Origin of the sequence: Massilia sp. CT11-137 (assembly GCF_047302885.1) — a bacterium.
Lineage (GTDB): Bacteria > Pseudomonadota > Gammaproteobacteria > Burkholderiales > Burkholderiaceae_D > Telluria > Telluria orientalis.
Genome location: NZ_JBKYMP010000002.1, coordinates 3,422,709 through 3,651,754 on the forward strand (window position 1 = coordinate 3,422,709; position 229,046 = coordinate 3,651,754).

Annotated in this window: 188 protein-coding genes and 4 pseudogenes (2 of these 192 cut by a window edge); 91 read left to right on the plus strand and 101 right to left on the minus strand. The window is 67.3% G+C overall.

What is annotated here, in order from left to right:
- Positions 1–183: the start of an alpha/beta fold hydrolase gene (locus ACEN98_RS32070; RefSeq protein WP_413388873.1), read on the minus strand. 816 nt of this gene lie to the left of the window's left edge; 183 of the gene's 999 nt are visible here — the first part of the coding sequence; its start codon is at positions 181–183; the stop codon falls past the left edge of the window.
- A gap of 143 nt (positions 184–326) precedes the next feature.
- Between ACEN98_RS32070 and ACEN98_RS32075 the strand changes: the two genes are divergently transcribed.
- Complete coding sequence (locus ACEN98_RS32075; RefSeq protein ID WP_413388874.1) at positions 327–2,057, plus strand: MFS transporter; 1,731 nt, start codon at positions 327–329, stop codon at positions 2,055–2,057.
- Positions 2,058–2,157: 100 nt separating this feature from the next.
- On the opposite strand, the gene ACEN98_RS32080 is transcribed toward ACEN98_RS32075, so the two are convergent.
- The 4 genes from ACEN98_RS32080 to paoA are packed head-to-tail and all read right to left on the minus strand — an operon-like array spanning position 2,158 to position 6,320.
- Entirely contained in the window at positions 2,158–2,499 is a 342-nt protein-coding gene (locus ACEN98_RS32080) for a response regulator (RefSeq protein WP_413388875.1), read from the minus strand.
- Positions 2,496–4,700 (minus strand): aldehyde oxidoreductase molybdenum-binding subunit PaoC, encoded by a 2,205-nt coding sequence (paoC, locus tag ACEN98_RS32085; RefSeq protein WP_413388876.1) that lies wholly within the window; start codon positions 4,698–4,700, stop codon positions 2,496–2,498. Before paoC ends, ACEN98_RS32080 begins: the two co-directional genes overlap by 4 nt.
- A gap of 10 nt (positions 4,701–4,710) precedes the next feature.
- The gene (locus ACEN98_RS32090; RefSeq protein ID WP_413388877.1) at positions 4,711–5,664 is read right to left on the minus strand and encodes an FAD binding domain-containing protein; all 954 of its coding nucleotides are present in this window, start codon (positions 5,662–5,664) and stop codon (positions 4,711–4,713) included.
- Positions 5,661–6,320: an aldehyde dehydrogenase iron-sulfur subunit PaoA gene (gene paoA, locus ACEN98_RS32095; RefSeq protein WP_413388878.1), complete on the minus strand. Its 660-nt coding sequence runs from the start codon at positions 6,318–6,320 to the stop codon at positions 5,661–5,663. Before paoA ends, ACEN98_RS32090 begins: the two co-directional genes overlap by 4 nt.
- A 242-nt stretch (positions 6,321–6,562) precedes the next feature.
- Between paoA and ACEN98_RS32100 the strand changes: the two genes are divergently transcribed.
- From ACEN98_RS32100 to ACEN98_RS32140, 9 genes are all read left to right on the plus strand, one after another.
- Entirely contained in the window at positions 6,563–6,958 is a 396-nt protein-coding gene (locus ACEN98_RS32100) for a hypothetical protein (protein ID WP_413388879.1), read from the plus strand.
- Positions 6,942–7,739, plus strand: coding sequence for a DUF2145 domain-containing protein (locus tag ACEN98_RS32105; protein ID WP_413388880.1), 798 nt, complete (start codon positions 6,942–6,944; stop codon positions 7,737–7,739). The genes ACEN98_RS32100 and ACEN98_RS32105 overlap by 17 nt, the downstream gene beginning before the upstream one ends.
- A 99-nt stretch (positions 7,740–7,838) precedes the next feature.
- A complete protein-coding gene (locus ACEN98_RS32110) occupies positions 7,839–8,099 on the plus strand; it encodes a hypothetical protein (RefSeq protein ID WP_413388881.1) in 261 nt (86 codons plus the stop codon).
- Positions 8,096–9,133, plus strand: coding sequence for a HupE/UreJ family protein (locus tag ACEN98_RS32115; RefSeq protein WP_413388882.1), 1,038 nt, complete (start codon positions 8,096–8,098; stop codon positions 9,131–9,133). Before ACEN98_RS32110 ends, ACEN98_RS32115 begins: the two co-directional genes overlap by 4 nt.
- A 76-nt stretch (positions 9,134–9,209) precedes the next feature.
- Entirely contained in the window at positions 9,210–9,620 is a 411-nt protein-coding gene (locus ACEN98_RS32120; RefSeq protein ID WP_413388883.1) for a GntR family transcriptional regulator, read from the plus strand.
- A complete protein-coding gene (locus tag ACEN98_RS32125; protein ID WP_413388884.1) occupies positions 9,617–10,537 on the plus strand; it encodes an ABC transporter ATP-binding protein in 921 nt (306 codons plus the stop codon). Before ACEN98_RS32120 ends, ACEN98_RS32125 begins: the two co-directional genes overlap by 4 nt.
- 9 nt (positions 10,538–10,546) lie before the next feature.
- Positions 10,547–12,403, plus strand: coding sequence for a hypothetical protein (locus tag ACEN98_RS32130; protein WP_413388885.1), 1,857 nt, complete (start codon positions 10,547–10,549; stop codon positions 12,401–12,403).
- Positions 12,400–14,364 (plus strand): CocE/NonD family hydrolase, encoded by a 1,965-nt coding sequence (locus tag ACEN98_RS32135; RefSeq protein WP_413388886.1) that lies wholly within the window; start codon positions 12,400–12,402, stop codon positions 14,362–14,364. The genes ACEN98_RS32130 and ACEN98_RS32135 overlap by 4 nt, the downstream gene beginning before the upstream one ends.
- A 216-nt stretch (positions 14,365–14,580) precedes the next feature.
- The gene (locus ACEN98_RS32140; protein ID WP_413388887.1) at positions 14,581–16,290 is read left to right on the plus strand and encodes a diguanylate cyclase; all 1,710 of its coding nucleotides are present in this window, start codon (positions 14,581–14,583) and stop codon (positions 16,288–16,290) included.
- Positions 16,291–16,365: 75 nt separating this feature from the next.
- Here ACEN98_RS32140 and ACEN98_RS32145 read toward each other — a convergent pair whose 3' ends face one another.
- Positions 16,366–16,668, minus strand: a complete 303-nt coding sequence (locus tag ACEN98_RS32145; protein WP_413388888.1) for a DUF5710 domain-containing protein — start codon at positions 16,666–16,668, stop codon at positions 16,366–16,368.
- Between the two features lie 123 nt (positions 16,669–16,791).
- On the opposite strand from ACEN98_RS32145, the gene ACEN98_RS32150 reads away from it, so the two are divergent.
- Complete coding sequence (locus ACEN98_RS32150) at positions 16,792–17,289, plus strand: GNAT family N-acetyltransferase (protein ID WP_413388889.1); 498 nt, start codon at positions 16,792–16,794, stop codon at positions 17,287–17,289.
- Positions 17,290–17,292: 3 nt separating this feature from the next.
- On the opposite strand, the gene ACEN98_RS32155 is transcribed toward ACEN98_RS32150, so the two are convergent.
- The 8 genes from ACEN98_RS32155 to ACEN98_RS32190 all read right to left on the minus strand — a co-directional run bounded on the left by ACEN98_RS32155 (position 17,293) and on the right by ACEN98_RS32190 (position 23,813).
- Positions 17,293–17,649 (minus strand): DUF1622 domain-containing protein, encoded by a 357-nt coding sequence (locus tag ACEN98_RS32155; protein ID WP_413388890.1) that lies wholly within the window; start codon positions 17,647–17,649, stop codon positions 17,293–17,295.
- A gap of 7 nt (positions 17,650–17,656) precedes the next feature.
- On the minus strand, positions 17,657–18,022 hold the full coding sequence (locus ACEN98_RS32160; RefSeq protein ID WP_413388891.1) for a c-type cytochrome: 366 nt from the start codon (positions 18,020–18,022) through the stop codon (positions 17,657–17,659).
- Positions 18,019–18,909, minus strand: a complete 891-nt coding sequence (locus ACEN98_RS32165; RefSeq protein ID WP_413388892.1) for a cytochrome c oxidase assembly protein — start codon at positions 18,907–18,909, stop codon at positions 18,019–18,021. The genes ACEN98_RS32160 and ACEN98_RS32165 overlap by 4 nt, the downstream gene beginning before the upstream one ends.
- Positions 18,897–19,232: a hypothetical protein gene (locus tag ACEN98_RS32170; RefSeq protein ID WP_413388893.1), complete on the minus strand. Its 336-nt coding sequence runs from the start codon at positions 19,230–19,232 to the stop codon at positions 18,897–18,899. The genes ACEN98_RS32165 and ACEN98_RS32170 overlap by 13 nt, the downstream gene beginning before the upstream one ends.
- Positions 19,233–19,241: 9 nt before the next feature.
- Complete coding sequence (locus ACEN98_RS32175) at positions 19,242–19,883, minus strand: cytochrome c oxidase subunit 3 (RefSeq protein WP_413388894.1); 642 nt, start codon at positions 19,881–19,883, stop codon at positions 19,242–19,244.
- Positions 19,880–21,802, minus strand: a complete 1,923-nt coding sequence (gene ctaD, locus ACEN98_RS32180; protein WP_413388895.1) for a cytochrome c oxidase subunit I — start codon at positions 21,800–21,802, stop codon at positions 19,880–19,882. The genes ACEN98_RS32175 and ctaD overlap by 4 nt, the downstream gene beginning before the upstream one ends.
- A complete protein-coding gene (gene coxB / locus ACEN98_RS32185; RefSeq protein WP_413388896.1) occupies positions 21,799–22,788 on the minus strand; it encodes a cytochrome c oxidase subunit II in 990 nt (329 codons plus the stop codon). Before coxB ends, ctaD begins: the two co-directional genes overlap by 4 nt.
- Positions 22,789–22,895: 107 nt before the next feature.
- Positions 22,896–23,813: a polysaccharide deacetylase family protein gene (locus tag ACEN98_RS32190; protein ID WP_413388897.1), complete on the minus strand. Its 918-nt coding sequence runs from the start codon at positions 23,811–23,813 to the stop codon at positions 22,896–22,898.
- Between the two features lie 121 nt (positions 23,814–23,934).
- Between ACEN98_RS32190 and ACEN98_RS32195 the strand changes: the two genes are divergently transcribed.
- Both ACEN98_RS32195 and ACEN98_RS32200 read left to right on the plus strand, forming a co-directional pair.
- A complete protein-coding gene (locus tag ACEN98_RS32195) occupies positions 23,935–24,069 on the plus strand; it encodes a hypothetical protein (protein WP_413388898.1) in 135 nt (44 codons plus the stop codon).
- Between the two features lie 92 nt (positions 24,070–24,161).
- Positions 24,162–25,889 carry a glycoside hydrolase family 9 protein gene (locus tag ACEN98_RS32200; protein WP_413388899.1) on the plus strand — a complete coding sequence of 576 codons (1,728 nt, stop codon included), beginning with the start codon at positions 24,162–24,164 and terminating at the stop codon, positions 25,887–25,889.
- Positions 25,890–26,133: 244 nt separating this feature from the next.
- Here the strand turns inward: ACEN98_RS32200 and ACEN98_RS32205 are convergent, their stop codons facing one another.
- The 8 genes from ACEN98_RS32205 to ACEN98_RS32240 all read right to left on the minus strand — a co-directional run bounded on the left by ACEN98_RS32205 (position 26,134) and on the right by ACEN98_RS32240 (position 42,598).
- Positions 26,134–27,213: an SGNH/GDSL hydrolase family protein gene (locus tag ACEN98_RS32205; protein ID WP_413388901.1), complete on the minus strand. Its 1,080-nt coding sequence runs from the start codon at positions 27,211–27,213 to the stop codon at positions 26,134–26,136.
- On the minus strand, positions 27,210–28,310 hold the full coding sequence (locus ACEN98_RS32210) for a glycosyl hydrolase (RefSeq protein ID WP_413388902.1): 1,101 nt from the start codon (positions 28,308–28,310) through the stop codon (positions 27,210–27,212). The genes ACEN98_RS32205 and ACEN98_RS32210 overlap by 4 nt, the downstream gene beginning before the upstream one ends.
- A complete protein-coding gene (locus ACEN98_RS32215) occupies positions 28,307–31,183 on the minus strand; it encodes a TIM-barrel domain-containing protein (protein ID WP_413388903.1) in 2,877 nt (958 codons plus the stop codon). Before ACEN98_RS32215 ends, ACEN98_RS32210 begins: the two co-directional genes overlap by 4 nt.
- A gap of 149 nt (positions 31,184–31,332) precedes the next feature.
- The gene (locus tag ACEN98_RS32220) at positions 31,333–32,994 is read right to left on the minus strand and encodes a DUF5597 domain-containing protein (protein ID WP_413388905.1); all 1,662 of its coding nucleotides are present in this window, start codon (positions 32,992–32,994) and stop codon (positions 31,333–31,335) included.
- Positions 32,995–33,079: 85 nt separating this feature from the next.
- Positions 33,080–36,085, minus strand: coding sequence for a TonB-dependent receptor (locus tag ACEN98_RS32225; RefSeq protein ID WP_413388906.1), 3,006 nt, complete (start codon positions 36,083–36,085; stop codon positions 33,080–33,082).
- A gap of 92 nt (positions 36,086–36,177) precedes the next feature.
- The gene (locus ACEN98_RS32230; protein ID WP_413388907.1) at positions 36,178–38,442 is read right to left on the minus strand and encodes a glycosyl hydrolase family 95 catalytic domain-containing protein; all 2,265 of its coding nucleotides are present in this window, start codon (positions 38,440–38,442) and stop codon (positions 36,178–36,180) included.
- Positions 38,443–38,497: 55 nt separating this feature from the next.
- A complete protein-coding gene (locus ACEN98_RS32235; RefSeq protein WP_413388908.1) occupies positions 38,498–40,648 on the minus strand; it encodes an exo-alpha-sialidase in 2,151 nt (716 codons plus the stop codon).
- Positions 40,649–40,681: 33 nt separating this feature from the next.
- Positions 40,682–42,598 carry a hypothetical protein gene (locus ACEN98_RS32240; protein ID WP_413388909.1) on the minus strand — a complete coding sequence of 639 codons (1,917 nt, stop codon included), beginning with the start codon at positions 42,596–42,598 and terminating at the stop codon, positions 40,682–40,684.
- A 700-nt stretch (positions 42,599–43,298) separates the two neighbouring features.
- Here ACEN98_RS32240 and ACEN98_RS32245 point away from each other — a divergent pair.
- Both ACEN98_RS32245 and ACEN98_RS32250 read left to right on the plus strand, forming a co-directional pair.
- Positions 43,299–46,235, plus strand: a complete 2,937-nt coding sequence (locus ACEN98_RS32245) for a TonB-dependent receptor (protein WP_413388910.1) — start codon at positions 43,299–43,301, stop codon at positions 46,233–46,235.
- Between the two features lie 108 nt (positions 46,236–46,343).
- A complete protein-coding gene (locus ACEN98_RS32250) occupies positions 46,344–47,924 on the plus strand; it encodes an aldehyde dehydrogenase (NADP(+)) (RefSeq protein ID WP_413388911.1) in 1,581 nt (526 codons plus the stop codon).
- A gap of 61 nt (positions 47,925–47,985) precedes the next feature.
- Here the strand turns inward: ACEN98_RS32250 and ACEN98_RS32255 are convergent, their stop codons facing one another.
- The 7 genes from ACEN98_RS32255 to ACEN98_RS32285 form a co-directional block, all read right to left on the minus strand.
- Positions 47,986–49,986, minus strand: a complete 2,001-nt coding sequence (locus ACEN98_RS32255) for a glycoside hydrolase family 2 TIM barrel-domain containing protein (protein WP_413388912.1) — start codon at positions 49,984–49,986, stop codon at positions 47,986–47,988.
- A 58-nt stretch (positions 49,987–50,044) separates the two neighbouring features.
- Positions 50,045–51,829, minus strand: coding sequence for an IlvD/Edd family dehydratase (locus ACEN98_RS32260; RefSeq protein WP_413388913.1), 1,785 nt, complete (start codon positions 51,827–51,829; stop codon positions 50,045–50,047).
- Between the two features lie 6 nt (positions 51,830–51,835).
- The gene (locus ACEN98_RS32265) at positions 51,836–52,726 is read right to left on the minus strand and encodes an SMP-30/gluconolactonase/LRE family protein (protein ID WP_413388914.1); all 891 of its coding nucleotides are present in this window, start codon (positions 52,724–52,726) and stop codon (positions 51,836–51,838) included.
- 1 nt (position 52,727) lies between these two features.
- Positions 52,728–53,516: an SDR family NAD(P)-dependent oxidoreductase gene (locus ACEN98_RS32270; RefSeq protein ID WP_413341718.1), complete on the minus strand. Its 789-nt coding sequence runs from the start codon at positions 53,514–53,516 to the stop codon at positions 52,728–52,730.
- A gap of 31 nt (positions 53,517–53,547) precedes the next feature.
- Positions 53,548–54,735 (minus strand): fumarylacetoacetate hydrolase family protein, encoded by a 1,188-nt coding sequence (locus tag ACEN98_RS32275; RefSeq protein ID WP_413388915.1) that lies wholly within the window; start codon positions 54,733–54,735, stop codon positions 53,548–53,550.
- Between the two features lie 16 nt (positions 54,736–54,751).
- The gene (locus ACEN98_RS32280; RefSeq protein ID WP_413388916.1) at positions 54,752–57,142 is read right to left on the minus strand and encodes a glycoside hydrolase family 3 N-terminal domain-containing protein; all 2,391 of its coding nucleotides are present in this window, start codon (positions 57,140–57,142) and stop codon (positions 54,752–54,754) included.
- A gap of 301 nt (positions 57,143–57,443) precedes the next feature.
- Complete coding sequence (locus tag ACEN98_RS32285) at positions 57,444–58,556, minus strand: LacI family DNA-binding transcriptional regulator (RefSeq protein WP_413388917.1); 1,113 nt, start codon at positions 58,554–58,556, stop codon at positions 57,444–57,446.
- A gap of 219 nt (positions 58,557–58,775) precedes the next feature.
- Between ACEN98_RS32285 and ACEN98_RS32290 the strand changes: the two genes are divergently transcribed.
- From ACEN98_RS32290 to ACEN98_RS32305, 4 genes are all read left to right on the plus strand, one after another.
- The gene (locus ACEN98_RS32290) at positions 58,776–60,953 is read left to right on the plus strand and encodes an alpha-glucuronidase family glycosyl hydrolase (RefSeq protein ID WP_413388918.1); all 2,178 of its coding nucleotides are present in this window, start codon (positions 58,776–58,778) and stop codon (positions 60,951–60,953) included.
- A 43-nt stretch (positions 60,954–60,996) separates the two neighbouring features.
- Complete coding sequence (locus ACEN98_RS32295) at positions 60,997–62,130, plus strand: endo-1,4-beta-xylanase (protein ID WP_413388919.1); 1,134 nt, start codon at positions 60,997–60,999, stop codon at positions 62,128–62,130.
- Positions 62,131–62,233: 103 nt separating this feature from the next.
- A complete protein-coding gene (locus ACEN98_RS32300) occupies positions 62,234–63,598 on the plus strand; it encodes a glycoside hydrolase family 27 protein (RefSeq protein WP_413388920.1) in 1,365 nt (454 codons plus the stop codon).
- Between the two features lie 116 nt (positions 63,599–63,714).
- Complete coding sequence (locus ACEN98_RS32305; protein WP_413388921.1) at positions 63,715–64,899, plus strand: GGDEF domain-containing protein; 1,185 nt, start codon at positions 63,715–63,717, stop codon at positions 64,897–64,899.
- On the opposite strand, the gene ACEN98_RS32310 is transcribed toward ACEN98_RS32305, so the two are convergent.
- From ACEN98_RS32310 to ACEN98_RS32320, 3 genes are all read right to left on the minus strand, one after another.
- The gene (locus ACEN98_RS32310; RefSeq protein WP_413343825.1) at positions 64,886–65,611 is read right to left on the minus strand and encodes a GH12 family glycosyl hydrolase domain-containing protein; all 726 of its coding nucleotides are present in this window, start codon (positions 65,609–65,611) and stop codon (positions 64,886–64,888) included. The two genes, ACEN98_RS32305 and ACEN98_RS32310, sit on opposite strands and share 14 nt — an antisense overlap.
- A 217-nt stretch (positions 65,612–65,828) precedes the next feature.
- Complete coding sequence (gene arfB, locus ACEN98_RS32315) at positions 65,829–66,239, minus strand: alternative ribosome rescue aminoacyl-tRNA hydrolase ArfB (RefSeq protein ID WP_413388922.1); 411 nt, start codon at positions 66,237–66,239, stop codon at positions 65,829–65,831.
- Positions 66,239–67,531 (minus strand): cyanophycinase, encoded by a 1,293-nt coding sequence (locus tag ACEN98_RS32320; RefSeq protein WP_413388923.1) that lies wholly within the window; start codon positions 67,529–67,531, stop codon positions 66,239–66,241. Before ACEN98_RS32320 ends, arfB begins: the two co-directional genes overlap by 1 nt.
- Before the next feature lie 180 nt (positions 67,532–67,711).
- On the opposite strand from ACEN98_RS32320, the gene ACEN98_RS32325 reads away from it, so the two are divergent.
- Positions 67,712–68,113, plus strand: coding sequence for a hypothetical protein (locus tag ACEN98_RS32325; protein WP_413388924.1), 402 nt, complete (start codon positions 67,712–67,714; stop codon positions 68,111–68,113).
- Between the two features lie 216 nt (positions 68,114–68,329).
- Here ACEN98_RS32325 and ACEN98_RS32330 read toward each other — a convergent pair whose 3' ends face one another.
- Together ACEN98_RS32330 and ACEN98_RS32335 are read right to left on the minus strand one after the other, a co-directional pair.
- A complete protein-coding gene (locus ACEN98_RS32330) occupies positions 68,330–71,212 on the minus strand; it encodes a glycosyl hydrolase 115 family protein (RefSeq protein ID WP_413388925.1) in 2,883 nt (960 codons plus the stop codon).
- A gap of 28 nt (positions 71,213–71,240) precedes the next feature.
- Positions 71,241–72,497, minus strand: coding sequence for an SGNH/GDSL hydrolase family protein (locus ACEN98_RS32335; protein ID WP_413388926.1), 1,257 nt, complete (start codon positions 72,495–72,497; stop codon positions 71,241–71,243).
- A gap of 114 nt (positions 72,498–72,611) precedes the next feature.
- On the opposite strand from ACEN98_RS32335, the gene ACEN98_RS32340 reads away from it, so the two are divergent.
- Positions 72,612–73,979 carry an enolase C-terminal domain-like protein gene (locus ACEN98_RS32340; protein WP_413388927.1) on the plus strand — a complete coding sequence of 456 codons (1,368 nt, stop codon included), beginning with the start codon at positions 72,612–72,614 and terminating at the stop codon, positions 73,977–73,979.
- Positions 73,980–73,994: 15 nt separating this feature from the next.
- Here the strand turns inward: ACEN98_RS32340 and ACEN98_RS32345 are convergent, their stop codons facing one another.
- The 3 genes from ACEN98_RS32345 to ACEN98_RS32355 form a co-directional block, all read right to left on the minus strand.
- Positions 73,995–76,379: a putative bifunctional diguanylate cyclase/phosphodiesterase gene (locus ACEN98_RS32345; RefSeq protein WP_413388928.1), complete on the minus strand. Its 2,385-nt coding sequence runs from the start codon at positions 76,377–76,379 to the stop codon at positions 73,995–73,997.
- Positions 76,380–76,547: 168 nt separating this feature from the next.
- Positions 76,548–77,507: a chemotaxis protein gene (locus ACEN98_RS32350; RefSeq protein ID WP_413388929.1), complete on the minus strand. Its 960-nt coding sequence runs from the start codon at positions 77,505–77,507 to the stop codon at positions 76,548–76,550.
- A 143-nt stretch (positions 77,508–77,650) separates the two neighbouring features.
- Complete coding sequence (locus ACEN98_RS32355) at positions 77,651–78,610, minus strand: MYG1 family protein (protein WP_413388930.1); 960 nt, start codon at positions 78,608–78,610, stop codon at positions 77,651–77,653.
- A 67-nt stretch (positions 78,611–78,677) separates the two neighbouring features.
- Here ACEN98_RS32355 and ACEN98_RS32360 point away from each other — a divergent pair, with 67 nt between their 5' ends.
- Positions 78,678–79,946 carry a cyanophycinase gene (locus ACEN98_RS32360; protein ID WP_413388931.1) on the plus strand — a complete coding sequence of 423 codons (1,269 nt, stop codon included), beginning with the start codon at positions 78,678–78,680 and terminating at the stop codon, positions 79,944–79,946.
- A gap of 233 nt (positions 79,947–80,179) precedes the next feature.
- Here ACEN98_RS32360 and ACEN98_RS32365 read toward each other — a convergent pair whose 3' ends face one another.
- Positions 80,180–80,749: a DUF6036 family nucleotidyltransferase gene (locus ACEN98_RS32365; protein ID WP_413388932.1), complete on the minus strand. Its 570-nt coding sequence runs from the start codon at positions 80,747–80,749 to the stop codon at positions 80,180–80,182.
- 389 nt (positions 80,750–81,138) lie between these two features.
- Positions 81,139–81,624: a winged helix-turn-helix transcriptional regulator gene (locus ACEN98_RS32370; RefSeq protein WP_160410490.1), complete on the minus strand. Its 486-nt coding sequence runs from the start codon at positions 81,622–81,624 to the stop codon at positions 81,139–81,141.
- Between the two features lie 106 nt (positions 81,625–81,730).
- Between ACEN98_RS32370 and ACEN98_RS32375 the strand changes: the two genes are divergently transcribed.
- Positions 81,731–83,035, plus strand: a complete 1,305-nt coding sequence (locus tag ACEN98_RS32375) for a D-amino acid dehydrogenase (RefSeq protein WP_413388933.1) — start codon at positions 81,731–81,733, stop codon at positions 83,033–83,035.
- Positions 83,032–84,171 carry an alanine racemase gene (alr, locus tag ACEN98_RS32380; protein WP_413388934.1) on the plus strand — a complete coding sequence of 380 codons (1,140 nt, stop codon included), beginning with the start codon at positions 83,032–83,034 and terminating at the stop codon, positions 84,169–84,171. The genes ACEN98_RS32375 and alr overlap by 4 nt, the downstream gene beginning before the upstream one ends.
- A gap of 8 nt (positions 84,172–84,179) precedes the next feature.
- On the opposite strand, the gene ACEN98_RS32385 is transcribed toward alr, so the two are convergent.
- The 3 genes from ACEN98_RS32385 to ACEN98_RS32395 all read right to left on the minus strand — a co-directional run bounded on the left by ACEN98_RS32385 (position 84,180) and on the right by ACEN98_RS32395 (position 86,996).
- Entirely contained in the window at positions 84,180–85,313 is a 1,134-nt protein-coding gene (locus ACEN98_RS32385; RefSeq protein WP_413388935.1) for a non-reducing end alpha-L-arabinofuranosidase family hydrolase, read from the minus strand.
- A gap of 168 nt (positions 85,314–85,481) precedes the next feature.
- Positions 85,482–86,162: a 2-hydroxychromene-2-carboxylate isomerase gene (locus ACEN98_RS32390; protein WP_413388936.1), complete on the minus strand. Its 681-nt coding sequence runs from the start codon at positions 86,160–86,162 to the stop codon at positions 85,482–85,484.
- 12 nt (positions 86,163–86,174) lie between these two features.
- Positions 86,175–86,996, minus strand: coding sequence for a CmcJ/NvfI family oxidoreductase (locus ACEN98_RS32395; protein WP_413388937.1), 822 nt, complete (start codon positions 86,994–86,996; stop codon positions 86,175–86,177).
- Between the two features lie 115 nt (positions 86,997–87,111).
- On the opposite strand from ACEN98_RS32395, the gene ACEN98_RS32400 reads away from it, so the two are divergent.
- Together ACEN98_RS32400 and ACEN98_RS32405 are read left to right on the plus strand one after the other, a co-directional pair.
- Positions 87,112–88,023 (plus strand): LysR substrate-binding domain-containing protein, encoded by a 912-nt coding sequence (locus tag ACEN98_RS32400; protein WP_413388938.1) that lies wholly within the window; start codon positions 87,112–87,114, stop codon positions 88,021–88,023.
- Positions 88,024–88,089: 66 nt separating this feature from the next.
- A complete protein-coding gene (locus tag ACEN98_RS32405) occupies positions 88,090–88,320 on the plus strand; it encodes a hypothetical protein (RefSeq protein ID WP_413388939.1) in 231 nt (76 codons plus the stop codon).
- On the opposite strand, the gene nhaR is transcribed toward ACEN98_RS32405, so the two are convergent.
- Positions 88,310–89,212 (minus strand): transcriptional activator NhaR, encoded by a 903-nt coding sequence (nhaR, locus tag ACEN98_RS32410; RefSeq protein WP_413343525.1) that lies wholly within the window; start codon positions 89,210–89,212, stop codon positions 88,310–88,312. The two genes, ACEN98_RS32405 and nhaR, sit on opposite strands and share 11 nt — an antisense overlap.
- Positions 89,213–89,331: 119 nt before the next feature.
- Here nhaR and ACEN98_RS32415 point away from each other — a divergent pair, with 119 nt between their 5' ends.
- The 4 genes from ACEN98_RS32415 (at position 89,332) to ACEN98_RS32430 (ending at position 91,929) form a co-directional block, all read left to right on the plus strand.
- The gene (locus ACEN98_RS32415) at positions 89,332–90,297 is read left to right on the plus strand and encodes a TerC family protein (RefSeq protein WP_413389123.1); all 966 of its coding nucleotides are present in this window, start codon (positions 89,332–89,334) and stop codon (positions 90,295–90,297) included.
- 23 nt (positions 90,298–90,320) lie between these two features.
- A complete protein-coding gene (locus ACEN98_RS32420) occupies positions 90,321–90,719 on the plus strand; it encodes a TerB family tellurite resistance protein (RefSeq protein ID WP_413388940.1) in 399 nt (132 codons plus the stop codon).
- Between the two features lie 75 nt (positions 90,720–90,794).
- Complete coding sequence (locus ACEN98_RS32425; RefSeq protein ID WP_413388941.1) at positions 90,795–91,376, plus strand: DUF6058 family natural product biosynthesis protein; 582 nt, start codon at positions 90,795–90,797, stop codon at positions 91,374–91,376.
- 88 nt (positions 91,377–91,464) lie between these two features.
- The gene (locus ACEN98_RS32430) at positions 91,465–91,929 is read left to right on the plus strand and encodes a carboxymuconolactone decarboxylase family protein (RefSeq protein WP_413388942.1); all 465 of its coding nucleotides are present in this window, start codon (positions 91,465–91,467) and stop codon (positions 91,927–91,929) included.
- Here the strand turns inward: ACEN98_RS32430 and ACEN98_RS32435 are convergent, their stop codons facing one another.
- On the minus strand, positions 91,930–92,295 hold the full coding sequence (locus ACEN98_RS32435; protein ID WP_413388943.1) for a VOC family protein: 366 nt from the start codon (positions 92,293–92,295) through the stop codon (positions 91,930–91,932). It lies immediately after the preceding gene.
- 71 nt (positions 92,296–92,366) lie between these two features.
- The gene (locus tag ACEN98_RS32440) at positions 92,367–93,224 is read right to left on the minus strand and encodes a hypothetical protein (protein ID WP_413388944.1); all 858 of its coding nucleotides are present in this window, start codon (positions 93,222–93,224) and stop codon (positions 92,367–92,369) included.
- 100 nt (positions 93,225–93,324) lie between these two features.
- Between ACEN98_RS32440 and ACEN98_RS32445 the strand changes: the two genes are divergently transcribed.
- The 3 genes from ACEN98_RS32445 to ACEN98_RS32455 all read left to right on the plus strand — a co-directional run bounded on the left by ACEN98_RS32445 (position 93,325) and on the right by ACEN98_RS32455 (position 94,545).
- Positions 93,325–93,534: a hypothetical protein gene (locus ACEN98_RS32445; RefSeq protein ID WP_413388945.1), complete on the plus strand. Its 210-nt coding sequence runs from the start codon at positions 93,325–93,327 to the stop codon at positions 93,532–93,534.
- A 200-nt stretch (positions 93,535–93,734) separates the two neighbouring features.
- The gene (locus ACEN98_RS32450) at positions 93,735–94,202 is read left to right on the plus strand and encodes an SRPBCC family protein (RefSeq protein ID WP_413388946.1); all 468 of its coding nucleotides are present in this window, start codon (positions 93,735–93,737) and stop codon (positions 94,200–94,202) included.
- Positions 94,189–94,545 (plus strand): ArsR/SmtB family transcription factor, encoded by a 357-nt coding sequence (locus ACEN98_RS32455; RefSeq protein ID WP_413388947.1) that lies wholly within the window; start codon positions 94,189–94,191, stop codon positions 94,543–94,545. The genes ACEN98_RS32450 and ACEN98_RS32455 overlap by 14 nt, the downstream gene beginning before the upstream one ends.
- A 12-nt stretch (positions 94,546–94,557) precedes the next feature.
- Here the strand turns inward: ACEN98_RS32455 and ACEN98_RS32460 are convergent.
- The 5 genes and pseudogenes from ACEN98_RS32460 to ACEN98_RS32480 all read right to left on the minus strand — a co-directional run.
- Positions 94,558–94,797: pseudogene (locus ACEN98_RS32460) on the minus strand (4-oxalocrotonate tautomerase); the annotation flags it as partial.
- A 347-nt stretch (positions 94,798–95,144) separates the two neighbouring features.
- On the minus strand, positions 95,145–95,399 hold the full coding sequence (locus ACEN98_RS32465) for a hypothetical protein (RefSeq protein ID WP_413388948.1): 255 nt from the start codon (positions 95,397–95,399) through the stop codon (positions 95,145–95,147).
- Between the two features lie 114 nt (positions 95,400–95,513).
- Entirely contained in the window at positions 95,514–95,822 is a 309-nt protein-coding gene (locus ACEN98_RS32470) for a hypothetical protein (protein ID WP_413388949.1), read from the minus strand.
- 124 nt (positions 95,823–95,946) lie between these two features.
- Positions 95,947–96,840, minus strand: coding sequence for an arginase family protein (locus ACEN98_RS32475; protein ID WP_413388950.1), 894 nt, complete (start codon positions 96,838–96,840; stop codon positions 95,947–95,949).
- Positions 96,837–97,598, minus strand: coding sequence for a DUF6597 domain-containing transcriptional factor (locus ACEN98_RS32480; protein ID WP_413388951.1), 762 nt, complete (start codon positions 97,596–97,598; stop codon positions 96,837–96,839). Before ACEN98_RS32480 ends, ACEN98_RS32475 begins: the two co-directional genes overlap by 4 nt.
- Positions 97,599–97,861: 263 nt before the next feature.
- Between ACEN98_RS32480 and ACEN98_RS32485 the strand changes: the two genes are divergently transcribed.
- Entirely contained in the window at positions 97,862–98,449 is a 588-nt protein-coding gene (locus ACEN98_RS32485) for a hypothetical protein (protein WP_413388952.1), read from the plus strand.
- A gap of 2 nt (positions 98,450–98,451) precedes the next feature.
- Here ACEN98_RS32485 and ACEN98_RS32490 read toward each other — a convergent pair whose 3' ends face one another.
- Complete coding sequence (locus ACEN98_RS32490; RefSeq protein WP_413388953.1) at positions 98,452–99,042, minus strand: protein-S-isoprenylcysteine O-methyltransferase; 591 nt, start codon at positions 99,040–99,042, stop codon at positions 98,452–98,454.
- Positions 99,043–99,179: 137 nt separating this feature from the next.
- On the opposite strand from ACEN98_RS32490, the gene ACEN98_RS32495 reads away from it, so the two are divergent.
- Positions 99,180–99,533 carry a translation initiation factor Sui1 gene (locus ACEN98_RS32495; protein WP_413388954.1) on the plus strand — a complete coding sequence of 118 codons (354 nt, stop codon included), beginning with the start codon at positions 99,180–99,182 and terminating at the stop codon, positions 99,531–99,533.
- On the opposite strand, the gene ACEN98_RS32500 is transcribed toward ACEN98_RS32495, so the two are convergent.
- The 3 genes from ACEN98_RS32500 to ACEN98_RS32510 form a co-directional block, all read right to left on the minus strand.
- Positions 99,534–101,918 carry a DNA polymerase II gene (locus ACEN98_RS32500; protein ID WP_413388955.1) on the minus strand — a complete coding sequence of 795 codons (2,385 nt, stop codon included), beginning with the start codon at positions 101,916–101,918 and terminating at the stop codon, positions 99,534–99,536.
- A complete protein-coding gene (locus ACEN98_RS32505) occupies positions 101,911–102,708 on the minus strand; it encodes a ferritin-like domain-containing protein (protein WP_413388956.1) in 798 nt (265 codons plus the stop codon). Before ACEN98_RS32505 ends, ACEN98_RS32500 begins: the two co-directional genes overlap by 8 nt.
- 63 nt (positions 102,709–102,771) lie before the next feature.
- Positions 102,772–103,326 (minus strand): hypothetical protein, encoded by a 555-nt coding sequence (locus tag ACEN98_RS32510; protein WP_413388957.1) that lies wholly within the window; start codon positions 103,324–103,326, stop codon positions 102,772–102,774.
- Between the two features lie 274 nt (positions 103,327–103,600).
- Here ACEN98_RS32510 and ACEN98_RS32515 point away from each other — a divergent pair, with 274 nt between their 5' ends.
- The 5 genes from ACEN98_RS32515 (at position 103,601) to ACEN98_RS32535 (ending at position 112,479) form a co-directional block, all read left to right on the plus strand.
- Positions 103,601–104,617 (plus strand): arabinogalactan endo-beta-1,4-galactanase, encoded by a 1,017-nt coding sequence (locus ACEN98_RS32515; protein WP_413388958.1) that lies wholly within the window; start codon positions 103,601–103,603, stop codon positions 104,615–104,617.
- A 29-nt stretch (positions 104,618–104,646) separates the two neighbouring features.
- The gene (locus ACEN98_RS32520; protein ID WP_413388959.1) at positions 104,647–106,314 is read left to right on the plus strand and encodes a sodium:solute symporter family transporter; all 1,668 of its coding nucleotides are present in this window, start codon (positions 104,647–104,649) and stop codon (positions 106,312–106,314) included.
- 340 nt (positions 106,315–106,654) lie between these two features.
- Positions 106,655–109,282, plus strand: coding sequence for a TonB-dependent receptor (locus ACEN98_RS32525; protein ID WP_413388960.1), 2,628 nt, complete (start codon positions 106,655–106,657; stop codon positions 109,280–109,282).
- A gap of 8 nt (positions 109,283–109,290) precedes the next feature.
- Positions 109,291–111,726, plus strand: a complete 2,436-nt coding sequence (locus ACEN98_RS32530) for a beta-galactosidase (RefSeq protein WP_413388961.1) — start codon at positions 109,291–109,293, stop codon at positions 111,724–111,726.
- A gap of 276 nt (positions 111,727–112,002) precedes the next feature.
- Positions 112,003–112,479: a hypothetical protein gene (locus tag ACEN98_RS32535; protein ID WP_413388962.1), complete on the plus strand. Its 477-nt coding sequence runs from the start codon at positions 112,003–112,005 to the stop codon at positions 112,477–112,479.
- On the opposite strand, the gene ACEN98_RS32540 is transcribed toward ACEN98_RS32535, so the two are convergent.
- Positions 112,448–114,040 carry a glycoside hydrolase family 28 protein gene (locus ACEN98_RS32540; protein ID WP_413388963.1) on the minus strand — a complete coding sequence of 531 codons (1,593 nt, stop codon included), beginning with the start codon at positions 114,038–114,040 and terminating at the stop codon, positions 112,448–112,450. The two genes, ACEN98_RS32535 and ACEN98_RS32540, sit on opposite strands and share 32 nt — an antisense overlap.
- Before the next feature lie 134 nt (positions 114,041–114,174).
- Here ACEN98_RS32540 and ACEN98_RS32545 point away from each other — a divergent pair, with 134 nt between their 5' ends.
- Entirely contained in the window at positions 114,175–114,762 is a 588-nt protein-coding gene (locus tag ACEN98_RS32545) for a LysE family translocator (RefSeq protein ID WP_413388964.1), read from the plus strand.
- Positions 114,763–114,765: 3 nt separating this feature from the next.
- Here the strand turns inward: ACEN98_RS32545 and ACEN98_RS32550 are convergent, their stop codons facing one another.
- Positions 114,766–115,590 (minus strand): AraC family transcriptional regulator, encoded by an 825-nt coding sequence (locus ACEN98_RS32550; RefSeq protein WP_413388965.1) that lies wholly within the window; start codon positions 115,588–115,590, stop codon positions 114,766–114,768.
- 112 nt (positions 115,591–115,702) lie between these two features.
- On the opposite strand from ACEN98_RS32550, the gene ACEN98_RS32555 reads away from it, so the two are divergent.
- Genes ACEN98_RS32555 through ACEN98_RS32565 form a run of 3 tightly spaced genes read left to right on the plus strand, consistent with a single transcriptional unit; the run spans position 115,703 to position 118,199 of the window.
- Positions 115,703–116,506, plus strand: coding sequence for a hypothetical protein (locus tag ACEN98_RS32555; protein WP_413388966.1), 804 nt, complete (start codon positions 115,703–115,705; stop codon positions 116,504–116,506).
- On the plus strand, positions 116,503–116,856 hold the full coding sequence (locus ACEN98_RS32560) for a hypothetical protein (RefSeq protein ID WP_413388967.1): 354 nt from the start codon (positions 116,503–116,505) through the stop codon (positions 116,854–116,856). The genes ACEN98_RS32555 and ACEN98_RS32560 overlap by 4 nt, the downstream gene beginning before the upstream one ends.
- A gap of 44 nt (positions 116,857–116,900) precedes the next feature.
- The gene (locus tag ACEN98_RS32565; RefSeq protein WP_413388968.1) at positions 116,901–118,199 is read left to right on the plus strand and encodes a hypothetical protein; all 1,299 of its coding nucleotides are present in this window, start codon (positions 116,901–116,903) and stop codon (positions 118,197–118,199) included.
- A gap of 47 nt (positions 118,200–118,246) precedes the next feature.
- On the opposite strand, the gene ACEN98_RS32570 is transcribed toward ACEN98_RS32565, so the two are convergent.
- From ACEN98_RS32570 to ACEN98_RS32585, 4 genes and pseudogenes are all read right to left on the minus strand, one after another.
- Entirely contained in the window at positions 118,247–118,849 is a 603-nt protein-coding gene (locus tag ACEN98_RS32570) for a 2-dehydro-3-deoxy-6-phosphogalactonate aldolase (RefSeq protein WP_413388969.1), read from the minus strand.
- Complete coding sequence (locus tag ACEN98_RS32575; RefSeq protein ID WP_413388970.1) at positions 118,846–119,754, minus strand: 2-dehydro-3-deoxygalactonokinase; 909 nt, start codon at positions 119,752–119,754, stop codon at positions 118,846–118,848. The genes ACEN98_RS32570 and ACEN98_RS32575 overlap by 4 nt, the downstream gene beginning before the upstream one ends.
- 9 nt (positions 119,755–119,763) lie before the next feature.
- Positions 119,764–120,738, minus strand: coding sequence for a LysR substrate-binding domain-containing protein (locus tag ACEN98_RS32580; protein WP_413341668.1), 975 nt, complete (start codon positions 120,736–120,738; stop codon positions 119,764–119,766).
- Positions 120,739–120,978: 240 nt separating this feature from the next.
- Positions 120,979–121,140, minus strand: a pseudogene (locus ACEN98_RS32585) (NADP oxidoreductase coenzyme); the annotation flags it as partial.
- Between the two features lie 11 nt (positions 121,141–121,151).
- On the opposite strand from ACEN98_RS32585, the gene ACEN98_RS32590 reads away from it, so the two are divergent.
- The 6 genes from ACEN98_RS32590 to ACEN98_RS32615 all read left to right on the plus strand — a co-directional run bounded on the left by ACEN98_RS32590 (position 121,152) and on the right by ACEN98_RS32615 (position 124,983).
- Entirely contained in the window at positions 121,152–121,739 is a 588-nt protein-coding gene (locus tag ACEN98_RS32590) for an alpha/beta hydrolase (RefSeq protein WP_413388971.1), read from the plus strand.
- Positions 121,740–122,345: 606 nt separating this feature from the next.
- Positions 122,346–122,594 (plus strand): hypothetical protein, encoded by a 249-nt coding sequence (locus tag ACEN98_RS32595; protein ID WP_413388972.1) that lies wholly within the window; start codon positions 122,346–122,348, stop codon positions 122,592–122,594.
- Positions 122,595–122,704: 110 nt separating this feature from the next.
- Complete coding sequence (locus ACEN98_RS32600; protein WP_413388973.1) at positions 122,705–123,028, plus strand: hypothetical protein; 324 nt, start codon at positions 122,705–122,707, stop codon at positions 123,026–123,028.
- A 579-nt stretch (positions 123,029–123,607) separates the two neighbouring features.
- Positions 123,608–123,958, plus strand: coding sequence for a transposase (locus ACEN98_RS32605; protein WP_413389124.1), 351 nt, complete (start codon positions 123,608–123,610; stop codon positions 123,956–123,958).
- A 210-nt stretch (positions 123,959–124,168) separates the two neighbouring features.
- The gene (locus ACEN98_RS32610) at positions 124,169–124,546 is read left to right on the plus strand and encodes a VOC family protein (protein ID WP_413388974.1); all 378 of its coding nucleotides are present in this window, start codon (positions 124,169–124,171) and stop codon (positions 124,544–124,546) included.
- 101 nt (positions 124,547–124,647) lie between these two features.
- Positions 124,648–124,983 carry a hypothetical protein gene (locus tag ACEN98_RS32615; protein WP_413388975.1) on the plus strand — a complete coding sequence of 112 codons (336 nt, stop codon included), beginning with the start codon at positions 124,648–124,650 and terminating at the stop codon, positions 124,981–124,983.
- 74 nt (positions 124,984–125,057) lie between these two features.
- On the opposite strand, the gene ACEN98_RS32620 is transcribed toward ACEN98_RS32615, so the two are convergent.
- Together ACEN98_RS32620 and dgoD are read right to left on the minus strand one after the other, a co-directional pair.
- Positions 125,058–125,831, minus strand: a complete 774-nt coding sequence (locus ACEN98_RS32620; protein WP_413388976.1) for an SDR family oxidoreductase — start codon at positions 125,829–125,831, stop codon at positions 125,058–125,060.
- A gap of 70 nt (positions 125,832–125,901) precedes the next feature.
- Complete coding sequence (dgoD, locus tag ACEN98_RS32625; protein WP_413388977.1) at positions 125,902–127,050, minus strand: galactonate dehydratase; 1,149 nt, start codon at positions 127,048–127,050, stop codon at positions 125,902–125,904.
- A gap of 154 nt (positions 127,051–127,204) precedes the next feature.
- Between dgoD and ACEN98_RS32630 the strand changes: the two genes are divergently transcribed.
- Together ACEN98_RS32630 and ACEN98_RS32635 are read left to right on the plus strand one after the other, a co-directional pair.
- Positions 127,205–127,417 carry a hypothetical protein gene (locus tag ACEN98_RS32630; RefSeq protein ID WP_056125605.1) on the plus strand — a complete coding sequence of 71 codons (213 nt, stop codon included), beginning with the start codon at positions 127,205–127,207 and terminating at the stop codon, positions 127,415–127,417.
- An 84-nt stretch (positions 127,418–127,501) separates the two neighbouring features.
- On the plus strand, positions 127,502–128,683 hold the full coding sequence (locus ACEN98_RS32635) for a sterol desaturase family protein (RefSeq protein WP_413388978.1): 1,182 nt from the start codon (positions 127,502–127,504) through the stop codon (positions 128,681–128,683).
- Between the two features lie 4 nt (positions 128,684–128,687).
- Here the strand turns inward: ACEN98_RS32635 and ACEN98_RS32640 are convergent, their stop codons facing one another.
- Positions 128,688–129,809 carry a PepSY-associated TM helix domain-containing protein gene (locus ACEN98_RS32640; protein WP_413388979.1) on the minus strand — a complete coding sequence of 374 codons (1,122 nt, stop codon included), beginning with the start codon at positions 129,807–129,809 and terminating at the stop codon, positions 128,688–128,690.
- Between the two features lie 94 nt (positions 129,810–129,903).
- On the opposite strand from ACEN98_RS32640, the gene ACEN98_RS32645 reads away from it, so the two are divergent.
- The 4 genes from ACEN98_RS32645 (at position 129,904) to ACEN98_RS32660 (ending at position 135,702) form a co-directional block, all read left to right on the plus strand.
- Complete coding sequence (locus ACEN98_RS32645) at positions 129,904–131,922, plus strand: TonB-dependent receptor (protein WP_413388980.1); 2,019 nt, start codon at positions 129,904–129,906, stop codon at positions 131,920–131,922.
- A 40-nt stretch (positions 131,923–131,962) separates the two neighbouring features.
- Complete coding sequence (locus tag ACEN98_RS32650; RefSeq protein WP_413388981.1) at positions 131,963–133,255, plus strand: hypothetical protein; 1,293 nt, start codon at positions 131,963–131,965, stop codon at positions 133,253–133,255.
- Positions 133,256–133,279: 24 nt separating this feature from the next.
- Entirely contained in the window at positions 133,280–134,374 is a 1,095-nt protein-coding gene (locus tag ACEN98_RS32655; RefSeq protein ID WP_413388982.1) for an acyltransferase family protein, read from the plus strand.
- A gap of 110 nt (positions 134,375–134,484) precedes the next feature.
- Positions 134,485–135,702, plus strand: coding sequence for a hypothetical protein (locus ACEN98_RS32660; RefSeq protein WP_413388983.1), 1,218 nt, complete (start codon positions 134,485–134,487; stop codon positions 135,700–135,702).
- Between the two features lie 4 nt (positions 135,703–135,706).
- Here the strand turns inward: ACEN98_RS32660 and ACEN98_RS32665 are convergent, their stop codons facing one another.
- Entirely contained in the window at positions 135,707–136,105 is a 399-nt protein-coding gene (locus ACEN98_RS32665) for a VOC family protein (protein ID WP_413388984.1), read from the minus strand.
- Positions 136,106–136,200: 95 nt separating this feature from the next.
- On the opposite strand from ACEN98_RS32665, the gene ACEN98_RS32670 reads away from it, so the two are divergent.
- On the plus strand, positions 136,201–137,142 hold the full coding sequence (locus tag ACEN98_RS32670; protein ID WP_413388985.1) for an NAD-dependent epimerase/dehydratase family protein: 942 nt from the start codon (positions 136,201–136,203) through the stop codon (positions 137,140–137,142).
- On the opposite strand, the gene ACEN98_RS32675 is transcribed toward ACEN98_RS32670, so the two are convergent.
- Positions 137,132–137,425: an H-NS family nucleoid-associated regulatory protein gene (locus ACEN98_RS32675; protein ID WP_371764667.1), complete on the minus strand. Its 294-nt coding sequence runs from the start codon at positions 137,423–137,425 to the stop codon at positions 137,132–137,134. The genes ACEN98_RS32670 and ACEN98_RS32675 overlap by 11 nt on opposite strands.
- 226 nt (positions 137,426–137,651) lie before the next feature.
- On the opposite strand from ACEN98_RS32675, the gene ACEN98_RS32680 reads away from it, so the two are divergent.
- Complete coding sequence (locus tag ACEN98_RS32680) at positions 137,652–140,324, plus strand: PAS domain S-box protein (protein WP_413388986.1); 2,673 nt, start codon at positions 137,652–137,654, stop codon at positions 140,322–140,324.
- Between the two features lie 42 nt (positions 140,325–140,366).
- On the opposite strand, the gene ACEN98_RS32685 is transcribed toward ACEN98_RS32680, so the two are convergent.
- From ACEN98_RS32685 to ACEN98_RS32705, 5 genes are all read right to left on the minus strand, one after another.
- The gene (locus tag ACEN98_RS32685; protein ID WP_413388987.1) at positions 140,367–140,657 is read right to left on the minus strand and encodes a DUF504 domain-containing protein; all 291 of its coding nucleotides are present in this window, start codon (positions 140,655–140,657) and stop codon (positions 140,367–140,369) included.
- A gap of 6 nt (positions 140,658–140,663) precedes the next feature.
- The gene (locus ACEN98_RS32690) at positions 140,664–143,054 is read right to left on the minus strand and encodes an EAL domain-containing protein (RefSeq protein ID WP_413388988.1); all 2,391 of its coding nucleotides are present in this window, start codon (positions 143,052–143,054) and stop codon (positions 140,664–140,666) included.
- A gap of 212 nt (positions 143,055–143,266) precedes the next feature.
- Positions 143,267–144,850, minus strand: a complete 1,584-nt coding sequence (locus ACEN98_RS32695) for an SDR family oxidoreductase (RefSeq protein ID WP_413388989.1) — start codon at positions 144,848–144,850, stop codon at positions 143,267–143,269.
- Between the two features lie 15 nt (positions 144,851–144,865).
- Entirely contained in the window at positions 144,866–145,873 is a 1,008-nt protein-coding gene (locus ACEN98_RS32700; protein ID WP_413388990.1) for a DUF2156 domain-containing protein, read from the minus strand.
- A 117-nt stretch (positions 145,874–145,990) separates the two neighbouring features.
- Positions 145,991–146,641: a class I SAM-dependent methyltransferase gene (locus ACEN98_RS32705; RefSeq protein WP_413388991.1), complete on the minus strand. Its 651-nt coding sequence runs from the start codon at positions 146,639–146,641 to the stop codon at positions 145,991–145,993.
- Between the two features lie 284 nt (positions 146,642–146,925).
- On the opposite strand from ACEN98_RS32705, the gene ACEN98_RS32710 reads away from it, so the two are divergent.
- The 7 genes from ACEN98_RS32710 (at position 146,926) to ACEN98_RS32740 (ending at position 156,131) form a co-directional block, all read left to right on the plus strand.
- Positions 146,926–148,152: a DUF4861 family protein gene (locus tag ACEN98_RS32710; protein WP_413388992.1), complete on the plus strand. Its 1,227-nt coding sequence runs from the start codon at positions 146,926–146,928 to the stop codon at positions 148,150–148,152.
- A complete protein-coding gene (locus ACEN98_RS32715) occupies positions 148,152–150,839 on the plus strand; it encodes a Tat pathway signal sequence domain protein (RefSeq protein ID WP_413388993.1) in 2,688 nt (895 codons plus the stop codon). Before ACEN98_RS32710 ends, ACEN98_RS32715 begins: the two co-directional genes overlap by 1 nt.
- Position 150,840: 1 nt before the next feature.
- Positions 150,841–152,136 (plus strand): right-handed parallel beta-helix repeat-containing protein, encoded by a 1,296-nt coding sequence (locus tag ACEN98_RS32720; protein WP_413388994.1) that lies wholly within the window; start codon positions 150,841–150,843, stop codon positions 152,134–152,136.
- A 19-nt stretch (positions 152,137–152,155) separates the two neighbouring features.
- The gene (locus tag ACEN98_RS32725; RefSeq protein WP_413388995.1) at positions 152,156–153,424 is read left to right on the plus strand and encodes a rhamnogalacturonan acetylesterase; all 1,269 of its coding nucleotides are present in this window, start codon (positions 152,156–152,158) and stop codon (positions 153,422–153,424) included.
- On the plus strand, positions 153,421–154,395 hold the full coding sequence (locus ACEN98_RS32730) for a glycoside hydrolase family 43 protein (protein ID WP_413388996.1): 975 nt from the start codon (positions 153,421–153,423) through the stop codon (positions 154,393–154,395). Before ACEN98_RS32725 ends, ACEN98_RS32730 begins: the two co-directional genes overlap by 4 nt.
- 159 nt (positions 154,396–154,554) lie before the next feature.
- Positions 154,555–154,941: a DUF2382 domain-containing protein gene (locus ACEN98_RS32735; RefSeq protein WP_413343579.1), complete on the plus strand. Its 387-nt coding sequence runs from the start codon at positions 154,555–154,557 to the stop codon at positions 154,939–154,941.
- A gap of 20 nt (positions 154,942–154,961) precedes the next feature.
- Positions 154,962–156,131 carry a DUF2382 domain-containing protein gene (locus ACEN98_RS32740; RefSeq protein ID WP_413388997.1) on the plus strand — a complete coding sequence of 390 codons (1,170 nt, stop codon included), beginning with the start codon at positions 154,962–154,964 and terminating at the stop codon, positions 156,129–156,131.
- A gap of 32 nt (positions 156,132–156,163) precedes the next feature.
- Here ACEN98_RS32740 and ACEN98_RS32745 read toward each other — a convergent pair whose 3' ends face one another.
- Together ACEN98_RS32745 and ACEN98_RS32750 are read right to left on the minus strand one after the other, a co-directional pair.
- A complete protein-coding gene (locus tag ACEN98_RS32745) occupies positions 156,164–157,084 on the minus strand; it encodes an NAD(P)/FAD-dependent oxidoreductase (RefSeq protein ID WP_413388998.1) in 921 nt (306 codons plus the stop codon).
- Complete coding sequence (locus tag ACEN98_RS32750; RefSeq protein ID WP_413388999.1) at positions 157,065–157,520, minus strand: Rrf2 family transcriptional regulator; 456 nt, start codon at positions 157,518–157,520, stop codon at positions 157,065–157,067. Before ACEN98_RS32750 ends, ACEN98_RS32745 begins: the two co-directional genes overlap by 20 nt.
- Positions 157,521–157,581: 61 nt before the next feature.
- On the opposite strand from ACEN98_RS32750, the gene ACEN98_RS32755 reads away from it, so the two are divergent.
- A complete protein-coding gene (locus ACEN98_RS32755) occupies positions 157,582–158,901 on the plus strand; it encodes a GMC family oxidoreductase N-terminal domain-containing protein (RefSeq protein ID WP_413389000.1) in 1,320 nt (439 codons plus the stop codon).
- On the opposite strand, the gene ACEN98_RS32760 is transcribed toward ACEN98_RS32755, so the two are convergent.
- A complete protein-coding gene (locus ACEN98_RS32760; protein ID WP_413389001.1) occupies positions 158,867–161,041 on the minus strand; it encodes a glycoside hydrolase family 3 C-terminal domain-containing protein in 2,175 nt (724 codons plus the stop codon). The genes ACEN98_RS32755 and ACEN98_RS32760 overlap by 35 nt on opposite strands.
- 167 nt (positions 161,042–161,208) lie before the next feature.
- Here ACEN98_RS32760 and ACEN98_RS32765 point away from each other — a divergent pair, with 167 nt between their 5' ends.
- Positions 161,209–162,684: a tryptophan halogenase family protein gene (locus ACEN98_RS32765; RefSeq protein ID WP_413389002.1), complete on the plus strand. Its 1,476-nt coding sequence runs from the start codon at positions 161,209–161,211 to the stop codon at positions 162,682–162,684.
- Between the two features lie 109 nt (positions 162,685–162,793).
- On the opposite strand, the gene ACEN98_RS32770 is transcribed toward ACEN98_RS32765, so the two are convergent.
- A complete protein-coding gene (locus ACEN98_RS32770; protein ID WP_413389125.1) occupies positions 162,794–163,429 on the minus strand; it encodes a TetR family transcriptional regulator in 636 nt (211 codons plus the stop codon).
- A gap of 83 nt (positions 163,430–163,512) precedes the next feature.
- Between ACEN98_RS32770 and ACEN98_RS32775 the strand changes: the two are divergent.
- From ACEN98_RS32775 to ACEN98_RS32790, 4 genes and pseudogenes are all read left to right on the plus strand, one after another.
- A pseudogene (locus tag ACEN98_RS32775) lies at positions 163,513–164,174 on the plus strand (O-methyltransferase).
- Positions 164,175–164,408: 234 nt separating this feature from the next.
- Positions 164,409–165,731, plus strand: a pseudogene (locus ACEN98_RS32780) (NCS2 family permease); the annotation flags it as partial.
- A 191-nt stretch (positions 165,732–165,922) separates the two neighbouring features.
- Complete coding sequence (locus tag ACEN98_RS32785; protein ID WP_413389004.1) at positions 165,923–166,330, plus strand: hypothetical protein; 408 nt, start codon at positions 165,923–165,925, stop codon at positions 166,328–166,330.
- Between the two features lie 45 nt (positions 166,331–166,375).
- Positions 166,376–167,194 (plus strand): metallophosphoesterase, encoded by an 819-nt coding sequence (locus ACEN98_RS32790; RefSeq protein WP_413389005.1) that lies wholly within the window; start codon positions 166,376–166,378, stop codon positions 167,192–167,194.
- A 151-nt stretch (positions 167,195–167,345) separates the two neighbouring features.
- Here the strand turns inward: ACEN98_RS32790 and ACEN98_RS32795 are convergent, their stop codons facing one another.
- Genes ACEN98_RS32795 through ACEN98_RS32805 form a run of 3 tightly spaced genes read right to left on the minus strand, consistent with a single transcriptional unit; the run spans position 167,346 to position 171,166 of the window.
- Positions 167,346–168,752 carry a glycoside hydrolase family 88/105 protein gene (locus tag ACEN98_RS32795; RefSeq protein ID WP_413389006.1) on the minus strand — a complete coding sequence of 469 codons (1,407 nt, stop codon included), beginning with the start codon at positions 168,750–168,752 and terminating at the stop codon, positions 167,346–167,348.
- Between the two features lie 12 nt (positions 168,753–168,764).
- A complete protein-coding gene (locus ACEN98_RS32800) occupies positions 168,765–169,448 on the minus strand; it encodes a DUF6250 domain-containing protein (RefSeq protein WP_413389007.1) in 684 nt (227 codons plus the stop codon).
- A complete protein-coding gene (locus ACEN98_RS32805) occupies positions 169,445–171,166 on the minus strand; it encodes a rhamnogalacturonan acetylesterase (protein WP_413389008.1) in 1,722 nt (573 codons plus the stop codon). Before ACEN98_RS32805 ends, ACEN98_RS32800 begins: the two co-directional genes overlap by 4 nt.
- Positions 171,167–171,283: 117 nt before the next feature.
- Here ACEN98_RS32805 and ACEN98_RS32810 point away from each other — a divergent pair, with 117 nt between their 5' ends.
- The gene (locus ACEN98_RS32810) at positions 171,284–172,612 is read left to right on the plus strand and encodes a hypothetical protein (RefSeq protein WP_413389009.1); all 1,329 of its coding nucleotides are present in this window, start codon (positions 171,284–171,286) and stop codon (positions 172,610–172,612) included.
- On the opposite strand, the gene ACEN98_RS32815 is transcribed toward ACEN98_RS32810, so the two are convergent.
- Positions 172,609–173,241 carry a DUF1080 domain-containing protein gene (locus tag ACEN98_RS32815; RefSeq protein WP_413389010.1) on the minus strand — a complete coding sequence of 211 codons (633 nt, stop codon included), beginning with the start codon at positions 173,239–173,241 and terminating at the stop codon, positions 172,609–172,611. The two genes, ACEN98_RS32810 and ACEN98_RS32815, sit on opposite strands and share 4 nt — an antisense overlap.
- Before the next feature lie 46 nt (positions 173,242–173,287).
- On the opposite strand from ACEN98_RS32815, the gene ACEN98_RS32820 reads away from it, so the two are divergent.
- Positions 173,288–174,208: an alpha/beta hydrolase gene (locus ACEN98_RS32820; protein ID WP_413389011.1), complete on the plus strand. Its 921-nt coding sequence runs from the start codon at positions 173,288–173,290 to the stop codon at positions 174,206–174,208.
- Between the two features lie 8 nt (positions 174,209–174,216).
- Here ACEN98_RS32820 and rhaM read toward each other — a convergent pair whose 3' ends face one another.
- From rhaM to ACEN98_RS32845, 5 genes are all read right to left on the minus strand, one after another.
- The gene (rhaM, locus tag ACEN98_RS32825; RefSeq protein WP_413389012.1) at positions 174,217–174,534 is read right to left on the minus strand and encodes an L-rhamnose mutarotase; all 318 of its coding nucleotides are present in this window, start codon (positions 174,532–174,534) and stop codon (positions 174,217–174,219) included.
- Positions 174,531–175,733: a glycoside hydrolase family 88/105 protein gene (locus ACEN98_RS32830; RefSeq protein WP_413389013.1), complete on the minus strand. Its 1,203-nt coding sequence runs from the start codon at positions 175,731–175,733 to the stop codon at positions 174,531–174,533. The genes rhaM and ACEN98_RS32830 overlap by 4 nt, the downstream gene beginning before the upstream one ends.
- Positions 175,734–175,751: 18 nt before the next feature.
- Positions 175,752–178,433, minus strand: a complete 2,682-nt coding sequence (locus tag ACEN98_RS32835) for a glycosyl hydrolase (RefSeq protein WP_413389014.1) — start codon at positions 178,431–178,433, stop codon at positions 175,752–175,754.
- A 118-nt stretch (positions 178,434–178,551) separates the two neighbouring features.
- Positions 178,552–179,847 carry an L-rhamnose catabolism isomerase gene (gene rhaI, locus ACEN98_RS32840; protein ID WP_413389015.1) on the minus strand — a complete coding sequence of 432 codons (1,296 nt, stop codon included), beginning with the start codon at positions 179,845–179,847 and terminating at the stop codon, positions 178,552–178,554.
- Positions 179,848–179,906: 59 nt separating this feature from the next.
- Positions 179,907–182,015: a bifunctional rhamnulose-1-phosphate aldolase/short-chain dehydrogenase gene (locus ACEN98_RS32845; RefSeq protein ID WP_413389016.1), complete on the minus strand. Its 2,109-nt coding sequence runs from the start codon at positions 182,013–182,015 to the stop codon at positions 179,907–179,909.
- Positions 182,016–182,335: 320 nt separating this feature from the next.
- On the opposite strand from ACEN98_RS32845, the gene ACEN98_RS32850 reads away from it, so the two are divergent.
- From ACEN98_RS32850 to ACEN98_RS32875, 6 genes are all read left to right on the plus strand, one after another.
- Positions 182,336–183,238: a DeoR/GlpR family DNA-binding transcription regulator gene (locus ACEN98_RS32850; protein WP_056329878.1), complete on the plus strand. Its 903-nt coding sequence runs from the start codon at positions 182,336–182,338 to the stop codon at positions 183,236–183,238.
- On the plus strand, positions 183,235–184,242 hold the full coding sequence (rhaS, locus tag ACEN98_RS32855; RefSeq protein WP_413341276.1) for a rhamnose ABC transporter substrate-binding protein: 1,008 nt from the start codon (positions 183,235–183,237) through the stop codon (positions 184,240–184,242). Before ACEN98_RS32850 ends, rhaS begins: the two co-directional genes overlap by 4 nt.
- Positions 184,243–184,371: 129 nt before the next feature.
- On the plus strand, positions 184,372–185,883 hold the full coding sequence (locus ACEN98_RS32860; RefSeq protein ID WP_413389017.1) for a sugar ABC transporter ATP-binding protein: 1,512 nt from the start codon (positions 184,372–184,374) through the stop codon (positions 185,881–185,883).
- Positions 185,880–186,878, plus strand: coding sequence for an ABC transporter permease (locus ACEN98_RS32865; protein ID WP_413389018.1), 999 nt, complete (start codon positions 185,880–185,882; stop codon positions 186,876–186,878). The genes ACEN98_RS32860 and ACEN98_RS32865 overlap by 4 nt, the downstream gene beginning before the upstream one ends.
- Positions 186,875–187,894: an ABC transporter permease gene (locus ACEN98_RS32870; protein ID WP_413341270.1), complete on the plus strand. Its 1,020-nt coding sequence runs from the start codon at positions 186,875–186,877 to the stop codon at positions 187,892–187,894. Before ACEN98_RS32865 ends, ACEN98_RS32870 begins: the two co-directional genes overlap by 4 nt.
- Positions 187,891–189,231, plus strand: coding sequence for an FGGY-family carbohydrate kinase (locus ACEN98_RS32875; protein ID WP_413389019.1), 1,341 nt, complete (start codon positions 187,891–187,893; stop codon positions 189,229–189,231). The genes ACEN98_RS32870 and ACEN98_RS32875 overlap by 4 nt, the downstream gene beginning before the upstream one ends.
- Positions 189,232–189,262: 31 nt before the next feature.
- Here the strand turns inward: ACEN98_RS32875 and ACEN98_RS32880 are convergent, their stop codons facing one another.
- From ACEN98_RS32880 to ACEN98_RS32905, 6 genes are all read right to left on the minus strand, one after another.
- Positions 189,263–190,549, minus strand: coding sequence for a YihY/virulence factor BrkB family protein (locus ACEN98_RS32880; RefSeq protein ID WP_413389020.1), 1,287 nt, complete (start codon positions 190,547–190,549; stop codon positions 189,263–189,265).
- Positions 190,550–190,984: 435 nt separating this feature from the next.
- A complete protein-coding gene (locus ACEN98_RS32885; RefSeq protein ID WP_413389021.1) occupies positions 190,985–191,812 on the minus strand; it encodes a PhzF family phenazine biosynthesis protein in 828 nt (275 codons plus the stop codon).
- Positions 191,813–191,835: 23 nt separating this feature from the next.
- Positions 191,836–192,387: a hypothetical protein gene (locus tag ACEN98_RS32890; RefSeq protein WP_413389022.1), complete on the minus strand. Its 552-nt coding sequence runs from the start codon at positions 192,385–192,387 to the stop codon at positions 191,836–191,838.
- Positions 192,388–192,548: 161 nt separating this feature from the next.
- The gene (locus tag ACEN98_RS32895) at positions 192,549–194,831 is read right to left on the minus strand and encodes a putative bifunctional diguanylate cyclase/phosphodiesterase (protein WP_413389023.1); all 2,283 of its coding nucleotides are present in this window, start codon (positions 194,829–194,831) and stop codon (positions 192,549–192,551) included.
- A gap of 134 nt (positions 194,832–194,965) precedes the next feature.
- A complete protein-coding gene (locus tag ACEN98_RS32900; protein WP_413389024.1) occupies positions 194,966–198,751 on the minus strand; it encodes a beta-galactosidase in 3,786 nt (1,261 codons plus the stop codon).
- Positions 198,748–200,172, minus strand: a complete 1,425-nt coding sequence (locus ACEN98_RS32905) for a glycoside hydrolase family 28 protein (protein ID WP_413389025.1) — start codon at positions 200,170–200,172, stop codon at positions 198,748–198,750. The genes ACEN98_RS32900 and ACEN98_RS32905 overlap by 4 nt, the downstream gene beginning before the upstream one ends.
- Before the next feature lie 289 nt (positions 200,173–200,461).
- On the opposite strand from ACEN98_RS32905, the gene ACEN98_RS32910 reads away from it, so the two are divergent.
- The 3 genes from ACEN98_RS32910 to ACEN98_RS32920 all read left to right on the plus strand — a co-directional run bounded on the left by ACEN98_RS32910 (position 200,462) and on the right by ACEN98_RS32920 (position 204,101).
- A complete protein-coding gene (locus tag ACEN98_RS32910; RefSeq protein ID WP_413389026.1) occupies positions 200,462–203,404 on the plus strand; it encodes a TonB-dependent receptor in 2,943 nt (980 codons plus the stop codon).
- Between the two features lie 80 nt (positions 203,405–203,484).
- Positions 203,485–203,697 carry a hypothetical protein gene (locus ACEN98_RS32915; protein ID WP_413389027.1) on the plus strand — a complete coding sequence of 71 codons (213 nt, stop codon included), beginning with the start codon at positions 203,485–203,487 and terminating at the stop codon, positions 203,695–203,697.
- 17 nt (positions 203,698–203,714) lie between these two features.
- Positions 203,715–204,101, plus strand: a complete 387-nt coding sequence (locus ACEN98_RS32920; RefSeq protein WP_413389028.1) for a glyoxalase superfamily protein — start codon at positions 203,715–203,717, stop codon at positions 204,099–204,101.
- Positions 204,102–204,110: 9 nt separating this feature from the next.
- Here ACEN98_RS32920 and ACEN98_RS32925 read toward each other — a convergent pair whose 3' ends face one another.
- The gene (locus ACEN98_RS32925; RefSeq protein WP_413389029.1) at positions 204,111–205,310 is read right to left on the minus strand and encodes a glycosyltransferase family 9 protein; all 1,200 of its coding nucleotides are present in this window, start codon (positions 205,308–205,310) and stop codon (positions 204,111–204,113) included.
- 414 nt (positions 205,311–205,724) lie between these two features.
- Between ACEN98_RS32925 and ACEN98_RS32930 the strand changes: the two genes are divergently transcribed.
- The 3 genes from ACEN98_RS32930 (at position 205,725) to ACEN98_RS32940 (ending at position 207,695) form a co-directional block, all read left to right on the plus strand.
- Positions 205,725–206,603 (plus strand): PhzF family phenazine biosynthesis protein, encoded by an 879-nt coding sequence (locus tag ACEN98_RS32930; protein ID WP_413389030.1) that lies wholly within the window; start codon positions 205,725–205,727, stop codon positions 206,601–206,603.
- 64 nt (positions 206,604–206,667) lie between these two features.
- Positions 206,668–207,018, plus strand: coding sequence for a TfoX/Sxy family protein (locus ACEN98_RS32935; RefSeq protein WP_413389031.1), 351 nt, complete (start codon positions 206,668–206,670; stop codon positions 207,016–207,018).
- A gap of 116 nt (positions 207,019–207,134) precedes the next feature.
- Positions 207,135–207,695, plus strand: a complete 561-nt coding sequence (locus ACEN98_RS32940) for a hypothetical protein (RefSeq protein WP_413389032.1) — start codon at positions 207,135–207,137, stop codon at positions 207,693–207,695.
- Here ACEN98_RS32940 and ACEN98_RS32945 read toward each other — a convergent pair.
- Together ACEN98_RS32945 and ACEN98_RS32950 are read right to left on the minus strand one after the other, a co-directional pair.
- Positions 207,692–207,976 carry a hypothetical protein gene (locus ACEN98_RS32945; protein WP_413389033.1) on the minus strand — a complete coding sequence of 95 codons (285 nt, stop codon included), beginning with the start codon at positions 207,974–207,976 and terminating at the stop codon, positions 207,692–207,694. The genes ACEN98_RS32940 and ACEN98_RS32945 overlap by 4 nt on opposite strands.
- A 102-nt stretch (positions 207,977–208,078) precedes the next feature.
- Positions 208,079–208,273, minus strand: a complete 195-nt coding sequence (locus ACEN98_RS32950) for a DUF3079 domain-containing protein (RefSeq protein WP_413389034.1) — start codon at positions 208,271–208,273, stop codon at positions 208,079–208,081.
- A 178-nt stretch (positions 208,274–208,451) separates the two neighbouring features.
- Here ACEN98_RS32950 and ACEN98_RS32955 point away from each other — a divergent pair, with 178 nt between their 5' ends.
- Positions 208,452–209,222 carry a hypothetical protein gene (locus ACEN98_RS32955; protein WP_413389035.1) on the plus strand — a complete coding sequence of 257 codons (771 nt, stop codon included), beginning with the start codon at positions 208,452–208,454 and terminating at the stop codon, positions 209,220–209,222.
- A gap of 21 nt (positions 209,223–209,243) precedes the next feature.
- Here the strand turns inward: ACEN98_RS32955 and ACEN98_RS32960 are convergent, their stop codons facing one another.
- Positions 209,244–210,854 (minus strand): hypothetical protein, encoded by a 1,611-nt coding sequence (locus ACEN98_RS32960; RefSeq protein WP_413389036.1) that lies wholly within the window; start codon positions 210,852–210,854, stop codon positions 209,244–209,246.
- Positions 210,855–210,965: 111 nt separating this feature from the next.
- Here ACEN98_RS32960 and ACEN98_RS32965 point away from each other — a divergent pair, with 111 nt between their 5' ends.
- The 3 genes from ACEN98_RS32965 (at position 210,966) to ACEN98_RS32975 (ending at position 213,692) form a co-directional block, all read left to right on the plus strand.
- On the plus strand, positions 210,966–211,973 hold the full coding sequence (locus ACEN98_RS32965; RefSeq protein ID WP_413389037.1) for a S41 family peptidase: 1,008 nt from the start codon (positions 210,966–210,968) through the stop codon (positions 211,971–211,973).
- 191 nt (positions 211,974–212,164) lie between these two features.
- Positions 212,165–212,650: a signal peptidase II gene (gene lspA, locus ACEN98_RS32970; RefSeq protein ID WP_413389038.1), complete on the plus strand. Its 486-nt coding sequence runs from the start codon at positions 212,165–212,167 to the stop codon at positions 212,648–212,650.
- 70 nt (positions 212,651–212,720) lie between these two features.
- A complete protein-coding gene (locus tag ACEN98_RS32975; protein WP_413389039.1) occupies positions 212,721–213,692 on the plus strand; it encodes a family 43 glycosylhydrolase in 972 nt (323 codons plus the stop codon).
- 15 nt (positions 213,693–213,707) lie between these two features.
- Here ACEN98_RS32975 and ACEN98_RS32980 read toward each other — a convergent pair whose 3' ends face one another.
- The 3 genes from ACEN98_RS32980 to ACEN98_RS32990 are packed head-to-tail and all read right to left on the minus strand — an operon-like array spanning position 213,708 to position 216,043.
- The gene (locus ACEN98_RS32980; protein WP_413389040.1) at positions 213,708–214,472 is read right to left on the minus strand and encodes a hypothetical protein; all 765 of its coding nucleotides are present in this window, start codon (positions 214,470–214,472) and stop codon (positions 213,708–213,710) included.
- Between the two features lie 39 nt (positions 214,473–214,511).
- A complete protein-coding gene (locus ACEN98_RS32985) occupies positions 214,512–215,297 on the minus strand; it encodes a DUF2491 family protein (protein ID WP_413389041.1) in 786 nt (261 codons plus the stop codon).
- Between the two features lie 5 nt (positions 215,298–215,302).
- Entirely contained in the window at positions 215,303–216,043 is a 741-nt protein-coding gene (locus ACEN98_RS32990; RefSeq protein ID WP_413389042.1) for a hypothetical protein, read from the minus strand.
- 76 nt (positions 216,044–216,119) lie between these two features.
- On the opposite strand from ACEN98_RS32990, the gene ACEN98_RS32995 reads away from it, so the two are divergent.
- Positions 216,120–216,611: a phage regulatory CII family protein gene (locus ACEN98_RS32995; protein WP_413338951.1), complete on the plus strand. Its 492-nt coding sequence runs from the start codon at positions 216,120–216,122 to the stop codon at positions 216,609–216,611.
- Here the strand turns inward: ACEN98_RS32995 and ACEN98_RS33000 are convergent, their stop codons facing one another.
- The 4 genes from ACEN98_RS33000 to ACEN98_RS33015 all read right to left on the minus strand — a co-directional run bounded on the left by ACEN98_RS33000 (position 216,612) and on the right by ACEN98_RS33015 (position 225,320).
- On the minus strand, positions 216,612–217,046 hold the full coding sequence (locus ACEN98_RS33000; protein WP_413389043.1) for a hypothetical protein: 435 nt from the start codon (positions 217,044–217,046) through the stop codon (positions 216,612–216,614). It lies immediately after the preceding gene.
- Positions 217,047–217,141: 95 nt separating this feature from the next.
- Positions 217,142–218,164: a family 43 glycosylhydrolase gene (locus ACEN98_RS33005; RefSeq protein WP_413389044.1), complete on the minus strand. Its 1,023-nt coding sequence runs from the start codon at positions 218,162–218,164 to the stop codon at positions 217,142–217,144.
- Between the two features lie 160 nt (positions 218,165–218,324).
- Positions 218,325–221,606, minus strand: a complete 3,282-nt coding sequence (locus ACEN98_RS33010; protein WP_413389045.1) for a discoidin domain-containing protein — start codon at positions 221,604–221,606, stop codon at positions 218,325–218,327.
- A gap of 3 nt (positions 221,607–221,609) precedes the next feature.
- Positions 221,610–225,320 (minus strand): TonB-dependent receptor plug domain-containing protein, encoded by a 3,711-nt coding sequence (locus ACEN98_RS33015; protein WP_413389046.1) that lies wholly within the window; start codon positions 225,318–225,320, stop codon positions 221,610–221,612.
- Positions 225,321–225,637: 317 nt separating this feature from the next.
- Here ACEN98_RS33015 and ACEN98_RS33020 point away from each other — a divergent pair, with 317 nt between their 5' ends.
- Entirely contained in the window at positions 225,638–226,909 is a 1,272-nt protein-coding gene (locus ACEN98_RS33020) for a tetratricopeptide repeat protein (protein WP_413389047.1), read from the plus strand.
- A gap of 82 nt (positions 226,910–226,991) precedes the next feature.
- Here ACEN98_RS33020 and ACEN98_RS33025 read toward each other — a convergent pair whose 3' ends face one another.
- On the minus strand, positions 226,992–229,046 hold the 3' portion of the coding sequence (locus tag ACEN98_RS33025) for a glycoside hydrolase family 2 protein (RefSeq protein WP_413389048.1). It continues 870 nt past the right edge of the window; 2,055 of the gene's 2,925 nt are visible here — the last part of the coding sequence; its start codon lies off the right edge, out of view — the gene reads right to left on this strand; its stop codon occupies positions 226,992–226,994.

The window sequence follows — 229,046 nt, forward strand, 5'->3', positions numbered from 1 at the left end:
CGGCGCGTCGAACACCACGGTCACCGGCCCGCTGCCCGCGCAGTACAGGTTCAGGCGGCGGCCGCCGATGTCGACCATCTGATGCGGACGGGCGAACTCGCGATCCGCGTCATTGATCGCCGCGGCAGCGGCGCCGGCGGACACGCTGGCCAACACGAGGCATAACAGGACGGAACGCGTCATGATATCTCCGGAAAAATGGGAAACCGCCATCCTAGCGTGCGGCGCCGGCGCGAAAACTCACCAATCTCCACACCGCAAGATTTGACACATCCGGGCGGCGCGCGGAGGTTACACTGACCCCGAAAGAACCGACTGGAGACGACATGACGGCAGCCCTCCCGAGATCCCCCGCCTGGTCCGCCCGCTACCTGCTGTTCATCGCCGGCATGGGCGGCCTGTTGTACGGCATCGACGTCGGCATCATCGCGGGCGCACTGCCTTACCTGGAATCGACGGCCGCGCTGGCGTGGAAGCTCAATGCCCAGCAACTCTCCTTCGTCGTGGCGGCCGTGCTGCTCGGGTCCGTGCTGTCGTCGCTGTTCGCCGGCCTGCTCGCCGACGTCATCGGGCGCCGCCCCGCGATGGTCGTCTCGGGCGCGCTGTTCGTCGCCAGCATCCCGCTGATCGCGCTCGCGGACGGCTATGCCGCGCTGTTGTGCGGCCGCCTGCTGCAGGGCGTGAGCGGGGGCCTCGTCGGCGTGATCGTGCCGCTGTATCTCGCCGAATGCCTGCCGGCGGACCGGCGCGGCCGCGGCGCCGCGCTGTTCCAGCTGCTGCTCACGGTGGGCCTCGTGGCTGCCGCCGTGATCGGGCTCGTGCAGGCGCACAGCGTGCAGGTCGCGACGGAAGCCGCGGTGGCGCTCCCGGAATCGGCCCGCGCCGCCGCCGTGCTGGCGGCCAAGGACCACGCGTGGCGCGGCATCTTCTGGATGTGCCTCACGCCCGGCATCGTATTCACCCTGGGCTGCCTGCTGCTGGCGGAGTCGCCGCGCTGGCTCGCGCAGCGCGGCGCGCGCGCAGCCGCGCCCACGCGCAGGCACACGAATGCAACCGGTGTGACGGACCCGCTGCTGTCGCGCCGCTACGTGCTGCCGTTCCTGCTGGCCTGCCTGATCCTCGCCTGCAACCAGGCGACCGGCATCAATTCGGTGCTGGCATACGTCGTCAACATCCTCAACCGCGCGGGCCTGTCCGGCTCCAGCGCCAACCTCGCGGACGTGCTGCTGAAAGTGCTGAACGCGCTGATGACCATCGTCGCGGTGCTGCTCGTGGACCGCAAGGGCCGCCGCTTCCTGCTGATGGTGGGCACGGCCGGCATCGTCGTCGCGCTGCTGGCCGTCGGCCTGCTGTTCCGCGCCAACGAGTCGCAGCAGCGCGACGTGCTCGCGCAGGTAACAACGCAGGTGCGCGACGACGGCCTGGCGCTGCGCCTCGACGCCCCGACCCTGCGCGCGCTGGGCGCCGATTCGGCCGGCCCGCCGCAGGTACTGACGGTCGCCTATGCCTACGGCCCGTTCACGAACGTGGCCAGCATCCGCAGCGACGATCCGGCGCTCCCGCGCCTGGACGCGCGCCGCGCCGACACCGTGCAGCCGGACAGCGTGATCGGCGCCGCATTCCGCCGCCTGCACCTGAACCCATTTCCCGACCCGGCCGCGGCGGCCACCGCGCCGCTCGCCATCGAGACGGCGCGCCTCGGTCCGCTGCCCACGACGGGCCACGGGTGGTTCGTCGCGGCGGCGATCTGCCTGTTCGTCGCCAGCTTCGCCATCGGGCCGGGCGTGTGCGTGTGGCTCGCGCTGTCCGAGCTGATGCCGACGCGGATCCGCTCGAACGGCATGAGCATCGCGCTCTTGATCAACCAGTTCGTGTCGACGTCGATCGCGGCCGTGTTCCTGCCGACCGTCGGCCGCCACGGCTATTCCACGATCTTCTTCTTCGGCGCCGCGTGCACGGTCGTGTACTTCCTCGCGTCCGCGTTCCTGCTGCCCGAGACGCGCGGCAAGACGCTGGAGGAGATCGACGCCTTTTTCGCGCGACCGGCCGCCAAGTAGAGGAAACTCGTCATTCCCGCGAAAGCGGGAATCCATACTGACTTACCGAATTCCGCACATCGAAAAATCAGTGGCCATTCAACGGAGCGGCTTCGGCACTTCAGCATGGGTTCCCGCCTGCGCGGGAACGACGTCGCGTAGCTGCTCGCGCCAGGCCGTAGCCGCTGACGGCGACCAGCGGCATGTCCGCCATGCCGGGCAGCGCGCGCAGGCGGCGTGCCAGCTCGTGGCCGTCGAATTCGGGCAGGCCGATGTCGAGCACGCACACGTCCGGGTGCCGCTCGGCCGCGTACGCGAGCGCCTCGGCCGGGGCGGCGGCGCCCCCAGGGGAGATGCCGTCCAGTCCCGCGCGCGCAGGATGCGCCCGCCGCCCGATGCGGACAGGCCGCCGGCGGAATCGTTCATGGTGGCGTGGCCAAAGGTTCCATCCTGCCGGGGTCACGGATATCGGGGCATCCCGGGCAGCAGCTTGTCGAGCGTGACCGGATAGTCGCGCACCCGCACGCCGGTCGCGTTGTAGATGGCGTTCGCCACCGCCGCCGCCACGCCGCAGATCCCCAGCTCGCCCACGCCCTTCGCCTTCATCGGCGACGAGAGCGGGTCCGTCTCGTCGAGGAAGACGACCTCCTGGTGCGGGATGTCGGCGTGCACCGGCACTTCGTAGCCTGCCAGGTCGTGGTTGACGAAGAAGCCGACGCGCTTGTCGACGACGAGATCTTCCATCAGCGCGGCACCGACGCCCATCGTCATCGCGCCGATCACCTGGCTGCGCGCGGACTTCGGATTCAGGATGCGCCCGGCCGCACACACGGCCAGCATGCGCCGCACGCGCACTTCCGCCGTCGCCGCATCGACGGCCACTTCGACGAAGTGGGCGCCGAACGTCGACTGCTGGTACTTCTTGTCGAGGTCACCGTATTCCATCGTATCTTCGCCGATCACGTCGGCGTCGCGCGCCGCATGCTCCAGCGGCAGCGCCTTGCCGCCGGCGCGCACCATGCCGCCGCTGAAATCGGCCTGTGCCGGGTCGAGGCCCAGCTTCTTCGCCACGTTCTCGCGCAGCTTCACGCACGCGGCGTACACGCCGGCCGTCGAACTGTTGCCGCCCCACTGGCCGCCGGAGCCGGCCGACACGGGATATGCGGAATCTCCCAGCCGCACCGTCACGCGCGCCAGCGGTACGCCCAGCATCTCGGCCGCCGTCTGGCCGATGATGGTATAGGTGCCGGTGCCGATGTCCGTCATGTCCGTTTCGACGGTGACGGTGCCGTCGCGCTCCAGGCGCACGCGCGCCGCCGACTTCATCACGAGGTTGTTGCGGAACGCGGAGGCCATGCCGTAGCCCACGAGCCAGCGGCCGTCGCGCACCTGGCCCGGCTTGGCATTGCGCCTGTTCCAGCCGAAGCGCTCCGCGCCGATGCGCAGCGTGTCGACGAAACGCCGCTGCGAGAACTTGCGGCCCGGCTGTTCCGGATCGACGGTCGTGTCGTTCACGATGCGCAGCGTGACGGGATCCATCTGCAGTTTTTCCGCCAGCTCGTCCATCGCGATCTCCAGCGCCATCATGCCCGGCGCCTCGCCCGGCGCGCGCATCGCATTGCCTTCCGCGAGGTCGAGCACGGCGAGCCGCATCTGCGTGAAGCGGTTCGGACCCGCGTACAGCAAGCGGGTCTGGTTCACCGCGGTCTCCGGCCCGCCGTCCGGCAGGTCGCCCGACCAGCTCTCGTGCGCGATCGCCGTGATGCGGCCTTCGCGCGTGGCGCCGATGCGGATGTGCTGGATCGTCGCCGGCCGGTGCGTCGTGTTGTTCATCATGAGCGCGCGCTGCAACGCGACCTTCACGGGCCGGCCGGCGGCCCTGGCGCCGAGCGCGGCCAGCAGCGCTTCCGACCGGAGGAACAGCTTGCCGCCGAAGCCCCCGCCGATGTAGGGCGACACGAGGCGCACGTTTTCCGCGGGGATGCCGAGCGTCCGCGCCATGTCCTTCTTGCCCCAGTTGATCATCTGGTTGGCGGTGTACAGGGTCAGCGTGTCGCCCTGCCACACGGCCGTCGACGCGTGCGGTTCCATCATCGCGTGCGTCTGGTCCGGCGTTGTATAGGTCGCGTCCAGTTTCACCGGCGCGGACGCGAAGGCGGCCTCGAAGTTGCCGACCTTCGTCGTCGATTTCGCCTTGTCCTTGCTGGCCGGGCCGGCCGCGTTCATCGCCGCTTCGAGGTCGTAGACGCCGGTGACCGGCGCATACTCCACGTGCAGCAGCGCCGCGGCGGCGCGCGCCTGTTCGAACGTCTCCGCGACGATCAGCGCCACGGCCTGGTGGTAGTGCTGGATCTCCGGCCCGCCCAGCAGGTGCGCCGTGTTGTACTTGCCCTTGGCGAGCTTGCCCGCGTTTTCGTGCGTGACCACCGCGAGCACGCCGGGCGCGGCCCGCGCGGCACGCGTGTCGATGCGCCTGATGGTGCCCTTGGCGATGGCCGCGCCGACGACCCAGCCGTACGCGGCATTCGGCGCCACCTTGTGCTGTTCGTACGCGTACGGCGCCGTGCCCGTCGTCTTGAACGGGCCGTCGATGCGGTCGGTCGGCTTGCCGACGACCTGCAGGCGGTCGATGGGATTCGTGGTGGCGGGAGTCGTGAATTTCATGGCTGCCTCCTCATGCCTTGCGTGCATCCGCCAGCACGGACGCCAGCGTGCGCTGGACCAGCGGGACCTTGAACGCGTTGTCGTTCGTGACGCGCACACCGGCCAGCAACTGGTCGGTCACGGCCTGCGCGCCGCGCGGCATGGCGGATTCCGCTGCCGGCACGCGCCACGGCCGGTGCGCGACGCCGCCCAGCGCCACGCGCCCGCTGCCATCCGGCTGCACGACCGCGGCGACGGCGACGAGCGCGAACGCATACGACGAGCGGTCGCGCACCTTGTGGTAGTAGTGTTTGCCGCCCAGCGGCTTCGGCAAGGTCACCGCCGTGATCAACTCGCCCGGCGCGAGCGTGTTCTCGATGTGCGGCGTGCCGCCCGGCAGGCGATAAAAGTCGGCGATGGGGATCGTGCGCGCCGAGCCATCCGGACGCACCGTTTCCACGCCCACGTCCAGCAGCTGCATCGCAACGGCCATGTCGCTCGGGTGCGTGGCGATGCACGCCTCGCTGTGCCCGACGATCGCGAGCTGGCGCGTAAAGCCGCCGATGGCGGAGCAGCCGCTGCCCGGCCTGCGCTTGTTGCACGCCATGTTCGTGTCGTAGAAGTACGGGCAGCGGGTGCGCTGCAGCAGGTTGCCCGCCGTCGTCGCCTTGTTGCGCAGCTGCGCCGACGCGCCCGCGAGCAGCGCGCGCGACAGCACGGCATAATCGCGTCGCACGCGTGCATCGGCCGCGAGGTCCGTGTTGCGCACGAGCGCACCCACGCGCAGGCCGCCGTCCGGCGTCGGCGCTATCCTGTCGAGGCCCAGGCCGTTGACGTCGACGAGGTGCGGCGGCGTTTCGATCTCCAGTTTCATCAGGTCCAGCAAATTGGTCCCGCCCGCGATGAAGCGCGCGCCGGGATGCTGCGCGGCGGCGGCCGCCGCTTCGGCCGGGGTGCGGGCGCGCTGGTACGTGAACGCCTTCATGCCGGCCTCCCCGCATACTCCGAGATCGCATCGATGATGTTCGAGTACGCGCCGCAGCGGCAGATATTGCCGCTCATGCGCTCGCGCAGCTCGGCCGCCGACAGCAGCGGCTGCGCGTCCAGGTCCGCGCTGACGTGGCTCGGGATGCCGCGCCGGAGCTCGTCCAGCGCCGCGACCGCCGAGCAGATCTGGCCCGGCGTGCAGTAGCCGCACTGGTAGCCGTCGTGCTTCACGAACGCGGCCTGCAGCGGATGCAGCTTGTCCGGCGTGCCGAGGCCTTCGATGGTCGTGACGTCCGCGCCTTCGTGCATCACGGCGAGGCTGAGGCAGGAATTGATGCGGCGGCCGTCCACGATGACCGTGCAGGCGCCGCACTGGCCCTGGTCGCAGCCCTTCTTGGTGCCCGTCAGGCGCAGGTGCTCGCGCAACATGTCGAGCAAGGTGGTGCGCGTGTCGAGGTCCAGCTCGTAGCGCTGGCCGTTCACGCGCAGCGCCACCCTGGCCGTGACCGGCGCCGGCGTGGCGGCGGCGGGCGCCTGTCCCGTTTCCGGTCCCTGGGCGGACGCCATGGGCGGCAATGCCGCGGCCGTGGCGGACAGCGCGCCACCGATCAGCAGGTCGCGCCTCGTCTGGTTGATGTCGCTCGAGTCGATCATGGGTACGCTCCCTCCTGTGTACGGCATCGTCGTCAGATTGCGCATATTAAATCCGATCGGCCGAGTACCCGTGCACGATACGCGCGTCCATGCGTAAATTCGGCATTTCCAACCAGGTCGCCGCCGGCCGGTAGCACATTCCGATACCGCCAGGCGCACACCGCGCGCCTGGCGCGGCGCGGCCTTGGCCCGGACCGTTGCGACGTGCAAGATGGCGCCACGTTCAAAAACAAGGAGGAACCATGAAGCGCGTGTTGCTTGCAACCCTGTTTGGCCTGGCCTGTGCGAGTGCCCATGCGGCCGAGGCGTCGGCCCCGTCGCGTGCCGCCAGCGAGCTCGTTGGCAGCGTCGCACTCGGCTCGATCGCCGTCGTGGGCGTCACCGGCAGCGCCGTCGTGGCGAGCGTCGAAACGGTGGGCGACGGCATCGAGGTCGTGCTGGAGGGCGCGGGCCAGGCCAGCCGCGCCACCGTCCGGCTGTCCGGCGCGGCGGCGCGCGGCCTGTCGATCGGCGCCGGGACCGTGCTCCAGGTGGTTGCCATGTCGGCCGGCCATGCGCTGGCCCTGTCGGGAAAGGTGATCGCGTTCATCCCGAACGAAGTCGGCCAGGCGTTGCTGCACCATGCGCGCGCTTCGTGACCGCCTCGCGCGGCTGGCCTGCGCCCTGGTCCTTGCGGCAGCGCTGCCCGCGCATGCAGGCCAGGCCTGCCGCGACGAGCCCTTGAGCGTGGACGAAGTGCGCCGCTCGCTGGACCTCGCTCAACGTACGTTCGCCGCCCTCGACGCGAGCGGCGCCAGCGTCGCGATCATCGCCCGCGCGGGCCAGGATCTGAGTCAATACGGGCTGGAATACTCGCACATGGGCATCGTCGTGCGCGACCATGCGGCGGGCCGCTGGACCGTCGTGCACGAACTGAATGCGTGCGGGACGGCGGACTCGGACCTGTTCGTGGAAGGCGTCGGCAACTTCTTCCTGACGGACCTGTACCGCTACCGGGCCCAGGTCGTGATTCCCGGTCCGGACCTGCAGGCGCGCGTGGCGGCCCTCGCCGCCGGGCGCACGGCCCGGCGCCTGCACGAACCGCACTACAACATGCTGTCCTACGTGTACTCGACCCGCTACCAGAATTCGAACCAGTGGGTCCTGGAGACGCTGGCCGCCGCCAGCGCGCCGGCGGGCGCCGTCGAGACGCGTGCCGAGGCGCAAGCATGGCTGAAGGCCCAGGGCTACCGCGTGCCGACGGTCGACATCCCGGCCGTGACGCGCCTGGGCGCCCGCATGTTCCGCGCCAACGTGACGTTCGATGACCATCCGTTCGACCGGCGCATGGCCGGGCAAATCGACACCGTGACGACGAACGCCGTCGTGAATTTCGTGCGGGGACGCGATCCGCAAGCACGCGTGCTCGTCGTCGAATAAATACGCCGATGTGACAATCCTTGAATTTTGCGACACATTCCGGCTGCTATCCTTGCCTCGTTCGACCCAGGAGCGGGGATGGCGCGGACCGGCGCATCTTTGCAAGGATTTACACAAACCGTCAGCATCTTGACGGCCCGCGCGGCCATACTCCGGCGCAGGAAACGACACGAGACCATGCACCTGCCCGCCCTGCCCTACAAACAGCTCGCCGCCAGCCTCGCGCTGGCGGTCCCCATGCTGCTCGCCGCACGCGCCGGCGGCGACGTCGTCCCGGTGCGGGCGCCGCTCGTGCGCGTCGCCGCCGCGCCCGCGCCCGCGCTCCACCCGCCGGCGCCCAGCGCCGCGCATGCGCGATGAGCCTCCTCCTTCGCCTCGTCCTCGCCTGGCTCGCGCTGGCCTGGTCCGGCAGCGCCGCGGCATCCGGCTCGGAAGTGCTGCTCGAATTCCGCGACGACGCCGTACTGGCCGAACTGCGCCTGCCGCTGCGCGACCTCGCGCTGGCGCTGGGACGGCCGCTGCCGGCCTCGCCGCTGCCGGTGCGGGGCCGCCTGCATGCGGAACTCGCGCGCTACCTCGGCGCGCACATCGACCCCGTCACCGCCGACGGCCGCCACTGGTGGGTGGAATTCGCGGACATGCGCGTTGCCGTCGATGCGGATCCGCGGGTCCTCGTCGCCCACGCGGTCCTCGTGCCGCCCGCCGGCGCCAGCCCGCGCAGCTTCGTGCTCGGCTACGACGCCATCGCGCGCGAGCTGCCCGGCCACCCGACCCGCCTGGCCATCCGCAACGACTGGCACGGCGGCGTGCTCGCCAGCCACCCGGCCACGATCGCGCTGCTGGATGCGCCGCGCGGCCGGGTCGCCGTCGACCGGGGCCCCGACGACGCCTGGCGCGGCTGGCTGGCCGCCTGCAGGCTGGGCGTGCGTCACGCGGCGGACGGCGGACGCTACCTGCTGCTCCTGCTCGTGCTGGCCGCGCCCGCGGCCGTGCGCTCGCCGGCCCTGCTGGCGCGCATCGGCGCCGCGTTCGCACTGGGACAGACGCTCGCGCTGCTGGCGGGCGCGCCCGGCTGGTTCCGGGTGCCCGCCGACATCCTCGACACGCTGGCCGCGGGGGCCCTCGTCTTGGCGGCCGTGCACGCCGTGCGTCCCCTGTTCGCGGGCGGCGAGACATGGTACGCCACCGGCTGCGGCCTGCTGTACGGCCTGGCCGCCGCCGGCACCGTCGGCACGCTGAACCTCGATGGCTGGCAGCTGGCAGCCGCCATCCCCGCGTTCGCCGCCGGGTGCGCGCTCGCGCAGGCGGCACTGCTGGCCGCCACGCTGTCCGTGGCGGTGGCCGCGGGCCCGCTGGTGCGGCGCCGCGCGGCGTGGCTGCCCGCCAGGCGCTGACGCCCCGTCGACAACGCTTGACGACGGCGCAACACCGATGCTACTGTACTATCCGTACTAGTACAGTGAATTCACCATGACCCGACGTGCCCTTTTGATGCTGCAGATCGTGACCGGCGATCCGCGCCCCATCACCCGCCAGATCACCGACGGTATCAAGCGCCAGATCGCAGGCGGCGACCTGATACCGGGCGACGCGCTGCCCAGCGTGCGCGGCCTGGCGCAGCAGCTGTCGATCAATCCGAACACGGTGGCCAAGGCCTATGCCGAACTGACGGCGGAAGGCTGGCTGTTGTCCCGCACCGGGCTCGGATTGTTCGTGGCCGAGCAGCGCCAGCGCCTGTCGGACGAGGAACGCGAACGCCGCCTGGCCGAGGCGGTCGGCCGCTTCGTCAGCGACGTGATCGGCCTCGATTATCCGCAGCAGACCATCCTCGACCGCGTGGCGGCCGACCTTTCCAACTACGAGACGAAAAAAACCGCATGAGCGATTACGCCATCGATACCGAGGACCTGTGCCTCGTCTACAAGCGCAAGCCCGCCCTCGACCACCTGACCTTGCGCCTGCCGCGCGGCGGCATCCACGCCTTCGTGGGCGCCAACGGCGCCGGCAAATCGTCGCTGTTCCGCGTGCTGCTCGGCTTCGAGCCCGCCGCCAGCGGCAGCGCGCGCATCCTCGGCCACGACTGCCGCCGCCTGACACCCGCGCTGCGCGAACGCATCGGCTTCGTCAACGAAGAGCACACGCTGCCGGCGTGGATGCGCGTGCGCGACCTGACGCACATGCAGCGCCGCCAGTACCCGCGCTGGAACGACGCGCGCCACGACGACGTGCTGGGCCATTTCAACGTCGAACCCGGCCAGCGCATCGGCGAGCTGTCGCGCGGCGAACGCGCGGGGCTGAACCTGGCCATGGCGCTGGCGCAGGGCCCCGAGCTGCTGATCCTCGACGAGCCCACGCTGGGCCTCGACGTAGTCGCCAAGCGCGCGTTCCTCGACGCCATGCTGCAGGGTACCCTGGACGACGCCGGCGCGACCGTCGTCTACTGCTCGCACCAGATGGACGAGATCGAGCGCGTCGCCGACAACCTCGTGATCCTCGAGCGCGGGCGCATGCGCTACATGAGCGGCCCGGACGACTTCTGCGACCGCATCCGCCTGTGGGTCGCGGCGTTTCCCGCAAAGGTATCCGAAGTCCGCGAATTGCCCGGCGTGCTGCAGGTGCAGGTCATCGACGACCTGACCCACGTCGTCGTGTTCGACCAGGACGACAGCTTCGGCGCACGCCTCAAGCTGCTGGGCGCGCACTCGGTCCAGGCGATGCCGCTGGGCCTGGACCGCGCCGTGAACGCTTTCCTCGCCCACGGTCACGCCCGGCCCGTGGCCAACCTGCTTGCCGCGTAAGGAGATCCCATGCTCGAATTCTTCCTCGCCGAACTGCGCCGTTTCCGGAACGGGGCCGCGGCCTACGCGCTCGCGAATGTCGTCGTCCTGTCCGTATTGCAGCAGATGCTGGACGTCCCCAACGGGCCGGTCGGGCTGCACATCATCATGCTGGGCTTCTACGTGCTGTCCGGCCTCGCCCTCGCGGTCTACCAGTTCGGCAGCTATCGCCAGCCGAGCCGCTGGATCTGGCTGCAGCACAGGCCCGTCCACCGCGCCCGCATCCTCGCGGCCCTCGTGCTGGCCGCGGCCGTGCTGGGCGCCGTGGCCGTGGCGCTGCCCCTGTGCGCGGCGCTGCGCATCCAGGCGCATTACACCCGCAGCGTCGTCGACGCGCGCCACTACGCGGGCGCGGCATACCTCGCGCTGTCCGCATTAACCGCGTGGCTGGCCGGCGGCTACATCACGCTGCACCGCAGCCGCTGGGCATTCGTGGTCTTCGTGCTGCCCGCCGTGCTGACGGTCCGCCTGGCCACCGCCTCGACGGTGCTGGGGCTGACGGCGGCCAGCGCCGTCGTCCTGCTCGGACTCCTCTACACGGTCTTCCGCCCGGGCCGCAGCGCGGCGGACGACACCGTCGCCACCGCCGCCTCCGCCCTGCCGCTGCAGGCGTGTCTGTACGTCGCCCTGTTGTGGGCGGGATCGATGCTGTACCAGGCGGGCCTGGTGGCCACCGGCACGCATCCGCAGGTCATGACGCCGACGCCCGCCGGCGGCCCGACGGCTGCGTACCGCTCGGACCCGGTGCTGCGGATGAGGGCCGCGCTGGCGGGCAGCGCGGATCCGCGCGCCGCCGGGTGGCGGGCCGCGCTGGACGCGGGCACGATGGTGCGCGTCCCGAACGCCATCCACCAGTACGGCGTGCGCGGCATCCTGACGACACAGGGCCAGGTACGGTTCGTCAAGGGCGAAACCCTGTGGACGTTCAGCCACGACCGCATGCAGTACCGCGGCGTCGATCCCCGCGACCGCACGGACCAGGGCACCTTTGGCGCGGGCGGCCCGGGCACGCCCGAACGCTTCGACACGGTGCCGGACGCCCTCGGCGACCGGCAGGGTCTCCTGTGGATGTACGACGCCCACAACCTGTACCGGGTCGAGCAACCGGGCATGCGCCTGCGCCACGTCCTGCGCGTGGATGGTCAGGAACAGGTGGGCGGCGTCGCCGTGCTCGGGCAGCGCATGCTCGTCCTCACCAACCGCCGCGTCGCGATCCTCGCCCCGGCGACCGCGGCCCCCGTCTCCGCGACCGACGTGCGCCTGCCGCTCCCGTATGGCGACCTCGCGCTCGCGGAAGCCGCGCAGGTCCCCGACGGCATGCTCGTGAGCTTCGTGTACGGCCGGCGCCAGTTCGACGGTTCGCCCGCGTCGGACCAGGTGACCTACCTCGTCGACAATACGGGCCGCGTGCTGGAAGTGAGCCGGCGCACGCTGGCGCACGACCTCCCGCCGCTGTTCGAGCACCGCGCGTGGTGGGTGTCGCCCGCGCTGCACGCGCTCGTGACGCTGCCCGACCTGCTGATCGACAACGGCACCGTCCCGGACTACGGCGTGGGCCGGTTCGCGCCCCTGCTGCAGCCGCGTCCGGCCATCGTGTGGGCCGCCGCGCTCGTCGCCGCGCTCCTCGCCGGCGCGGGTGCGGCGTGGTGGACCCGGCGCGCGGGCCTCGGCCGCGCGGCCCGCATCGCGTGGTGCGTGGCGTGCCTGCTGCTCGGCGTGCCGGCGCTGCTGTCGCTGATGCTCCTGCAGCCGCGGCGCCAGGCAGTGACGGCCGGCCGGGGCGCAATCTATACTGGCGGTTTTATCGACCTGCCAAGGAAGTCATGACCCGTCGCTCCCTGCCCGCACGCCTGCCCCTGCTTACCCTGCTGGTGGCCCTCGCGTGTTCCGCCCTGCCCCCGGCCGCCGTCCATGCGGCCGACGACGCGAAGCCCGCCCCGCGCGACCTGCGCGAGACGTACACGAAGTACGAATACCGCATCCCGATGCGGGATGGGACCAAGCTGTTCACCGTGGTCTACGTGCCGAAGGATGCGTCAAAGACATACCCGTTCCTCGTCAACCGCACGCCGTACGGCGCGGGCGTGCAGGCCGAGGGCGAGCTGCACTACGGCGAGGACTGGTTCCCGAAGCAGATCGGACCGTCGAAGGAATTCGAGGACGCGGGCTACATCTTCGTGAAGCAGGACGTGCGGGGCCGCTACATGTCCGAGGGCAGATGGCAGGAGATGACGCCGCACGTGAACCCGCGGCGGGCCGCCGGCGAAGGCCAGGAAAGCCAGGACATGTACGACACGATGGAATGGCTGCTGAAGCACGTCCCGAACAACAACGGCAAGGCCGGCATCTACGGCATCAGCTATCCGGGCTTCTACACGTCCGCGAGCATCATCGATTCGCACCCCGCGATCAAGGCCGCGTCCCCGCAGGCGCCCGTGACGGACCTGTACATGGGCGACGACTCCTACCACGGCGGCGCCTTCATGCTGGCCGCGAACTTCGGCTTCTACGCGTCGTTCACCGAGCAGCAGAACCCGACGCCCCTGCCGAAGACGTGGGCCGACTTCGACTACGGCGCGGCCGACTCGTACGACTTCTTCCTCAAGCACCGCACCTTGACGAACATCCTCGGCACGCTGACGGACAAGCAGCGCGCACTGCTCGCGCCGACGATCGAGCACGACACCTACGACAGCTTCTGGCAGACGCGCGCCATCGCCCCGCATCTGAAAAACGTGAAGGCGGCCGTGCTGACGGTGGGCGGCTGGTTCGACGCCGAGGATCCGCAAGGCCCGTTCACGACCTACCACGCCATCAGGAACAACAACCCGGCCATCTTCAACGGCCTCGTGATGGGCCCGTGGGTGCACGGCGGGTGGGCGCGCTACGACGGCAAGCAGCTGGGCCGCGTGTCGTTCGACAGCAAGACGGGCGAATACTTCCGCCAGCACATCCAGTTCCCGTTCTTCGAACAGCAGCTCAAGGGCGTCAAGCCGGCGCAGCCCATCGCCGAAGTGACCGCGTTCGAGACCGGCTCCAACGTGTGGCGCCGCTACACCGCCTGGCCGCCCGTGCAGGCGAAGGCGCGCACCCTGTACCTCGGTCCGAACGGCACGCTGACGTGGCAGCAGCCCGCCACCGGCGCCGGCTTCGACGAATACGTGTCCGACCCGAACAAGCCCGTGCCGTACATCGGCTACCCGGCCACGTCGGTGCCGCAGGAATACATGGTGTCGGACCAGCGCTTCGCCGCCACGCGCCCGGACGTCCTCGTGTACCAGAGCGAGGTGCTCGACGAGGACGTCACGGTCGCGGGACCCGTCACACCGAAGCTGTTCGTGTCGACCACCGGCACGGACTCGGACTGGGTCGTGAAGCTCATCGACGTGTACCCGGCCGAGTATCCGGCTGGCGAGCAGCCGCCTCGTGGGAACGACAACGACGTGGCGCCGCCGCGCGGCACGCTGGCGGGTTACCAGCAGCTCGTGCGCGCGAATCCGCTGCGCGGCAAGTTCCGCAACGGCTTCGAGCACCCGGAACCCTTCGTGCCCGGCAAGGTCGAGGCGATCAGCTACCACCTGGGCGACGTCAACCACACCTTCCGCCGCGGCCACCGGATCATGGTGCAGGTGCAGAGTTCCTGGTTCCCGCTCGTCGACCTGAACCCGCAGACGTTCGTCACGATCCCGAAGGCGAAGCCGGAAGACTTCAAGGCGGCGACGCAGCGCGTCTACCACGCGGCGCAGACGCCGTCGGGCCTGCAGCTGCTCGTCCTGCCGGCGCACTGAGTCCAGCGGGGTGCAGGGCGGCGGAGTTTGGACAGGCAGGTTTTTTCGTCGGCAAATCCAACACTTTAGTTCCCGCCTTGCGCGTTTTTGAGCAGCATGTCGTATCAATACCGTCATTTCCATCGGTTAAAACTTGAACAAGTTCTAGAAATTGATGCAAAATGACGGCGATGTGCGGCCTCGACGATGCCACCGCACGCCAACCGAGGAGCGGCCGTGCTGGTTACCGACACCCTTCCATCCAAGCGCCCCGGCACATCGTCGGGTAACGGGCTGCGCTGGCTGGCCGCCGTCATCGTCGCGATCCTCATTGGCCTGGCCACGCTGCCGTTCCTCGCCAGCCGCGCGGCCGACACCACGATGGACGCGCTGCAAACCGCCGCGGACAAGCAGCGCGTCTACGACCGCCTGCTGGACCTGCTGACCGACGCCGAGACGGGCCAGCGCGGCTACGTCATCACCGGCGATGCCGGCTTCCTCGATCCGTACAACGCCAGCGCCGCCGCGATCCCTGCCGCCGTGCGCGACCTGAAGCCGCTGGCGGACGGCCGCGGCGAGCAGGCGACGCTGGACGAGATCGAACGGCTGGCGCAGCGCAAGCTGGACGAGCTGGCCGCGACGATTCGCCTGCGCCGCGACGGCGGGTTCGCCGAGGCCGCGGCCATCGTCGGCAACCGCTCCGGCAAGGCGCACATGGACAGGCTGCGGCTGCTGATCGGCGAGCGGTCCGCCGCGCTCGAACGCGAGCGCCTGGCGCTGCGCGACCGGCTGGACACGGCGCTCGGTTACAACACGGTGATCGGCATCTGCGCGGGCGTCGCCAGCATGCTCATCCTCGGCAGCGGCCTGTTCGTCGTCACGCGCAGCCTGCATGCCGGCTCCGAAGCGGCCGACCACGCGCGCCGCCTCGCCGACGCGCAGGCCGACCAGGCGCGCCAGAGCCAGGCCCGCAGCGAACGCCTCACCGTCACCGCCCGGATGCTGCAGGCGATGGACAGCCTGACGCGTACGGACGAATTGCACAATGTGTTGCCGGCCTTCCTGCCCAAGGTGCTGCCCGGCAGCAGCGGCACCGTCTACCTGTACCGCAATTCGCGCGACTACCTGCAGCGCGCCGCGGCGTGGGGCGGCGACCACCATCCCGAGCTCGTCAGCCCGGACCAGTGCTGGGGCCTGCGCTTCGGCCACGCCCATGCGGCCCAGACGGGCGACGACATGCACTGTCCCCATTTGGGCGACGTCCCGCCCGCGCCCGGCCGCACGGACCTGTGCGTGCCGATGATTTCGCAGGGGGAGGTCCTCGGCCTGCTCTCGGTGAGCGTGCCGCAGGGCCCGGACACCGCGGTGGAGCTCGCGGCCGCCACGACCATCAGCGAGCAGCTTGCGATCGGCATCAGCAACATCAACCTGCGCGAGGTCTTGCGGCGCCAGTCCACCGTGGACGAACTGACGGGCCTGTACAACCGCCGCTATTTCGACGAGGCGCTGCGGCGCGAACTGTTCCGCGCCGAGCGCATGCGTGCTTCGCTGGCCGTCGTGATGATCGACCTGGACCACTTCAAGCACATGAACGACACGTACGGCCACGAAGCGGGCGACCTGGTCCTGCGCACCGTCGGGCGCTGCCTGCGCGAAGGCGTGCGCCGCAGCGACATCGCGTGCCGCTACGGCGGCGAGGAACTGGTGCTCGTGCTGCCCGAATGCGACGCGGCGGCCGCGCACACGTGCGCCGAAACGCTGCGCAAGACCATCTCCGCGCTGGACCTGCATCACGGCGAGGTCGCGCTGCCGCAGGTGACCGCGTCGTTCGGCATCGCACTGTGGCCGGCCCACGGCGAGGACGCGCACACGCTCGTGCAATCGGCGGACCGCGCGCTGTACGCCGCCAAGCACGGCGGGCGCAACCGGGTTTGCATCGCGTCGTGAGCCCGTGCCGGAGCCGTCGATCAAGACGGCTGCCCAGGCCATGAGCCTCGCGGTACTGGGCGTGCTGGCGCAGCCTTAACGCTTGAGGAGGGCCGCGCGCGCCTGCTCCCAGGGCGTGCCCGCGAGCGCCTTCGCGCACTCCGCGCAGGGCTCGAACGGATTGCAGGCGTGGTCCAGTTCGATGTAGTTGGCGCCGACCATGCGCTTGGCCGCGGCCGAGTCGGCGCGGCCAGTGGGCGCGCCCTCCTTCAGCCATTTCTGGAAGGGTTCGAGGGCGACGCCCGTGGGCACATACCAGCGCTTGCGGCCGGGATTCCAGCGTGCGCCGAGGGCACGGGCCTCGTCTTTTTCTGCGTAGGGAACGTTCAGGAAAGTCATCCCGCGGATGCTAACCGATCCCGCGCCTGCGCGCAAACACCGACTGTGACAACGAGGCTTTTCGCACTTGCCCATGCGATTTTCCATTATGATCGTCTTCCCCTTTTCTTTCCGGACCCCGACATGCCCGCCATCCGCACCCTGCACCCCGACGACTGGCCCATCTACCGCGACCTGCGCCTGCGCGCGCTGGCCGACTCGCCCCAGGCATTCGGCAGCACCTTTGCCGAGGAATCGCAACGCACGGACGACATCTGGGCCGCACGCCTGGCCGCCCCCGCGCTCGGGTCGCACCTGCAGGGCTGGCCGTTCGCGGTGGAAGTCGACGGGACGCCCGTCGGCCTCGCATGGGTCAAGATGGAAGGCGCGCACGCCAGCATCTACCAGGTGTGGGTGGCGCCCGAGGCGCGCGGACGCGGCGTGGGTGCCGCGCTGCTGGACGCCGCCATCACGTGGGCCCGCGCACGCAAGGCGGCGGAAGTCCGGCTCGACGTGACGGCCGGCGACGGCGCGGCCGCGCGGCTCTATCGCCGCATGGGTTTCGTCGACGTGGGCGCGCCCGTGCCGATGCCCGGCAGGACGACGTTCGAACAGGCGATGGTGCTCACGCTGGGCGCGTAAGCGTCAGGCCGGCGGCTGCTCCGCGCTGGCCGCTTCCTCCTTCATCTCGCGATTGAGGAAGTAGTTCAGCGCCGTCCGGATCACGGCGATGGCGGCAAGCTTGCCGATGCGGTCCCACGTCGGCGCGACGGACGTCGACAGGACGTCGGCCGCCAGCTGCAGTTCCAGCGCCAGCGTGAGGTAGCGCGCGAACGCCAGCCGGATCGGAATGAAGCTGCCGCCCCGGGCCAACGCGTAGCGCACGAGCCCCACGACGACGATCACGACACCGGCCGCGATCACGCACGCACCCAGCGCTTCCACCAGCAGGCGCAGCCACTCCACCCAGGCGCGCACCTGTTGTTCCGTCTGTTCGAACATTCGACTCCTATTGGCTGTACAGATAAGCGGCCATGTCGCGCGCCTCGGCACCTGTGACGCCCAGCTCCGGCATCGCGGTATTCGGGACCACCTGGCGCGGATGCTGGATCCACTTCATCAGGTTGTCCGCGTTGTGCGGCATGACGCCCGCAATATAACCGCGCGCACGGATCTCGTCGAGGGGCGGGCCGACCTGGCTGTCCGCGTGGGCGATCCCCTTGATCTTGTGGCAGCTCGCGCAGCCGTACCGTGCCAGCAGTTCGCGGCCGTGGCGCGGATCGCCGCCCGTGACCGGCTCCGTCTTCGGTGGCGTCTTCGAGCAGCCGGCCAGCACGGCCGCGCACATCAGGACGGCGAGTGTGCGCCCCGTCATGGCCGCACCTCCGCAGGACCCGTGCGCAGCCAGCGGGCGCACAGCACGAGGCCCGCGACCAGGTAGGCCAGGCCGCCCGGGATCCACATGATGAGGCCACCCAGCTGCTGGTCTTCGAGCGGAGTCAAACCGAACAGCTGCGCGCGGTTGCCGTACAGCGGATACCAGATCGTCTCCGACATGGTGAACAAGGCGCCGAGAGCGCCCGTGTGCATCATCGTCGTGAACAGGTAAAAGATGGCGCCCCCGCGGCCGTGATGCCCACCCTCGCGCCCCAGCACGGCCCACCAGAACAGCAGCGCCGTGGCGAGGAAGCTCGTGTGCTGCAGCGCGTGCATGCCGTTGTCGGCCAGCGCCAGCTGGAAGCACGCCGGCACGTGCCACATCCACAGCGCGGCGAAGTGCAGCAGCCATGCATTCACGGGCGCCGTCAGCGCACCCCACGCGGCGCGCACGGCGGGCCCGCGCGTCGCGGCCGCGATGCGCAACCGTCCCCCGGGCCCGAACGCCCACAGCCACAGCGCGAGCGGGCGGCCCAGCACGAGCAGCGGCCCCGCCACGATCATCAGGATCTCGTGCTGCACCATGTGCGCGGAAAACGCATGGCTGCCGGCGCCGTCCAGCGGCGACGCGAGCGCCAGCACGAGCATGATCCAGCCCGCGCCGAACCACGCGGCCTGGCGTGCCAGCTGGCGGCGTGCCCCCTGCGCGCGGGGCCATAGACGTCTCAGGCCCGCCGCGTACAGCAGCAGCGACAGCGCCAGCAAGCTCACGACCCACCATTCCGCACCCCAGTCGAGCGCCGGGCCGGCCGCCAGCTCGGCCTGGACGTCGTGGGCGCGTGCCGCGAGCGGTGCGAAAGTCAGTAAGGCGATCAGGCGGCGCATGGCGACAGCACCCACTGCGGAAACCATTGCGCCAGCACGGCGAGGCAGGACAGCGCGCCGACCAGCGCGGCCACGAGCGCGACGAACGGCGGCCGGTCCGGCACGCGGTCGCGCGCGGCTTCGCGTCCCAGGCTGCGCCCTTCTCTCCAGTTGCGCCACGCGGCCCAGCTCATCCACACGCACACGGCCAGCACGACGGCCGTGACGGCGTTCGGCGCCACCATCGACTGGCGCGTGCACGCGGGCGTCACGAGCGCATACGTGATGGACAGGTTCGTGAGCGCCAGCGTGGGCGCGAGCAGCAGTGCCGGCCAGTTTCCCATCGTCCCTCCCTAAAAACGTGCGCCCCAGTAGATGACCGCGTAGATCGGCAGCCAGCTGAGGACGACGAAATACCAGTAGCCCGCGTTTTCGCTGACGTCCACGAAGCGCTTGCCTTCGTGCGGCCCGGTGAACATCAGCACCGTCAGCACGAGCGAATCGTAGGCGTCGGTGATGAGGTGCGTCGTGTGCAGGCCGAGCAGCATCCACACGACGGAGCCGTAGGCATCGGTGTCCCAGCGCGTGTTCAGCGCGCCGAACTCGAACACGCGCACGGTGAGGAAGCCGACCGACACCAGCATGCACACGGTCAGCCACAGCCGCACGCCCGCGAGGTCGAGTCGCTCGGCCGCCTGTTTCGCCTTCTGGTTCGGCCACAGGCTCGCCAGCATGATCGCCGTGTTGACGGTCCCCCAGAGCAGGTCGGGCGGGAAGCGGCTCATCGGCCACACGGTGGCGTGGCTGCGCAGGTAGAAGTAGGCCATGATCGTCAGCGCGAACACGGTGCTCTCGACGGCGACGAGGCCCATCGTGCCCCACCACATCGGGCTGCGCGTGCCGAACGCGAACGTCGGGAAGTTGGACACGTCGAGTGCCGCGCCGCGCTGTACCGCCTCCTTGCCCGACTTGCGGTTTTCGCTGGACGCGCTCATGGTGCGGACTCCGAATGCACGCGCTGCTCGACCACGGCGCGCCTGGGCCAGAACCACAGGGTCGCGCCGATCGCCACCGGCGCGGCGGCCCAGACGACGGCCCATGGCGTATAGATGGAGCCGACGAACAGGATCGTCGTCGCCACCGCCGACAGGAACGGCCAGATCGACGACGACGGCATCCACAGGCGGTGGTCCGGCTCGGCGTCGGTCACGGTCGTGACGAGGACTTCGCGCCAGTCGTTCGACATGCCGCTGACGTGCGTCGGTTCGACCTGCGGCTGCCACAGCGGATAGCGTCCGTGCACCACGGGGATGACGTCGAAATTCCCCATCGGCGGCGGCGAGGGGACGCTCCATTCGAGCGTGCCGGCCCCCCAGGGATCCGGGCCGGCCATCGGGCCTTTGCGCAGGCTGTGCGCGACGTTCACGAGGAACAGCAGCATGCTGATGCCGATCGTCGCGGCGCCGATGCTGGACAGGAGGTTCAGGTCGCCCCACCCCATCTCGGCCGGATACGTGTACACGCGACGCGGCATGCCCCACAGGCCGAGCAGGTGCATCGGGAAGAAGGACACGTTGAAGCCGATGAAGAACAGCCAGAAATTCCAGCGGCCCAGGCGTTCGACCAGCATGCGTCCCGTGAACTTGGGGAACCAGAAATAGAACGCGCCGAACAGCGGGAAGACGGCGCCGCCCAGCAGCACGTAGTGCAGGTGCGCGACGACGAAGAAGCTGTCGTGCAGTTGCGTATCGAGCGGCACGGATGCCAGCATCAGTCCGGTCAGCCCGCCCATGACGAGGATGAAGAAGAACGCCAGCACGAACAGCAGCGGCGTCCTGACGTAAACCCGGCCGCTGCCCAGCGTGGCGATCCAGCAGAAGATCTGCACCGCGGTCGGCACGGCGATGACGAGGCTCGCCGCCGTGAAAAACGTCTTGCCCAGCTCCGGCAGGTTGGTCGCGAACATGTGGTGCACCCACAGGCCGAACGCGAGGAACGCGGTCGTCACGAGCGCCAGCACCATCGCCGGGTAGCCGACGACGGGCCGGCGCGAGAAGGTCGCGACGATCGCGGAGATGAAGCCCAGCGGCGGAATGAAGATCAGGTAGACCTCGGGATGGCCGAAGAACCAGAACAGGTGCTGCCACAGCAGCGCATCGCCGCCCTTTTCGGGATTGTAGAACTGCGTGTCGACGAGGCGGTCGGTGATCAGCGCGGTACTGGCCAGCATGACGGCCGGCAGCGCGAACAGCACCATGAACGACGTCACGAGCATGGCCCACACGTACAGCGGCATGCGGTTCAGGCTCATGCCGGGGGCGCGCAGCTTGAGGATGGTCGCGATGATGACGATCGCCTCCATCAGGCCGGAAAGTTCCGTGAACGTGATCATCTGGGCCCAGAAGTCCACGCCCTTGCCGGGCGAATAGCGCAGGCTGGACAGCGGCACGTACGCGAACCAGCCGGCGTCCGGCCCGGCCCCCGCGAAGAAGGCGGCGTACAGCATGATGCCGCCCATGGTGAAGATCCAGTACGCGTAGGCGTTCAGGCGCGGGAACGCGAGGCTGCGCGCGCCGATCATCAGCGGCACGAGGTAAGTGGCGACGGCCTGCATGACGGGGACGGCGAACAGGAACATCATCGTCGACCCGTGCATCGTGAAGAACTGGTTGTACATCTCCGGTGTGACGATGCCGGCGTTCGGCTGCGCCAGCTGCAGGCGGATCAGCAGCGCGAGCACGCCACCCAGCAGGAAGAAGATCATGGTCGTGACCATGAAACGCTTGCTGATCGTCTTGTGGTTGATCGCGGCGAACCAGCCGTACAGTCCGGGCGGGTCGCGCCAGGTGCGTTCCAGCGCCGTGGCGGCGGCCGGGTCGGCCGGCGGAACGAAGCGTGGATCGGATACTTTCATCGGAGGGTCTCCAGGTAAGCCAGCAGGGCTTGCAGGTCGTCGGGGGGCAAGATGTTGGCCGGCATGTTCACGCCCGGCTTGAGCGCCTGCGGATCGCTGATCCAGCCTGCGAGGTGGCCGCGGTTGTTGGGGAACATGCCGGCGCCGATGGTCCGGCGCGACGCGAGGTGCGTGAGGTCCGGCGCGATGCTTCCCTGCGCCCGCGTGCCCGCGATCGCGTGGCAGCGCGCGCAATTCGCGTTCAGGAACACGTCGCGGCCGCGGCGCGCGGCGGCATCCGCCGGGTCGGACGCCGGCCGGCGCTGGTGCGCGGCCCAGGTCTCGTACTGGTCGGACGGCACCGCGTGCACGAGCAGCGCCATCAGCGCATGTTCGAGACCGCAGAATTCGGCGCACTGCCCGCGGTAGGTGCCGGCGCGGTCGGCACGCAGCCGCAGGGTGGCCGTGCGGCCCGGGATCATGTCCTTCTTGCCCGCCAGGTTCGGGATCCACAGCGAATGGATCACGTCATCGGCGCGCAGCGTGACGATGACGGGCCGGCCGACGGGAATCGTCAGCTCGTTCGCCGTCGTGAATTCACGGGCCCCGTCCGCATCGCGGTAGCGCGCTTCCCACCACCACTGGTGGCCGACCAGTTCGATGTCGACGGCATCGCGCAGGGGCAGCCGCGCCAGCGCGCGGCTCGTGAACGCATCGGCCGCCAGCAGCGCGAGCAGGCCCACGATGCACGCGGCGGTGGCCCAGCCGATGCGGTGCCAGATGCGCCGCTCGGGACCTTCCAGGGACGACGTGTCGGGCCGGGTGGCGGCGTCCGCGTCGGGCGCGCACCAGACGGCGATGATCGTCGCGACGACGATGGCCACGAACACGAAGGTGCAGAGCGCCAGCGTACCGTCCCACAGGTCGCCGATGTGGGCCGCCTGGGCGCCGGCGGCGCGCAGCGCATCCTGCATGGCGCTTGCTGGCGCAGCGCGCTGGAATTCCATGTGCCTCCCCGAAACTAAGGTCGAATCTGAATGCCAAAATGTCTACATTGCAGATATACCTTTTTTTCGGCCGTTCCCGCGCACGAATCAACGTGCCGGCGGTCGGATCAGCGGCACAGGGCGTCGAGATTGCCGACCGGTTCGACGGCCGGCAGCCCTGCCAGGTCGATGCCCGCATCCTGCGCGCGCCGCTCGATCATCGCGCCGTTGCCGGCACCCGGACTCGGGGTGCGGTAGGCCGCGTCGGACTGCACCTGGTCCAGCGTCACGTAATGCGCGCCGGCCGCGTCCAGGCGCTTCATCACTTCCGGCAGGGTGGCCGCGCTCCAGGCGCCCATGTGCGTCAGCAGCACCTGCGGGATCATGCGGCCGTACACGCGCTGCGACATCGCCTTCGTGCGCGCCAGTTGCTGGTCGATGCGGCGGTAGTAGCTCGCCTTCATGCCCTCGATCGCGGCCTGGTCGCCCTTCGCCACGCAGCGCGCGTACGTCTCCGTGTACGCCCAGTCGTCGAAGCCGAGGGTCACGTCCGCGACGCGGTAGCCGCGCGCCTTCAGCCACGCCAGCGCATCGTCGTGGCGCGCGCCCTTGCCGCCCGCGTCGAGGAACGGGTAGCGCAACACGTGCCAGTCCTTGCCGGCCATGTATTTTTGCAGCACGGGTTCGTTCTTGCGCACGTCTTCTTCCCAGGCGTCCAGCGACGCCGCCTGCGACAGGCCCATGTGGGTGTAGCCGTGGTTGCCGAGCGGGTAGCCGGCCTTGCGCCACACGTCCAGCGCGGCGGCGCTGTCCGCCTCCCTGCCAAGGGCCACGGCATTGACGAAGCCCCACGCCTCGGGCACGCCGTGCGCCCTGAACGTCGCGATGTGCGAGCGCGCGATGTCGGCGCGGCTGATGTCGGCCGGTTTGGAACCGTGCGAAGGCAGGTCGTCGACGGTGACGGCGACGTCGAAGCGGTCGGCCGGCGCGGCGCCGGCGCTGCCGAAGGCGAGTGCCAGTGCGCACAGGAGGATGGATGGTTTCAAGGCTGTCTCCGTAATTAGTTCGATGAATGCATTATCGACCGGATGGGCGGAAGCAGGCAACGGGCCCGGGAACGATTTAATATCGCATGGATCGACATCCGCTCGACGAAAGGAAATCCGCATGCGGAAACGCCTCGCCGTTGCCCTCCTTGCCGCCGTGATGACCGCGCCCGTCCTCGCCGTGCCGCGCGCCGTCGTCGCCGACCCGCCGCGCGACGGTCGCGCACCGTGCCGAAATGAACGGCGCCCGTATTGACGGGCGTTCCGCGCGATTGGATGATTGACTTTACTTTCGCGGGCGGGGTAGGATGAAATCGATTTCAATTCCATAAGATCCAAGGAGACAGCATGTATTCGTCGCGCCCGCGCCTTCCCACCGCCCTCGCCGTTGCCGCCCTGCTCGCAACGGGCACCGCACACGCAGCGGCCGGCATCGAAGTGAACCAGCTCGGCTTCCTGCCGGCCGCACAGAAGCTGGCCGTCGTGCCGGCCGGCGCGAACGAGCGCTTCAAGGTCGTCGACGCCAGCAGCGGCAAGGCCGTGTTCGAAGGGACGCTGGGCCCGGCCGCGACGTGGGACGCATCGGGCGAGCGCGTGCGCATCGCCGACTTTTCCGGCCTGCGCACGGCCGGCAGCTACCGCGTGACGGTGGCGGGCCAGCCGGATTCGCCCGTCTTCGCGATCGGCGCCGAACCGTATCGCGCGCTGGACGCCGGCGCCATCCGGGCCTACACGCTGAACCGCGCGAGCATCGCGCTGGACGCGCGCGTCGCGGGGCCGTACGCGCGACCGCTGGGCCATCCGGACGACAAGGTGCTCGTGCACGAATCGGCCGCCTCGCCCAGGCGCCCGGCGGGCACCGTGATCTCGAGCCCGAAAGGCTGGTACGACGCGGGCGACTATAACAAATACATCGTCAACTCCGGCATCAGCACGTACACGCTGCTGGCGGCGTACGAACACTTCCCGGCCTGGTTCGACAAGCTCGCCGTCAACTTGCCGGAGTCCGGCAACGGCGTGCCCGACCTGTTGAACGAGGTGCAGTGGAACCTCGACTGGATGATCACGATGCAGGACCCGGACGACGGCGGCGTCTATCACAAGCTGACGAACAAGAGCTTCGACGGCATGGTGATGCCGCACCGCGCGACGGCGCCGCGCTACGTCGTGCAAAAGACGACGGCCGCGGCCCTCGACTTCGCGGCCGTGATGGCGAAGGCAAGCCGCGTGCTGGCGCCGTTCGACGCCAAGGCGCCGGGCCGGTCGCAGCGCTACCTGGCCGCGGCGGAGCGCGCGTGGCGCTGGGCGATCGACCATCCGGCCGTGCTGTATCGCCAGCCGGCCGACATCCAGACGGGCACCTACGGCGACGAGAAGGTCGACGACGAATTCTCGTGGGCCGCGGCCGAGCTGTACATCGCGACCGGCAAGGACGAGTACCGCGCACGCGCCCTTGCGCCGGCGGCGGGCGTGCAGACGGAACCCGGCTGGTCGGACGTGCGCCCGCTCGGCTGGATCTCGCTCGCGCAGCAGGGCGCGCGCCTGAAGAATCCGCGGGACGGGGACGCCGCCCGCAAGCAGATCCTCGCGGCGGCCGACACCTTGCTGGCACGCTGGCAGGCGTCGCCGGCGCGGCTGTCGCTGGCGAAGTCCGACTTTGTCTGGGGCAGCAATGCCGTGCTGCTGAACCAGGCCATGATGCTCGTGCAGGCCTACCGCCTCACGAACAAGGCCGACTACCTGAACGCGGCGCAGTCGGCGCTCGACTACACGCTGGGCCGCAATCCGCTCGGCATCAGCTATGTGACGGGCTTCGGCTCCCGCTCGACCATGCATCCGCACCACCGCCCGTCGGAAGCGGACGGCATCGCGGCGCCGGTCCCGGGCTGGCTCGCGGGCGGTCCGAACCCGGGCCAGCAGGACGCCAAGGATTGCAAGGGCGTGTCGTACGCATCGAAGCAGCCGGCCCTGTCGTACCTGGACCATGGCTGCAGCTACGCCAGCAACGAGATCGCGATCAACTGGAACGCGCCGCTGGTGTACGTGGCGGCCGCGCTGCAAGCGCTCCAGCGCTGACGTGGGACATCCGCGGCTCCACTAACGTCGCCCCCGGGCAAGTGGGGGCCCAAGTTTTCTTGTGCCGACGTGACGCAAGCAGAACCTGGGTTCCCGCCTTCGCGCACAATAGCATCGTCATTCCCGCGCAAGCGGGAATCCATACTGAGTATGCTAACTACGTTATTCATTTCGACCTCGTTGGCTACACAGAGTCGACTTCGCGCAGTCAGCATGGGTTCCCGCTTTCGCGGGAACGACCGTTTCACCAGTTCATCTTCTTCTTGATGAACGCCGTCAGGATCCCCGCATTGTCACGCTGGTGCTTCAGGCGCGGATGCTGCCCGTAGCCGGTGAACGGAAAGAACACGGTATCGATGCGCTGGTCGCCGCCCTTGCGCATGTCTTCCACCGCCGACTTGATATAGCCCGGCCACTGCGATCCCGGCTTCGTCGCGTCCATGCTGCCCAGCGCGCACACGATGTAGGCCTTCGGGTACAGCTGGCGGATGCGCTTGACGAACGTCTCGTACGCGGCGATGCGGCCCGCGTCGTCCGGTTCCGGCTGCAGCTGGTGCCGGTCGCCGATCAGCCAGCGGTCGTTCTGCAGCAGGTTGATGACGACGACGTCCGGCGTCCAGCGCGCGAAATCCCAGCGCGTGTCGTTGTTGCCGACGGCGCTCAGCTGGTCGTAGAAGTCCGGCATCGTGAACGGGAACCAGCTGATCATCACGCCGATGCCGCTCTGCGACGTCTGGTGCAGTTCCGCGTTCAGGGCGCGCGCCGTGATGCCCGCGTACGACAGGTAGCTGTTCTTGTCGCGGCCCACGTCGTCGCGGCCGTTCAGCGGGGCTTCGTCGCCCATGCCGCTCGTGATGGAATCGCCGAAGAATTCGATGCGGCGCTTGGGACGGGCGGGCGGCGCCAGCATCTGGCCGCCGTCCGCCAGTTCGAGACCGCGGAACACGGTCGCGCCCTCCTCGCCTTCCGTGCGCTTGGTGATCAGGAAGCTGTGCTTGCCCGGAGCGAGTCCCGCGATCACGTCGTACTTCTTCGAACCCTGGCCCGCCTCGATGATCAGCGGGCTGGCCGTGTCGCCGTCGATGAAGACGTTGAAGTAGTTCTTGCCCTTCTCGTCGTCCAGCGTGACGGACAGCGAGGTGCCCGTGAAGTTGCCGGCGATGGCCGTGTTCGGCCACGTGATGACGGGCGCGTCCGGCTGGGCGAAGTCGATGCGGCCCGTGTACAGCAGGTGCTTGTCGCTGGGCGCCACGGCCACGGCCGCGCACGCGAGGCCGGCATGCAGCAGCGCGGCGAGCACGAAAGTCTTGGTCAGTCGTTTCATTGGGGAGCTTTCAGAAATGCGGGCAGCTCGTCGAGGGTGATCACGTCGGGGTGGCGATACACCTTCGTCTTGTGCGCCGCGTTGTTGTAATAATCGCCGGTCCAGAAATTGTCCTTGTCGGACGTGCCGGCGGGCGCGCGGCCGTCGTTCCACGTCAGGAACCACAGCCAGCGCGCGCCGTCGCGCCGCATGTTGTCGGGATCCGGAATGTAGCTGTTCTCGGTCATGGCCACGGGTTTCGTCGCGGGGCCGATGGCGGCCATGCGGCGGTAGGTGTCGATCTGCGACCGGTACGTCTTGCGGTCGCGCTCATCGTACACGTCGTAACCGGCGATGTCGACGACGTCGTCGCCCGGATACCAGCCCGCGTCCTGGCCATTCCACACCCAGATCAGGTTGTGCAGGCCATGCTCGCGCACGAGCCGGTCGAACATGTGCCGGTACAGCAGTTTGTAGGCCTCGGCATTCGACACGCCGTCTGCGCGCCTGCGGCCCCACCAGAACCAGCCGTCGCCGTTGCTGCCCGACGCTTCGTGCAACGGCCGCCACAGCACCGTCACGCCGGCCGCCTGCAGCTTGCCGAGTTCCACGGCCACGCGGTCGATGTCGGCGTCGATCTGCCGGCCCGCGGGGCTGGACGTATCGAGCCGGCCATCGCGCACGGGGATCGTGAACGCCGTGTTCTTGCGCGCATCCGGCTCGCGCGCATAGAAGTTGCCCTGCGTGCCCGCGCGCGCCGACGGGTCGCGCCAGTGCCAGCAGAACGTCACGAGGCCGCCGCGGCGCGCCCAGGCGATGGCTTCATCGACCTGGTGCGAACCATCGCCCTCCTGCCACGTGTTCATGAAGTCGAAGCCCATCAGCGCCGGATACCTGCCGGTGTCGTCGAACACGCGGCGCGCCATGTCGACGCCGTCGTTCCACGTCAGGTCCTGCTGGCCGGCGATGGTCTGCCGGCCCCAGGTCTGCACGAGCCACGTGTATTCCGCACGCGTGCGGGCGTCCGCCTGCGCGTCCACCGGCGTCGCGCGCGGCGATGCCGCACTGGCCGAGCCGGCCAGCGCGAGCATCAGCGCAAACGGGAGTCCCCGTGTCACAGCTTCACGGTGACGGGCTTGCCGTCATAGGTCACGGCCTTGTCGGCCGCATCCATGTCCGCGCTCGTCGCCACGCCGGCACGCAGCACGCGCACCTTGATCTGGCGCGTCTGCGGCATGCCCTTGTACTGGCCGCTGCGGGCACCGATCGTGACGGTGCCCGTCTTGTCGTCGTAGCTGAACGGGATGCGGCTGAACTCACCGCGCTCGTACGCATTGGTCACGCCGTCGTCCTCGTACAGGCTCGCCTGGCCGTTGGCACCGGCATAGACCTGCAGCACGATCGGTGCGTCCGGCTTCTCGTCGACATACTGCGTGACCGGACCGGTCGGGATCACGGCGCCCGCGCGCACGAACACGGGGATGCGGTTCAGCGGAGCATCCACCTTCGCGCTGGTGCCGCCCGCGTAGCGCTTGCCGGTGTCGAAGTCATACCAGTCCGCGCCCGCCGGGAAGTAGACGGTGCGCTCGCGCGCGCCGTACGACGTCACCGGCGCCACCATCAGCGCGTGGCCGAACAGGTACTGGTCCTTGATATCCTTGACCTTGTCGTCCTTCGGGAAGTCCATCACGAGGCCGCGCATCATGGTGCCGTTGGCGTAGTGCGTGTCGGCCGCCATCGAATAAATGTACGGCATCAGGCGGTAGCGCAGCTTCAGGTAGCCCACCATCGAATCGCGCATCGCGTCGTCGCCGGCCGCGATGTTGTAGATCTCGCGTTTCACGACTTCGCCGTGCGAGCGGAACAGCGGCGAGAACGCGCCGAACTGGAACCAGCGCAGGTTCAGCTCGCGCCATTCCTTCATGTCTTCCGGCTTGGCCTGGCCGCCCGTCGTGGCGCGGTTTTCCTGCGCGGAGCCCACGTCGCCGTACTGGAAGCGGTTCTCCTGCGCATAGCCGCCGATGTCGTGCGTCCAGTTCGGGATGCCGGACATCGAGAAGTTCACGCCCGATGCGATCTGGTCGTACAGGTTGTTCCAGCGGCCGGCCGTGTCGCCGCTCCACACGGCGACCGAGTTGCGCTGGATGCCGGCGAAGCCCGAACGCGACAGGATGAACTGGCGCTTGTCCGGCTGGTCGCGGCGCAGGCCTTCGATCATGCCGCCCGAGTGCACGAGGCTGTACGGGTTGAACGTGATCTCGCCCGGACCGTAGACGGTCGGCCCGATCAGCTTCTTGAAGTCTTCCAGGCGCGAATTCGACAGCACGTCAGGCTCGGTGTTGTCCATCCACCAGGCGTCGAAGCCCTTGGCCACCAGCTTGTCCTTCATCTGGCGATAGTAGATGTCGCGCGCTTCCTGGGTGTACGGATCGTAGTGGCTGTTCTTGTAGCCCTTGCCGACCCAGTCCAGCGCGCCGTCCTCGACGTTCTTCGTCCACATGTGGCCCTTCGCCGCCAGTTCCTTGTAGTTGTCGGTATTGGCGTAGAACTTGCCCCAGATGGAGATCATGATATGCGCGTGCTGCTTGTGCACTTCGTCGACCATGCCCTTCGGATCCGGGAAGCGGACCTTGTCGAAGTCGTGCGAACCCCAGCCGTCTTCCGGCCAGTAGAACCAGTCCTGCACGATGTTATCCAGCGGCCAGCCGCGCTTGCGGTACTCGGACACCGTGTCCAGCAGCTGCTGCTGCGTCTCGTAGCGTTGGCGCGACTGCCAGAAGCCGTACACCCACTTCGGCATCATCGGCTGCTGGCCCGTCAGCGTGCGGTAGCCGCCGATGACGTTGTCCATGCTGTCGCCGCTGATCACATAGTAGTTGACGGCTTCGGCGATCTCCGACGACATCGTCAGCGAATGCCGCTCCGGTGCCGGCAGCGGATCGTTGTGCGTCATCGCGATCATGCCGCCCGATGGCTTCCATTCCAGGTGCAGCTTGACGGGTTTGTTCGGCGCGAACTTCACCTCGAAGTTGTGGTACCACGGGTTCCAGCCCTGGCGCCACACGTCCATGACCTGCTTGCCGTCGACGGTGAGCGTCGCGTAGTCCGACGCGTACAGCTGCATCTTGTGCACGCCCGCTTTCGGGCTCGCCATCGCGCCGTCCCACACGACTTTCACGTCCTTGCCGGCCAGCGCCTTCATCGACGGGAGCTCCTTCGGCCAGAACTCCTCGACGTCCTTCAGGAACTGGTAGGCGATATCCTTCTCTTGCCGGGTCAGCGCGAGCTTGCCGTCGATGTAGTAGCGCGCCGTCAGGCCGCCCGGCTTGCCCTGCTCGTCCGTCAGCTTCAGGTCGCGCGACAGCCACGCGTACGGCTTCGAATCGCCGAAGCGCGTGATCGAGTTCTGGTCCCACAGCAGGCCGTAGTTCTTGTCCGAGACGACGAACGGCACCGACGCGATCATGTTGTGCTGCTGCAGCAGGACGTCTTCGCCGTTGTAGTTCATCTGCGCGTTCTGGTGCTGGCCCAGGCCGTAGAACGCATCCATCGTGCCGTAGTTGAAGCCTTCCTTGATCGCGAGGTAGGGCTTGCCGCCCACCTGGATCGGCGTGATGGTTTCCGCCGCCTGCGTCAGGAATGCCTTGCCGGCCGCGTCGAAGAAACGGACCTGGCCATCCTTCAGCGACACCTGCGCCGAGATCTTTTGTGCCTTCAGCGTCACGGCATCCTTGCCGTCGGCGACGGTGAACGCGCAGCTGTTGCACGGTTTGGCGACCGTCATCAGCGACGGTGTCAGTTGCTTGCCTTCCTGGTCCAGCTTGACGACGTGGACGATGTTATCGGCCATCACCTCGAGGCGCACGAGCTTCGCCGGACCGGCGTCCGGACGCACGTCGATGCCGGTGGCGGTCTTCTGGACGGTGCCCGCGAGGGCGTGGCCGCCTGCGGCCAGCAGCAGCGCGGCGGCTGCGATTCGCGTTAATTGCATGATTGTCTCCTAGAGTAAAGCGACGCCGCTAACGCCGTCATTCCCGCGCACGCGGGAATCCATACTGAATCGGCTCAAGACGCGCAGCATGGGTTCCCGCTTTCGCGGGAACGACGACGATTTTGCACCGCCGCGAGGTATTGTTTGTTTTAGTACGACCCCATCTTCACCTTCAACACCGTCGGCACGGCGGGCAGGTTCAAACCATAGTCGGTCTGGTCCCCATTCCAGTTCCGTTCCATGACCCACTTGCCGTCGGCGTCGAAGCGACCTTCTTCCACCCGCGCATAACCCGTCGGCTTGCCGGCATTCGGACCGGTGCCGGACAACTTCACGCGGATCTGCTGGCCCACGATCACGAATTCGTCCGGGCCGATCTGCGCGATCGCGGCGCCGCCGGACGGCTGGTCCGTGCCTTCCGCGTATTCGTTCTTGTCCTTCAGGTATTCGCGCTCGCCGAACTGGAATTCGCGGAACGACAGGTGCGCGTTCCAGCCGTTCATGGTCACGGTCTGCGGCTTGCGGTCGTCGCCTTCCGCAACGCCGTACGTGCGGCCTTCGTACGCCCACTTCGCCCACACGCGCTGCATCGGCGCGAACACGTCGTAGACTTTCGCGAACGGCTCGATCATGCGCTTGTCCGTGTACTTCGAACCCAGCGGATAGTTGCTGTACATGGCGTAGTCGAAGCCGAACGGCGCGATGCCCAATGCGCCCTTGCCGATGATCTGGTAGACGTAGCGTGCATAGCCCGCCGCATTGCCCATCTCCGGCACCATCAGCGGATTATCCGGGCGCTGGAACAGTTGCAGCGTGGCGCTCACGTTGCTGGACTCCGGCATGTAGATGTCCGGGCCGGCGAAATCGATGTGCGGCGCGGCCGCCTTATAGATGCCGAGGACGTCGTACGTCGGGCCGCCGGAGGCGAAGTCCGCCTTCCACGGCGGCGCGGGCTTGTCCAGCACCGGCGCGCGCAGCGCATTGTTCACGTACATCGGCAGGTCGTACACGGCGCGGCCGGCCTTGGCGATGTCTTCGATGTAGCTGGCGATGGCCCACGTGTGGAAATACTGGTCGGCGTAGTCGCCGTAAACTTCGCTCCACGAACCCTGCTTCGCCCGGCCCGCGGGCGGCGGCTGGTGCGCGAGGACGGCGGCCGGCACCGGCTGCTGGAACGCGGCCTGGGCGCGCGCCGCGTAGTCGCGCGCGACGCCATAGGTGCCCACTTCGTTCTCGACCTGCACCATGATCACGGTGCGCTTGTCCGAGTCGATCTTTTTAATATGCTCCATCAGCGCGACGAAGGCTTTCTTGTCGGCGGCCAGCGTGGCTTCGCCGAACGGCGACAGGCAGTAGCTCGTCTTGCCGTCCTTGTCGATCATGCGCGGGAAGCGCTTGTTGTCGAACTTGACCCATTCCGGCGCGTATGCCGGGCCGGTATTCTTCCAGGTGCCGAACCACAGCAGCACGAGGCGCGTCTTGTGCTCGCGTGCCTGCTGCACGAGCTTGTCGACGTAGCTGAAGTCGAAGGTCCCTTCCTTCGGCTCGATCTGTTCCCACGCGACGGGAATCTCCAGCGTGTTCGCATGCACGTCCTTCATGGCGGCCCAGACCTTCGGCAGCGCGGCCGGGTAGTTGCTGGAATTGTGGGCCTGGCCACCCAGGATCAGGAACGGGGCGCCGTCGACCATCAGCGCGTAGCGGCCGTCCTTGCCCACGATGCGGGGCAGTTCGGGCGCGGCGTACGCGGCGTGGCAGGTGGTGGCGGCGAGCAGGCCGGCGGCCAGCAGGCGGAAGGACATGGATTTCATATGCGAACGGGTCTCCTTCGGTCGCGGTGGTTGTAAAAACGGGCGGCCAGTGTCGAAAATGCGCGGCCGCCCGTCCGTGATGCGCTTAGAACGAATAGCGCAGCGACGCCGTGTAGCGGCGGCCGGACACGAAGACCGCGCGGGTCATCATGCCGATCGACTGCTGCATCAGCTGTCGGTACTTCGAGTTGGTCAGGTTCTGCGCTTCCACGCCGAGCGACAGCTGCTCGTTGATATTGTAGAAGAACGAACCATCCAGTTGGCCATAACTGTCCGACCACGTCGGCAACGCCCACGCGACCGTCTGCGTCGTGCCCGTGGCCGGGTCGACGCGGCGGCCGTCCGTGCCGTTCGTGCCGTTGACGTTCACGTTCTGCAGTGCCTTCGAACGCCATGCCCACGCGAGGCGCGCCGAGACCTTGCCCTTGTCGTACAACAGGGCCAGGTTGTAGGCGTTCTTCGACAGGTTCTGCAGCGGCAGGTTGCCGAAGGTCGCGCCGTTGGTGTCGCAGCCGTTCTGGTTCAGGTTCAGGTTATCCGCGCCGTTCGAGCTGCCCGTGCAGAACGCCGAGTTGACCGGATGGTACAGGTCTTCCTTGCTGTCCACGTAGGTGTAGTTCGCCTGGACGCCGAAGCCCGACATCCAGCCCGGCAGCTTGTCGAAATACTGCTGGTACGCGATCTCCATGCCGCGCGCATGGCCGCGCGCGCCGTTGACCGGGCCCGTGACCGTGAACGTGTACGGCGTGCCCGTCACGCCCGCGACGTTGTAGCCGTAGGACTGGTTGATGATGATGTCCTTCAACTGCTTGTTGAAGACGGCCATCGTCAGCGAACCGGCCGGCGCGAAATACCACTCCGCCGACAGGTCGACCTGGCGCGACTGCACCGGACGCAGCTTCGGATTGCCGGTGCCCGTGCCCGTCAGGCCGACGTTGTTCACGGTGACGACGTTGCCGGTCGTGGTCTGGTCGACGTTTTCCGACAGGGTCGTGTAGCTCTGCAGCTGCGAATAGTCCGGCTTCGAGATGCCCATCGCGGCGGCGAAGCGGAACTGCAGCTTGTCGGTCGCCTTCATGCGCAGGTTCAGGCTCGGCAGCACATTGTGGTAGTGGTTGTCGAAGTCCTGGCGCGTCGAGAATGCCGCGATGTTCGGGATTTCCGGACCGACGACCGTCGTGCCCTCGGCCGGCTGCGTGATGTTCGGATTGAACACCGTGTAGCCGTGCGCCTTCAGCAGCGTCTGCACATAGCGCACGCCGATGTTGCCGTCGATCGGGTACTTCAGGTCGTCGAAGCCGAAGCGCAGCTGCGTGTAGAACGCGCCGGTACGCTCGGACAGGTCGTTGGTGCCGGCCGGGTCGGTGCCGAACGTCGCGGGCGACCACGGCGTGCACGGGTTGGTCGTGCCGTTCGCCTGGTTCGCCTGCTGGCACAGGATGTCGTGGTAGCTGTGCAGCGTGGCATAGCTGCCCGGGTAGCCCGTGGCCAGCGCCACGTTCGGGAACACGAGGGACGGGACCGGGGTGTTATTGTTGAAGAAGTTCGTGAACTGGTGGACCTGCGTCTGGTTCGAGAAGCGCGGATCGCTCAGGTACGCGAGCTGGCCGCCCGTGTCCGACTGCCACGGCTGCGTGATCGCCGCCCAGTTGAAGCTCGGGTTCGAGTTCGTCGTCGTCGAATCGGCCTTCGTCAGGCGCACGCCAAAGCGCACGTCGCGCAGGACCGGATGGTCGAACGTGTACTTCGCATCGGTCTTCCACGCCCATTCGCCGGCATGGCTGTCGTCGAAGTGTTCCTGCGTGAACGCCCAGTAGTAATTGGCCGGATTGGCCAGGTAGGCGGTCTGGACGTCGTCGAACGTCAGCTTCGGCACGGAGCCGGACAGGTCCACGTTCTCGTACGGCATCTTGACGGCCGTGGCGACGGTCGAGTCGAAGCTGTTGCTCGTCGCGCGCACGCGCTGCACGTCGGTGTCGAACTGCCAGTCGCTGTTCGGACGCCACATCAGGTGCCACGAGATGTCGGTCGTCTGCGACTTGCGGTTGGCGGCGCGGGTGTCGGCGCCGAAATCGATGCCCTTGTCGGTGGCGTCGGTCAAGGTGCCGGTCAGCAGCTGGCCGTTGGTGCCGTAGGTGCCGTTCGTGACGCCGATGTTGTACGGGCTGGCGGACGAGAAGATCGCCTGCTCGTCCCACTGCATGCGGTACTTCGACTTGAAGTACGTGAGCGACGACTGCAGGTTCGCGTCCCGCTTCCATTGCAGCGCACCGTAGAGGCCCTGGCGCTTGCGGTCGAAGTTCAGCGTGCGGTACTGCGAGCCTTTCGGCACCCACACGTTCTGGCCGGCGACCACGTCGCTGCGCTGGTAATACGGTTCGACCTGGAACGCGTCGGTACGGGTGCCGCTCTCCGAATACGCGTAGTCGACCAGGGCGCCGATCTCGCCGAAGCCGGTCTTCCAGCGGTCGGAGAACATGAAGGAGCCGGACGGCTGGCGCTTGCCCTTCTTCAGTTCCGAATACGTGTCCTGCAGCGACGCGGCCATCTTGCGGCCCTTGAAGTCGAACGGCATCGCCGTGCGCAGGTTCACGAGGCCGCCGATGGCGCCTTCGATCTGTTCCGCCGACGGGTTCTTGTAGATGTCGATGCCGGCCATCAGCTCCGGCGGGACGTCCTCGAAGTTGAGCGAGCGGCCGCCGTTGGCCGAGAACGAATCGCGGCCGTTCAGCTCCGAACGGGTGTACGACAGGCCGCGGATCGTGACGCCCGAGCCTTCCACCGAGTAGTGCTCCGGGTCGCCCTTCGACATCGTGCGGTCGATGGTGACGCCGACCACGCGCTGCAGCACTTCCGTGATCGAACGGTCCGGCAGCTTGCCGATGTCGTCCGCGACGATCGAATCGACCATCTCGTCGGCATCGCGCTTGAGCGCCTGCGCCGAATCGAGCGCGGCGCGCTGGCCCGTCACGACGACGACATTGCTTGCCGTCGGCGCCCCGGGCCCGGTCTGCGCGGCCGCCATCCCGCCGGCCAGCAACGCGACATGCGTTACGGCCACGGCGATGGCTGTTTTCTTGAACTGATACATTTACATCTCCTCTTGGCTGACAACAGGGCCCATCGAATGACGGTGCCCTTCACTGCAAAGAGACGACCTCTCGGGGTCTGCCTCTGAACTCCTCAAAACCGTGCCGCGTCCAGCCGCACGCTGTCGCCCGGACGCAGTTTCACCGCGACGGTGCGCGCGCCATAGCGCACGGTCGCGGCACCGCTGCCTGCTACCCGGCGCACGACGGCATCGACGAGACGGCCGCGCGTCCAGCGCATGTCGACCTCGAATCCGCCGCGCGCGCGCAGGCCTTTCACTTCACCATCCGGCCACGCCGACGGCAGCGCCGGCAGCAGCTCGATCGCGCCGGCCTGCGACTGCAGCAGCATCTCCGCGATGCCGGCGGTCGCGCCGAAATTGCCGTCGATCTGGAACGGCGGATGCGCATCCAGCAGGTTCGGATACGTGCCGCCGGCATTCAGTTGCTCCGAGCCGGCGCTGGCCTGCTGGGCCGCGCGCGCGCCGGGGCTGGCCAGCACACCGCGCAGCATCCTGTAGGCGTGGTCGCCGTCGTACAGGCGCGCCCAGAACGCCATCTTCCACGCCATCGACCAGCCGGTGCCCGCATCGCCGCGCGCTTCCAGCGTGCGCTTCGCGGCGGCGGAAAGCAGAGGCGTGCGCGCGGGGCTGATCTGGCGGCCCGGGAACAGCGCGAACAAATGCGATACGTGGCGGTGCGTGTCGCCCGGCGTGTCCAGCACCGGATCCTTTTTCTCGTCGAGCCACTCGAGCAGCTGGCCCCAGCTGCCGACCTTCGGCGCCGCGAGCCGGTCGCGCATGCGGGCGAGCTTGTCGCGCAGCGGCTTGTCGACGCCGAGCACGTCCGCCGCTTCCACCGTGTTGTTGAACAGGTCCCAGACGATCTCCTGGTCGTACGTGACGCCGTCCTCGATGGGGCCGTGCTCGGGCGACCAGCCCTGCGGCGCGACGAGGCGGCCGTCCGGCAGTTCCTTCAGGTAGTCCTGCCAGAACGCGCTCGCTTCCTTCATCATCGGGTACGCGACGTTTGCCAGGAACGCTTTGTCCTGCGTGAACGCGTAGTGTTCCCAGAAGTGCTGGGCGTACCACGCGTTGCCCGTCTTGTTCCAGGTATAGCTCATGCCGCCTAACGGGTTCGATTCCGTGCGCAGGGTCCAGCCGCGCACCGGCTTCCCATCTCTAGCCTTGAATTCCGCCGCCGTCGCCTGGCGCCACACGGGCGCCACGCTCGTCACGAAGCCGAAGAACGGCTTGGCCATCTCGGACAGATTCGTCACTTCGGCCGGCCAATAATTCATCTGGACGTTGATGTTCGTGTGGTAGTCCGAGCGCCACGGCGGCGTGAGGCTGTTGTTCCACAGGCCCTGCAGGTTCGCGGGCAGCGAACCGCGCGAGCTGGACGCCAGCAGGTAGCGGCCGTACTGGAAGTACTGCGCTTCCAGCTCCGGGTCGTTGCCGTCCTTCGTGTACGCCAGCACGCGCGCGTCCGTCGGCAGTGCCTTGCGCTCCGCCGCCGTCGCGCCCAGGTCCAGCTGCACGCGGCCCAGCAGGCTGGCCACGTCGCGTTCGTGCTCGGTGCGCAGCTGGTCGGCGGGACGCGCGGCCGCGGCCGCAACCTGCGCCGTGACGCGCGCCAGCGGATGCTCGCCGCGGAAGTGCTGCGCCGCGTCGGCGACATAACTGGTGCCGGCGCCCACGATGACGGTCAGCGCGTCGCACCCCGTGAACACGATGCGGCCGTTCTCGACGGCCGCCTTGCCGCCCTCGTTCACGACGCGCACCTGGCTCGCGTAGTCCAGCGTGTTCGTCGTCGGCGCCTCGTTCGGCAGCGTCCAGCCGGCCAGCGTGCCCGTCGCATACAGCGTGTCCTTGCTGGACGCGAGATGCGCGCCGTGGCGGTCCGACAGCGCGATCGATCCCGTGTACTGGCCCGGCTTGTCCGCCGTCAGGCGCAGAACCATCACCTGCGCCGGGTAGCTCGCCCACGCCTCGCGGCGGAACTGCGCGCCACCGTGCGTGTACGTGACGGTGTGGACGGCGCGCGCGATGTCGAGCGTGCGCCGATAGTCTTGCGCGTCCCTGTCGTGCCCGGGCAGGTCCACGACGACGTCGCCGAACGGCTGATACGTCCCCGTCTCCTTCGCGTCGCCCGACCACAGGGTGATGTCGTTGAACTGCAGGTGCTCGCGCGCGAGCCCGCCGAACACCATCGCGCCGATGCGGCCGTTGCCGATCGGGAGCGCTTCCTTTTCCCAGCCCTGGTCGTTGTCCTGGGCCGGGCGGTCGTAGCGCAGCACCAGGTCGGGTGCGGCCAGCGCAGTGGAGACGACGCCGGCCAGCGCCAGTGCGATCATCATCCGATGAAATCGATTACAGATAGAGGTCATAAAAATCGCTGTCGAAAAGCGTTGTTCAGTTGGCGGCGGGTTTGCCGTAGACGATGCCGCGGCCGGCCGTGCTCATGTAGACGACGCCGTAGCGGTTCATGTCGCCCACGATGAACTGGCCGTCGCCCGGTCCGCCGTACTGGTGGGCATCGTCGTTGATGCGGGTCCAGGTGGCGCCGCCGTCGATGGAACGGTGGATGCCGCGCATGCCCTTCACGTCGCCCCAGATGTAGACCGCGGGGTAGTCGTGCCCCGGCGCCGCCTTGCCGAAACCGACCGCGCCGCAATAGCGCACGGCCGCCAGCGGCGCGAAGTGGGCGCCGCCGTCCACGGAGCGTACGAGACCGCCGTTCTTCAGCGCGACCCACACGTCCCCGCCCCGGCCCGGCGCCACGCGCACGAGACGCGACCCGCCCGCGGGCAGGCTCGCGCGCGGGGCGAACGAGGCGCCGCCGTCGGTGCTGGCGAGGAGCGCGGTGTCGTCGTACGCGTAGAACACCTTCGCGTCGAGCGGATCGCCCACCGGCCGCAGGTTGGCCTTCGCGAGGCCCGCGACGGCAGTCCACGTCGCGCCGCCATCGCCCGAGCGCCAGACCTCCTTCGCCTTTTCGGGCGCATGCAGGATCACGGCGCCGTCGGCCGAGATGGCGACCTGTCCGCGCCTGCCCTTGATGGCCGCGGTCTTCGTCCACGTGGCGCCGCCGTCGTGCGTGACGAGCATGCTGTCGCCCACGCGCACCATCGTCCTCGGATCCTTGGGAGCGTAGGCCAGGCCCGTCGTCGTGCCGATCTGCGGATCGTGGATGCGGCCGTGGCGGGACGGATCGTCGTGGAGGTAGCCGTCGATGTCGCCGATCGCGGAAACGAGCGGGCCGCCGGGAATGCTGACGAAGCCCAGCGGGACCGTCTCTTCCAGGCCGTCGACCGTGAACGTCCACGTGGTGGGCGACGCATCGATGTTCGCGGTGCGGAACACGCCGTTGCCGGACGTGACCCAGACGGCGTGCGTGTCGGCCGGGTCGAACTCGACGGAGCCGGCCCAGTGGATGGAGTGGCCTTTCAGCCAGGGTACGCCGGCCGCGTCGCGCACGAAACCGCGGCCGATCACGTCGGTCCACGAGGCGCCGCCGTCGTTCGACAGGAAGATGCGGTCGCCCTTCGCGTCGCCCTGCGGCAGGAACGTGTTGATGGTCGACGCGACGAGGCGCTGCGGATTCTTCGGATCGACGCTGATGCCGGCGAACGGCCGCGTCCAGCCGGCGGGCGTGATGTTCGTCCAGGCGCCGCTCGCGATCGCGTACTTCCACACCTGCCCGCGGTCCATCGGCTCGCGCCCGCTGCGGTCCGGGTGCGGGCCGGCGCCGTTCGCGAACGTGACGATGAGGTTCCCTGCCCCGTCGAGGATCGCACGCTGGGGCATCAGGTCCACCGGCGCGCCGGCCACGGGTTCGAACGTCGTGCCGGCGTCGTCGCTGCGGTACAGGTTCGGGCCGACGGCGCCGAAGCGCGACACGCCGACGAACACGCGGCGCGCCTGGCCCTCCTTCACGCTGGCGGGGTCCGGCACGACGACGGTCAGGCCCACGTCGTTCGGCGTGGACGTCACCGGCAGCGCCGTCACGCGCGCCCACGTGCGGCCCGCGTCGACACTCTTGAACAGGCCGTCGCGGCGCGTGCCGACGTAGAGCAATTTGCTGTTGCCCGGATCGACGGCGAGGCGCTCACCATCCTGGCGGCCCATGCCGTTCCCGTGCGTCTTGAACTGGCTGGAGACGTCGACGATGGAAAAGGTCTTGCCCGCATCCGTCGAATGCAGGATCGCCGTGCGGCCGCCGTTCAGGTAGGCGATGCCGGCGAGGAGCCAGATGTTGTCGGCGTCGCGCGGGTCGATGGCCAACGCGTCGATGCCGAGGTACCCGGTCTGGTCTTCCGCCACCCAGTCGAGCAGCGCCGTCCAGCGGCGTTCGCGCGGATCCCAGCGGTAGGCGCCGCCCACGTCGGTACGCGCGTATGCAACACCCGGTGCGGCGCGGCTGGGCACCACGGCCGTGACGAAGCCGCCGCCGCCGATCGCCACGCTGTCCCACACGTACGGCTCCTGCTGTTGTGCCGTCACGCGGCCCGCCAGCAACGCCAGAGCAAGGGCCACCGCCGGGGCCAGCTTCATCGACTTCATTACAGCGTCTCCATCATGCGTACATACACCTGTTTAGCCCTTGTAGACCCGGAAGCTATGGGGCGGAATCACCACCTCGTTCACCGTGTCGCGGCTCGCGCCCGGCACCGTCTCGGCCGCCGGACGCGCCTTGCCGTCCACCGCGTGCTTCACGACCTTCACCGTCGTCGGCGTATCGCGGAACGACTGGATGACGTACGCGCCGTTATCGTAAGTGAACAGGCTCACGCCGGCCGGCGCCTCGATGCGGACGGGCGCGTCGGCCATCAGGTAGGTCTTCACGCTGTTCATCACGCCTGGCGGCATACTATACAGGTCGCCGATATTGCTGGGAATGGACAGGATGTAGAGAACGCCCTTCGAATACCGGTTCATCAGCAGCACGGGGAAGCCGCGCGCGCCCGCGACGCCGCGGATGATCGGCCACGCGTCGTTCGTGAAGTAGTGCAGCTCGGGGAACAACACGTCGCGCGGCGCCACCTTCGGATCGTCGCGCAGCGATTCGCCGTTGCCCGCGCCATAACCGTTGTAATAGTCGTTCAGCAGCACCTGGTTCCCCGTCGCGTAGACTTCGACGATGTCCTGGAAGCCGCGGTCCTTGCGCTTCGGATCCTGCGTCGCCTTGACGAAGCCGGACGTCACGAATACCGCCTTTCCCGCTTCCAGTTGGCGTTTCACTTTGTCGAGGATGTCCGGATCGGCCGCCGATGCCTGCGTGAGCAGGATCGTCTGCGCATCCTGCGGGAAGCGCGCGGTCAGGGCGATCGGGATGCCGACATTGCCCAGGTAGTTGGGCAGGAAGTCTTCCGCCGACGACGAGTTGGCCGGGCGATAGGTCGGGATGCCGGTGGGCTTGCCCAGCTGGTCCAGCACCGCGTCGATCTGTTTCAGCGCGGCGCCGGCGGCAAGACCCCAGCCCGGCGGCGCTTTCGCATCCGGGTTCGCGGCCTTCCAGTCGGCCACGATGCGGTCCCAATTGAACGAGGTATCCTGCCCGGCCCACGGACGCTCGCCCGCTTCGGCCGGCGTGTCCTGCGCGGCCGGGTGCCAGTTGAACAGCGTGATCTCGGGCGCCTTCGCGAGCATCGTGTCCCATAGCTGTTCCGCATAGCGGTCGACGTAGCGGATCGAATACGTGTCGACCCAGCCGCCGCCATTCTTGCCGTCCTTACGGAGGGTCTCGTAGTAGCGGATGATGTTGTACGACTCGTATTGCTGCAGCAGCTGGTCGGTGATGACCGGGTCGCGCGTCTCGGTGCCCGCGTAGATCCCGTCGAACATCTCGGGCTGCTGCGCGAGGTCGAAGCCGAGGCCCTCGAAATGCTCGTACCAGTTCGGGTACTTGATGACGATCTTGACGTTCCTGTTGACTGCCCGCGCCGGGTCGATGATCAGGTCCTGCGATACCTTGCGCATGGTGGCGAGGCGATAGTCCGTCCATGTGCGCTTGCCCTTCGCCCTGATGTCGGCGTCCGACTTCGACGTGTAGAACGTGAAGTCGTCGAGGATCACGTGGTCGAAATGGCGCGCCATCAGTGCCATCGCGCGCTTGCACGTGTCGCGGTCCTTGGGCGACTCGTAATCGAAGGTCATGAACTGGCCGTTGAATCCGCCCGCGGCCAGCGTGACGCCGCCCGCCACCTCGATGCCCTTCGCCTGGAACTGGCGCTTCACGGCCTCGATCTCGGCGTCGCTGGCGAAGTGGTTGTCGCGGTAGCCCTCGATGTAAACCTTGTCGAACGGGACCTGGCTCATGGCACGCGCGAACTGGTGCTCGAAGACCTGCGGGTCGACGAGGCTTTGCGTGACGTTCACCGGGATGTAGATCGCCGTCTTGAAATGCTTGTAGTGGCCCGCGGCCTGCGCGGGGATGGGCGCCAGCATGGCATTGCCGGCGACAGCAAGGAAGGCCAGCGCGGCGGCGGTCTGGCGGGCGAGTGATTTACGCATGTGTCTCCGGAATTGTTTTTATGGCGCTAATGACCGGTATCCTAAGCCAAGGGATGTTGGATGCGCAAGGCAAAAATGTTCGCGCTAACACGTCAATATACCGTTACGTGGCTTGTTTAGCATGTTTAGCTGCTAACCCCCGCAACACTACGAGACGGTGTGAAAAGGTAGCGCTGCCAATACACAGATGTTGTATTTCTCACACGCACGAAAAGATTTTTTTGGCAGTTATGAAATCGATTGCGTATAACATCGATGTTGTGACCTTACTGCCGGGGTCAGGCGTGACACGTTCGCACGTGAACGTCCTGTCCAAGGCGGTTTTCACTCTGTACACAGGACCGTGTTCGCTAGCGGCCAAGCGCTCTCCCGGCTTGCCTGTGCACGGCGGCGCGGTCCTGGCAACGTTTTGTTTGCTCGAGCTGTCGGCAACAAGACACGTTGCGTTGTCACAAAACTGGCAACTGAGTCGTAAACAATAAAAATTTTATGGTAGCGTATAACAACCAGTGTTAAGCATCACATCCGCACTGGCTTTGCTAGAGCTTTCCATAACAACACAACCTGATCATCGGGGGAGACAATGAGGAATTTCCAGAAGACCGCGATTGCGGCAGCGGTTGCGCACGTAGCCGTTCTTTCCAGCGCCGCAGCATGGGCACAGACCAGCGCCGACACCACGGCCAACCCAGCCCCTACCGTGGTCCACATCAGCGGCCAGCGCGCGGCACTGCAGTCGGCGCAACAACTCAAGAAGAATGCGGACGAAGTCGTCGATTCGATCGTCGCCGAAGACATCGGCAAGCTGCCGGACCGTTCGGTCACCGAGGTGCTGCAGCGTATCGCCGGCGTCACCATCGACCGCAACATGGCCGGCGACCCGAACCGCCAGTCCGTCGAAGGCTCGGGCGTCTCCGTCCGCGGCCTGACGTACGTGCGTTCGGAAGTCAACGGCCGCGACGCGTTCTCGGCCGGCGGCGGCCGCTCGCTCGGCTTCGCCGACGTGGCACCGGAGCTGATGGCCGGCGTCGACGTCTACAAGAACCCGTCCGCGGAACAGATCGAAGGCGCCGTCGCGGGCCTCGTGAACCTGCGCACGGCCATGCCGTTCGACTACAAGGGCTTCAAGGGCACCGTGGGCGTGTCGGAATCGTATTCGACGCTGCGCAAGGGCGCGCCGTCCCCGACCGGCACCATCCTACTGTCGAACCGCTGGAAGTCGGACACGTTCGGCGAATTCGGCGCCCTGGTCGACTTCGCGCACGCGAAGAGCCCGACCCGCTCCGACGGCGTCGGCGTCGACCCGTATTTCCCGCACGTGAACTCGACCGACCCGGCCAAGTACGACCGTTCCAAGACCCAGTGGATCCCGCTGGGCGTCGGTTACCGCTCGCAGGACTTCGAGCGTACCCGCCGCGGCGACTACGCCGCCTTCCAATGGCGTCCGAACCGCGACTTCACGGCCGCCCTCACCTACTTCAAGACGAAGTACAAGGAAGACCTGGACGAGCACGTCGTCACGTCGTCCGAGGACAAGTGGTACCAGCAGGTCGCGAGCCAGGATGCCGTCTTCAACAGCAACGGCGTGTTCCAGAGCGGTACGATCTCGAACCCGACCTATGGCGGCTCTCCGTTCAACAGCTCGCAGCGCATCAACACGCGTGAATCGAGCACCCGCGACACGTCGCTGAACCTGCAATGGCGCGTGACGCCGGACCTGACCTGGACCAACGACTTCCAGCACGTCCATTCGACGACCGAAGGCTTCGACGCCGACGTGTCGACCGGCTTCATCATGCCGAACCAGAAGATGGACATGCGCGGCAACGTCCCGCAGATCACGCTGGGCTCGCCGGCCTACATGGCCGATCCGAACAACTACTACTGGGCCTACACCCAGGAAGCGCTGGATCACGCCACGGCCACCCAGAAGGCGTGGAAGACCGACTTCAAGTATGCGTTCGACCACCCGGTGCTGCGCGACGTCCGCTTCGGCTTCCGCATGGCCAACCGCGACGGCGAGAACCACAAGGCCCAGAAGTTCTACAACTGGCAGGCCATCACGTTCCCGTGGATGGAGGGCTGGCAGATCCCGCACGTCGCCCGCCTGGGTGATCCGCGCTTCGCCGGCGGCTCGTCGCTGCAGAAGATCGACAACTTCTTCGACGGCAAGTACAACATTCCGGCGATGCTGTTCGCCAACGAGTCGGTGGTGCGCGGCTTCCCGGACGAATGGTCCAAGATCCACGCCTACCACGACGTGCTGTGCAAGGAACAGGGCTCGACCTGCGATCCGTGGAAGGCTGCGACCTTCAACGATCCGGCCGCGACCAACACGCAGAGCGAGAAGACCCGCGCCGCCTACACGCAGCTGCGCTTCGGCTTCGACGACCTGAAGTATCCGATCGACGGTAACATCGGCATCCGCTACGTGAAGACGACCGGCGCCGGCAGCGGCTACGTCGCCTACAGCCCGGCCGGCGTCACCATCCCGACCGACGCTCCCGTCACCGGCGTGGACACGCTCATCTACATCAAGCCGTTCGCGGAAGCCCAGTCGTACAACAACTCGTACCACAACTGGCTGCCGAGCCTGAACCTGCGCCTGAAGTATAGCGACGAGCTGCAGTTCCGCTTCGCCGTGGCCAAGGCGATGGCGCGTCCGGACTTCAACCAGCTGCAGGTGCAGACCACGCTGAACTCGGCGCCGAACCAGACGACGATCCGCGATGCATCCGGCAATACGACGAATGTCATCTTCAACGGCACGACGCTGACCGGTACCAGCGACGGCAACGCGATGCTGAAGCCGACCACGTCGACCAACGTCGACCTGACCGCGGAATGGTACTTCGCGAAAGCCGGTTCGCTGACCTTCTCGGCCTTCAACAAGGACCTGAAGGACATCATCATCACCCAGGACTACGCGTACAAGGCGACCGACGTCAACGGCAAGCCGCAAACGTTCGTGGTCACGGGTCCCGTCAACGGCGCCAAGGGCTACGCCCGCGGCTTCGAGATCGCGCACCAGCAGTACTACGACTTCGTGCCCGACTGGCTGAAGGGCATCGGTACGCAGGCCAGCTGGACCTACGTGTCGAGCGAGCGCACCCTGAACAAGCCGGTGTTCAACGCCTGGTGCTCGGGTAACGACGCGTCGTCGAACTACAACCTGTCGATCAACGGTTGCGATACCGACGGCCGTGCGTTCGGCAAGACCCCGCTGCAGGGCCTGTCGCGTCACACGATCAACTTCGCGGTCATGTACGAGCAGCACGGCCTGTCGATGCGCCTCGCCTACAACTGGCGTTCGCGTTACCTGCTGGGCGTGAACCAGTGGGGCAGCCGCGGCAACAACGGCCTGAACACGAACCCGGCGGCGGATCCGGCGAAGTACCTGATCCCGACGACGAACAACGACCAGGCGTTCGGCCTGCCGCTGTACCAGGCACCGTACGGCCAGCTGGACGGTTCGATCTTCTACGACTTCACGGACAAGTTCCGCGTCGGCCTGGAAGCCACGAACCTGACCAACTCGTACACGCGCCAGATCATGGAGCAGCACGCGGGCAACTTCACGCGCCAGGTCTTCATGAGCGGTCCGCGCTACACGCTGCTGGCCCAGTACTCGTTCTGATCCAACGGGAATCCGCATGATTCGATACAATCGCTGATCGATTCCTGCACACCGCCGCCGCGGCCTTCACGGGTCGCGGCGGCGCTTTTTTTTTAACAAGGAGCCCTCATGAACATCCAAGGCGAAATGATCATCGGCCGCCAGGCCGTGCGCGGCAGCGCCGGCACGCTGCGCGCCTACAACCCGTCCACGCGCGCCGAAATGGAACCGGAATTCGGCGCGGCCAGCATGGACGACCTGGCCGCCGCCTGCCTGCTCGCGGAGCAGGCGTTCGACGCCTACCGCAGCCAGCCGCTCGAGCAGCGCGCCCGCTTCCTGGAGACCATCGCCGACCGCATCATGGACCTCGGCCCGGCCCTGATCGAGCGCGCCTCCGCCGAATCTGGCCTGCCGACGGCGCGCCTGGAGGGCGAGCGCGCGCGCACCTGCAACCAGTTGCGCCTGTTCGCCAAGGTCGTCCGCGACGGCCACTTCCTCGAAGCGACACTGGACTCCGCCCTGCCCCAGCGCACGCCGCCGCGTCCCGACCTGCGCATGCGCAAGATCGGCCTCGGCCCCGTTGGCGTCTTCGGCGCGTCGAACTTCCCGCTCGCGTTCTCCGTCGCCGGCGGCGACACCGCGTCCGCGCTGGCGGCCGGCTGCCCCGTCGTCGTGAAGGCGCATAACGCGCACCTGGGTACGTCGGAACTCGTCGGCAAGGCGATCCGCCAGGCCGTCGAAGATTGCGGCATGCCGGAAGGGACGTTCTCCATGCTGATCGGTACGGGCTTCGAGATCGGCCTCGCGCTGGTCCAGCACCCCGTGATCAAGGCCGTCGGCTTCACCGGCTCGCGCAATGGCGGCCTGGCGCTCGTCAATGCGGCGCAGGCCCGCAAGGAACCGATCCCGGTCTACGCCGAAATGAGCAGCATCAATCCGTTCTACCTGCTGCCGGGCGCACTGGCCGCGGGCGGCGCCAGGCTGGCGCAAGGCTTCGTCGATTCGCTCACGATGGGCACCGGCCAGTTCTGCACGAACCCGGGCCTCGTGATCGCCCTCGCCGGCCCGGACCTGGACGTGTTCCGCACGGCCGTCACCGAAGCGCTGGCGGCCAAGGGCGCCGGCACGATGCTCACCGCGGGCATCCACCAGGCGTACGTCGACGCGATCGCGCGCCGCTCCGGTCTCGCCGGCGTGGAACTCATCGCCCAGGGCAGCCCGGACGGCTGCGGCTGCGCCGCGCAGGCCGCGCTGTACCAGACGGACGCCGCGACGTTCCTGTCGAACAGCGCGCTGGAAGAAGAGATCTTCGGACCGAGCTCGCTGATCGTCGTGTGCAAGGACGACGCCGAGCTGCTGGAAGTGACGCGCCACGTGGAAGGCCAGCTGACGGCCACGATCCACGCGACGGCCGCGGACCGCGACCTGGCCGCGAAGCTGATGCCGACGCTGGAGCGCAAGGCCGGCCGCATCCTGTTCAACGGCTTCCCGACCGGCGTCGAAGTGAGCCACTCGATGGTGCACGGCGGCCCGTTCCCGGCCACGTCGGACAGCCGCACCACGTCCGTGGGCGCGACGGCCATCGAACGTTTCCTGCGTCCGGTGTGCTACCAGGACGTGCCGGCGGAACTGCTGCCGGAAGCGCTGCGCGACGAGAACCCGCTGGGCCTCGCGCGCATGGTGGACGGTACGCTGCAGGTCGCGAAGTAATCCGCCGTCACCGTAGGGTGGGCACCACGTGCCCACGCGGAACCATGCATAGCAACGGCCGTCAGCGCGTTTCCGGCGCCAACGTCCACGCCACGCTGTCCACGACGCCGCCCGCCTCCACCTCGATGCGATTGGCGCCCGGCGCCAACCGCACCGGCCAGCGGGCGATACGGCCCTCCACGGCCCGCTCGCCCAGGTCGACGCCATTCACCCGCAGCCGCGCCGCCGGCTGGTTGCTGTACACCTTGACCTCCACGTCCGCCGCGGTCCGCGTCACGGCGCGCCGCGACGTGATGTACACCATCGGCTTCTTCGACCAGTTGGCCTGGTACCAGTAATACGCATCCTTGCGCACCTTGCGGTCCATGCTGACGAGGCCCTTGTCGTTGACGCCCCGCGCGTCGCCCTCGTTGCGCCCGGCCGACGCGAAATCGAAGCCCGTCCACACATAGCTCGCCCACAGCCACGGCGCCGCCTCGATCTGGCGCCAGGCCGCCTCGTGGTACAGCGCCTGGTACTGCTCCGGGTGCCAGCGGCTGGGCGCCACGGGGCGCCGCACCGGGTCTTCCTGGTGCAGCGCGCTGCCGCCGGCGCCGTATTCGCTCAGCGACTGCGGCGTGCGCGGACGCTTCGCATGGTTGGCCGCCAGGAACGGCGCGAGGTCCGAGAACTCCTTGTCGTACCAGCCGAAATACACGTTGGACCCGACGGCGTCCGTGTGCAGCGCCTGCGGCCCGTCGATGGGCGCGCAGCAGTTCGCGTACGCGGTCGGCCGGCTCGCGTCCTCCGCATGCACGAGCTTCTGCATCGCGTCGAGCACGCGGCCGCTGACCTCGTCGACCTTGTAGATCTCGTTCCCGAGTCCCCACACGAACACGGACGGGTGATTGAAATTCTGGCGCACGAGCTCGCGCGCCTGCTGCGCCGCATTGGCCGCGAACGCATCGCTCGCGCCCACTTCCGACGTCAGCGGCAGTTCGGTCCACACGAGGAACCCCTTGCGGTCCGAGAGCGCGTAACTGTGTTCGTTGTGCTGGTAGTGGGCAAAGCGCAGGCCCGTGACACCGAGTTCTTCCAGGATGCGGTAGTCGGCATCGATGTCCGCATCGTCGACCGCCGTCCCCTTGCCCGGCACATATGTCAGGTGCACGTTCACGCCGTGCACGCGGTACGGCTTCCCGTTCAGCAGCAGGCCGCGGTCCGGATCCAGCTGCAAGGTCCGGATGCCGACCTCGTTGTCCACACGGTCGAGCACCGCGTCCGCACGGGCCACCGTCACTTCGCTCGTGTACAGGTACGGATCCTCGACGCCCTGCCACAGGTGCGGGCTGGCCAGCGCAGCATCCAGCTCGACCGGCACGACGGCGCGCGCGGGCAGCGCGGCGGACCGCTGCGCCGTCGCCACGACCTTGCCGGCGGCATCGCGCAGACGGGCCGTGACCACGACGTTCTCCGCGCGCGGGCGGTCGTTTGCGACGCGCACGCGCCAGTGCGGACGCGTCGCCTCGGGTGTGTCGAAATACACGCCCGGCCCGCCCGCATCGAGCATGTCGACGTGCACGTCGGCCGTCGTCACGAGCCGCACGCGCCGGTACAGGCCGCCGTACAGCGTGTAGTCGCCACCGAGCGGCGCGACGTCCGGCTGGCGCGTGTTGTCGACGCGGACCAGCAGCACGTTGGCGCCCGCCCGCAGCTGGTCCGTGACGTCGAAGCGGAAGCGCGCGAAGCCGCCTTCGTGGCGGCCGATGCGCGTGCCGTTCAGCCAGACGTCGGTCGACAGTGCGGCGCCGTCGAATTCGAGATACGTGCGCCCTCCTTTGACGGCAGGCGCCGTGAGCGTGCGCCGGTACCAGCCCGCGCCGCGATAGGGATTGGGCGACGTGCCGTCGTCCGCGTTGAACGTGTGGGGCAGCGCGACGGCGGTCCAGCCAACCGGCGCGCCCTTGGCGAATTCCCAGCCGTCGTCCAGCGCGGTGACGGTGCGGGGTGCCGCCTGGACGGAGGCGGCACAGGAAAGGGCCAGGACGAGTACCCGGCAGATACGGATCATGGTAGCGTGCATCTAGGGCTCCAGAATGAAAAAAGGGCCCGCGAACGGGCCCTTGCAGGGATGGTGACGATCAGTGGTTATGGCGCGGCATGTCGTGGCCGACGTCGCGGTACTGCAGGGCCATCTCCATTACGGCGCCCGTGTGCAGCTGGCCGACGGTCGCACGGTAGATCTGCTGCCACGGCGTCTGGTTGCCCGGAATCGGCGGCGGCGCGTCCTTGCGGCGCGCTTCCAGTTCCTCGTCGGAGATCAGCACGTTGCAGCTGCCCGTGTTCAGGTCCACGCGCACGCGGTCGCCCGTGCGCAGCAGCGCCAGGTTGCCGCCCGCCGCGCTTTCCGGCGACGCGTTCAGGATCGACGGGCTGTCCGACGTGCCGGACTGGCGGCCGTCGCCCAGCGTCGGCAACGCGTTGATACCCTTCTTGATCAGTGCATCGGGCGGTTGCATGTTGACGACTTCCGCCGAACCGGGCCAGCCCACCGGACCCGAACCGCGGATCACCAGCATCGTGTTTTCGTCGATGCCGAGCGCCGGATCGTTGATGCGGTGGTGGTAATCGTCCGAACCGTCGAACACGACGACCTTGCACTCGAACGCGTTTTCCGAGCCCGGCGCCGACAGGTAGCGCTGGCGGAAGGCGTCCGAGATCACGCTCGTCTTCATGATCGCGAAGTCGAACAGGTTGCCCTTCAGGACCATGAAGCCGGCCTTCTGCTTCAGCGGCTGGTCGAACGGGGTGATCATCTCGCGGTCGTGGCTTTCGCGGCCGACGAGGTTCTCGGCCATCGTCTTGCCGGTCACGGTCAGGCGCTTCGAGCGCAGCAGGCCTTTCTGCTCCAGCTCCCACATGATGGCGGGCGTGCCGCCGGCGCGGTGGTAACGCTCGCCGAGGTATTTGCCGGCCGGCTGCATGTTCAGCAGCAGCGGCACGTCGTAGCCGTATTCCATCCAGTCTTCCGGCGTGATGTCGACGCCGGCGTGACGGGCCATCGCGACGATGTGCGGCTGGGCGTTGCTCGAACCGCCGATCGCGGCGTTGACGACGATCGCGTCGATGAACGCGTCGCGCGACAGGATCTGCGACGGACGCAGGTCTTCGAACGCCATGCCGACGATGCGCTTGCCGGTTTCATACGCCATCTGGCCGCGCTCGCGGTACGGCGCCGGAATGGCCGAGCAGCCCGTCAGCGACATGCCCAGCGCTTCGGCGATGGCGTTCATCGTCGAGGCGGTGCCCATCGTGTTGCAGTGGCCGGCCGACGGTGCCGATGCGGTCGCGATGTCGATGAATTTCTTCTCGTCGATCTCGCCCGCGGCGAGGCGGCGGCGGCCCTTCCAGATCGCGGCGCCGGAACCGACCAGTTCACCTTCGAACCAGCCGTCCAGCATCGGACCGCCGGACAGCACGATCGCGGGGATGTCGACGGTGGCGGCGGCCATCAGCTGGGCCGGCGTCGTCTTGTCGCAGCCCGTCGTCAGCACGACGGCGTCGATCGGGTAGCCGTGCAGGATCTCGACGAGGCCCAGATAGGCCAGGTTGCGGTCCAGCGCCGCGGTCGGGCGGCGGCAGTTCTCGAAGATCGGATGCAGCGGGAATTCCATCGGGATGCCGCCGGCGTCGCGGATGCCGTCGCGCACGCGCTTGGCCAGGTCCAGGTGGATGCGGTTGCACGGCGAGATGTCGCTGCCGCTCTGGGCGATGCCGATGATCGGCTTGCCCGAGCGGAGTTCCTCGGGGGTGATGCCGTAGTTCATGAAGCGCTCGAGGTAGAGCGCGGTCATGTCGATGCGCTCTTCGTTATCGAACCAGTCCTGCGACCGGAAGCGCTTCGGTTTGCTGTTCTGTTGTGTCATTCCGTATTACTCCTGCAGCCGCAGCACGTGGTGCGGCAATCCGGCCGTCTCGGCGCGGAAGGTGAACAGCGCGCCCGCGAGCGGCTGCTGGGCCAGTTCCTCGGCCGTCAGGCCCTTGCGCGCCGACGTCGCGTACACGGTGCGCAGGTCGTCGCCGGCAAAGGCCAGTTTGGTGATGTTCGAGCAGGGGAAGCGCACTTCGCCCACCTTTTCGCCTTGCGGATTGCGGCGTTCGATGCGCCAGCCGCGGAACACCGCGATCCACACGTAACCCTCGGCGTCGACCACCATCCCGTCCGGCCAGCCGCCGTCGGTGATCTCTGCGAACAGGCGCTTGTTCGCCAGGCTGCCGTCTTCCGCCAGGTCGAAAGCATACACCCGTTTCTCGAGCGTGTCGGTGTGATACAGCGTACGTCCGTCCGGGCTCACGGCCGGGCCGTTCGTGATGATGTAGCCGTCGTCCATGCGTACGACGCGAGTGCCGTCGAAACGGTACAGGACACCCGACGGCGCTTCTTCCGCATCGTCCATCGAACCGAACCACAAACGGCCCTGCGCGTCGACGTGGCCGTCGTTGAAGCGGTTGCCCGTCACGTCCGCCTCGACCTTCGCGAACGGGACGAACTCGCCGGTCGCTTCCACGAAGCGGTACAGGCCATCCTCGAGCGACACGACGAGGCCGCCGTCCGACGCCCGCACGACGAAGCTCACCTGGCCCGGCGCGTCCCAGCTCTGCCGGTTGCTGCCGTCGGCGTCGCAACGGTGCAGGCGCTTGCCCTTGATGTCGACGAACCACACCTGCCTGGCCGGGGCATCCCACAGGACGCCCTCGCCCAGCGTCGCGCCGACTTCCCACAATGGGGTGGGTTGCGTGGCGATCGTGAGGTTATTTTCCATCTTATGCGCCATACCAGCCCGCGTCGACGAAGTATTCACGGCCGGAGATGTGGCGTGCATTGTTCGACGCCAGGAACAGCGCCAGCGCGGCCACGTCTTCCATCTCGACGCGCTCGGGGATGCACTGGCCGGCCAGGATGCGCGCTTCCTCGTCCGGGTTGTGCCACAGCGCCTTCTGGCGCGGCGTGACGACGGCGCCGGGGACGACCGTGACGGCACGGATGCCGTGCGGGCCGAATTCGCGCGCCATGTTGCGGGTCATGCCTTCGATGGCGGCCTTCGCCATCATGTACAGGCCCAGTTGCGTGTGCGGCAGGTGCCACGAGATCGAACCGAAGTTCAGCAGCACGCCGTACTTGCGCGCCTTCATGCCCGGGATGACGGCCTGCGCGCAGAAATACTGGTGGCGCAGGTTCACGTTCATGCGGCTTTCCCAGTACGCCGGCGTCACGTTCTCGATGTCGTGGCGGTCGTCGTTGGCCGCGTTGTTCAGCAGGATGTCGACGCCGCCCGCTTCCTCGTCGATGCGCGCGAAGGTCGCCTTCAGCTCGTCGAGGTTGGTCAGGTCGCACTTGATGAACTTCGGCGCGATGCGCGAGTTCGCCAGCGACGCTTCCAGGGAACGCGACGCTTCCTCGGCGATGTCGAGGAAGTAGACACGGGCGCCCTGGCCGGCGAAGGCCGTGGTCAGCTCGGCGCCGATGCCGCTGCCGCCGCCGGTGATGACGACGCGCTTGCCGGCGAGGTCGGGAAAGGTCGCGTAGACGAATGCTTGGTTTTGTTCAGACATGTAATTCTCGTTGTAATCAAGGAGGCGCGGCTCAGGCCGCGCCAGAGGACAGCAGGCCGCGTTGGGCCAGGTTGGCGTACAAAGCACGCACACCGAAGGTCCACGGTGCGATCTGGTCGCTGCGCTGGACGGTATTGACCAGCGTGCCCAGCGACGGCGTGGAGATGCTCACGCGGTCTCCCGCGTGGTGGGTAAAGCCGCCGCCTTGCGCGTCGCGGTCCTTGATCGGCGAGAACATCGTACCGAGGAACAGCATGAAGCCGTCCGGGTACTGGTGGTGCTTGCCGCAAGTCTGGCGCACGAGGTCCAGCGGGTCGCGGCTGATCTCGCGCATGAAGCTGGCGCCGGCCAGTTCGAAGTTGTCGTCGACGCCTTCGATCCGCATGCGCACTTCCGCGTTGCGCAGCGTGTCGATGTCGAAATCGCCGTCGAACAGGCGGATGAACGGGCCGATGGCGCACGAGCCGTTGTTGTCCTTCGCCTTACCGAGCAGCAGCGCGCTGCGGCCTTCGATGTCGCGCAGGTTGACGTCGTTGCCCAGCGTGGCGCCGACCACTTGCGCGCGGCTGTTCACCGCGAGGACGATTTCCGGTTCCGGGTTGTTCCAGTGCGACGACGGGTGCAGGCCGACGGCCGCGCCGTGGCCGACCGCCGACATCGGCTGCGACTTCGTGAACACTTCCGCGTCCGGGCCGATGCCCACTTCCATGTACTGCGACCACATGCCGCGTGCCGAGAGGTCGGCCTTCAGGCGCATGGCAGCTTCGCCGCCCGGTTCCAGTTCCGACAGGTTCGTGCCGATGGTTTCCTGCAGCTGCTGGCGCAGCGCCGCCGCGCGGGCCGGGTCACCCTTGGCCTGTTCCTCGATCACGCGCTCCAGCAGGCTGACGGCGAACGTGACGCCGCATGCCTTGATCGCCTGCAGGTCGCACGGGGCCAGCAGGCGCACCGCGTTGCCTTCGTCACCGGCCAGCGCGGCGGCGACCAGCGCGTTGACGTCGCCCAGGTCCTCGCCTTCCGCGTCGCGCACGATGGCGACCAGGTCGTCGCGCTCGAGCAGTTCGGACACGGTCGGGGCGTGGCGGGTGATATCGATTACGCGACCGTTACGGACGGCCACTACGGCCGGGCCATTGGTCGGAGCTGAACGCCAGACGCGGCCGACCATCAAGGCCTGGTCGAGGTCCTGGGGCAGCGGGTTGGCTTGGGTAGCTGTCATGTCTTGTCTCTCTTGGTTATGCCACCGTCAGGGTCGCCTTCTTCAGGTCGACGCTGTTCGGTCCTGCGAAAATGGTGAACGTCCCCGGCTCCACGACGCGTTTCATGTCGGCGTTGTAGAACCACAGGTCGGTCGGTTTGATGTCGAAGGTGACCGTGCGCTGTTCGCCCGGCTCCAGCGTCACGCGCTGGAAGCCCTTCAGTTCGAGCAGTGGGCGGGTGACGGAGCTGACGTCGTCGCGGATGTACATCTGCACGACTTCGTCGCCGCGCACGGCGCCCGTGTTCCGCACGTCCACTTGTACCTGGGTCGTGCCATTCGTCGCGATCCGGTCCTTCGTGAGGCGCGGTGCGGAGATGTCGAAGCGGGTGTACGACAGGCCGTAGCCGAACGGGTACAGCGGCGTGGTCACGTCGTCGATGTAGCCGCGGCGGCTGCTCGGCTTGCGGTTGTAGAACATCGGCAGCTGGCCGACGTTGCGCGCGATGGTGACGGGCAGCTTGCCGCCCGGGTTCGCGCGGCCGAAGATCAGGTCGGCGACGGCATGGCCCGTTTCCTGCCCCATGTACCAGCATTCCATCAGCGCATCCGCGCGTTCGGCCAGGTAGTTCACGGACAGCGGGCGGCCGTTCAGCAGCAGCACGACGGTCGGCTTGTTCAGCGCGAAGATGGCGCGGGCCAGGTCGTTCTGCTGGCCGATCAGGTCGAGCGAGGTGCGGTCGCCCAGGTGGTTGTCGGCCCACGCTTCACGCGCGGTCTGCTCGTTGTCGCCCAGGACCATGACGATGGTGTCGGCCTTCTTCGCCGCTTCCACCGCCTCCGCGATCAGGCGCGCATTGACTTCCGGCTTGGTCCAGACGATTTCGTCCTGGCCCCACACGTGGCCTTCCGTCAGGCGCACGCCTTCCGAATACTCCAGCGTGAAGCCGCCGGCCTGCGCTTCCTTCTGCAGCGCCTCGTACACGGAGACGACGTGGCGCGGCTTGTCCGAATAGCCGCCGATCGGCGTGTCCTTCGCGTGGGTGCCCACCAGCAGCAGCTTGCCGACCTTGTTCGGCGCGAGCGGCAGCAGGCCTTTGTCATTCTTCAGCAGGACGGCGGTGCGCTGGGCGGCCTTGCGCGCGAGGGCGATGGCTTCCGGCGTCGCGGTGCGGGCTGCCGCCTGGTCGGCGTCGGCGTACGGGTTCTCGAACAGGCCCGCGTCGAATTTCCAGCGCAGGATGCGGCGCACGACGGCGTCGAGTTCCTTCGTCGTGATCTTGCCTTCCTTGACCAGTTCATCCAGCGCGGCGAAACCGGCGGGGTCCGGCGTCTCGATGTCGACGCCGGCCTTGAATGCACGCAGGCCGCCTTCCTTCACCGAGCCGACCAGGTGGTGGCGGCTGCCCAGTTCCGCGACCGCCATGTAGTCGGACACGGTCAGGCCCTGGAAGCCCCATTCCTTGCGCAGCACGTCCGTCAGCAGCCAGCGGTTGGCGTGCGACGGGACGCCGTCGATCTCGTTATACGACGGCATCACAGCCGCGATCTTCGTTTCCTTGATGATCTTCTCGAACGGCGGGAAGAAGTCTTCGCGCAGCGCGCGTTCGCCCACGTTCGCCGGACCGATGTTGGTGCCCGATTCGGGCTGGCCGTGGCCCGTCATGTGCTTCAGCGTGGCGAAGACCTTGTCATGCGCCAGCGGCAGCGTGTTGCCCGAGAAGCCCAGCACGGCCGCCTTGCCCATGACGCCGCACACGTGCGGGTCTTCGCCATAGGTCTCTTCAATACGGCCCCAGCGCGGCTCGCGCGCCACGTCGACGACCGGCGCCAGCGCCAGGTTGGCGCCACGTGCGCGCATTTCCTTCGCGGCGAGCGAGAAGATCTGCTCGACGAGTTGCGGATCGAACGTGGAGGCCAGGCCGATCGCCTGCGGGAAGCTGGTCGCTTCCGGCGCCACGTAGCCGTGCAGCGATTCCTCGTGCATGAAGACGGGGATGCCCAGGCGCGTGTTTTCCATCGCCCACTTCTGCACGGCGTTCACGTAGTCCGCCGTTTCCTTCGGGCCGCGGTTGCCGACGGCGCCCGAGTTGCCGGCATTGTTGTCCGCACCGATCTGGCGGTCGGACGGGCGCGCGAACATGCCCATACCGTGCGGGTGGACTTTTGCCGCCTTCTCGGCGTTGAAGCTCGTGTCGTCGTTCTGGAGATCCTTCTTCGTCAGCCAGACGCATTGCAGCTGCGCGATTTTTTCATCGACCGTCATGCGGCCCAGCAGGTCTTCCACGCGCGCCGCGACGGGCGCGTTCGCCTGCTTGTAGACCGGTGCGCCCCCTTTGGCGGCTTTGGCCGCCAGCGCGCCCGGCACGACTGCCATGCCGGCCGCGCCCCCAACGGTGGCCAGAAACTCTCTGCGTTTGATACCCATCGACTTATGTCTCCTGCTTGTTTTTGTATGCCGCCGTGTGGCCGGCGGAGTGTGGTCTGCCTGGCATGCGGTGGATCGAGGTCCAACATTCTAATAACAGAAATGTTACCGCAACCATTCCAGTCTAATCGTCTAATTTGGCGCTTGTCAATGAATTATTGGGAAGATGTCCGGCAGTAGCGACGCAACAGCCTCCGCGAATGGCGGAATTGGCGGGAAAAGAGGGAATTGAGGATGTTTGCGCGAACAGTTTATGCGTTTCGCGTAGACGGCCGCAGCTGGGCGCCGCGGCCGGGAGGGATCAGCCGGCGCGCTTGGCGGCGGTGAGCGGCAGCAGTGCCGAGGGACGGGTGCGCGGTGCGGCGTCGGACTGGCGGCGCACCAGTTCGAAGTCCATGCGCACCTGTTCCGGCTCGGCCTCCTCGCCTTCGCGCAGCGCACGCACGCGGCGCACGAGCGACTGCACGGCTTCGCGCGCCATGCCGGCGATGGGCTGGCGCACGGTGGTCAGCTCCGGCCAGATCGTGGTGGCGAGCGCCGTGTCGTCGAAGCCGGTGACGGTCAGGTCGCCCGGCACGTCCAGCCCCAGGCGGTGCGCGACGGCGACGCAGGCGGCCGCCATGTCGTCGTTGCTGGCGAAGATGGCCGTCGGGCGTTCTTCCAGCGCCAGCAGGTGCTCGGCCGCGTCGAGGCCGGAGCGGTACGTGAACATGCCCTGCACGACGAGTTCCTCGGACGCGTCCGCGCCCTGCTCCGCGATGGCCGCGCGATAGCCTTCGAGGCGGCGCGCGCTCGCGGTCTGGTTCGGATGGCCGACGACGAAGCCGATGCGGTGGTGCCCCAGGTTGACCAGGTGGCGCGTCATCGCATGCGCCGCTTCGTAGTCGTCGATGCTGACGGCGCCCACGCGGATGTCCGGCAGGCCGCACGCGACGACGACGGCCGGGATGTTCGCGTCCGCGATGGCGGCGAGCACCTCCTCGCTGTCGCACAGCGGCGGCGGCAGGATGATTCCGTCCAGGCCGTTCTCGACGAGGCGGCGCGTCTGTTCCGCTTCGTGCTCGCCGGCTTCGCATTTTTCCACGAACAGCTGGACGTTGTTCAGGCCCGACTGGCTCAGGAGGCCGACGAGGAACTCGCTCAGGTACGCCGCGCTCGGGTTACTGTACAAGAAGCCGACGCGGATGGGCTTGGAGCCCGCGAGGTTGCGCGCTTCCTGGTTCGGCGTGTAGTTCAGCGCCGCCACGGCTTCCGCGACCTTGCGGCGCGTGCTTTCGCGCACGAGGCCCTTGCCGTTCATGACGCGCGAGACCGTCATGGCGGACACGCCCGCGAGCTTGGCGACGTCGGCCATCGTCGGCTGGCCCCGTCGTTCCAGCTCTTCCTGGACGGACTCTGGTTTGGTCTTGGTCATTCTCCCTATTCCCCATCATTTTTTGTTTGCGCTATCTTAGCACTTTCGCCCCATGCAAAGATAGCCATAAACATGACCGTAAACACTCATAAATCGATTTCCCATTTCCAGAGTTTGCGCTAACATTCCTGCGCCGGACGGGCCGCCGCACCCGGTACTCATATAAATACAACGGAGACTACGATGCGATATTTGTCGCGGCTTGTCCGCGCACGGATCATGACGGCGTTCGTCCTGAACCTCGTGCTTGCCCTGGTCGGCACCCACCTCGCCCACGCCGCCGATGAAGACGGCTACGACCTGTGGCTGCGCTACCGCCCCCTCCCCGCAGCCCAGAGGACCGCACTGGCGGCCGCCGCCACCGGCATCACGGCGCCCGACGACACCCCGACCGTGCGCGCCGCCGGCGCGGAACTGAAACGCGGCCTCGCCGGCATGCTGGGCCGCAGGCCGGATGCCATCCCCCCGAACGCGAAGGTACGCGCCGGCACCATCGTCCTCGCCCGCACCACGCTCCCGGCGGGCCTGGCCGACGCCGATGCCGTGCGCCGCGACCTCGCCGCCGTCGGTCCCGAAGGCTATCTCGTGCGCCGCACGCGCCAGGGTGGCGTCCCCGTCACGCTGATCGCGGCGAACTCCGACATCGGCCTCCTGTACGGCAGCTTCGCGTGGCTGCGCCAGCTGCAACTGGGCACCGCGCCCGACAGCATCGCCCTCGCCGACAAGCCGGCGCTGCCCCTGCGGGTGCTGAACCACTGGGACAACCTGGACCGCACCGTCGAACGCGGCTACGCGGGCGAATCGATCTGGAACTGGTGGGAGCTCCCCAACATCGTCGACCCGCGCTACACGGATTACGCGCGCGCCAACGCGTCGCTCGGCATCAACGGCTCGGTCCTCAACAACGTCAACGCGAAGGCCGAGGTGCTGAGCCCCGCGTTCATCGCCAAGGCGGCCGCCATCGCGAACGTGCTGCGCCCGTACGGCATCCGCGTCTATCTCTCCGTGCGCTGGTCGACGCCGCTGGAACTGAAGGAGACGAAGACGGCCGACCCGCTCGACCCCGCCGTCGCGGCGTGGTGGGCGCGCAAGGCGGACGAGATCTACCGCACCATTCCCGATTTCGGCGGCTTCCTCGTCAAGGCCAATTCGGAAGGCCAGCCCGGCCCGCAGGACTATGGCCGCAACCACGCGGACGGCGCCAACATGCTGGCGCGCGCGCTCGCGCCGCACAAGGGCATCGTGATGTGGCGCGCCTTCGTCTACAACCCGCCCGCGCACCCGAACCAGGTCAGTGACCGCGCGGCGCAAGCGTACGACCAGTTCAAGCCGCTGGACGGCAAGTTCGACAAGAACGTGCTCGTACAGGTGAAGAACGGCGCCATCGACTTCCAGCCGCGCGAACCGGCGCACCCGCTGTTCGGCGCGATGCCGGACACGCCGCTCGTGATGGAATTCCAGGTGACGAAGGAATACCTCGGCTTCGCCACGCACCTCGTCTACCTCGGCCCCTTGTTCCAGGAAACGCTGCGCTTCGATACCCGCGCCGGGGGGACGTCCATGACCGTGGCGCGCGTACTGGAAGGCGCGCAGGACGGACATGTCGGCGGCATCGCCGGCGTCGCGAACATCGGATCGAGCCGCAACTGGACGGGCTCCACGTTCGACCAGGCCAACTGGTACGCCTACGGCCGCCTCGCCTGGAACCCGGAGCTGGACAGCCGCGCCATCGCACGCGAATGGGCGGGCCAGACGTTCGCACCGGACGCGCGCGTCGTCGATCCGGTCGTCGCCATGATGATGCGCTCGCGCGAAGCCGCGGTCGACTATATGACGCCCCTCGGCCTGCACCACATCATGGGCACCGGCCACCATTATGGTCCCGCGCCGTGGGTCGACGACCTGGGCCGCGCCGACTGGAACCCCGTCTACTACCACCGCGCCGACAGGAACGGCATCGGCTTCGACCGCACTGCGAAAGGCAGCAATGCCGTGGCCCAGTACGCGCCCGAGGTCGCGCGCCGCTTCGCCGACCCGGCCACGACGCCGCAGGAGTTCCTGCTGTGGTTCCACCACCTGCCGTGGGACTACCGCATGCCGGACGGCCGCACGCTGTGGGCCGACCTGATTGCGCACTACGACCACGGCGTGGCCGAAGTGACGGCGATGCAAGCCGAATGGCAGCGCCTGCGCCCGTTCGTGGATGCGCAGCGCTTCAACGACGTCGCCCAGCGCCTGGCCCAGCAACAGCGCGAGGCCGTATGGTGGCGCGACGCGTGCATCGCGTACTTCCAGCACCAGTCCGGCCTGCCGCTGCCGGCCGGCGTACGCGCGCCCGCGCAATCCCTCGAGTACTACCGGAAGCAAGTGTTCCCGTTCGCGCCCGGCCACGGCTGAACCGTTTTCTCCCCACCACGCAAAACAGAAGGATGCATACATAATGACTACGAGACGAGAGATCATCCAGGCGCTCGCCGGCGCCGCCCTGCTGCCGGCCGCCCTCCCGTTCGCGCGCGCCCAAGGCCCCGCCGGCGAAACGCTGAAGGACGTCGCCGCCCGCAAGGGCATGCGCTTCGGCACCGCCATCAGCGCCGGCCGCAACCAGTTCGGCGACGCCGCCTACCGCGCGCTCGTCGAGCGCGAATGCAACCTGATCGTGCTCGAGAACGAGATGAAATGGCAGGCGCTCGAACCGGCGCCGGGCAAGCCGAACTTCGGCCCTGCCGACGACGTGATCGCCTGGGCGAAGGACAAGGGCATCGCCGTGCGCGGCCACAACCTGTTCTGGCAGGCCGAGAAATGGGTGCCGGCGTGGGTCGCGAAACAGAACTTCGGCCCGCAGCCCGCGAAGGCCGTCGAACAGCTGATGCGCACGCACGTGAGCACCGTGTGCGGCCACTTCGGCAAGAGCATCAAGAGCTGGGACGTCGTCAACGAAGCCGTCGACCCGGCCGACGGCAAGCTGCGCCAGAACGCCCTCACGAAGCCGCTTGGCGCCGTCGAGCAGATCGACCTCGCGTTCCGCCTCGCGAAAGAGTATGCCCCGCAGGCACAGCTGGTCTATAACGACTACATGCGCGGCGACGCCGGCAGCGCCAAGCACCGTGCGGGCGTGCTGGCCCTGCTCGCGGACCTCAAGAAGCGCGGCACGCCGGTCAACGCGCTCGGCCTGCAGAGCCATATCGGTTCGTGGGACGAAACGGATAAGGGCCGTTCCGACCTGGTCGAATGGCGCAAGTTCCTCGACGAGGTGTCGGGCATGGGCTACGACCTCCTGATCACGGAACTGGACGTGAACGACCGCCGCCTGCCGGCCGACATCGCCAAGCGCGACGCCGGCGTCGCCGCCGCCACGCGCGACTACCTGGACGTGACGCTGGCCTACCCGCGCCTGCGCGACATCCTCGTGTGGGGCCTGGCCGACAACATCAGCTGGCTGCAGACGTGGGACGAGGCGCCGCGCAAGGACAAGCTGCCGATGCGCCCGACGCCGTTCGACGCGCAACTGAAGGCGAAGCCGATGAAACAGGCGATCATCGACGCCATCAAGGCAGCGCCGGCACGCCAGGGCTGACCTGCGATACCGATTCGGGTATCGGTCGGCGCGCACAAGTGATTAGCGCGCCGGCCGATCGGTGCTTATACTCGCGCGACGCTCATCAACTCTTAGCCCGCACATGGACTCGAATCGCCGCCGCATCCTCACCGCTTCCCTTGCCGCCGCTGCCGCCGCCGGCGCCCCCTCGCTCGCTTTCGCGGCAAAATCGAAATCCACTTCATCGGCCGCGGGCCTCGCGCCGACGCCGCCGATGGGCTGGAACAGCTGGAACTCGTTCGGCCCCACGATCACGGAAGCGCAGGCGCTGGAAAACGCCGACATCATGGTCGCGAAGCTGCTGCCGTTCGGGTACAACGTGTTCACCGTCGACATCCAGTGGTACGAGCCGAACGCGAACAGCTACGAATACCGCAAGGACGCCGAACTGACGCTGGACCAGTACGGCCGCTTGCAGCCGGCGCCGAACCGCTTCCCGTCCGCCGCGAACGGCGCGGGCTTCAAGAAGCTCGCCGACCAGATCCACGCGCGCGGCATGAAGTTCGGCATCCACCTCATGCGCGGCATCCCGCGCCAGGCCGTGCGCCTGAACACGCCGATCCTCGGCACGAAACTGCGCGCGCAGGACATCGCCGACACGAAGGCGATCTGCGAATGGAACGGCGACATGTACGGCGTCGACATGACGAAGCCGGGTGCGCAGGAATATTACAACTCCGTGTTCAAGCAGTACGCCGAGTGGGGCGTCGACTTCGTCAAGATGGACGACATGTCGCGCCCGTACGAACGCAACTGGCCCGAGGTCGAAGCGGCGCACAAGGCCATCGCGGCCAGCGGCCGTCCGATCGTCCTGAGCCTGTCGCCGGGCGAAATGGACCTGCGCTGGGCGAACCACGTGCCGCACTATGCGCAGATGTGGCGCATCTCGGACGACTTCTGGGACGAATGGCGCCTCCTGAACGACCAGTTCCAGCGCCTGGAAAACTGGAACCCCGTGATGGGCGCGAACTCGTGGCCCGACGCCGACATGCTGCCGCTGGGCCGTCTTGCCCTCGGCGCGCGCGACACCAAGTTCACGCCGGACGAGCAGCAGACGCTGATGTCGCTGTGGAGCATCGCCCGCTCGCCGCTGATCATGGGTGGCGACCTGCGCCACCTGGACGCGAAGACCCTCGCATTGCTGACGAACCCCGAGGTGCTGGCCGTGAACCAGCGCAGCCGCGACAACCGCCCGCACCGCGCGGACGCGGGCACGCGCATCTGGAGCGCACGTTCGGCCGACAAGCGCAACCTGCAGTACCTGGCGCTGTTCAACACGTCCGATGCGCCGACCGAGATCGTGTTCGACCTGTCGCGCCTGGACCTGGGCAACCGCAGCGTCGCCGTGCGCGACCTGTGGGCGCGGCACGATCAGCCGGCCGTGCGCGGCGCGCTGCGCATCACGCTGGCGCCGCACGCGTCCACGTTGCTGGGCCTGTCCGCGTAAAGGTGACAAAGGGTGACGATTCCAACTGCATGAAGTGGCAGAATAGCGTCGATACAAATTTTGGAACATAATGGTCCGGTTCGCGCCGCCCCTTCAAGTTCCCATCCATCGACCGCATGAGAATACACCCGCTCACCGGGGAGTTTGCGCAGCCCGCAAACGAAACCGCGTTCCTCGCCCAGCAACTGCCGCAGACACGGGCCCTGCTCGGCTACACGCTCGTGTTCTGCACGCTGTTCTACCTGGCGTTCTCGCTGTCGGACCTGGCCGCGCTGGGCTATGGTCCGACCTACCTGAAGTTGTGCGCGGCGCGCGCGGTCGTCGCCGCGACGGCCGGCACGTGCGCGTGGCTTGCCTGCCACCGGCCGCTCACCCTCCACGCAACGCGCATCGCCGCCTGTGCCGCGGAAACCGTGGCACTCGCGTGCTTCATGGTCATCGCCGTGCAGCGTCCGGACGAGTTCCACTGGCACGCGATGTCGCTCGCGATCATGCTCATCGTGATCTACCTGTACATCCCGAACAGCTTCGCCAACGCGCTCGCGCTGGCATCCGCCGCCACCGCCGTCTTCCTCGTGCTGACGTTGAAGTACGGCCGGCTGACGGTGGCCGACGGCGTCACGATGGTGATGCTGCTGGTGCTGGCGAACGCGTTCGGCGCGCTCGCGGCGCGGCGCTTCAACCGGGTATCGCGCGAGGAATACCAGGCGCGCGTGCAGCTGCAGCACACGGCCGCGCGCGACCACCTTACGGGCTGCTACAACCGGCGCTACCTGCACGAGACCCTGATGCGCCCCGGCCAGGTGCGCACGCCGGACCACGGCGGCCTGCTGACGGTCGTCCTGTGCGACATCGACCACTTCAAGCGCATCAACGACACGTACGGCCACGCCAGCGGCGACGCCGTGCTGCGCAGCTTTGCGGACCTGTTGCGGCGCATGACGCGCGACGGCGTCGACAGCGTCGTGCGCTACGGGGGCGAGGAATTCCTGGCGATCCTGCCAGGAACGGACCTCGACGGCGGCATCCACCTGGCGGAGCGGCTGCGCGCCCGCTTCGCCGACACGAGCGTGCCGACCGACGACGGGGCGGAGCACGTACGCACGACCGCCAGTTTCGGCGTCGCCTGTGCCGACCCCGCGGCCGATGGCGGACCCCACGTGCTGCGCGACCTCATCGCCGTGGCCGACAAACTGATGTACGACGCCAAGCGCGGTGGACGCGACCGCGTCCACGCGCGTTGCGCCTGCGCCAACGACGCGGACGGGCCGCGTCGCGCGGGAATGGTCAATAGGCGGTGACCGAGAAGTTGCGGGAGGCGAAGTCCATGCCGCCCGACGACGACGTGATCTCGAACCCGTACTGGACGTCGCCCACGGTGACGTTGCCGATCCAGCCGAGGTTCTGCAGGTAGCGCATGAGAGCCAGGGCGTCGACGGTCGTGTTGTTGGTCTTCGTCGTGCGCAGGAACGAGTACACCATGTTGCCGCCGTTATTGCCACGGTAGACGTTCCAGGTGGCGCCTCCGATGTTCACGTTCGTGTACACGGGGATGGCACACCCCTGCGCGGTCCAGTTATACGAGATCGGCTTGACGTTGCCGCAGCCGCCCGACGTGCCCGTGTAGTTCAGCCACACCATGATCTCGTTGGCGTGGTTCGTGTCCCAGATGTCGAACGTGGATTCCCAGGCGCCGCCGGCCGGCGTCGTCGCCGACACTACCGCCGTCAACCGCGACAGGCTGTTCAGCGCTTTGCCGACGTAGAAGTTGATGTGCGGGTAGGACTTGATGCCGCCGGTGTTCGGCTGGTTCGACCACACGCCCCAGTCGGTCGGCGAGTTGACCCACAGCGTCTGCGGCCCGGCGCCCGAACCCCAGATGTCGTTGTTGAAGCTGTACGCGCCCATCGTCGTCGACCCGTACTGCGCCGTCGTCGACCACGTTGCCGCCTGCGCCGGGGCGGCCAGACTCGCTGCCAATGCCACTGCGGTGATGCAAAGTGCGTTCTTCATATAGTCTCCTTGATGTTCGCCCCGCTTTGAAGCGGACCGCGACAACCGTATCCGCATACGGCATCCGGGGCGTCAACGCCGCATTCTTATTTTTATGTAACCGATTTCATCGTAGAGACGGTGATAGGCGCAGTCAATCGTGCCAACAGCGATTGTTAACCGCTATCACGGAGACATGCCATCTTCGTATGGCAAATACGGAGTTCGATATAGGCCGCTACTCGCGCACCTTGCCGCGCAAGGCCTTCACCTGGCCCCGGCCGGCCTTCGATTCGAGCCGGCGCCGTTGCGACCCCAGCGTGGGCCGCGTGGCCCGGCGCACGAGCGGCACGACGGCCGCCGCGTCGACGAGCGCCTGCAGCCGCGCCAGCGCCTCCGCGCGGTTGCGCTCGAGGCTGCGCGCGGACTGCGCCTTGATGACGATGACGCCGTCGCGCGTGATGCGCGCGTCCCGCAACGCGCGCAGGCGCGCCTTCACGTCCGCAGGCAGCGAGGAGGCGCCGATGTCGAAGCGCGCCTGCACGGCATTCGACACCTTGTTCACGTTCTGCCCGCCCGGCCCCTGCGCACGGATCGCGCTGAATTCGACCTCGTCCGGATCGATTGCGACGGGCGGGCGCATGGGCATCAGCGGACCTGGGCGCCCAGGATCGCGCCGCCCGCCGTGCCGTACACGAACGGACCATTCAGCGACGAGCCGTCGGAATACGTCGTCGGCGTCTGCTGCGTCCAGCTGGACAGGTTGAACGTCGCATTCGTCCTGAAGCTGTACTGCGGCGCCGACGGATACGGAGACGGCTGCGCCACCTGCGCGCTCAGGCGGTAGACCTGCACGCCGCTGTTGATGTCCAGCGTCTTCTTCGCGGCGCACTGGGCGGGCGTGCGCGCGAGCTTCGTGAAGTAGGCGGAGTTCTGCGGCGCGTACGGTGCCGTCGTGTTTTCCTGGTTGTACGGATTGGCGACCAGCTGCGCCTTGACGCTGCCGCGCGGCCCGGACACCAGCACGGCCGTCTCCTCGTCGACGCCGATGCCCAGCACCTGGTCGAACCGCTCCACGCCGCCGGGGCAGCCGTCGCCGATGCGCGAGACGAAGCCGATCAGTCGGCCCAGGCGGTCGCGCGTATTGAAGTGGTCGTCGGTGATCGTCTTTTCGAGGCCGGGGATGCTGATGAAGCTCCCCGTCTGGATGAATTTGCCGGACGACGTGTTGAGCGGATCGATCGTCATGTAGCGGTTGAACGGATTGGCCAGCGCCTCGTCCGACGTGACGGTGTCGTTCAACGCCGCGAACGCATACTGGCCCAGCATCGCATTGCCGGCGCTCGTGCCGCCGATCGGGATGCCCGCGCCGACGGCGCGCTGCAGCGCGGCAGCCAGCGGCGTGCTTTGCCAGTACTGGTAATAATCGGCCTGGTCGCCGCCGGCGATGAAGATGGCGCTCGCTTTCGAGATCACGTCCAGCACGAACGGATCCGCGGCCGCGGTGCGGCTCGGGATCACGAGGGTCTCCACCGAGGTCACGCCCAGATCGAGGCCGCCGACCATCTCGTAGTTGCGGCTCGTCGTCGTATCGACCGTGCCGAGGCGGCTGTAGACGTACGGGTTGTACGCATCGCTGCCCGTCGCGCGGAGGATGACGAAGCGGCCGCCGGTGGCCCTCGTGATGCCGGCCTGCCCGATCATCCAGCGGAACGCCTCGGCCACGTCGTAGCCGCCGCCCATCAGCACGACGGACGGCGTACAGACCGTCTGCCAGCACGACACCGGTTTTGCACGTACGGGCGCGGCCGGGTTGCCCACGTAGCTGTACGTATATTTGGGACCGGCGTGCGCCGCCTCGGCGGCGAGCAGCGGAGCGATGGCGAGCAAAGAGCGCGCGAGCAATGCAGGGACGGCCTTCGATTTCAGCGTGGAAGTCATGTAGGCTCCAATGGGCGGTGGGTTCGGAACGGCTGGCTATGGCAGGCTCAGCATATTATCTTTTTTGCACCACAGGAACCGGCTTCGCTAAGGGAGTGCCGGATTTTCGGCATTTGCACCACACGCGGGCGGCGTGTATCGTCATGCCTGACCAATGAACCGCCTTGAGAGAACCGTACGATGAGTTTCGACCTGATGGTGTTCGCCCCCGACGCCGCCCCGGCCAAACGGCCCGCCTTCCTCGACTGGTACGAGCAACAGACCGAATGGACGGAGGACCACGGCTACGACGACCCGCGGGTGGCCACACCCGCGCTGCAAGCCTTTTACGCGGCGCTTGCGGCCGAGTTCCCGCCCGCACCGGCCGGCGCCGAGGATCCTGAAACCGGCACCGACTACACCGTCGGCAAGACGGTCATCTACATGTCGTTCCTCGACTGGGACCGGATCGACGCGGCCTGGGAAGCCGTGCACCGCCTGGCGGCAAAGCACGAACTGGGCTTCTTCGACGTCAGCTCCGACCTCGCCGAAGTGTGGCTGCCCGACCGCAAGGGCGGGCTGCGGGTTGCGCATTCCGATTGATGAAGCGGGAAGATACCCCGTCATGCCCTCGCAGGCGCACTAGTGTCCGGAATATTGTTTTCAAAAGCCGTCAGAAACGGCATCGTCATTCCCGCGCACGCGGGAATCCATGCCGAGTATGCTGGCCACGTTCGTCATTTCCAACTCGTTGGTCACAAAGAGTCGGCTTCGAGCAGTCAGCATGGGTTCCCGCTTTCGCGGGAACGACGGTTTGAGCTAGTTCGTCGACACGGACCCGACGCGCGGGCTTTCCTGCGGGCCGAGATAGCTCGGCTTCAGGCCGCCCGCGTCGATCACGACGCGTTGCAGCACGAGTCCCGGATCCAGCGCCCAGAACTTCAGCGTGTGGCGTCCCGGCGCCTTCACCTCGTGCGCCGTCGTGAACTGCGCGACGCCGTCCGTGACGATCTTCTCCCAATGCTGCAGCGATGCATCCGCATGCACGTCGACGATGCGCGGCGCCTCGTCGTCGATGGAGACGGCATAGCGGAAACCCGCTCCCGGCCGGAATTTCAGCGTGGGCGCCAGCGTCGCCTGCACGTTCACCTTGCCCGGCTCGAACAGGTAGACGTCGTACTCGAGCCGCATGCCATCCGCCGGCGCCAGCGCGGGCGCGTCCACCGGCAGCGTGGTCATGCCGGACAGCGTGCGGCCCAGGCCCGGTACGCGCAGCCATTCGCGCCCGGCAGGGGCCAGCGCGCGGCTGTAGTGTTCCGCCTCGATGGCGACGGTGCCGCCCGTCTCCACGAAGCCGGCGACCTTCGTACCGCGCTGGTCCGCGTGGCGCAGCGGGACATCCACGGCGGCCCGCTGGCCATCCGGACCGGTCACCAGCACGCGGCCGGACGTCGCGCCCGCCGGCACCTGGTCCCAGCGCACGTCGACGGTGATCCGCTTCGACTTGTCCGTCGTGCCGGACGATTCGCCCAGCACGATCCACGGCTGCTCGGCACGCGCGGTCCAGGCCACGGGCGCGGCGCCGCGGTCGAAGACCTCGATGTAGCGGTTCGCCTTGTCGAACGGTTCGAACGCGGGCAGGCGCAGGTCCTTCGCCGCCGGCCAGGCGGCGTCGCTGCCCTCCACCGCGACGCCCAGCGCCGGCGCGGCCGGCAGCGCGATCTCGCGCACCTCCGGCATGATGTTCGTCGCGGGATCGCGCCAGCTCGTGTAGCCGATGTGCGTCTGCGCCATCATGTGGTTCCACTTGCCGCCATTGATCGCGTGGTACTCGCGCGAGATCGCGGCGTCCTGCGCGAACACGTCGCGCGCCCGCGCGGCGAGGTCGTTCGTGTCGGCGCGGCCCTGCTGCGCGTGGAGGCGGTTCGCCTGCACCGTCGCATACAGTTCGCCCAGCGTGCCCGATGCGCGCACGGGATGCTCGACGAGCTGGAAGAACGCGTCCTTCTGCGCCGGCGCCAGCTTCGCCTTCACCCGCTCGACGCGCGCGGCGAGGTCGCGCCAGTCGGCGACGATGCGCTCGGACTCGCGGTAATTCGTCGCGCTGTACGTGCCCGGCTCCAGCTGTTCCGGCCGGCGGCGCCCGTTGTAGCGGGCGTAGGTCTCGACGATGTCGGCGATTTCCGCGGCAAGGTCAGGTGACTGAGCGCCGCCGAACTCTCGCGTCGCCCACAGCTTCAGGTACTCGGGCAGGCGCGACGCGGGCCACGCGGCCGGGTTCCACGCATAGGTGAGGAAGAATTCCGTCGGCACTTCCATCGGCTTGAGGTCGCCCACGTTCACGACCCACAGCCGGTCCGCGCCAAGGCGCCACGCGAGGTGCATCTGTTCCCACACCTTCGGCAGCGGCGTCACGTTGATCCACTTGTACGAGCGCGGGCCGCCCACGTAATCGAAGTGGTAGTAGATGCCGGCGCCGCCGCTGCGCTTGCGTTCTTCCGCGGTCGGCAGGCGGCGGATATTGCCCCAGTTGTCGTCGCACCAGAGCAGCGTGACGTCATCCGGCACGCGCATGCCCTTCTCGTAATACTCCTGGACTTCCTTGTACAGCGCCCACACCTGCGGTACCTGCGGCAGCGGTTTCCCGGTCGTCTTCGCGATCATCGCGCGCTGGTCGGCCACGATCCGCTGCAGCAGCGCGACGTTCGATTCCTCCGACATCGGCTCGTCGCCGTCGCCGCGCATGCCGAGGGTGATGACCTTGTCGTAGTCCTTCGCGCGGTCCAGCCCCTGCTGCCAGAACTCGCGCAGCACCTGTTCGTTGCGGCTGTAGTCCCACGGACCCTTGCCGTACTTCTTCCACTCCGCGTGGGCGCGCATCAGCGGTTCGTGGTGCGACGTGCCCATCACGATGCCCATCTCGTCGGCCAGCGGGCCGTTCTCCGGATCGTCGTCGTAGAACGCATTGCCCCACATGGCGGGCCACAGGTAGTTGCCGCGCATGCGCAGGATCAGCTCGAACAACTTGCCATAGAACTTGTGGTTGAAGCCGCCGAATTTTTCCTTGGCCCAGCCGGACAAAGCGGGCGCCTCGTCGTTCAGGAAGATGCCGCGGTAGCGCACGACGGGCGCGTCGGCCACGCGCGTGCCGGCCGCCACGGCGAGCACGTCGTGCTTCGCGGGCGCGACGTCGGCCCACCAGTTCCATGGCGAGACGCCGATCTGCTCGGACACCGTGTACAGCCCGAAGATCGTGCCGCGGCGGTCGCTGCCCGCGACCACGAGCGCACGCGCCACGCCCGGCAGCGGATTGCGCACCGTCTGCACGAGATAGCCTTCCCATTTCCCGCGCACCGCCTTCGCATCGATCTTGTTCTCGCGCGCGAGGCGGTCGATCAGCGCGCTTTGGCCGAGCGTGCCGACGATGACGACATCCGAACCCTTCGCGACGGCGCCGGCCGACGCCAGCAGCGCGGGCCGGATGCCGGACACGCGTTCGATGTCCGCCTGCAGGTCGGCCGCCGCGCGGCGCACGCCCTTGAATTCGTTCGGGTCCACGAGGATGCGCGCGGCCTGCCCGGACCGCGCGAGCACGACGGCATCCTTGCCGGCTTCGAACGTGACGAAGGGGCGCTCTCCCAGCGCCCATGCCGGCTGTGCGGCCGCGAGCGCCAGCATGGCGGCGGCGACGAGTGATCTCATAAGTCTCCTGATGTTTTTATAGGTGGTTTCAGCCTGCGATGCGGCACGTCTTGAGTTGCTCCAGCGGCACCGCGTCCGCCATCGCCTTGTAGCCGGCGGTCGACGGATGCAGGCCGTCGTTGTCCAGGGTCTTCAACAGGTGGTCCGGTTTGGCCGGATCGCGCAGCGCCGCGTCGAAGTCGACGACGCCGTCGACGACGCCCGCGGTACGGATCCACTGGTTGTACGCGAGACGGTCCGCCTCGTTGTCCGCACCCGGCGCGTAATAGCCGCTGCCGGCGTACGGGGTGATCGTCGCGCCCAGCACGCACACGCCCCGCAGATGGGCGCGCGCGACGATCTGGCGGTAGGCCTGTTTCAGGTCGTCCAGCAGGGCCGCGCGCGCCGCCGGCGTGTCTTCCTTGTTCCGGTGCTGCACGCCGAAGTCGTTCACGCCGATCATGACGATGGCGTGCGAGACGCCCGGCCGCGCCAGCACGTCGCGATCGAAGCGGGACACGAGGTTCGGGCCCAGGCCGTCGCGCAGCATGCGGCCGCCGCCGATGCCCGCGTTGACGACGCCGACGTTCGTCATTCCCGCGGCGCGCAGGCGGGTCGCGAGGCCGTCCGTCCAGCGCGCATACGTATCCGGATTCACGCCGTAGCCGTCCGTGATCGAGTCGCCGATCGCGACGACCGTATGCGCCCCGGCACGGGCCGGCACTTCGACGCCCGTGATCTGGTACCAGCGCGTAAAGGTGTCGGCCTGCGGCCAGCTCGCGGCCTGGACCTGGTTGCCGGGCACGCGGAAGCTCGTCGCCCGGGCGCCCGGGTGGCCCGTCTGGCGCGCCGGCGCCTGGGCGAAATGCAGCGAGATGGCGAGATCGGCGCCCGCCGCATGCGGCAGGTCGATCGGGTCGCTCAGGTATTCCGCGCCGGCGGGGATGGTCACGGACGCGGCGCCGCCGAAACGCAGCGGGCGCAGGCTGGCGCCGTCGACGTCGGCCTTGCCGGGCGCGCGCGCCAGCGCGACGCTGCCGGCGTCGATCACGAGCGGCGCCGTGCCGAACGCGTTGGTGAGCTTCACGCGCAGCTGGTCGCCGCTCAGCGACACCCTCACGATCTGGCGCAGGCTGGCGTCCTGCCACTGCGCGGCGGGGAGTTCGTTCTGGCCTTCCGGCACGAGTTGGGCACTGCCCCACGAGGCGACCCAGTGTTCGCCGGCGGGGGTTTGGACGGCGATGGCGGCACAGCCGCCGAGAGAGAGACACAGGAGGCTGGCTGCCAGAATCGATTGACGCGACATCGTTATTCCTTCACACTGGGGAAATGGTTGCGCTACCATTCTAGTTTAGATCAATGTTACGGGCAACGAGATATATTTTTTTTATATGCCCGACATCACCAGGAGACCCATAAAATGCCCCTCATCCAGCGCGCCGCCAGCCCGATCATCACCGACATGCAGGTGATCCCCGTGGCCGGCCGCGACAGCATGCTGCTGAACCTGTGCGGCGCCCACGCGCCCTACTTCACCCGTATCCTCGTCCTGCTGAAAGACAGCGCCGGCAACACCGGCATGGGCGAGGTGCCCGGCTCGAACGGCATCCTGCGCGCGCTGGAGCGGCTCGTGCCGCTGGTGACGGGCACCGAAGTGGCGCGCTACAACCGCACCCTGAACGTGCTGCGCGCGGCGATTTCCGGCGTGAGCCACCAGGTGACGTCGCGCGCCGAGGAAGCGGTCATGAAGCAGCCGCACGAGATCAACCTGCGCCTGGAAAACGTGGTGACGGCCGTGGAAGCGGCGCTGCTGGACCTGCTGGGCCAGCACCTCGCGGTGCCGCTGTGCGAACTGCTCGGCGACGGCCAGCAGCGCACGCACGTGACGATGCTGGCGTACCTGTTCTACATCGGCGACCGCACGCAGACGGACCTGCCGTACGAAGGCGAGGCGGCCAAGGATGGCTGGTACAAGGTGCGCGACGAGGAAGCGTTGACACCCGAGCAGATCGCCGACCTGGCATCGGCCGCCGTCGACAGGTACGGCTTCCGCGACTTCAAGCTGAAAGGCGGCGTGATGCGGCCGGAAGACGAGATCGCGGCGGTGGCCGCGATCAAGCGGCGCTTCCCGGATGCGCGCGCGACGCTCGATCCGAACGGCGCGTGGTCGCTGGAAGAAGCGATTGCCGCCTGCAAGGGCCAGGGCCATGTGCTGTCGTATGCGGAAGACCCGTGCGGTCCGGAGAACGGCTACTCGGGCCGGGAAATCATGGCCGAATTCAAGCGCGCCACGGGGATCCGCACGGCGACGAACATGGTCGCGACCGACTGGCGCCAGATGGCGCACTCGCACCTGCTGGGTGCCGTCGACATCCCGCTCGCCGACCCGCATTTCTGGACCATGCAGGGCTCCGTGCGCCTCGCGCAGCTGTGCCACGACTGGGGCCTGACGTGGGGTTCGCACTCGAACAACCACTTCGACGTGTCGCTCGCGATGTTCACGCACTGCGCCGCCGCGGCGCCGGGCGACATCACGGCCATCGACACGCACTGGATCTGGCAGGAAGGCCGCGAGCGCCTGACGACGGAACCGCTGCAGATCGCGGGCGGCCAGGTCGCGGTGCCGGACGCGCCGGGCCTGGGCATCCAGCCCGACATGGAACGCATCCTCGCGGCGCACGAGTTGTACAAGAAGGTCGCGGGCGGCGCGCGCGACGACGCGATGGCCATGCGCTACCTCGTGCCCGGCTGGCAGTACGACCCGAAGAAGCCGAGCTACGCGCGCTGACACGAGCGCGAGGTGTCAGGCGGCCAGCACTCCCGGCACCTCGCATTGCAGGAATTTGTCGAACTCCGCCAGCGCCATCGGCCGCGCGAACAGATAGCCCTGGGCTTCGTCGCAGCGGCAGCCGCGCAGCGTCTCCATCACCTCTTCCGTCTCGATGCCTTCCGCGACCACGGTCAGGCCGAGCGCGTGCGCCATGTGGACGAGGGCCGCGACGAATTCGTCGCCATTGGGGCACTCTTCCAGGAAGAACGAGCGGTCCAGTTTCAGCACGTCGACGGGGAAGCGCTTCAGGTACGACAGGCTCGAATAGCCGGTGCCGAAATCGTCCAGCGCCAGCTTCACGCCCAGGCGCTTGAGGCGGTGGAGCACGTCGACGGACTGGTCGATGTCGTCGATCAGCGCGCTCTCCGTCAGCTCCAGTTCCAGCGCGCGCGGCGCGAAACCCGTTTCGCGCAAAGCCTGTTCGACGTCGGCCACGAGCTCCGCCGACCGCAGCTGGCGCGCCGACACGTTCACCGACACGTGCAGCTGCGTGCCGTATTGGTCGGACAGGCGCTTGCCGACACGGCAGGCCTCGCGCAGCGCCCAGCGGCCGATCGCCTCGATGTGGCCGCGCTCTTCCGCGATCGGGATGAATTCGAGCGGCGACACTTGCCCCAGTTCGGGATGTTTCCAGCGCAGCAGGACTTCCACGCCGCGCAGGCGCCACGTGCGCACGTCGATGCGCGGCTGGTAATACAGTTCGAACTGGCCCAGCTCCAGCGCGCGCCGCAGCGCCGCCTCCACCTGCAGGCGGCGGCGCGCTTCCACGCTCATCTCCGGCTCGAAGAACTGGTACGAGCTCGCGCCCAGCGCCTTCGCCTTGTACATCGCCGTGTCCGCGTTCTGGAACAGCAGTTCGGGCGTGGCCCCGTCCTGGCCCGACAGGCTGATGCCGATCGACGCGCCCACGCACATCTCCAGCCCGTCGATGTGGAAGGGATTGGTGAGGGTCTCCAGCAGCCGCTGCGCGATGCCGGCGGCGGCGCCGCGGCCCGCGCAATGGGCCGCCACGACGAATTCGTCGCCGCCCAGCCGCGCCACGACGTCGCCCGGGCGCAGGCACGACTGCAGGCGCTGGCCCACCTGGCGCAGCAGATGGTCGCCGGCCGCGTGGCCCAGTGAATCGTTGACTTCCTTGAAGCGGTTCAGGTCGATGAACAGCACGGTGGTTTCCGCCTGGCCGCGCGCCTGGCCCAGCATCGACCGCAGATGGCCGTTCAGCCACGCGCGGTTGGGCAGGCCCGTGAGGTCGTCGCGCGTGGCCAGCTGCTCCAGCCGCTCCTCCGCGCGCTTGCGGTCGGTGATGTCGTGGAAGAAGACCGACAGGCCCTCGTCGTGCGCATACACGCGCACGCTGAGCCACACGCCTTCCGGTTCGTAGAAGGTTTCGAACGCCGCGTTCGCACGCGTCGCCATTGCCCGCCGGTAGATGACGCTGGTCTCGGTGCCGTCCAGGTCGTTCGCGACGTCCCACAACACCCTGCCGCCCGAGGTGCCAGGCTCGACGCCGGCGAACACCTCGGCCAGCGTGTTGGCGTACGTGATCTCCCAGTTGCGGTTCACCGAGAAGAACCCGTCCTCGATGCTTTCCAGGATCGTGCGCAAGCGCGCATGCGCGTCCTCGACGCGGTGCAACATCTGCCTTTCACGTGTGATGTCGCGCGATACGAGCACGGCGCCGAACACGGTGCCCGTGACCGGATCCGTCACTTTGCGCACCTTGGAGCCCAGCTCGACGTAATGGCCGTCGCGGTGCCGCTTGCGCACCACGAGCACGTCGGCGATGTCTTCACCGGCGAGGAGGCGCGCGAGCGCGGCGCCGGCCGGCGCCTGGTCGTCCGGATGGAGGAATTCGAGGACGCTGCGCCCCACCAACTGCGCCGCGTCCCAGCCCACGACGGCCGTGTACGACGGCGACACGTGGAGGTAGCGGCCATCCACGCCGCAATGTGCGATCAGGTCCATGCTGTGGTCGACGATGAGGCGGTGCTCCGCCTCGCTGCGCAGCGCGCGGTCGAGGGTGGCTTTCTGCTCCGTGACGTCGGCGAAGGCGCCGGACCAGCCGGCGATTCCGCCTCCCGCCTCCATGCGCGGCAGGCCGGACACGACGATCCGGCGCACGCGGCCGTCCGCGCACGGGATGTCGACGTCACAGTGGAATGGCGCGGCCCCCGCCAGCGCATCCGCGACGCGGTCCGCCGGCTGCGCGTCCGCGGCGTACAACCGTACCCAGTCCTGCAGGCGCGTCGCGACGGCGAACGGCGGCAGCGCACCGGGCCCGTGGTCGACGACCGACGTGCACACGCCTTCCGTATCCGTGGTCCAGATGCTCGCGATAAAGGATGTCGGGTGTGGCATGGGATTCTGAAAAGGTGGGAAACAGCATCCTAAGCTGTCATTATGCACCATGACTATTGCTGCAGGACAAAACCCACACACTCAGCTTGAAGATGTTGCCCGACAACAACTCAGAAGGGCGATGCAGCACGGTGCCGGCGGCGAAGCCGGCACCGCGTGAACGAGGAATTACTGGCGCAGCAGCGTGCGCAGGGTGCGCGACAGGTCCTCGGCCGAGAACTTGGCGACGTAGGCGTCGGCGCGGACGTTCTTGACGTGTTCCTCGTTCGTCGTGCCGGACAGCGACGAGTGGATCACGACCGGCATGTTGCCGAAGCGCGCGTTCGACTTGATGTTGCGGGTCAGCGTGAAGCCATCCATTTCCGGCATCTCGAGGTCGGTCAGTACGAGGGCGACCTTGTCGTGCACGGTCTTGCCCTCGGCTTCCGCCGCGGCGGCAATATGGTTCAGCTGGTCCCAGCATTCCTTGCCGCTCTTCGTCATCACGAACGGGAGGCCCATCGCGTCCAGGCCCTGCTCGATCAGCGCGCGCGCGACGACGGAATCGTCCGCGGCCAGGATCACGGCGCCCGGCTTCAGCTTCATCTTGGCGCCGACGGCATGTTCGATGTTCCCGGTCTGCGCTTCCGGATTCAGCTTGCGCAGGATCGTCTCGACGTCGAGTACCTGGGCCAGGCGGGCCGGCTGGCCGTCCACCGCTTCCAGGCGCGCGATGCTCGTGACCATGCCGCTGCCGGCGCTCGTCTCGGCCGACATCACCTGCGTCCAGTCGAGGCGCACGATTTCTTCCACGCTCTCGACGGCGAACGCCTGCGTGGTGCGCGCGAATTCCGTCACCAGCATGATGTTCAGGCCGGTCTTGGGCGTGACGCCGGCGATGCCCGGCAGGTCGAGGACCTGGATGATCTGGCCGCGCAGGTTGACCACGCCGATGACGTGATCGGGCGCGCCGGCTACCTTGGTGATCGTCGGCATGGCGACGATCTCGCGGATCTTGAAGACGTTAATGCCGAACAGCTCGCTGTGCTCCCCGCTGGCGTCGCCGCCGAGACGGAAAAGCAAAAGCTCGAATTTGTTCGTGCCCGTGAGGTTGCTGCGCTCGTCGACTTCCTGCTGAACCGATTTCATGTCCCATCCCAAAAAGGTTGATTCTTTTGGGAAATTCTAGACGCGAACCGCGTGCCGGTGTAAAGACCAGCAAGAATCTCCGTCACATTTTAGTGATTTCGCACCAAAAAACCACACACGTTTGATGAAATCGTAACGGCTGATCACGCTGTCGAGGCCTGCGCATCCACTTCCCGCAGCGCCTGCCGCGCCATCTGGAGAATGCCTTCGAACGACTTCGCGGCGGCGATGAAGCGGCCGTTGTGGCAGAAACCGGCATCCGGCACACCCGTGACGGCGGCCAGGTCGGCATCGCGCAGGCCCGCCCAGGCCGCCGGCAGGTCGGCGCGCGCGTCGAAGCTTTCCGCGCTGACGGGCACCGTGTGGATCATGTGGCGCTGCTCGGCCAGGCTGTAGCTGATGACGAACAGCACCTTCGGCATCTCCTTGCGCACGATGGCCGTCCACGGCAGTGCGGCATTTTTCAGGTACAGCACGCGGCCGCCTTCGAGCACCTCGGCATGCCGCACCTGCTCCACGGCGAGCTGCGCACCGACGCGGTACTTGACCGCATTGATCATCAGGTCCGTGAGCAGGCCCAGCACGCGCCGGAACTGCTCGTCGCGGTAGGCCTCGGCGGCCGGGCCATAGCCGAGCCGCTGCTCGTCGAGCCAGTTCGGGTTGAAGCCGGAGACGATCGCGGACAGGCCGTAGCTGCCCGGGGCGTTGCGAGCCGCGCCCACGTCGGACAGATCGAGGTATTGCACGACGTCCGCATCGATCGCATACGCCATCTGCTGGGCACCCTCCTCCGACAATCTGTAGCCCGCGTGCCGTTCGGCCAGCAGCGCCACGCAGCGCGCGCCGTATTCGCGCCACACGAGGCCGGCGCTGGCATAGGGTACGCCGCTGACGCGGGCGCCGTCGAAGCCCTTCTGGTGGTGGTCGAAGCGGCCCGCGGCCGGGTTCCACTCGCCGCCCACGTCGATGGCGACGTCGGCCCGCGCGATGATGGCGGGGTCGCGCGTGCGGACGAGCTCCGCGTCCGGATACAACAGCAACAGCACGGCTACCGCCCACGCGTCGTCCGCGTGGAATTTACCGCTGTGGGTCACGATCAACATACTGGCTCCAGTCTGAATGCATACCCCGATGATACCGGCTTTGGCCGCAAGGCCGGGCACGGGTATCATGCTTCGTATCCCCATCCGCATCGAGACGACCCCCATGGCGATCCGTTTTCCGACCCTGCCCCTCGCTTTCGTACTGAGCCTCGGCCTGGCGCCGGCCGCCGCGCGCGCGGACGCGCAGGCACCCGCGGGCGCCGCGAAGGGCTCGCTCGTGATCGCGGGCGGCGCGCTGCGGGCCGACAACGCCTCCGTGTGGAAGAAGATCGTCGAGCTTGCCGGCGGCCGCGGCGCGCGCATCGCCGTGTTCCCGACGGCGGCCGGCAACCCGGAGCGCTCCGGCCGCCTGACGGCCGAGATCCTGGCCAGCTACGGCGCCCGCCCGTTCGTCGTACCGCTGGCCGCCAGGCTGGCCGGCACCGACGCGCGCCGGGCCGCCGACGACCCGCAACTGGCGGCCAGCGTGCGGGCGGCCGGGGGCGCGTTCTTCACGGGCGGCGACCAGGGCCGCATCACGGCCGCGCTGCGCCACGCCGACGGCGGCAACAGCGCCGTGCTGGACGCGCTGTGGGACCTGTACCGGCGCGGCGGCGTCATCGCGGGCACGAGCGCCGGCGCCGCCATCATGAGCAAGACGATGTTCTACGAAGGCCGCGCCCCGCTGCCCACGCTGCGCGACGGCATCACGGACGGCCGCGACATCGCGCCGGGCCTCGGCTTCATCGGCGACGAGGTGTTCGTCGACCAGCATTTGCTGATCCGCGGCCGCTTCGCCCGCATGCTGCCCGCGATGCTCGCCAAGCACTACAAACTCGGCCTCGGCATCGACGAGAACACGGCGGCCGTCGTCGCACCGGACCGGTCGATCGCCGTCATCGGCTACAAGGGCGCGCTGCTGCTCGACCTCGGCCAGGCCAGCGTGGACGCCGCGCGCACCGGCTTCAACGTCACGGGTGCCCGCATCAGCTACCTCGACAGCGGCGACCGCTACGACCCGGCCAGCGGCCGCTTCACGCCCGGTCCGGACAAGGAAAGAGTCGACCCGGCCGACCCGTCGTACCGGGGCCCGCTGTTCGCCGCCGACATCCTCGGCAACACGGCCGTCGCCGACCTGCTGATGAAGCTGTGCGACAGCGACCAGGCGCGCGCCACGGGCATCGCGTTCGGCGACCCGGCCGGCGCCGCGGCCGACCGCGGCTTCGAATTCACTTTTACGCGCACGCCGGAAAGCGAGGGCTGGACGTCGAACCGGGCCGATACCTATTCCGTGTACCGGGTGCGGATGGACGTGCGGCCGGTGAAGCTGGCGTTGCCGCTGTATCGGGCGGAGTGACGATGGAGCCACCCAAGAGTCCGCTCAACGACCCGACGCTATCGACAGGATGCCGGCATGTACATCGCGCAGCAGTGCTTCGGCTCGTCCGACGAGGACATCGACACGCGTGAAAAATAAGTGATTCTGACCACCGTCATATCCGCCGCTGGTTTTGTCGCATTGAATCGGACGCACAACCTGTTTGTTCAGCGCTTCCGCAGGTGCTCCAAGGCTTGTCGCTCAGGTTCCCATCAGGACCCGGAACCTCTTGTCAACCGATCAGCGGTCGCAAGGACATCGCGCAAATTCATACGAAGGCAGTCCGTATTCCCGACATATCCCCCGAGCGCTTCTTCGGCGCGTCGTTGAATCTCGTCAGCGGAAATCCGAAAACGCGAAATGATCTCCGCGATGTCTTGCGCATCCGGCCCGGAGTAGCGCGCGATTTTGCTGATGATGAGATCGAGTGGATTCAGGACAAAGACGTGGACGAACTCAGTTCCGATCGGTACTGGGACCGCATCCTGCAGGTAGTCCTCATGCATCAGCGCGAAACTGCTGTTGTAGCTTGGATCGAGATAAAGCATATCGCCGTTCTTTGTCTCGACGATAAGATCGGCCGGCAAAAGAATCCGCTTAGAAAATTCCGCATCGACATCGGTCGTGACCCGCGCGGCCGTGTACAAATGAATCGCCATTCCCCCTGCGATGACCATATTGATCGGCTCACGCAAAGCAGTGCGCTTTTCGAGCTCCCGGATGAGCGTACGCAGCCCCTCCGCCAATTCGGTATGGGTCGCGAATTCGACCGGAGTCACCACGTGCGCACCCCGGCCATGCGTTTCTCCAGCAACTGCCGCAAGCGCGGGACATCCGCCACGAGACCGTCACTGACGACCTTCGGGAACGGACGGGGTACGACAGCCGCTTGTTCATAGAACCGACGAGATGCCGCGTCGAGAAAATCGGCTGCCACTCGATACCTCGTCCTTAAAAGTTGTGCCGAAAGCCGATACACATCGGCTTCCCGATCCGATGCCGGAGGGCGGTGATGTGCCACTGCATCCGCTAATGAATCCACAAGAAGGGCTTCGGCTTCTCTCGTCCACATCCCATTATCCTCTGACCGTGCAAGAGCTCGCTCAGCGCCAGCTCGGTGTGTCGATACTATCATGGCGCATTGCCATCCATACCTCATCTTCTCCCGCCGTCAGCGCGCGATCGACACCGCCAGCGTCTCCTTGACCTCTTCCATCACGACATAACTCTTCGACTGGCCGCCGTCCGCCACATGCAGGATCTCGCCCAGTAGTCTCCGGTACTCCGTCATCTCCGGAATGCGCGCCTTGATCAGGTAGTCGAAATCGCCTGACACGAGGTGGCATTCCATCACCTCGGGAATCGCCAGCATCGCCCGGCGGAAGCGCTCGAACGCCTGCTCCGACTTCTGGCGCAGCGTGATTTCCACGAACACGAGGACCTGCAGCCCCAGCGCCCGCGGCGCCACACGCGCATGGTAGCCGGCGATGACGCCGTCGCGCTCCATGCGCTTGACCCGCTCGATGCACGGCGTCAGCGACAGGCCGACGCGCTCGGCCAGGTCCTTCATCACGATGCGGCCGTCGTCCTGCAGGATGGAGAGGATGTGCAGGTCGATGCGGTCCAGCACACGGTTCGAGTCTTTTTGCACGCGCATGATTTTTCACTGAAAAGTTAATGGTAAACCGAAACAATTATCGCATTCCTACTACTACAATAAAAACATCTTCTAATTCTAGAATAACAGAGACACAAGGAAAACTATGCGCGTCATCGTACTCGGCAGCGGCGTGGTCGGCGTGACCACCGCTTATTACCTGGCCAAGGCCGGCCACGACGTTACCGTGATCGACCGTCAACCGGGTCCGGCCCTCGAAACCAGCTTCGCCAACGCCGGCCAGATCTCGCCGGGCTATGCGTCGCCGTGGGCGGCGCCGGGCATTCCGCTGAAGGCATTCAAATGGCTGTTCCAGCGCCACGCGCCGCTGGCGATCCAGCCGGACGGCTCCCTGTTCCAGCTCCAGTGGATGTGGGAGATGTACCGGAACTGCGACGCCGGCCGCTACGCCGTCAACAAGGAACGCATGGTACGCCTGGCGGAATATAGCCGCGATCGCATCCGTGCGCTCCGTGCCGAGACGGGCATTGCCTACGAAGGCCGCCAGCAGGGCACCTTGCAGTTGTTCCGCACGCAGGCCCAGTTCGACGGCGCCGCGAAGGACATCGAGGTGCTCAAGGAAGCCGGCGTGGCGTTCGAGGTGCTGGGCCGCGAACAGCTCGCGCAGGCCGAGCCGGCACTCGGCAACGTGCGCAACAGGCTGGTCGGCGGCCTGCGCCTGCCGAACGACGAGACGGGCGACTGCCAGCTGTTCACGACGCGCCTCGCGCAGATGGCGCGCGACCTCGGCGTGCGCTTCCAGTTCGACACCGCGATCGAGCGCCTCGACATCGCCAACGGCCAGATCGTTGGCGTGCACACGAGGAAAGGACAGGAGCGGGGCCGGGCGACGGCGGACCGCTACGTGCTGGCACTGGGCAGCTATTCGCGCCTGCTGCTGAAGGATCAATTCCGCGTCCCGGTCTATCCGCTCAAGGGCTATTCGATCACCGTGCCGATCGTCGATGCGGCCAGGGCACCGGTCTCCACGATCCTCGACGAGACCTACAAGATTGCCGTGACCCGCTTCGACGACCGCATCCGCGTCGGCGGCATGGCGGAGATCGCGGGCTACAGCAAGGTGCTGAATCCGCGCCGGCGCGAGACGCTGGAACTCGTCGTCAACGACCTGTTCCCGGGCGGCGGCGACGTGGCGCGCGCCACGTTCTGGACGGGCCTGCGTCCGATGACGCCGGACAGCACCCCGATCGTGGGCGCGACGCCGCTGAAGAACCTGTTCCTCAACACGGGCCACGGCACGCTGGGCTGGACGATGGCGTGCGGCTCGGCCAGCGTCATCGCCGACCTGGTGAGCGGCAAGGTTCCGGCCATCCACGCCGACGACCTGGCCGTGTTCCGCTATGCCGGCACCCGGACCGCGAACGTGCGCGCGGAGCTGGCCAAGGCATGAACGCGGTCGCCCATCCCTCGCACATCGTCCCCCCGGCCCACGCCGCCCGTGCCGGCGCCGTCCTGACGATCGACCTGGACGCCATCGCGGCGAATTACCGCCTGCTGGCGCAACGCGCGGGCGGCGCCGTCGTCGCCGGCGTGATGAAGGCCGATGCCTATGGTCTCGGCATGGCGCGCGTGGCGCCCGTGCTCGTGCGCGCGGGCTGCCGCGTGTTCTTCACGGCCCACGTCGACGAAGGCATCCGCCTGCGCGACATCGTCCCGCCCGACAGCACCATCTACGTCCTGCATGGCCCGCCGCCCGGCACCGCCGCCGACTTCCTCGCACACGGCTTGACGCCGGTGCTGAACGACCCGGGGCAGGTGCGCGAATGGAGCGCCCTGTGCGCACGCGTCGGCCGCCGTCTCGCGGCCGCGGTGCAGGTCGACAGCGGCATGTCGCGCATGGGCCTCGCGCCCGCCGATCTCGCCGCGCTGGGCGAACCGCGCGACTGGCTCGCCGCGTTCGACCCGGTCCTACTGATGAGCCACCTGGCCTGCGCGGACGTGCCGGACCACCCGATGAACGAGCACCAGCGCCTGCGCTTCGACGCCATCCGCGCGCAGTTTCCCGCCATGCGCGCCAGCCTCGCGAATTCGTCGGCCGTCTTCCTCGGGCCCGATTTCCATTACGGCCTCGTGCGCCCCGGCGCCGCGCTGTACGGCATCAATCCCCAGCCGGGCGGTGTGAACCCGCTGCGCCAGGCGGTGTCGCTGGACGTGCGCATCGTGCAGGTACGGACGATCGAAGCCGGCGCCGCCGTCGGCTATGGCGCGCGCTATGTGGCGGAGGGTACGCGCCGCATCGCCACCATCGCCATCGGCTATGCGGACGGCTGGCTGCGCGCCCTGTCCGGCCGCGGCAGCGCGTATATCGACGGCGTGCGCGTGCCGGTCGCGGGCACCGTGTCGATGGACAGCATCACGCTGGACGTCACCGGCATTCCGGACGCGCGCCTGCAGCCGGGCATGACCGTCGAACTGCTCGGGCCGCACCAGCATGTCGACGTCGTCGCGGCGGAGGCCGGGACGATCGGCTACGAACTGCTGACGCGGCTGGGTGCGCGGTTCGAGCGGCGTTACCTGGGCGGGTAGTCGAAGCCCTACCGGCGGCAGAGTGCGCTCACCGGATTGTCGCCTTTCGCGGTGATGACACCAAGGCGATACGGCAGCTTGATGTAATCGTCCACGCGCACTTTCGGGTCATTGCCCTGGAAAAGATATTCGAGAGGCCGGCAAGGATCGATCGTCATCGTCTGGTCGGCATTCGTCCGGATCATTTCACCGTGCGAGATGCCTTCGGACCACAGCGGTTCGACGTTATCGCTACCGGCGAATGTATTCATCGGCGCGGACGAAAACGGCTCCCATTTCCCATCCAGGCGATCGCTCTTCCAGATGCGGAAGTAGCGCCCTTTCGGCGAGATGGCCTCCACCAGCGTGATGTACGTATCCGAATTCGCGATCCGGTAGGTGTTGCTGGCCTCGAATACATCCTCGGTCTTTTCGCTGATCACCGCGACGGTATTGCGGAAGCCGTTCGGGAACTCGCTCAACCCCGTTTCCGAGCGCAGCAAGCGCCCATGGTCGTCGGTATTGAACAGATAGCATTTCTTGTCGTCGCAGATCACCCAGAAGTCCAGCCAGCCATGCCCTTGCGGTGGCTTGACGATGTCCGGGACGACGGAAAAGAACGGTTTCGGGGCGCTCCACGACATCGGATCGCCGATATCGTCCGACGTCGAATACAACGGGTCGCCGCCCTGGTAGACGAGATACCATTTCTTCTGCGGCGCGAAATAGAATACTTGCGGCGCGGCGCGGTAACCCGGGCCCATTGGCGATTTGTCGAGCGGGACGATCTTTGCCGACGCCGCTTCCGTCCATTTCCCGAAGCTCGTGTACGCGAGCCCCCAGCCTTTGGAGCCGGCGGTCGTCATGAACACGTGATATTTTCCGTTCACGTACACGATCGACGGGTCTTTTACACCGTAAATCGTCTGGCCTGCAGCCGGTTGAGGCGATATCAGCGGTGCGCTCGACGTCCAGTTGAACGTCGACTTTGCAGGCGCCTGTACGGGCTCGGCGGCACTGTTCGCCAGGACAGCGGCGAATGTCGCCCCGAGAATGCACTTCCCAAGTTTCATGGTGTTCCTATTGTTGGCACGTTGAATGATGCAAGCGGTCGCGGGAGATTGTATGCTATGGATCGAATGCCAAAAATCGCGGAAACGCATGTTTTCCGCCAATCGTGCCAATGAAATTGTCCGATCGGGGCGGCGGAGATGAAGCAGGACGACATCAATGAGATCGAATGGCGTAATCCGGCCAACTGGACCTGGCGCGGCCCGCTCGGCCTGTATGCCAGCAAGCGCGACACGCGCCTGCTGGTCCCCAAGGCCACGCTAATGATGGGTTGGACGCTCAACTTCGGGCACCCCGGCTGGGCCGGCGTCCTGGTTGCCCTCGCGGCCCTGGCGCTCGTGCTGGCGGTGGCGCAGCGCTTGTTCCCGTAGCGCGTCCTCGAGCCGGTCGTTCCCCCAGAACATCTCGCCGCCCGCGAAGAACGTGGGCGCGCCGAAGATGCCGCGGGCCTGGGCCGCCGCCGTGCGCGCATGGAGCGCGGACTTGCACGCGTCCGACCGCGCCGCCTCGATGACCGCACGGCTCTCAACGCCAAGCCCGGCAAGAATGGCGCCGATGACCGCCTCGTCGCCGATGTCCCGGTCATCCGCGAAATTGGCCAGCATGATCTGCTCGCAGAATGCGAATTCCCACGCCGTCCCCTCCGCCTGCAACGCGACCCGCGCAGCCAGCAACCCGTTGCGCGGAAAGACGGACGGGCGCCGCCAGCGCAAGCCGTATTTTGCGCACTGCCGCTCCATGTCGCGCCACACATAGCGCCCCTTGGCCTCTTGCAGCACGAACGGCGACGTCTCCCACCCCTGCGCCTTGAAGATCGGCCCGAGCAGGAATGGCCTGGGCACCACCCGCACGCCCGCAGCGGCCGCGAGACCACGAATCCGCATCATGCCCAGGTAGCTGTAATTGCTGCCGAAGTCGAACCAGAATTCGATCGCATTCATGTACGGCTCCTGTCAGTCGAAGATGAGAAGGCAGCGGATCTCGATGCTCTCGCGCGGCGGCGTGCCGGGCGGCGTGTCCGGATGGGCGAACGCGGCGTGCGGCGTGAAGCATGGCATGCCGTCCAGGGAATCGTACTGCTTGAACACCAGCACCTCGTCGAACTGCATCGCGGGAAAATACGTCCACGCGTGGGCCGGGTTGTGCAGCACTTCGAAGATCTCGCCGGTGCGGGTCGGGTAGACGATGTCCGCCGCCACGAGATCCGACCGCGCCACGGTGCGCGCATCGCAGACCGCCAGCGGCGCGTCCAGCACCGGCAGCCTGGTCGTACGCCACAGGTTGAGGATCGCATGGCGCGCGGCCGACCGGAAGCCGTGCGCTTCCATCTCGAGCGCCAGCCTGCGCTGCGCCGACGCCGGCGTGAAGTCGCAATGGACGCGCGTGGCGGTGCTGGGACGCTGGCCGTCGCGCGCGCCGAACGGCGTCAAGGTGCCGGGATCGCGCCGGCGCACGAGATGATCGAACACGATGGCGCGGCGCGCGCCGGTGACGGCCCGCGCCAGTGCCTCCATCTCGCGGTAGTACACGCGCTCGATGGCGTCGCGCCCGGCGAACGACGGCATCGCGCTCGGAGCGCTGCACAGTTGGAAGCCTTCGCGGTCGAGCGCGGGCGGATCGCCGGCGGCGCGGCCGTCGCGGATCGTCACGGGCATGGATGCGTAATCGCCGGTGTCCCACGCATGCCCGCCGGGCGGCGCGAGCATCCAGGTGACGGGTTTGCGGTCTGCGCTTTGCAGGTACTCGAGTGTCGCGTCGACGGTGGCCGGATGCATGCTGGGTCCTTGGATGAAGTGGCGAAGAATCTTCATTACAAGCTGTCGCGGCCTGCCCATCAAACGTTTAAAATGACCGCATCGCATGCCGGATCGGCATGTCAGGACCCTGCCCATGCCGAACCGCCTGATCGACCTGCCGCCGCTGGATCTGCTGCGCACCTTCATCGCAGTGGGCCGCCGCATGAGCATCACGCTGGCCGCGCAGGACTTGTGCATCGTGCAGTCCGCCGTCAGCCGCCAGATCCAGGCGCTGGAAGCGGCCCTCGGCTGCCGCCTGTTCGTGCGCGGGTATCGCAGCATCGAGTTCACGCCCGAGGGCCGGCACCTGTTCCGGAATGCCGATCCGATGCTGGAACAGCTGGGGTCCGTGATCGGTACGCTGCGTCCTCCCGCCGCGCGGCCGTGCATCACGATCACGGCCACCATCGGCGTCACCGCCCTCTGGCTGCTGCCCCGGCTGGGCGCCTTCCAGCGCGGAGCGCCCGACATCGACGTGCGCGTCGCCGCCACCAATCGCGTGATGGACCTGCAGCGCGACGGCATGGACCTTGCCCTCCGCTATTGCCCCGACGCGGCGGCGCCGGGCGGCGCGGCCCGCCTGTTCAGCGAGATCCTCGTGCCCGTGGCGCACCCGTCGCTGGGCGTGACTGCCATCGAGGAGCCGGCCCAGTTGCGCCGGCACGTGCTGATCGATTACGACGACAGTTCGCGGCCCTGGCTGCAGTGGAAGCATTGGCTGCGCGGCGCCGGCCACAAGACGGGGACGTCCGGCAACGGCCGCCTGCTCTTCAACCAGTACGACCAGGTGGTGCAGGCGGCGCTGGCCGGACAGGGCGTCGCGCTCGGCCGCCTGGCGCTGGTCGGCAACCTGCTCGCGGAAGGCAAGCTCGCGGTGGCGACGGCGCGGCCGCCCGTGACGACCGATCACGGCTACTGGCTGCTGGCGCGGCCCGGCGCGGACAGCCGCGCGCTGTCGGCAGTGCGGGACTGGATTCTTGCGGAGGCCGCGGCGACAAATCGATGACAGATTTCATCCGATATCGCGACTATATTGGCGAGACCCAAACCAAAAAACCAGGGACTACCAGGCATGATGAAACCTCTCCTGATCGCCGCGGCAGCGGCATGCATGCTGGCCGGCTGCGCCGCAGCGCCGACCGGCGACGGCCCGCAACTCGCGCGCGAGGACCGCGAAGCGCCCACCGGCAGCATGCTGCCGCGCCGCCACCAGACCGGCACCCCCCAGGTGATCAACAAGGACCAGATCGACACCAACCAGATCCTGAACCCGGGCGCCACCCAGCCGCACATCAAGCCCTGAACAGCATGTCCCGCGCGAGCGCGCCGATCGCGACCGTGGCCGGATGGCTCATGCGCCGTTCGGTCGTGATCGCGTAGACCTGCTCGACCACGGCATCGACCGTGCCGAGCGCGGCGACCTGGTACTGGTCGCACACCTGCGCCGCGATCACCGTCGGCGCGAAGAACACCCCTGCTCCCGACTGGCCGAATGCCTGCATCATCGCGCTGTCGTCGAACTCGCCGATGACCCGGACGTGGATGTCGGCGCTGTCGAGCCAGTGCAGCAGACGGCCCCGGATCGCGACATCCTCGCCGGGGAACAGGACCGGCGCATTGTCGAGGCACGCCGGAAAATCGGGCCCCAGCCGGGCCGCCAGGTCCGCGGTGGCGAACGCCGTCATCGAACTTTCCCCCAGCAGGTGGTTGTAGGCGCGCACGCTGAAGTGCGCGGGGATCGTCCGGTCCGCGATGACGAGGTCGAGACGGTGCACGGCCAGGTCGGCCAGCAGGTTGTCGAGGCGGCCTTCGCGGCATACGAGCCGAACCGGCTCCTCCAGCTTCAGGGCCGGCTCCACGAGCCTGCACGCGATGAGTTTCGAGACCGAATCGGCGCAGCCCACGCGAAACGGCTGCGGCGACGCGAGCCGGCTGTTCCGCACGAGTTCCAGCAATTCATCCCCGGCGGTGAAAATCTGTTCGGCCGAGCGGGCAATGCGCCGGCCGGCCTCCGTCAACTCGAGGTTGCGCCCGGCGCGCCGGAACAGCTGCACCCCCAGCGTGGCGGCGAACTCGGACAGCTGCCCCGAGATCGCGTGCGGCGTCAGGTGGAGCTGCGCGGCGGCCGTGGCGATGCTGCCCGTCTTTGCCACCATCCAGAAGTAGCGCAAATGCTTGTAGTTGAGTGAGCTCATGGCGTCCAAACACATCGAGAAAGTCGATGAATGATGAAAGATAACACGATTAGTCCGATCTTTAACCGGCGTCTATAGTGAACGTTCAAATCAACGGCAACGATGACCGGAGGGCGATGATGAACGGAATCGAGACTATTGCGAGCGGCCCGATGTGGGCCGGTTTCGTCGGGTTCGTGTTGGTGATGCTCGCGCTGGACTTGTTCGTGTTCGGCGGCAACAAGGCGCACAAGGTGGGAGTGAAGGAAGCGGGCCTGTGGTCGATAGCATGGGTCAGCATGGCGCTGCTGTTCAACGGCGGCCTGTGGTGGTACCTGAAGACGACGGTCGGCGCCGACGTGGCCGACCAGAAGGCGCTCGAATTCCTGTCCGGCTACCTCATCGAAAAGGCGCTCTCGGTCGACAACATCTTCGTGTTCCTGATGATCTTCACCGCCTTCCAGGTACCCCAGCAATACCAGCGCCGGGTGCTCGTCTACGGCGTCCTCGGCGCCATCGTCATGCGCGCCGTCATGATCGGCGCCGGCGCGTGGGTCGTGAGCGAATTCAGCTGGGTGCTGTACGTGTTCGGCGCCTTCCTGCTGCTGACGGGCATGCGCATGCTGGTCGCGGCCGACAAGGAACCGGACGTCAAGCAGAGTCCCGTCATGCGCTTCGCGCGCAAGCACCTGCGCGTGGCGGAAGGCGACCATGGCGAGAAATTCTTCGTGGCCGCAAACGGGCTCCGCTACGTGACGCCGCTGTTCCTCGTGCTGCTGCTGATCGAAGCGACGGACCTGATCTTCGCGGTGGACTCGATCCCGGCGATCTTCGCCATCACGACGGACCCGTTCATCGTCTTCACGTCGAACCTGTTCGCGATCCTGGGCTTGCGTGCCCTGTACTTCCTGCTCGTCGACATGGCCGACCGTTTCCACCTGCTGAAGTACGGCCTGGCGATGGTGCTGACCTTCATCGGCGCGAAGATGCTGATCATGCCCTGGTATCACATGCCGGTGCAGGCGTCGCTGACCGTCGTCGCCGTGCTCATTGCCGGCAGCTGTATCGCCAGCCTGTACGTCGCGCGCAAGCACGACGCCAACTAATGTCTTTTTACTGGAGAACCGAAATGCGCTCATACCCCAAGAACAGCCCCCGCGCCGCCGGCCGCCTGCTGGCCCTGACGATGATCGTGGACGGCAACGTCGCCCTCAGCGAGCTGAAGGCCGTCTACCGTTCGCGGATCCTGGACCACATCGCGCTGGAGGACGACGAGTTCGACGCCGTCCTGCACGAGTTGTGCAACGACCTGCTCGCGACGGCGCACCACGGCAACGTGCACGTCGACACGGCGACGATCGATGCCTTCCTCGACGACGTCGACGCGCCCGAACTGCGCCGCAACCTGCTGGGCGCCATGTGGCGCCTCGCCGATGCCGACGGCTGGCTGGCCGACGCGGAAGCCGTCGTGCTGAACCGGGCCGCGATCCGCTGGGGCGCCGAATCGGGCTTCGTCACCGCGCACTGACAGGGCTTGCATGTGCCGGCGGATGCTTCGGCCGCGGCCGAAGCGTCGCGCACCGGCTCCCGCTAGCATGGGCGCATGGAACTCATCGACTACCTGCACACCCATTTCCTCACCCGCGGGCAGCTGCTCGCGGCCTGCGCCACCGACGGTGCCCGCCTGGATGCGTTCACGGCCGCGGGTACGATGCCCGCGCCGTCGTACCGGCTTCGGGTCCGCATCGATTGCACGTCGTACTTCGGCGACCACGCGGAAGACCACGCGCTCGACTGGTTTGCCAAAGGCTATGTCGAGTGGCTCCATGTGCTGCTGGATGGCGCCCAGGATCCGTACAGGCTGTTCGCGGCGCGCTACCGGGCGGCGCTGTACGCCCTGCCCCTGTTCGACCTGGAAGCGACGGACGAGCACCTGCGCAGCGAATGGCAGCACTTCATCGCGGGCACATACGGCCTGTGCACGCGCTCCGGCCTGCCCGAGGACATCGCGGCGAAGGAGCTGGCGATCCACGTCATCCGGGCGCTGACCGATGACGGCCGGGTACTCGACGCGGATGAGCTGGAACGGCTGGCCTGGGCGCGCGCCCTGCTGGACCGCGCGAGCAGCCCGTTCGCCCCGCACGAACGGGCACGCAGCTCGCGCGCGCGATACGGTTTGAAATAATTCGCGCTACCTGTCACAAAGCCGGGAGCCGTTCCGTCTAATGGTGAGAGGGCTGCATGTCGCAGCCCCGCCAACGAAAGGAACCATCATGTCGCACGCTGCCCGCATCAACCTGTTCACCCTGGCCCCGTCCGCGCTGAAGGCCATGATCAACCTGTCCCAGACCGTCAAGCAGGGAGCGCTGGGCCCGCGCCTCGTGGAACTCGTCAACCTGCGCGTCTCGCAGCAGAACGGCTGCGGCGTTTGCGTCGACATGCACTGGCGCGACCTGATCAAGCAGGGGGCCGACCCGCGCCACCTGAACAGCGTGGCCGCCTGGCGCGAATCGCCGTTCTTCAGCGAACGCGAACGGGCCGCGCTGGCCTGGGCCGACGCCGTCAACGCCCTGCCCCACCGCGACGACACGGACGCTGCCTGGCCCGCACTGCGCGAACATTTCAGCGAGGGCGAGATCGCGGAACTGGGCTATACGATCGCCGTCATCCGGGGCTGGAACGCGATCAACCTGTCGCTGCGCAACCCGATCCCGGTCGAGCCGCCGGCCGGCATGTAATCAGCGCACGGCGGCGGGGTCGAACAGCGGACTCTCGATGAGGCCGAGGACATTGCCGAACGGGTCCTGCAATTCCGCGACCTTGATGCCCTCGCCCACCTCCTGGATCGCCGCGTGGACGGTGGCGCCGAGGCCGACGATGCGCTCGACCTCGCCCGCGATGTCGTCCACGCCCCAGAACGTCGTCGACCCCGTGGTGCCCGGCGTGCCGTCCGGGACGAGCCCAAGCTCGAACCCGCCGATGGCGAAACCGACGTAGAACGGCTGGTCGAAATAAGGCTGGACGCCGAACACGTCGGCGAACCAGGCTTTGGCGCGGCCGAGGTCGGCCACGGGATAGGTCACGGTGCGCAATCCTTTGATCATGGTGTCTCCTGTCGTAAAGGCGTCATGATGCCCGATGCGCGCGGCCGTGGATTGGAAAAATGGAAAGCGGATCAGAGCAAGGCGTCGATCTGCGGCGTGATCTGCGCCTGCAGGCCGACGAGATCGACCGTCGTGCCCTGGCCGTGCGCGACGGCCGTGTAGATGCCGTCGCCGTTCCCATCATGAAAAACCTCGTAGTAGGCGTGATTGCCGCGGGTGATCGTCTCCACGACATAGCCCGCGGCCGCCTGCGCGTACGTGACGGTGGATCCCAGGTGGACGTCGACCGTCGTGCCGTCCGGCTTGACCGCCCGGGCCCCCGTGACCGTCACGCCGTCGAACGTGAAGCGCATGCGTTCGTATGGCTCGACGTCCAGCGCCGTCGCCGCCGTCCCCACCGGCACCACGGTCAGCGTTTCCGACGCGAGCTTGTACGTCGTACCGTTCGTCGTCGTGTACGTCAGCGTCTCCAGCGTATTGCCGCGGATGGCCGTTTCCGTGACGGCGCTGCCGGCGACCGTGAACACGCTCGCGGCCAGGTCGCCGACAGCCACGTCGTGGGTCCATCCCGACGTGCCGAACGTCTGGGTCATGCCCGTCACGGCGCCCTCGGCCACCGAGAAACCGTAGGTCGGCGTGTTCGCGGCGGTCGTGTCGAAGCTGCGCACTTCCTGCGTCAGGTGATACAGGGCGGCGTCGGCCGCGTCCACCGACCAGGTCAGCGTCGCCGTGGCCGCGCCGCGGGTCAGCGTCTCCGTGACGGTGCCGGTGCCGACGCTGAACGTCGCGTCGGCGGGCAGGCTGGCTACGATGGTCCGGCTGCCGATCACGTGTTCGAGGCCGGTGACCTGGCCATCGGTGATCGTGAACCTGACGTCGGCGGTTGCCAGTTCGTCGGCCAGGCGGCCGGCCGGGGGATGGTCGCGCATAGGGGGCTCCTTTCATGTCCGGGATGGTGCGAAAAGGATAAGGCGCTCGTCTGTAAAATGGCGTTAAGACCCATCCTCACAAGTGTTACGAGATATTGCGATGCCCACCCGACACCCCGTGACGCCCGACGGCCGCTATTTCGTCGTCGCGGGCCGCCTCTGGCGCATGAGCAATCCGGACCTCGATCCGGCCACGCGGCAGGCACTCGTCGACCGCCTGATGCGCGCGCGGCGCGCGGTCGGCGCCGCGAAGAAGGAGGGAGACGCGCAGGCGGAGCGGCATGCGCGCGATGACGTCGACGCGGCGTAGCGCGCCCTCAGCGAGCGCGGCCCCGCGTGGTGGACGGACGGCGCGCCCGATTACAACCGGCGGCTCGTCGGCAACACGCCGTACGCGGACTGGTACGCCGCGCTTCATCTTCCGTGAGTTGCGTATTCGCGCTGCCTGTCCTACACTGCGCGATAAGCAACCATCTGGTTGCATATTAAAACACGCCAAGGAGAGCCATCATGGAGCACGCATCCGATACCGACCGCATCGAACGCAGCATCGTCATCGACGCGCCGCGCGCAAAAGTGTGGAACGCGCTGGCCGACGCCGAGGCCTTCGGCAACTGGTTCGGCGCCGACCTGAAGGGCCAGACGTTCGCGCCGGGCCAGCGTGCACGCGGGCACATCACCTACCCGGGCCACGAACACCTCCATTTCGACGTGGTCATCGACCGTATGCAGCCGCTCGAACTGCTGTCCTTCCATTGGCATCCCTACGCCATCGATCCTGCCGTCGACTACAGCGCGGAACAGCCGACGCTCGTGACGTTCACGCTCGCCGACGCCGGAAACAACCGCACCCTGCTGACGATCGTGGAATCGGGATTCGACAACGTCCCGCCACACCGTCGGCTGGAAGCGTTCCGCATGAACGGCGCCGGCTGGGATGCGCAGCTGACGAACATCGTCCGCCATGTCGCGGCCTGACACCGCGCTGCGCGACCTGGTCGATGCCGGTCCGGCGCTGGCGAACGTGTTCGCGGCGCTGGGAGACGCCACGCGGTTGACGCTCGTCGCGACGCTTTGCGCGGGCGGAGCCCTCTCGATCGCGCAGCTGACCGCCAGCACGCACATCAGCCGGCAGGGTGTGACCAAGCATATGCAGGTCCTCGCCCAGGCCGGCATCGTCCACGACGTCAAGGTCGGACGGGAGCGGAGATGGACGCTGGACACGGCGCAGCTGGACGCCGCCAGGCGCACGCTGGAAGTCATCGGCCGTGAGTGGGACGTCGCCCTGGCGCGGCTCAAGGCGTTCGTCGAATCGGAATGATCCCGGCAGGCGTTATCCGCAGTGATATCGGTATTCCTGGGTATGCGCGCCGTAGCCGTAGGAAGCGGCGCGGACGTCCCGCACGTGGATGCAGCTTAACGCGTACAGGTTGCACAGGATGCCGGCGATGCCGTCGAACGCTTCCCGTATGTGCCGCGCCTTGTCGTCCTTCGTATTCGTCTCGTCGGTGATCTTGATGTCGAAGTAGAAGCTGCTCTTGCCTTGCTCGGTGAGCGACCTGCCGCCGACGATCGTGCTCGCGCAGCCGTCGGAGGACTACCTCGTGAACACCCTGCCAAACGCCAGCTTTCGTCCACTCGTGGAGCCGGCGCCAACAAGCCATGCCACTGCCGCAGCCGGGTTCGCGTGGCACCTATTCCCACGGTATCCCGGTTAGGGTCGCGCGATCGTTGATACGTTGCCATCCGCCCTTCGGCGATCTGCTGTGAATCGGGAGATGCGCTGCTGCGAGCGACCAAAGGTCTTCGGGGAGAAGTGCTTGGACCATGGCATCAGTCCGTCTGGGAACACGGCCGCGATCTTCGCTGCAGAACTACGGCCGTGTAAGTCGGCTATCGACCCGATGCGGACCCAGGAGATTAGTGATCGTATTTTTCCAAGAAGTCATCAATTTCTTGGTCCGTTGCAGCCCAGTTGGTACCACGGGCCTCATACATGCAGACAAGTCCAAGCAGCTCTATCAAGCTTTCGGCCTGAAAACGCAAGCCGTCTTTCTCGGCGTACCAGCCGTCATTTCCCGGTGCGGTAACGGTGTAATCCTTCTGGTTGAGGACAAGGTAGGCCGGGACTTCCACGTTGGCAGCCGCGCAGAGCAAAGGTTGGGCTTGGGCCATATAAATACTCCAATGAGTCCGAGGTCTGGTTGTCTTGGGAGGCGCCTACGTCTGCTCCTGGTCGTACTCGGCCGTTCAGTGTACAGCAACCTGTCGACCCAAAGCGGACATTCGCTATCGTAGTCTTGAGCCGTTTGGATTCACTGCTTCCTCATCGCGACGGGTGGGATAGTAGACCTTCTTGTGTTCGCACTCGTAGAAGAGAATTCCATGAATGCCCATCGCTTGGGGCTTTGGCACACGACGCTTCCAAATCTCGGTGAAAGCGGCATCTAAAGCTTGGGGCGGCTGCGCCTGGTAGACCTCATCGATAAATGCTACATCTGTGCCATTCGGAAAGATGAGTCCAAACTCCTCGTCAGTCGCAGCGAAAATGTCATAGACCGCGTTGTCGGCCCCATCAAAAACTTGAATATTCTTCACTTAGCATTCCTGTTCAACGGCCGCTCTTGGCCGATAGCCGACGGTCGGCACGGCTCAGTGTACCCGGCTGTTACCTGTAGAACAACTAGGCGGTTTTGTTAGGCGCTCCAATTCCGGCGTCGGGTCAGCGCCCGAACGGCAGCCTGCCCAGCAGCCCGACGAGCGTGCGGGCATGGCGTCCGTCCGGATCGAGCTCGGGATCGAACACGGTGACGGTCATGCCGATGCAGCGTGCGTCGGACAGGAGGCCGGACAGGATCGCCACGAGATCGTCCGGCGCGATGCCCGGCGCGCCCGGGCTGTCGACCGCGGGCATCACGGCTTCGTCGAGCACGTCGACGTCCAGGTGAATCCAGAAGCGCTTGTCCAGGCGTTGCCGCGTGCGATCCAGCACGGCCTGCGGCCCGATCTCGTTCGCCGTGAACACGTCGATGCGTTCGAAGCCGGTGTCGTTCACGTCCGCCCAGGCGAAGTCGGGACGCCGCCCGTCCCGCTCGCCGATCTGAACGACGTCGCGATCCCGCACCAGGGGCGACTCCACGCCGGGCCAGTCGGTCATCAGCGCCTCGCCGCGGCCCGTGGCCAGCGCGAGGTCCATGCCCGCGACGGCACCCGGCATGCTGTCCGGATCGTAGTTGCCCGGGTGGCGGAAATCGCTGTGGCCATCCACGTGGACGAGCGCCAGCGGCCCGCGGCGCCGCGCGCCGGCCAGTGCCCCCAGCAGGATCGAGCAGTCGCCGCCGACGACCAACGCGAATTCGCCGCGCGCACCGGCCGCCGCCACGTGGTCGGCCAGGGCCAGGTTGAAGTCACGCATCGCGAAGCCGTTGCGCAGCCGCGTGCCGGGATCGGGCCCCGGCTTCCAGGACGGCCGTGGCATGACGATGGGCGCGCCGCCGCCCACGGCGTCCAGCAGGCCGGCTTCGATCAAGGCGGCGGGTGCGCGCCATGTGCCGGGTTCGTGGCCGGGGCGGAGGGGGCGGAGTCCGAGATTCGATGGGGCGGCAATGACGATCATGGCGCGCCATGCAGGAAGGAGTCCGGGGTGGCGTCGGCGAACTGGCGGAACGCGTGGATGAGATGCGACTGGTCGTAGTAGCCGCAATCGACCGCGAGGCGCGCCCAGTCCACGCCGGCGTCCCGGCCGCGCAGCGTCGCGTGCGCGCGGCGGAAGCGGCACACCATGGCGAAGGTCTTCGCATGCAGGCCCACGCGTTCGCGGAACAGCGTGGCGAGGTGCTGGCGCGTGACGCCCAGGCCATCCGCCAGCGTGTCGATACGCACGGCCCCGCCGCTTGCCTCGATCCGCAGGACGGCTGCCCGCGCGAGCGCATCCGCCCGCGCCGGTCCGCGCGTGCGCAGGCGCGCGAGTAACGCCTGTTCGATGATGGCAAGGCGCTGTGCCGTCGTGCGCTCGCGCTCCCACAAGTCGGCCGCCAGCGCTTCCGCGTCGGCACGCGGCCACAGGTCGGCCAGGGCTGGATGGCCGTCCTGCAATTCGGACAGCGGGACGTCGACGAAGGCACGCGCGGCGCCGGGCAGGAAGCGCACGGCCACCGTCAGCACCGGATCACGCATCTCGACATGGTGCGGACGCGACATCATGCCCGCCACCTTGCCGAGCGGCCAGGAATCTTGCCACAGGATGTCGATGCAATTGTCGGGCAGCACGCGCGTGCGCACGGGCGCACCGTCCGGGACGGCGTGGCTCGTCCACAGGCAGGCTACGTGGCCGGCCAGCGCGGGATGCGGCGGGAATTCGCGGTACAGGTGCATGGTGGCGTCAGTATGGCACGCGCCGTGCCGTGGCCTTCACGCCGAGCGCGATGGCGGCGGCAAGCTGGATCCATGGCCTGGATGATGTCGTCATGCACGTCTCCCGATGTCGAGCCGTGATGGTGCCACGGCCGCCAACGCCAAAGTGCACGCATTCTCACCGGACCCTATCAGAATGGACAGGAAGGCCGCGCTGGCGGGTTGCGTATTGACGCCTATACTGACTTGATTCGTCTTCAGCCACCGACCCTGGGAGACACAGCATGAACGCAGCCCACCGCACCTGCCTTGCATTCGCCCTCGCCGCCGCCAGCGCGGCACCGTACGCCGCCGCACCCGGCCCGTTCCCGGACAGCGACATGGACGCCGCCACCGCATTGAGCGACACCAACAGCCGCGCCATGCGCGGCCGCGAAATCGTGCCGCCCGGCGTGATCCTGAACCTGAAGGGCAAGCAGAGGAACCTCGTGTGGCAGGGCAGCTATATCGTCAACACGACGGGCTGCATCGACTGCCATACGCACCCGACGTATTCGCCCGGCGGCGATCCGTTCCAGGGCCAGCCCGAGCGCGTGAATGCCGAGCAATACATGTCCGGCGGGCGCCAGTTCGGCCCCTTCACGGCACCGAACCTCACGCCGGACAACGCGGGCCGCCCGGCCGGCCTCACGCGCGAGGAATTCGTGAAGACACTGCGCACGGGCCACAATCCGCACGACCCGGCCGGCCAGATCCTGCAGGTGATGCCGTGGCCGGCCGTCGGCAAGATGACGACGCGGGACCTGTACGCCATCTACGAATACCTGCGCGCGATTCCATCGTTGCCGGACGACCCGAATCCGGGGCCCTGACCTTATTGCCTGACGGACGGCAGCAGGCGCTTGGTACGCGCCTTGTAGTCGGCATAGGCTTGGCCGAAATGCTCCAGCATCATGTCTTCCTCGTGCTCGATGCGCGAGGCATACAGGATGCTGAATGCGAGCAGGAACGCCGGCCCCACGACGGCGTTCCCGATCAGCAGCAGTTGCGCGGTGGCGATGAGGAACAGGGCCGTGTACATCGGATGCCGTATGCGGCTGTAGATGCCTTCGGAGACCAGGTGGTGCGCTTCCTTGACCTGGAGCGTCGGCGAGAACTGCCGGCCCAGGTCGCGGTGCGATTTCCAGAACAGGAAGACGCCCAGCACCGCAAGCGCGGCGCCGGGGCCGCCGACGATGGGCCGTACCACGTAGTCGGCGAAATCGAACCATGGCGTGAAGAGGTACAGGAACGGCAGCGTCGTCGAGCCCGTGAACACGAGCAGCAGGCAAAACTTCTCGAACACCCCTTCGCGCGATTCGACGGCCCTGGTGTTCCTGTGCCTGATTTCGAGCGGCGCGCGGATGGCGAAACAGGCACAGAACATCGCGAGAAAGACCGCATCGAACATGCCGGCATGATGCATGACCACCCCCTGTTGTTTTCGTTGAACCCCGCGCCGGATAGTAACATCGTATTTACAGAAGTGCACGACCGGGATGGGAGACGCCGAGCGGACCGGGCTGGTAAACTCACGGGAATAGCCATCACTCACGACACACCATGAAGCATTCGAACGGAGGCCTCGTCTATTCCACCGAGAGCGGCCGCATGTGCCCCGGCTGCCGGCAGCCGGTCGCGGCGTGCACCTGCAAGACCGGCCCGGCACTCGTCGGCGACGGCAACGTGCGCGTCGCGCGCCAGACGAAGGGCCGCGGCGGCAAGGCCGTCACGCTCGTCAAGGGACTGGCGCTCGATGCCGCCGCCCTCGCCGCGCTGGGCAAGCAGCTGCGCACCGCGTGCGGTTCGGGCGGCACCGTGAAGGACGGCGTGATCGAGGTCCAGGGCGACCACTGCGACCGCATCATGGAAGAACTGACGACGCTCGGCCACCGGCCGAAGCGCGCCGGCGGTTGATCAGAACAGCGCGCCCTGCGGACTGGTAAGCCTCGTGAAACTGTCGTCCAAAAACGGCAGGATGCCGTCCGCGATGGGTTCCAGCTGCTTCGTCAGGTAGTGTTCGTAGTCGATGGGCGTGCGGCTCGTGTCCAGCGTCTCCAGCGGTTCCGGTCCCGCCGTCGTCATCACGTAGCGGATCCAGCCGCCGTTGCGGTATTGCGCGGGCCGGCCCTGGCGCACGTGGAATTCGGCCGCGGCGCGCGCCGCGCGCACGTGCGGCGGCACGTTGCGCTCATACTCCACCAGCGGGCGGCGCAGGCGCTTGCGGTACACGAGCTGCCCGTCCAGGTCGCCCCGGAGGGTTCGCGCCACGTAGTCGCGCACGTAGTCCTCGTACGGCTCGCCGCGGAACACGCGCCCGTAGAGCTCCTGCTGGAACGCCTGCGCGAGCGGCGTCCAGTCCGTGCGGACCGTCTCCAGGCCCTTGAACACGAGGTCGTCGCTGCCGTCCTTGCGGCGCACGAGGCCCGCGTAGCGTTTCTTGCTGCCCTCGTCCGAGCCGCGCACGGTGGGCATCAGGAACCGGCGGAAGTGCGTCTCGTATTCGAGTTCGAGCGCGCTTTCCAGGCGCAGTTCGTTGTGCAGATAATCGCGCCACCATGCGTTCACATGGTCCACGAGCGCGCGGCCGATGCGTTCCGCGGCGTCGTCCGCATGCGCGCGCCCGAGCCACACGAACGTCGAATCCGTGTCGCCGTAGATCACCTGGTAGCCCTGCGCCTCGATCAGTTCACGGGTGCGGTGCATGATCTCGTGGCCGCGCATCGTGATCGACGACGCCAGGCGCGAGTCGAAGAACCGGCACGCCGTCGTGCCAAGCACCCCGTACATCGAGTTCATGATGATCTTTAAAGCCTGCGACAGCGGCGCGTTGCGTTCGCGCTTGGCGGCATCGCGGCCCTGCCACACGCGCGTGACGATGCCGGGCAGGCAGTGCTGCGTGCGCGAGAAGCGCGCGCCGCGGAAGCCCGGCACCGTGTCCGCTTCCGGCTCCTCGAGGCCCGCGACGAGGCCGACCGGATCGATCAGGAACGTGCGGATGATCGACGGGTACAGGCTTTTATAGTCCAGCACCAGCACCGAGTCGTACAGCCCGGAGCGCGAATCCATCACGAACCCGCCGGGACTGTCCGCGCCCGGCACGTCGCCGATGTTCGGCGCCACGCGGCCCAGCCGGTGCATCAGCGGGATGTACGCGTGCTCGAACGCGGCGACGGAACCGCCGCTGCGGTCGGCCGCCATGCCCGTCACGCTGGCGCGCTCCAGCAGGAAGGTCATCAGGTCCGATTTCGCGAAGATGCGCGTGACGAGCACGCAGTCCTGCAGGTTGTATGTCGCGAGCGCCGGCTTGTCCTCGGCGAACATGCGGTCGATTTCCGCCATGCGGTCGTACGGGTTGTCGATCGCCTTGCCCTCGCCCAGCAGGCTTTGCGCCACGTGCTCCAGCGAGAACGACGGGAAGCTCCACGTCGCCCCGCGCAGCGCCTCGATGCCGTCGATAACGAGGCGCCCGGCGATGCCGGCGAAGTAATGCTCCTGCCGGCCGCCGTGTTCGCGCCATTCGATCGCGCTGCCGTCGCGGCCGAGGCGCAGCGGGCGCTGCATCTGCTGCGCGTGCTGCTGCAGCACGCGCAGGTCGAACTGGACGAGGTTCCAGCCGATGATCGCGTCCGGATCGAACCGCCGGATCCAGTCTTCCAGCCGGTCGAGCAGGTCGCGCCGCGTGGCCACGACCTCGTAGTCGAAATCGAGCCCGGACGCATCGCCGTTCGCCGGGCCAAGCATGTAGACCTGGCGCTGGCCGCAGCCCTCGAGCGCGATCGAACGCAGCTCGCCCTGCATCGTCGTCTCGATGTCCAGCGAGACGGTCGACAGCACGGGGCGGTAGTCCTGCGCCGGCGTCAGGCGCGCGTCCACGAGGAGCTGCGGATCGTGCGGGTCGGGCGTGCCCGTGAACGTGACGGGCGCCATGATGAAGCGCTCCATCAGGTAGCGTTCGGGCGGACGGATATCGGCTTCATAGACGTCGATGCCGTGCTCGCGCAGGCGCTTTTCCAGGCGCAGGAGGTGGCGGTACTGCGTGCAGTACAGGCCCAGCACGGGACGGTGGCGGAAGTCGCACAGCGACAGCTCGCGCAGTTCCGCGCCCCGTTCGCGTGCGAGCAGCAGGCGCACCGTGTCGCCCTGCTCCGCCGGGACGAACGCGACGGCCGGCTGCGGCCCGAGACGCACGCGCCGTGGTCCGTCCGGCGTCGCGAGCCAGAACTCGACTTCGACGCCGGCGTCCGTATCGCGCCAGTGGCGCGTCAGCAGGAACCCCTGCGTGTCCATGGTGTCAGGCATCCGCGAGACGAGCCAGTTCCACTTCGGTGAAACCGGCCTGGCGCCGCGCCTCCACGTTGAAGGGGCCCTTCAGCACGGGCGCCTTGTACTGTACCGTCAGCGCATCGTAGGTGGCGACCGGTTCCAGGCCGCGCTGGGCGCAGAGATAAAAAAACCAGCGGTTGCCGATTTCCACGTGGCCCACCTCGTCGCGCAGCAGCACGTCGAGGATGCGGGCGGCCGCGTCGTCGCCGGCCTGCGCCAGCTTCGCGCGCAGCGGCGGGATGGCATCGAGGCCGCGCGCTTCCATCGTGCGCGGCACGAGGGCCATGCGCGCGAGGACGTCGCCGCTCGTCTTCGCGACCATCTCCCACAGGCTGTCGTGGCCGGGGAAATCGCCATAGGCCCATCCGAGCGTGCGCAAATGCGCCGCCAGCAGCGTGAAATGGTGGGCTTCCTCGGCCGCGACGCGCAGCCAGTCCGTGTAGTAGGCGTCCGGCATGCCCGGGAAGCGCCAGATCGCATCCAGCGCGAGGTTGACGGCATTGAACTCGATGTGGGCCAGCGCGTGGACGAGCATCGCGCGGCCTTCGTCCGTCGCCATCGAGCGGCGGCCGACGAGGCGCGGCGGCACGAGTTCCGGCCGCGCGGGACGGCCCGGAATGGCCGCGTCGCCCGCGCTGAGCACGGCGGCGCTGTCGAGCCGCACCGCCCCGGCGCGACAGGCGTCGGCCAGCGCGGCCACGCCCGCCGTCTTGGCGGCGGCATCCGTCTCGATCAATAATTCCAGCGCGCGGTCGCGAAGCGCCATCGTGGTCCTCTGCGGCAAAAGGCGGCAGTTTACCATTCGGCGCCCCGCGGCGCGAGACAGCCCTTACTGTTGCTGCTGCTGGACCGGCACCGTGCTGCCTTGCGGCGGCTGGTCGGGCGCCCGGTTGTCCGACGGGTCCACGCGCGGCGGCGGCAGGCCGCCCGTCTGGCCGGAGCTCGGCGCGATCGCGTCGTCCTTGCCGTTGACGGTGTCGGCGCCGGAACCGGTCGCGCCCATGCTGGAGCTGCCGTAGGCGGTGCTGCCGGACGACTGGTCAGGCGTGGCCGGGGCCGTCGTCGTGGAAACGACGCGCTCCGTCACCTCGCCGCGCGGCGCCTGGGCCAGCAGTTGCGGCGCGCTGGCCATGTCGCGCTGGTAGACCATGCGCGCTTCCTTGAGGCAGGAAGCTCGTTTGGCGGACGACTTCTTCTTGCATGCCGTCTGCTGCTCGGCGTACGCCGCGTTGATTTCCTTCTTCAGCGTGGCCATGCGCTGGGCTTTCGTCTTGTCGCCCTGCGTCCACCGCGCCGGATCTTTTGCCGCCATCGCGGGCGAGCCGGCCGCGCACAGCGCGCACGCCAGCGCGACGCCGCGCAGGATACATGTTGCTTTGCTCATCTCGACCTCCTGATTCCAATAAGGCGACGCCGACCGGCGTCAGCCGGAACCCCGCCCGAATCGACGGGTACGGGACCAGTATAGTTCGAGAGCGCTGATGACCTGCGTTCCTTTCTCCTTATCAAAAGAATACCGGATGTTTCAAGGGAAACATTGCCGCCATACGAATATTTCATAGGTGACGCGAAAAATGGATGGGGTGCGCATGGCATTTCCTGCCTAGAATCCCGGTTTGCTGCCAGATTGATAATAACGATAACGACCACGGAGACCGATGAAGCACACCTTTTCCGCCCTCGCGGCCGCATTTGCGTTCGGACTTGTGCTGGGGATTCCCTTCGCACACGCCGCCGACGTGAACTTCGCCAAGGGCGCCGACGTCGGCTGGGTCAGCGAAATGGAGGCGGCCGGCCGGGTATTCCGCAACCGCGACGGCAAGACCGCAGACCTGTTCGCCATCCTCAAGGAACAGGGCATGGACGCCATCCGCCTGCGCGCGTGGGTGAACCCGGAGGATGGCTGGAACGACACGGCGGACGTCGTCGCGAAAGCGAAGCGCGCCCAGGCCGCCGGCATGCGCGTCATGATCGATTTCCATTACAGCGATTCCTGGGCCGACCCGCAGCAGCAGACGAAACCGAAGGCCTGGGCCGGGTACACCGTGCCGCAACTGGCCGACGCCGTCGCGGCGCACACGCGGTCCGTGCTGACCGCCCTGCGCGACGCGGGCGTCACGCCGACCTGGGTCCAGGTCGGCAACGAGACCCGCACCGGCCTGCTGTGGCCCGAGGGCGACGCAACAAAACACATGGACAACTACGCGCGCTTCGTCGACAGCGGCTATGGCGCCGTCAAGCAGGTGTTCCCGGACGCGATCGTGATCGTCCACGTCGACAACTGCCACGACAACGCGACGTTCCGCTGGAACTTCGACGGCCTGAAGGCGCACGGCGCGCGCTTCGACATGATCGGCGCGTCGTCCTACCCGACGACCGCAAAGAACCACACGTGGCAAAGCGCCACGGCCGCCTGCCTCGCCAACCTCAACGACATGGTGCACCGCTACGGCAAACCGGTGATCCTGTCCGAGGTCGGCGTGCCCTGGGACCACCCGGACGGCAAGGCGGTCATCGCCGACCTGATCGCCAAGGCGCGCGCCGTCGATGGCGGCATGGCACGCGGCGTGTTTTATTGGGAGCCCGAGGCTTACGACTGGAAGGGCTATCCGATGGGCGCCTTTGACCGCGGCGGCAAGCCGACCGCGATCATGGACGCCTTCCTGGAGCGCTGAAACGCGCGAATCACAACCGAGACAAACCTATGAATCTGATTTCCCGCCTCGACGCCATCGTCTTCCTGTTCTACTTCGTCGTAGTCGCAGGCTACGGCCTGTGGGTCTACCGCCGCAAGAAGAGCGCGAATACGTCCGCCTCGCACGACTACTTCCTGGCCGAAGGTTCCCTTACCTGGTGGGCCATCGGCGCCTCGCTGATCGCCTCGAACATCTCCGCCGAGCAGTTCATCGGCATGAGCGGTTCGGGCTTCCGCATCGGCATGGCCATCGCCGTGTACGAACTGATGGCCGCCGCCACGCTCGTCATCGTCGCCGTGTTCTTCATGCCGGTCTACCTGAAGAACCACATCTACACGATGCCGCAGTTCCTCGAACAGCGCTACGGCAAGGCCGTCGCCACGACGATGGCCCTGTTCTGGCTCGGCCTGTACGTCGTCGTCAACCTGACCTCGATCCTGTACCTGGGCGCGCTGGCCATCGGCAGCGTCACCGGCATCGGCGTGCTGCCCTGCATGCTGTTCCTCGCCGTCTTCGCCGCCATCATCACGCTGGGCGGCATGAAGGTCATCGGCTACACGGACGTCATCCAGGTGACCTGCCTCGTCATCGGCGGCCTCGTGACCACGTGGCTGGCCCTGGACCTCGTCGCCAAACTGGGCAACGGCCACGGCGCGCTGCAAGGCTTCTCGACCTTGTACAACTCGACCCGCGACCACTTCGAAATGGTGCTGGGCCGCGACAACCCGAACTACATGGACCTGCCGGGCCTGTCCACGCTGATCGGCGGCATGTGGATCGTGAACCTGAACTACTGGGGCTGCAACCAGTACATCACGCAGCGCGCGCTGGGCGCCGACCTGCCGACGGCCCGCAAAGGCCTGCTGTTCGCCGCGTTCCTGAAACTGCTGATGCCGGTCATCGTCGTCATGCCGGGTATCGCCGCGTTCGCGCTGGACCGTTCCGGCGCGCTGGGCGACGCGATGCGCGTCGGCGGCGAACTGAATCCGGACCGCGCCTACCCCACCCTGCTGGCACTGCTGCCGTCGGGCCTGAAAGGCATCGCGTTCGCGGCACTGACCGCCGCCGTCGTCGCGTCGCTGGCCGGCAAGGCCAACTCGATCGCCACGATCTTCACGCTCGACATCTATCAAAAACGCCTGCATCCGAACGTCACCGAGCAGAAGATGGTGTGGATCGGCCGCATGACCGTCGTCGTGTCGATGCTGCTGGCCGTGCTGATCGCCCCGCTGATGGGCATCGACAAGAAGGGCGGCTTCCAGTACATCCAGGAATACACGGGCTTCGTCTCGCCGGGCATCCTGGCCATGTTCCTGCTGGGCTTCTTCTGGAAAAAGACCACGTCCAGCGCCGCGATGTTCGCGACCGTGGGCGGTCTCGTGTTCTCGATCATCCTGAAGTTCCTGCCGGGGATGATGGACCTGTCCTTCCTCGCCCCGATCGGCTTCGCCCACGACAACGGCAGCGGTGTCTACGAGATCCCGTTCCTGGACCGCATGTTCATCGTGTTCTGGCTGGTGGTCGCGGGCATGGTCCTGCTCAGCACCGTGTTCGCCCGCGGCAAGGTGAAGGGTCTGATCGTCGACACCAAGCTGTTCAAGGTCGACGGCGCGTTCGCCCTCGGCTCGGCCGTCATCTGCGTGGTGCTGGCCACGATCTACGGCATGTGGTGGTGATATGCAATCGTGGGCACGGGGTGCCCACTCTACAGCCTACGGCATGTGGTGGTGGTGATATGCAATCGTGGGCACGGGGTGCCCACCCTACAGCGATGACGTAGGGTGGGCTCCCCGAGCCCACCAAGCGCCAGCAATTCCAAGGCAGCCTGCGGGCTGCCTCTTTTTTTATGTTTTTCACCAGGCTATATGAACTTCGTATATACGCTGGTGAAAAACATAATGGTTGTGCTCCTTGCAACGCGACAGAATGCCGGTCAGTCGCTTGATTGGTTCGCTCGACGCACCAACAAAGTCGACAACAACACATAAGTCTAAACGACAAAAGCAAGGAGATTACATGCAGCAGAAAACCCTGAGCGTACTCGTACGCTCGCTCTTCCCATTGTTCGTCCTCCCCGCCGTCCCCGCCCTCGCCCAGCAGGCACCGCAAACCGCATCGGCCGAACCGGCCGCGGGCGGCGACACCGCCGTGCAGCAGGTCGTCGTGTCCGGCATCCGCGCGTCCGTGCGCAGCGCCCTCTCCGTCAAGGAGAACTCCAACAGCATGGTCGAAGTCGTCGCCTCCGAAGACATCGGCAAACTGCCCGACACCACCATCGCCGAATCGCTGGCGCGCCTCCCGGGCCTCGCCGCCGGTCTCGATCGCGGCAACGCCAGCCAGATCGTCGCGCGCGGCATGGGCGAACGCTTCATCGGCGCCACGCTGAACGGCCGCGAACTCGCATCGTCCGAACCGAACCGCGCGGTGCGCTTCGAGCAGTTCCCGTCCGAGTCGCTGTCCGGCGCCATCGTCTATAAGACACAGAACGCCGACCTGGTCGAAGGCGGCGTCGCGACGACCATCGACCTGCAGACCGTGCAGCCGCTGAAGTACAACGGCCGCCAGGCGTCGCTGAAGGCCGACGCGCTGTACTACCCGCTGGCGAAAGACGTCGATGCGCAGGCCGTGCGCCCGCGCCTGGGCGGCATCTGGATCGACCAGTTCGCGAACAAGACCATCGGTGCGGCCGTCGCGTTCAGCTACCAGAAGCAGCCGTCGATCGAAGAACGCAAGAACCACTGGGGCTTCAACGAAGACCATTCCGCCGACCTGAATGGCGACGGCAAAGTCGACAAGACGCCGTGGGGTTTCGAGGATGAGCTCAAGAGCGGCACCAATGAACGCAGCAGCGTGCTGGGCAAGCTGGAATGGAAGGCGAGCCCCGACGCCCTGATCACGGCCGACCTGTACTTCGCCCGCAACAAGATCCGCGAGCCGAGCGTCCAGCACTGGACCGGCGACGTCGGCAACTGGGACGGCTGGCAGACCGGGAATTACTCGAACGTCGACATCCGCAACGGCTACGTCACCGGCGCGACCGTCAAGGACGTCAGCCTGACCACGCACAGCACGCGCTGGATCCAGAACATGGACAACTTCGCCGGTGGCCTGAACGGCAAGTTCAACGTGGGCGACTGGAAGGTCGAGGCGGACGTCGCCACGTCGCGCGCGAGCCGCGCCAGCCAGTGGGCCGACGTGCGCAACACGACCGTGAACAACGGCACCCTGTCCTGGGCCTTCACCGGCAACGAGCAGCAGTCGTATTCGTACAGCCAGGACACCGGCAACCTCGCGACGTTCGGCGCGCCGCAGCTGGTCATCGACAACGACGGCCACGTGCACGACCGCCTCGATTCCGCGCAGTTGAGCGGCGCGCTGCCGCTGGACCTGGGCCCCGTCAACCGCCTCAAGATCGGCGCGCGCTTCGCCGACCGCGAGAAGTCGTACCGCCAGACCACGTGGAACATCTCGCCGAACAATGCGGCGATCCCGGCCTCCGCGTACACCACCATCAACGTGCCGGGCTACTTCCCCGCGCTGATGCTGAACGATTTCGAAGGCACCGTGTCCTCCACGTTCGGTCCGGGCGCCCTCGATGCGGCGGGCCGTACGCCGACCGCGAACGACCTGCTGGCCGGCTGGCGCGTCAAGGAGCGCACGAGCGCCCTGTATGCGCAGGCGGACCTGGACGGCGAGATGTTCGGCCTGAAGTACCGCGGCAATGCGGGCGTGCGCGTCCTGCACACCAGCCAGACGGGCGAAGGCATGGAGTCCGTGAACGGCGCGGCGCCGACGGCGGTGTCGGGCGGCGCCTCGTACACGAAGGCCCTGCCGAGCATGAACCTGATCTTCGGCCTCGACGAAGAGCAGAAACACCAGGTGCGCTTCTCGCTGGCCCGTGCCATGTCGCGTGCGCCGATGGACGAGATGCGCGCATCGCGCCAGATCTCGATGGACACGACGCCGGGCTCGCAGCAGCCGCTGACGGGCAGCGCCGGTAACCCGGGCCTGCTGCCGATGATGGCCAACCAGGCCGACCTCGCGTACCAGTGGTACTTCGACAAGGGCTCGCTGTTCTCGGCCGCGCTGTTCTACAAGCAGATCGGCAGCTACATCGGCATCACGACCGACACGACGACCATCGGCAACCGCCAGGCGGTCATCACCCGTTCCATCAACGGCGAAGGCGGCTATGTGCGCGGCCTGGAGCTGGTGTACCAGCACGCGTTCACGCGCCTGCCGGCCCCGTTCGACGGCCTGGGCGTCGCCGCGAACTGGTCGTACAACGAGAGCGACATCCACGAGTACACCAATAACTTCCCGATGGAAGGCCTGATGCGCAACAACGGCGGCGTCACGCTCTGGTACGAAAAGAACGGCTTCGAGGCCCGCCTGTCCGCCAACTACCACAGCCCGTTCGTGCGCATGCCCCGCTGGACGGCCGGGTACATGGCGGAAAACGGCGAGGAGACATACGTCACCGCGAACTTCTCGTACTACCTGACGCCGCAGCTGCAGCTGCGCGTGGGCCTGGACAACATCACGAACCAGAAAGTGGTCTACACGCAGAACGCGAACGCCTACATGCAGAACGTGATGGAATACGGCCGCCGCTACAACGTGGGCCTCTCGTACAAGTTCTGATGATGACGATGACCCGACCCACACTGCTCCGCGCCGCCGTGCTGCTGGCCTTCGCCGGCCCCGGCATGGCGGGCGCGGAACAACTCCTCACCGTCGACGCCACGGCGCCGGCGCCCGATCCGCGCACCGGCACCATCAAGCTGGGCACGGCAACGGCGCCGGGCGGCCACACGCTCGGCATCAACAACCAGTACCTCACGCGCGACGGCAAGCCCTGGCTGCCGGTGATGGGCGAGTTCCACTACACGCGCAGCCCGGCCGCCAGCTGGGATGCGGAACTCGCCAAGATGAAATCGGCCGGCATCGACATCGTCGCCAGCTACATCATCTGGAACCACCACGAAGCGGCCGAGGGTAAATTCGACTGGTCCGGCAACCGCGACCTGCGCCGCTTCGTGCAGCTCGCGCGCAAGCACGGCCTTGACGTCGTCGTGCGCGTCGGCCCGTGGTCGCACGCCGAGGTGCGCTACGGCGGCTTCCCGGACTGGGTGGTCGACGCGATGCCCACGCGCGGCAACGATCCGACTTACCTCCGTTACGTGGAACGCTACTACCGCGAGATCGGGCGCCAGCTGGACGGCCTGCTGTACAAGCAGGGCGGCCCCGTGATCGGCGCGCAGATCGAAAACGAGTACAACCTGGCCGGCCCGGGCCGCGGCGCGGAGCACATCCGCACGTTGAAGGGTCTTGCCGTGAAGGCAGGCATCGACGTGCCCTACTACACCGTCACCGGCTGGGACCAGACCCTGTACCCGTCCGGCGAAGTCACCCCGGTGTTCGGCGGCTACCCCGATGAGCCATGGGCGACCAGTACCAAGGAATTGCCGCCGAAGGAGACGTACGCGTTCCGTTTCGACACGCGCGTGAGCGGCGACCTCGGTGCCCAGACCCGCGCGAGCCAGCAGGGCACGGCGGAAACGGACATGGACAAGACCCCGTTCCTCGGCGCGGAATACGGCGCGGGCCTGCCCGCCATGTACCGCCGCCGCACGCTGGTCTCCAGCGACGACATCGCGGCCATGCTGCCCGTGCAGCTGGGCTCCGGCGTCAACCTGATGGGGTACTACATGTTCCACGGCGGGCGCAATCCCGTCGGCGGCACGACCCTCGAGGAAAGCACGAAGAGCGGCGGCTACAACGACGTCCCGGCGATCAACTACGACTTCAATGCGCCGCTGGGTCCGGACGGCCAGCAGCGCGCCGTGCTGGCGAGCCTGCGTCCGTTCCACTGGTTCCTGCACGACTTCGGCGCGCGCCTGGCGCCGATGACCGTGCGCAAACCGGACGTCGTGCCGAAGGATCCGGCCGATCTAGATACGCCGCGGTGGTCCGTGCGCAGCCGCGGCGATGCCGCGTTCCTGTTCTACGATGGCCACATCCGCCAGTATCCGACGCCGGCGCGCGAGCAGGTCCGCTTCGCGGTCAAGCTGCCCGGCGGCACGGTAACGCTGCCCCGTCAACCTGTCGACCTGCCGGCCGGTGCCTACTTCGCCTGGCCCGTCAATTTCGACTTAGGTGACGAGCGCGGCCAGCGCCTGACGTATGCGACGGCGCAGCCGCTCGCTCGGCTGGACGGCGGCACGTGGGTGTTCGCGGCGCAGGACGGCATCCCCGTCGAATTCGCGTTCGGCGAGAAAGCCCGCGGCTGCGTGCAGGCCCAGCGCGCGCACGTCGACGAGGGTGCCAGCGCGGTCGTCGTGGACGGCATCCAGCCCAGCCTCGATGCGGCGTTCACGGTGCGTTGCCCGGGCGCGAAGCCGCTGACGGTGCTCGTGCTGTCGCAGGCGCAGGCGCGCCAGGCGGCGATCGGGACGTTCCAGGGCCAGCGCCGGCTCGTGCTCAGCGACGCGCAGGCGTACTTCGACGGCGGGCGGCTCGTCCTCCGGAGCGCGGGCCAGCCCCACGTGCGCGCGGCCGTCTATCCATCGACGACGCTGAAGAGCGCCGGCCGCGACGGCCTGTTCCAGGTGTTCGACACGACGCTGCCGCCGCGCGACGTCGCGGTCGCGGTGAAGCCGCTGCGCGACGCCCAGCCGGTACGCCCGGTCCGCATCGGCGGCAACGCCAATGCGGCCGTGCAGCCGGATCCGGAAGCGTTCGGCGCGTCGGCCGCGTGGCTGCTCGACGTCGGGGCGGCGAATCGGTCGAAGGACGTGGACAGCCTGCTGCTCGACATCGACTTCACGGGCGACGTGGCCCGCCTGTTCGATGGCACGCGCATGGTCGACGACTGGTATTACAACGGCCAGCGCTGGCAATTCGACCTGGGTAACCTGCCCGCGCAGCGCCAGGGTCCGCTGACCTTGACCGTGCTGCCCCTTCGGGCGGATGCGCCGATCTACCTGCCGCGCGAGCACCGGCCCGACTTCGGCGGCAAGCCGCAGCTGGCCGAGCTGAAGGGCGTGAAGGTGGTGCCGGTCTACCGCGTCGAGATCGGCAAGTAGTCGATACCCCCACCGGTGGGGCGAGACCGTCCATGGCGCGAATGTCAAGATGCGCGCCATGGACACGTCAACCACCGGAGTTATCCCGCAGCCGCTCCCACGGCGCGGCGCAATGCTCGAGACGTTCGAGCGTTGCGTCGTCGGCGCCGCACGGTGCCTGCTCGAACAGCAGCTGGGCTTCGTCCCGGCATGGGCGGTACTCGGGAATTACCTCGGCAACGTTGGCGTGCGTGTCATCGCAACTTTGGCCCGTGCCGCCACTTCCCGAGGAGAACCATGATTTTTCACGCTTCCATTCCCGCGCGCGATCCCGAGCGCGTCGCCGCCGTCATCGCCGAGATCTGGGGCGGCCAGTCGTTCCGCTTCCCGCCGTGGCCCGGCGCGAGGGTCGCGATGGCCGGCGACGTGCGCGGGTCGATGGTCGAGGTCTACCCGCACACGCTGCCGATGGCGCCGGGGAACGGCGCCGGGATGGCCCGGCCGCATCCGGACGCCGCCCCGCGCCCGTACGCCTGCTTCCACCTGGCCATCGGGACCGAGCGTTCCGTCGAGGAGATCCTCGCGATCGGCCGGCGCGAAGGCTGGCGCGCGGTGCCCTGCTCGCGCGGCGGCGTGTTCGACGTCGTCGAGCTGTGGCTCGAGAATGGCCTGATGTTCGAGGTGCTGACGCCCGAGATGCAGCACGATTACCGCCGGGGCGTGAACCTGGACATGTGGCGTATCACGCGCGAGGAGGAGCCGATGCCGGCCTGACCCGCCGTATGGCCGGTACGCCGGCCGCGCGGCCGAATCGCACGTGGTCGAAGCGCTCGCCTTTCACGTCGTCCAGCACGACGGGCGGCCGCGCATCCGGCGCCGCGGTGCGCAGGTCGGCGTGATGGACCTCCACGTTGCGCGCATGGCGCACGTACAGGCCGTAGGCCGGCGTCACCCCGAACATGCTCGGTTCCGGATAGTGGTCCGGCACCTCGGGCGGCACGCGCCGCGCATCCGCCGCCGTGCCCCCGCCGCCGTACACGATCGTGATGTTCGACAGCCGCACGTCCTCGACGGGCGCCTCCGGCAGGCCGGCGACGATAGCCGCGTACGGCGCGTTCGCCTGCGACACGACCACGTTGCTGATGTTCACCCGCCGGATCGCGCCGACGCGTGTGCCCGCGGGCGCGCGCATGCGCCGGCCCAGGCGGATGAACAGCGGCGCCGTCGTCAGGTCGCGCATGGCGAGATTGTCGACGGCGACGTCCTCGATGACGGCGCCGTCCACGCTTTCGATCGCCAGGCCGCGGCAATGCTCGAACACGCAGTTCGCGATGACGATATTGCGGAAGCCGCCGTTCGATTCCGTGCCCAGCTTGATGCGGCCGCACACGCCTTCCTCGTCCGGCGCTTTCAGCTGCGTCTTCTGGTAGGTCCCGTCCAGCAGCGTGCCGAGGTCGAAGCCCGAGACCTGGCAACCCGTGATCGTCACGTGCTCCGTGAAGCGCGCGCGGCCCAGTGCGTACGAACTCTTCAGGCAGATCGCGTCGTCGTTCGGCGTATTGACCGCGCAGTCGCTGATGCGGACATTCCGGCAGCAATCGATGTCGAAGCCGTCGCGCTCCGTGTCGACGGTGAGATTAGCGATCGTCAGGTTGTCCACGCCCGTCGCCAGGACGGCAAAGTGGCCGCACTTGAGCATCGAGAAGTCGCGCAGGAGCACGTTGCGGCAGTTCTTCAGGGCGATCGCCTTGTTGCCCTTGCCGTCCATCTCCGCGCCGAACACGGCGCCGGACTTCGCGCGCTCGCCCATCGGATCCTTGCCGCCGAGCGAGGACGGCATGTCGCCGGCGTTGAGCGGCCGGTTCGCGCCCGGCCCCGAGCGCGTCAGGCCGCGCCCCCAGATGCGGCCCGGACCCAGGATCGCCACGTCTTCGAGATTCTCGCCCCAGATCAGCGAGTTGTGCCAGTGGCTGTGGCCGAAGTCCTGGTAGGCGTCGTGCGGGTTCGGCTCGGCCGGGTCGTAGCGGCCCTGGCCGTCCGCCGGATCGGCCGCGACGATCACGCTGCCGGCGTCGAGGTACAGCGCGACGCGGCTTTGCAGCCGGATCGAAAAGCTCAGGTAGCGGCCGGCCGGGAAACGCACGGTGCCGCCACCGGCGGCGCTGGCCGCGGCGATGGCGGCGTGGATGGCATCCGTGTCCACCGTGGTGCCGTCGCCGCGGGCGCCGAACGTACGCACGTCGAAGTCCGCGGCCAGCGCCGGTGCGCACACGGACGCGCAGGCGGCGCCGAGCCCCTTCAGGAGGCGGCGCCGGGTCGTATCGAAGGAAGTCATCGCAGCACCATACCATCGCGACGCCGCGCCGAACGCGCAAGTTGCTGAGCAATTGGTTGGGTCATTTTTTTCAATACCGGCCCGCGTGCCGCCGCTATCGTCTGCCCCATCCCTCAACACGAAAGGAAACGCAGATGAGCATGTTCGCTTCGATGGCCGCTTTCGCCCTCGCCACCTCGATCTCTCCGGGCCCCGTCAACGTCGTCGCCCTCGGCAGCGGCGCCCGCCACGGCTTCACGGCCAGCCTCGCCCACGTCACCGGCGCCACCACCGGGTTCTGCCTGCTGCTCGTGCTGGCCGGACTCGGGCTGCACGAAGTGGTCGCCGCCTGGCCGCAGGTGACGAACGTCGTGCGCTGGGCCGGCGTCGTCTTCCTGCTCTACATGGCGTGGAAACTGGCGAGCGACGCGGGCGAGCTGGATGCGGGCGAGACGGCGGCGCGGCCGACGATGCTGCAGGGCGCCGCCCTGCAATGGCTGAGTCCCAAGGCGTGGCTGGCCGCGCTGGCGGGCATGGGCACGTATGCGTCCGACGGCGCGGCGTCCGCCGTCTGGCTGTTCGCCGCGATCTACTTCGTCGTGTGCTGGCTGTCGATCGCCGCGTGGGCCTGGGCCGGCAGCCGTTTGCAGGTGTACCTGCGCACCCCGCGCCGCGTGCGCGTCTTCAACCGGACGATGGCCGGCATGCTCGTGGCGAGCGTCGTCTGGCTGGCTGCCGCCTGACGTTCAGTCGCGGTACTGGCCCGGCGTGGCGGCGGTCATCCGCTTGAACACGCGCTGGAAGTGGGCCTGGTCGGCAAAGCCCGTGTCGAGCGCGACCTCGGCGATGGGCGCGCCGGCCCGCAGCCGCGCCTTCGCGTACTGGATGCGGCGGTTGGTCTGGTATTCGTGCGGCGCGACACCGTAGCGCTTCTTGAATGCGCGGATCAGGTAGGAGCCGGACAGGTTCGCCGCCTCGCACAGGTCCTGCAGCGGCAGGGCGTCCGCGAAATGCGCGTCGATGTGGCGCGCGACGCGTTCGACTTTCGGCGTGACCGTATCCGGGGCGGGTCCGGGCGCCAGCGCGCCGTCCAGGCGCGCGACGAAATCGACGACTGCGGCCTCGCGTTCCGCAGCACTGCGATCCGGCTCCGCCAGCACGGCGAACAACCGCACGCCCGCCTCCACCAGGTGCGGCGCGCGCAACGCCGCCTGTGCGTACGCGCGGAACGCGGGATTCGCCAGGCCGCGCACGCGCGCCTGGACGCCGCCCAGCCACACGGGATCGAAGTAGAACATCACATAGGACCACGGCGCGTCGTCGACCGGATTGCAGCCGTGGACGTCGCCCGGATTGATGACGACGACTGCACCCTGCTCCACCACTTCCGCATGCGCGCCGTTGACGTAAGTGCTGCGGCCGCCCGTGATGACGCCGACGGAATGCGTCTCGTGCCAATGGCGCCCGTAGTGCAGGCCGCGCCCGTCGGCGACGTGGCGCGCTTCGATGAACGGCAAGGCGGGGTCGCGCCAGAAGACCTGGGCGGCGGGGTGGCAGTCGGGTCGGGGCATGATCGTGCGCTTTGAAGATCGTCCGTCCATTCTACCAGCCGTGACAAAGCGTGCATCTTTTCGTGACGCGATCCGGTAAGCTGCCGACCGTCGACATTTCGGGATCATCGCCGTGACAAGGATTCGAGCGTGGCTGCCCTTGCTGGGCGCACTGGGTTGCTGGGCTCCGCCTTCCGCGGCGCAGGAGGCGCACGAAAATGCGCCGCAGGTCGTCAGGATCGAAGCCGTGCGCGACGTGGACGAAGTCCCGTACCGCAGGTTCTACAAGGGGATGCAGGTCTTCGCCGAACACCGCCAGCTCGCACCGGGCGCCGCCCTGCGATTCCGGCTGTATCCGCGCGCGCAGGACGCATCGTTCGCGGGCCTCGTCGTCACCCTCGTCGCCGGCAAGACCGAGCTGCCGGTCGAACTGGACGCGAACCAGTCGTTCACCCTGCCGATGGATGCGCGCCTGGCCGCGCAGGATGCCGTCGTCATGACGAACAAACAAGACGGTACGTACGCCTGGCGCGTCGATATCCGCACGCCGGGACTGCCGCCCGCTACACGCCGCCTGGGCGACCTGCGGCTCGAGTGCAAGGTCGACATGAAGGGGGCGGAACTGCGCCGCATGGTGCGCGATCCGTCGATCATGGCGCTCGTCGCCACGGGCGATCCGTGCACGTACCGCACGTTCCAGAACCCGTTCTTCGCCGACCGTCCCGTGTTCAACGTCACGCTCGTCCACGGCGCCCGGCGCGAAGCGATCGCGGGCGAATGGATGTACGCGAATTCCGCGCGCCTGCTGCCGGAAGCCGGCTATGCGCTCGTCGACTGGGGCCATGCGCGCGACCGGCAGTACATCCCGGCGATCTTCGACGCAAACTGGCCGGACGACACGCTGCTCGAATTCGAGTACATGGACGATCCGCCATGAGAGCGGCGATCATGCTCTCGCTGGCCGCACTGCTGGCCGGCTGCGCCGCCACCGGCAACGGCCGGATCGAAACGTTGACGCAGGACCGCGCCGCCGGCCTGCTGGTCGCGGGCACGACGACGAGGGACGACGTTCGCCGCGCGCTGGGCGACGCGTCCGTGACGGCGTTCCCGAACGGCCGCGAAGTCTGGTTCTACCGGTACGACGACAGCGCCGCACGGCTCGTGAAATACGTGCCCCTGGTCGGCCGCATGGCAGCGACGGGCACGCAGATCCGGGAACTCAGGATCCTGTTCGATGCGGATGGACGGGTGCGCAAATTCAGGTTGCAGGATATTCGTGTCCAATAGAATGCCTGGACAAACAAAAACCGAACTGTTTTCAAGGTGAATCGATGGCGCTGATTAAACACGCGGGCGTGAATTGCACCGACGCCTACAACAGCATTTTTTCCGACGCTCACCATCATTGCGCGACCGTGAGCAGCGTGAGGGACGAGCCGCATTTCGTACGGGACCTGATCTCGGAGCGGACCGTACGGCAATTGAATGCCGAGTCGTCCAATCTGTACGACCAGAACGTCAACGCCGTGAATTTCCGGGCGACTTTCTTGCACGGTTCGCCGTATGCGAAGTTCACGGCCGGGCAAGAAAACCCGAGGTGCGAGCTCGCGGATGGGATGTTCGTCGTTTACGTCACCGAACCGGCGGGCAATGGAATACACAGGGTCACCCGCAGGGCCGCCTGCTTGCTGATGGTGAAGCGCTCCGGCGACCGGCTTCCCCTCACGTTTCCGTACGATCCCGTCAACGGTCCGGACCCGGTCGGCACCGACCATTCGCAGTTCTACCTGTTCCATCGATGGCCGCGATTCGAACTCCAGACAGGATACGCCTCACGGCCGAAAGGCCACGGCTTCTACCATATTGCCGTGCCTCCCAATGGCGCCGGCGCAGCGACCCACGACATCGGAAAATTTGGTGTCTTGTGGGACCACGGCGCTGGAAACACGAGGTGGGAGACCAATCAGAAGTCGGTCCACTGGCTTGCGGGCGAGCCGACACCCAGTGCCCGGGTGGACCCGGCCCATGAATCGCTAGGCAAGTTACTGGAAGATCTTGTCGATGGCGCACCGGGCGCCGGGCGCGAATTCAAGCCGGCGCCGTCCAATCCCAACGGTTGGGATGGGCTGATGGGCACGTTGCTGGGCTACCCCATCGCAGGGCCGACCGCGCCCGGGGCGCCGCCGCTGACCGTGGACAGCATCATGGCGAAGTGGACATGGGGCGGCAAGCAGAAGCGCGACGTCAATCCGCTTGGGCTGGGTTTCCTCGCCCAACGTCGAAGCCCGATTGGATTGGACGTATTCGAGGCGCTCGATACGGTCCGGGGAACGATTGCCCAGCACGCGCGTCAACTGGCCTTCGGAGATTTCGACCATTTACCGTTCCATGCGCGTCATGCATTTCCGCTTCACTATCTCAACGATGCGATGAAGCCAACGCCGCCACACTTTTTCGACCTTGCGGGTGAAGCGCCGCCGCCCCGGTTTCCCGTGCTGATCGCTACGGTGACCCGGTTCAGATCCGACGAGCTGCCTTTGGAGAGTCGCGCTCTCACCCTGGAACAAAGGGCAACCGCGACCGACCGTGCGATCGAGCAAGCATACGACTTACTCCGGTACCTGAGCTGAGCTTGCGCGCACGGGCCGTTGGCGGCGGCAAGGTTCCGCCCCGGTGCTCACCCGCGCCAGGCGTCGGCGAACGCCCGCGCACGCGCAGCCAGGTCGTCCAGCCCCACGCCGGGCGCAAATAGCTGGCTGCCGATGCCCGCGCCCGTCGCGCCGGCCGCCTTCCACGCCGGGATCTGTTCGGGCGTGACGCCGCCCACGGGCCACAACGGCGTACCGGCCGGCAGGACGGATTTCAACGCCTTCAGCCCCGCGGGGCCGATCGATTCGGCCGGGAACAGTTTCAACGCATGGGCGCCCGCATCCAGCGCGGCGAAAGCTTCCGTGGGCGTCGCGATGCCGGGCGCGCACAGCATGCCGGTTGCGCGCGCGTGCGCGATGACGACGGGATTGCAGTTCGGGGACACGAACAGGCGGCCGCCCGCCTGCGCGACGGCGTCGACGTCCGCCACGCTCAGCATCGTCCCGCCGCCGACGATCGCGTCCGGCGGGGCCATGTCGACGAGGATGCGGATGGCATCGAGCGCGCCCGGCCGGTTCAGCGGCACCTCGAGCAGCCGCCAGCCGGCGTCGAACAGGACGCGGCCGACGGCACCGGCGTCGGCGGGATCGAGGCCGCGGAGGATCGCAACGAGGGGCAAGGCAAAATTCATGAAGGAATCCGGTCGAGGAAGCGCGCCAGCGCGGCGCAATACACGCGGTCCGGATCGAGGCCGGCCAACGTGGTGCCGAAATGGCCGGCCGCACGCGCGTAGCGGGCCCGCAGCAGGGGCGAGCCGATGCAGGTCGGCGGTACGACGCCACCCGTCAGTCCGACCGCGGCGACGAACTCCGTCCCGACGAGCAGGCCGCTGACGAACGAGCGCGCCTGCGCCGCCGGCATGGCGCCCGAGACGACGCGCGCACGGACGCCGAACAGCGCGTTCGACAGCGGCGCGCCGCGGCGGGCGGCATCCAGGCCAGCGACGAATGCGCCGTCGTCGTCATGCGCGCCCGCCATCAGCGGCGCCAGCGTGCCGTGCGCGGACACCATCGCGAACAACTCGCCCGTCATGAACGTGGCGATGCGGCGGATGACGCCGTCCGCGAGATGCACCCACTTGCTGTGCGTGCCGGGCAGGACGAACCAGCCGTCGCGCCGGCCCAGCGCCACGGCGCCCAGCAACTGCGTCTCTTCGCCGCGCATGACGTCCACGTGCTCGCCGCGCTGCACGTAGCCGGGCACGATGAAGCACGGACGGCCGGCGCGCGGGTCGTCGACGCGGACCACGTGGTCGGGCAGCGCGTCCAGCGGCACGCCGATGTCGAGATAAGGCACTTCGCGCCAGCCCTGGGCGCTGCCGACCATGCCGGAGGCGACGGCGGGAATGCCCGGATCGACGCCCATCTCCGCCACGAGGGCCGCGAAAGAGCCGGCGAAATCGGGGCGCACGGCGAGCATGCCCTGGTCGTCGGCGCGCGTGGCGAGGCAGGTGCCGGCGGCGTCGACGAGATAGGCGCGGCGGTTGCTCGAGCCCCAGTCGATGCCGAGCAGGCGGTGTGATGCGGAGGAAGCCATCGCGCCAGCTTACACCGATTTGATGTACGTGACGCGCGCCGTCGGCTTGGGACGCGTGGCCGTCTCGCGCAGCGCGCCGAGCATGGCTTCCGCCGCGGGCGACAGCTGGTGATGGCGGCGCGTGATGATGCCGTAAACGTCCATCCGCAGATTCAGTTCGTACGGCAGCATGGCCAGCAGGCCGCTATCCAGGTAGGGCTTGACGAGTTCCACCGACATGGGCGCCACCATGTCGCTGCCCAGCAGCAGCGTCGTCACGACGGGCAGCTCGGCCGTCGACACGGTCTCCGCGGGCTGCTCGAGGCCCTGCGTGAGGAACAGCGCCGCCATCCGGTCGCGCACCATGCTGCCGGCGGGGGGCACGATCCACGCCTGCTGCGCGAGTTCGGCCAGGTCCAGGCCGCGCGCGCCCAGCAGCGGGTGCCCGGCGCGCACGATCAGGCTGTGCGGCTCGTCGGTGATCGGCTCGAAGTGGAATTCGTCGGCAATCGAACCGTCCACGACGCGGCCGATGACGATGTCCAGGTCCCCGGCACGCAGGCGTTCGACGAGCTGCTTGCTGCTGCCGACCTCGATCGACACGTTCAGGCGCGCATGCCGCGTCTTGAGCAGGGTGACGGCGGCCGGCACCAGCGTGGTCGACGGCGTCAGGATCGCCCCGACCGCGACGCGCCCGCGCAGGCCGGACATCAGTTCCATCACTTCCTGGTACGCGGCGTCCATCTCGGCCAGCGAGGCGCCGGCGCGGCGGATGAGCACCTTGCCGTACCACGTGGGCTCGACGCCGCGCGGCAGGCGCTCGAACAAGGTGACACCCAGCGCATGTTCCAGCTCGCCGAGCAGTTTCGAGGCCGCCGGCTGCGTGAGGTTCGCGGCCTGGGCGGCCTGCATGATCGATCCATGCCGGCCCAGTTCGACAAGCAGGACGAGGTGGCGCGTCTTCAGGTAGGCGCGGACGAAGCGGTCGGAGCGGGGATCGGACATGGCGGTGCGGCGTGGGCCTTGAAAGTTTCCACAATGATAGTTGCCGATCCGCTCAGGGTCAAACTCGGGAATACGACTTAGTGCGGCTACCAACACGTTTTGTTACTCCGACGACAACGGCTCGGTACACTGAGCCGTGATCACCGCCCGCTACCGGCCAAAAACGGGCCCACGCGCGCGCCCGTTTCCGGTTGAACGAAGTGCCACTTACCTGCCAGCACCGTCCGCGCTTAGATCAGATCAGTCGAACTTGACGAGGTCCTTGAAGATCAGCTGCCCCCAACTTTTCCCGCGCGCATGCACAAGTAGACCGCCTTCGGAAAGTCCGCCGAGCTTTACCGGCGAGAAACCGAGATGTTCCGCAAGCGCAGCGACCTCCGATGCGGCGTCGTTATCTTCACTCGTACACGGCGATGGCAGGGGCCGCCGGATCGGGCAAGGGCCACCAGTTCCTCGAGTTCATCCGTAAGGAAGCCGCGCCGCTAATCGAAACCACCTACCGCGCCGAACAGACCAACCGCGTCCTCGTCGGGGCTTCGCTGGGCGGCTTGTTTGCGCTCGGCGCCGCGTTGAAAGATCCGGATTTCTTCAACGGGTATGTCGCCGTAAGCCCGGCTGTCGTCTGGGATAACGGTGCGCTGTTCAAGCTTGAGGAGGCATTCGCCAAGCAGAATCGGCCGTTCAAGGCGCGCATGTTCATTTCGGCCGGTTCGCTCGAACCCGTCCAGTTCCGGGGACCGATCGAACTGTTCGAAAAACAGATCGGAACACACGGCTACAAGGGCTTGGAATTGCAGAGTTATACGGTGGAGGGAACGGACCACGGTACCGTCAAGCCCGAAAGCTATCTTCGCGGCCTGAAATGGGTGTGGCAGGGCGCCAGTAAACGCCGCGGTGCGGGCATAGATACGCCCGACACAATCTCATCCGAAGCCAACGAAAGAGATTGGAAACTGATCGCGTGGGGATGTCCGCTTCGGGTCGGCAGCGGCCTGTGGTGACAGTCCGCGACTCCTACAGGTCGGCAGCCTGCTATGCTGATTCGAACGGCCGGGTTCGGCCAAGAGCGGACATCCAAGAGAGGACGTTATGGAAAGAGTTGTGGGCTTACGAGAATGTGATCGATGTGGTGCATCGATTACCGCGTTTTGCCCGTCACTTCCCACATTTTCATCAATCGGCAACTACCTCCAAGGCCCTCGAGATGCACTTGAAACGAAAATCGCTGACCTAGAGGGAGTCTCGAGGGAAGTCGTACGCGAATATATGAAACATAGGATGTTTGCGGAATGCGGAGCAGTCCTTGGAATTTGTTGGAAGTGCCGGCACCGTCTCGCTACCAGACGGGCGAAACAGTGTCTTAACTGTCACGCGTCGTGGCACCAGGAACGTAACAGCATGGACTGAGCTCGGTTGCCGCTAGTGGTCGCCCGAAAGTAGCTTGATATCGCAATGCGTGGCGTCGGAACGTCCGCTACGGGTCGGGTCCTGACGTTCACCAACCGGCGCTATCCGGACAAGAGTGAGCATTGCTCCCGCCGTGTTTTCCTGGTGGCGCTTCACACGCCGTAGAATGCTGCTTTGCTCTACAAGTATGGAGTTTTACCATGGAAACAATCGACAAGCGTTACCTCGTCCAGCAAAACAAGCGCACTGGCGACGGCAAGACGGCGCCCGTCTTTGCCAGAGTCATGCGTAGCAAGGAAGGCAAGTTCGAAGGCGTGTCATTTATTAAAAATAAAGAAAAAGCAACCGTCATGACAGCCGCGGAAGCTCAGGAAGTGGTCACGTGGGCAGCAAAGAAAAAGGAAAATGCCCAACAGTATGAAACTAAAGTTATTTGTGTGGGTCAGTAGCCGCATGTAGATTCTTGTTGGGTCTGAGCGTTCATAGTCGGCCGGGTTCGGCCAGGAGCGGACCTAGTAACGTACGGGGCAGCGCCTCGGATCAAATGAGCCGGAACAACATGGAACCGTCTAAACCCATTGAGCTTCCGTTCACTCGTGACTCAGTGATTCGTGTGCTTACCTACGGCGCTAATCCGGAAACCAGCCCGTATAGTCACAGCCAGATCGCGGAGTGGTGTGATCGTTTCTGGTGTCAGTATCTGAATATCGACGCTGAACCTTCAATCGAAGCGTTACTGCATGTGCTGACCGATATCGAAACGCAGTGGGACCTCTATCTTTCGAACACATACTCGATTGAGGAGTTGCGCTCAAAATCGTTTGATAGCGAGACTATGCCAGTTCAATGGTTTCGCGACTGGCTCAAGGAAATCGAGAAATAAGACCCAAACATCTACTCTGGGTCGACAGCTGCCGGTCGTGACAGTCCGTGACTTTTTCACTTCGACAACATGCTATGCTGAACCGAATGGCCGGGAGCGGCCAGAAGCGGCCACCTGGAACACGTTGGAGGACAAGGCTGTGAATAATGAAGATCAGGGCGAACGCATGTCATCCAAGCTGCCAGTCGTAGCCATCCTCCTCGGCTCTATCGCTGCCTTCATAACAGCGGGTGTGGTGTCATGCTCCACACCAGATGGCAACCTCGTCGTGACTTTGGTGCCAGCACTGGCAGTCGGTCTGACTGTCTTCGAACTTGCATTGCGGCGCGTCCGTCGTGGCGGGTCGAAGTGACTAACCCGGGATTCGTTCGAGGGAGACCTGGGCCTGTTCAGACCGCACGTCTGATCGACAAAATTCGGCCAAGAGCGGACGCACAAACGTAAAGTAAGAAACCGGATGCGAATATTTTCAAGGCCGTCATACCGAGGAATAATGCTGATCTTGATGTTGAATGTCATTTGAATCGCCACGACAATTGTAGACAGTCCTGAGCCATAATTCTGGGTCAAGGAGAAGATATAAGTGGAAAGCGGTACACGGAGGAATTCAAAATCGCGGCGGTCAAGCAGGTGGCAGAACGTGCTCACCCGGCGAGCGAGGTGGCAGAACGCCTTGGGGTGAGCATGCCCAGCCTCTACACCTGGATGAAGCGCTACGGCGTGCCTGAAGAGGAGCGCAAGGCGGTGAATTCCCAGGCAGAGGAATCTACAATCCGAAGCGCCGGCACAGCTTCAGCAATGACTTGTCGCCGATGGAGTACGAAAAGCAGTATTTTCAGCGGCTGTCGAGTGTCTAGAAAACTTGTGGCGATTCAATATGAAGAAAAATTTTCACCAATTATTTGTAGATTCCCTCACGAAGACACGTGAGCAGATTTACGAAGAATCATCCAAGGACCAGCGTGTGATTTATTGGCTCAGCTTAGCTGTTGTGATCGGCGTCATCGCAGCGATTTGGTTCTCGGCATAGGCACCGTGCCGACAGGCCGTTGACCTTTATGACCGTCGGCATTGGGTCGTTCCTGCCGTACAATGAACGGCCGAGATCGGTCAGAAGCGGACTTATCAAACAAGGAAAATATGCTGCATCACCTGTCTATTGCGGTCTCTAACCTTGACCGGTCCTCTGCCTTTTATGACGCGGTTTTAAAACCCCTGGGGTACATCCAAGTCTTTGCTGACGACGAAGCCGTGGGTTACGGGTATGAAGGTGGTGACGATAAGCTGTGCTTGAAACGCGTAACGCAAGTCATAGTTCCCGGAGACGGCTTCCACTTGGCGTTTACGGCTACTGCGCCAAACCAGGTACACGAATTCCATACTGCTGCGCTACTCCACGGTGGACGATGCAATGGTGCACCAGGGCCACGGCCGGAATATGGCGATGGCTACTATGCAGCCTTCGTTTTCGATCCCGAGGGGTACCGGATTGAGGCTGTCATTAATTTGACAGCCTGACGGCTACACCGCGAACGTCCGGTTCGGGTCGACTGCTGCCATAAGATGAACTGCTGCGTTCGGGTACAGGCGAACGTACCGCCGTCCGGCTTGGAGAAAAAATGACGAAAGTCGCAGCTGAAGCTGAATGGATCGAAAGCCTTGCTCCAGATCTTGCAATCCGTTTCCTGGCAAGGCTCAGTTGGGAGATAACGATCACCGGGCGAAGTAGTTATGAGGCCGGCACGGATGAACTGGCCAACCCGCGCCAGCTTCGTCGGGTCAATGAGATTCAACATAGGGTCACTGCATGTCTTTCTCAGCTACTCGAAGGAACATGCCCCGAGGGATTCACGCAATCGATAGCCAAGTGGGTACTCGCAGAACCGGACGACGAGTTGAGGAGCCTCCTGCAATGGTCGTGGATCAAGTCAAGAAAATACGTTGCTGCGAAATGACCGCGTTGGGTCGATAGCGGACGTACAAGGTCCCAGTCCGAGCACCAGGAAAGCGGCCAGGCTTCTAGTCACTCCTAGTCGTGATACACCTGACTCCTGCCCCCATCCACCAGCAAATCCGCCGCATTCACGAACCGCGCCTCGTCGCTGGCAAGGAACAGCGCCGCGTTCGCGACGTCCTTCGGCTCCCCGATCCACCCGCACGGCAGCAGCGCGGCCTGGCGCCGGCGTTCCGCGTCGGGATCGGGGCAGCCGGCGAGCCACGCCTCGATCCGCTCCGTCATGATCAGGCCGGGCGAGATCGAATTCACGCGGATGCCGCGCGCCGCGTACTCGACGCCGAGCGACCGCGTGAGGCCGATCAGCCCGTGCTTCGCGACGGGATACGGGAAACAGCCCTTGATGACCTTGTGGCCGTGCACGGACGCGATGTTGACGATGCTGCCGCTGCCTGCCGCCAGCATGGACGGGAGCACGGCGCGGCACGCGTTCCACGCGCCTTCCAGGTCGAGCGCGAGACAGCGCCGCCACCCCTCCGCATCCAGTTCCAGCGGATCGGAAAACACGTTCACGCCGGCGTTGTTGACGAGGATATCGACCTGCCCGAAGCGTTCCAGCGTGCGTGCCGCCAGCCGCTCCATCGCGGCGGGATCCGTGATGTCGGCCTGGACGAACAGGCTGCGTGTCCCGCCCAGTTCCTCGCGCAGCGCCCGCGCGGCCGCGTCGTCGACGTGGCTGTTGATCACGACGCGCGCACCTTCCTCCACAAAGCGCCGCGCGACGGCCGCGCCGATGCCCATGGTGGAACCGGTGACGATCGCCACCTTCCCTTCGAGTCTTCCGTTCATCTCTTCCTGCCGCTTCCCTGGCCCCGCATGTTTTTGTATGACATGCATCGTACACCAGCGGCAGGCCGGACTACCACTCCGCGACGCTGCCGTCGGCGTGGCGCCAGACGGGGTTGCGCCAGTCGGGCGCCGTGCGGCTCGCCTCGATCACGCGTTCTTCGTCGATCTCGACGCCGAGGCCCGGCTTCGGCAGCGGCCGGATCCAGCCGGACGACAGGCGGAAGTCTTCCTTGTTCTTCACGTAGTCCAGCAGTTCGGCACCCTGGTTGTAGTGGATGCCCATGCTCTGCTCCTGCAGCACGGCGTTGTGCGCGACGAAGTCCACCTGCAGGCACGACGCCAGCGCCACCGGCCCGAGCGGGCAATGCGGCGCGAACGCGATGTCGTGCGCTTCCGCCATCGCCGCGATCTTGACGCATTCCGTGATGCCGCCCGCGTGCGACAGGTCCGGCTGCACGATGGCGAGGCCGCCCCGCTCGAACACGCGCTTGAAGTCGAAGCGCGAGTACATCCGCTCGCCAGCCGCCAGCGGGATCGACGTCGCGTCGGCCAATGCGCGGTAGTACTCGTCCTGCTCCGCCAGCACCGGTTCCTCGACGAACAGCGGCCGGTACGGCTCCAGCTCGCGCAGCAGCACCTTCGCCATCGGCGCGGACACGCGGCCGTGGAAGTCGACGCCGAATTCGATCTCGAAGCCGAACTTCGCGCGCACCTCGGCCACGCGGGCGACAGCCTGGTCGACCTTGCGCGCGTTGTCGATGATGCCCAGTTCTTCCGTGCCGTTCATCTTGAACGTGTCGAAACCGGCTTCGCGCAGCGCGGCGATGCCGGCGATCAGCTCGGCCGGACGGTCGCCGCCCACCCAGCTGTACGTCTTCATCCGGTCGCGCACGAGGCCACCCAGCAGCTCGTACACAGGCTGCCCCAGCACCTTGCCCTTGATGTCCCACAGTGCCTGGTCGACGCCGGCGATCGCGCTCATCAGGATCGGGCCGCCGCGATAGAAGCCCGCGCGGTACATCGTCTGCCACAGGTCGTTGATGCGGCCCGGATCCTTGCCGACGAGGTAGTCGGACAGTTCGTGCACGGCCGCCTCGACGGTGCGTGCGCGCCCCTCGATGACGGGTTCGCCCCAGCCGGTGACGCCTTCGTCGGTCTCGATCTTCAGCAGCATCCAGCGCGGCGGGACGCGGTAAGTGGTGAGTCGGGTGATTTTCATGGCGGCCAGTGTAGCCGCGCCCGGGCCGCCGCATGCATGCGCAATCGCGGGGGATCTATACCGTTCCGATATAGACGCCGGCCAGGCCAGTCCGCACCGGCTGGCCGAGGTGGAAATTCCTTTACACTGGACCGCCAACCGAAAGGAGTCGCAGATGAGGTTCAACATTTACGGCCGCTTCCAGGTCGACGTCCGGCGCGAGAACGACGCCTGGGCCGTGTATCGCGCGGTTCCCGGCAAGCGGACCCCGTTCGAGGAGGTCGTCATCCCAGCGGACGTGCCGGCGGACGAACTGGCGACGTGGCTCGACGATATCTTTCACGAATATGCCGGGCACGGGGACATGGTCGAACCCATCCCCGATTGAAGGCCACGTGACAATCCGCGCCTTTTCGCGCGACGCAAAATGCTATGCTCCGCCGGCCCTGATCGCCGAGAACGGATCGCATTCATGAAAATTTTGACCAAGCCCGCGCGCGCCGCGCTCGACGACGTCACGGACGCCGTCTCCGCTACCGCCGACATCCTGCAACAAAGCGGCCGCCTGGAACCCGGCTACGGGCTGGCCAGCGGTGCGCTCGCGTTTTTCCTGGCCGTGCTGTGTTTCCTCGGCGTGCTGGCCTTTCATTTTCCGCAGTATCTGACGACCCCGGAGCTGCGCCAGAAATACGATCCGGACATCATCCGCTCGATCATGTTCGCGGCCATGGTGCTGTCCGGGTCGATCAGCCTGCTCAACGTGATCTTCAAGCGGCGCCGCAGCATCAACGGCATGGCGGCGGCGCTCATTCTCTTGACGCTGGCGCTGGGCGGATCGCACGTCCCCGTCGCCGATTTTCCCGACCACACGCCGTACATCGGCCTGGACTGGTTCATCCTCGATCTCCTCGGCTCGACCCTGATTTTCGCGGTGATCGAGAAGGTATTCCCGCTCTATAAGGATCAATTGCTGTTCCGCCGCGAATGGCAGACCGATCTCGTGCACTTTGCCGTCAACCATTTCATCGTCGGCCTGGCGCTGCTGACCGTGAACTTTGCCATTCACCGCCTGTTCGGCTGGATGGCGAGCGACACGATCCAGAATACGGTGCAATCGATCCCGTTCCTGCCCCAACTGCTGCTGTGCATCCTGTGCGCCGACCTGGTGCAATACTGCACCCACCGCGCCTACCACGAGATTCCCTTCCTGTGGCGTTTCCACGCCGTGCATCATTCGGCGAAAACGATGGACTGGCTGGCCGGCTCGCGCCAGCACATGGTGGAACTGATCATCACCCGGGTGGGCGTACTGGGCGCCCTGTACGTGCTCGGCTTCGAAAAGAACGTCATGGACGTGTACATCGTCGTGGTCGGATTCCAGGCCGTCTTCAACCACGCCAACGTGCATTTGCCGTGGGGCCCGCTGAAATACGTGATCGTCACGCCGGATTTCCACCACTGGCACCATTCGTCGGACGACGCGGCCATCGACAAGAATTACGCCGCGCATTTCGCGTTCATCGATCACATCCTGGGTACGGCCGTCAAAGGCCAGACGGGCTTTCCCGAGAAATACGGCGTGGTGGGCGATTATGTACCGGACGGTTTCACCAAACAGTTGATGTTTCCGTTCCGGTCCCGGAAGGACGACTGAACCGTCAATTCACTGCGGTCGTCACCGGCGCACGCCCGCGTTTGCGCGCCTCCGCCCGTTTCCTTGCGAGCCTGTTCCTGACCCACATCCAGCCGCCGGACAGGGAGATCAGCGCGAGCGACAGGCCGAGCAGGACGTTCAGCACGCGGGTCGCCATCCCGCCGTATGCGCCGGTGTGCAGCGGATAGAACCACGCGTTGATGCGCGTGGCCAGGTTCGATTCGAGGACGTTGTCGGTCCGCAGCAGCCTGCCGTCGTACCGGTCGAAGTGGACGAACGTGCGGCCGATCTGGTGGATTTCTCCGGGCAGCCGCATGCGTACCGTCACCGCGCCTGTCGGCGTGGCGGGCATCATCAGGCGCGTGACCCGTCCGGCGGGGAACGTCGCCTCTGCCCGCTGGACCATCGCGTCGAGCGACGCGGGCGGTCCCGCGCGGGATGACGAGGCCGGCGCGGCCTGTTTCGCCCCTGCGCCGGTGAAGGCGACCAGCAACGGCTCCGTCAAGACGCCGGGCAGCGCCAGCGCGGCGCCGCTACCGGCGATCACGACGAGGAACACGCCCGTCACGATGCCCGCCACTTTATGAACGTCCAGCCAGACACGCGCCGCACCCGCATCCCATTTGACGGTCAATGCCTGGCGCCAGCGGCCACGCCGGGGCCACCACAGCCAGACGCCCAGGACGATGAGCAGCACGGCGGCCAGGCCGAACCCGCCGATGACCGCCCTGCCCGCCTCGCCCGACAGCAGGTTCGTGTGCAGGTCGACGAGGATGCCCATCAGCGAATCGTGCGTGTCGCGCAGGCCGAGCACGCGGGCGTCGTGCGGGCCGAGGTACGCCCGCATGCTGCTGCCCCGGTACCAGACCTCCACCGCGTCCCCGGGCGACTCCGGCAGGACGAGCATGCGCACCGGGGCGCGCGGCCAGGCGGCGCGGGCCCTGGCCGCCAGGGTGTCGACGCCGGCGCCGCCCGGCCGCGGCTCGACACGGCGCAGCTCGGGGTGCGCGGCCCGGTCGATCTCGCCATCGAAGGTAATGACGGCGCCCGTGATGCCGCTCATGACGAGCACGACCACCGCCGTCAGCCCGACATACCGGTGTAACCATGAGATGAATCTGCGCATACCGTTCCGTTGTTTCAATGCGAATCATTCTCATTATAATTTACAGTCCAATTTATGTGGGGTAAGATCCAACTTTTCTTTCTATCAACACTTGATGATGTTTTTTCGTAAGAAGACGGTCGTTCTCGCCATCGGACTGTGTTTCGCGCTGTCGGCACGCGCGCAGGACACGGCAGACATCGCTGCGGCGCCGGCGATGACGGTCGGTGTGGTCACGGTGGTCGGCAAGGCAACGGGGCCGCTGGCCACACGCAATGTCCTGACGTCGGTCGACCTCCTGGACGAGAGCAAGATCGCGACACAGGCAATCAGCCACAACTGGCAATTGTTCGGCCAACTCCCCGGCGTGATGCTGACGCAATATGGCCAGGGCACGACGTCCGGCAAGATTTCGATCCGCGGCTTCACGGGCGAAGGCGAGATCAACGCCGTCAAGCTGCTGATCGACGGGATACCCAGCAACAGCAACGACGGGATGATGCCCTACCTCGACCTGGCGCCGCTGCTGGACATCCGCGCCGTCGAGCTCGTGCGCGGCACGAACGATCCCCGCTACGGCCTGCACAACATCGCCGGCAATGCCAACGTCGTGACGAAGATCGGCGGCAATTACGGCGCGGCGCGCCTCGGCTACGGCAGCTTCGACACGCGCGACGCGCAGGCGGCACTGGGCATCGACCGCAATGGTTTCTCCCAGAACTACGCCGCGAGCTGGCAAAGGACGGACGGCTACCGCGCCCACTCGGATGCGGACAAGTCCACCTTCTCCGGCAAATGGTTTTATTCGCCCGACAACGGCACGAGCCGGTATGGCCTGATCGTGCGCCACCATGAAGTGCGTGCCGACGAACCGGGCTTCCTGACGGCTGCGGAAGCCCGCGCGGACTGGGAACAGTCGATGCCGCACAACGCCACCGACCGCGGCACGCGCCGGATGGACCAGGTGGCCCTGCAGGCCGAGACGGCGCTCGGGCGCCAGCTGTTCTGGGCGGCGCAGGTCTATCACAATGCCCTGAACGACCACCGCTACGTGACCTTCTCCGCCGGGGCGCGCCAGCAGGAACGCACGATCGAGGAAAACCACACCGGCGCCTCGACGACGTTGACGTGGCGCCCGACCGGCCAGCTGCGTGTCGTCGGCGGGCTGGACACGGAGCGCCAGGACAACGCGAGCCAGCGCTGGTTCACGGCGAGCGCGGTGCGGCAATCCCAGACCCGCGACCAGCAGTTCGACCTGAACACGGCTGGCGGGTTCATCCAGGCGATCTACAAGCCGGCCGCCGCACTCACCATCACACCGGCGCTGCGCGTCGACAAGCTCACCGGCAGCTACACGAACCTGCTGGACGGCCGCGTCTACGGCATCAACGACTATGGATTGATCCGCCAACCGAAGCTGTCCGCCGTGTACCAGGTCAACGACGCCTGGTCCGTGTACGGGAACGTCGGCCGCACATTCCAGATCGGCATCGGCACCGCCACCTACAAGGTCAACCAGACCAGCGACCTGTCGCCGTCGATCAACGATGGCTGGGAGACCGGCGTCAAGTTCCGCCCTGCGCAAGGCGTGGAAGGCCGCCTCGCGGTGTGGGAGCAATATGCGTCCAACGAGGCCCGGCGCAAGATGAACGACCCGGCCAACGATGCCGAGAACATCGGCGAGACGCGGCGCCGGGGCGTGGACCTGCAGCTGAACCTGCGGCCGACGTCGCGCCTGGGCGTGTGGGTGGGCGCCGCCGTGCAACGCGCGCGCATCGTCAAGGCGGACGACGCGTCGATCGCCACGCAGGGCAACGAGATCGATCACACGCCGCACCTGCTGTACAACGCGGGCGCGGACTTCAACGTCAGCGACGCGCTGCGCTTGTCCGGCTCGATCAATGGCCAAAGCAATTACTTCCTCGACCGGACCAACACCACCGGCAAGTTCGGGGCGTATTCCGTCGTCAACCTGTCGGCCGCCTACCGCCTCGGCAACAACCTGGACGTGGAGCTCCAGGTCCGCAACGTGGCGGACCGCTACTACGACTACGTGTGGCACGACGGCGCGCAGTCGCTGCACGCACCGGGCAGCCCGCGCAGCGTCACTCTGATGCTGACCAGCCGCTTCTAGTTGAGTCACATCAAACGAGCTTCAGCGTCGTAGCGCATGCTTGACGGGTGTGCGCCAGCCACCCCGTCCCCGGACGGGGGACTTCGGCGACCTTTTTCATCCCGGAAATCTTGGTCCAGCCATGAAGAACAAGCGCTCTCCGTCGGGTTTCTCGATCTCGTTCTTCCTGGCGTTCCTCGTCGCGCTCTTCCTGTTGTTCACGCCTTTCGAAGAATCGGGAACCCGCGCCACGATGCTGCCCAAGTATCTCGCGGCCGGCGTGGCCATGGCGGCCATGTCGCCTCTGGTGTTCCTCGGGAAGATCCGGGTGAAACTGCCTTCCCTGCTCGTGGCGACGCTGCTGTTCACACTGGTTTTTCACGTGGTCGTCGTCAAGCCGGTGCCACCGCAATTCGTCCTCCTGATCGCCGCCAACCTGGCGTTGGCCATCGCCATATTCGAAACGCGATTCTCGTACCGGAGGGAATTCGAGGCGGCGCTGGCATGCCTGATCGGGATCAACGTACTGACGCTGACCATTCAGGTGATCCTGTACTATTTCGTCACGCATACGATCTACGACGTTCATCAACTCGTGTTCGGCACGGAAAGCCGCGTCACCGAGGAATACTTCAACATCGCCCGCTTTGCGGGCCTGCATGTGGAGCCCGGCACCTACACCAACTACGTATCGTGCATGCTGGCCATCTACGCATTTTCGGCCGAGTTCAGCAAAAAGCTCATCGTCGTGGCCGTCGGGACCATCATTTCCGTCCTGATGACGCATGCCGCATCCTCGATCTTCTTCGTTTCCGTGCTGTTGCTGCTGCTCGGCTGGCTGTGGCGCAAGCGCATCGGCTTGCTCGAAATCGTCATCGCACTGTCCGTCGTCGTTTTCTACATTTACGCCTCCAATTTCATCGACCACCTGATGACCCGCTTCGGCGGCAACGATCCCAGCCTGTCGTTCAAGATGCAGGGCATAAACACATACCTGGATGCCGGCGTGGAAGAGAAATTCACGGGGTTCGGCTATGGAACGGATCCTTGCATCGGATGCCACTACCAGGACATCGGCGTCATCCTGAACCTGGTCAGCCGCGGCGGCATTATCGTGACGTTGCCGCTGGCGCTGATCCTGCTGCGCATATTCGCTCTGCACGGCATCATCCTGGCGGCGATCATCGTCCTGATCCCCGCGTATTGCATCATGTATTTCTACGAGGCCCCGATCTGGATATTCCTCCTGTTTGCGATCTCGAGCAGGCAGATGCTGGACAAGCGCGTCCAACCACGGACGCGAAGTACGGCACCGGGGGCCATCGCGCCCGCGGGCATGGTCGCGCACCATTGAATCCGCCGCCTGGAGGTTCACGCCATGACACGCACCAGAGTCAACGAAATCGATCTTCTGCGATTCCTGGCGGCGCTCTCCGTCGTCTTTTTTCACTACGCCTACCGTGGGCCGGCCGGCGGCTTCTCGGCGATGCCGTACCCGCTGCTGGCGCCCGTCGCCGAGTATGGCTTCCTCGGGGTCGAACTGTTTTTCATGATCAGCGGATTCGTCGTCCTGATGACCGCGGCCGCCAGCGCGCGCCTGCGCGACTTCTGCATCTCCCGCGTCGTGCGGCTCTACCCCGCGTTCTGGACCTGTTGCACGATCACTTTCCTGGCCAGCATCTCACTTGCCGCGCCACGCAACGTCACGTTCGGCCAGTACGCCATCAACATGACGATGGTCGCCGACCTGTTCAGGGTGCCGTTGCTGGAAGGGGCTTACTGGTCGCTGCTGGTCGAGATCCGGTTTTATGCACTGGTGGCCGCGCTCCTGGTCATCGGAAAGATTCACCAGGCGCAGCGCTACCTCGTCATGTGGCTGCTGGCATGTATCGCGCTCGCACTCCTCGCGCTGTTCCCGGATGCGTGGCTGCCGGCAGGTGCGCTGCATGCCGTCCGCACCCTGCTGATCTTCGATTACGCGGCGTATTTCATCGCCGGTGCCACCTGCTTCCTGATCTGGAAACAGGGTGCGGCCGTGAGCAGGCTGACGGTACTCGCAGGCGCCTGGGGCCTCGCCCTCTTCCAATCGGAAGTTATCCTGCGCAAGGTGCGCGCCGAGAACGCCATGTCGACCTTGAACGGCGCTATCGTCATCGGCATCCTGACCTTGTTCTTCCTGGTGATGCTGCTGATCGCATTGGGCCGGACGGGCTCGATCGCCCGCTATCGCTGGCCGTTGGCCGGGGCGATCAGCTATCCGCTGTATCTGCTGCACCAGAACATCGGCTATCTGGTGTTCAATCGCTTCTACCCGACGGTAAGCGCCCATCTGCTGTTCTGGGGCATGATCGCCGCCGTGCTGGGCGCCGCGTATGGCGTGCACGTCCTGGTCGAGCGGCGGTTCGCCTCGCGCATGAAAACTTACCTGACCGGCGCGTTGACGGGTTTGCCAGCTCCTGCAGCGAAGAAATGAAACCGCGGCATTCTCGTCGTGACCATCCGTGAGAATTTGTATATCGTTCTCTTGCTATCCTGCATGCCGTGGCCACTCCGGCCAGGCTTACGATAGAAAGAGATCGAACTGTGTTCAACATACCTGCCACCGTATCCACACGCCGTGCCATCCTCGTCGCGGCGGCCGCCACGTTGTTGACGTCGTGCGGCGGTGGAGGCGGCTCATCGGATACGACAGGCTCTGGCACGCCGCCGGTGAATAACCAGGCCATCGTCCTGTTGGCCAAAAACCCAACCGGCAACTACGTCAGGGCCGGCATCGCGGTCGGCCCGGACGGCACATTGTTTGTGGCGAACGACGCCAATGCCACGATTTTCAAACTGACGCAGGACGGCGTCGTGTCAGACTTTGTCGGCAAGGATGGCGTGCCTCCGGGGACGGACGGCACCGGCAACGCGGCAGGCTTTACGAAGCAGATCTCGCAGCTTCTTTTCGATAAGAACAGCCAGGTTCTCTACGCCCTGGACGGCTCGGGCTATCAGTCTTATGACGGGTCGCCTGCCGTCGCCCTGCGACGCATCACGCTGGACGGGGTGACCAGCACGATGTCGCTGTCGAGGTTCCCGACGCATGCGCCCGCCAACCGCCTTCTGCCGCAGAGCCTGGGCGACAATCCGTCCACGCTGGCACTCGGCCCCGACGGCACGCTATATGCCACGACCGCGGTCATGGTTGGCGGCGGTTCCAGCAGCCCGGCTACCGGGAGCCACGAAGCGCAACATCGAGGCTGGCGGACCGTCGACCGCAACGGCGGCGGCCGCCTCCTGTTCGTCCAGGAGTCCGGCTCGGTCGTGCCGGGCTATTCCGACCCAAGCCCTCCTGTGACCTATCAGTACCCGACCGACTTGAGCGCCACCGCCGGCATGCTGGGCGAGTACTTGAGCGGCCTTGCGGTGGACCGCGCCGGCAACGGATACATATCGGACTACCTCCGCCACATCATCGTCAAGGTCACACCGGACGGCTCGGCCAGCATCTTCGCGGGCACTGCCGACAAACCCGGCGCGGCCGATGGTGCCGGCACGGCGGCGCAATTCAACGGGCCGAGAGAGATGGTGATCGACAAAGCGGACAACCTGTACGTCGTCGACGGCGGCAACCAGACGATCCGCAAGATCACGCCGGCCGGCGTGGTGAGCACCGTCGCCGGCCAGGTCGGCCTGTGGCAGACGCGCCCCGGCCCCCTCCCCGGCGGCCTCAACAATCCAGGAGGCCTGGCGATCGACGACAAGGGCCGTCTCTATGTGACCGTCGCCGACGGCGTGGTCCGCGTACAGCTGCCGTGACGGGTCATTCCCGCGGCGCCGTCCAGACCAGGTTCCACAGATGGCCGTCGAGGTCCTCGAAGCCTTGGTCGTACATGAAGCCATGATCCTCGGGCGGGTGCGGAATCCGCGCACCCGCCGCTTGCGCGCGGGCGATCAGGCTGTCGACTTCCTCCCGGCTTTCGCAGCTCAGGCAGATGATCACCTCGTTGGCATCACGCGCCCGCACGGCCGGCTTGTTGATGAGGGATTCAAAGAACGCTTCCGTCATCAGCATGACGTGCAGGGTGTCGTCCACGACGTTCATGAACAGTGCATTCTCGTTGCTGTAGCGGGAATTGAGCGTAAAGCCGAGCGCCGAAAAGAAGGCCTTCGAACGGTCCAGGTCCTGCACCGGCAGGTTGAAGATGATTTGCTTGTTCATGATGTCCTCTTGTCATAATGTTGGTTGGAAAACCTGTCCTGCATCCTGACGACGAACGGCACCCCACGAGATCGACATCGAACATGCAAATTCTCTTGACTGGCTCTTCCGGCTGGCTTGGCCGATTCCTGTCCCCGCTGCTGCGGCGGGCGGGCCACGTCCCGCTCGGCCTCGACGTGGCGCCCGGGCCGCACACCGACGTGGTCGGCAGCGTCGCCGACGCGCCCCTGGTCCGGCGCCTGTTCGCCGATTACCGGTTCGACGGCGTGATCCACGCGGCCGCGCTGCACAAGCCCGACATCGCGCGCTATCCGCGCCAGGCGTTCGTCGACGTGAACGTCACCGGGACGCTCAACCTGCTGGAGGCGGCGGCGGCCCACGGTACGAGCCGGTTCGTATCCACGTCGACCACGTCGCTGATGATCACGCAGGCCATCCGCGACGAGACCGCGCCCGCCGCCGCCTGGCTGGACGAGACGAGCGGACCGCTGCAGCCCCGCAACATCTATGGCGTGACCAAGCGCACGGCCGAGGAGCTGGCGCGGCTGTTCCACGCGGAGCACGGTCTCCCCGTGGTCGTGCTGAGGACGGCACGGTTCTTCCCGGAAGACGATGACACGCACGACCATCTTGCCGGCGAAAACATGAAGGCGAACGAATTCCTGCACCGTCGCCTGACCGTCGAAGACTGCGCGCTCGCGCACCTCGCCGCGCTGGAGAAGGCGCCGGCCATCGGCTTCGGCCTGTACGTCGTGTCGGCGCCGACGCCCTTCGGCCGCGCCGACGCGGCCCTGCTGAAGACGGACGCGCCGGCCGTGATCGCCCGGCATTTCCCGGACGCGGCCAGCCTCTACGCGGCCCGGGGCTGGTCGCTGCCGGCCAGCATCGGCCGCGTGTACGACGCGGCCGCGATCGAACGCGACCTGGGGTTTCGCTGCCGGACCGACTTCGCAGCGGTCCTCGCCGCCCTGCGCGAAGGCCGCCCGCTGCCGTTTATCCACGATCCGGCTTACACGTCGCCGATGCTCAGATCTTGAAATCGTCCAGCGACCGCCCGCTGGCCAGCGCCTCGGCGATCCAGCGCGGCTGGCGCCCGCGGCCCGTCCACGTCTGGCCGCTGTCGGCCGGGTTGCGGTAGCGCGGCACCGCGGTCTTGACCAGCGCGTCGAGCGGGATGCCCGCGTCGGCCGCGAGCGCGTGGATGCGGTCGCGCGCCCGGTCGCGCTCGTCGCGCGCGCGGCGCTTGATCTCCTGCTCGATATCGAAAAACAAACCTTTCAGTTCGGCGAGGTCATAGCCGTTGAGATCGATCGGCGCCATGGGGAAACATCCTTTGCCAGGAAGGGAACGCGGACCTCCATTTTACTATGTCGGCGCCCGCGCAATATGTGAACTGCAACGTAGTGGCGGCGCCACATTCCACAAAAGTGAAACTTTCCGTGAGGAATTTAGTGTTACCATTCTTCCGGACACTCGCCCCAACCCCCGGCGAGCGCCTTCCTTGCGGCCCCTGCCCCGCCGCCGTTCACACCACCTGGAACGGCCCATGCTGATGACCAAGACGATCTCGGAAACTTCTCGCCTCGCGGCACTGACCGCGCTCGACCTGCTGGATACCCGGCCGGAGCCCCGCTTCGACCGCTACACGCGCCTGGCCGCGATGACCTTCGGCGTGCCCATCGCACTCATCACGCTGGTCGACGACAAGCGCCAATGGTTCAAGTCGCGCTGCGGCCTGGACGTGGAACAGACGGCCCGCGAGGATGCCTTCTGCGCCCACACCGTGGCACAACGAGAGATGTTGGTCGTCGAGGATGCGGCCGCGGATCCGCGGTTCGCCGACAATCCGCTCGTCACGGGCGGGCCGCACATCCGTTTCTATGCCGGGCAGCCCGTCTTCTGCGACGGCCAAGCCGTGGGCACGCTGTGCATCGTCGACCGCAACCCGCGCCGTTTCGACGACGCGCAGCGCCAGTGCCTGCGCGACCTGGCCGACCTGGTCGAGGTGGAACTGAACCAGGCCCGCGTCACGACGGCGCGCGTGATGGCCGAGCAGGCCCTCAAGTCGCTCAACGCGGAACTGGAGCTGCGCATGTCCCAGCGCACGGCGGAACTGGAAACCCGCCTCGCGGACCTCTCCACGGAAATCGCCCACCGCAAGGCGGCCGAGACGCTGCTCCGCGATGCCGAAAGCTGGACCCGGGCGGTCGTCGCGACGTCGTACAGCGCGTTCGTCGGCACCGATCCCGAGGGCCGCATCACCGAATGGAACCCGGCCGCCGAACGGATCTTCGGCTGGAACCGGAGCGAGGCAATGGGCCGTCCGCTGACGGACCTGATCGTGCCGGAAGAACTGCGCGCGGCGCACGCCGCGGGCATGCGCCGCTTCCTCGAGACCGGCTGCGGCACCGTCGTCGACCGGCAGATCGAGCTGCCGGCGCTGACCGCGAGCGGCCGCCGCATCGCCGTCGAAATGAAAGTCGGCGCCTACGAATGGCAGGGCCGGCGCTGCATCGGCGCGTTCCTCGACGACGTCTCCGAGCGCAACCGCACGCGCCAGCAGCTCGACGAAAAGCAGGAATTGCTGGATGCCGTGCTGGAATCGATCGACGTCGCCGTCGTCGCCTGCGACGCCGAGGGCAACCTCACGTTGTTCAACAAGAAGGCCCGCACGCTGCACGGCCTGGACCGCGCCTGCGTGAAGACGGCCGGCTGGCCGACGCATTACGCCCTGTACGAAGCGGACGGCCACACGCCGCTCGCGCCGGACGAAGTGCCGCTCGCGCGCGTCCTGCGGGGCGAGGTCGTGCGCGAACAGGCGATGGCCATCGCGCCCCCGGGCCGCCCGGCTGCCACTCTCCTGGCCAGCGGCCGTCCGCTGAAGAGCGCCAACGGGCGGATGCTGGGCGCCGTCGTGGCGATGACCGACATCACCGAGCGCAGCACGGCGCGCGAACAGCTGGAAGCGAGCGAACGCCGCCTGCGCGCCATCACGGAAAACCTGCCGGCGCTGATCGGCAAGGTCAACGCGGCGGGCAGGTTCGTGTTCCTGAACGGCCGCGCCATCCAGTTCTACGGCAAGCCGGCCGAGGCGCTGATCGGCCACGACGTGCGCGACGCCTATTCGGAACCCGAATACGCGAAGCTCGAACCCCACCTGCGCCGCGTCCACGCGGGCGAATGCAGCACGTTCGAGGACGTCATCGAGGTGAACGGCCGCCAGCTGTATTACCAGTGCATGTTCGTGCCGCAGCGCGCACTGGACGGTACGCCGGACGGCTATTACGCGATGGCGTTCGACATGACCGCCCGCAGGCTCTCCGAACTGCGCCAGGCCGAGAGCGAGGAGCGGCTGCGTACGATCACCGACAACGTGCCGGTGCTGATCGCCCACCTGGACGCCGATCGCCGCTATGCGTTCGCCAACGCCGTGCACGCATCGTGGCTGGGCGTGCCGCCTGAGCGGATCCTAGGCCTCACCGTCGAGGAGGCGTTCGGCCCCGCCTTTTACGCGCCGCAGGCCAGGGCGCTGGAACAGGCCTGGCTCGGCAACGCGTCGCAGTGCGAACACGAGATCGTGCGCAAGAACCACACGCGCATCGCCCACTCGACGTTCCTGCCGCAGATGCGCGACGGCCGCGTGGCCGGCGTGTACATCCTGACGACGGACGCCACCGCCTCGCGCATGCACGAGCGCAGCCTGCATGCGCTGGCGCACACGGACCCGCTCACGCAGCTGCCGAACCGGCGCCGCTTCGAGCAGGCGCTGGAAGGCGCCGCCAGCCGCTCGCGCCAGGGCGACCGCGATTGCGCGCTGCTGTACCTGGACGTGGACTTCTTCAAGCAGATCAACGACCGCTACGGCCACGCGACCGGCGACGACGTGCTCGTGGAATTCGCGCGCCGGCTGCGGACCAGCGTGCGCTCGACGGACCTGGTCGCACGCCTGGCCGGCGACGAATTCACGGTGCTGCTGCACGACGTGCGCAGCGAGGCCGACGTCGAACGCGTCGCCCGCAAGATCCTGGACGCGATCGCGGAACCGTTCGCGCTGGCCGGACGCACATTGAAAGTCGGGACGACGATCGGCATCGGCCTCGCGTCCGGCGGCAGCGTCGACCCGCGGGCGCTGATGGAAACGGCCGACCGCGCGCTGTACGCCGCCAAGGAAGCCGGCCGCCACACGTACGCGGTGCTGCACACGGGGGAATACGCCTGACAGGCTGCCGGCAGCGCCCGGCGCACGCCAGTGTGCATCGCGTCAACGCTCGCCGTCTTCCCCGTCCATGTCCTCCCCGCCTACGCGGCGGCGCCAGATGATTTTCCCGTCGCGCAGCACTTCGCGCACGCGGTGGTACGGAATCATGCGCGCGACGCCGTCCGCGCCGATGACGTCGAACGAGAATCCGCGCCCCTCCCCCAGCACGATCCGGTCGAACGGAATGCGCACCGTCCGTCCGCGCAGGCGGTCGCGGTAGCCGATGACGAAGCCGCCCGCGCCGAACGCGGGATCCCAGGCGATGCGGTGCAGGATGTCCTGGATCGGCACCATCGTCATCTACATCGGCAGGCGCGCGTCGCGCCGCAGCATCTCCTGGAGCCCCTCCTGGGCCAGGGCCGGACTGAAATAATAGCCCTGCATCTGGTCGCAGTCGTGGTCGCGCAGGAACGTCAGCTGCTCGATCGTCTCGACGCCTTCCGCGATCACCTGCAACTTGAGGTTGTGGCCGAGCGCGATGATGGCGCGCGTGATGACTTCATGGCCATCGTCCGGATCCGTACCCCCGCCGAGGAACGACCGGTCGATCTTGATGCAGTCGACGGGGAATTTCTGCAGGTGGCTGAGACTCGAGTAACCGGTTCCGAAATCGTCGATCGACAGGCGTACACCCAGCAGCTTCAACTGGGCCAGCGCGTCGAGCGCTTCTTCCGGGTGGTCCATCAGCTGGCTCTCCGTCACTTCCAGCTCCAGGCGGTGCGCGGGGACGCCATGCCGCGCCAACGTGTCCGTGAGCCGGTTCACGAAGCGGCGCTGGCGCAGCTGGCGTGCGGACAGGTTCACCGCAATGACGAAATCTTCGATGCCCACGGCGGCGAGCGTCTGCAGCGTGGCGCATGCCTCGTCGATCACCCAGTCGCCCAGCGGGATGATCAGGCCCGTCTGCTCGGCGACGGGAATGAAGACGTCGGGCGCGATGATGCCGTCGACGGGATGCTGCCAGCGCACGAGCGCCTCGGCGCCCACGACCTTGCCCGTACGCAGGTCGACCTTCGGCTGGTAGCCGAGCACCAGTTCGCGGTTGCGGATCGCCCGGCTCAGGCTCGCTTCCAGCAGCAGATGCTGGTGCACGACCTGGTTCAGTGCCTCGGAGTAGAACTGCACGTTGTTGCGCCCGAGGGTCTTGGCGTGGTACATGGCGGCGTCGGCCGCGCGCATGACGTCGTCGACCGTGCGCCCGTCCTGCGGGAACAGGCTGACGCCGATGCTCGTGCCGGGCAGGATCTCCTTGCCCTCGACGACGACCGGCGCCGACAGGCTCTGGCGTACGCGCTCGACGAGGCAGGCCAGCTGGGTCACGTCGGCCTGCTCGGCGATCACGAGGACGAATTCGTCGCCGCCCAGGCGCGCCACCGTGTCTTCCTCGCGCATGCTGTCGCGCAGGCGGGCCGCGATCTCGCGCAGGACGGCGTCGCCGGCTTCGTGGCCGAAGGTGTCGTTGATGTGCTTGAAGTTGTCGAGGTCCAGGAACGCGAGCGCGCCCTGGCGGCGATGGGACGACGCCGCATCGATCGCCGCCTTCAGGCGTTCCAGCAGCAGCGTGCGGTTGGCGAGGCCCGTCAGCGCGTCGTGGTGCGCGAGGTGCTGCAACCGGCGCTCGTAATGGCGGGCTTCGGTGATGTCGTTGATCACGCCGACGAAGTGCGATACTTCGCCCTCGATGCTGGCGACGGGATCGACGCGCAGGTCGTTCCAGAAGATCTCGCCGTTCTTGCGCCGGTTGCGCAGGACGGCGCGCACGCTCTGCCGGCTAGCGACGGCGTCGTGGATGCGCTGATGCTCGTGCACGTCGCAATCCTCGACGCGCATGAAGCGCGGATTGCGGCCCTTCACCTCGGCCAGCGTGTAGCCGGTGATCTGCTCGAACGCGGGATTCACGTACTCGATCACGTTGTCGGCCCCGTCCGCGCAGCACGTGATCACGATCGCGTTCACGCTCGCGTACATGGCCCGCTCGCGCACGCGCAGGCCGCGCTCGGCTTCCTTGCGCGACGTGATGTCCAGGCCAGTGCCGAACACGACCGGCAGGTTGCCCAGGCTCGCACGCGAACAATGGAACAGGAAAGTCGTGCGCTTGCCGTGCTTCCCGACGAGGTCGGCCTCGTGGTACGACCCGCCACCCTCGAAGGCGGCCAGGATCTTTTCCACGATCATCGCCTGGTCGCGCTCGTCGAAGAAATTCTTGACGTTAAACGTCGGCAACTCCTCGCTCCCCATCTCGAGCGCGTCTTCCAGCTGGTGGTTCCACAACAGCAGGTGCCCGCTCTGGTCGATGACGTAGAACACGCACGGCAATTCCTCGATGATGTCGGCGATGGGCAGGTCCTGGATCAATGCGTAACGGGTCGGCGCCAGGCCGGCACGCGGCACGACGATGACGCTGAAGCCGCCGGGCTGGTCGGGATCGAGCGATTGCGGCGCCACCGTCACCCGCACCGGCACCCGGTGCCCGTCCGCGCAAATCAGTTCTCCCGTCGAATCCTCGTTGACGCGCTCGCCGATCCACGTCACGGTGGCCGGCTCGTCGAAGGCGATGATCTGGTCGAGGCTGCAGTGACGGATGTCCGCCGCGCCATAGCCCGCCAGCTTTTCGCAGGCGCGGTTCCAGCTCGTGATCGTCCCTGCCGCGTCGACGACGAATACCGCGAGGGGTAAAGGCGAAAGGTTCACGACCTCCTCCAGAGAACCGGCCGGGCGCGCTTGCACGTTGCGTCCATTGGGAAAACATCATAACGCAGTCACGTCCGAAGGGGCGCATATTTACATCGCGTCGCGCCGGCCCCTCCCGGCGTGCTGGTGGCGGGGTTCCGGTGTGGGTCGCGGCGTCTGTCGGTTAGTTGCAAAATGACCGAACAAGCCGGTCCGGCTTGCCGCTCCGCCCGTCAGCGCGAGGCCGGGGCCGCCATCGGGTCGACGCCCGCGGCCGCCGCAGCGGCGGCTGCCGAATCTTCCGGCACCGCGTCCCGCGGCCGCAGCGCATAGCGGTTCAGCCCCGCCATGTGGATGCGGCACAGGTAGTCTTCCCAGTCGACGACGCGCGCATCCACGGGGTACAGCCGCCGCGCCTCCTCCCCGAAGCGCGCAGCCAGGGCCAGCAGGCCGGCGTTGTGGAACCGGTAGCGCGGGTGCGCGTAGAAGGCGAACGTCAGCGCCAGCAGGCGCGTCGTGCGCAGCTTTTCCAGCGCGCGCGTGGCACCCGGCGCGCCCGCCAGCCGGCGCAGGCCGTTCCACGCCGTCGCGCCGATGCCGAACGCGCCCATGAAAAAGCGGAAGGTGCCCTCCCCGACCGTGCGGAAATCGTGCTTCGGCTCGGCGTGGAACAGGCGGTCGTACTGGCGCCAGTTGCGTTTGGATTCCGCCTGCAGGAGCCGGATCAGTTCACCCAGCGCGAGCGGATTCGTGGAACCGCTGCAGCATTGATAGATGCGCCGGCCCGGCCCGGCGGCCAGCGCCTCCGCACCCGCCAGTACGACGGCGTTGGCGACGAGGTCGACGGGGATGACGTCGATGATGCCTTCGCGCCGCGCGGGGAAGAAGCTCGTCTTGCCGCGCGCATAGGCGAGGATCACCGCGTCCGCCACCTTCACGCCCTCGATCCAGCCGGGCGCCGGCTCGCGCAGCGTGCTTTCGATGATGGCCGGCCGCACGATCGTCAGGGCAAGCCCATGCATGGCCCGGAGGGCGACCTGCTCGCCGAGCCACTTGGTGAACGTGTAGGTGTCGTTCCAGCCGTGGCGCTGGGCCTCCCGGATGCCGAGGTCCGTCAGGCGCCGGCGCAGCCGTTCCGGATCGGCGCCGCCGGCCTTCGCCCGCACCCGCTCGATTCTGCGCCGCAGGGCGGCGATCAGCGCGTCGACGTCGTACCAGCCGTCGCGATGGCGCGGGATGCCGTCGCGTGCGCTGCCTGCCGGCGCGACGATCTCCTCGCGCATCTCGCCGCGGTTGTAGCCGTTCACGTAGCAGGTCGACACGTGCACCAGCGGCGCGTTGGCGACGCGCGCGAACGCCGTCACGTGGCGCAGGCTCAGCGTGTTGATGGCGAGTGCTTCGTCGAGCGGTTCGCGGAAATCGACGCTGGCGGCCGCGTTCACGACCACGTCCACGCCGCGTGCCAGCTCGGCGAAGCGCGCGGCCGCGAGGCCGAAGCCGGGCGCCGTGATCTCGCCCGTCACGCAGTCCACGCGCTCGGCGAGGAAGCGTTCCAGCCAGGCCGGGCGCACGGCGCGCAGGTGGTCGAACACGGACGATGCCGCGATCTCGCGCTCGAAGCGCGCGCGGGCGTCGCCAGGACTGCCGGCGCGGATCAGCAGCACGATGCCGCCGATGTCCGGCACGGTGCGGATCAGCTTTTCCAGCAGGACCTTCGCGACGAAACCCGTCGCACCCGTGAGCAGGATGCGCTTGCCGGCAAAGGCGTCGCGCACGTCCGGCAGCCCGTCGGCTGCCTCGTCGATGGTGGTCGTCATGGATATCTCCGTGGCCTAGATGATCCGTGTCAGGCGGAACATGGCCGTCATGGCGAGGGCCGGCAGTGCGTTCCGGTGGCAGCAATAGGTCTTTTCGACCTGCCCCTGGAAGCGCGACTTGGCGAATTCCAGCCCCTTGAAGTTGTAGAGGAAGTCCATCCGCTCGCGGATCACGGACAACGTGGCGCGCAGCACGCGCGATTCCTGCGGTTCGATCTCGCCGGACAGCATCAGCGGCGTCAGGCCCAGGTCCAGGCACGGCACGCCTTCTTCCTGGAAGCGCGCGATCGCGTACGCCATCAGCGCATACCACAGGCCTTGCCGGAAGTTGGCGGACGAGCGCGAGATGTTCGGCACGTAGCCGGCCAGGCGGCCGTCGCGGTACAGCGGATCGAAGAACACGAAGCCCACGGCCTCGTCGTCGAGGTACGCGTAGAAATAGCGCGTGCCTTCGCGGTAGTCGACGATCATCGGCCGGATCAGGAAGCGGATCTCGTTGTTCTTGCAGCGCCGCGTGCGGATCCATGCGTCGGAGATGCGGCGCACGTCGTGGTCGAAGCCGCCCTCGCGGATCTCGATGCCGTCCGCGCGGGCGGCGTTGATCGCCGTGCGTATCACCTGCTTGCGCGCGCCACGCAGCGAGAACGCGGCGAGGTCCAGCCGCGATTCGCTGCCGAACTGCGTGCCGTAATAGCCGTGGCGGGCGTGCAGGTGGTCGACGACGCCCTTGCCCACCTGGACGAAGACGGCGTCGGGATAGCGGTCGACGAACGCGCTGAGCATCGCGTCGCGCAGATGCGGCGGGCACACGGGCTCGCCCAGCGCGAAGCGCATGCCCCAGTACTGCGCGAACGCGATGTAGCCGACGCCGGGCACTTCGAAATACGACATCCCCGGCTGCATGGTGCAGAACGACAGCGCGTGGCCGCCATATTGCCGCAGGACGGCGGCACGCCTGGCCGTATCGTGATGGGACAGGTCGGCGGCGATGCGCCGCTCCAGCGCGACAGCGTGTTGGCTCATGTGGGCTCCGGTTGGATTGCAAGCACCCGTCGTTCCCGCGCACGCGGGAACCCATACTGGGCGTCCTGATCGGCTCAGCATGGATCCCCGCTTTCGCGGGGACGACGGCGTTGGGTCTCAGGCCGGTTTCTGGCCGATGACCGACCAGTAGCAGTCGAGCAGCAGCAGCTTGTAGTGCTTCTGTTCACCGACCTGCAGGCCGAACTTCTTCATCCACTCCGGATAGTTGTAGATGTTGTGGAAGGCGTTCCCGGCGAATAGCCAGAAGAAGCCGACGGCCCCGTACCAGTACAGGGTCTTGAAGGCGCGGCTGAACACGTTCCCGGTCGGGAACGAGAAATCGCCGACGACGATGTGGGCGCCGGGGCGGCCCAGGCGGATCAGGTGCGCGAGCACGCGCAGCATCATGTCCTGCTCGAACACGTTCAGGAAGAAGTTCGCGACGACCATGTCGTACTGTTCGAATTCCTCGACCAGCATGATGTCGCTGTGGACCTGGCGGATGCGCACGTCGACGATGCCTTCGCGTTCGAGATTGGCCTGGAATTTCTTCAGCATGGTGGCCGACAGATCGACCACCGTGACGTCGGCGCCGAGCCGCGCGGCGTGGACCGCATCGCGGCCGTGGCCGACGCCGGCGAACAGCACCCTGTCGCCCGGGCGCAGTTTGTCGAGCATCGCGACCTTGCAGCGGTGGATCGATTTGCCGCTGTAGAACGCACTGAGCCAGTCGTAGATCGGCCCTACGAGCTTGTACTTGTCTCTCATGTTTGCCCTTCCGGTCTTTCCGACCTCTATGGATGTCTCCTCTGCCCCGTTCACGTTGCATGAACGTCAAGCACCATTAGAGTAATGGAAAGCCCGCGCATTCCACGGCCCGGCGCCTTGTCCTTGCGAGCCAAAACACTGGCTTTGCGGGTCATGCGCGTAAAGACCATCGCTCAACGCGCTGATTGAATGGTGACCGCGGCCGGCCGTAAGTTGACACCCGGGAGTCGCCGAATCGATACTCGACGGGCATATTCCCACTGGACCCTACGCCGCCACGAACGATGAAACTCTCCCTGCCCCTGTTCGCCCTCGCCGCCATCGCAGCCGCCACGCACCCCGCAGCGCACGCCGCCGAGCGCCTGACCGTCACCGTCACCCACGATCTCGCCATCGCACGGCCGGCGGAAACCATCGCCATCCCGTGGAAGAGCGTCAACGACGCGCTGCCGCATGCCGGCATCCAGCACATCGTCGTCAAGGACGCGGCCGGCCGCGTGCTGCCGCACCAGGTGACGAACGTGGCGCCGGAAGCGAAGGACCCGCAGAAGAACGGCGTCGCGTACGGCGAACTGCTGTTCCAGCACGACTTCGCGCCGGGCGAAAAGAGCGCCACGTTCACGGTCGAAAAGACGGACGCCGTCGTGCCCCCGTTCCCCACCAAAGTCTGGGCCCGCATCGTGCCCGAACGCCTCGACGACTTCGCGTGGGAAAACGACAAGGTCGCGCACCGCACCTACGGCCCCGCCCTCGCCGCCCCGGCGCCCGCCGGCTCCGACAAGGAAGTCCTGAAGACGAGCGGCCTCGATATCTGGTTCAAGCGGGTCCCGTACCCGATCGTCGACCGCTGGTACAACATCGGCCACGACCATTACCACCACGACGAGGGCGAAGGCATCGACATGTACAACGTCGGCACGACGCTGGGCGCCGGCGGCACCGGCATCTGGACCGGCGGCAAGCTGGTCTCGGGCATCAACTTCACGCACTGGAAGGTCCTGGCGAACGGTCCCGTGCGCGCGATCTTCGAACTCACCTACGACGGCTGGGACGCGGCCGGCACGAAAGTCGCCGAAGTCAAGCGCTTCACCGTGGACGCCGGCCACTGGTTCGACCGCATCGACAGCACGTTCACGTTCGCCGGGAACGGGCCGCTGCAGGCGGCCGTGGGCCTGAACAAGGAACCGGCCGACAAGGGCGAGGACGGCAAGTCGACGTTCACGGAAGACACCAGATCGAAAGCCCTCATCCAGTGGGTCGCGCAAAAGAAAAGCGGGGATTTCGGCGTGGCCGTGATCCTGCCGTCCGCCGGCAACCCCGCGTTCGGCGCCGATGCGCGCAACGCGTTCATGCTGGCGCCGGTGACGTCCGGCCAGCCGCTGCGTTATTACGTGGGCGCCGCGTGGACGCGGGCCGGCGAGATCACGTCGCGCGAGCAGTGGCAGCGCACCGTGACGGATGAAGCGGCGCGCGTGGCCGCGCCCGTGCGCGTGAGCCTGTCGGCGCGCTGATGGACCGCCGCGACTTCTTCCGCGCCACCGCACGTGTCACCTCGGTGGCCGCGGCACTGCCGCTGGGCGGGACGGCACGGGCGGCGGCCACGCCGTCGCGGCCACCCGACGGGGCGGCGCTGGCCTGGCTGGAAGGCGCACCCGCGTCCGGCGCCGGCACGACGTTCGGCGTGCCGTGGCCGCGCGGCGCCCTCCGCAAGGACCAGCCGTTCGTCGTGGAGGGCACGTCCGGCGAGGTGCCCGCGCAAAGCTGGCCGCTGGCGGTCTGGCCGGACGGCTCGCTGAAATGGACGGCCCACGCGCTCGGCGCAGGCGGCCGTCCGGACGCCGCCCTGCGCGTACGCCCGGGCGCGCCGCGCGCCCGCGCGCAACACGCCGTCACCGTGCGCCGCTCGGCCGACGGCTTCGTCGCAGGCACGGGCATCGTCGAATGCACCGTGCCGTCGCGTGGCCCCGTGCTCGTGACGGCCATCCGCCGCGCCGGCCGCGACATCGCGCGCAACGTCCGCCTCGTCGCGCTGCGCGACGACCAGCCGGAAGGCAGCACGCGCCGCACCGAATTCGTGAGCGAACTCGAGAAAGCGACGCTGGAGCAGGAAGGCCCGGTGCGCAGCGTGATCAGGCTGGAAGGCTGGCACCGCGACCAGACCCGCGCCTGGCTCCCGTTCACCGTCCGGCTGTACCTGTACGCGGGCGCCGACTCCATCCGCATCATGCACACGTTCGTATTCGACGGCGACGAGCAGCACGACTTCATCCGCGGCATCGGCCTCGCGTTCGACGTCCCGCTGCGCGACGCGCCGCACGACCGCCACGTGCGCTTCGCCGGCGAGGACGGCGGCCTGTGGGCCGAAGCCGTGCGCAACCTGACCGGCCTGCGGCGCGACCCGGGCGCCGACGTGCGCCGCGCCCAGCTCGCGGGCGAACGCTGCCCGCCCGTGGCCGACAAGGTCGCGCCGCTGCTGCACCTCGTGCCGGCGTGGGGCGACGTCTCGCTGTCGCAGCTGTCGGCCGACAGCTTTCGCATCCGCAAGCGCACGAAGGCCGGCTGCGGTTGGGTCGATGCGGCCTGGGGCCGGCGCGCGCCCGGCACCGGCTACGTGGGCGGCGTCTCCGGTGGCGTCGCGTTCGGCCTGCGCGACTTCTGGCAACGCCACCCGACGCAACTGGACATCCGTGACGCGCACACGGACACCGCACGCGCCACCGTCTGGATGTGGTCTCCGGACGCGCCCGCGATGGACCTGCGTTTCTACCACGACGGCATGGGCATGGACACGCATGCCGGCGAGCTCCAGGGCCTGGATATCACGTACGAGGACTACGAGAAAGGCTACGGCACGCCCGTCGGCGTCGCGCGCAGCAGCGAGATCACGCTGTGGGCGTTCGAAGCGACGCCGCCGCGCGCGCGCCTGGTGGAGATCGCGCAGGCGGTGCAGACGCCGCCGCAGCTCGTGCCCGCGCCTGCGCACATCCTCGCGACGCAAGTGTTCGGCAACCTGTGGGCGCTGCCGGACCGCAGCACGCCGGCGCGCGCGGCCATCGAGAACCAGCTGGACGCGCGCTTCGATTTCTACCGCAAGGAAGTCGAGCAGCGCCGCTGGTACGGCTTCTGGGACTACGGCGACATCCGCCACACCTACGACGCCGACCGCCACGACTGGCGCTACGACGTGGGCGGCTTCGCGTGGGACAACTCGGAACTGTCGCCCGACCTGTGGTTGTGGTATTCGTTCCTCCGCACGGGCCGCGCCGACATCTTCCGGATGGGCGAGGCGATGGTACGGCACACGAGCGAAGTCGATACTTACCACCTGGGCCGCTTCGCGGGGCTCGGCTCGCGCCACAACGTGCAGCACTGGGGCTGCAGCGCCAAGCAGGTGCGCATCAGCACGGCGGTCTACCGGCGCTTCTATTACTACCTGACGGGCGACGAGCGCACCGGCGACATCATGCGCGAAGTGCTCGATGCGGACCGCAGGCTGGACGACGTCGACCCGGTCCGCAAACTGGCGAACCAGCCGCCGAAAGGACCGTATCCGGCGCGGATCAGCTTCGGCACGGACTGGGCGTCGCTCGTGGCCAACTGGCTGACCGAGTGGGAGCGGAGCGGCAGCACGCGCTACCGCGACAAGATCCTCGCCGGCATGCGCGACATCGCGGCGATGCCGCACGGCTTCTTCAACGGCGACCGCATGGGCTACGAGCCGGACACGGGCCGGCTGCACAACATGATCGGCACCGGCGTGAAGGCGCTGCACCTGAACGCGGTGTTCGGCGCCGTCGAGATCTTCGACGAATTGATCCGCCTGACCGGCGACACGGCCTTCGAGCGGGCCTGGCTCGAGTACTGCGAACTGTTCAACGCGCCGGTCGACGAGCAGCGCCGCCTCCTCGGCGCGCCGCACGGCGCCACGCATGCGCTGTATGTCGGCCACTCGCGCCTGACCGCATACGCGGCCTGGAAGCGCAAGGACCCCGGGCTGGCGCGGCGCGCGTGGCAGGAATTCGCGGGCGAAGGCAGGCGGCGCCCGTTCCGCACCGTGCGCGTGGCGGGGCCGGACGTATTGAATCCCGTCGACGAAGTGCCATGGGTGAGCACGAACGAAACGGCGCAATGGGGCCTGGCCGCCATCCAGAATCTTGCGCTGATCGGCGACGCGCTACCCCGCACCCAGGAGACCTGACATGCATCGTTCCCTTGTCATTGCCGCGGCCTTCGTCGCCGCGCCCGCATCCGCCGCGACCTGGTACGTGGCCCCGACCGGCAGCGACGCCGCGGCCGGCACACTGGCCGCGCCATGGCAATCGTTCGCGCACGCGCAGGCCTTGGCGCAGCCGGGCGACACCGTGTATTTCCGCAGCGGCCGCTACGCCTACACGAAGGCGACGACGGCGTGCGTGTCGCGGCGCGCGACCGTGTCCGCCATCGTCCTCGACAAGAGCGGCACGGCACAGCAGCCGATCCGCTACTGGGCCTATCCGGGCGAGACGCCGGTGTTCGATTTCTCGGGCATGAAGGACGATTGCCGCGTCAAGGGCATCGAAGTCGTGGCCGACTGGATCCACCTGAAAGGCCTGGAGATCACGGGCGCGCCGCAGCAGCCGGACAACCGCCTGAACCACGAATCGTGGGGCGTGTGGATCGACGCGAACCACGACGTGTTCGAGCAGCTGGACCTGCACCACAACATGGGACCGGGCCTGTTCATCAAGGACGGGGGCTGGAACCTCGTGCTGAACAGCGATTCGCACCATAACTACGACCCCTACACGTCGAACGGCGCGGGCCAGAGCGCGGACGGCTTCGGCGCCCACGTGAGCGCGGGCCATCCGGGCAACGTGTTCCGCGGCTGCCGCGCGTGGGCGAATACGGACGACGGGTTCGACCTGATCAACGCGTACTCGCCGGTGACCATCGAGTACTCGTGGGCGTGGCAGCACGGTTACCTGCCGGGCACGCACACGCCGCTCGCGGCCGGGAACGGCAACGGCATCAAGGCGGGCGGCTACGGCGGGCGCTACGTGCCCAACGGGGTGAAACATGTGGTGCGTTTTTCCGTCGCGTTCGACAACAAGGTGTCGGGCTTTTATGCCAACCATCATCCCATCGCGCTGGACTTCCAACACAACACCGCTTTTGGAAATGTTATCGATTACAATATGCTTGGCGTGGCGCCGGATGGCGTCCCCGTCTACCTGGGCACCCTGCGCAACAACCTCGCCTACCCGGCGGGTGCGGCGTTGAAGGTGGAAGGCGCGGACAGCGCGGCCAACTCCTGGGATCTGCACCTTGCGTTGAAGCCGTCCGACTTCGACAGCGTGGCGCCCACCGGCTGGGACGCGCCGCGCAAGCCGGACGGCAGCCTGCCGGACATACCCATGTTCCACCCGTCTGCCGCCAGCGCCGTCATCGACCGCGGCGTCGACGTGGGCCTGCCCTTCCGCGACAAGGCACCGGACCTGGGCGCGTTCGAGCGCTGATTGGAACCACAGGAAGACCATGAACCCATCGATCCGCGGGGCGATCAGCGCCCTGCTTCTCGCTGCCTGCGCGGCGAATACGCATGCCGCCGAAGGCTGGAAATTCGCCTTCGGGTCCGGCAAGGCGCCGGCCGGCTACACGCCCGTCGACGCCGCCTACAGCAACGCGCGCGGCTACGGCCTCGAGCCGGGCGGCCGGCCGGACGGCGTCCATCCCTATTATTTTTCCGTCGATCTCCCCGAAGGGAATTACACGGTGACCGTCACGCTGGGCGACGACAAGGCCGCGACCGCGACGACGGTGAAATCCGAACTGCGCCGGCTGATGCTGGAAAACGTGGCGACCAGGCCGGGCGAGACCGTCACGAAGACGTTCACCGTCAACGTGCGCACGCCGAAGATCCCGACCGGCGGCGAAGTCAAGCTGAAAGCGCCGCGCGAAACGGTCGAGGAAGCGTGGAACTGGGACCCGCGCCTGACGCTGGAAATCAACGGCGCGCACCCGGCCGTACGCACGATCGCGATCGCGCCGGCGCACGTGCCGACCCTGTACCTGCTGGGCGATTCGACCGTCTGCGACCAGCCGGCCGAACCGTACAACAGCTGGGGCCAGATGCTGCCGCGCTTCTTCAAGCCCGGCATCGCCGTCGCCAACCACGGCGAATCGGGCGAGACGTACCGCGACTCGCTCGCGCGCCGCCGGCTGGACAAGATCGTGAGCGGCATGAAGCCGGGCGACACGCTCCTCATGCAGTTCGGCCACAACGACCAGAAGCAGATCAAGGCTGGCAAGGGCGGACCGTTCACGACGTACAAGGCGGAGATCAAGGCCCACGTGGACGCCGTCCGCGCGCACGGCGGCCTGCCCGTGATCGTGTCGCCGATGGAGCGGCGCGGCTTCGATGCCGATGGCCGCGTGATCCCGTCGCTGAAGGATTACGCCGAGGCCGCGCACCAGTCCGCGCAGGAATTGAACGTGCCGTTCATCGACCTCAACGCGATGAGCAAAACCTTTTACGAGGCGCTGGGTCCGGAAGGCTCGAAGGCCGCGTTCGCGGAGCCCGCGCCGGGCCGCCTGGACAACACGCACCACGACAGCTACGGCAGCTACGAGCTGGCGAAGGCCGTCGTGCTGGGCCTGCGCCAGGCGCGCGTGCCGGCCGCCGGTTTCATCGTCGACGATTTCGCGTTCGATCCCGCCCATCCCGATCCGGCCGCGGCGTTTGCCGTACCGCCGAGTCCCCACCATACCGCAGAGCGCCCGCTGGGCGACGAGGAGCACAAATGAAACGCCGTACCTTACTCTCGACCCTCGGTTTCGCTGCCCTGGCCGGCTGCGCCGGCATCAAACCGGCATCGCAAACCGACGCCTACGTCTTCGCCTACTTCATCGACAACGGCCAGGACGGCCTGCACCTGGCCGGGAGCGTCGACGGCTACCGCTGGGAAGCGCTGAACGGCGGCCGCAGCTATCTCCAGCCTGAAGTCGGCAAGGCAAAACTGATGCGCGACCCGTGCATCGTGCGCGGCCCCGACGGGGTCTACCACATGGTATGGACGAGCGGCTGGAACGAGACGGGCATCGGCTACGCGTCGTCGCCGGACCTCGTCCACTGGTCGGCGCAACGCGAGCTGCCCGTGATGGCGCACGAGCCGACGACCCTGAACGCGTGGGCGCCGGAGATCGCGTGGGACGAGAAGCGCGGCGAGTACCTGATCTTCTGGTCGTCGACGATCCCGGGCCGCTTCGCGGCATCCGAAGCGGCCGGCGACGACGCCGGCGCCAACAAGTACAACCACCGCATCTACGCCACGACGACGCGCGACTTCGTCACGTTCACGCCCACGCGCCTGTTCTACGATCCGGGCTTTTCCGTCATCGACGCGACGTTCCTGCGCACGAACCGCGGCGACTGGCTGCTCGTGAAGGACGAGACGCGCCACCCGCCCCGCAAGTACCTGCAGCTGGCGCGCGCCGCCGGCCTGCAGGGGCCGTTCGAACCGCTGGGCGCGCCGATCTCGCCCGCCGGCCTGTGGACCGAGGGGCCGACGGCGCTGCAGGTGGGCGACGACGTCATCGTGTACTACGACGCCTACACGACGAAGCACTACGGCGCGCTGCGCTCGCGCGATCTCGTGCATTGGGAAGACGTGACGGCGCAGATGCACTTCCCGGACGAAGGCACGGCGCGGCGCATGCGCCACGGGACGGCGCTGCGGGTGCCGGCGGACGTGCTTGCCGCGCTGCGTCGGCCGTAATGGCGTGTAGCGTCCTGTCCTACAGTCTCGATTGTGGGGAGGCAACGGTGCGCGGGAACCGTGGCCAATAGAGTAATCTCGGTCGCTCCAGTGTCGTGAACCCGGAGGCGGACCGTGTCCCTTGACTCATCAATACCCGATCAGGAAAAACAGGAGCTCTTGCGGGTTCCCGTGGTCCATGAGGAGGCGTGGGTCGAGAAACGGATCGTCGACACGGGTCGCGGCGTACGCATCCACAAGACTGTCGCCGAGACCCCTTGCCGGATCGACGAGCGCCTGCTGCGCGACGACGTCGAGGTCCACCATGTGCCGGTGGACCGCATCGTCCCGCTCGACCAGGCGCCCGCGACCCGCTACGAAGGGGAAACGCTCGTGGTACCGATTCTCGAGGAAGTGCTGGTCGTCGAACGGCGGCTGCGCATCAAGGAAGAGCTCCACATCACGCGCACCCGCCGCGAAGAACACCACGTCGACACGGTCATGCTCAAGTCCGAGCAGGTCAGCGTCGAGCGCTTCGACGAGCACGGCGACACTTCACCCACGTGACATTCACCGGAGGACGCATCATGCAACATACTCTCGTAGCGGTGTTCGACAACCGCAGCGATGCCCAGAACGCGATGGACGAACTGCTGGCATCGGGCTTCACCCGCGACAACGTCTATGTCTCCAGCGCCGACCTGTCCGGCACCACGACGACGGCCGGCACGACGCTCGGCGCGACCCACGAGGAAGGCGTGGGCGCCTCGATCAAGCACTTCTTCGACAACCTGTTCGGCTCGGACCACGACGAACATGCGACCCGCTATTCCACCGCGGTCGCCGGCGGCCAGCACGTGCTGACCCTGACCACGTCGTCGGAACCGGAAGTGGAACGCGCCGCCGACGTGATCGAACGCTTCGGCCCCATCGACATCGACGAGCGCCACGACCTGGCGGGCAACGCCGCATCGCTGGGCACGAGCGCCTACCAGCCGCAGACGTCGCCGTCGCTGGCCGCCGGCTCGATGCAGGCGGGGACGCAGACGGGCAACCTGTCGGGCAGCCTCTCGGATTCGACCCTGCGTTCGGACTCGCTGCAGCGCGAGACGGCCGTCGACCAGACCACCGGCAAGGCCGCGATCCCGGTCGTGCAGGAAGAAGTCCGGGTCGGCAAGCGCCAGGTCGAACGGGGCGGCGTGCGCGTGTTCTCGCGCATGGTCGAGACGCCCGTGAACGAAACGGTGTCGCTGCGCGAGGAACACGTCAGCGTGGAACGCCGTCCGGTCGACCAGCCGATCAACCCGGCCGACGTCGCCGCGCTCAAGGACCAGACGATCGAACTGCGCGAAACGGCCGAGGAAGCCGTCGTGCAGAAGTCCGCGCGCGTGGTCGAGGAAGTCGTCGTCGGCAAGGAAGTCAGCCAGCGCCAGCAAAACATCCAGGACACGGTGCGCCACACGGAAGTCGAGGTGCAGCCGCTGCAGGGCAGCGCGCTCGACGACGACGACACCTATTACCGCAACGACTGGCAGACGAATTACGCCAGCCTGGGCGGCACCTACGACGACTACGCGCCGGCCTACCGCTACGGCAACGAGATGCGGCGCGACGCCCGCTACCAGGGTCGCAACTGGGACGACGTGGAATCCGACCTGCGCAGCGACTGGGATACCCGCTACGGCAGCAGCGGCTCGTCCACGTGGGAACGCATGAAGGCGGCCGTGCGGTCGGGCTGGAACCGCATGACGTCGTAAGGCGTCAAGGGCGCGGCGAGGCATGCCGCGCGTCACGCCAGGACGGCCAGCTCCGGAATCAGGGAACGGTGCGCCGCGATGCCCGCCAGCGCGCCGTCCGCGACCGCGAGCGCCACGTTGCCGGCGGGCCGCGCCATGTCGCCGCAACAGAACACGCCCGGCACGCTGCTCGCTTTCTGCGCGTCGGTCGCGACGTACGGTCCCAGCGGACCGGTTTCCAGCGCGCAGCCCAGCTGCTCGGCCAGCGGGCTGGCGATGTGCGTGCGGGTCGCGACGAACAGTCCCGCCAGCCGCAGCCGGCGTCCGTCCCGCAGCACCACATCGGCCCGGCCCTCGATGCGTGCGACCGGCGTGCGCTCGACGGCCACGCCGCGCCGGGCCAATGCCGCCAGCTGATCCGGCTGCGGTTCGAACGCGCCGTTCAGCAGCAGGGTGACCTGGCCCCAGTCGGGCAGCATCAGCGCCTGGTGCAGCGACGCCTCGCCCGCCGCGAGCACGCCGATGGCGCCTTCATCCAGTTCGTAGCCATGGCAGTACGGGCAGTGGAAGACGCTCGTGCCCCAGCGTTCCTCCAGGCCGTCCACGGCCGGCAGCGTGTCGGCGACGCCGGTCGCGAGGATCAGCCGGCGGCCCCGCACCGTGCCGCCATCCGGCAGCGCGACGTCGAAACCGGCGCCGGCGCTGCAAGCCGCCACCGCCGTCTCGTTCGCCCACGCGACTGTGGGATATGCCCGCAGCTGGGCGCGGGCCTGCGCGGCGATGGCCGCCGCTTCCGTGCCGTCCTGCGTGAGGAAGCCGTGCGAGCGGTCGGCGTAGCGGTTGCGGCGCCGGCCGCCGTCGATGACCAGCACGCGCCGGCGCGCCCGCGCAAGCTGCGTGGCCGCCGACAGGCCGGCATAGCTGCCGCCCACGACGATCACGTCGAATTCGGACTCATTCGGATGGGTGTGCATGATGTGTTCCTCCTTGGGGATACTGCGCGTTGAAGCGCTCGGACAGTTCCGCCAGCGTGACCTGCGCGAAGCGCGCGAGCAGCAACGCCTCGGCTTCCGCGAGCACATCGCCGAGCGACTGGTTGACGACCTGTTCCACGAGACAGCCGGGCCGCTCGACGCGATTGCCGATCGCGAACACGGTCGGCGCGCCCACGGCGTCGTACACGTCGCGCAGCGTGACCCGGTGCAGGTCGGCGGTCACGGCCCAGCCGCCGCCATGTCCCTTCTCCGACGCGACGTAGCCCCGTGCGCGCAGGCCGGCCAGCGTGCGCCGCACGAGCACGGGATTCGTGTGCAGGAACCCCGCCAGCTCTTCCGACGTCAGCGGACGGTCGCTGTGGGCCATGTGCAGCAGCAGGTGCAGGATCGAGGAAAGTTTGCTGTCGGTTCTCATGTAACTTATGATAGTACATAACGGGTCGACGTGCATGACGGCGTGCACGCTACAATGCCGGATGCCCGCGAACTCCCCTTCTTTCGACGTCATCGTGGCCGGAACCGGCCCCGGCGGCGCCAGCGTCGCACGCGAGCTCGCGCGGGCCGGTGTTCGCGTGCTGATGCTGGAAGCTGGCGGCGCGGCGCCGCTCGCGGGCACCCTGACGCAGATGGCCGGCATGGCCGCCGTGCCCGGCAAGGGGGCGTTCCTGCACCGCGACCTGTCGCTGCTCGTGCGCGCGCTGACGACCGGCGGCACGTCGACCATCAATTTCGCCACCGCCGCGCCGCCGCCCGCCGCCATGTTCGCCAGGCACGGCATCGACCTCGCCCCGGCGCTGGCCGCCTGGCGCGCGGAACTGCCGATGGCGCCGCTGCCGGACGATCTGGTCGGCCCGATGGCCGCACGCATCGCCGCGGGCGCCCGCGCGCAAGGGCTCGCGTGGCGCAAGCTGGACAAGATGATCCGCCCGGCCGCGTGCCGCACCGGATGCTGGCGCTGCGTCTACGGCTGCCCGTTCGGGGCGAAGTGGTCGGCCCGGGAACTGGCCGACGACGCCTGCGCGCGCGGCGCGCGGCTCGCCACCCACGCGCACGTCACGCGCGTGCTGGTGGAAGATGGCCGCGCCGTGGGCGTCGAAGCGAACGTCGGCGGGCGGACGGAGACGTTGCGCGCCGGCCTCGTCGTGCTGGCCGCGGGCGGCATCGGCAGCCCGCGCATCCTGCGCGCGTCCGGCTTGCTGAGTGGCCCCGCGCCGTTCTTCAGCGACCCCGTCGTGGCCGTGATGGGCACGGTGGACGGCATCGAGGGCGGCGGCGCCGAGGTGCCGATGGCGGCCGGGCATGACGACCCGGAGGCCGGGATCAGCCTGGCCGACCTCACGCTGCCCCGCCCCATGTACCAGGCGTTCGCGGCGCAGGCGGGCCGGGTCGACCGGTTATTGGCACACGACCGCACGCTGACGATCATGGTCAAGATCCGCGACGCGGTCAAAGGCAGCGTCGGCCCGCGCTGGGTCGACAAGACGCTGGCGCCGGAAGACCGGCGCCGCTTCGCTGCCGGCATCGCGCAGGCGCGCGGCATCCTCGAAGCCAGCGGCGCGCATCACATCTTCGCCAGCCACCATTTCGCCGCGCATCCGGGCGGCACGGTGCCCATCGGCCCGGCGCTGGACGCGGACCTCGCGACGGCGACGCCGGGCCTGTACGTGTGCGACGCGTCCGTCATCCCAGAACCGTGGGGGCTGCCGCCCACCCTGACCCTGCTGTGCCTGGGCTGGCGGCTCGGCCGTCACCTGGCGCGGGTCAGCGCTTCACGGGCAGCGTCGTCGTCAGCCTGATGTCGGCCGACGACTCGCCCACCATCAGCGTCACGGGCACCGGCTCGACCTCGAACCGCCCCGCCTGCGTGTTCCAGTACGCGAGGCGCTGCGCCGCGAGCGGGATGCGCACCGTGCGCGTCTCGCCCGGCTTCACGTTCACGCGCTGGAAGCCGACCAGCGCCTGGCGCGGCCGCTCGACCTGCGACTTCGGCCATGCGGCATACAGCTCGACGACGCTGTCGCCCGCCACCTTGCCCGTGTTGGTCACGTCCACGTCGACGTCGACCGTGCCGCCGGCAGCCAGCGCCGGCGCGCTCGTGCGCAGCTTCCCATACTTGAACGTCGTATACGACAGGCCGTGCCCGAACGGGAACAGCGGCTGGCCCTTGAAGTACATGTAGGTGCGGCCGTGGCGGATGTCGTAGTCCATCATCGGCGGCAGCTGCGATTCGGCCGCCGGCCACGTCGCCACGAGCTTGCCGCCGGGGTTGTAGTCGCCGAACAGCACCTGCGCGAGCGCCGTGCCCTGGTCCTGCGACGCATGCGCCATCTGCACGATCGCGGGCACGTGCTCCTTCGCCCAGCCGATCGTGTACGGGAAGCTCGACACGAGCACCATCACCGTGCGCGGATTCGCCGCCAGCACCTGTTTTACCAGGCTTTCCTGCGCGAGCGCCAGGGTCTCGCGGTCGCGCCCCTCGCGGCCGTCGCCCGGGTCGGCGCACGGCTTCGTGCCGGCGTCCGTCCACTCGTGCGCCATGTTCGGGCCGCAGGTCGGGTCGTTGCCGACGACGACGATGGCCACGTCCGCGTCGCGCGCCGCCTTCACGGCCGCGTCGTTCGCATTGTCGGCCGCATAGTTCACCTTCACGCCCGGTCCCACGGCCGCCTTGATGCCGGCCAGCGCCGTCACCGTGTACGGCGCGGTACCGCCATACCAGTCCCAGTGCACGCTGTCCGCATGCGGTCCGATCACGGCGATGCGCTTGATGCGCGGCTTCGCGAGCGGCAGCGCGCGGCCGTCGTTCTTCATCAGCACGATGGATTCCAGCGCCATCTTCAACGACACGGCCTTGTGCGCCGCGCTGTCCCACGGCGCCGGGCCATCCTTGATCGCGGCATACGGATTGCCGGCCGGCGGGTCGATCAGGCCCAGCTTGATCGTCGTGCGGAACTTGCGCGCGAGCGCCTCGTCGAGATCGGCCACCGTGATGGACCCCTCCTTCAGCGCGGCGCGCAGCTCGTCCTGGTATTTGTCGAGGTACTGGTTGATGCCGGCTTTCAGGCCCGCGACGGCCGCCGCCTTCTGGTCCGGATACCGTTTATACAGTTTCACCAGGTTGCCGATGGCGCCGCCGTCGCTCGAAATCACGTCCGCGTTCCATTTCCCGATCACGAGGCTGCGCAGCACGGGGTGCACGCCCATCGGCGTCCCGTTCCACGCGTTGTACGACGCCATCAGGGCGCGCGCGCCGCCGTCCTCGAACGCCATGCGGAACGGTGCCGCATAATATTCGTGGAACAGGCGGTCGTCGAAGTCGGACGTCGAGTTGCCGCGCCCGTTCTCGTTGCTGTTGGCGAGGAAGTGCTTGAGGAGCGCCGCGCCGCGCCAGTATGTTGGATCGTCGCCCTGGATGCCGCGCGTGAACGCGGTCGCCATCGTCCCGACGAGGAACGCGTCCTCGCCATAGACTTCCTCGCTGCGGCCCCAGCGCGGGTCGCGTGCGAGGTCGGCCTGCGGGCCCCATTGCATCAGCATCGGGTGCTTGTACTGCGCGCTCTGCGTGATGTAGCGGGCTTCCGTCGACTGCACGGCGCCGGCCTGGCGCACGAGCTCCGGATCCCAGCTCGCGCCCATGCCGGGCGGCTGCGGGAATTGCGTCGTCGGGATCGGCTGGCGCTGGCGCTTCGATTCGCCCCGCTGCACGAGGCCGTGGATGCCTTCCGTGCTGCCGAAGCTGGGAATGCCGAGGCGCGCGACGCCGGAATCGGTCGACAGCGCGGCGATCTTTTCGTCGGGCGTCATCAGCGCCAGGATGTTGGCGATGCGTTGTTGCGGGGCCAGGTTCGGATCCTGGAACGGGTACGGCGCCGCGTGGGCGGTGCCGGCGCACAGCGCGGCGGCGAGGGCCACGGCGCGGAGGATGTTCGTCTGCATGCTGTCTCCTTGTGTAAACGTTTTTTGTTAGCGCGAACATCCAAATCATACCCCGGAATGAAACCGTTTTCACAACACTCGGCCGCAAGTTCCTGTCCAGCGCTAAAAGTTTCTTGCGCGCCGTAAAGACATCAGTACAATCAGCATGCATACAAACAGGAGACAGCATGACTTATGAACGCATCGTGGTCCTCGGCGGCGGCACGGCCGGCTGGATGGCCGCGACGGCCCTCGCGACGGGCCTGAAGGGCACGACGGTGGAACTGGTGGAATCGGAGGACATCGGCACGGTCGGCGTCGGCGAGGCGACGTTCCCGTCGATCCGCAACTACCACCAGATCCTCGGCATCCCCGAAGCGGACTTCCTGCGCGCGACGAACGGCACGTACAAGCTGGGCATCCGGTTCCGCGACTGGCGCGTCAAGGGCGAGGACTATTACCACACGTTCGGCGACTTCGGCATGCTGAACGGCCCCGAGTCGCTGTGGGGCCAGTACCGCCGGCACCCGCGCGCCAACCTGCCCGCGTTCGGCGAGCAATGCCTGCCGACCGTGATGGCGATGAACGACCGCTTCTGCGCGCCCGGCAAGGACGCCGCGAATTTCAACTACGCCTACCACTTCGACGCGAACCTGTATGCCCGCTTCCTGCGCGACATCGCCCTGAAGCGCGGCGTGCGCCGCACCGAGGGCAAGGTCGTCGACGTGGCGCGCCGGCCGGACGGCGGCATCGCGTCGCTGAAGCTGGACGACGACCGCGTCGTCAAGGGCGATCTGTTCATCGACTGTTCCGGATTCGCCTCGCTGCTGCTGGGCCGCACGCTGGGCGAACCGTTCGTCGACTTCTCGCACTGGCTGCCCGTGGACCGGGCCTGGGCCGTGCCGTCCGCCCGCGTGGGCGACAACCTGACGCCGTACACGCGCGCGACGGCGCTGGACGCAGGCTGGGCGTGGCGCATTCCCCTGCAGGACCGCACGGGCAATGGCCACGTGTTCTCGTCCCGCTTCATCGACGAAGAGAAGGCCCGCGACCAGCTGCTGCAGCAGCTCGACGGCGAGGCACTGGCGGAGCCGCGCCTGCTGCGCTTCACGACGGGGCACCGCGCCAAATTCTGGTCGCACAACGTCGTCGGCATCGGCCTCGCGACGGGCTTCCTGGAACCACTCGAATCGACCAGCATCTACCTCGTGCAGGTGGGCGTCGGCCGTTTGATGACCCTCCTGCAGCGGGGCAGCCCCGTCGCGCCGGAGCAAGTCGATGCGTACAACACGGGCCTCACGCGCCAGTTCGAACGCATCCGCGACTTCATCCTGATGCACTACTGCCTGACCGCGCGCCGCGACACCCCGTTCTGGCAAGCCATGGCGGCCACGGAGCTGCCGGAGACGCTGGCCTACAAGCTGCACGCATGGCGCGAAACGGGTGTGCTGCACCAGTACGACGAGGAAGGCTTCGACGGCCACAGCTGGCTCGCGATCCACGCGGGCATGCAGAACTGGCCGGCGCGCAGCGATCCGACCCTGAAGCTGATTCCGGAGGAACAGTCGCTCGAATGGGTGCGCGAGCGCGCGACCCAGCTTGCGGCCGCCGTCGCGACGGTGCCGACGCATCACGAGTACCTGGCCAAGGTACTGGGTCGCTGACCCGTGAAAGTCGTTCCCGGACCAGCCGTCCGCCTTGGCGGGAATCCAAGTTTGTTTGGGTCGCGACTGCTCAACAGAATTGGGCCCCGGCCTTCGCCGGGGCGACGGCTCATGGCGCAGTGGCCAGCTTCTCCAGCCACGCACACAACATATCCGCCAGCCCATCCGCGTACGCCGCGATCTCCCCCTCCGTCCGCGGCCGCTCCGAAAACTGCTTGCCGACCGCGGACAGCGTATCGGTGAGCAGATCGGCCGCCAGTGCCCGCGTGGCCTCCGGCGCCCCCGGCAGCGCCTCGGCCAGGAACCTCCGCACGGCCTCTTCCCCCGACTGCCGCACCTCGCGCGCCTCGGGGGCGTCGCGGTACAGCGGCGCCGCATCGTTCAGCGCCACGCGGATCGCCGCCTCCTCGCATTCCGAGCGCACGAACGCGTGCACCAGTGACCGCAACCGGTCCAGCGGCGGCCGCGCCGTGTCCGCGAGGATGGCGGACAACATGGCCGTCGTGCGGCGCCATTCGTCGCTCTGCAGGCGGAACAGGATCGCCGCCTTGTTCGGGAAGTACTGGTACAGCGACCCGACGCTGACGCCCGCCTTTTCCGCCACGCGCGACGTCGTGAAGCGCTGGGCCCCTTCCGCCGCCAGAACCTGAACAGCCGCCTCCAGCACGGCCGCCACGAGCTCATTGGATCGGGCCTGCTTCGGTGCCTTGCGCGAGGCGATCTGGGGGCGGCGGCGTTCGGTCATCGGGGGCTCCGGGAATGCGAATAGAAAACCTGAAGGAATATTCGCATAATAACCGGACCCACTCACCACCACAAGGAACCACGATGACTACCCTTGCCACCGACCCCGTCGCCCCGCTGCTGGCGCGCCTGTTCGCCAGACCGATGCCGAATCGCCGCTGGCCGCCTGCCGCGACCTGCCGGAAGCGGAACTGCAACGCCTCATGCGCAGCAAGACGGATTACCGCGACCTGTACGGCCGCCTGAAGGACCTCGCCCTGCCCGTGTCGCGCGGTACCGGCGTCCTGCTCTACATGCTGGCCCGCTCGAGCCGGGCCCGGACCATCGTCGAATTCGGCACGTCGTTCGGCATCTCGACCATCCACTTGGCCGCCGCGCTGCGCGACAATGGCGGCGGGCGCCTGGTCACCAGCGAATTCGAGCCGGCGAAAGTCGAGCGGGCGCGCGCCAACCTGGCTGCCGCGGGCCTGCTCGACCTCGTCGAGGTCCGCACGGGCGACGCCCTGCAGACGCTGGCCGGCGACCTGCCGGATGCCATCGATCTCGTGCTGCTGGACGGCGCCAAGGCGCTCTATCCCGACGTGCTCGCGCTGCTGGAACCGCATCTGCGCCCGGGCGCGGCGATCGTCGCGGACAATGCGGACCACAGCCCGGACTACCTCGCCCGCGTGCGCGCGCCGGCGTCCGGTTACCTGTCGATGCCGTTCGCGGACGACGTCGAACTCTCCGTATGGACCGGCCGATAACGCGGTCGCGGCAAACGCAATACGCCGACGCGTATAGTGCCTATGCACAGGATGCATGGTTCGCCGCGCGCCTTCGGGCCTAAGCTTCTCTTCTCATAACGATGAGACAACCCGGTGCCACGTCCAGGCAATGCGCGCCGGGGCCGATAACATAGAGGAGCAGCAGCCATGTCACAGCCTCAACTCCAGCGCGTCGAGCGCGCGGAGACTTTCACGTCCCCACCTGCCGCCAGCGGCAAAATCGACCAGTACTTCCAGATCTCGGCGCGCGGCAGCACCCAGCGCACGGAGGTGGTGGCCGGCGTCACCACCTTCCTCGCGATGGTGTATTCCGTGTTCGTCGTGCCGGGCATGCTGGGCCAGGCCGGCTTCGACGTCAGCGCGGTGTACGTGGCCGTGTGCCTGACCGCGGCCTTCGGTTCGTTGTTGATGGGCTTCTGGGCACGGCTGCCGATCGCCGTCGGCTGCGCGATCTCGCTGACCGCCTTCACCGCGTTCGGCCTCGTACTGGGCAAGGGCCTGACGCCGGCGATCGCGCTGGGCGCCGTGTTCCTGATGGGCCTGATCTTCACGGCGATCTCCATCACCGGCGTGCGCTCGTGGATCCTGCAGAATCTCCCGTCCGGCGTCGCGCACGGCACGGGCGTCGGCATCGGCCTGTTCCTGCTGATGATCGCGTCCAGCGAAGTCGGCCTCGTCGTCAAGAACGCGGGCGCGGGCCTGCCCGTCGCGCTGGGCCAGATCACCTCCTTCCCGGTCCTGATGAGCATCCTGGGCCTGGCCGCCATCTTCGGCCTGGAACAGCGCAAGGTCCCGGGCGGCATCCTGCTCGTCGTGATCGCGATTTCCGCCCTCGGCCTGGCCTTCGATCCGAACGTGCACTTCACCGGCATCTTCTCGTGGCCGCAACTGAGCAGCCCGGGCCACGCGTCGCTGATCGGCGCGATGGACGTCAAGGGCGCGCTCAGCATGGCCGTGCTGCCCAGCGTGCTGGCCCTCGTGATGACCGCCGTGTTCGACGCCACCGGCACCATCCGCGCCGTCGCCGGCCAGGCCGGCCAGGTCGACGCGCGCGGCTACATCCATAACGGCGGCAAGGCCCTGACGGCCGATTCGGTCAGTTCCCTGTTCTCGAGCCTCGTGGGCGGCGCACCGGCGGCGGCCTATATCGAATCCGGCGTCGGCACCGCGGCCGGCGCGCGCACCGGCCTCACCGCCGTCGTCGTCGGCCTGCTGTTCCTCGGCCTGATCTTCTTCTCGCCGCTGGCCGGCCTGGTGCCGTCGTATGCCACCGCACCGGCGCTGATGTACGTCGGCCTGCTGATGCTGAGCAGCGTCGCGCACATGAACATGGACGACAAGCTCGATGCGCTGGCCGGCCTCGTATGCGCCGTGTTCATCCTCCTCTCCTGCAACATCGTCACCGGCATCATGCTGGGCTTCTGCACCCTCGTGATCGGCCGCGTGCTGGCCGGCGAATGGCGCAAGCTGAACTTCGGCACCGTCAGCATCGCCCTCGCACTGGCCGCGTTCTACGCGGGCGGCTGGGCCATCTGATCCTCCCTCCCGGCGACCGTCCCTCCCCATCCGCGGGATGCGGACGGTTGCCGCGCGGTCAACCGCGGCAGGCCTTTCTCCGTTCTCTCCATGTGATCCTCAGGGCGCCCGAATCCGGCCCAGCCGTATCGTACGCCGCATCTTTACGAAATTGTGTAATCTAAGTGACAACTTCTTACTAGGAGAACATTATGAAAGCCACCACCCTTTCGAGCATCATGCTTGCTGTCGCCGTGCTGGTCACGGGTTGCCACAAGGCCGAGGACAAGAACGGCATGGGTCCGGCCCAGGAAGCCGGCAAGGCCATCGACGACGCGGGCGCCAAGGCCGCCGCCGAGTCGAAGGAAGCCGCCGCCAACGCCAACGCCGCCGCCCAGCAGGCCGGCGAGAATGCGAAGGAAGCGGCCCAGGAGGCCAACCAGAACGTCAAGGAAGCGGCCGACCGCGCCGGCGACAAGATGCAGCAGGCCGGCGCCGAAGTGCGCCAGGAATCGCACGAAGCCGCGCAGAACGTGAAGGAAGGCGCGAAGGACGCGACGGCCGCCACGGGCCGCGGCCTGGAACGCGCCGGCGAGAAACTGCAGCAGGCCGGCAAGTAACGCATCGAACCGGGGTCCGTTCGCGAAGACAGGTATACTTGCTGGATGCGTATCCAGCTCTTCTCCGACCTTCACCTCGAACGCGACCCCGGGTTCCAGCCGACCATCTTCGCGGACACCGACGTCGTCGTCCTCGCCGGCGACATCGGTTCGTACCAGGCCCGCTCGCGCCTGGACACCGACGACTTCGGCCTCGGTCGCTTCGCCCCGGCCACGACGGGCGCCGCGGCGCGCGTCCTGTACGTTCCCGGCAACCACGAATTCGACGGCCTCGATTTCGACGCCACGCAGGCGCGCCTGCGCGCGACCTGCGCCGCGCTGGACATCACATGGCTCGACCGCGAGATCGTCACCCTCGGCGACATCCGCTTCATCGGCACGACCCTGTGGGCCGACTTCGACGCCCTGGCGGTCTCCGAGACCGACATCGGGCGCCAGCTCAAGCAGCGCGAAAAGGCGTTCCGCGCCGCGAACTACTACCTCTCCGGGAACACGACGCTCGTGGATGGCGTGCCGCTGCTGGCGGAGGGCCAGCGGGAACTGTCGTTCGGCTGCCAGGCCTGGCTGCGCGACGCACTGGCCACGCCGTTCGACGGCACCACGATCGCCGTCACGCACTATGCCCCGACGCTGCGCAGCGCCGACCCGCGCTACGGCATCTCGCCCGGCACGGCGGGGTTCTGCAATGCGCTGGACGACCTGCTGCCGTTCGCGGACGTGTGGATGCACGGCCACCTCCATTGCGCGAACGACTACGTGGTCGAAGGCACGGGCTGGCGCTGCCGCGTGGTCGCGAATCCGCTCGGGTATGCGAACAAGGGCGAGCAGGCGGCGTTCCGGGAAGATCTCGTGATCGAGGTCTAAGCGCCGCCGTCATCCCCGCGAAAGCGGGGAGCCATGCCGAGGTCCCGAAGTCCGACTTCGGACATGCCACAGGGCGACCGACGTACGAAATTCTGGCGGTCAGTATGGATTCCCGCCAAGGCGGACGGCCAGTCCGGGAATGACGGTCACCTTATTGCGCGCCCTGGTACATCAACCCACTGTCGTTCAGCCCGAACCTGAACTTGCGGTTCATCGCGATGATCTCGGCGCCGGCCAGCAACGTGGGCCCGTACCCGTGCGCCGCCTTCACGCTCGTCGGCCGGTACGCATAGAACGCGGGATCGAACGCCATGCCCGTGCCCACGCAGATGCCTTCGATCTGCCCGTTCGGCCGCACCTTGCTCGCGACGGCGTTCCACGCGAGGTTCGCCATCGGTCCGTAGGCCTGCGCGTCGACATAGCCGCGGTTGACGGCGCGTGCGATGGCGTAGGCGTAGATCGCGGTGGCGGACGTTTCCTGGTACGTGTCGCTGCGATCGATGAGCTGGTGCCAGAAGCCGTCCTTCGTCTGGTAGCTGGCGAGCCCCTTGACGTGCGCGCGCAGCTGTTCCAGTACCGCCTTGTAGTCCTTGTGCGTCTTCGGCAGCACTTCCAGCACCTCGACCATCGCCATCACGGCCCAGCCGTTCGCGCGCGCCCAGTGCATCTCCGGGTGGTCGCGCAAGCCTTCCACATAGCCGTGCATGTAGATGCCGAGGTTCTTGTTGAACATGCGCTTCGAGAACTGTAGCACCTGGCGCGCCGCGTCGTCGTAGTAACGCGCATCGCCCGTCGCCTTGCCGAGGTACGCGATCGTGGGCACGCCCATGAACATGTCGTCCAGCCACAGCGTGTCCGGCAGCGGGCGCATTTTCACGCCGCCGCGGCCGTCCGGACCGCCGCGCGCCAGCGTGCCGTCCTTCAGCCGGTATTCCTTCTTCGTGACGAAGTCGCCGCAGATCGGGATCATCTGCGAATAGTCCACCGGCGACCCCTCGAGCTTCGCCTTCAGGAAGCTCTGGCACAGCGCACCGGCATCGTCCAGCGCGTGTGGGTTCAGGAAGCTCTTGATGGGCGCGGCGGCGTGCTCGCGGTCGGCCTGGACGAGCGGCAGATAGGTCTTCGTCAGCCGCGCCAGCAGTTCGTGGCGCTTGAGCGCGTAATCCGTGTAGCGGCGGTCGCCCGTGGCGGCGCCCGCGGCCAGCATGCCCGTGTAGGTGACGCCCCATTCATAGCTCGTCAGCCGGAAGTCGCCCGGCTTCAGCACGGCGTTCGCGTTCGGCGTGGACAGGTCCGCGATGGGCACGCCCGTGCGCTGGTCGATCACCTCGGCCGGCGTGACCTTGTCCAGGTAGTCGAACACGCGGTCCAGCACGGCCTTGACCTCGGCCGCGTCCATCGCGCGGTAAGGCGTCGGGTAATGCACGTCCAGCGCGTGCAGCATGGCGTCGGCCGCGGCCGGCCCCTTTTCCTGCGGGGCCGGCGCCTGCTGGGCCGACGCGTGCAGCGCGCAGGCGGCCAGCACCCCTGCCACGCAGGGCTTCAAACGGTTCTTCAAGCATGTCTCCTGTCAGTCGAGTCGTTGTATTTTCAGGTCGTCCACCGCCTGGCGCGACCACGTCGTGCGCAGCCCGAACCGGCCGGACGTCAATGGATGCGGGTCGCGATACGTGAACCACGTATTGCCGTCCACGCGCACGCGCGTGCAGCCCTCGTAGACCGCGATCTCGATGCGGTAGTCGCGGTTCGCCTCCAGCAGGTGCGCGCCGTCCGTGTAGTCGGCGACCAGTTCACGGCGGCCCCCGCCATAGCGGCGCAGGCGCGTCGTCGTGTTGCGGTTGCCGCCGATGCCCACGTAGTACAGCGACAGGTCGTCGTAGTCCTCGAACTTGCCGCTGCGCGTAAAGAGGTCGGCGCGCCTCGGATCGCGCGCCATCCAGAACACGTTCAGATCGGACAGGCGGTCGTTCTTCCCGCCGTCGACGATCACGCGGCGCGTGAAACGGATCAGCACATTGCCGTACAGCGGCCGCTCCAGCCATACGGTGGCGCCGCCGTCGACGTCCATCACGAGCCGCCCGTCCCGGTTCTCGACGGCGTTGCCCGGCTTGCGCGCATACTCGGCCACCCAGCCCTCGAGCGGCTTGCTGAAATCGTCCTGGAACAACACGGCGCCGGGCCGGCCCCACGCGGCGCAGTCGCCGGCCTGGGCGGATCCGCACAGGGCCATCGACAGGATCAGTGCGGCCCTCATTGCGCGGCCAGCGCGCGGTCGGCGAAATAAGCGCCCAACGGATTGCCCGGCAGCGCCTTCAGGCCGGCGACGACGCGCTCCGCGTTGAATTCGGCGCCCGCCGCATTCGTGTGCGTGCGCGCATCGGCGAACAGCGTGTTCACCTTGTCCGCGCCGATCCGCCTGTAGCCGTCCGCCACGAGCAGCGTGAGGTCCATGAACAGCGCGCCGCTGGCCTCGGCCACCTGGCGGTCCCAGTCGGCGAACGTCGCGAAGTCGCGGCCTTCCTGCCAGCGGTCGCGATGGGGCACGGGCGACACGAGGACCACGGTGGCGCCCTTCGCCTTCGCATCCGCCGCGTAGCGCGCCATGTACCAACCGAAGCTGTGCACCTGTTCCTTCGTGCCGTCCGGACGCGTGTCCTCGACGGTCTCCGGACCGGTGCCCGGCGCCGACGCGCGGTTCTTCATCGCCGGGTCGCCGATACGGCCCCCGTCGTTGTGGCCGAACTGGACCAGCACGACGTCGCCGCGCTTCAACTGGTCGCGCACCTTGTCCCAGCGCCCTTCCGTGTAATACGTGCGGCTGCTGCGGCCGCCGATCGCGGCATTCACCACGTTGATCCTGCGGGCGTCGAAATACGGTGCGATGCGCTCGCCCCAACCGATGGCGCCGTTCACACCGCCGCTCTTCACCGTCGAATCGCCGACGAGGTACAAGGTCGGCAGGCTGGCATCGCGCGGTGCCTCGTCGCGCACCGCGCGCGCGTCGACGACGGGGCGGTCATCCTCGCGCACGGGCGGCTGCGGATTCACGGGCGCCCAGGGCTTCAGCCACGCGGCGATGCGCGGGTCGCCCAGCGCCTTCATGCCTTCCACGGCGACTTGCGCATTCAGGACCGCGCCCGCCCAGTTGGTGTGCGTGTGCTCGTCCGGCGTCGTCTGCGGAAACAACTGCACGACGGCGTCATGGCCCAAGCCATCGTAGCGGCGCGCGATGCCCTCGTTCAGGTCGATGAAGCCGACGCCTTCCGCCTGTGCGACCGCCGCGGCCCAGCCGCCGTACGTGTCGCGGTCGCGCTTCGCGTGGCCGGCCGCGTCCCACTGCTTGTGCGGGATCGGCGAGCAGATGATGGGCGTCGCGCCCCTGGCGCGAATGTCGGCCACGAACCGGCGCAGGTACCAGCCGTAGGTGTGCACGGTCTCGTGCTTGTGCGTGAGCAGGTTGTCGATCTCCTCGGTCTCGTCGCCGATGCCGCGAATCGTGCCGCGTGCGCGGCTCGTGTCGTTGACGGCGCCGGCGTCATTGTGGCCGAACTGCATGACGACGATGTCGCCCCGCTTGACGAAAGCCAGCGTGCGCTCCCAGTGGCCGCTCGTGATGTAGGTGCGGCTCGAGAGTCCGCCAACGGCGCGGTTGACGACGTTGACCCTGGCCGGATCGAACCACGCGGCAACCGGATTGCCCCATCCCCACTGGCCGGCCGCGCCCTTGCCCTGGCCGTCGTCGCGGCCGTTGCGGACCGTCGAATCGCCGATCAGGATCAGCGACGGCAGCGCGGGGTTCGCGGGCTCCGGCAGCGTGACCTGGGCGCGGGCCGGGTCGGTATTCACGGCCGCCGGCAGCGGTTGCGCGTGGACGCTCGCACAGGCGAGCAGGATGAGCGGGGCGTGGAGCAATCGGCGCAGGGTGGAAAGCAGCGGCATGGCGGGATTCGGGTTCGTTGTCCTGCGTTGCATTCTATGCTCGCGCCGGCCGTCGTCAAAACGGGGCCGCCGAAAGAATCAGGAAAATGATCGGTTGTGCGCGGCCGCCGCTGCAACAATGATCGGATTCCAAAAACAAGGAGACCGCCCATGCGCATACTGACCGTATTGACGTTGTGCTGCACACTGCTCGCATCCCTCGACGCCCGCGCCGCCATCGGCCAGCGCTTCCCTTCCGAACGCAAGGAAGTCGTCGATCCCGTCACCGGCACCCGCCTGACCTTCCTCACGAGCCGCCCGCATGGCGATTCGAAGATCTACCAGACGCACCCGCAGTGGACCGCGGACGGCCAGTGGCTGATCTTCCGTTCGCACCTGGCCGGCAACGAGGCGATGGCCGTCAACGAAAAGACCGGCGACATCGTGCAGGTCACGGAAGGCGGCTACGAGGGCATGCTGAACGCGGCCCGCAAATCGATGAAGCTGTATTTCCTGCGCCGCGCGGGCGACGACCGGCAAGTCGTCGAGGTCGACCTCGCGCGCGTGTTCGCGGACAGCGCGGCGGCCCGCATGCGCGACGCGGCCAGCTACCAGCGCGTGGCCGCGACCCTGCCGGCCTCGATGGAAGCCTATGGCGACACGGCGCTGGACGCCGACGAGGAGTGGCTGTACGTCCGCGTCGGCCCGCACGAGGCGGCGCGCCACCTGGCGCCGGGCACGAAGCTGGAGCCCGCGTTCGGCCCGCGCAAGATGGGTGCCGGCCCGGCCGGCATCGCGCGCGTGAACGTGCGTACGGGCGAGGTGCGCCACGTCGTGTCGGTGCCGTTCCAGGTGGGCCACATCCAGGCGAACCTGTGGAATCCGGGCGAGATCGTGTTCTGCTGGGAGACGGGCGGCAAGTCGCCGCAGCGCACGTGGACCGTGCAGGCGGATGGCAGCGGCCTGCGCCCGCTGTATCCGGAAGCGCCGTACGAATGGGTGACGCACGAAGCGGTGATCGGCAAGGACGAAGTGGCCCTCGCCATCATGGGCCACCGCGCGATCCCCGGCGCGGCGGCGGCAGTGGACGCGCCGGCCACCGACGTCGGCGGCGCGAATCCCGGCCAGGACGACGGCTGGGGCCGGACCGGCACGCGCGAAAAACCGACCGGCCTCGCCATCGTCAACCTGCGCACGCGCCAGATGCAGATCGTCGGCCAGACGCCGTCCGGCAGCGGCTTCTGGCACGTGCACGGATCCAGCGACGGCCGCTTCGCCGTCGGCGACGATTTCAGCCGCAGCCTGTACCTGATCGACCGCGCGTCGCACGAGATGAAGCTGCTGACGACGGGCCACAAGACGACGGCCGCCGACCACCCTCACCCGACGTTCAGCCCGGACGGCACGCGCATCGAGATCCAGTCCGCGATGCTGTCGGCGGATGGCCGCACGCTGAACATCTGCATCGTGCCGGTGCCGGAAGCATGGCTCAAGCGTTAAAGCCGTTCCACGCGCAGGTTGCGCAGTTCGTACGGCGTGCCTTCGAGCTGGAAGCCGATGCGGCCCGTCGCCGGCTGCGCGATCGTGACGGCGTTCTGCGCCACGCCGTTGATCGTCACGTCGATGCAGCCGCCGCGCACCAGCACGTCCATGCTGTTCCACTCGCCGGGCGCACGCTCGCTGTCCGCGGCGACATGCGCCTTGATCGGCGGGTAGGCGCCGGGCGCCGTCGTCAGCGGTTCGTTGAACGTCGCACCGGCCATCGGCAACAGGTCGCCGGCGGCGCCATGCTTGGTCTGCACCTGGATGCTGTAGGGCCACACGCCGTCCTTCGGCCCGGACGCCACGTGCAGCAGCACGCCGCCGTTGCCCGGCTTGCCGGTCCAGCGCCATTCCACGTGCAGGCGATAATCCGTGTACGTGTCGCGGGTGGCGACGAAGCCGGACGGCTTGCCCGCCACCGCGATGACGCCGTCGGCGCGCGGCTGCCAGACGGCGTCCAGCGCGGCGGCCGGCGTCGTCACGATGTCCAAGGCACCGAGCGGACCATCGACGGACGCCGGCGTCGACGCGCACCCCAACAAACCCGCGCACAGCAGTGCGCCGCCCAACCATCCAAGTTTTACCATGTCAGGACCTCAAATGAATCGTTCGAATGAAACCAGGAGACGCACTTTGAAACTCGTTGCCGGCGCCGTGCTCGCCGCGGGTGCCAATGCGGCATTCGCCGCACCGCAGCTGCCCGCCACCGCCACGATTCCGTTGTGGCCGGAAGGCGTGCCGGATGCGAAACCCGGCCTCGGTCCGGAACACGTCGACGACGGCCGCGTGTCCAACGTGAGCGAGCCGACGTTGACCGTGTACGGCCCCGCCGTCGACCGCCCGAACGGCACCGCCGTCATCATCTGCCCCGGCGGCGGCTACGTGCGCCTGTCCACGGCGCGCGAAGGCGAGCAATACGCGGCATGGCTCGGCACCCTCGGCATCACGAGCTTCGTGCTCAAGTATCGCATGCAGGAGTTCGGCCACCCGGCGCCTCTGCGCGACGTGCTGCGCGCCGTCCGCCTCGTGCGGTCCCAGGCGGCACGGTACCACATCCGCCCGGACCGCATCGGCGTGATGGGCAGCTCCGCGGGCGGCCACCTTGCGGCCAGCGCGGGCACGCTGTACGACCACCCGCTGGGCCGCACGGGCGCGGACCTGGACAAGGTCAGCGCGCGTCCCGACTTCCTCGTGCTGATGTACCCCGTGATCACGATGGACGGCCCGGCCGTGCATGCCGGCTCGCGCAAGGCGCTGCTGGGTGCCAACCCGTCCGCGGCCGACGTACGGCTGATGTCGGTCGAACGGCAGGTCACGGCCGCCACGCCCCCGACGCTCCTGATCCACACGCAGGAAGACCAGACGGTGCCGGTCGAGAACAGCATCCTGTTCTACCAGGCGCTGACGCGGGCGAAGGTGCCGGCCGAGATGGTTCTGTTCGAGCATGGGTCGCATGGGATGGGCATGCGGGCGGGGCTCGGGACGGCGTCGGAATGGCCGAAACGGGTAGAGGAATGGCTCAAGGCGCGGGGCCTGCTCGACCCCGCGAAGTAAACAATCCGTCACGGCAGGTGGAAGACCTGCCGCAGCGGCCACTCCTTGGGCCGGTTCCCCGGCTCGACCTCCATCAGCGGCGCCATGGCATCCCACCAGCGCCGCATGACGGGATGCTCCGGCAGCGCGGCGACCGTGTGCCCGTCGCGCAGCTTCAGCACCGCGAACAGCTGCAGCGACGCCTCGTCGAGGAAGATCGAGTAATCGTGGATGCCGGACGCACGCAGCACGTCCGCCAGCTCCGGCCAGATGTCGTCGTGGCGCCGCTTGTACTCGTCGACGTTCCCCGGCTTCAGCCGCATGACGAAGGCCCTGGTCTCGCTCATCGCACGCCTCCCTGCGCCATGCGCTTCAGTTCCGCGGCCGCCAGCATGAAGCCGCCGACGCCATAGTCGTAGCTGGACGAAGGACGATAAAACGCCGGCTCGGCGCCCGTCTGCTGGATATTGCCGACGCGGCCGTCCGCGTACACGTTCTTCAGGATGCCGGCCCAGGCCTTCGCGATCACGGGCCGGTACTTCGCGCCGTCGAGCAGGCCGTGATTCACGCCATACGCCATGCCGTAGACGAACAGCGCGGAGCCCGAGATCTCCGGCAGCGGGTAGGTCTTCGGATCGAGCAGGCCCGCGTGCCACAGGCCATCCGCGCCCTGCAGCGACGCGAGCTTTTCCGACATCTCGCGCAGCTGCTGCACATAGAAGCCGCGCTGCGGATCGTCCGCCGGCACGTAGTCCAGCACGCGCGCCAGGCCGCCCATCACCCAGCCTTCGCCGCGCGACCAGAAGATCTTCCTGCCGTTCGCCTCGCGCTTGTCCTTGTAGCTGGCGTCGCGCGCGTACAGATGCTCGTCCTTGTCGTACAGGAGGTCGTACGTGCGCTTCCAGTTCAGGTGCATGTAGTCGAGATATTTACGCTCGCCCGTCGCCTTGAACATCTTCGCCCACACGGGCGGCGCCATGAACAGCGCGTCGCACCACCACCACGGGATGCGCGGATCGTTCGGCTTGAGCGTCGCCAGGGGCAGCAGGTCGTCCATCTCGGCCTTCGTCAGGCGCAGCATGCCCGGGTTCTTCTCCTGGAAGTACAGGTCGAGGTAGGTCTGCGCGATCGACAGGTCGTCCGCGTTGGGCAGGCGGTCGCGCACCTGGAAGTCGAAATGGCGCGCCATCGCGAGCATCGCGTCGCGGTATCTGGTATCGCCGGTCGCCTCGGACGCCGCCATGAAGCCCGTGTACATCACGCTCTCCGTCCAGATGCGCGAAAAGTACGGCTGCGAGCGCGCGAGCTGCCAGTCCGCGACCTTGCGCAAGGCCTTGTCGATGGCAGCGGGCGTGAGCTCGGGCGACAGGTCCGTCGCGAGCGGGCCCGCAGCGGCCGGCGCGTCGCCGAAATGGCGGCTGATGTCCTTGTCGATGATGGCCTGCATGGCGGGCGTCGGTTGCGGGTAGCCGGTCGTCTGCGCAAACGCCGGCAGCGCCAGCGCGACGCTCGCGGCCAGCATGGTGAATCGTCGGGTCGTCGTCATGTTGTTCTCCTGTCGTTGTTATTGGCCCGCACCCAGCAGCTTGACGGGGCCCAGCAGGCCGGCCGGCTGCGGTGCGATCAGCGCGGTGTCCTGCGGGACGAAGCGCTGGCCGTAGCGGGCCGACAGCAGCCGGTAATCCGGCAGCGCATGGCCCGCCAGCGCATTCAGCGCGAGGTTGGCGACCCGCACCTCGATCCGGTTGCGGCCCGGCCGCAGATAGCCCGTGACGTCGACGGCATACGGCGGATGCCACACGGCGCCCGCACGGCGGCCATTGACATATACCTGCGCCGCTTCGCGCACGGGGCTGTCGAACATCGCGCGCATGCCGGCCGGGACTTTCGGTGCCGATTCCAGCGGCGTGCCGGTACCGAAATCCAGCACGAGCCGTGGCGAGCGCAGTTGCGCCGCCGTGAGCTCGACGTCTTTTTCGTAGGTGGCGACGCCCGAGAAGTAGCGGGTCGCCTCGTCGTCCGTCCACGAGCGCAGCGCGGCGAGACGTTGCGCCTGCGCCTTGCCGGGGAAGCGCAGGCTCCAGTCGCGGCCCAGGTCCGCGATCTCCATCGTGGCGGCTACCGGCGCCGGCGCCGACGGCAGCGCATCCGCCAGCACGAGCACGCGCGATTCGTACGGTGCCAGGTCGAGCGACGCCGGCAACGTGGCCGCCGTCATGCGGCCGCTGTCCGGATCGATCCACGCGGCCGCCTTGCGCACCGCCGCGAACGACGCCTGCGCATGCACGGGCCGGTTGCTGGTATTGGCGATGAAATAGATGTCCGCGTCGCGCAGCTTGCGGCGCACGAAGCCGACGTCGGATGCCTGCGCCGACAGCTTCATGTCCGGCGCCAGCACGGCCCGCAGCGCGGCGCCGACGGCATCGTCGTTCGCGACGGTATGCACGTTCGGGCTCGCGAACAGCGCCTGCGCCTTCGCCGCCACGGCCGCGGACACGCGCGCCGCATCGCGATAGCCGGGCGCCAGCGACGGCGCGCCACCCACCGCGATGATGTGCCCACCGCCGCGCACGAACGCCGCCAGCTTGTCGATCACCTCGGGCGCGAGCCGCATCACATGCGGCAGCACGAGCACCGGATGGCGCACGCCCAGTGCCAGGATCGCCTCGGCATCGGTGTAGTCGAGGTTCTGGCCCGCGTCGAGGATCTGTGCCGTCAGCGCCGGGGTCACGTGCGTGTGCATCTCGGCCGACAGCGACACCTTGCCCGGCACGAGGGCCGCGTACACGTCGTCGTTCGGCAGCAGCACGGCGACCTGGTTCGCGGGCTCGCCCTGGCGCATCAGCCAGCTCATACGGGTGAGGTAGCCCGTCACGTCCGGCATCACGTTCCACCACGGGTTGTGGTCGTTGAACACGGCGGCCGCGTAGAACGCGTAGCCGGGTTCGATCGTGCCGGGCGGCGTGTACGGCCAGCCGTGGCCGATGAACTGGTTCACGCCTTCCAGCAGCATGCGGTCCGCTTCCACCTTCATGTCCAGCGGCGTCGCGGCGAATGCGGGCGAATGGAGCCATGTCCACGTCTCGGCCGAGATCACGGGCCGGCCATACAGGTGGCCCGCCGACGTGGCGAGGCGCGTAAACGAGAATTCGCGGAACTGCGGCCCTTCTCCTTCGGGCAGCGCGACCAGGCGGTTGCTGGACAGCGACACGGCCGGTTCGCCATACGTCTGCGAGCGGAATTGCGTGCCGTGTTTCTTCGCCCAGGCGTCGATCGGCGTCAGATAGCGCTCGTTGACGAGCTCCGTCTGCGTCAGCGCCCAGTCGCGGCGCAGCGCGGGGGCATCCGGCCCCTGCCCCGTGAACACGGCCGGCAGGTGCGGCACGATGTCGTAGCCGCGCCGGCGCTTGAACTCCGCCGCGAAATCATCGGTCCAGTCGGTGTTGTAGACCTCCAGGCTGTCCGAGAATACGGCATACGGCGGCGTATCGCCGAACGCTTTCATCAGGGGCTCGGCGACGGTGGCGAGGTGATGGTCGACAGCCTTGCGGCTCAGGTGGTCGAGCACGAAGCCTTCCGCGCCCAGCGCCGCACGCTTGACCTGCTGGCCCGTGCGGCTGGCGATGTACACGACGACCTTGCGGGGCGCGTCGGCCGGCGCGATGGCCGCGCGGCCGTCGGCGCCAGCCTGGACCTGCAGCGGTGTCAGCGACGCCGGATCGACGCCCGAGCCGATGAAGGCCGCGATAAGCTTCTCGCCGTTCATGATGGCCGGCAGCGGGAAGCTCGCCGCGCCGACCGGCACGTCGACGACGGCCTGGCGCAGCCGCGCCGCGGCCTCGCCGACCGTGACATGCGGCCCGCCGTACGGCCAGCCGCTGGCCAGGGTCATGTCGACGCGCATGCCGTTGGCGCGGCCCGTGCGGTTGGCGAAGCTCACCGCATCGAGGAATTCGGGAGACAGATACGGGACGTTGTGGATGCCGCGCGCGGCATCGTCGAGCTCCATCGGGTACACGGGCTGGATCTCGAATCCGCCGATGCCGCCGGCCTTCATCGCGAGGATCTCGCGCTCCAGCTCGGGCTTGACGACGGCGGGGCCGAACCACCACCAGCGCATCATGGGACGTGCGTCGGGCGGGGGGGACTGCAGGTGTTGGGCGACGTCGGCGAACGTCGTGGACGGGCCGGCCGCGTGCGCGGCGAAGGCGCACGACAGGGCGAGCGCCAGCAAGGGCTTGCTCATGGGGGGACTCCTGGAGCGACTGATCAATAACCAACGTCGTTCCCGCGCAGGCGGGAACCCAAGTGTTGCGTGAACACGCGCAAGATTGGACCCCCGCCTGCGCGGGGGCGACGGTTATTCACACGATCCCGCTGCTGCTCGCCCCCGCCTTCGCCGGCCGCGCGCTCGCGACCTTGTCCCGATACCCGCTGGCCCGATAGCACGCCACCGGATCCGCGGCGCCGCCCGAGCGCACGCGTGCCATCGCGAGGATAGCCTCCACGTCGGTGCGGAACGCCCGTTTCAGCGCCTGCGCCGACAGCAACACGTCGTTCGATTCCTGGAACTCCGCCAGTTGCGCGCGGTCGACGAGCGCGGCCTGCACGTAAGCGCGCTGTACTTCGACGGCGCTGTTCATCAGGCTCTCGATCGGGTCCGTCACATTGTGCGACTGGTCGAGCATGTACGCCGGCTTGAACGCCGGGCCTTCGCGCAGCGCCGCGTCGGCCAGCTCGTTGAAGACCAGGAACAGCTGGAACGGGTTGATCGAGCCGGAATCCAGGTCGTCGTCGCCGTATTTACTGTCGTTGAAGTGGAAGCCGCCCAGCTTGCCGAACTGCGCCAGGCGCGCGACGATCATTTCGATGTTCGTGTTCGGCGCATGGTGGCCGAGGTCGACGAGGCATTTCGCCTTCGGGCCCAGCGCCGTCGCGCACGCGAAGCTCGTGCCCCAGTCGGCGATGGTCGTCGCGTAGAACGCCGGCTCGAACAGCTTATGTTCGATGAAGACGTTCCAGTCGTCCGGCAGTGCCGCGTAAATCTCGCGCATGCTGTCCAGGTAGCGCTCCAGCGCGCCGCGCAGGTTGTGCTGGCCGGGGAAGTTGGCGCCGTCGCCGACCCATACCGTCAGCGCCTTCGAGCCGAGTTCGCGCCCCAGTTCGATGCATTCGATGTTGTGTTTCACGGCCTGCGCGCGCGTGGCGCTGCTGTTCGCCGTCAGGCTGCCGTATTTATATGTGTGTTCCTGGTTCTGCTGGTCCTGGAAGGTGTTCGAGTTGACGGCGTCGAACGCGAGGCCCAGGTCGTCGGCCTTCTGGCGCAGCTCCTTCGCATCGGTCGGGCGGTCCCACGGAAAGTGCGGAGAAACCGCCGGCGTGGCGCGGGTCAGCTCGTTGATGACGGCGCAGTCGTCCAGTTTTTCGAACACGTTGCGCGGTTCGCCGCGGCCCGCGAAGCGCGCGAAGCGGGTGCCGCCCGTGCCCACGCCCCAGCTGGGGACCGCGACCGCGAAGCGCTGCGCGAGGGCCGTCAATGCCTCGATATCCTGGCCGCGGCGGGCCAGCATGCCTTTGAGCGCCTCGTAGTCGGCTTCCAGTTGGGGGGCCAGCTGCGCGTTATGGTCGGCCACCAGACCGGCATCGATGAGGGTCGTCATGTTGTCTCCTGTCGTCGCGGCACCGCGCCCGGCGGTGCCGCTGTTCTTCTGAATTGATATTATCGCGTGAATGCGGCCGCGTTGCCGGCATCCACGTTCAGCACGTTACCCGTGCTCTTGCCCGACTTCTCGCTGACGAAGAAATACACGGCTTCCGCGATATCTTCCGGGAACACGCTCTTCTTGAGCATGCTGCGCTTGCGGTAGAACTCCTCGACGTCGTCCGTGTCGATCTTGTTCGACGCGGCACGCTCTTCCTTCCACTTGCCGTCCCAGATGCGCGAACCGCGGATGACGGCGTCCGGATTGACGACGTTGACGCGGATGCCGTGTTCCGCGCCTTCCAGCGCGATGCAGCGGGCCAGGTGGATCTCGGCCGCCTTCGCCGTGCAGTACGCCGATGCGCCGGCCGATGCGACGAGGCCGTTCTTGCTGCCCACGAAGACGATGCTGCCGCCCAGCTTCTGCTGCTTCATGATCCGGAACGCGTTGCGCGACACGAGGAAGTAGCCCGTCACGAGGATGTCCTGGTTGCGCTTCCAGACCTCCAGCGACGTCTCGTCCAGCGGCGCGGCGGAGGCGATGCCCGCGTTCGACACGAGCAGGTCGACGCCACCGAAGCGCAGCGCGGCGGCGGACAGGATGCCGCCCACTTCCTCCTCGCTCGTGATGTTGGCCTGCACGGTCGCGACGTTGTCCTTGCCGGCGACCTTGACGAGGTTGTCCCGGGCGCCTGCCAGCGCTTCGGCGTCGATATCGGTCAGCATCACGCATGCGCCTTCCTGCAGCAGCTGGCGCGCCACGGCCTGGCCGATGCCGCCCGCGCCACCGGTCACCAGCGCGATGCGGCCCGCGAGGCTCTTCGGCTTCGGCATGCGCTGCAGCTTCGCTTCTTCCAGCAGCCAGTATTCGATGTCGAACGCTTCCTGTTCCGGCAGGCCGACGTACTCGTCGACACCGTTCGCGCCGCGCATGACGTTGATCGCATTGACGTAGAATTCGCCGGCGATGCGCGCCGTGGCCTTGTCCTTCGCGAACGACAGCATGCCCACGCCCGGGATCAGGTAGATGATCGGGTTCGCGTCGCGGATCTTCGGCGACGTGTCGCGCTTGCAGCGCTCGTAGTACGCGGTGTAGTCGGCGCGGTAATCGCTCAGCGCCTGATCGAGACCGGCCACCAGACGATCGAAATCGGGCGCGGCGGGATCGAAGTCCAGCACCAGCGGGCGGATCTTCGTGCGCAGGAAGTGGTCCGGGCAGGACGTGCCCAGTGCGGCCAGCGGCGCGAGGTCGGCACTGCAGACGAATTCCAGCACGGCGTCGGAATCGTCGAAATGGCCCAGCTTGAACTCCTGCTGGCTGATCTTCCCGCGCAGCAGCGGCATCAGGCGGGCGACGAGCGCCGCACGCTGGTCGGCCGGCAGCGCCTGGGCGACCTGGCCGCCGAACACGGGCTGCCTGACGTTCGCCGCCAGCCATTCCTCGGCGCGCTTGATCATGGCGAGCGTCGTCTCGTAGCACGACTTGGCGGTATCGCCCCACGTGAACAGCCCGTGGCCCTCGAGGATGATGCCCTTCAGCTGCGGCTGTTCCCGCGAGAGTTGTTCCAGCTTCAGGCCGAGATCGTAGCCGGGACGCTGCCACGGCAGCCAACCCAGTTCGCCTTCGAAGATCTTTTCGGTCAGCGCGCGGCTGTTCCTGCACGCGGCGATCGCGATGACGGCATCCGGGTGCATGTGGTCGACGTGGCGGCGGTCGATGTAGGCGTGCAGCGGCGTGTCGATCGACGCGGCGCGCGGGTTCAGGTCGAACGTGCAGTGCGGCAGGTAGCCGACCATCTCGTCCTCGTGTTCCAGGCCGCGGTAGCGCTGTTTCAGCGCCTGCAGCTTGTCCATGTACAGGGTCGAGAAGCCGTCCAGCCTGATCGAACCGAGGTCGCCGCCGGAGCCCTTCACCCACAGCACGTCGACCTGCCCGCCCGTGAGCGGATCCGTCATGACGATCTTGGCCGACGTATTGCCGCCACCGAAGTTCGTGATGCGCAGGTCGGAACCGAGCAGATTGGAACGGTACAGCAGCAGTTCAGGCTCGCTCAGCGTGGCGGCGTGCTGGTCGTCCCAGCGCGACGTGATCGGTTCCTTGTGGGAGGTAGCGCTCATTGCACCCATAAATACGTCTCCATGTGTTTGCGTTGTGTGTCGTCTGGCCCGCGCCGTGGACCACGGTCGCGGCATCCGGCACAGTAGAATTCAGCGGCCCAAGCAGTGTCAACGCGGAATCGATCAACATCGTGACCAAGAGCGATTTAATCATTTAGTTGATCGAAACGCGCATTTGAGCGCGCCACGGCGGCCAAATAATCAATCGTTTGATCATTTAACGATTGACGGCCTTTCAACTCCTCATTACTCTTTTTCCCAGACGGCGCGACCCACGGTACGACGCTGTCCCCGCCGCACAACTACACAAACGGCATAGGAGGAGACACATGGTGAATCACAAACGCCGCAAGCGTTTGCTGAAACTGCTCGCCGAGCACCAGACGGCGACGGTCCAGCAGCTCGTCGAATGGCTCAACGCGTCACCGGCGACGGTCCGGCGCGACATCAGCTGGCTCGCAGCCCGCAACCTGCTCACCCGCACCCGCGGCGGCGCCGAGAACCTGCTTCCCAAGAAGCGCCAGTTCCCGCTGTCGAGCGAAACGTTCCAGAACAATATCCAGTGCTACGCCGCCCGCAAACGGGCCATCGCCCGCCACGCGGCCGGCATGTGCACGGACGGCGAAACGATCATCATCAACGGCGGCACCACGACGTTCATGATGGCCGAGTTCCTGGCCGACAAACACCTCAAGATCCTGACCAATTCGTTCCTGATGGCCGAGCGCCTGCTCGTCTCGAGCGAGAACGAGATCATCGTCCCCGGCGGGAAGGTCTACCGCGAGCAGAACGTGATCCTGTCCCCGTTCGACAACGACATCACCCAGCACCACTACGCCGGCAAGATGTTCATGAGCGTCTACGGCCTGTCGCTGCTCGGCCTGATGGAAGCGGACCCGCTGCTGATCCAGGCGGAGAAGCGTTTGATCAGCCAGGCGGAAGAACTGATCGTGCTGGCGGACAGTTCCAAGTTCGCGCGCAAGGCGGGCCTGATCCTGTGCGGCCTCGATCGCGTATCGACCGTCATCACGGACACCGGCGCCTCCGACAAGGCCGTGCAGACGCTCGAGCAGTACGGCGTCAAGGTCGTCACCGTCGAACCGGACGAAGTGGCGCCGAACGTCGGGGCGCCTTTTTTTAATCCGCAGTTCGACCTGCAATCCGCCGCGCTGTTCCACCTGGACGCGCAGCTCGACCCGCGGCTGGACGCGCAACTGGAGGCCGCACATTGAAGCTTAAAACCACCCTGCTCGCACTGGCGGCGGTCGGCGTCCTGGCCGGCGTCGCCGGCTGCGCCGAGAAAAAGCCGGAGAAGACGCGCATCGCGATGGTCGTGAAGAGCCTCGGCAACGGCTTCTTCGACGCGGCCCACACGGGCGCCGACGAAGCGGCAAAACAGCTCGGCAACGTCGAAGTGATCTATACGGGACCGACGACGCCCAGCGCCGAAGGCCAGATCGAGATCATCAACTCGCTGATCAGCCAGAAGGTCGACGCGATCGTCATCTCGGCGAACGACCCGAACGCGCTGGTGCCGATCGCGAAGAAGGCGATGCAGCGCGGGATCAAGGTCGTCTCGTTCGACAGCGGCCTCGCGCCCGAAGGCCGGCAGATGCAGCTGAATCCGTCGAACGCGCAACTGATCGGCGAGAAGCAGATCCAGATGGCGGCCGACGAGATCGGGGGCGCGGGCGAGATCGCGATCCTCTCGGCTTCCGCCCAGGCGACGAACCAGAACATCTGGATCGGCGTGATGAAGAAGGTGCTGGAACAACCCGAGTATTCGAAGATCAGGCTGGTGGCCACCGTGTACGGCGACGACCAGTCGGATAAAAGCTACCGCGAGGCGATCGGCCTGCTGCGCAGCCATCCGCAGCTGAAGGCGATCATCGCGCCGACCACCGTCGGCATCGTCGCGGCCAGCAAGGCCGTGGCGGACGAACACCTCGTCGGCAAGGTCTACGTGACGGGTCTCGGCCTGCCGTCCGAAATGGCGGGCCACGTGAAAAGCGGCGCCGTGAAGGAATTCGCGATCTGGAATCCGATCGACCTGGGCTACGCCGCCACCTACGCGGCCGACCAGTTCGTGAAGGGCAAGGCGGAGTCGAAACCCGGGGCCAGCGTATCCGTCGGACGGCTGGGCAGCGTGACGCTGGATGCCAATGGCGAGGCGGCGCTGGGACCGCCGTTCACCTATAACGCGGAAAACGTCGACAAGTTCGCGAAATTGTTCTAAGCCGTACACCCCAAAACCGTCGTCCCTGCGAAGGCAGGGACCCAATTTCAGCTAGCGGTCCACTGACAAACTTGGGTTCCCGCCTGCGCGGGAACGACGGGCATGCGCCAACAAAACACGCATTCCCCTATGCCAGCCACCCAAACACCCCCGGTCCTCCAACTGACCGGCATCAGCAAGCGCTTCAACGGCATCCATGCCCTGAACGGCGTGAACATCACGATCCGCGCCGGCGAATGCATGGCGCTCGTCGGCGAGAACGGCGCCGGCAAGTCCACGCTCGTGAAGACCCTCACCGGCATCTACCGCCCGGACGCCGGCACGTTGTCCCTCGACGGCAAACCCGTGACGTTCGCGAGCCCGCAGGAAGCGATGGCCGCCGGGATCACCGCCGTGCACCAGGAGACCGTGATGTTCGACGAACTCTCCGTCGCCGAGAACATCTACGTCGGCCGCCAGCCCGTACGCGGTGGCCGTATCGACTGGGCGCAGATCGAGCGCGAGGCGGAAGCCCTGTTCGCGCGCCTGGAAGTGGCGCTGCCCGTGAAGGCGCGCGTAAAAGACCTGTCGGTCGCGCAGCGCCACTTCGTCGAGATCGCGCGCGCCCTCGCCCAGGATGCCCGCGTCGTCATCATGGACGAACCGACGGCCGCGCTGTCGCAGCGCGAGATCCGGGAGCTGTACCGCATCATCGACCAACTGAAGGCCGCCGGCACTGCCGTCATCTTCATCTCGCACAAGTTCGACGAGATCTTCGAAGTCGCCGACCGCTATACCGTGCTGCGCGACGGCCAGTTCGTCGCCGAGGGGCGCCTGGCCGACATCACGGAACAGGAACTCGTCGCGCTGATGGTCGGCCGCGCCGTGCACCAGGCGTATCCGAAGCTTGACGCCGAGATCGGCGAGCCGCTGCTCGTCGTGCAGAACCTGTCCCACCCCACCGAATTCGACGACGTCAGTTTTACCCTGCGCCGCGGCGAGATCCTCGGCTTCTATGGCCTCGTGGGCGCGGGCCGCTCCGAGGTGATGCAGGCGCTGTTCGGCCTGACGCCGGGCGTCTCCGGCTGCGTCACGCTGGACGGCCGGCCCGTGATGGCGCGCTCGCCCAGCGAAGCCATCGCGCTGGGCATCGCCTACGTGCCGGAAGACCGCCAGCACCACGGCGCGCACCTGACGATGCCGATCCAGCACAACATCACCCTGCCGATCCTGTCGCGTATCGGCTTCTTCCTGCGCGGCCGCGGCAAGCAGGAAGCGACCATCGCGCGCCACTTCGCGGAACAGCTGGAACTCAAGGCGAGCCACCTGACGCAGCACGTGGCCGAGCTCTCCGGCGGCAACCAGCAAAAGGTCGTCCTCGGCAAATGGCTCGCGACGGACCCGAAAGTGATCATCCTCGACGAGCCGACCAAGGGCATCGACATCGGCTCGAAGGCGGCCGTGCACCGCTTCATCGGCCAGCTCGTGGCACGCGGGCTGTCCGTGATCCTCGTGTCGTCCGAACTGCCGGAAGTGCTGGGCATGGCGGACCGCATCGTCGTCATGCACCACGGCCGCGTGCAGCGCGAGTTCCTGCGAGGCGAAGCGACGCCGGAATCGGTCGTCGCCGCCGCGTCCGGCCTGACCCTGGAGGCCGCATGAACGTCCTGAAACAACGCGAACCGCTGCTGGCGGCGATGGTCGTGCTGCTCGTCGTGGCCGTCGGCCTGCGCGCACCGGTCTTCCTGTCGGCCGGCTCGCTCGCCAACCTCGTCACGGACAGCACGCTGCTCGTGATGCTGGCGCTGACGCAAATGCTCGTCATCGTCACGCGCGGCGTCGACCTGTCGGTCGCCTCGAACCTGGCGCTGTCCGGCATGGTCGCCGCGATGCTGGGCGCGCACTACCCCGGCCTGCCGCTGCCGCTGATCATGCTGGCGGCCGTCGCCGTCGGCCTGGCCCTCGGTCTCGTCAACGGCTGGCTGATCGGCTATCTGGAACTGCCGCCGATCGTCGTCACCCTGGGCACGATGAGCGTCTACCGCGGCGCCGTGTTCGTGCTGTCCGGCGGCGCGTGGGTATCCGCACACCAGATGCCGCCTCACTTCATCGCGTTCCCGCTCGACCGCCTGCTGGGCCTCCCGCACCTGGTATGGATCGCGGCGGCGACGCTCGCGCTCATGGCCTGGATCGCACGCAGCACACGCTTCGGACGCGACCTGTACGCCATCGGCAACGCGCCGCAATGCGCGGGATATATCGGCATCCCGAGCCACAAGCGCCTGCTCGGTACTTACGCGCTGTCCGGTGCCGTCGCCGGCTTGTGCGGCTACCTGTGGGTGGCGCGCTATGCCGTCGCCTACACGGAAATCGCTTATGGCTTCGAATTCACCGTGATCGCCGCGTGCGTGATCGGCGGCGTCTCCATCGGCGGCGGCGTCGGCACGGTGCTCGGCGCGACGCTCGGCGCTTTGTTCCTCACCGTGATCGGCAACGCGCTGCCCGTGCTGCAGGTGTCGCCGTTCTGGCAAAGCGCCCTCACCGGCCTCGTGATCCTCGTCGCCGTCCTGATCAACGCCCGCGGCGCCGGCCGCCGCAGCCGCCAAATCCTGCCGCTGCATGGCACGGACGCCCAACCCGAACGGAGTGCCGCGTGAACCCGACCACCACGATGCAAACTGAAAAAACGTCGCGCTACACGATCCTCGACCGCGAAACCCCGCGCCTGAAAACGATCCTCGGGCGCTGGGAAAGCCTGCTGGCCATGCTGTTCGTCGCGGTCTTCGTCGCGAACAGCATCGCGCTGCCGCACTTCCTGGACCTGTACAACCTGCTGGACGGCACGCAGAACTTCAGCGAGAAGGCCTTGATCGCACTGCCGATGGCCTTGTTGATCATCTGCCGCGAGATCGACATCTCGGTCGCCGGCACCCTCGCGCTGTCGTCGGTCGCGATGGGCCTGGCGAAAGGCGCCGGCTTTCCGGCCGAAAGCCTGCCGCTCGTCGCGCTGGCCACGGGCACCGCGTGCGGCTTCCTGAACGGCGTGCTCGTCACGCGCTTCGCGCTGCCGTCGATCGTCGTCACGATCGGTACCGTGTCGCTGTACCGCGGCCTCGCCAGCGTCGTCCTGGGCGACAAGGCGTTCACCGGCTATCCGCAGCTGATGGCCGACTGGGGCCAGGGCTACTTCTTCGGCATCGTGCCGCGCGAATTCGTCGTGCTGCTCGTGTGCGCCGCGTTGTTCGCCGTGCTGCTGCACACGACGACGTGGGGCCGCCGCATCTACGCCATCGGCAACAACCCGGAGGCGGCGCGCTTTTCCGGCATCGCCGTCGACCGCTACCGTCTCGCGCTGTTCATGCTGACGGGCGCGATGGCCGGCCTGGCCGCCTTCCTGCTCACGGGCCGCATCGGCAGCACGCGCCCGAACATCGCCACCGGCTGGGAGCTGGAAGTGATCACGATGGTGATCCTGGGCGGCGTCAGCATCGCGGGCGGCGCCGGCACCATCGCCGGCGTGATGCTGGCCGTGCTCACGATGGGCACCGTCACGTACGGGCTGGCGCTCGCCAACATCCCCGGCATCTACATGACGATCGTCGTGGGCGTGCTGCTGCTCGCGACCATCGCGCTGCCGAAGCTCCTGCGCATGCGGCGCGCGCGGAGCGCATGATGCCGGACGCCCTGATCGTCCTCGACATCGGCAAGACGAACGCCAAGCTCGCGCTGATCGATGCCGCCGGCAAGGTCCTCTCGGAGCAGCGCCGTCCGAACGCGGTGCTTGCGGATGGACCCTACGCGCACCTCGACACGGACGGCCTGTGGGACTGGCTGCTCGCCACGTGCCGCGCGTTTGCCGCGCGGGCGCACGTGTCGGCCATCGTGCCCGTCACGCACGGGGCCACCGCCGCGCTGGTCGACGCTGCGGGCCTCGTGCTGCCCGTGCTCGACTACGAGGCGGAGCTTCCCGGCGTCGAGTACAACGGTCCGTCCTACGACGAGACGCTGTCCCCGCGCCTGCCGGCGGGCCTGAACCTGGGCCGCCAGCTCGCATGGCTGCAGGCACGCTTCCCGCGCGAGTTCGCGCGCACGCAGCACATCCTCATGTATCCGCAGTACTGGGCCTGGCGCCTGTGCGGCGTGGCGGCGTCGGAAGCGACGTCGCTGGGTTGTCACACGGACCTGTGGAACCCGCGCACCCAGACGTATTCGAGCCTCGTCGGCCGCATGGGCTGGACGGGCCTGATGCCGCCGCTCGCGCCCGCGCACGCGGCGCTGGGCACGCTGCGCCCCGAGATCGCGGCCGCCACGTGGCTGCCGGCGGACTGCCAGGTCCTGTGCGGCATCCACGACAGCAATGCGTCGCTGCTGCGCTACCTCGGCCGCGCCGAGGGCACCGTGCTGTCGACCGGCACGTGGATGATCGCCGCGGCCTTCGGCACGGCACTGGACGGGCTGCGCGAGCAAGACGACATGCTCGCCAACACGAACGCGCTGGGCCAGCCCGTCGCATGCATGCGCTTCATGGGCGGTCGCGAATTCGGCGAACTGGCGGGCGCCACGCCGGCGCCCTGCGGCTTCGATACGATCGAACGCCTCGTCGCGCAAGGCACGCTGGCGCTGCCGTGCTTCGCCGCGACCGGTGGTCCGTTCGCGGGCCGCAGCGGCAGCATCGAAGGCCCGCCGCCCGCGGACGCGCAGGAACGCTATGCGCTCGCGACGCTGTACTGCGTGCTGATGACGGATTACTGCCTCGACGCGCTCGGGGCCGCCGGTCCGCTCGCCGTCGAAGGCAGTTTTACGTCGAACCCGTGGTTCGGCCCCCTGCTCGGGGCGCTGCGCCCGCAGCAGCCGGTGTCGTATTCGGACGATGCGAGCGGCACCACGTGCGGCGGCTGGATGCTGCGCTACCGCGATGCGCCGCCGCCGGGCGCCAGCACCGCGATCGCGGCACGCGCGCCCGCGGGACTGGCGGCCTACCGGGCCCGCTGGCGTGCTGCGCTCGAATGATGCCCGCGCCCGCGATGCGCGCCGGCCCGACCTACCCGTTCCGTACCTTGCTGTTGGCGTACACCCACGTGTATTCGGCGCCAAACAGGAAAATCTGCGCCGAATAGTAGAACCACGCGACGAGGATGACGAACGAGCCGGCTGCGCCAAAGCCCGTGGCCACGCTCGATTTGGCAAGGTACAACCCGATCAGTGATTTGCCGATGTTGAAGAGCAATGCCGTGACTGCGGCCCCCATCCACACATCGTGCCAGGATATCCTGGCAGTCGGCATGATCTTGTAGATCATCGCAAACAGAACCGTGAAGAGGGCGAGCGACGCGATGAAATTCAATACGCTTGCCAGAACGCTTTCCACCGCATTGCCCCCGCCCAGCCAATCGCTCGTCGCTGCGAGCGCGGCGCTGACGACGAGTGAAATCATCAGCATGAAAGCAAATCCGAGAACCAGCCCGAAGGACAACACGCGGCCGCGCAGCCATCCCCAGATACCCGCCGGTTTCGCTTTCGCCGGTACCCGCCAGATGCGGTCCAGGTCCGTTTGCAGCTCGGCAAACGTGGCCGTTGCGCCCAGCAGCACAAGAAAACCGCCGACGATACTGGCGACGATCCCGGTGGACGGTTCGCGCGCAGCTTGCAGCAAACCCTGCACGGCCGCTGCGCCTTCCTTGCCCATGATGCCCTGAAGCTGCGCAATGATTGCGCCTTGTGCGGCGTCCTGTCCAAATACCGTCCCGGCGATCGCGATGATCAGGACCAGCAGCGGTGCGAGGGAAAACAGCGTGTAATACGAAAGCGCCGCCCCCATGCTCGGCGCGTAATCATCGATCCAGGCGTTTGCCGCCGCCACGAAGATTTGCCACTGCCTGCCGATCCAGCTCCCCGAGGTGTGTTCGAACATCGGGCGTGGCGGCGCGCTTGTGGATGGTTCCGCGATCTTCGCGTCGGATCTGCTTTCCTCCGCACGCGTCGGCACATAGGCCGTTCCTTTCTGGACCGGGGCGGATGGTTCGTCACCGGCATTGTGCCTGGCCGAGGCAATGGACGCTGCCAGGGAAACAAGCAAGCTACCGGCCTTCAGCATACCGCCAAGGTAGTCGTGGCGTTCCGGTGCCACATCCGATACAGGGGCCTTCTTGCGCCTGAGGAGCGCATAACCCCCAGCCGCGATTCCCAGTACCGCGGCGCCGCGCACGTACGGCGAGGAAAGCACGTCCGACGCCCGTGATTTCAAGACGTCGAATTGCGCGTTCGTTTCCATCGCGGCGGTCGCTGCGCGGGTTTCGGATTCATGCATCTCGTGAGCGGTAGGGTTCATATCATTTCCTCGGACTGAAACGGAGCAGGTCACCTGCATGACGGTAAGCCTTCCGCTTGCGAGATTCAGTACGGTGACTCACCGTCCATTGAAACAAATGACGAAGGACCGCAGCCCGAAGCGCCGCTTGCGAGCCGATGCGAACCTGATATTCGCGTGGCTGTCGGGTTGAACCTGCTGTCAGCCGCTCTTGTTTCCGGCACCGGACCTGACTCGTCCGACCAGCACGGGTACCAAACCGAAGGGGACGAACGCCAGGACAAAACCAGCGACAAGACTCAGCATCGCGTCGCTCGTTGTCGACGAGGAGGACGCAAGCGCTCCCCCGTAGTCACTGTCAAAAGCGACCGTGAATACTGCGCAGAAGATGCCCACGACGATACCTACCGCCGCCGGCCCTGTTAACGTCTCGCGTTCACGCCGCGATACGTTCATTCAAGCGCTTTCGGAGCCCTGATCGACGGGGACAGCAACCTTGCCTTCCAAATAAAACACACATGCGCCTTCCAACTCGACACGGTTTCCGACGACCCGGCATACAAGCTCGCCGCCACGAGCTGAAGCCTGGTATGCGCGGAGCTCACGCTTTCCCAGGCGGGCACTCCAATACGGTGCGAGCCCGCAATGCGCTCCGCCTGTAACCGGATCTTCCGGTATCCCTTTAGCCGGCGCAAAATAGCGGCTCACGCAATCCCACCGCTGGTCTCCCCGAGCGGTCACGACGACGCCCGGACGGTCGAGCCGCGCGACCGCAGCCATGTCCGGTGTCAGGCTACGTACCGCCTCAAAATCGTGCAGGACCGCGATGTAATTAAAACCGTCGTCAAGCGTCTCCACCGGCTCGATTCCCAGTGCTTCAGTGAGGCCCTCCGGAAGCGGGATCGATCGCGGCACGCGTACCGGAAAATTCATCACATATCGATCGCCCATGCGCTTGACGGCCAGAGGTCCGCTCGCCGAATCGAACGTCACCATTGTGCGTCCTGGCTGTAGCCGCTCCATGACGACTGCGGCGCTTGCAAGCGTAGCATGGCCACACAGCGGCACCTCGACCGTCGGCGTGAACCAGCGCAGGCGGTAATTGTCGCCGTCCGGGACCAGAAAGGCAGTTTCCGGGACGTTGTTTTCCGCCGCAATCCGGCGTAGCAGTCCATCGTCCGGAAACGTGTTCATCAAGATCACGGCAGCGGGGTTTCCTCCAAACAGCCGGCTGGTGAATGCGTCGACTTGATATATTGGCAGACTCGTTACTGGACAATTCATATGCTTGAGCGTTCGTCGATGACTTACGAAATGGATGGGTCCGGGTTGAACTGATTTGCGACTCCAGTCTGGCGGAAGAAGCGGTCTATCTCGGCTTGAGGGTATTGCGAGACCCGGGCCGTCTGGAGACCTTTGCACGCCTCGAGGGGACCGAGCAGTTTGTCCGGCGGGCAGATACCAAAAAGTTCCACATGGGCGAGCCCGGGGATTGCCGTGAGCGGCTCGAGCGACCGGATGGTCGTGGTCTTCCCTGACGCGTCCCAGCCAGGAAGCGTCGACAAGGAGAGTGATGTCAGCCGCGTCAGTCTGGCCAGCGGCCCGAGATCGCTAATCCCGGGCATGTGCACTACGCGTAGATAGCGCAGCATCTCCAGCCTTCCAAGCGATTCAAACGATTCATCAGGAAAGGTGCCGATGACCAGTTCTTCCAGATTAAGCAGCTGGGCCAGGGAGTCGAGGCTCTTGTACCGACAGTGCCATACCATTGCACTGCGTACAGCTTCAGGATGGGCGACCACCGGGAATACGCGTGCCGGGTCGCGCATCGCCTTGAGGTGTGCTCCAGAAATTTCCATCCTGCGAATACGTTCCTGTGTTGGTGTGGCGGGCAAAAGAACAGCGTGGCTCAGTGTACCGGGCCGTTGCCGCCAAAGCAACTAACGGAGGCCGTACGCGTCGCCGCAGGCGTTCGACGAGGTGTTCCCGGCGGCCGGCGCGGGCGCAGGGTGGGTCGACGTTATGTCACGCGCTCCAGGCGCGCGATCAGGTCGGGCAGCGGCAACGGCCGGCAATACAGGTAGCCCTGCATGCACGGGCGCCCGTTCTCGCCGAGGAAGCGCGCCTGCGCCTCCGTCTCGATGCCCTCCGCGACGACGCGCAGGCCCAGGTGATCGGCCATCGCGAGGATGGTCTGCACGATCGCCGTGCCGTTGGCGTCGTGCGGCGTGTCGCGCATGAAGCTCTTGTCGATCTTCAGTTCGTACAGCGGCATCTTCTTCAGGTAGCCCAGGCTCGAATAGCCGGTGCCGAAATCGTCGATCGAGAAGCGGATGCCCAGCGCCGCCAGCTCGCGCATCTTGGCCGTGATGAGGTCGAAGTCTTCGACGAGCAGCCCTTCCGTCACCTCGAACACGAACGCGTGCGGCGTCACGCCCGATTCGTCGAACGCGGCGCGCACCTGGGCGACGAATTCGGGCTGGCGGAACTGGCGCGGGCTGACGTTGATCGACAGTTGCAGCGGATGCCCGGCCGCCTCCAGCGCCAGGCGCGCCTCGCAGGCCTGGCGCAGCACCCACAGGCCGAGGGGGACGATCATGCCGGTCGTTTCCGCCACGGGGATGAAGACGTCGGGCGGGACGAACGTGCCGTCGGCGCGGCGCCAGCGCATCAGCATCTCGGCGCCCACCGGCTCGCCCGCATGGTCGACCTGAAGCTGCAGGTGCATGGACAGCTCGCCGTTGTCGAGCGCCGCGGAGAGGTCGCGGCCCAGCGTCAGCTGGCGCTCGGCCGCGGCCAGCATCCGCGTCTCGAACACGGCGACGCCGTTGCGGCCGGCCGCCTTGGCGTGGTACATGGCCAGGTCCGCATCGCGCAGCAGGTCGGCCACGGACTGGCCGGGGCGCGTGGGCAGCGCGACGCCGATGCTGGCCGTCGAATGGTAGCTCTGGTCGTCGATGACGACGTCGTCGGCCAGGGCGACGCGGATCTTGTCCGACACCGACAGCGCGGCGGCGGTGGCGGCGGCGGGATCGGTGCCGAGGCCGTCGAGCAGCACGACGAATTCGTCGCCGCCCAGACGGGCCACCGTGTCGCCCTTGCGCACGACGTGGGCCAGGCTCTTCGCGGTGTGCTTGAGCAGCGCGTCGCCCGTCGCATGGCCGCGCGCGTCGTTCACGTGCTTGAAGTTGTCCAGGTCGATGTACAGCACGGCGCCGAGCCCACGGCCCCCGTTGGCCGATGCCACCATGGCGTCCAGGCGCTCCGTCATCAGGCGCCGGTTGGGCAGGCCCGTGAGGACGTCGTAGTAAGCGAGGCGGTGGATCGCGTCGGCCGAATGGCGGCGTTCCGTGATGTCGCGGCCGACGACGACCCAGTGGCTGATCCGGCCCGCGTCGTCCGTGAACGGCATGAGTTCCATCTCGACCCAATAGGGGTCGCCGGACTTGGTGTAGTTGACCAGTTCCGCCGTCGCCGGCTGGCCGCTGCGCATGGACTCCACGATGCGCTCGACGACGGCCGGATCCGTGCCCGGCCCGTGCAGCACGCGCATGCTGCGGCCGACGATGTCGGCGTCGCTGTAGCCGGTGCGGCGCTGGAACGCTTCGTTGCTGAAGATGATGGGCTGGTCGCGGTCCGGCGTGTCGACGGCGCGCGCGATCAGCACCATGTCGTTCAGGCGCGACAGCGCGGCCGACGTCAGGCGCAGTTCGGCGTTCACCGCCTGCAGCGCATCCTTCCCGCTCTCCAGCGATTTGGCGAAGCCGCGCACTTCGTCCAGCGAACGCGATAACCCCTTGAGCAAGGTGCTGCACGTGAGCGTCAGCAGCGCGCCCACGCACGTGAAGTTCAACGCGACGAGGAGCGCGACGATGATCGGGTCGTGGCCCATGTCCACCAGCGACGACTGGAAGTAGCCGATACCGAGGATGAGGATGATGGCGCTGGCCGCGAGGGCCGTCAGCGCCGGGCCGGTCCCGAGCAGGATCGCCGCCATCACGGGCGGCGCCATCAGGTAGTTCTGGCTGACCGGCCCCACGTTCAGCATCAGGCAGATGGCCACCATGTAGATGATGGCGAGGAAGTTCAGGACGCGGAAGGTGTACGGCAGGCGCTTCAGGCGCCACAGGGCGAACAGCCAGCCCAGCGCGGCGCCGTCCATCGCGGCCACGGTCCAGACGCCTTGACGCAACACGACGACCGCACTGGGAATCGCCGCGATGGTGCCCAGGACGAGCACTATCGACAACAGGCGCGAGAAGATCCGCGCGCGCCATTGTGCGATATCGTCAAACCCTAGCATCAAGTTGTATCCTCGCGGCGCGGCCGGAAAGGTCCGGCCGATGTTCTCGTGAGGCAACATTGTAAGGCCCGGACCGCTTACTGTCACGCGGGACACTATCAGGTGTTGCTGTCTTGTGACTGACAGTTCAACAACTACGGCCCGGCCCGCCCCTTTTCCGCGTCGCCGGACACCCCACCGTGGACGGCACGCAACACCTCGAGCCGCACCGGTTCCAGCGCATTGGCCGGGTCGCCGTCCGTCGTGACGGCGAGCGCGATCGTATTGTCGCCGTGCGGGTCGAGGATGCCCGGCGGGATCACGAACACCCGTTGCGGCCCGACGTGCGCGATGAACTGCCCGACATTCCAGCCGTTGACGAAGATGAGCGCGCGGTTCTCGCGCCCGGAGCGCGGCCGCGTGGTGTCGCCGAACGCGAGGCCCAGCTGGACGTCGTGCCCGCGCGGCAGGTCCAGCTTCACCTGCGTGCGCAGCCAGTACGTGCCCGGGGCCGGCGGCGCGTCGTCCGGCCGCGCGCGCGCCCACCCCTGCCCCGGCGCGCCCGGCAGGTGCCAGCCCGCCCGTTCGCCGTACAGGCCACCGTCGTTGTACGGACCGCGCACGCGGTCGGCGATGTCCTCGCCGCCCTGGTTGCCCTGGATGCGCCAGCGGATCGGCACGGCGAACCGGCGCCCCCCTTTCGACGTCAGCGACGCCGCGATCAGGCCGCGCGCCTCGCGGTGCGCGTCGTCCGCCATCAGGTCCCAGTTGTGGGAATCGTTGCGGACCATGACCGCGACGACGTGCGGCCCCGGCGCAAGCTTGCCGAGGTCGAAGCGCACGGTGTCCGTCGTCTCCGGGAACGAGCGGCCCGTGTCCAGCTCGTGCTGGCCCAGGAAGCGGCCGTCGACCCACGCCTGCAGCATGCCCGCGCCACCGCCGCCATAGAAGAGTTCCAGGCGGTTCGCGGCGGGATCGCTGGCGTCGAAGCGGCCGCGGTACCACACGTCGCCATGATGGAAACCGTAGTCGCTCATCGCGAGCGTGGGCTGGCCGCGCTCCGGCAACGTCCACGTCTGCGCGGCCGACGGCCGGTTGTCCGCCTGCACCCAGGCGCTATCGTCGAAGCCGGGCTGCGCCTCGGGACTGTCCATGCGCCGCGTCCAGGCCACGGTGCGGAGGTCCGGGACGGCGACGGGCACCGGACCGGCGAGCGGCACGGTGCTGCGCAGGCTGCCGTCCGGCTGGCGCGCCATCATCAGGGCGGTGCCGTTGAACGAGACCCCGGCGATCTCCGGCCCCCAGATCTCGAGCGGACTGGCGGCCGCCGTATCGCCCGCCAGGTGCAGCCGGCCGCCCTCGATGCGGGCGGCACGCACGAGCGCCGGCGTCAGTTCGAGGACGCGGCCCGCCGGCGTGTCCTGCATCCAGAAGCGCTGCGACGTGTCCTCGTCCGCGACCAGGAGCAGCAGCGGCGCGCGTCCACCACCCGTGATGCGTACGCGCGCCAGGCCCGTGTGCGCATACGCGAGCTTCAGGTCGCCACGCGCCGCGTCGAACGTCGTGCGCACGTCGCCCGCCAATACCTCGACCTTCGGTGCGGATGCATAGCGCAGCACCGTCTCGCCGTTCTCGCCGTCACGGCCGTGCAGCAGCACGACGTCGCGCGCCCCGTCGCGCAATTGCGCCTGCAGTTCGGACGTGGCGTACACGAGGTGCTGGCGCTCCAGCGCGTAATCGGCCAGCAGCATCTTCGCGTCCTGGCCATTCAGGCGCGCTGCGATCGTGTACGTGCCGTCGCGCGTGGTGACGTCGAACGAGAACGCATCGTCGGTCAGCAGGTCGGACGGACCGTGCACGGCGAACAGCACGTGCGTGCCGAGCTCCGTGTTGACGTTGTGGTAGAGCCGCACGCGCGGGTTCGTGGTGCGGATCTCCGGGCCCTTGTCCATGCGCGCGAGCACCGGCGCGGCCGCCTGCACGAACATGCCCTGCTGCTTCAGCGCCAGCGCCTTCGGACGCAGGCCGCGGTCTTCCGCGATCGGGGCGCCGTAGTCGTACGACGTGTACACGATGGGCCCCGGCAGCCAGCCCCACGACGTGCCGCCGAACGCCATGTAGATGTTGTGGAGCGTGATGCGGTTCATCAGGTTCGTCCCGTAGAACACGCGCTGGTAGCCCTTGCCCTGGCGTTGGGCCGTGCACGCGTACGTGCCGTTCGAGCCCCAGTAGTCGAACCAGCCCGCACCGATCTCCGCCACGAAGCCGGGCGTACCGGGGGAGCTGGCCGCGCCCGCCTTCGGTCCCGGCGTCGCGTAGATGCCCCAGTCCGGCGCCTTGTTCGGGCCCGCCGGATTCGCGTGGACGTCGCAGGCGCCGCCCGGATAGCCGTCGAACGCATACAGGTCCACCGGTCCCGGATTCGCCCACGGCGCGGACGATGCCGCCGGCGTCCAGTCGGGCAGCCGGCCCGCAGCGTTGTGGAACAGCGGCACCGTGATGCCGTCGGCGCGCGCCTTCGCCGCCAGGTGCGCCATCTGGCGTACGTGTTTCGGCTCCACCTTGCCCAGTTCATTCTCGAGCTGGTAGGCGATCACGGTACCGCCGCCCGTCGTCGCCTGGTGGCGCGCGATGATGGCGTCGATCTGCGTCATCCATTCGTCGACGGCCGCCAGGTAGGCCGGATCGTCCGTGCGCGCCTCCGCCCGGTTGCGGAACATCCAGCCGGGGAAACCGCCGCCGGACAGCTCCGCATTAACGTACGGCCCCATGCGCGCGATCACGTACATACCCTCTTCTTCCGCGATCTCGAGCGCGCGCTCCACGTTGCGCACGCCGGAAAAATCGTAGACGCCCGGCGCCGGCGAGTGATAGCCCCAGTCGAAATAGAACGACACGCCGTTGAACCCGACCGCCTTCATCTTCTGGATCACGTCGCGCCACTGCGCGGGGTCGGGCAGCCGGAACGGGTGGATCTCGCCGGACCACACGACGATCCGCTTGCCGCCGACCATCAGCGAGTACGGGTCCCAGCCGACCTGCCGCGGCTTGCCGCGCGGGCGAACGGCGGCGGCGACGTCCTGCGCACGGTCGGCCAGCACGTCCGGCGCGGCCACGCCTGCCGCCACGCCGGCCAGCGGTCGTTGCGCCGACCACGTCTTCATGCCATCGGCGCTGTCGGCCTGCCACGCATGGCCCGCCGCGTCGGCGAAGACCAGGCGCCAGCTGCCGTCCGGCCGGCGCGCGAGGCCGATGCCGGGTGCCGCCAGGCCCAGCGCATCGAGCGTCCGCTCGACGGTCCACGGCCCCGCCAGGTCGCCGGCCCGCGCCAGTACCAGGCCGCCGTCCGCGCGCCGGCGCGCCAGCGCCACGTAACCGCCGCCATCCTGGACGATGGCCGCATCCTCGTACCTGTCCTGCAGGCCCGTCAACGCACGCGGCGCCGGCGCGGTCTCCGGCGCCAGCAGCGCGGGCCCGCGCGGCAGCGCGACGACGAGTTCCAGGCTGCCGTCGCGCGCACGCACCCAGCGCGGCGCGCGTACGGGACCCGGCATCGGCACGGTGCGTTCGAACGTCCACTGTTTCAGGTCGCTCGAGCGCGCGAAGCCGATCTCGTTGCCGGCCCCTGCCACGTACGCCACCCGGTACCGGCCGCCGTCGCGCACGAGCGCCGGGTCGCGCAACATGCCGCGCGGCGGCGCATATGCTTCCGACGCCTGCATGACGAAGGTCGTGCCGTCGTCCGAACGGAAGATGCTCAGGCGGTCCGGCAGGCCGGGCGCCACGGCGGCCATCAGCCATGTCGTGTCGGCCCGGTTCGCCCGGTCCCCGGCGCGCGCTGCCGTATCCGACGCTTGCGGAATGCCCAGCTCCTGCGCGACCGCGGGCACGCAGGCGAGGACGGCGGCGGCGAGCGCCGCGCACAAACGGCGGCCGCTCATGCCCGCACGTCCGCGCGGTTGTCGAAGCCTTGCACGTGCTCGGTGACGACCGGCGTCCCGCGCACCGTGCGCACCGCCACGTCGCGCAAGCGTATGTCGCGCACCGGCAGGTCCGCCTCGCCCTTCACGCGGCAGACGAAGCCCGCATCCTCGACGCGGATGCCGGACACGAACAGGCCTTCGATCGGCGTGAGGCGGCGCTCGAGCGTGGGCACGAGCGTCTTCCATTGGTACAGCACGTCCGTCTCGACGGCAAGCACGCCGCCCTTGATGCGGGTGGCGCTCACGTTCCTCATGTGGATGTTGCGGACAAAGCCGCCGCGCCGTTCGTTCGTCTTCACGTACAGCAGGTTGTTGATGGTGCTGGGCACGGAGGAATCCGCGTGATCGAAGTGGCAGTCGTCGACGAACACGTTCTCCACGCCGCCCGACAGCTCGCTGCCGATCGCCATCAGCTGGTGGCCATTCTTGATGCGGCAGCGGCGCATCACGATATTGCGCGACGGGACGCCGAGGCGCCACGCGTCGCGGTCGCGCCCGGACTTCACGGACACGGCGTCGTCGCCCTGGTCGAACGTGCACTGGTCGATCAGCACGTTCCGGCTCATCTCCGGATCGACGCCGTCGTTGTTGTGGCCGTGCGCCGCGATGTCGACCCGGCGGATCACGACGTCGCGGCAGAGGTAGGGATGCAGCACCCAGAACGGGCTGTCGACGATGTGGATGTCTTCCACGAGCACGTGGCGGCAGCGGTTGAACTGGATGAAGTGCGGACGCAGGTTGGCCTGGCCCGTCGTCATGTCGCGCCGTGCCACGGGCACGCCGTCGCGGCACGCCATGTTGTACAACGCGACCAGCGCATCCATGTGCGCCTGCGGCCGCGCATACCATTGCTTCCACACGTCGAGCCGCGCGCGCAAGGTGCCGCGGCCCGTGACCGCCACGTTCTCGCACTCGTATGCATACACGAGCGGCGAATAGTTCATGCATTCGAGTCCCTCCCAGCTCGTGGACACGGCCGGCAGGTAGTCGCGCGGGTCGGGCGAAAAGACGAGTGTCGCGCCGTCTTCCACGTGCAGCGCGACGTGGCTCTTCAGGTGGATCGGGCCGGTCAGCCACGTCCCCGCCGGGACGACGACGACACCGCCGCCGGCCGCATGCGCCGCCGCGATGGCGCGCGCGAGCGCGGTGCCGGTCGCCGCCTGGTCGCCGCGCACTGCCCCGTACGTCACGATGTCGAAGCGGGGCGCGCCCGAGAAATCGGGCACGGCGATGGCGGGCATCGTGAACGGCGCGTCGACGCGGACTTCGGACCTAGGCAGCGTGCCGGCGGATCCCGGCATGAAGGCCTGGCAGCCGGCCAGCACGGGCACGGCAACGCCGGCGCGCAGCAGCGCGCGCCGTGAGAGGGAACTGGGCACTGAACGTCTCCTTTGATGGTGCACCGCGCACCTTGTGAGCGCATATTGTGCCGCCTGCGCGGACACCGTTGTCGATTCGCCATGCAAGCGCTCAACAACGTGATTATTACCGCGATCGGACCGGACCGACGGTTCGCTCAAGCATGCTTAGCGCTACCATGCCCCCGTCAATATGACCGCACGAGTCATCGATAACGACATGGAGACTACAACGATGCGTTTCACCGCAACCCCTCGGAACATTCATCCTCTTTCACCCCGCAGCCGCATCAGTATCGGCGTCCTGGCGATGCTCGCTTCGCTGCATGCACACGGCCAGGAGACGGCCGCGGCGGCCGATGCGGCGCCCGTCGCCACGACCGCTGCCGACGGCAAATCGTCCGACAGCGTCGTGGTCGTGACGGGCTTTCGCGCGAGCCTGAACAGCGCGCTGAACACGAAGAAGAACAGCGACGGCATCATCGACGTGATCAAGGCCGAGGACATCGCCAAGTTCCCCGACGCGAACCTCGCGGAATCGCTGCAGCGCGTGCCCGGCGTGGCGCTGGCGCGCGGCGACGGCGGCGAAGGCAAGCAGATCACCGTGCGCGGCCTGAACGCGGGCTTCACGCGCGTACGCATCAACGGGATCGAGGGCGTGGCGGCGACGGGCGCCTCGGACATCAACGGCAGCACGAACCGGGGCCGCGGCTTCGACTTCTCCGTGTTCGCGTCGGAGCTGTTCAACAGCCTGGAAGTGCGCAAGACGTCGGAAGCGGACATCGAGGAAGGCTCGCTGGGCGCCACCGTCGACCTGCGCACGGCGCGGCCGTTCGATTTCAAGGGCCGCACGTTCAGCATCGGCGGCCAGGAAAGCCACAACTCCCTCTCCGGCAAGACGCAGCCGCGCGTGACGGCGCTGCTGTCGGACCGCTGGGACACGGGCTACGGCAAGGTCGGCGCCCTGCTCTCGGCCGCGTACTCGAAGCGGCGCGCGACGGAAGAAGGCTACGAGGCGGTGGAACTGCTCAGCGCCAGCAACGACGGTGGCTTCTGCTCGCCCGTCGGCGTGTCGCCGCAGGTCCCGGGCAACGATGCCGTCAAGGGCATCACCGCGACGACGTGCGGCACCGGCATGCCGCGCGCGACCGATCCGGCCGCGTACAACGGCGTCATGGGCCGCAAGGACAATTACGGCGGCACGGTCGCGAATCCGGCCGCCGGCTCGGGCGCGTTCGCGCCGCGCATCCCGCGCTACCGCCGCTCGCAGACCGATTACGAGCGCACGGGGATCACCAACTCCTACCAGTGGCGCAATGCGGACAGCGAACTGAATCTGGACCTCATGTACGGCAAGTTCGCCAATAAACGCTACGACAACTACATCGAGGCGATCTCGTTCGGCCGCAACCTCGGTTCGAACGGCAAGCCGCAGACGTCGATCCTGGACGCGCATTTCGACCAGAACGGCAGCTGGGACTACGGCAAGTTCAACGGCGTGGACGTACGCACCGAAGGCCTGCTGGACGTGTACACGACCAAGTTCCGCCAGCACGTCCTGTCCGGCAGCCACAGGTTCAGCGATACGGTGAAGGCCGACTTCATGGCCGGTAACTCGAACTCGAACCTGAACGAGCCGATGCGCGCCACCGTGCAGTTCGACGCGCCGAACGTGAACGGCTTCTCGTGGGACTTCCGCGACAACCGCAACGTCCCGACGCTCAACTTCGGCATCGACGTGAGCAATCCGGCCAACTTCCAGTTCGCCCCACAGGATGCCGCCGGCAACGTGCGCGGCATGTTCGTGGGCCGCTACCTGGACACGACCAACAAGCTGCAGACCCAGGCCGCGAACGTGCACTGGGAGATCAACGACCACGTGACGAGCCACTTCGGCATCTCGGCCCGCAAGAACATCTGGACCAACTACGAGGTCGGCAACAGCGCGAATGCGGTCGCGCTGCCGGCCGGCGTGTCGATGGCCGACATCTCGCGCCAGATCGGCGGCTTCGGCTCGGGCCTGGGCGGCACCGGCGTGCCGGGGTCGTGGGCGGCCGTCGACCTGCAGAAGTTCCTCGGCGTCGTCAATACCGAGTGCCACTGCGATGCCGTGCCGGGATCGCAGTACAACTACCTCGCGCAGACCAACCGCCGCGTGGAAGAAAAGATCAATGCGCTGTACGGCATGGTCGACTTCAATTACGACCTGTTCGGCGTGACGTGGCGCGGCAATGCCGGCGTGCGCGGCGCGGAGACGACGGCGACATCCACGGCGATGATCAACGTGCAGGGCCAGCTGCAGCCGAACACGGGCACGAAGAAATACCGCGACTGGCTGCCCGCCTTCAACCTGACGGCGCAGCTGCCGAAGGACGTGTTCCTGCGCTTCTCGGCCGGCAAGACGCTGTCGCGGCCCGAGTACACGGACCTCGCGCCGAATGCGACCGTATCGCCGATCTCGCAGTCGGTCTCGATCGGCAACCCGAACCTGGACCCGATCCGCGCCAACACCTACGACCTGCAGGCCGAGTGGTATTACGCGAAGAACGCGATGGTCTCGCTCGGGCACTTCCGCAAGGACATCAAGAGCTTCATCCAGAGCGTCAACGAGCGCGTGCCGTACAACACGCTCGGACTGCCGAACGAACTCCTGATCCTGAACGGCTGCTCGCTGACGGGCGCTCCGATCTGCCAGACCCTGCCCACGACGGAAGTCAACGTGAGCCGCAAGGTCAACACGGCCGGCGGCCCGCTGAAAGGCTGGGAATTCAACCTGCAGGCGCCGTTCAGCTTCCTGCCCGGCTTCTGGAGCAATTTCGGCCTGCTCGCCAACGCGACGCGCGTGAAGTCGCGCATCACGTACATCACCCGCGTGGACAACCCGGCCACGCCGGCGAACGAGCAGCTGACGCAGGTCGCGGACTTCACGGGCCTGTCACCGCGCACCCACAACCTCACGCTGTACTACGAGGACGCGAAGTTCAGCGCGCGCGTGTCGGCGGCGCACCGCTCCAGCTATATCTATGCCGTGCTGGGCGACGTGGCGGGCCACGACTACACGATGGTCGACGGCTCCACCAACATCGACATGAGCCTCTCGTACAACATCACGCCGCAACTGCGCGTGTCGCTGGAGGGCCAAAACCTGAACGACACGCCGCTGCGCTACGGCCGCGACACGCAGCGCAACGACACGCTGCTGTACGTGCATTCGGGCCGCTCGTTCGTGCTGGGGCTGAACTACAAGTACTGAAGCACGGGGTGTGAAAAAGTGCGAGCTTCAGGGCGCGGCGATCTGGTATTCTTTCCGTTTTCCTGCCATCCCGCCGCGCCATGTCCTTTTTCGCACGTAACGCACGCTTTCTGTCACCGGCCTGCATGCTGTTCCTCGCCGCCACGCGCATCGTGGACGCGGTGCGCTCGGGCGCGACCGCCGACTGGCTCGCGGGCGTCGGCTTCGCCGGCGTGGCCGTCATGCTCCACCTGACCCTTGGCGCGGCGCACCGCAAGCGTCTCGCGGAAGCCCGCCAGGACGGCAGCGCCTGATCCTGCAAGGAGGTTCCATGTACACCCTGTCCCGCGTCACTCCCATCCTGCGCATCTTCGACGAAGCGAAGGCGCGCGAGTTCTATATCGACTTCCTCGGCTTCAAGATCGACTGGGAGCACCGCTTCGAAGGCGGCGACTTCCCCGTCTACATGCAGGTGTCGCTGGGCGACTGCGTGCTGCACCTGTCCGAGCACTACGGCGACGGCAGCCCGGGCGCGTCGATCCGCATCGCCGTGCGCGACCTCGACGGCTACCAGGCCACGCTGCTCGCGAAATCGTTCAAGTATTCGCGCCCGCACATCCAGACGATGCCGTGGGGGACCCGCGAGATGACGATCCGCGATCCGTCGCACAACCGCCTGTCGTTCGAGGAACCGGTCCCCGGGGCCGACGCGTCTTGAGGCTTTGCTTCAATCCCGGCCGTCCACGGCGGCCAGCACCTCGTCCACGCCGATGCGCGTGACCCAGTCGTCCTGTTCCGGCACCATGAGCACGGTGCTGCGGGCCCGGTCGATCGGCGCCCACTCCGGGTGATTGCGGCGCATCAGCGCGATGACCGGCACGCCGACCGCATTCGCCAGGTGCATCACGGCCGTCTCCACGGAAATGACGAGGCTGCACAGCCGCAGCACGGCCGGCAGCTGGAAGAAGTGCTCGTCCGCGCTGAACAGGCGCACGTGCGCCAGGTCCGGACCCGCCCGCCCTTCGAACAGCCGGCGCGCTTCCTCCTGCGCTTCCGGCACCACGTTGACAACGACGGTGACGCCGCGCCACGCAAGCCGGTTCTTCAGCGCGCGCGCCAGCGCGGCCACGCGTTCCAGGGGCCACGTGCGGTCGGGCGATTTCGAAAATGCGTTCACGAACACGACCGGTTTGCCGACCGTGCAGCCCCACGCCGCGAACTGCGCGTGCGCGCTGCGTACCCAGCGCTCGGGGATGTCCAGCCGCGGCATGCGCGCGGCCGGCGGCACGTCCACGCCGAAGCAGCGGGCGAACCAGCCCGCGTAGATGTCGCTGATGTGCTGGTGCGCCGCCTCCGCGGGACCATACACGGGCAGCGCCGCGTCCAGCTTGCGGTAGCCCGCCCAGCGCGACGGCGCGTGCAGCAGGCGCTCGGCCGGCTTCGTCAGGCCCACGACGAAGCCGCGCGGGCTGATGCGCCGGGCCAGCCGCGCATAGCGGTGGCAGTCGACGACGGCCAGCGACGCGACGACCGGATAGCGTTCGGCGCGGGCGTCGTCGACCGACTGCTCGAACGCGGCCGGGCTGTACGTGCTGTCGTAGACCCGGTCGATCCACGGGCAGGCCGCGAGCCAGTCATATAGCGCGTACCTGCGCAGGTGCGGCCACGCGGCCGGATCGGCCGTGCGGCGCCGTTCGTCGACCCACACGTGGATGCGCACATGCGGCCACGCGCGGGCGAATGCGCGCAGGCACGCCTGCAGGTAAGTGAAATCGCCGATGGCGAGGTGGGTGACGAACAGGATGCGGTCGGCGCGCGCCAGCACACCGGCCGGGACGAGCGGCAAGGCCGCCGTCGTGTACCGTGCCGCCTCGCGGGCGGCGCGGACCGGAACCGCTCCGGCATGTGCGCGCGCTGTATTCACCATCGTCCTTTCCTTGCGTGGGTTGCAGGCATTATGCGCAGGACGGCGCACGCGATGTGTGCGGATAAAACTCTTTTACCCTTCTTTACCTCCCTTTACAGTCACCCCGGCACCACGCCGTCGATGCCGACGATGCCCCGCTGCGCGCAGCGCGTCCACCTCCTTGTCGCGGTGCGTGACGATGAGTACCTGCCGTCCACGCGCGTGGGCAAGGCCCGTGTCGTAAAGTGCCGCTGCGCGTCGTACGAACTGACCCCGATCGGCAAGCGGCCCGGCGCCGTGTTGCGCACCTGCGCCCCCGTCGAAACCGTGCAGGGCCGATCGCCGGTACAGTGCCGGCCGCAATCGGGCGACTGTGCCTGTCGATGCCGCCGCCCCTTGCGTAGACTGGGCTCATCCCAACAACGCGAGACCCGCATGGCACGCCACCCGTTCAAGACCGTCGACGTCTTCACCGCCACCCCGTTCCTGGGCAATCCGCTCGCCGTCGTGTTCGACGCCGACGACCTGTCCGCCGCGCAGATGCAGCGCATCGCCAACTGGACCAACCTGTCCGAAACGACGTTCGCGCTGCGCCCGACGCAGCCTGGCGCCGACTACCGCGTGCGCATCTTCACGCCCGGCGCGGAGCTGCCGTTCGCAGGTCACCCGACCATCGGCACCGCGCACGTGCTGCTGGAAGCCAGCAAGATCACGCCGCGCGACGGCGCGCTGGTGCAGGAATGCGCGCGCGGCCTGGTCCGGCTGGACGTAACGCAGGCAGGCGATGGCGCCCGCTGGATCGCGTTCGAACTGCCGGCGACGACGATCACCCCGCTGGATGCGGCGCAGGCGGACGAGGTGGCGCGCATCCTCGGCACGCCGCTGGCCGGCAGCACCCCGCCCTGCCTCGTGGATGCCGGGACGCGCTGGGTCGTCGCGCAATTGCCGGACGCCCGCGCGGTGCTGGCCGCCAAGCCCGACCTGGCCCGCATGAAGGCGCGCGATGCCGCAAGCGGCAACACGGGCGTGATCGTCTTCGGCCCGCATCCCGACGGCGCCGCCGCGCGCATCGAGGTCCGCGCATTCGCTCCGGCGCACGGCGTGGACGAAGATCCCGTCTGCGGCAGCGGCAACGGGTCCATCGCGGCGTATTTGCGGCACACGGGCCAGGCCGACGCGTTCGGCCGGGACTTCCTGTCCAGCCAGGGCGCCGCGCTGGGCCGGGCCGGCATCCTGCGCCTGCAGATCGCGGACGATGCGATCCGGGTGGGCGGCAACGCCGTCACCTGCGTCGACGGTCGCCTGACGTTCTGAGGTCTTGATCGAACCGCCGCGCCGGGCTACGCTGGCGGTTTCGATCACGGCACGGAGAACGCGCATGGCAACGGACAGGAGCTTCATCGACTACGTCGCGGAAGTGGTGGGTTTGGGGGCGCGGCTGACGCACCGGAAGATGTTCGGCGAATACGCGCTGTACGTCGACGACAAGGTGGTCGCCTTCGCCTGCGACGGCAGCCTGTTCGTCAAGCCGTCCGACGCCGCCGCACGGCTCGCGCCCGACCTGCCGCAAGGGCCACCCTACCCCGGCGCCAAGGACTATCCGATCGCGGACGAATTGCTGGACGAGCCGGAAGCGCTGCGCCGCCTGCTGCTCGAGACGGCGGCGATCATGCCGCCGCCGAAGCCGAAGAAGCCGGCCGCACCGCGGGCGAAACGAGGTGCTGGCTGAGCGCGCGATAACACCGTCTGGCGCCCGAATAACGCCGTTCGTCGCAAACGGCGGGCCGACCGTGTGCCGCTTGCGCTATCGTCCTCCGTAGTCCTCAACCGGCTTTCGGAACAACCATGAACACGATCCGCGTCATCCTCTGCGCCACCGCCGTCCTCGCGACCACGACCTTTGCCCATGCCGGTCCATCCGGCGAAACCCGCCACAGCTCGACCATCTCGATCGACGCCCATGAGGGCGATGGCCCCGAGCGTTTCGGTCCGCGCCAGAAGCCCGCGTCGGGGCAGCCTTACGTGCAGTCGACGAGCCGGTGGACCGAATTGATGTTGAAGGACGATGCGGTGGTCATGCAGCTCACCGATTACGGCATGAAGCAGATCGGCGAGCCGCAGGACGCGCGCGACAAAGACGAAGGCTTCCTGGGCAACATGCTGAAGACGATGGCGCTCAGCGGCGTCAGGCAGTTACTCGACCACAGCCTGGCGCTGTCGCTGGCCGACATGCGCGCCGCGCTGGTTCGACGCGGCGAAGTCGTCCTCGTCACGTGCCAGGGCAAGGAAGTCTTCAACAAGGTGAAGGTCAACGAGCAGGTACAGACCTATCCGCAGGATCAGGCGGAGGAGTTCGTCAAGAACGTCAACCGGCAGCGGGAAAAGTTCCCCGCATGCCGGACCTAGGCCCGGCGCCGCAAGCGTTTATCGTAAGCGCGCGCATAACCGTCGACGACGTGCGCCGGCAACATGGTCGCGATGCCGTGCAGGATGAGGGGCAGCAGCACGAACTCGTCGATCGTGCCGAGCACGGGCACCGCGACATTCAACGGCTCCACCGCGAACAAGGCGAGGACGGCCAGTGCCGGCACCAGCCACCCGGGGCGATGTTCGTGCCGGACGGCGTACCACAGCAGGCGCAGGTCCTGGCCGGCGACGGTGCGCCACAATGCAATGAGACGTTTCAAGGCGGACTCCATGGCTTGGGACGTGTCGGTAGCCTGTACATGGGTCGTACTGGGCCCGAACGCAATAGGCCACCGAAAAAATCGCTGCGAACCGGCCGCTCCTCAGCTCGCTGAAGCGTCGGCGTCATCGTTCGAATCGAGTCCCCACGCCTGCCAGTCATCGCCGAATAATTCGACGGGATGCTGCGTGCGCACCGAGCCGTTTCCGCATGCAAGTGAATCTGCAGGGCAATATTTGTCGCATCCCCAGCAAACACGCTCCGGGTGTACGGGATAAATCGGAAATTTCTTTGCCATGTATCGAGTATGGTGAGTTGTGCAGTGGTTTTCCTTAATCTATGTCAACTCATTCTGGAACCAATCAGGGTGAGCGCTCGATGCCGGCTGTGACCGTTCGTGACTTTTTCGTTTCAGTAAGTTGCTATGCTGAACTCGCGATGATCGTTAAAACCTTGGAGCCAACTTGCGAAACATCATGCGATTCTTCTCCAGACCGCTTTCCCGTGGCATGGTGCTGCTCCTGATGCTGAATGCCATCCCCACATACGATACGATGTTCGACAGCTACCGCCCTTCCTGGACTGCCCTCGGCAGAGATGATCTGGAAGATAGAACCGGCACCTTCGTGCGGCTGAAGGAGGACGTCGTGTTCGCCGTCAACCTCGACAGCTTCGACGCTCACTTCAACGAGCGTTGGCATCGCCTTCGGATCGGCTACCCGTTCAGTCCCGTCACGATCGACTTTGAGCAAAGAAAGAAGCAGGTCCAGGGGCGTATCGAGACGAACTGGCTCTTCATGAAGCTTGGGATCACCGGCGTCCTGTGGGCATTGTTGGAGTTGTGTCTGTCGCTCATAAAAGGTGAGCGCCGCGTCGTCCACGACGATGCCCCCACGCGTAGCCTGAACAACGCCTTCATGCACGGGGTCGCGGCATATTCCGCGTTTGCGTCGGCGCCGCTCTTCCATAACAACCTTACCTGGTTGGCGGCCGCGACGATCTGCGTGTACGCGGGGTGGCACCGTCGGGCGAACCTGGCCGCTTTCCTCGGTGGGATTGTCGTGGCCGTCGTCGGCTGGACCACCATCGGAGTCTTGCGTTCGCCCGACGTCGACGCAAATACCTTCCTGGTGGTCCCGTTCGCGTTGCTGGTCCTCCTGCCGCAAGCACTTGCGGCTTATGTCGTGGGCCGGGCCGTCTTCACGATAGTGCGACGACGCCACGACCGCATGCAACGTGACGCTTGACCATGCACCGATCCGGCGCCGTCACCGTCCCGCCCGATAGCTGCAGGTCTTCAAGGAACCGTGGGCAGGATCCCCGAACGTGGCGTTCGAGCAGGTCACGGGACCGGTCAACACCTTGGTCACGTTTTTGGTTTCGGTACCGTAACGCACCCGATTGGTTCCGCTGAGCTGGCAGATGGCGCCCTCGCCCGCGCACGGCGTCCAGGCGCTCGCCGCGGCGGTTTTCGCCTGCGCGGCCGGCGCCGCCGTGGTCACGTCGGCATAGCTGCAGGCCTTGGCCAGGCCGCGCGCCGGGTCGCCGAACACGGCCGTCGTGCAGGGCGTCGATGCGGTCACGATCTTCGACGTGTACGCGCCTTCGCTGCCGAATCTCACTTCGCGCGTGCCGCCGAACCGGCAGACCTTGCCCTCCGCGGCGCATTCGGTCCAGGAGACCGCTTTCGCACGCGCCGTGGCGCCCCGCACGTCGAAGGCGCCGAGGTCCAGCGCGCCGGAAACGGGGCGCGCCTCGCCCGCCGCGACGTCCTTGTACTGCCCCGTCGGCACCAACGGCACGCCGGCGGCCGACTTGCCCGGGTCGGTGCCCGCGCCGATCACGAGCGCGCTGGCGAAGCGCCGCAAGCTGCCGGTCGAACGATCGGCGATGTCGGCCGCGAGAGCGCGGTAATTGTTCTTCAGTACTGCGCTGGACTGGGTACTGAGTATGCCGTTGCCGACGAAGATATTGTTCTGGATGAGCGCCGGCGTCGAAACCTTGCCGCTGACGAACAGGAACGTCCCGCCGGCGAAGTCGTTCACCACGGTGTTATTGACGAAGTACAGGTCCTGGCCCGGATTGGTCGCACCTTCCTCCCCGTACGCCACGATGGCCGGATTCTGGTTGGCGGCCGGTTGCTGGATGACGTTGCCGATGACGTAGGATGTGCCCGCGTTCGGGAGGTCGATCTCGTAGCTCGGCTGGCCCGAGGCCGTGCTGCCCTTCTCGCCCGGATTCGTGCTCGAGAAGCGGTTGTAGACGATCGTGTTCGTCATCGCGCGCGACTTCAGGTTGTGGCCGACGTTCGCATCGTGCGAATAGTTGTAGCGGAAAGTCAGGCTCCTGGCCTTGCCGATGTACAGGTTGTGGGTCTGGCCATCGCCGAAGCCGTTGTGACCGAACTCGGTGTATTCGACGAGGATGTCGCTGTTCTCGTTGTGACCGCTGAGAATGCCGTTTTCGTTATCGTGCAGGAAGCTGTGACGCAACGTGAAATTGGTGCCCTCCAGGCGCAGCGCCGCACCGTTCTGGTCGGCGACCTTCGCGCCCGTCATCTCGACGTTGTCGACGACGATGTCGTTGCCCGTCACGACCCACGTACCCTTGCCGCCGTTTTCCTTGCCGGCCGCGTCGATCCGGGGGCGGCCGTTCACGCCGCGGATGGTCAGGCCGTTGCGGGCGATCCTGCAGGCGTCGCCCTGGTACGTGGTGCCGCCTTCGATCTCGATGGTGTCGCCGTCCCGGGCGGCGGCGACGGCGGCGCACGGTGCGGAAAACGCCTTGCCCGGGCCGACGGACAATGTGGCGGCGGAAGCGCTGGCGCTGACGGCCGCGGCCAGCAACATGGTGAAGATCGGGCTGGGAACGTTATGCATGAGGCGAGCTTAACACGGCATGGTGTCGAATATGATTACCGAACCGATGTGACAATCCACGCATTTTCCCGGGCAGCCTTTCCGATAACCTGCTCAGCGAGGGGGAAAGAATTGAAAAGAAACCTGTTCATCCTGTTGATCTTGCTGTCGTTGGGGCTGGCCGGCACCGTCGTTGCCCTGCCGGACCTCTTCCGGCCCGACCTGTCAGTCGACGGCACGACGCGCGCACAAACGATCGATACGCTCGTCGCCCGGCTCGACCAGCACTACGTGTTCCACGACAGGGCAAGGCAGATCGAAATGTTGCTGCGACAGCGGCAGCATGATGGCGCGTACGGCGCCATCACAAGCGGCGAGCGATTCGCCGCGCAGCTCACGGCCGATATGGCGTCCGTGGCCCACGACCTGCACATGAAGGTGAAGTTCAGCCCGAAGCGGTTGCGTCCCGGCGTCGAGCCGGATGTCATGCCGAGGGCGGCATCCGGCGCCGCCCGGGCCCGATATGCCGGTGTCGAGCACGTCGGCCATCTGAGTCCCGCCATCGGCTATCTGCGGATATCGTCATTTCCACCCCGTGCCGCGGTGGCGGGAGCGTATGCGTCCGCACTGGACAAGCTGTCCGATACCGACGCGCTCATCGTCGATGTGCGCGACAACGGGGGCGGCGACCCGGCATCGGTGGCGCTGCTGATCAGCTATTTCGTCGACGGCCCCACGCGCCTGAACGACATCTGGTCGCGCGATTCCGGCAGGACGACACAGACCTGGACCGAAGGCGCACTCGACGGCAGACGCTATGGCGGCAGGAAGCCTGTCGCGATCCTGGCCGGGCCGGGGACGGCGTCCGCCGGCGAAGATTTCACCTATACGATGCAGGCGTTGAAACGCGCCACCGTGGTCGGGGCACGGACGTGGGGCGGTGCCCACCCGATCGCGTTGTATCGCCTCGGCGACCATTTCTTTGCCGCCATCCCGCATAGCCGGACCATCAGCCCGATTACCCACACGAACTGGGAAGGCTCAGGGGTCATGCCGGATGTCGCTGCGAAGCCCGCCGATGCGCTCGCGGTGGCGAACGACATGCTGCAGAAGCAGCTCGACGCGGCCCCGTCCCGATGAAATGACGCATCAGTTCAACTTTGACCGTACACTGTACGGATGACATCGACTGCCACCGGTAGCGTCATCGAATCGATCCGGCGAGCCTTGTACGATCAAGCGCGTCAAGGTGTTGCTGCGCAATGAAGCCGAGGGTTACGTGTACGAAGAGACGGTCGATGTCGACCTCACCATTCAAGACTAGCTGACGCATGACTTCCTTTAGCCCCCTGCTCCGCACCGCTGTCGCATCGCTCGTGTTCTTCGGCCTCGACCGCCTCTCCAAGATCGTCATCGTCGAGCGGCTCGACCTGGCGTCCGTCCACCAGATCCCCGCCTGGCCCCCATACTTGAATTTCGTGATGGCCTGGAACAAGGGCGTGAACTTCGGCCTGCTGAACGGGTTCGACGCCCGCTGGCTGCTGGTAGCGATCAGTATCGTCGCCTCCATTGCGCTGGCATTCTGGGTACGCAACAAGTCGGGCTGGCCGTTGCTGCTGGCGTCCGGCGCCATCATCGGCGGCGCCCTCGGCAATGCCTACGACCGGATCGTGTACGGTGCGGTGGCCGACTACATCAACGTGAGCTGCTGCGGGATCGACAATCCGTACTCCTTCAACGTGGCCGACGTGTGGATTTTCGGCGGCGCGCTATTCCTCGTCCTGGCGACCGGCTCCAGCAGGCACGGGAAAGTTTAGTTATCGATATCATTTGTCCCAAAAGCTGTGCTAGCATGCACATTCTTTTACTATTCGACCACGAGCCGCCATGCACCTGACTCGCCGTTTCTTCGCCGTTCTCGTACCCACCCTATCGCTCGCGCTGGCCGCCCAGGCGGCCGCACCGGAGGCGGGCCGGCCCATCGCTTCGCGCTTCAATGCCGACCCGTCGCCGCACTTCTTCCCCGCCGCGAAGGGCGACAAGTTCTACCTGTACGCGACGGACGACGCGTCGAACACCGGCAAGTACTGGGATTCCGTCACGTGGCGCCTGTACACGTCGCCCGACATGAAGACGTGGCGGGACGCCGGCGTGCCGCTGGCCGTCACCGTGTTCAAATGGGCGCAGCCGGATGCGAAGGCGTGGGCACCGGAAGCGGCCTACCGCAACGGCAAATACTATTTCTATGCGCCCGTCGGCGGCGACAAGATCGGCGTGGCCGTGTCGGACCGCCCGGACGGCGGCTTCGTCGATGCACGCAAGGATCCGCTCGTCGACCGCGAGCGCGACGTGAACGCGGGCGACGAGCCGATCGATCCGGCCGTCTTCATCGACAAGGACGGCCAGGCATACATGTACTTCGGCACGCGCGTGCCGAAGGTCGTCAAGCTGAAGCCGGACATGATCTCGCTGGACGGCCCGATCCGGATCGTGAAGATCGACGGCCTGCCCGCGTCCGACCCGAAGAAGAAATATGGCGAAGCGCCGTTCATGCACGAGCATAACGGCGTGTACTACTTCTCGTTCTCGTCCGGCTGGCCCGGCCAAATCCTGTACGCGACCGCGAACTCGCCGATGGGCCCCTTCACATACCGCGGCGTCATGATCGACTACCTGAAGATCTCGACGAACCACCAGGCCATCCTCGAACACGACGGCAAGAGCTGGGTGTTCTACCATGACGCCCTGCTGCCGGGCGGCGGCGGCTACCGCCGCTCGATCGCCATCGCGCCGCTCGACTATAACGCGGATGGCACGATCAAACAGGTCGCGGTGAAGCCGGGCCAGCCGAACGACTGACCCGGGATCTCGTCCTCAAGCCGCCGTCTTGCCCGACAGGCGCTTGAGGCGTTCCAGCGCGCTCTCGCCGGCCGTTTCCGGCTGGCTGACCGACTTGCGGATCGCATCCAGTTCCGCCTGCTGGTCCAGCGGCTTCTGGCCGATGTCGGCGACGATGCGCAGGCCCGACGCTTCGTTCGTCACGGCCTGGGCGCGGCGGGTCAGCGCGGACAGCGCCGTCGAGTTGCCACGCATGCTCGTGAGGCCATTCAGCTGTTCCTGGCGCTCGAGGCGCAGTTGCTGCAGCTCCTTCTGCGCGTTGGCGGCCGCCAGCGCCTGCATCGCCTTCCTGGCCTGGGCGTCGAACTCGGCCAGCTGCTTAGACAGCGCATCGACGATCTTCTGCAGCTCATCCATGTACGCCTTCGCATCCGCCTCTTCCTGGATTTCCTGAGGCAGGCGGGCCTTGTTCGCTTCCAGCTCGTCGCAGAACATGGTCACGGTCGCTTCCGAGATCGTGCCGGCGGCCAGGCGCTCGGCCAGCTTCTCGGCGGCGCGTTCATCGTTCGCGATCAGGTTCTGCAGGTTCACCACGTCGCCATGCTCCTTGTCGAACGACGCGCGCGACGTGGCCAGCAGTTGCGCCGTTTCGCGCAAGGTGGCGACCAGGCGGTCGCGGTCGGCCTCGGTCGCGGTTTCGGGGTCGAAGTTGGCGATGGCCTCGGCGATGCGGTTGCCCAGTGCGCCGAAATGCTTCGTGACCAGTCGTGCGGTCAGGCCCCATCCACTAGCGTTGCTCATTGTTGTTCCTTTCTGCGGTGAAGAAAACGGTTCATACGGTTATTGGATGACGATGCGTTCCTGCTCCATCGGGATGCCGATGACGAAGTCCACGTGGATCCCGCGCTTGCCCGCGTCGCCATCGACGCTTTCCACGATCTCCGTCGTGATCAATAAATATTCGCGGCCGCCGTCCGCCAGCTGGCGCACGTACGGCATGAAATACATTTCCTGGCGCAGGCCGTGCTGCCCTTGCGCATCGTCGATGCGCGTCTCGCGGCCCTTGAACGGGTTGACGAACTGCGCCTCGCGCCCGCCGGCGTCGCGGGTGTAGTCGAGACGGTCCGACTCGCCGAACACGGTCGTCAGTTCTTGCGCCCCCAGCATGTCGGCCAGCTGTTCGCGCCACAGCGTGTAGCCGGCGTCGCCCAGGCCGTAGCCGGCCACGCCCGTGTACGCATCCTGGTCGTCGGCCGTCTCCGGGATCACGCGCGCCAGCTGGGTGCAATACAACACTTCGGCCACCTTGCCGTCGTCGCCGCAGAACACCTGCAGGAATTTCTCGTCGGCCGCGTCGTCGCCCTTGTCGAGGTACAGGCGGTACAACTCGGTGTCGGGTTGCAGGCGGATCTGCGACACGGCGAGAATGCGCGTGTCCGCGGCGGCCGGCATCGCGATCAGCGAGCCGTTCGCCTGCGCCCGGATGATCGGCGACATCTGGACCTGCACGACGCTGCCGATGCGCGCGCCCAGCGGCACGTCGTCGTCGGCGCGCGTCTCGCCCTTCGTCACGCCCTTGTTGGCGGCCACCGCACGCACGTAGCTGAAGACATCCTTCCAGGCCATTCTCGTCAATTCCTTTCGAACGAATAATTCGGTTTCTTGGCTTCCCGGCCGCGGCGCAGGCGGCGCCACGCGAAGTACAACCCCCAGCCGATCAGCGCCAGCACGCACAGGGTCAGGAACACGCCGAGGAACGACGTGCCGCCGCCGGAAGGCGCGGGTGCGGTTCCACCCGCATAGCCGTTGTTGTTCGCATGCGCGCCGCGCGCCGCGTTCGCGATCATGGCACCCGCGATCACATGACCGAGGCCGCTGTCCTGGCGCACGATCACCGGCGGCTGCTGTTGCTGCACGGGCGGCGGCGCATACGTCGGCGCGCTCCGTCCCTGCTCGTACCCGGGCACCGGCCGGGTGTCCCGCGCCGCATCGGCCTGCGCCTGCCGGCGCGCGTCCAGCGTGCGCAGCGCGTTCGCTTCCGCCGTGTTCCTGTCCAGCTTCCGCGACAGCGCCGAATCCGATTTCTGCGGCGTGGCGGCGCCGCGGCTGAACGAACCGAAGCCGCCCGACGATCTACTCGGTTGCGGCGCGGCGTCGGGTGGCGCCGAACGCCGGCTGAACGAGCCGAAGCTGGTGCCGCTCGACTTCGCCGACGAATACGACGGCTTCGAAGGCGACGACGGGCGCTGCGACGAAAAGCCGCTCTTGAAAGAGCTCGACGAGGACGGCCTGGCGTCGACGGTCCCGACATGCGCCAGCGGGAGCACCAAGGCCAGCACGAGCGCGACGTTATAAGACTTCAACATGGTCATGGAAGCGATCGAAAGTTAGAATCAGCATAACGACCGCGATGGTCGCACGCACCGGTAAAATTAGCAAAGGAATACCATGACCCGCCGTTACCTCGACATGAACCAGCACGATGCCCTGTACACGGTGGCGCGCAAGTACCCCGGCGGCATCGATGCGCTGGCGCGCGAGCTCGACATGTCCGCCAATGTCTTGCGCAACAAACTGTCGCCCACGATCGCATCGCACTATCCGTCGTTCGAGGAGGTGTCGCAGATCGTCGAATGCTGCCACAAGGCCGGCGTGCAGGAAGCGCACCTGCCGCTGCACGCGCTGCTGGTGCGCCACGGAATGGCGGCGTTCGTCGTGCCACAGCCGGAGCAGGCGCGCCAGGACGACTTGTCGCAGACGGTCTGCCGCGTGATGAGCGACGTGGGCGCCGTGGCCGAGGCGGTATCGACCGCCCTGCTCGACGGCACCGTCACCCCGGCCGAGGCCGACCTGATCGAACGTAAGTTCCATGCCGCGCTGTCCGCCCTGGGCGCCTGGCGCGCACGTCTGCGCCAGGAGACCGAGGCCGGCATCCGCTGATCAGGAACGCAGCCGGCGTTCGGGCGCCGCCGCCTGTTCTGCGCGGGCCGCACTGCGCAGCGAGCGTAAAAACAGTCCAAGCCCTCCGAAGGCCAGCGCGAGGATGCAGATGAGTTCAAACGCCGACATCGTGCGCAGCGACATGTTCACGGACGCGATCACGCCGAACACGAGGGCCGCGAAGGCGCAGATCGCCAGTAGCCAGCCCAGCACGTTGCGGGCGTTGTAGAAGATCGTGGCGATGCCGATCACGAGGGGAATGAGGACGATCCCGCCCGTGATGCCGTAGCCGCCCACGCCGAACAGGCGCGTGCCGAGGCCGAAGCTGGAACTCACCACCACGCTGTTGAGCAGCAGGTAGAAGCCCCCGCACATCAGGACCAGCCCCAGGAAGAACTGGCCCGTTCCTCCGCTCGTACCGCCCGCACCGTTCATTGTGTCCTCCGTCTTGTTTTTGTTGCGATGGCGACAACAATACCAGACTTTCCGGTCACATTGCCAGTGTGCCGGGCGGTAAAGCAACGGTTAAATTACCGGGGGGCGTCGGGCACCGGTTCGCCAAAATCCGGCATCCCGTCCGCGCGCCAGCGGATGACCTGCGCGCGCGTGTGGCGGTTCGGGTCGTGCAGCGAATCGCCCTGGATCTCGCGGTAGTTGCGCGCGTGGTAGACCAGCACGTCGGTCTTACCGTCCGGCGTCGTCGTGAACGCGTTGTGTCCCGGCCCCCACTGGCCGTTCTTCTCGCTGCTCCTGAAGACGGGCTCCGGCAGCTTGGTCCACGACTTCGGATCGAGCAGGTCGGCGTCCGCCGGCGCGCTGACCATGCCGAGGCAGTAATTCGCATCCGTCGCGCTGGCCGAGAACGTGACGAACACGCGGCCGTGGCTCACCAGCACGGCCGGGCCTTCGTCGACGGCGAACTTGACCTTCTCCCACGCGTACTCCGGCTTCGTCAGCAGCACGGCCGGGCCCTTGATCGACAGCGGCGTGTCCATCTTCGCCAGATAGATGTTGGTGCCCTTGCTGCCGTCGGGCGCCGTCTGCGTCCACACGAGGTAGCGCTGGCCGCGGTGTTCGAACGTGGTGGCGTCCAGCGAGAACGATTCCCAGCCCGTCTTGACCTGGCCGCGTTCGACCCACTCGCCCGCAAACGGATCGGCGGACGCGTTTTCCAGAGCGTACAGGCGGATTTCCCACGGATGCTCCGCGCTGCCGGCCGTGAAATAGATATACCACTTGCCGCCGATGCGGTGCATCTCCGGCGCCCAGATGTGCGCACCCATCGCGCCGGTCGCGTGCTTGCGCCACACCGTCTTCGCCGGGGCGGCACCCAGGTCGTCGAGGGAACGGGCGCGGCGGATCTCGATGCGGTCGTATTCCGGCACGGTCGCCGTGTAGTAATACCAGCCGTCCGGCTGCAGGCTCACCTGCGGGTCGGCGCGCTGCTGCACGAGCGGATTGTGGAATACGGGGTCGGCGGCGTGGGCCGGCGCGAATGCGGCCGCGGCACAAAGAACCAGCGCCGGCAGGGCGCGAAGGGCAAAGCGATACATCGGACCTCCAGATAAAACGTAGGGTGGGCGCCCCGCGCCCACGCGGACGTTTGCTTTCGCGCGGGCACGGGTGCCCGCCCTACGGCTGGCGGCGATAATCGCATGATAATCGGGTACCCCTCACCCGACCAATAGAATTTTTCGCGCGACCGATACGTTTTCAGCGCGTACGCTTGCGGGGCCTGTCGTCCATCCCCGCCTCGTCGACGGCGGCCGACGTCGACCGCGAGCGCTTGTATTCCAGTTCGCCCGCTTCGTCCGGCAGCGCCGGGCCGGAATACAGCACCGCGACATCGGCCAGCGCGCTCGCCCGGTCCGCACCGAACCCGGACAGGGACGTCAGCCGCAGCCAGCGCGCCGTGACGGTCCGCCCGAAGCGCACGGTCTGCGGATCGAACGTCGACGGGAGCGTCGGCCGGGCCACGTCGCGCCACGTCGTGCCGTCGTCGCTGGCCTGAATGGACCACTCGCGCACGTCGCCCTCGTGGTCGCGATGGTTCTGGCGCGGCATCAGCACGAGCCCGTCGAACGGCACGGCCTGCGCGAACGCGATCGTCAGCACCGGCTGCGGCCGCGGCGCATCGCCCTTCACCGCGACGAGACTGACCGTATTGGGGTCGCCGTCGACGGCGTTCGCCGCATCGGGCCACCCGCTTGCTGTCGCGCCGAGCTTTTTCATCACGCGCGTGTCGAACAGGCTGGCGCGCAGCGCGGCGGGATCGACGGCCGTCGCGGGCGCGAAGCGTGGGCCGGCCATGTAGTCCAGCAGCGAGCGGCGCAACTGGCGCGCGGCCGGGCGCTCGTCCAGGCGGGTCTCGAGGTCGAACGTGGCCACCATCAGGCGGCCGCTGCCCACCTTCGCCTCGAACACGGCGCCGAGGCGGTAGTTGCGGTTCCAGTCGTCGATGGGCTGGACGATGGGCCGCAACCCGGCCGGCAGGCGTTCGAGATTGAACGCGCGGGCGCCGGCCACCAGGTCGCTCCACTGCCAATCCATGTGGTCGGCCGAAGGAAAGCCCGCCAACGCGGGATGCGCGCGATCGATCCATAGGCCGAGCATGCGCGACCATCCGGGATTCATCAACCGGTTCCAGAACACGGGGACGTCCGCGAGCGGCGGCGACGTCCAGTCCAGGTCCGCCTTGCGCGGCAGGTACAGCACCCTGCCGCCCTGCGCCAGCCGCGCCTCGGCTTCCGGCCACGCATGCGTCACGAGCACACCGGCCGGGACGGCCGCGGCGACCTGCCCGGGATACAGCCAGAAGTTCCAGTCGTTGGCGATGTCGGTTCCGTCCAGGCCCGCGACCAGCCGGTAGTGCGCGGGCGCCGGCAGCCGTGCGAGGTCCGCCGCGACGCGGCCCAGCGGGATGTTCTTGCCGATCGGGATGTCGAGCGCGGCGAACCGCCCTGCGGCGACCGCACGCCCGGCATCGTCCTCGATGCGCCACCACGGCCGCGCACCGGCCAGCGGCTGCGCGCCGTAGTGCGCGATCTCCACCGGGACGTCGAACGCGTCGCGCGTCGTGTACACGGTGCGCGTCAGGCGGGCCAGCGGCACCGTCGCGCCGTTGAAGCGGCGGAACGCGTCGGGCGTCGCATAGCCTTTCGACTCCCAGAACGTATCGAGGATGCCGACGAGCGCCGTGCCCTGGCCCAGATAATCGTGCAGGTCCAGCAGCTGGTAGCCACTGAGGCCGCGCGTGCGCAGCGCCGCCTCGATCTCTTCCTTGTAGCACGCCAGCTGCCAGCGGCCGGAGGCCAGCGCGAACTCGCGGTTGCGGTCCAATACGCCGTGACTGCGGGCGGATGCGCGGAAGATCTCGTAGTTCCCCGGCCGCAGATAGCCCGTGAACTTGTCGATGATGGAGAAATCCGGATAGGCGACCCATTGGCCCACCTCGTGCGACACGACGGGCACGCGAATGCCATCCAGCGACGCCGCGTAGTCGCGCCCGAACCAGCCCGTCTTGTTGCGCAGCGGCTTCGGGCCGATGCGCTGCACCGCGAGGTAGTCGACACCCTCGTCGAGACCCGGCACGACCGGCTCCGTGTGGCCCGTGCCGTTCGTGTACAGGCGGCGCGGGTCTTCGGCGCGGAAGCGTGCAACCCACTTCGCGAACACGTCTTTCCAGTGCCCCGACGGTTCGTTGCTGGGACTGAGGAGCAGGAACGACGGGTGGTTCCCGTACGCGCGGATCAGGCGCTCGGTCTCGTCGTACAGCGCCTGTTCGATGGGCGAACCGGGCTCGAACCGGTTCCACATGCCCGGCTCCGGCTGCAGGTAGATGCCCACCTCGTCCGCCGCCTGGAAGGCCGCTTCCGGCGGCGTGAACGAGTGGAAGCGGACGTGGTTGATGCCCCACGCCTTGTTGATCGCGAAGATCTTCTTCCAGTAGGCGACGTCCGTCGGCGGATAGCCGGTGAGCGGGAAGTCGCCGCCGTGGTGCGTCCCGCGCAGGAACACCGGGCGGCCGTTGACGAGGATGTCCGTGCCGCGCGCCGCCACCTGCACGAAGCCGAACGACACGTCGCGCGCGTCGTCGGCACCTGGTCCAGCGAGGCGCAGCTTCAGCGACTGCAGCACCGGGTGGAACTCGTCCCACGCCGGTGCGTCCTTCGGATATTGCACGCGGAATTCGGCGTGGCCGCCGTCCGCCGTCCAGCCCACGGGAATGCGCTGGCCATTGGCCGTGACGGTTCCCGCCCCGGCCTGGCCGCCGCCATTGCCGACCTTGAGCTTCACGAGCACGCTGCGGCTGGCCACGTCCGGAAACACCTGCGCATCCGCGATGTAGACGGGCGACGTCGCACGCAGCTCGGCCTTGCCGACGATGCCGTTCCAGCTCATGCCAAGCGAATCGGAGATGCTGTGCGAGTCCGGCCGGTAGGCCATCAGCACGCGCGAATCCACGCGCACCGTGATGCGGTGCCGGCCCGGCGCGAGGGGGCCGATGTCATAGTCGTGCGGCGCGACGAGGGAGACGTCGGTACCCAGCGCGCGGTCGTCGATCCACGCGCCGGAACCCCAGCGGGGCCGTTCCAGGTGCAGCACGACGCGCTTGCCGCGCCAGGCGGCCGGCACCTCGACGTCGCGCTGGTACCATGCCGCGCCCAGGTAGTGGCGCGGGGGCTGGCTCAGGAACGGCACCTTCACCTGGCCCGGCAGCGTGAATGCCGCGTAGTCCGCGCGCAGGTTCCAGTTCTTGTCGTACAGCGACAGCACCCACGGCGTCCGCACCGTGATCTCGTCGCCGTAGCCCTGTGCGTTCAGGATGCCGGGGATGCGGATGCGGTCCGCCAGCGTGCGGCTTTCCCAGTGCCCGGCCACGCCGGCGTCGTCGCGGTCGAGCGCGAAGCGCCAATCGCCGGCGAGATCGATCGTGTCCGCCGCGCCGGCCGAAGCGGCCCAGGCCAGCGCGGCGATACCCAGCAGGTTCCTCATGCGTCAGCCGCCGAAGCGGAAATTCGCACCCACCATGATGCGACGGCCCGCGTAGCTGTAGTCGAGGATGCTCGGCGTGCCGTTCGAGAACGGTACGTAGGACCCCTGGCTATTGCTGGTCGCGGCGTTGTTCAGGTTGCGGCCTTCCACGAAGACGTCGATCTCCGGCGTGATGCGATACCCGATCTTCGCATCGACGTAGCGCGTGGCGTCCTTGAAGTTTGGCGAACCCGGGTTGTAGGCGGGCGGACGGGTGTTGCCGCTCGCGTTCGGGTAATTATTCAAGCCGTTGCCGGTCCAGCCCGCGATGTTGGCGAAGTAGCTGGCGACCCCCTGCACCGCCACGCGCGCCGACAGGCGGCCATCGTCGTACCAGAGCGCCCAGTTGTACTGGAACTTCGACTCGCGCAGCGGCGGCATGGCGGTGCCGGTCAGCAGGTCGACGATGTTCTGCGTGGACGTGACGGAACCCAGCTTCGTATAGTTGCCGTCGAAGCCCAGGTAGCGCAAGGGCCCCGGCAGGAACGTGAAGGCGGTCTTGGTGTTGAATTCCCAGCCGGTGCGCGTGGTCGGCACGCCATTCTGGTACGTCGAGAACGAGAACGGCAGCTCGGCGAGCGGCTGGCCCGTGGTCGGGTCGGTGATCGCCAGGCCCAGCGTACCAGTGGAACTCTGCACGATGGCCGGACCGATGATGCCCTGCTGTTTGAAGTACGACAGCGAGAACATCGTGTCCTTGCTTGGATAGTACTCCGCGCTCCAGTTCTGGTTCAGGTTCTTCTGGGCCTGCAGCGCCGGATTGCCCACTTTCGACGTGCAGGTCTGGGTACCGTCCTCGCTCAGGCGTTCGTCGTAGCGGCACAGCCCCTGGGGCAGCAGGTACGTCACCGGCGGGCGGGCGACCGTACGGGCGCGGTTGTAGCGCAGCACGAGCTGGTCCGGCACGACCCACAACGCGAGGTTATAGATCGGCAGGAAGTCGTGGGTCGTCGCGTCGATCGCGGTATTGGTCGTCACCGTCACGTCGTTGACGCCGCCCGGCGCGTTCGGGTTGGCCGGATCGAAGTCCGCGTTCCGCGTGATCGACTGGAACGACATCTGGCCTATGCCGTGCACCTTGGTGCGGATGTAGCGGTACCCCAGGTTCCCTTCCAGATCCCAGCCAAACGGCAGAGATCGGGTCGTAAACGGGATGTGGTCGACGTGGAAGTCGCCCATGACATAGAGCGCCTCCGACCGCTCGCTCATGCGCGCTATCGGCTGGTCGTAGGTCTTGCCGTCCGAACCCACGCAGGTGTAGATGCAGTTCAGGTTCGCGTTCGGGACGCCTGAGAGCTGGAAGAGCTTCGGCACGTCGATATTCGGCCAGTTGGTCAGGGCGCTGCCGAACTGCCCGTTGGCGCCGTTGAAGAACGCCGTCTGGGTGATGTTACCCGTGATCGACTTGGCGACGAAGTCCTGGAACTGTTGCGGCGTCACGTATACCGTGCCCGAGCCCAGGCGATTGTACCCGTTGCCCGGAACGTAGCCGTACTGGCACTTGTTGCCGCCCGCGCCCAGCGAACCGGCCGTGTCCTCGCAGCCGACCAGCGAACTGCGGACGATGGACGGCTGCACCCAGACGTTCGGGTCGCTGCTCGCCTGGTAACCATTACCGTAATTGCCGGGCAGCTTGTAGCGGGTGTCGCGGAAATTGAAGCCGGTCTTGAGGCGGGTGAAGAACGGCACCGACTCGGGCGTCGCCCACGTCAGATCCGCCTTGGCCGTGCGCTCTTCCGTCTCGCTCACCACCGGGTTGTAAGTCAATTGCGGCTGCGAATAGGTCAGCAGAGGCTGCTGGTTGGCCGTATATGCCGGGATGGCGTTGATGTTGTTGCCGCCGGCCTTGACCGCCGCCGACGCCGCCGGTTGCACCATTTGCACATAGTTGGCGGGATTGTAGAGATTGAAGTTCGAGCCCGACGGGAAGTCGTACGCCCACAGACCGTTCGGCTGCACCGACAACTGCGCCGCGCCGTATTTGGTGCTGAACGTCGTGCGGAACTGCTCGCTCGTGTACTTCGACTTCGCGTCGCCGACCAGCCACTCGGCCGCCAGGCCGCCACGCCGCCACTCGCCGCCGGTCTGGAAGTATTTGGTGATCGTCTTGCTCTTCTGGTAGATCTGGTCGACGCCCGCGCTACCGTCGCTGATCCCGAAGCTCGTGACGTGGTGGCTCGCGTCCACGGTCACGGTCGACGGATCGATGTTGGTGACGGCCCCCTGCACGGCCGGGTTGTTGGCGAGGTAGCTGACGTTGTTCGGGTACAGGTAGTAGCCATCCGCGTCCGGGGCGACCGCGCGCACGCCATTGGCGTCGACGAACGTCTTGGCCGTGTTGACGTTCATGCCGCCCAAGCTGAGGAACGAGGTGTTGTTCGTCGTGTCGCGCTTCGAATAGCTGCCCTTCAGGTAGACCGTCAGTTCGCGGTTGACCTTGAAATCGCCGCGCAAGTCGAGGTTCTGGCGCTTATCGACCTCGGTCTGCACCTTGTTGCGAATGAGCGAAGGGGTGTAGTCGTTCCACTGGTTCAGGCAGCTGATCAACTCGTTCTGGCGCTCGTTGACCGCGTTGTTGCGATTGGTGGAGCTCAGGTTCGCCAGCGAGGCGTCGGCCGCGGACAGCCGCGGAAACGCCGCGTAGCATTCGGCCTTGGTCTTGGCCGCGGCCGACCTGGTCAGGATCTCGTACGGCGTGGCCGTCATGTAATTGCCGGTGCCGCTTGTGTACGGGTAGATGCCCACCGAGCCGGCCGCCGGCCCCGCCGGCGTGGTCGACGCCGGATCGGCCATGTTCAACGTGGACGGGTTATAGGTGAACGTCTTTTCCGGCGAGTTGTCGAAGTCGATCGCACGCGCATAGCCCGTGTTCGCGCTCGTCGCGACCTGCATCTGGTGCTGCTCGTTGGCCGTCGTCGACTTCGACGCGTTCAGGATCACGCCCAGGCGGTTGTCCATGAACTTGCGCGACAGGATGACGTTGGTGTCCGGTTCCCACTTCTTGTTCAGATTATTGGTGGTGCCGGCCACGCGGACGGAGGCGAACGGCTCCTTGAAATCGAGGCCCGTACGCGTCTTGATGATGATGCCGCCGCCGAGCGAACCTTCGACCATGTCGGCCGTCGAGCCCTTGACGACGTCCACGCTCTTGATCAGGTCCGCGGACAGCTGGCGGAACTCGTTGCCGCGGCCGCTGGAGCCGGGACCGGCCGTGTTCGCGGACTGCACGGCCATGCCGTCGATCTCCACGCGCGTGAGGTCGGGGCCGTTGCCGCGCACGGCGACGGTCACGCCCTCGCCAAAGTCGCCGCGGTCCAGCGCCACGCCGGCCATGCGCGAGATCGCCTCGCCGATGTTCCGGTCCGGCAGCGAGCCCACGTCTTCCGCGACGATGGAGTCGAGCGCGGTGGCCGCATTCTTCTTGCGGGCGATCGACGACTGCTGCGATTTGCGGGTCGAGACCACCACCGTGGCGATGCCGCTCGCGATCTCCTGGTTGCCCTGCGGCGCGGCGGCTGCGGCCGTGCCTGTGCCAGGCGCCTGCGCATTGGTCGCGTCCTGCGGCGGCGTGGCGTCCTGCGCGAACGCAGCCTGGCCCGCCATCAGGGATGCGACCGCCAGCGAGACGGCGTAGGCGAGGCGCGTGGGGCGAATGACCTGTCGGATGTCGTGCATTTTTCTGTCTCCTAGGTGGACCGCTGTGCGGTCTGTTTTTGTGTGGGTCGGCTTGAAAACAGTGTAGGGTCGTGTGCAGCCGCCGTGATATATCAGCAGGAAATACTCATCGGCGTGAGCGAAGTGCGTGCGCAAACACCACACGAACCGATCAACGCGGCGATTGCGATTCCTTTTTGTCGCCGATTCGCGCGTTTGCCGCATCGGCGGTTATCGCAACTCTCCGCCCGCGTGCCGCCGCGGCCGAATCGATCAATCCCGTGAGCGATTTGGCCACACGCGCCGCGCTATCCTTGACCGCACAACGAGGAGACACAATGAAGCCAACCATCATCCCTGCCCTGCTCTCGGTCCTGCTGGCGTCTTCCGTGCAGGCGCAGACGGACACCGTGGTCGTGAACGGCCCGCGCGCGCGGACCGGCGATCCCCATGCGATCAACGCGGCGAAGGACCGCATCCTGAACGGCCGGTCCGCATCGTCATGCGCGTTCATGGACCCGTACAATCCCGCCTACGATCCGGTCACGACCGCCTACATGCGCGACTTCGGCCTGGACGACAGCATGTCGAACGACGTCCCGCGCGCCTCGGACCTGGCGCCGAACGGCGACGTGTCGAACCCGCCTTCCGCCACCGCGCGGGTCACGGGCTGCCGCGGCGCCGACTGGCGCTTCGCGGCGGGCCGCAACCGCATCGTCCGCAACGACAGGACGCTCGCGCTGGGCTACGAAGCCTTCGACAACAAGGACTACGCGCGCGCACTGGACATGTTCGGCACCGCATGGACGAAGATCGGCTACGACGACGCGGCGCTGATGCTGGCGCGGATGCACCTGTACGGACTCGGGACGGCGAAGAATGGCGCACAGGCCGTCGCGTGGCTGGAAAAGGTGGACCACAAGCCGTACGACCCCGCCCGCTCCGACCTGCTGGCGCCCCGCATCGACGCCGCGTTCATGCTGGCGCGCATGTACGACCGCGGCATCGGCGTCGCACGCGATGCGGACAAGGCCCGCGCGTGGTACGAAAAGGCGGCCGGCTATGGCTACGCGCCGGCGCAATACCTGCTGGGGCTCGCGTACTACACGGCCGACGGCGTCCCGCGCGACCTGAAACTGGCGGGCGCGTATTTCGAGGCGGCGGCCCGCGCCGGCATCCCCGCCGCCCTGTTCGCGGCCGGGCGGATGCACGACCTGGGCGAAGGCGTGCCGGCCGATCCCGCGAAAGCCATCGTGTACTACAAGGAGGCGGCCCTGAAGGGCGACCCCGATGCCCGGTTCGCGCTCGGCACCTATTTCTACAGCGGCGAGGTCGTCGGCAAGGACCTCGCCACCGCGCGCCGCTGGTTCGCAGCGGCGGCGCGCCAGGGCCAGCCCGACGCCATGTTCAACCTGGGCGCGATGGCCGCGCACGGCGAAGGCGGCGCCAGGGATCCGGCCACGGCATACGTCATGTTCGACCTGGCCCGCCAGGCGGGGCACGATGGCGCGGCGGCCGCACTACGGGCACTGGCGCCCACGCTGACGGCCGACGAACGCAAGCGCGCCGACGCCGTGCTGCACCCGCCGCACGGCCAGGCCGGCTCGTAGTCGGCCGGCAGCATCATGCCGGGACAGCGGTCGTGCTGCGCGGGCGGTCCGGGCGGAACGGGATGCCGACGGCGCGCATCGCTCAGGGCCTTTCGTAGAATTCCGCCTCGACGATGGACAGCACGGCCGTCGACACGCCTTTCGTTCCCGTCGCCGTATTCGCCTGGTTGGCGACCTCCGTCAGCTTGATGCCCCCGCCCTCTTCCGCCCGGCCCGCCAGCTCGATGCGCACGGTGCGGCCCTGCACGGGCTGCAACGGCAGCGTGACGTAGCCGAGGCTCTTCGGCGTCAGGCCGCTCCATGCTTCCCGGCCATCGACATAGACCTTGAGCGGATAGCTGCGCTCGCGCCAGCCCGTCAATTTCAGCACGACTTGCGCCAGCCGCGCGGGCCGCGCGAGCGTATATGTGATCGCGGGCGTGGCGCCGGCCTGGCTCGTCCACGCCGTCGTCTCGTCGTCATCGTAGGACTTGCTCCCGTCCGGCGCATCGCTGGCGGTCACCGGCACGGCCACGCGCGACACCGTGAACGATGGCGTGGCGGGCGTCGGTCCGCGGTCCAGATGAAGGGGCGGCGCGGGCGGCAAGGCTGCGAGGCCATCCTTCAGGGGCACCGGCTTCGACTCCAGCACCACTTCGGCCGGCGCAAGACCTTGCGCGCGGGCGCGGACGACGATGCGCCCCGCCTGCGGCGTCGTGCGCAGCAGCACCCGATTGACGCCGCCCTCCACCGGCAGCGAGCGCGCGAGGACGTAATTGTCCGGCCCCTGCGCGATGCCGCCGCGCCATTCGGCCGGGCCCTGCACGTCGAAGTCGACCATGTCCAGCGCGAGCGGATGGCGGCGCCCGGCGGCGTCGACGACTTCCACCTGGACGAGGGCCATGTCGGCGCCGTCGGCACGCAGGCCCTGCGGCGACACGATGGGCGTCAGTTTCAACGCGACGGGCGCGCCGGCGGTGGCCAATGTCGTTTCGCACACGGGCTTGCCGTGCGCGTCGTAGCCGATCGCTTTCAGTTCGCCCGCCGCCCACGCCACCCGGTCGAACGTGAACAGGAAGCGCGCGCTCTGTACGGCCGGTCCGACCTCCTTCCCGTTCAGGAACAGTTTTACGTGGTCCGCACTGGAGACGACCGTGACCGGCTTGACGGTGCCCGCCGGGTAGTTCCAGTGCCCGACGATGTGGGCGCGCGGATGCTCGACGTCGACCCAGCCGTCCCACATGACCTGGTGCGCGTAGAACGCATCCTTCTCGATGCGCATGGCGTCCACTTCGCCGCTGCGGCGGTAGTTCTCGGCCCCGCGGTGGTGCGTGTTCGAATCGGAGAACACGATGTTCACGCCGCCGCTCGACACGCGCGTGCCGGTGCCGGGACGCGCGCGCCAATAGTCGTACCAGCGCTGCACGTCCTCGATGGCGAAGCTGTCCTGGTTGCGGTTGTAGACGCTCGCGTCCTGGCCCTTGTACAGCGGCCCGTCGCCGTCCCTGTGGTACGGCGGAGAGAGGTCATCCCAGTACTTGCGCAGCGCCTCGTCGCGCGCATACTCCATCGCCCACATCGGCATGCCCGCGCTCTTGTTTATGTACAGCATCTCGCCGCCGTATTCCGCGACGTGCTGCAACTCCCGGCTCAGCATCTCGCGGCTGCCGGCCGCGCGGCCGCCGTGCGGGTCGAATTCGTCGCGCAGCGCCTTCATCGCGCGCATGTGGTCCGCACTGACGCCCTTGTTGCCGCTTTCGTAGAACACGATGCTCGGGTTGTTGCGGTGGTAGACGATGGCATCGCGCATGACGTCGATGCGCTGCTCCCAGCGGCGGTCCTTCACGTCCGCTTCCGAGTCGCCGGCCGGCATCGCCTCCATCATCCCGAGACGGTCGAGCGATTCCACGTCCTGCTTCCACGGGGTCACGTGCATCCAGCGGATCAGGTTCGCATTGCCGGCCAGCGCCAGGCCATTGCTGTAATCGGACAGCCACGCGGGCACGGCACTGCCCACCGCCGGCCATTCGTTCGTCGTGCGCTGCGCGTAGCCGTGGACCTGGATCACGCGGTCGTTCAATTCGATCATCCCGTTGCGGAACGCCGTCTTGCGAAAGCCCGTGCGGGTCGTGACCGCGTCGAGCGGCTTGCCGTCGAC

What these genes read in the sequence shown, in the direction of transcription:
- ACEN98_RS32955 (WP_413389035.1), top strand. Translation starts at nt 208,452, where the DNA reads ATGCGATTCTTCTCCAGACCGCTTTCCCGTGGCATGGTGCTGCTCCTG.
- ACEN98_RS32300 (WP_413388920.1), top strand. Translation starts at nt 62,234, where the DNA reads ATGGACTCGAATCGCCGCCGCATCCTCACCGCTTCCCTTGCCGCCGCT.
- ACEN98_RS32910 (WP_413389026.1), top strand. Translation starts at nt 200,462, where the DNA reads ATGCTCGCTTCGCTGCATGCACACGGCCAGGAGACGGCCGCGGCGGCC.
- ACEN98_RS32370 (WP_160410490.1), bottom strand. Translation starts at nt 81,624, where the DNA reads ATGCGCGTGCAAAAAGACTCGAACCGTGTGCTGGACCGCATCGACCTG.
- ACEN98_RS32655 (WP_413388982.1), top strand. Translation starts at nt 133,280, where the DNA reads ATGACACGCACCAGAGTCAACGAAATCGATCTTCTGCGATTCCTGGCG.
- ACEN98_RS32700 (WP_413388990.1), bottom strand. Translation starts at nt 145,873, where the DNA reads ATGAGCCAACACGCTGTCGCGCTGGAGCGGCGCATCGCCGCCGACCTG.
- ACEN98_RS32665 (WP_413388984.1), bottom strand. Translation starts at nt 136,105, where the DNA reads ATGAACAAGCAAATCATCTTCAACCTGCCGGTGCAGGACCTGGACCGT.
- ACEN98_RS32705 (WP_413388991.1), bottom strand. Translation starts at nt 146,641, where the DNA reads ATGAGAGACAAGTACAAGCTCGTAGGGCCGATCTACGACTGGCTCAGT.
- ACEN98_RS32615 (WP_413388975.1), top strand. Translation starts at nt 124,648, where the DNA reads ATGACGAAAGTCGCAGCTGAAGCTGAATGGATCGAAAGCCTTGCTCCA.
- ACEN98_RS32830 (WP_413389013.1), bottom strand. Translation starts at nt 175,733, where the DNA reads ATGACGACGACCCGACGATTCACCATGCTGGCCGCGAGCGTCGCGCTG.
- ACEN98_RS32265 (WP_413388914.1), bottom strand. Translation starts at nt 52,726, where the DNA reads ATGGAAAATAACCTCACGATCGCCACGCAACCCACCCCATTGTGGGAA.
- ACEN98_RS32515 (WP_413388958.1), top strand. Translation starts at nt 103,601, where the DNA reads ATGAAGCACACCTTTTCCGCCCTCGCGGCCGCATTTGCGTTCGGACTT.
- arfB (WP_413388922.1), bottom strand. Translation starts at nt 66,239, where the DNA reads ATGCCCATGCGCCCGCCCGTCGCAATCGATCCGGACGAGGTCGAATTC.
- ACEN98_RS32240 (WP_413388909.1), bottom strand. Translation starts at nt 42,598, where the DNA reads ATGCGTAAATCACTCGCCCGCCAGACCGCCGCCGCGCTGGCCTTCCTT.
- ACEN98_RS32500 (WP_413388955.1), bottom strand. Translation starts at nt 101,918, where the DNA reads ATGCCTGACACCATGGACACGCAGGGGTTCCTGCTGACGCGCCACTGG.
- ACEN98_RS32745 (WP_413388998.1), bottom strand. Translation starts at nt 157,084, where the DNA reads ATGCACACCCATCCGAATGAGTCCGAATTCGACGTGATCGTCGTGGGC.
- ACEN98_RS32930 (WP_413389030.1), top strand. Translation starts at nt 205,725, where the DNA reads ATGGCACGCCACCCGTTCAAGACCGTCGACGTCTTCACCGCCACCCCG.
- ACEN98_RS32750 (WP_413388999.1), bottom strand. Translation starts at nt 157,520, where the DNA reads ATGAGAACCGACAGCAAACTTTCCTCGATCCTGCACCTGCTGCTGCAC.
- ACEN98_RS32430 (WP_413388942.1), top strand. Translation starts at nt 91,465, where the DNA reads ATGTCGCACGCTGCCCGCATCAACCTGTTCACCCTGGCCCCGTCCGCG.
- rhaM (WP_413389012.1), bottom strand. Translation starts at nt 174,534, where the DNA reads ATGAGCGAGACCAGGGCCTTCGTCATGCGGCTGAAGCCGGGGAACGTC.
- ACEN98_RS32510 (WP_413388957.1), bottom strand. Translation starts at nt 103,326, where the DNA reads ATGAGCAAAGCAACATGTATCCTGCGCGGCGTCGCGCTGGCGTGCGCG.
- ACEN98_RS32205 (WP_413388901.1), bottom strand. Translation starts at nt 27,213, where the DNA reads ATGAAACGACTGACCAAGACTTTCGTGCTCGCCGCGCTGCTGCATGCC.
- ACEN98_RS32475 (WP_413388950.1), bottom strand. Translation starts at nt 96,840, where the DNA reads ATGATCGTCATTGCCGCCCCATCGAATCTCGGACTCCGCCCCCTCCGC.
- ACEN98_RS32880 (WP_413389020.1), bottom strand. Translation starts at nt 190,549, where the DNA reads ATGAACCCTACCGCTCACGAGATGCATGAATCCGAAACCCGCGCAGCG.
- ACEN98_RS32465 (WP_413388948.1), bottom strand. Translation starts at nt 95,399, where the DNA reads ATGGCCCAAGCCCAACCTTTGCTCTGCGCGGCTGCCAACGTGGAAGTC.
- ACEN98_RS32940 (WP_413389032.1), top strand. Translation starts at nt 207,135, where the DNA reads ATGAACACGATCCGCGTCATCCTCTGCGCCACCGCCGTCCTCGCGACC.
- ACEN98_RS32360 (WP_413388931.1), top strand. Translation starts at nt 78,678, where the DNA reads ATGCTTCGTATCCCCATCCGCATCGAGACGACCCCCATGGCGATCCGT.
- ACEN98_RS32350 (WP_413388929.1), bottom strand. Translation starts at nt 77,507, where the DNA reads ATGAAATCGGTTCAGCAGGAAGTCGACGAGCGCAGCAACCTCACGGGC.
- ACEN98_RS32925 (WP_413389029.1), bottom strand. Translation starts at nt 205,310, where the DNA reads ATGGTGAATACAGCGCGCGCACATGCCGGAGCGGTTCCGGTCCGCGCC.
- ACEN98_RS33020 (WP_413389047.1), top strand. Translation starts at nt 225,638, where the DNA reads ATGAAGCCAACCATCATCCCTGCCCTGCTCTCGGTCCTGCTGGCGTCT.
- ACEN98_RS32330 (WP_413388925.1), bottom strand. Translation starts at nt 71,212, where the DNA reads ATGAGATCACTCGTCGCCGCCGCCATGCTGGCGCTCGCGGCCGCACAG.
- rhaI (WP_413389015.1), bottom strand. Translation starts at nt 179,847, where the DNA reads ATGACGACCCTCATCGATGCCGGTCTGGTGGCCGACCATAACGCGCAG.
- ACEN98_RS32520 (WP_413388959.1), top strand. Translation starts at nt 104,647, where the DNA reads ATGAATCTGATTTCCCGCCTCGACGCCATCGTCTTCCTGTTCTACTTC.
- ACEN98_RS32640 (WP_413388979.1), bottom strand. Translation starts at nt 129,809, where the DNA reads ATGCGCAGATTCATCTCATGGTTACACCGGTATGTCGGGCTGACGGCG.
- ACEN98_RS32835 (WP_413389014.1), bottom strand. Translation starts at nt 178,433, where the DNA reads ATGAGCAAGCCCTTGCTGGCGCTCGCCCTGTCGTGCGCCTTCGCCGCG.
- ACEN98_RS32075 (WP_413388874.1), top strand. Translation starts at nt 327, where the DNA reads ATGACGGCAGCCCTCCCGAGATCCCCCGCCTGGTCCGCCCGCTACCTG.
- ACEN98_RS32860 (WP_413389017.1), top strand. Translation starts at nt 184,372, where the DNA reads ATGCCAGCCACCCAAACACCCCCGGTCCTCCAACTGACCGGCATCAGC.
- ACEN98_RS32175 (WP_413388894.1), bottom strand. Translation starts at nt 19,883, where the DNA reads ATGAGCGCGTCCAGCGAAAACCGCAAGTCGGGCAAGGAGGCGGTACAG.
- ACEN98_RS32235 (WP_413388908.1), bottom strand. Translation starts at nt 40,648, where the DNA reads ATGAAGTCGATGAAGCTGGCCCCGGCGGTGGCCCTTGCTCTGGCGTTG.
- ACEN98_RS32160 (WP_413388891.1), bottom strand. Translation starts at nt 18,022, where the DNA reads ATGACGGGGCGCACACTCGCCGTCCTGATGTGCGCGGCCGTGCTGGCC.
- ACEN98_RS32815 (WP_413389010.1), bottom strand. Translation starts at nt 173,241, where the DNA reads ATGGTAAAACTTGGATGGTTGGGCGGCGCACTGCTGTGCGCGGGTTTG.
- ACEN98_RS32145 (WP_413388888.1), bottom strand. Translation starts at nt 16,668, where the DNA reads ATGACTTTCCTGAACGTTCCCTACGCAGAAAAAGACGAGGCCCGTGCC.
- ACEN98_RS32715 (WP_413388993.1), top strand. Translation starts at nt 148,152, where the DNA reads ATGGACCGCCGCGACTTCTTCCGCGCCACCGCACGTGTCACCTCGGTG.
- ACEN98_RS32765 (WP_413389002.1), top strand. Translation starts at nt 161,209, where the DNA reads ATGACTTATGAACGCATCGTGGTCCTCGGCGGCGGCACGGCCGGCTGG.
- ACEN98_RS32810 (WP_413389009.1), top strand. Translation starts at nt 171,284, where the DNA reads ATGCGCATACTGACCGTATTGACGTTGTGCTGCACACTGCTCGCATCC.
- ACEN98_RS32950 (WP_413389034.1), bottom strand. Translation starts at nt 208,273, where the DNA reads ATGGCAAAGAAATTTCCGATTTATCCCGTACACCCGGAGCGTGTTTGC.
- ACEN98_RS32420 (WP_413388940.1), top strand. Translation starts at nt 90,321, where the DNA reads ATGCGCTCATACCCCAAGAACAGCCCCCGCGCCGCCGGCCGCCTGCTG.
- ACEN98_RS32600 (WP_413388973.1), top strand. Translation starts at nt 122,705, where the DNA reads ATGGAACCGTCTAAACCCATTGAGCTTCCGTTCACTCGTGACTCAGTG.
- ACEN98_RS32685 (WP_413388987.1), bottom strand. Translation starts at nt 140,657, where the DNA reads ATGGTGCCGATCCAGGACATCCTGCACCGCATCGCCTGGGATCCCGCG.
- ACEN98_RS32435 (WP_413388943.1), bottom strand. Translation starts at nt 92,295, where the DNA reads ATGATCAAAGGATTGCGCACCGTGACCTATCCCGTGGCCGACCTCGGC.
- ACEN98_RS32695 (WP_413388989.1), bottom strand. Translation starts at nt 144,850, where the DNA reads ATGACGACCACCATCGACGAGGCAGCCGACGGGCTGCCGGACGTGCGC.
- nhaR (WP_413343525.1), bottom strand. Translation starts at nt 89,212, where the DNA reads ATGAGCTCACTCAACTACAAGCATTTGCGCTACTTCTGGATGGTGGCA.
- ACEN98_RS32760 (WP_413389001.1), bottom strand. Translation starts at nt 161,041, where the DNA reads ATGCAGACGAACATCCTCCGCGCCGTGGCCCTCGCCGCCGCGCTGTGC.
- ACEN98_RS32295 (WP_413388919.1), top strand. Translation starts at nt 60,997, where the DNA reads ATGACTACGAGACGAGAGATCATCCAGGCGCTCGCCGGCGCCGCCCTG.
- coxB (WP_413388896.1), bottom strand. Translation starts at nt 22,788, where the DNA reads ATGGAATTCCAGCGCGCTGCGCCAGCAAGCGCCATGCAGGATGCGCTG.
- ACEN98_RS32900 (WP_413389024.1), bottom strand. Translation starts at nt 198,751, where the DNA reads ATGAGCGGCCGCCGTTTGTGCGCGGCGCTCGCCGCCGCCGTCCTCGCC.
- ACEN98_RS33000 (WP_413389043.1), bottom strand. Translation starts at nt 217,046, where the DNA reads ATGAACGGTGCGGGCGGTACGAGCGGAGGAACGGGCCAGTTCTTCCTG.
- ACEN98_RS32335 (WP_413388926.1), bottom strand. Translation starts at nt 72,497, where the DNA reads ATGTCGCGTCAATCGATTCTGGCAGCCAGCCTCCTGTGTCTCTCTCTC.
- ACEN98_RS32440 (WP_413388944.1), bottom strand. Translation starts at nt 93,224, where the DNA reads ATGCGCGACCATCCCCCGGCCGGCCGCCTGGCCGACGAACTGGCAACC.
- paoA (WP_413388878.1), bottom strand. Translation starts at nt 6,320, where the DNA reads ATGATCGACTCGAGCGACATCAACCAGACGAGGCGCGACCTGCTGATC.
- ACEN98_RS32540 (WP_413388963.1), bottom strand. Translation starts at nt 114,040, where the DNA reads ATGACTTCCTTCGATACGACCCGGCGCCGCCTCCTGAAGGGGCTCGGC.
- ACEN98_RS32865 (WP_413389018.1), top strand. Translation starts at nt 185,880, where the DNA reads ATGAACGTCCTGAAACAACGCGAACCGCTGCTGGCGGCGATGGTCGTG.
- ACEN98_RS32560 (WP_413388967.1), top strand. Translation starts at nt 116,503, where the DNA reads ATGAGAGCGGCGATCATGCTCTCGCTGGCCGCACTGCTGGCCGGCTGC.
- ACEN98_RS32155 (WP_413388890.1), bottom strand. Translation starts at nt 17,649, where the DNA reads ATGTTCGAACAGACGGAACAACAGGTGCGCGCCTGGGTGGAGTGGCTG.
- ACEN98_RS32620 (WP_413388976.1), bottom strand. Translation starts at nt 125,831, where the DNA reads ATGAACGGAAGACTCGAAGGGAAGGTGGCGATCGTCACCGGTTCCACC.
- ACEN98_RS32090 (WP_413388877.1), bottom strand. Translation starts at nt 5,664, where the DNA reads ATGAAGGCGTTCACGTACCAGCGCGCCCGCACCCCGGCCGAAGCGGCG.
- ACEN98_RS32250 (WP_413388911.1), top strand. Translation starts at nt 46,344, where the DNA reads ATGAACATCCAAGGCGAAATGATCATCGGCCGCCAGGCCGTGCGCGGC.
- ACEN98_RS32150 (WP_413388889.1), top strand. Translation starts at nt 16,792, where the DNA reads ATGCCCGCCATCCGCACCCTGCACCCCGACGACTGGCCCATCTACCGC.
- ACEN98_RS32495 (WP_413388954.1), top strand. Translation starts at nt 99,180, where the DNA reads ATGAAGCATTCGAACGGAGGCCTCGTCTATTCCACCGAGAGCGGCCGC.
- ACEN98_RS32375 (WP_413388933.1), top strand. Translation starts at nt 81,731, where the DNA reads ATGCGCGTCATCGTACTCGGCAGCGGCGTGGTCGGCGTGACCACCGCT.
- ACEN98_RS32875 (WP_413389019.1), top strand. Translation starts at nt 187,891, where the DNA reads ATGATGCCGGACGCCCTGATCGTCCTCGACATCGGCAAGACGAACGCC.
- ACEN98_RS32125 (WP_413388884.1), top strand. Translation starts at nt 9,617, where the DNA reads ATGAGCGATTACGCCATCGATACCGAGGACCTGTGCCTCGTCTACAAG.
- ACEN98_RS32170 (WP_413388893.1), bottom strand. Translation starts at nt 19,232, where the DNA reads ATGGGAAACTGGCCGGCACTGCTGCTCGCGCCCACGCTGGCGCTCACG.
- ACEN98_RS32740 (WP_413388997.1), top strand. Translation starts at nt 154,962, where the DNA reads ATGCAACATACTCTCGTAGCGGTGTTCGACAACCGCAGCGATGCCCAG.
- ACEN98_RS32535 (WP_413388962.1), top strand. Translation starts at nt 112,003, where the DNA reads ATGATTTTTCACGCTTCCATTCCCGCGCGCGATCCCGAGCGCGTCGCC.
- ACEN98_RS32165 (WP_413388892.1), bottom strand. Translation starts at nt 18,909, where the DNA reads ATGCGCCGCCTGATCGCCTTACTGACTTTCGCACCGCTCGCGGCACGC.
- ACEN98_RS32980 (WP_413389040.1), bottom strand. Translation starts at nt 214,472, where the DNA reads ATGAGCAACGCTAGTGGATGGGGCCTGACCGCACGACTGGTCACGAAG.
- ACEN98_RS33015 (WP_413389046.1), bottom strand. Translation starts at nt 225,320, where the DNA reads ATGCACGACATCCGACAGGTCATTCGCCCCACGCGCCTCGCCTACGCC.
- ACEN98_RS32800 (WP_413389007.1), bottom strand. Translation starts at nt 169,448, where the DNA reads ATGAGGGCCGCACTGATCCTGTCGATGGCCCTGTGCGGATCCGCCCAG.
- ACEN98_RS32630 (WP_056125605.1), top strand. Translation starts at nt 127,205, where the DNA reads ATGAGGTTCAACATTTACGGCCGCTTCCAGGTCGACGTCCGGCGCGAG.
- ACEN98_RS32320 (WP_413388923.1), bottom strand. Translation starts at nt 67,531, where the DNA reads ATGACTTCCACGCTGAAATCGAAGGCCGTCCCTGCATTGCTCGCGCGC.
- ACEN98_RS32425 (WP_413388941.1), top strand. Translation starts at nt 90,795, where the DNA reads ATGGAACTCATCGACTACCTGCACACCCATTTCCTCACCCGCGGGCAG.
- ACEN98_RS32675 (WP_371764667.1), bottom strand. Translation starts at nt 137,425, where the DNA reads ATGGCGCCGATCGATCTCAACGGCTATGACCTCGCCGAACTGAAAGGT.
- ACEN98_RS33005 (WP_413389044.1), bottom strand. Translation starts at nt 218,164, where the DNA reads ATGTATCGCTTTGCCCTTCGCGCCCTGCCGGCGCTGGTTCTTTGTGCC.
- paoC (WP_413388876.1), bottom strand. Translation starts at nt 4,700, where the DNA reads ATGAAATTCACGACTCCCGCCACCACGAATCCCATCGACCGCCTGCAG.
- ACEN98_RS32480 (WP_413388951.1), bottom strand. Translation starts at nt 97,598, where the DNA reads ATGCACCTGTACCGCGAATTCCCGCCGCATCCCGCGCTGGCCGGCCAC.
- ACEN98_RS32270 (WP_413341718.1), bottom strand. Translation starts at nt 53,516, where the DNA reads ATGTCTGAACAAAACCAAGCATTCGTCTACGCGACCTTTCCCGACCTC.
- ACEN98_RS32325 (WP_413388924.1), top strand. Translation starts at nt 67,712, where the DNA reads ATGAGTTTCGACCTGATGGTGTTCGCCCCCGACGCCGCCCCGGCCAAA.
- ACEN98_RS32530 (WP_413388961.1), top strand. Translation starts at nt 109,291, where the DNA reads ATGACCCGACCCACACTGCTCCGCGCCGCCGTGCTGCTGGCCTTCGCC.
- ACEN98_RS32450 (WP_413388946.1), top strand. Translation starts at nt 93,735, where the DNA reads ATGGAGCACGCATCCGATACCGACCGCATCGAACGCAGCATCGTCATC.
- ACEN98_RS32220 (WP_413388905.1), bottom strand. Translation starts at nt 32,994, where the DNA reads ATGAAATCCATGTCCTTCCGCCTGCTGGCCGCCGGCCTGCTCGCCGCC.
- ACEN98_RS32105 (WP_413388880.1), top strand. Translation starts at nt 6,942, where the DNA reads ATGCGCGCGCTTCGTGACCGCCTCGCGCGGCTGGCCTGCGCCCTGGTC.
- ACEN98_RS32340 (WP_413388927.1), top strand. Translation starts at nt 72,612, where the DNA reads ATGCCCCTCATCCAGCGCGCCGCCAGCCCGATCATCACCGACATGCAG.
- ACEN98_RS32385 (WP_413388935.1), bottom strand. Translation starts at nt 85,313, where the DNA reads ATGCGTTTCCGCGATTTTTGGCATTCGATCCATAGCATACAATCTCCC.
- ACEN98_RS32920 (WP_413389028.1), top strand. Translation starts at nt 203,715, where the DNA reads ATGTACACCCTGTCCCGCGTCACTCCCATCCTGCGCATCTTCGACGAA.
- ACEN98_RS32890 (WP_413389022.1), bottom strand. Translation starts at nt 192,387, where the DNA reads ATGGAAATTTCTGGAGCACACCTCAAGGCGATGCGCGACCCGGCACGC.
- ACEN98_RS32720 (WP_413388994.1), top strand. Translation starts at nt 150,841, where the DNA reads ATGCATCGTTCCCTTGTCATTGCCGCGGCCTTCGTCGCCGCGCCCGCA.
- ACEN98_RS32310 (WP_413343825.1), bottom strand. Translation starts at nt 65,611, where the DNA reads ATGAAGAACGCACTTTGCATCACCGCAGTGGCATTGGCAGCGAGTCTG.
- ACEN98_RS32645 (WP_413388980.1), top strand. Translation starts at nt 129,904, where the DNA reads ATGATGTTTTTTCGTAAGAAGACGGTCGTTCTCGCCATCGGACTGTGT.
- ACEN98_RS32230 (WP_413388907.1), bottom strand. Translation starts at nt 38,442, where the DNA reads ATGATGATCGCACTGGCGCTGGCCGGCGTCGTCTCCACTGCGCTGGCC.
- ACEN98_RS32975 (WP_413389039.1), top strand. Translation starts at nt 212,721, where the DNA reads ATGCACCTGACTCGCCGTTTCTTCGCCGTTCTCGTACCCACCCTATCG.
- lspA (WP_413389038.1), top strand. Translation starts at nt 212,165, where the DNA reads ATGACTTCCTTTAGCCCCCTGCTCCGCACCGCTGTCGCATCGCTCGTG.
- ACEN98_RS32730 (WP_413388996.1), top strand. Translation starts at nt 153,421, where the DNA reads ATGAAACGCCGTACCTTACTCTCGACCCTCGGTTTCGCTGCCCTGGCC.
- ctaD (WP_413388895.1), bottom strand. Translation starts at nt 21,802, where the DNA reads ATGAAAGTATCCGATCCACGCTTCGTTCCGCCGGCCGACCCGGCCGCC.
- ACEN98_RS32725 (WP_413388995.1), top strand. Translation starts at nt 152,156, where the DNA reads ATGAACCCATCGATCCGCGGGGCGATCAGCGCCCTGCTTCTCGCTGCC.
- alr (WP_413388934.1), top strand. Translation starts at nt 83,032, where the DNA reads ATGAACGCGGTCGCCCATCCCTCGCACATCGTCCCCCCGGCCCACGCC.
- ACEN98_RS32280 (WP_413388916.1), bottom strand. Translation starts at nt 57,142, where the DNA reads ATGGGTATCAAACGCAGAGAGTTTCTGGCCACCGTTGGGGGCGCGGCC.
- ACEN98_RS32405 (WP_413388939.1), top strand. Translation starts at nt 88,090, where the DNA reads ATGATGAAACCTCTCCTGATCGCCGCGGCAGCGGCATGCATGCTGGCC.
- ACEN98_RS32345 (WP_413388928.1), bottom strand. Translation starts at nt 76,379, where the DNA reads ATGCCACACCCGACATCCTTTATCGCGAGCATCTGGACCACGGATACG.
- ACEN98_RS32395 (WP_413388937.1), bottom strand. Translation starts at nt 86,996, where the DNA reads ATGCATCCGGCCACCGTCGACGCGACACTCGAGTACCTGCAAAGCGCA.
- ACEN98_RS32885 (WP_413389021.1), bottom strand. Translation starts at nt 191,812, where the DNA reads ATGAATTGTCCAGTAACGAGTCTGCCAATATATCAAGTCGACGCATTC.
- ACEN98_RS32580 (WP_413341668.1), bottom strand. Translation starts at nt 120,738, where the DNA reads ATGTCCGATCCCCGCTCCGACCGCTTCGTCCGCGCCTACCTGAAGACG.
- ACEN98_RS32990 (WP_413389042.1), bottom strand. Translation starts at nt 216,043, where the DNA reads ATGACCATGTTGAAGTCTTATAACGTCGCGCTCGTGCTGGCCTTGGTG.
- ACEN98_RS32285 (WP_413388917.1), bottom strand. Translation starts at nt 58,556, where the DNA reads ATGACCAAGACCAAACCAGAGTCCGTCCAGGAAGAGCTGGAACGACGG.
- ACEN98_RS32985 (WP_413389041.1), bottom strand. Translation starts at nt 215,297, where the DNA reads ATGGCCTGGAAGGATGTCTTCAGCTACGTGCGTGCGGTGGCCGCCAAC.
- ACEN98_RS32850 (WP_056329878.1), top strand. Translation starts at nt 182,336, where the DNA reads ATGGTGAATCACAAACGCCGCAAGCGTTTGCTGAAACTGCTCGCCGAG.
- ACEN98_RS32130 (WP_413388885.1), top strand. Translation starts at nt 10,547, where the DNA reads ATGCTCGAATTCTTCCTCGCCGAACTGCGCCGTTTCCGGAACGGGGCC.
- ACEN98_RS32260 (WP_413388913.1), bottom strand. Translation starts at nt 51,829, where the DNA reads ATGACACAACAGAACAGCAAACCGAAGCGCTTCCGGTCGCAGGACTGG.
- ACEN98_RS32935 (WP_413389031.1), top strand. Translation starts at nt 206,668, where the DNA reads ATGGCAACGGACAGGAGCTTCATCGACTACGTCGCGGAAGTGGTGGGT.
- dgoD (WP_413388977.1), bottom strand. Translation starts at nt 127,050, where the DNA reads ATGAAAATCACCCGACTCACCACTTACCGCGTCCCGCCGCGCTGGATG.
- ACEN98_RS32545 (WP_413388964.1), top strand. Translation starts at nt 114,175, where the DNA reads ATGAGCATGTTCGCTTCGATGGCCGCTTTCGCCCTCGCCACCTCGATC.
- ACEN98_RS32960 (WP_413389036.1), bottom strand. Translation starts at nt 210,854, where the DNA reads ATGCATAACGTTCCCAGCCCGATCTTCACCATGTTGCTGGCCGCGGCC.
- ACEN98_RS32845 (WP_413389016.1), bottom strand. Translation starts at nt 182,015, where the DNA reads ATGGGTGCAATGAGCGCTACCTCCCACAAGGAACCGATCACGTCGCGC.
- ACEN98_RS32570 (WP_413388969.1), bottom strand. Translation starts at nt 118,849, where the DNA reads ATGAATTTTGCCTTGCCCCTCGTTGCGATCCTCCGCGGCCTCGATCCC.
- ACEN98_RS32215 (WP_413388903.1), bottom strand. Translation starts at nt 31,183, where the DNA reads ATGCAATTAACGCGAATCGCAGCCGCCGCGCTGCTGCTGGCCGCAGGC.
- ACEN98_RS32255 (WP_413388912.1), bottom strand. Translation starts at nt 49,986, where the DNA reads ATGCACGCTACCATGATCCGTATCTGCCGGGTACTCGTCCTGGCCCTT.
- ACEN98_RS32590 (WP_413388971.1), top strand. Translation starts at nt 121,152, where the DNA reads ATGGCAGGGGCCGCCGGATCGGGCAAGGGCCACCAGTTCCTCGAGTTC.
- ACEN98_RS32785 (WP_413389004.1), top strand. Translation starts at nt 165,923, where the DNA reads ATGAAAGCCACCACCCTTTCGAGCATCATGCTTGCTGTCGCCGTGCTG.
- ACEN98_RS33010 (WP_413389045.1), bottom strand. Translation starts at nt 221,606, where the DNA reads ATGAGGAACCTGCTGGGTATCGCCGCGCTGGCCTGGGCCGCTTCGGCC.
- ACEN98_RS32400 (WP_413388938.1), top strand. Translation starts at nt 87,112, where the DNA reads ATGCCGAACCGCCTGATCGACCTGCCGCCGCTGGATCTGCTGCGCACC.
- ACEN98_RS32415 (WP_413389123.1), top strand. Translation starts at nt 89,332, where the DNA reads ATGAACGGAATCGAGACTATTGCGAGCGGCCCGATGTGGGCCGGTTTC.
- ACEN98_RS32770 (WP_413389125.1), bottom strand. Translation starts at nt 163,429, where the DNA reads ATGACCGAACGCCGCCGCCCCCAGATCGCCTCGCGCAAGGCACCGAAG.
- ACEN98_RS32115 (WP_413388882.1), top strand. Translation starts at nt 8,096, where the DNA reads ATGAGCCTCCTCCTTCGCCTCGTCCTCGCCTGGCTCGCGCTGGCCTGG.
- ACEN98_RS32455 (WP_413388947.1), top strand. Translation starts at nt 94,189, where the DNA reads ATGTCGCGGCCTGACACCGCGCTGCGCGACCTGGTCGATGCCGGTCCG.
- ACEN98_RS32275 (WP_413388915.1), bottom strand. Translation starts at nt 54,735, where the DNA reads ATGACAGCTACCCAAGCCAACCCGCTGCCCCAGGACCTCGACCAGGCC.
- ACEN98_RS32120 (WP_413388883.1), top strand. Translation starts at nt 9,210, where the DNA reads ATGACCCGACGTGCCCTTTTGATGCTGCAGATCGTGACCGGCGATCCG.
- ACEN98_RS32100 (WP_413388879.1), top strand. Translation starts at nt 6,563, where the DNA reads ATGAAGCGCGTGTTGCTTGCAACCCTGTTTGGCCTGGCCTGTGCGAGT.
- ACEN98_RS32550 (WP_413388965.1), bottom strand. Translation starts at nt 115,590, where the DNA reads ATGCCCCGACCCGACTGCCACCCCGCCGCCCAGGTCTTCTGGCGCGAC.
- ACEN98_RS32135 (WP_413388886.1), top strand. Translation starts at nt 12,400, where the DNA reads ATGACCCGTCGCTCCCTGCCCGCACGCCTGCCCCTGCTTACCCTGCTG.
- ACEN98_RS32895 (WP_413389023.1), bottom strand. Translation starts at nt 194,831, where the DNA reads ATGCTAGGGTTTGACGATATCGCACAATGGCGCGCGCGGATCTTCTCG.
- ACEN98_RS32305 (WP_413388921.1), top strand. Translation starts at nt 63,715, where the DNA reads ATGAGAATACACCCGCTCACCGGGGAGTTTGCGCAGCCCGCAAACGAA.
- ACEN98_RS32225 (WP_413388906.1), bottom strand. Translation starts at nt 36,085, where the DNA reads ATGTATCAGTTCAAGAAAACAGCCATCGCCGTGGCCGTAACGCATGTC.
- ACEN98_RS32610 (WP_413388974.1), top strand. Translation starts at nt 124,169, where the DNA reads ATGCTGCATCACCTGTCTATTGCGGTCTCTAACCTTGACCGGTCCTCT.
- ACEN98_RS32200 (WP_413388899.1), top strand. Translation starts at nt 24,162, where the DNA reads ATGTATTCGTCGCGCCCGCGCCTTCCCACCGCCCTCGCCGTTGCCGCC.
- ACEN98_RS32710 (WP_413388992.1), top strand. Translation starts at nt 146,926, where the DNA reads ATGAAACTCTCCCTGCCCCTGTTCGCCCTCGCCGCCATCGCAGCCGCC.
- ACEN98_RS32575 (WP_413388970.1), bottom strand. Translation starts at nt 119,754, where the DNA reads ATGGCTTCCTCCGCATCACACCGCCTGCTCGGCATCGACTGGGGCTCG.
- ACEN98_RS32680 (WP_413388986.1), top strand. Translation starts at nt 137,652, where the DNA reads ATGCTGATGACCAAGACGATCTCGGAAACTTCTCGCCTCGCGGCACTG.
- ACEN98_RS32490 (WP_413388953.1), bottom strand. Translation starts at nt 99,042, where the DNA reads ATGCATCATGCCGGCATGTTCGATGCGGTCTTTCTCGCGATGTTCTGT.
- ACEN98_RS32445 (WP_413388945.1), top strand. Translation starts at nt 93,325, where the DNA reads ATGCCCACCCGACACCCCGTGACGCCCGACGGCCGCTATTTCGTCGTC.
- ACEN98_RS32390 (WP_413388936.1), bottom strand. Translation starts at nt 86,162, where the DNA reads ATGAATGCGATCGAATTCTGGTTCGACTTCGGCAGCAATTACAGCTAC.
- ACEN98_RS32485 (WP_413388952.1), top strand. Translation starts at nt 97,862, where the DNA reads ATGAACGCAGCCCACCGCACCTGCCTTGCATTCGCCCTCGCCGCCGCC.
- ACEN98_RS32595 (WP_413388972.1), top strand. Translation starts at nt 122,346, where the DNA reads ATGGAAACAATCGACAAGCGTTACCTCGTCCAGCAAAACAAGCGCACT.
- ACEN98_RS32995 (WP_413338951.1), top strand. Translation starts at nt 216,120, where the DNA reads ATGACCCGCCGTTACCTCGACATGAACCAGCACGATGCCCTGTACACG.
- ACEN98_RS32635 (WP_413388978.1), top strand. Translation starts at nt 127,502, where the DNA reads ATGAAAATTTTGACCAAGCCCGCGCGCGCCGCGCTCGACGACGTCACG.
- ACEN98_RS32355 (WP_413388930.1), bottom strand. Translation starts at nt 78,610, where the DNA reads ATGTTGATCGTGACCCACAGCGGTAAATTCCACGCGGACGACGCGTGG.
- ACEN98_RS32790 (WP_413389005.1), top strand. Translation starts at nt 166,376, where the DNA reads ATGCGTATCCAGCTCTTCTCCGACCTTCACCTCGAACGCGACCCCGGG.
- ACEN98_RS32525 (WP_413388960.1), top strand. Translation starts at nt 106,655, where the DNA reads ATGCAGCAGAAAACCCTGAGCGTACTCGTACGCTCGCTCTTCCCATTG.
- ACEN98_RS32755 (WP_413389000.1), top strand. Translation starts at nt 157,582, where the DNA reads ATGCCCGCGAACTCCCCTTCTTTCGACGTCATCGTGGCCGGAACCGGC.
- ACEN98_RS32565 (WP_413388968.1), top strand. Translation starts at nt 116,901, where the DNA reads ATGGCGCTGATTAAACACGCGGGCGTGAATTGCACCGACGCCTACAAC.
- ACEN98_RS32195 (WP_413388898.1), top strand. Translation starts at nt 23,935, where the DNA reads ATGCGGAAACGCCTCGCCGTTGCCCTCCTTGCCGCCGTGATGACCGCG.
- ACEN98_RS32505 (WP_413388956.1), bottom strand. Translation starts at nt 102,708, where the DNA reads ATGGCGCTTCGCGACCGCGCGCTGGAATTATTGATCGAGACGGATGCC.
- ACEN98_RS32805 (WP_413389008.1), bottom strand. Translation starts at nt 171,166, where the DNA reads ATGCAACGCAGGACAACGAACCCGAATCCCGCCATGCCGCTGCTTTCC.
- ACEN98_RS32290 (WP_413388918.1), top strand. Translation starts at nt 58,776, where the DNA reads ATGACGGCGTTCGTCCTGAACCTCGTGCTTGCCCTGGTCGGCACCCAC.
- ACEN98_RS32915 (WP_413389027.1), top strand. Translation starts at nt 203,485, where the DNA reads ATGTCCTTTTTCGCACGTAACGCACGCTTTCTGTCACCGGCCTGCATG.